At 73.7% G+C, this 164,500-nt stretch carries 144 protein-coding genes and 3 pseudogenes; 77 read left to right on the forward strand and 70 right to left on the reverse strand.

Translation table 11 applies throughout. From position 1 onward, the window contains the following. Positions 1-270 precede the first annotated feature (270 nt). The 4 genes from IE305_RS26145 to IE305_RS26160 form a co-directional block, all read right to left on the reverse strand. The gene (locus IE305_RS26145) at positions 271-693 is read right to left on the reverse strand and encodes an Hsp20/alpha crystallin family protein (protein ID WP_190132224.1); all 423 of its coding nucleotides are present in this window, start codon (positions 691-693) and stop codon (positions 271-273) included. Positions 694-805: 112 nt separating this feature from the next. Further along, positions 806-1,387, reverse strand: coding sequence for a hemerythrin domain-containing protein (locus IE305_RS26150; RefSeq protein WP_190132225.1), 582 nt, complete (start codon positions 1,385-1,387; stop codon positions 806-808). 164 nt (positions 1,388-1,551) lie between these two features. Then, entirely contained in the window at positions 1,552-2,106 is a 555-nt protein-coding gene (locus tag IE305_RS26155; protein WP_190132226.1) for a hypothetical protein, read from the reverse strand. A gap of 160 nt (positions 2,107-2,266) precedes the next feature. Further along, the gene (locus IE305_RS26160) at positions 2,267-2,467 is read right to left on the reverse strand and encodes a DUF2795 domain-containing protein (RefSeq protein WP_229891544.1); all 201 of its coding nucleotides are present in this window, start codon (positions 2,465-2,467) and stop codon (positions 2,267-2,269) included. 163 nt (positions 2,468-2,630) lie between these two features. Between IE305_RS26160 and IE305_RS26165 the strand changes: the two genes are divergently transcribed. Genes IE305_RS26165 through IE305_RS26180 form a run of 4 tightly spaced genes read left to right on the forward strand, consistent with a single transcriptional unit; the run spans position 2,631 to position 5,236 of the window. Continuing rightward, positions 2,631-2,786 (forward strand): DUF5670 family protein, encoded by a 156-nt coding sequence (locus IE305_RS26165; RefSeq protein WP_190132227.1) that lies wholly within the window; start codon positions 2,631-2,633, stop codon positions 2,784-2,786. A 48-nt stretch (positions 2,787-2,834) separates the two neighbouring features. After that, positions 2,835-3,797 (forward strand): SDR family NAD(P)-dependent oxidoreductase, encoded by a 963-nt coding sequence (locus tag IE305_RS26170; protein ID WP_190132228.1) that lies wholly within the window; start codon positions 2,835-2,837, stop codon positions 3,795-3,797. Positions 3,798-3,848: 51 nt separating this feature from the next. After that, the gene (locus IE305_RS26175) at positions 3,849-4,250 is read left to right on the forward strand and encodes a ChaB family protein (RefSeq protein ID WP_190132229.1); all 402 of its coding nucleotides are present in this window, start codon (positions 3,849-3,851) and stop codon (positions 4,248-4,250) included. 26 nt (positions 4,251-4,276) lie between these two features. Beyond that, positions 4,277-5,236 carry a polysaccharide pyruvyl transferase family protein gene (locus tag IE305_RS26180; RefSeq protein WP_190132230.1) on the forward strand — a complete coding sequence of 320 codons (960 nt, stop codon included), beginning with the start codon at positions 4,277-4,279 and terminating at the stop codon, positions 5,234-5,236. Between the two features lie 48 nt (positions 5,237-5,284). Here IE305_RS26180 and IE305_RS26185 read toward each other — a convergent pair whose 3' ends face one another. The 6 genes from IE305_RS26185 to IE305_RS26210 form a co-directional block, all read right to left on the reverse strand. Further along, positions 5,285-5,506, reverse strand: a complete 222-nt coding sequence (locus tag IE305_RS26185; RefSeq protein WP_190132231.1) for a hypothetical protein — start codon at positions 5,504-5,506, stop codon at positions 5,285-5,287. A gap of 5 nt (positions 5,507-5,511) precedes the next feature. Next, positions 5,512-5,679, reverse strand: coding sequence for a hypothetical protein (locus IE305_RS26190; RefSeq protein ID WP_190132232.1), 168 nt, complete (start codon positions 5,677-5,679; stop codon positions 5,512-5,514). 194 nt (positions 5,680-5,873) lie between these two features. Continuing rightward, the gene (locus IE305_RS26195; protein WP_190132233.1) at positions 5,874-6,770 is read right to left on the reverse strand and encodes a glycosyltransferase family 2 protein; all 897 of its coding nucleotides are present in this window, start codon (positions 6,768-6,770) and stop codon (positions 5,874-5,876) included. Then, entirely contained in the window at positions 6,767-7,675 is a 909-nt protein-coding gene (locus IE305_RS26200; protein ID WP_190132234.1) for a glycosyltransferase family 2 protein, read from the reverse strand. The genes IE305_RS26195 and IE305_RS26200 overlap by 4 nt, the downstream gene beginning before the upstream one ends. Then, complete coding sequence (locus tag IE305_RS26205) at positions 7,672-8,661, reverse strand: glycosyltransferase family 9 protein (RefSeq protein WP_229891545.1); 990 nt, start codon at positions 8,659-8,661, stop codon at positions 7,672-7,674. The genes IE305_RS26200 and IE305_RS26205 overlap by 4 nt, the downstream gene beginning before the upstream one ends. Positions 8,662-8,943: 282 nt before the next feature. Continuing rightward, entirely contained in the window at positions 8,944-10,005 is a 1,062-nt protein-coding gene (locus IE305_RS26210; RefSeq protein WP_190132235.1) for a glycosyltransferase family 2 protein, read from the reverse strand. A gap of 417 nt (positions 10,006-10,422) precedes the next feature. On the opposite strand from IE305_RS26210, the gene hemA reads away from it, so the two are divergent. Together hemA and IE305_RS26220 are read left to right on the forward strand one after the other, a co-directional pair. Beyond that, positions 10,423-11,664: a 5-aminolevulinate synthase gene (gene hemA, locus IE305_RS26215; RefSeq protein WP_190132236.1), complete on the forward strand. Its 1,242-nt coding sequence runs from the start codon at positions 10,423-10,425 to the stop codon at positions 11,662-11,664. Further along, complete coding sequence (locus tag IE305_RS26220; RefSeq protein WP_229891547.1) at positions 11,661-12,896, forward strand: MFS transporter; 1,236 nt, start codon at positions 11,661-11,663, stop codon at positions 12,894-12,896. The genes hemA and IE305_RS26220 overlap by 4 nt, the downstream gene beginning before the upstream one ends. A gap of 70 nt (positions 12,897-12,966) precedes the next feature. Here the strand turns inward: IE305_RS26220 and IE305_RS26225 are convergent, their stop codons facing one another. After that, positions 12,967-15,024 carry a phosphocholine-specific phospholipase C gene (locus IE305_RS26225; protein WP_190132237.1) on the reverse strand — a complete coding sequence of 686 codons (2,058 nt, stop codon included), beginning with the start codon at positions 15,022-15,024 and terminating at the stop codon, positions 12,967-12,969. Between the two features lie 190 nt (positions 15,025-15,214). Beyond that, the gene (locus tag IE305_RS26230; protein WP_190132238.1) at positions 15,215-16,066 is read right to left on the reverse strand and encodes a maleylpyruvate isomerase N-terminal domain-containing protein; all 852 of its coding nucleotides are present in this window, start codon (positions 16,064-16,066) and stop codon (positions 15,215-15,217) included. 146 nt (positions 16,067-16,212) lie between these two features. Between IE305_RS26230 and IE305_RS26235 the strand changes: the two genes are divergently transcribed. From IE305_RS26235 to IE305_RS26255, 5 genes are all read left to right on the forward strand, one after another. Next, positions 16,213-19,113: an MMPL family transporter gene (locus tag IE305_RS26235; RefSeq protein ID WP_190132239.1), complete on the forward strand. Its 2,901-nt coding sequence runs from the start codon at positions 16,213-16,215 to the stop codon at positions 19,111-19,113. 37 nt (positions 19,114-19,150) lie between these two features. Then, on the forward strand, positions 19,151-19,426 hold the full coding sequence (locus IE305_RS26240) for a hypothetical protein (RefSeq protein ID WP_190132240.1): 276 nt from the start codon (positions 19,151-19,153) through the stop codon (positions 19,424-19,426). Then, a complete protein-coding gene (locus IE305_RS26245) occupies positions 19,423-19,701 on the forward strand; it encodes a hypothetical protein (protein WP_190132241.1) in 279 nt (92 codons plus the stop codon). Before IE305_RS26240 ends, IE305_RS26245 begins: the two co-directional genes overlap by 4 nt. Beyond that, positions 19,698-19,967: a hypothetical protein gene (locus IE305_RS26250; RefSeq protein ID WP_190132242.1), complete on the forward strand. Its 270-nt coding sequence runs from the start codon at positions 19,698-19,700 to the stop codon at positions 19,965-19,967. Before IE305_RS26245 ends, IE305_RS26250 begins: the two co-directional genes overlap by 4 nt. Positions 19,968-20,048: 81 nt before the next feature. Next, positions 20,049-21,194 (forward strand): PP2C family protein-serine/threonine phosphatase, encoded by a 1,146-nt coding sequence (locus IE305_RS26255; RefSeq protein ID WP_190132243.1) that lies wholly within the window; start codon positions 20,049-20,051, stop codon positions 21,192-21,194. A gap of 26 nt (positions 21,195-21,220) precedes the next feature. Here IE305_RS26255 and IE305_RS26260 read toward each other — a convergent pair whose 3' ends face one another. Next, the gene (locus tag IE305_RS26260) at positions 21,221-22,387 is read right to left on the reverse strand and encodes a helix-turn-helix domain-containing protein (RefSeq protein ID WP_190132244.1); all 1,167 of its coding nucleotides are present in this window, start codon (positions 22,385-22,387) and stop codon (positions 21,221-21,223) included. A 141-nt stretch (positions 22,388-22,528) separates the two neighbouring features. Continuing rightward, positions 22,529-22,999: a VOC family protein gene (locus IE305_RS26265; protein WP_190132245.1), complete on the reverse strand. Its 471-nt coding sequence runs from the start codon at positions 22,997-22,999 to the stop codon at positions 22,529-22,531. Positions 23,000-23,235: 236 nt separating this feature from the next. Between IE305_RS26265 and IE305_RS26270 the strand changes: the two genes are divergently transcribed. Further along, entirely contained in the window at positions 23,236-24,384 is a 1,149-nt protein-coding gene (locus IE305_RS26270) for a DUF5005 domain-containing protein (protein ID WP_190132246.1), read from the forward strand. On the opposite strand, the gene IE305_RS26275 is transcribed toward IE305_RS26270, so the two are convergent. Both IE305_RS26275 and IE305_RS26280 read right to left on the reverse strand, forming a co-directional pair. Then, positions 24,293-25,255: a pentapeptide repeat-containing protein gene (locus tag IE305_RS26275; RefSeq protein WP_190132247.1), complete on the reverse strand. Its 963-nt coding sequence runs from the start codon at positions 25,253-25,255 to the stop codon at positions 24,293-24,295. The genes IE305_RS26270 and IE305_RS26275 overlap by 92 nt on opposite strands. An 85-nt stretch (positions 25,256-25,340) precedes the next feature. Then, positions 25,341-26,129, reverse strand: a complete 789-nt coding sequence (locus IE305_RS26280; protein WP_190132248.1) for a PLL family lectin — start codon at positions 26,127-26,129, stop codon at positions 25,341-25,343. Positions 26,130-26,362: 233 nt separating this feature from the next. Between IE305_RS26280 and IE305_RS26285 the strand changes: the two genes are divergently transcribed. After that, entirely contained in the window at positions 26,363-27,028 is a 666-nt protein-coding gene (locus tag IE305_RS26285) for an AAA family ATPase (protein ID WP_190132249.1), read from the forward strand. 227 nt (positions 27,029-27,255) lie between these two features. On the opposite strand, the gene IE305_RS26290 is transcribed toward IE305_RS26285, so the two are convergent. The 5 genes and pseudogenes from IE305_RS26290 to IE305_RS26310 form a co-directional block, all read right to left on the reverse strand. After that, complete coding sequence (locus IE305_RS26290; RefSeq protein ID WP_190132250.1) at positions 27,256-27,669, reverse strand: NUDIX domain-containing protein; 414 nt, start codon at positions 27,667-27,669, stop codon at positions 27,256-27,258. Positions 27,670-27,809: 140 nt separating this feature from the next. After that, on the reverse strand, positions 27,810-28,061 hold the full coding sequence (locus IE305_RS26295) for an NUDIX hydrolase (RefSeq protein WP_190132251.1): 252 nt from the start codon (positions 28,059-28,061) through the stop codon (positions 27,810-27,812). Between the two features lie 28 nt (positions 28,062-28,089). Beyond that, positions 28,090-28,511 (reverse strand): annotated as a pseudogene (locus IE305_RS26300) (M15 family metallopeptidase domain-containing protein); the annotation flags it as partial. A gap of 16 nt (positions 28,512-28,527) precedes the next feature. Beyond that, on the reverse strand, positions 28,528-29,178 hold the full coding sequence (locus IE305_RS26305) for an HAD family hydrolase (RefSeq protein ID WP_190132252.1): 651 nt from the start codon (positions 29,176-29,178) through the stop codon (positions 28,528-28,530). Continuing rightward, positions 29,171-29,590, reverse strand: a complete 420-nt coding sequence (locus IE305_RS26310) for an NUDIX domain-containing protein (protein ID WP_190132253.1) — start codon at positions 29,588-29,590, stop codon at positions 29,171-29,173. Before IE305_RS26310 ends, IE305_RS26305 begins: the two co-directional genes overlap by 8 nt. 252 nt (positions 29,591-29,842) lie before the next feature. Between IE305_RS26310 and IE305_RS26315 the strand changes: the two genes are divergently transcribed. Next, on the forward strand, positions 29,843-31,018 hold the full coding sequence (locus IE305_RS26315; protein WP_190132254.1) for a UDP-N-acetylglucosamine--N-acetylmuramyl-(pentapeptide) pyrophosphoryl-undecaprenol N-acetylglucosamine transferase: 1,176 nt from the start codon (positions 29,843-29,845) through the stop codon (positions 31,016-31,018). Between the two features lie 9 nt (positions 31,019-31,027). On the opposite strand, the gene IE305_RS26320 is transcribed toward IE305_RS26315, so the two are convergent. From IE305_RS26320 to rfbB, 4 genes are read right to left on the reverse strand one after another with little or no spacing between them, the layout of a single operon-like run. Beyond that, entirely contained in the window at positions 31,028-31,459 is a 432-nt protein-coding gene (locus IE305_RS26320; RefSeq protein WP_190132255.1) for an arsenate reductase/protein-tyrosine-phosphatase family protein, read from the reverse strand. Continuing rightward, positions 31,459-32,592 carry a DegT/DnrJ/EryC1/StrS family aminotransferase gene (locus IE305_RS26325; RefSeq protein WP_190132256.1) on the reverse strand — a complete coding sequence of 378 codons (1,134 nt, stop codon included), beginning with the start codon at positions 32,590-32,592 and terminating at the stop codon, positions 31,459-31,461. Before IE305_RS26325 ends, IE305_RS26320 begins: the two co-directional genes overlap by 1 nt. Beyond that, positions 32,589-33,602 (reverse strand): ATP-grasp domain-containing protein, encoded by a 1,014-nt coding sequence (locus IE305_RS26330; RefSeq protein WP_229891549.1) that lies wholly within the window; start codon positions 33,600-33,602, stop codon positions 32,589-32,591. The genes IE305_RS26325 and IE305_RS26330 overlap by 4 nt, the downstream gene beginning before the upstream one ends. Then, a complete protein-coding gene (gene rfbB, locus IE305_RS26335; RefSeq protein ID WP_190132257.1) occupies positions 33,592-34,614 on the reverse strand; it encodes a dTDP-glucose 4,6-dehydratase in 1,023 nt (340 codons plus the stop codon). The genes IE305_RS26330 and rfbB overlap by 11 nt, the downstream gene beginning before the upstream one ends. A gap of 305 nt (positions 34,615-34,919) precedes the next feature. Between rfbB and IE305_RS26340 the strand changes: the two genes are divergently transcribed. After that, complete coding sequence (locus IE305_RS26340) at positions 34,920-36,233, forward strand: helix-turn-helix domain-containing protein (RefSeq protein ID WP_229891551.1); 1,314 nt, start codon at positions 34,920-34,922, stop codon at positions 36,231-36,233. 107 nt (positions 36,234-36,340) lie between these two features. Here the strand turns inward: IE305_RS26340 and ctaF are convergent, their stop codons facing one another. Both ctaF and ctaD read right to left on the reverse strand, forming a co-directional pair. Then, a complete protein-coding gene (ctaF, locus tag IE305_RS26345) occupies positions 36,341-36,796 on the reverse strand; it encodes an aa3-type cytochrome oxidase subunit IV (RefSeq protein WP_190132259.1) in 456 nt (151 codons plus the stop codon). Next, a complete protein-coding gene (gene ctaD, locus IE305_RS26350; protein WP_190132260.1) occupies positions 36,793-38,496 on the reverse strand; it encodes an aa3-type cytochrome oxidase subunit I in 1,704 nt (567 codons plus the stop codon). Before ctaD ends, ctaF begins: the two co-directional genes overlap by 4 nt. A gap of 166 nt (positions 38,497-38,662) precedes the next feature. On the opposite strand from ctaD, the gene IE305_RS26355 reads away from it, so the two are divergent. Continuing rightward, positions 38,663-40,402 carry an enoyl-CoA hydratase-related protein gene (locus tag IE305_RS26355; RefSeq protein WP_190132261.1) on the forward strand — a complete coding sequence of 580 codons (1,740 nt, stop codon included), beginning with the start codon at positions 38,663-38,665 and terminating at the stop codon, positions 40,400-40,402. A gap of 60 nt (positions 40,403-40,462) precedes the next feature. Here IE305_RS26355 and IE305_RS26360 read toward each other — a convergent pair whose 3' ends face one another. Continuing rightward, entirely contained in the window at positions 40,463-46,525 is a 6,063-nt protein-coding gene (locus tag IE305_RS26360) for a TIR domain-containing protein (protein WP_190132262.1), read from the reverse strand. Positions 46,526-46,602: 77 nt separating this feature from the next. Between IE305_RS26360 and IE305_RS26365 the strand changes: the two genes are divergently transcribed. Beyond that, on the forward strand, positions 46,603-47,805 hold the full coding sequence (locus IE305_RS26365; protein WP_229891555.1) for an ArsB/NhaD family transporter: 1,203 nt from the start codon (positions 46,603-46,605) through the stop codon (positions 47,803-47,805). Positions 47,806-47,847: 42 nt separating this feature from the next. Here IE305_RS26365 and IE305_RS26370 read toward each other — a convergent pair whose 3' ends face one another. Genes IE305_RS26370 through IE305_RS26380 form a run of 3 tightly spaced genes read right to left on the reverse strand, consistent with a single transcriptional unit; the run spans position 47,848 to position 50,425 of the window. Next, positions 47,848-48,795, reverse strand: coding sequence for an inositol monophosphatase family protein (locus IE305_RS26370; RefSeq protein WP_190132263.1), 948 nt, complete (start codon positions 48,793-48,795; stop codon positions 47,848-47,850). Continuing rightward, positions 48,776-49,456: a hypothetical protein gene (locus IE305_RS26375; protein WP_190132264.1), complete on the reverse strand. Its 681-nt coding sequence runs from the start codon at positions 49,454-49,456 to the stop codon at positions 48,776-48,778. Before IE305_RS26375 ends, IE305_RS26370 begins: the two co-directional genes overlap by 20 nt. Before the next feature lie 6 nt (positions 49,457-49,462). Next, positions 49,463-50,425, reverse strand: a complete 963-nt coding sequence (locus IE305_RS26380) for a hypothetical protein (protein ID WP_190132265.1) — start codon at positions 50,423-50,425, stop codon at positions 49,463-49,465. Between the two features lie 194 nt (positions 50,426-50,619). On the opposite strand from IE305_RS26380, the gene IE305_RS26385 reads away from it, so the two are divergent. The 4 genes from IE305_RS26385 (at position 50,620) to polX (ending at position 56,835) form a co-directional block, all read left to right on the forward strand. Then, on the forward strand, positions 50,620-50,853 hold the full coding sequence (locus IE305_RS26385; RefSeq protein ID WP_190132266.1) for a metallothionein: 234 nt from the start codon (positions 50,620-50,622) through the stop codon (positions 50,851-50,853). Continuing rightward, the gene (locus tag IE305_RS26390; RefSeq protein WP_190132267.1) at positions 50,850-54,704 is read left to right on the forward strand and encodes an nSTAND1 domain-containing NTPase; all 3,855 of its coding nucleotides are present in this window, start codon (positions 50,850-50,852) and stop codon (positions 54,702-54,704) included. The genes IE305_RS26385 and IE305_RS26390 overlap by 4 nt, the downstream gene beginning before the upstream one ends. 128 nt (positions 54,705-54,832) lie before the next feature. Beyond that, on the forward strand, positions 54,833-55,054 hold the full coding sequence (locus tag IE305_RS26395) for a hypothetical protein (RefSeq protein WP_190132268.1): 222 nt from the start codon (positions 54,833-54,835) through the stop codon (positions 55,052-55,054). Between the two features lie 47 nt (positions 55,055-55,101). Next, positions 55,102-56,835, forward strand: a complete 1,734-nt coding sequence (gene polX, locus IE305_RS26400) for a DNA polymerase/3'-5' exonuclease PolX (protein WP_190132269.1) — start codon at positions 55,102-55,104, stop codon at positions 56,833-56,835. Between the two features lie 100 nt (positions 56,836-56,935). On the opposite strand, the gene IE305_RS26405 is transcribed toward polX, so the two are convergent. The 3 genes from IE305_RS26405 to uppS all read right to left on the reverse strand — a co-directional run bounded on the left by IE305_RS26405 (position 56,936) and on the right by uppS (position 60,073). Beyond that, positions 56,936-58,234: a cytochrome P450 gene (locus IE305_RS26405; protein ID WP_229891556.1), complete on the reverse strand. Its 1,299-nt coding sequence runs from the start codon at positions 58,232-58,234 to the stop codon at positions 56,936-56,938. Further along, positions 58,231-59,271: a terpene synthase family protein gene (locus IE305_RS26410; RefSeq protein WP_190132271.1), complete on the reverse strand. Its 1,041-nt coding sequence runs from the start codon at positions 59,269-59,271 to the stop codon at positions 58,231-58,233. Before IE305_RS26410 ends, IE305_RS26405 begins: the two co-directional genes overlap by 4 nt. Positions 59,272-59,332: 61 nt before the next feature. Further along, positions 59,333-60,073, reverse strand: a complete 741-nt coding sequence (gene uppS / locus IE305_RS26415; RefSeq protein WP_190132272.1) for a polyprenyl diphosphate synthase — start codon at positions 60,071-60,073, stop codon at positions 59,333-59,335. A gap of 353 nt (positions 60,074-60,426) precedes the next feature. Here uppS and IE305_RS26420 point away from each other — a divergent pair, with 353 nt between their 5' ends. Both IE305_RS26420 and IE305_RS26425 read left to right on the forward strand, forming a co-directional pair. Beyond that, a complete protein-coding gene (locus tag IE305_RS26420; protein WP_190132273.1) occupies positions 60,427-61,803 on the forward strand; it encodes a cytochrome P450 in 1,377 nt (458 codons plus the stop codon). 181 nt (positions 61,804-61,984) lie between these two features. Continuing rightward, positions 61,985-64,225 carry a terpene synthase family protein gene (locus tag IE305_RS26425; RefSeq protein WP_190132274.1) on the forward strand — a complete coding sequence of 747 codons (2,241 nt, stop codon included), beginning with the start codon at positions 61,985-61,987 and terminating at the stop codon, positions 64,223-64,225. On the opposite strand, the gene IE305_RS26430 is transcribed toward IE305_RS26425, so the two are convergent. Continuing rightward, the gene (locus IE305_RS26430; RefSeq protein WP_373311750.1) at positions 64,159-65,292 is read right to left on the reverse strand and encodes an SH3 domain-containing protein; all 1,134 of its coding nucleotides are present in this window, start codon (positions 65,290-65,292) and stop codon (positions 64,159-64,161) included. The two genes, IE305_RS26425 and IE305_RS26430, sit on opposite strands and share 67 nt — an antisense overlap. A gap of 161 nt (positions 65,293-65,453) precedes the next feature. On the opposite strand from IE305_RS26430, the gene IE305_RS26435 reads away from it, so the two are divergent. Together IE305_RS26435 and IE305_RS26440 are read left to right on the forward strand one after the other, a co-directional pair. Then, on the forward strand, positions 65,454-65,987 hold the full coding sequence (locus IE305_RS26435) for a TerD family protein (RefSeq protein ID WP_190132275.1): 534 nt from the start codon (positions 65,454-65,456) through the stop codon (positions 65,985-65,987). A gap of 114 nt (positions 65,988-66,101) precedes the next feature. After that, the gene (locus tag IE305_RS26440) at positions 66,102-67,649 is read left to right on the forward strand and encodes an AMP-binding protein (protein ID WP_190132276.1); all 1,548 of its coding nucleotides are present in this window, start codon (positions 66,102-66,104) and stop codon (positions 67,647-67,649) included. A gap of 64 nt (positions 67,650-67,713) precedes the next feature. Here IE305_RS26440 and IE305_RS26445 read toward each other — a convergent pair whose 3' ends face one another. Further along, the gene (locus IE305_RS26445; RefSeq protein ID WP_229891558.1) at positions 67,714-68,652 is read right to left on the reverse strand and encodes a DMT family transporter; all 939 of its coding nucleotides are present in this window, start codon (positions 68,650-68,652) and stop codon (positions 67,714-67,716) included. Between the two features lie 236 nt (positions 68,653-68,888). Here IE305_RS26445 and IE305_RS26450 point away from each other — a divergent pair, with 236 nt between their 5' ends. Beyond that, positions 68,889-69,269, forward strand: a complete 381-nt coding sequence (locus IE305_RS26450) for a hypothetical protein (RefSeq protein WP_190132277.1) — start codon at positions 68,889-68,891, stop codon at positions 69,267-69,269. A 6-nt stretch (positions 69,270-69,275) separates the two neighbouring features. Here IE305_RS26450 and IE305_RS26455 read toward each other — a convergent pair whose 3' ends face one another. After that, complete coding sequence (locus IE305_RS26455) at positions 69,276-69,941, reverse strand: PhzF family phenazine biosynthesis protein (RefSeq protein WP_190132278.1); 666 nt, start codon at positions 69,939-69,941, stop codon at positions 69,276-69,278. A gap of 94 nt (positions 69,942-70,035) precedes the next feature. On the opposite strand from IE305_RS26455, the gene IE305_RS26460 reads away from it, so the two are divergent. Next, positions 70,036-71,265 carry an FUSC family protein gene (locus IE305_RS26460; RefSeq protein ID WP_190132279.1) on the forward strand — a complete coding sequence of 410 codons (1,230 nt, stop codon included), beginning with the start codon at positions 70,036-70,038 and terminating at the stop codon, positions 71,263-71,265. Between the two features lie 44 nt (positions 71,266-71,309). Here IE305_RS26460 and IE305_RS26465 read toward each other — a convergent pair whose 3' ends face one another. From IE305_RS26465 to IE305_RS26485, 5 genes are all read right to left on the reverse strand, one after another. After that, positions 71,310-73,694 (reverse strand): glycoside hydrolase family 65 protein, encoded by a 2,385-nt coding sequence (locus tag IE305_RS26465; RefSeq protein ID WP_190132280.1) that lies wholly within the window; start codon positions 73,692-73,694, stop codon positions 71,310-71,312. Continuing rightward, the gene (locus IE305_RS26470) at positions 73,691-74,434 is read right to left on the reverse strand and encodes an HAD family hydrolase (protein ID WP_190132281.1); all 744 of its coding nucleotides are present in this window, start codon (positions 74,432-74,434) and stop codon (positions 73,691-73,693) included. The genes IE305_RS26465 and IE305_RS26470 overlap by 4 nt, the downstream gene beginning before the upstream one ends. Positions 74,435-74,512: 78 nt before the next feature. Further along, positions 74,513-75,775: a cytochrome P450 family protein gene (locus IE305_RS26475; protein WP_190132282.1), complete on the reverse strand. Its 1,263-nt coding sequence runs from the start codon at positions 75,773-75,775 to the stop codon at positions 74,513-74,515. A gap of 95 nt (positions 75,776-75,870) precedes the next feature. Next, a complete protein-coding gene (locus tag IE305_RS26480) occupies positions 75,871-76,179 on the reverse strand; it encodes a plasmid stabilization protein (protein ID WP_190132283.1) in 309 nt (102 codons plus the stop codon). 127 nt (positions 76,180-76,306) lie between these two features. Beyond that, the gene (locus tag IE305_RS26485; protein ID WP_190132284.1) at positions 76,307-77,071 is read right to left on the reverse strand and encodes a DUF72 domain-containing protein; all 765 of its coding nucleotides are present in this window, start codon (positions 77,069-77,071) and stop codon (positions 76,307-76,309) included. A gap of 101 nt (positions 77,072-77,172) precedes the next feature. Here IE305_RS26485 and IE305_RS26490 point away from each other — a divergent pair, with 101 nt between their 5' ends. From IE305_RS26490 to IE305_RS26510, 5 genes are all read left to right on the forward strand, one after another. After that, positions 77,173-77,625 (forward strand): HIT family protein, encoded by a 453-nt coding sequence (locus IE305_RS26490; protein WP_190132361.1) that lies wholly within the window; start codon positions 77,173-77,175, stop codon positions 77,623-77,625. 129 nt (positions 77,626-77,754) lie between these two features. Continuing rightward, entirely contained in the window at positions 77,755-79,077 is a 1,323-nt protein-coding gene (locus IE305_RS26495; RefSeq protein ID WP_190132285.1) for a phosphoribosyltransferase family protein, read from the forward strand. A 27-nt stretch (positions 79,078-79,104) separates the two neighbouring features. Beyond that, entirely contained in the window at positions 79,105-79,374 is a 270-nt protein-coding gene (locus IE305_RS26500) for a dsRBD fold-containing protein (protein ID WP_190132286.1), read from the forward strand. Next, positions 79,352-83,035, forward strand: coding sequence for a hydantoinase B/oxoprolinase family protein (locus IE305_RS26505; RefSeq protein WP_190132287.1), 3,684 nt, complete (start codon positions 79,352-79,354; stop codon positions 83,033-83,035). Before IE305_RS26500 ends, IE305_RS26505 begins: the two co-directional genes overlap by 23 nt. 117 nt (positions 83,036-83,152) lie before the next feature. Beyond that, positions 83,153-83,587, forward strand: coding sequence for a hypothetical protein (locus IE305_RS26510; RefSeq protein WP_190132288.1), 435 nt, complete (start codon positions 83,153-83,155; stop codon positions 83,585-83,587). Between the two features lie 79 nt (positions 83,588-83,666). Here IE305_RS26510 and IE305_RS26515 read toward each other — a convergent pair whose 3' ends face one another. Next, a complete protein-coding gene (locus tag IE305_RS26515; RefSeq protein WP_229891573.1) occupies positions 83,667-83,945 on the reverse strand; it encodes a DUF1540 domain-containing protein in 279 nt (92 codons plus the stop codon). Positions 83,946-84,157: 212 nt separating this feature from the next. Between IE305_RS26515 and dnaK the strand changes: the two genes are divergently transcribed. The 3 genes from dnaK (at position 84,158) to IE305_RS26530 (ending at position 87,866) form a co-directional block, all read left to right on the forward strand. Then, positions 84,158-86,035 (forward strand): molecular chaperone DnaK, encoded by a 1,878-nt coding sequence (gene dnaK, locus IE305_RS26520; protein WP_190132290.1) that lies wholly within the window; start codon positions 84,158-84,160, stop codon positions 86,033-86,035. A gap of 102 nt (positions 86,036-86,137) precedes the next feature. Next, positions 86,138-87,172, forward strand: a complete 1,035-nt coding sequence (locus IE305_RS26525; protein WP_190132291.1) for a methyltransferase — start codon at positions 86,138-86,140, stop codon at positions 87,170-87,172. A gap of 13 nt (positions 87,173-87,185) precedes the next feature. After that, entirely contained in the window at positions 87,186-87,866 is a 681-nt protein-coding gene (locus IE305_RS26530) for a class I SAM-dependent methyltransferase (protein ID WP_190132292.1), read from the forward strand. A 66-nt stretch (positions 87,867-87,932) separates the two neighbouring features. Here the strand turns inward: IE305_RS26530 and IE305_RS26535 are convergent, their stop codons facing one another. Continuing rightward, positions 87,933-88,700, reverse strand: a complete 768-nt coding sequence (locus IE305_RS26535; protein ID WP_190132293.1) for an SDR family NAD(P)-dependent oxidoreductase — start codon at positions 88,698-88,700, stop codon at positions 87,933-87,935. Positions 88,701-89,168: 468 nt separating this feature from the next. Here IE305_RS26535 and IE305_RS26540 point away from each other — a divergent pair, with 468 nt between their 5' ends. From IE305_RS26540 to IE305_RS26575, 8 genes are all read left to right on the forward strand, one after another. After that, positions 89,169-90,998, forward strand: coding sequence for an AfsR/SARP family transcriptional regulator (locus IE305_RS26540; RefSeq protein ID WP_190132294.1), 1,830 nt, complete (start codon positions 89,169-89,171; stop codon positions 90,996-90,998). A gap of 137 nt (positions 90,999-91,135) precedes the next feature. Beyond that, positions 91,136-92,521: an NAD(P)/FAD-dependent oxidoreductase gene (locus IE305_RS26545; protein ID WP_190132295.1), complete on the forward strand. Its 1,386-nt coding sequence runs from the start codon at positions 91,136-91,138 to the stop codon at positions 92,519-92,521. A 21-nt stretch (positions 92,522-92,542) separates the two neighbouring features. After that, positions 92,543-93,280 (forward strand): SDR family NAD(P)-dependent oxidoreductase, encoded by a 738-nt coding sequence (locus IE305_RS26550; RefSeq protein WP_190132296.1) that lies wholly within the window; start codon positions 92,543-92,545, stop codon positions 93,278-93,280. Beyond that, complete coding sequence (locus tag IE305_RS26555; RefSeq protein ID WP_190132297.1) at positions 93,280-93,669, forward strand: SchA/CurD-like domain-containing protein; 390 nt, start codon at positions 93,280-93,282, stop codon at positions 93,667-93,669. Before IE305_RS26550 ends, IE305_RS26555 begins: the two co-directional genes overlap by 1 nt. Beyond that, positions 93,666-94,538 carry an NAD(P)-dependent oxidoreductase gene (locus tag IE305_RS26560; protein ID WP_190132298.1) on the forward strand — a complete coding sequence of 291 codons (873 nt, stop codon included), beginning with the start codon at positions 93,666-93,668 and terminating at the stop codon, positions 94,536-94,538. The genes IE305_RS26555 and IE305_RS26560 overlap by 4 nt, the downstream gene beginning before the upstream one ends. Further along, the gene (locus IE305_RS26565) at positions 94,535-95,542 is read left to right on the forward strand and encodes a methyltransferase (protein WP_190132299.1); all 1,008 of its coding nucleotides are present in this window, start codon (positions 94,535-94,537) and stop codon (positions 95,540-95,542) included. The genes IE305_RS26560 and IE305_RS26565 overlap by 4 nt, the downstream gene beginning before the upstream one ends. Before the next feature lie 34 nt (positions 95,543-95,576). Further along, positions 95,577-96,434 (forward strand): LLM class flavin-dependent oxidoreductase, encoded by an 858-nt coding sequence (locus IE305_RS26570; protein WP_190132300.1) that lies wholly within the window; start codon positions 95,577-95,579, stop codon positions 96,432-96,434. Continuing rightward, positions 96,431-96,886 carry an anthrone oxygenase family protein gene (locus IE305_RS26575; protein ID WP_229891560.1) on the forward strand — a complete coding sequence of 152 codons (456 nt, stop codon included), beginning with the start codon at positions 96,431-96,433 and terminating at the stop codon, positions 96,884-96,886. Before IE305_RS26570 ends, IE305_RS26575 begins: the two co-directional genes overlap by 4 nt. A 59-nt stretch (positions 96,887-96,945) precedes the next feature. On the opposite strand, the gene IE305_RS26580 is transcribed toward IE305_RS26575, so the two are convergent. Together IE305_RS26580 and IE305_RS26585 are read right to left on the reverse strand one after the other, a co-directional pair. Continuing rightward, positions 96,946-98,001 (reverse strand): methyltransferase, encoded by a 1,056-nt coding sequence (locus IE305_RS26580; RefSeq protein ID WP_190132301.1) that lies wholly within the window; start codon positions 97,999-98,001, stop codon positions 96,946-96,948. Continuing rightward, a complete protein-coding gene (locus IE305_RS26585) occupies positions 97,998-99,647 on the reverse strand; it encodes an FAD-dependent monooxygenase (RefSeq protein WP_190132302.1) in 1,650 nt (549 codons plus the stop codon). The genes IE305_RS26580 and IE305_RS26585 overlap by 4 nt, the downstream gene beginning before the upstream one ends. A 267-nt stretch (positions 99,648-99,914) precedes the next feature. Here IE305_RS26585 and IE305_RS26590 point away from each other — a divergent pair, with 267 nt between their 5' ends. From IE305_RS26590 to IE305_RS26625, 8 genes are read left to right on the forward strand one after another with little or no spacing between them, the layout of a single operon-like run. Further along, entirely contained in the window at positions 99,915-100,991 is a 1,077-nt protein-coding gene (locus IE305_RS26590) for a methyltransferase (protein WP_190132303.1), read from the forward strand. Positions 100,992-101,000: 9 nt separating this feature from the next. Beyond that, positions 101,001-102,224, forward strand: a complete 1,224-nt coding sequence (locus IE305_RS26595) for a cytochrome P450 (RefSeq protein ID WP_190132304.1) — start codon at positions 101,001-101,003, stop codon at positions 102,222-102,224. Beyond that, positions 102,221-103,297 (forward strand): methyltransferase, encoded by a 1,077-nt coding sequence (locus IE305_RS26600; RefSeq protein ID WP_190132305.1) that lies wholly within the window; start codon positions 102,221-102,223, stop codon positions 103,295-103,297. Before IE305_RS26595 ends, IE305_RS26600 begins: the two co-directional genes overlap by 4 nt. A gap of 30 nt (positions 103,298-103,327) precedes the next feature. Further along, complete coding sequence (locus IE305_RS26605) at positions 103,328-104,536, forward strand: cytochrome P450 (protein ID WP_190132306.1); 1,209 nt, start codon at positions 103,328-103,330, stop codon at positions 104,534-104,536. A gap of 6 nt (positions 104,537-104,542) precedes the next feature. Next, entirely contained in the window at positions 104,543-105,196 is a 654-nt protein-coding gene (locus IE305_RS26610) for a thiaminase II/PqqC family protein (RefSeq protein ID WP_190132307.1), read from the forward strand. A gap of 40 nt (positions 105,197-105,236) precedes the next feature. After that, on the forward strand, positions 105,237-106,673 hold the full coding sequence (locus IE305_RS26615; RefSeq protein ID WP_190132308.1) for an MFS transporter: 1,437 nt from the start codon (positions 105,237-105,239) through the stop codon (positions 106,671-106,673). After that, positions 106,673-107,878: an FAD-dependent monooxygenase gene (locus tag IE305_RS26620; protein ID WP_190132309.1), complete on the forward strand. Its 1,206-nt coding sequence runs from the start codon at positions 106,673-106,675 to the stop codon at positions 107,876-107,878. The genes IE305_RS26615 and IE305_RS26620 overlap by 1 nt, the downstream gene beginning before the upstream one ends. Further along, positions 107,875-108,720 carry an NAD(P)H-binding protein gene (locus IE305_RS26625; RefSeq protein ID WP_190132310.1) on the forward strand — a complete coding sequence of 282 codons (846 nt, stop codon included), beginning with the start codon at positions 107,875-107,877 and terminating at the stop codon, positions 108,718-108,720. The genes IE305_RS26620 and IE305_RS26625 overlap by 4 nt, the downstream gene beginning before the upstream one ends. Before the next feature lie 42 nt (positions 108,721-108,762). On the opposite strand, the pseudogene IE305_RS33205 reads toward IE305_RS26625, so the two are convergent. Continuing rightward, positions 108,763-108,873: pseudogene (locus IE305_RS33205) on the reverse strand (DUF1330 domain-containing protein); the annotation flags it as partial. Here IE305_RS33205 and IE305_RS26630 point away from each other — a divergent pair. Continuing rightward, entirely contained in the window at positions 108,829-109,713 is an 885-nt protein-coding gene (locus tag IE305_RS26630) for a LysR family transcriptional regulator (protein WP_190132363.1), read from the forward strand. The pseudogene IE305_RS33205 and the gene IE305_RS26630 overlap by 45 nt on opposite strands. Before the next feature lie 165 nt (positions 109,714-109,878). Beyond that, positions 109,879-111,099, forward strand: a complete 1,221-nt coding sequence (locus tag IE305_RS26635; RefSeq protein WP_190132311.1) for an ATP-grasp domain-containing protein — start codon at positions 109,879-109,881, stop codon at positions 111,097-111,099. Here the strand turns inward: IE305_RS26635 and IE305_RS26640 are convergent, their stop codons facing one another. Continuing rightward, complete coding sequence (locus tag IE305_RS26640; RefSeq protein WP_190132312.1) at positions 111,100-111,732, reverse strand: hypothetical protein; 633 nt, start codon at positions 111,730-111,732, stop codon at positions 111,100-111,102. A gap of 157 nt (positions 111,733-111,889) precedes the next feature. Here IE305_RS26640 and IE305_RS26645 point away from each other — a divergent pair, with 157 nt between their 5' ends. The 8 genes from IE305_RS26645 to IE305_RS26680 all read left to right on the forward strand — a co-directional run bounded on the left by IE305_RS26645 (position 111,890) and on the right by IE305_RS26680 (position 122,875). Further along, complete coding sequence (locus IE305_RS26645; RefSeq protein ID WP_190132364.1) at positions 111,890-113,410, forward strand: FAD-dependent monooxygenase; 1,521 nt, start codon at positions 111,890-111,892, stop codon at positions 113,408-113,410. 242 nt (positions 113,411-113,652) lie between these two features. Then, positions 113,653-114,447: an AraC family transcriptional regulator gene (locus tag IE305_RS26650; protein WP_190132313.1), complete on the forward strand. Its 795-nt coding sequence runs from the start codon at positions 113,653-113,655 to the stop codon at positions 114,445-114,447. Between the two features lie 240 nt (positions 114,448-114,687). Next, positions 114,688-115,620, forward strand: coding sequence for a DMT family transporter (locus tag IE305_RS26655; protein WP_229891562.1), 933 nt, complete (start codon positions 114,688-114,690; stop codon positions 115,618-115,620). After that, positions 115,617-116,858, forward strand: a complete 1,242-nt coding sequence (locus IE305_RS26660; RefSeq protein ID WP_190132315.1) for a pyridoxal phosphate-dependent aminotransferase — start codon at positions 115,617-115,619, stop codon at positions 116,856-116,858. Before IE305_RS26655 ends, IE305_RS26660 begins: the two co-directional genes overlap by 4 nt. Positions 116,859-116,937: 79 nt before the next feature. Continuing rightward, positions 116,938-117,375 carry a DUF2000 family protein gene (locus IE305_RS26665; RefSeq protein ID WP_190132316.1) on the forward strand — a complete coding sequence of 146 codons (438 nt, stop codon included), beginning with the start codon at positions 116,938-116,940 and terminating at the stop codon, positions 117,373-117,375. Positions 117,376-117,481: 106 nt separating this feature from the next. Then, entirely contained in the window at positions 117,482-119,113 is a 1,632-nt protein-coding gene (locus IE305_RS26670; RefSeq protein WP_190132317.1) for a PhpK family radical SAM P-methyltransferase, read from the forward strand. Continuing rightward, a complete protein-coding gene (locus IE305_RS26675) occupies positions 119,106-119,912 on the forward strand; it encodes a thioesterase II family protein (protein ID WP_190132318.1) in 807 nt (268 codons plus the stop codon). Before IE305_RS26670 ends, IE305_RS26675 begins: the two co-directional genes overlap by 8 nt. Then, positions 119,891-122,875 carry a non-ribosomal peptide synthetase gene (locus IE305_RS26680; protein WP_190132319.1) on the forward strand — a complete coding sequence of 995 codons (2,985 nt, stop codon included), beginning with the start codon at positions 119,891-119,893 and terminating at the stop codon, positions 122,873-122,875. The genes IE305_RS26675 and IE305_RS26680 overlap by 22 nt, the downstream gene beginning before the upstream one ends. Before the next feature lie 42 nt (positions 122,876-122,917). Here the strand turns inward: IE305_RS26680 and IE305_RS26685 are convergent, their stop codons facing one another. The 9 genes from IE305_RS26685 to IE305_RS26725 all read right to left on the reverse strand — a co-directional run bounded on the left by IE305_RS26685 (position 122,918) and on the right by IE305_RS26725 (position 131,939). Further along, positions 122,918-123,718 carry a thioesterase family protein gene (locus IE305_RS26685; RefSeq protein ID WP_190132320.1) on the reverse strand — a complete coding sequence of 267 codons (801 nt, stop codon included), beginning with the start codon at positions 123,716-123,718 and terminating at the stop codon, positions 122,918-122,920. Beyond that, positions 123,715-124,320, reverse strand: a complete 606-nt coding sequence (locus IE305_RS26690) for a nitroreductase family protein (RefSeq protein WP_190132321.1) — start codon at positions 124,318-124,320, stop codon at positions 123,715-123,717. Before IE305_RS26690 ends, IE305_RS26685 begins: the two co-directional genes overlap by 4 nt. 74 nt (positions 124,321-124,394) lie before the next feature. After that, complete coding sequence (locus IE305_RS26695; protein ID WP_268255951.1) at positions 124,395-125,882, reverse strand: M81 family metallopeptidase; 1,488 nt, start codon at positions 125,880-125,882, stop codon at positions 124,395-124,397. Then, the gene (locus IE305_RS26700; protein WP_190132323.1) at positions 125,879-126,556 is read right to left on the reverse strand and encodes an RraA family protein; all 678 of its coding nucleotides are present in this window, start codon (positions 126,554-126,556) and stop codon (positions 125,879-125,881) included. Before IE305_RS26700 ends, IE305_RS26695 begins: the two co-directional genes overlap by 4 nt. Further along, positions 126,556-127,716 carry an o-succinylbenzoate synthase gene (menC, locus tag IE305_RS26705; protein ID WP_190132324.1) on the reverse strand — a complete coding sequence of 387 codons (1,161 nt, stop codon included), beginning with the start codon at positions 127,714-127,716 and terminating at the stop codon, positions 126,556-126,558. Before menC ends, IE305_RS26700 begins: the two co-directional genes overlap by 1 nt. Continuing rightward, positions 127,713-129,143, reverse strand: coding sequence for a hypothetical protein (locus IE305_RS26710; protein WP_190132325.1), 1,431 nt, complete (start codon positions 129,141-129,143; stop codon positions 127,713-127,715). The genes menC and IE305_RS26710 overlap by 4 nt, the downstream gene beginning before the upstream one ends. Further along, a complete protein-coding gene (locus IE305_RS26715) occupies positions 129,127-130,071 on the reverse strand; it encodes an aminotransferase class IV (protein ID WP_190132326.1) in 945 nt (314 codons plus the stop codon). Before IE305_RS26715 ends, IE305_RS26710 begins: the two co-directional genes overlap by 17 nt. A gap of 65 nt (positions 130,072-130,136) precedes the next feature. After that, the gene (locus tag IE305_RS26720; protein ID WP_190132327.1) at positions 130,137-130,922 is read right to left on the reverse strand and encodes an iron-containing redox enzyme family protein; all 786 of its coding nucleotides are present in this window, start codon (positions 130,920-130,922) and stop codon (positions 130,137-130,139) included. Between the two features lie 57 nt (positions 130,923-130,979). After that, positions 130,980-131,939 carry a hydroxymethylglutaryl-CoA lyase-like TIM-barrel protein gene (locus IE305_RS26725; protein ID WP_229891564.1) on the reverse strand — a complete coding sequence of 320 codons (960 nt, stop codon included), beginning with the start codon at positions 131,937-131,939 and terminating at the stop codon, positions 130,980-130,982. A gap of 465 nt (positions 131,940-132,404) precedes the next feature. Here IE305_RS26725 and IE305_RS26730 point away from each other — a divergent pair, with 465 nt between their 5' ends. After that, positions 132,405-133,247 (forward strand): YwqG family protein, encoded by an 843-nt coding sequence (locus tag IE305_RS26730; protein ID WP_190132329.1) that lies wholly within the window; start codon positions 132,405-132,407, stop codon positions 133,245-133,247. Here IE305_RS26730 and IE305_RS26735 read toward each other — a convergent pair. Both IE305_RS26735 and IE305_RS26745 read right to left on the reverse strand, forming a co-directional pair. Next, positions 133,244-134,248 (reverse strand): serine hydrolase domain-containing protein, encoded by a 1,005-nt coding sequence (locus IE305_RS26735; RefSeq protein ID WP_308440277.1) that lies wholly within the window; start codon positions 134,246-134,248, stop codon positions 133,244-133,246. The two genes, IE305_RS26730 and IE305_RS26735, sit on opposite strands and share 4 nt — an antisense overlap. A gap of 1,098 nt (positions 134,249-135,346) precedes the next feature. Further along, complete coding sequence (locus IE305_RS26745) at positions 135,347-136,024, reverse strand: TetR/AcrR family transcriptional regulator (protein ID WP_190132330.1); 678 nt, start codon at positions 136,022-136,024, stop codon at positions 135,347-135,349. 197 nt (positions 136,025-136,221) lie between these two features. Between IE305_RS26745 and IE305_RS26750 the strand changes: the two genes are divergently transcribed. Together IE305_RS26750 and IE305_RS26755 are read left to right on the forward strand one after the other, a co-directional pair. Beyond that, positions 136,222-137,346 carry a serine hydrolase domain-containing protein gene (locus IE305_RS26750; RefSeq protein WP_190132331.1) on the forward strand — a complete coding sequence of 375 codons (1,125 nt, stop codon included), beginning with the start codon at positions 136,222-136,224 and terminating at the stop codon, positions 137,344-137,346. 290 nt (positions 137,347-137,636) lie between these two features. Beyond that, the gene (locus tag IE305_RS26755; protein WP_190132332.1) at positions 137,637-138,296 is read left to right on the forward strand and encodes an MSMEG_1061 family FMN-dependent PPOX-type flavoprotein; all 660 of its coding nucleotides are present in this window, start codon (positions 137,637-137,639) and stop codon (positions 138,294-138,296) included. Between the two features lie 169 nt (positions 138,297-138,465). Here the strand turns inward: IE305_RS26755 and IE305_RS26760 are convergent, their stop codons facing one another. Beyond that, positions 138,466-139,548 (reverse strand): carboxylate-amine ligase, encoded by a 1,083-nt coding sequence (locus tag IE305_RS26760; RefSeq protein ID WP_229891566.1) that lies wholly within the window; start codon positions 139,546-139,548, stop codon positions 138,466-138,468. 183 nt (positions 139,549-139,731) lie between these two features. On the opposite strand from IE305_RS26760, the gene IE305_RS26765 reads away from it, so the two are divergent. After that, positions 139,732-141,153: an NAD(P)/FAD-dependent oxidoreductase gene (locus IE305_RS26765; protein ID WP_190132334.1), complete on the forward strand. Its 1,422-nt coding sequence runs from the start codon at positions 139,732-139,734 to the stop codon at positions 141,151-141,153. A 550-nt stretch (positions 141,154-141,703) separates the two neighbouring features. On the opposite strand, the gene IE305_RS26770 is transcribed toward IE305_RS26765, so the two are convergent. The 4 genes and pseudogenes from IE305_RS26770 to IE305_RS26785 all read right to left on the reverse strand — a co-directional run. After that, positions 141,704-142,576, reverse strand: coding sequence for an alpha/beta fold hydrolase (locus tag IE305_RS26770; protein WP_190132335.1), 873 nt, complete (start codon positions 142,574-142,576; stop codon positions 141,704-141,706). A 139-nt stretch (positions 142,577-142,715) separates the two neighbouring features. Next, complete coding sequence (locus IE305_RS26775) at positions 142,716-143,096, reverse strand: acyl carrier protein (protein WP_308440278.1); 381 nt, start codon at positions 143,094-143,096, stop codon at positions 142,716-142,718. Between the two features lie 6 nt (positions 143,097-143,102). Continuing rightward, the gene (locus IE305_RS26780) at positions 143,103-144,281 is read right to left on the reverse strand and encodes an SDR family NAD(P)-dependent oxidoreductase (protein WP_190132337.1); all 1,179 of its coding nucleotides are present in this window, start codon (positions 144,279-144,281) and stop codon (positions 143,103-143,105) included. 46 nt (positions 144,282-144,327) lie between these two features. After that, positions 144,328-144,621 (reverse strand): annotated as a pseudogene (locus IE305_RS26785) (sigma factor); the annotation flags it as partial. A 158-nt stretch (positions 144,622-144,779) separates the two neighbouring features. On the opposite strand from IE305_RS26785, the gene IE305_RS26790 reads away from it, so the two are divergent. Beyond that, positions 144,780-145,925: an LUD domain-containing protein gene (locus IE305_RS26790; protein WP_190132338.1), complete on the forward strand. Its 1,146-nt coding sequence runs from the start codon at positions 144,780-144,782 to the stop codon at positions 145,923-145,925. A gap of 45 nt (positions 145,926-145,970) precedes the next feature. Here IE305_RS26790 and IE305_RS26795 read toward each other — a convergent pair whose 3' ends face one another. After that, complete coding sequence (locus tag IE305_RS26795; RefSeq protein ID WP_190132339.1) at positions 145,971-146,852, reverse strand: LysR family transcriptional regulator; 882 nt, start codon at positions 146,850-146,852, stop codon at positions 145,971-145,973. A gap of 126 nt (positions 146,853-146,978) precedes the next feature. On the opposite strand from IE305_RS26795, the gene IE305_RS26800 reads away from it, so the two are divergent. The 8 genes from IE305_RS26800 to IE305_RS26835 all read left to right on the forward strand — a co-directional run bounded on the left by IE305_RS26800 (position 146,979) and on the right by IE305_RS26835 (position 155,753). After that, positions 146,979-147,485: a nuclear transport factor 2 family protein gene (locus tag IE305_RS26800; protein ID WP_190132340.1), complete on the forward strand. Its 507-nt coding sequence runs from the start codon at positions 146,979-146,981 to the stop codon at positions 147,483-147,485. Positions 147,486-147,531: 46 nt separating this feature from the next. Continuing rightward, positions 147,532-148,269, forward strand: coding sequence for an SDR family oxidoreductase (locus tag IE305_RS26805; protein ID WP_190132341.1), 738 nt, complete (start codon positions 147,532-147,534; stop codon positions 148,267-148,269). A gap of 97 nt (positions 148,270-148,366) precedes the next feature. Next, a complete protein-coding gene (locus tag IE305_RS26810; protein WP_190132342.1) occupies positions 148,367-149,971 on the forward strand; it encodes an alpha/beta fold hydrolase in 1,605 nt (534 codons plus the stop codon). Between the two features lie 46 nt (positions 149,972-150,017). Next, on the forward strand, positions 150,018-150,725 hold the full coding sequence (locus tag IE305_RS26815; protein WP_190132343.1) for a response regulator transcription factor: 708 nt from the start codon (positions 150,018-150,020) through the stop codon (positions 150,723-150,725). Then, the gene (locus IE305_RS26820; protein WP_190132344.1) at positions 150,725-152,092 is read left to right on the forward strand and encodes a sensor histidine kinase; all 1,368 of its coding nucleotides are present in this window, start codon (positions 150,725-150,727) and stop codon (positions 152,090-152,092) included. The genes IE305_RS26815 and IE305_RS26820 overlap by 1 nt, the downstream gene beginning before the upstream one ends. A gap of 261 nt (positions 152,093-152,353) precedes the next feature. After that, complete coding sequence (locus IE305_RS26825) at positions 152,354-153,430, forward strand: DUF5954 family protein (protein ID WP_229891568.1); 1,077 nt, start codon at positions 152,354-152,356, stop codon at positions 153,428-153,430. Positions 153,431-153,594: 164 nt separating this feature from the next. Beyond that, positions 153,595-154,860 (forward strand): serine hydrolase domain-containing protein, encoded by a 1,266-nt coding sequence (locus tag IE305_RS26830; protein WP_373311754.1) that lies wholly within the window; start codon positions 153,595-153,597, stop codon positions 154,858-154,860. Positions 154,861-154,967: 107 nt separating this feature from the next. After that, complete coding sequence (locus IE305_RS26835; RefSeq protein ID WP_190132346.1) at positions 154,968-155,753, forward strand: MerR family transcriptional regulator; 786 nt, start codon at positions 154,968-154,970, stop codon at positions 155,751-155,753. A 234-nt stretch (positions 155,754-155,987) separates the two neighbouring features. Here the strand turns inward: IE305_RS26835 and IE305_RS26840 are convergent, their stop codons facing one another. After that, positions 155,988-156,626, reverse strand: a complete 639-nt coding sequence (locus IE305_RS26840; RefSeq protein WP_190132347.1) for a TetR/AcrR family transcriptional regulator — start codon at positions 156,624-156,626, stop codon at positions 155,988-155,990. Between the two features lie 68 nt (positions 156,627-156,694). On the opposite strand from IE305_RS26840, the gene IE305_RS26845 reads away from it, so the two are divergent. Beyond that, entirely contained in the window at positions 156,695-157,636 is a 942-nt protein-coding gene (locus tag IE305_RS26845) for a zinc-binding dehydrogenase (protein WP_190132348.1), read from the forward strand. Between the two features lie 28 nt (positions 157,637-157,664). On the opposite strand, the gene IE305_RS26850 is transcribed toward IE305_RS26845, so the two are convergent. Together IE305_RS26850 and IE305_RS26855 are read right to left on the reverse strand one after the other, a co-directional pair. Further along, entirely contained in the window at positions 157,665-158,549 is an 885-nt protein-coding gene (locus IE305_RS26850; RefSeq protein WP_190132349.1) for an aldo/keto reductase, read from the reverse strand. 15 nt (positions 158,550-158,564) lie between these two features. Next, positions 158,565-159,545 carry an NAD-dependent epimerase/dehydratase family protein gene (locus IE305_RS26855; protein ID WP_190132350.1) on the reverse strand — a complete coding sequence of 327 codons (981 nt, stop codon included), beginning with the start codon at positions 159,543-159,545 and terminating at the stop codon, positions 158,565-158,567. Between the two features lie 70 nt (positions 159,546-159,615). Here IE305_RS26855 and IE305_RS26860 point away from each other — a divergent pair, with 70 nt between their 5' ends. Next, positions 159,616-160,548: a LysR family transcriptional regulator gene (locus tag IE305_RS26860; protein WP_190132351.1), complete on the forward strand. Its 933-nt coding sequence runs from the start codon at positions 159,616-159,618 to the stop codon at positions 160,546-160,548. On the opposite strand, the gene IE305_RS26865 is transcribed toward IE305_RS26860, so the two are convergent. Further along, a complete protein-coding gene (locus IE305_RS26865; RefSeq protein WP_373311755.1) occupies positions 160,545-162,287 on the reverse strand; it encodes an SMI1/KNR4 family protein in 1,743 nt (580 codons plus the stop codon). The two genes, IE305_RS26860 and IE305_RS26865, sit on opposite strands and share 4 nt — an antisense overlap. Positions 162,288-162,491: 204 nt before the next feature. On the opposite strand from IE305_RS26865, the gene IE305_RS26870 reads away from it, so the two are divergent. Beyond that, the gene (locus IE305_RS26870; protein ID WP_190132352.1) at positions 162,492-163,001 is read left to right on the forward strand and encodes a hypothetical protein; all 510 of its coding nucleotides are present in this window, start codon (positions 162,492-162,494) and stop codon (positions 162,999-163,001) included. A 125-nt stretch (positions 163,002-163,126) separates the two neighbouring features. On the opposite strand, the gene IE305_RS26875 is transcribed toward IE305_RS26870, so the two are convergent. After that, positions 163,127-164,326 carry a serine/threonine-protein kinase gene (locus tag IE305_RS26875; protein ID WP_190132353.1) on the reverse strand — a complete coding sequence of 400 codons (1,200 nt, stop codon included), beginning with the start codon at positions 164,324-164,326 and terminating at the stop codon, positions 163,127-163,129. Positions 164,327-164,500 lie beyond the last annotated feature (174 nt).

The following is a 164,500-nucleotide window of genomic DNA, read 5'->3' on the forward strand; positions in this document are numbered from 1 at the left end:
ATCGGACACGGCGCCGCAGCGACCCCGTAATTGTTAGCGGCGGCGAAAACCCCCGACAAGTGTGTGACCTACTATCCCCGCACCCCAGAAACAATGGGCATTCAGGAGCCGCTTCCCGGTATTTCGGCGGCCCACGGAAGTGCTTCTCCACTACCCCGCACCCAAGGTGATCCGGGCCCTATGGGCGGCATCACAGAATCGGCGCGAAAAAGCCCCGGACGGGGCGTGCCCGTCCGGGGCCGGTGAGCATGACCGGGTCCGTCGGCCCCGTCAGCCGCTGATCTGCCTGCGGCCGTCGCCGCCGCTGATGGTGATCTTCCTCGGCTTGGCGTGCTCGGCCACGGGGATGCGGAGCCGGAGGACGCCCGCCTCGTACACGGCGTCGATGCGCTCGGTGTCGAGCGTCTCGCCCAGGAACACCTGGCGGCTGAACGTACCGGCAGGCCGCTCGGCCACCACCGTCTCGACGCCCTCGCCGACACTGGGGCGGCGCTCGGCGCGGACGGTGAGCACGTTCCGCTCGACGTCCAGGTCGATGCTCTCGGGGGTCACCCCGGGCAGGTCGAGCTCGATGACGAAGGTGTCGCCGTCCCGGTACGCGTCCATCGGCATGGCGGCCGGGTGCGCAGGCGTGCCCAGGAGCTGCTGGGTCAGCCGGTCGAGCTCGCGGAAGGGGTCAGTACGCATCAGCATCAACGGTCCCTCCTCGGTCTGTGTTCAGACAGCGGATGCGCCGACACCTCTTATATAACTCCGCGATGGAAAGTTGACAACCCCCCACTCAACCCAGGCAGTGGCCGGACCCTCAGTCCTTGCCGCCCATCGTGCGGCGCATGGCGTCGCGGGTGCGGTCCACGAGGGACGCGACGGGGCCGAGCAGGATGTTCTTGGTGGCGCTCTCCACGCCGGGGTGGGGGTGCGTGGGGGCCATGGCCTCGGCGGCGCGGACGGCCTTGGCCATCATCGCCAGGGAGCGGGGGCTGGTCTTCTCCTGGAGCCGGGAGAACTCCAGCCGCTCCTCGGAGTCGGCGTGGGCCAGCACGTCGTCGCGCAGGGCCTGGAGCGTGGGGAGGAAGTCGGGGTCGTCGGTGTCCATGTCGTCCAGCCGGCTGAGCACGTCCTTCGCCTCGCGTTCTTCGCGCAGGCGCTCGTCGACGATCCGGTCGCCGGCCTCCAGGGCCCTGCGGGCGGCCGGGTGGACGACCTCCTCCTCCGCCGTCTCGTGCACGGCGAGGAGTTTCACCAGCCGGTTGAACGCCTCGCGGCGCCGGTCCCCGGTCGCCGTCTCGGCCTCGTGGAACAGTTCCTTGATCTGCTGGTGCTGCCGCTTGAGCAGCGCCACGACGTCGTTGTCCGCCGCCCCGCCACCGTGTGCCCGCTCTGCCATGGCCGCTCCCGCCGCTCTCGTACCGGTCCGCTCGTGCGCGGAGAGTGTGCGGCTCCTGTGGCGTCCGCACACCTCTCCGAGGCTGCCCCAGCCGTACGGATCCGGGGCACGGCACAGCGGCACCGGCGGCGGTGTCCACCCGGCCGGCCTAGCCGGGCCGGGCGTCAGGCGGCCCGGGCGTGGTCCCCGGCGGCCGGCGGTGCCGGCGGGCCGAGCCGTTCCAGCAGGGCGTCGCGGTGCAGGGCGGCCACCGGGGCCACGAGGTCGGGGTGGCGCAGCAGGGCCGCGGCGCGCCGGTCGCTGTCGTCGGGCGCGGTCAGGCGCCGGAACTCCAGCGGCAGCCCGCCGGCGTGCTCGGCGGCGAGGGCGCCGGTGACGGCGGCGCCGGCGAGGGCGGGGTCGCCGAGGAGGCACGCGGCCCAGCTGGCCACGACCTCGTCGACCCAGGTGCGCCAGGCGTCGCCGGCCTCGTCGGGGGCGGCGCAGTCGGCGCCGACGAGCCAGTCGAGGCGGGCGGAGCCGCCGGGGCCGAGGCCCAGGACGAGGGCGGCGTCGAGGTCGGTGGGGTAGCGCAGCCAGGCGGCGACGGTGACCGCCTGCCGGGTCTGGGCGGCGGCGAGCTCGGCGCCGAGGGGGCCGCCGGGGGCGGCGTAGGCGCGGGTGAGCCAGCGGGTGGTGGCGGCTATGAGGGGGGAGAGGTCTGCGGGGCCTGCGGACACGAACCGGAACCGTTCGGGAGCGGGTGCGGGGGCGGTCCGTCAGCGTAGTCGGCCCGTCCGCGGGGGCCAATGGTCCAGGTCACGTCCTGCCGCAAAGCAGGGCGCACCCGGGGCGTCGTGCGCGCCGGGTGCGCCCTGGTTCCTGCTCCGACTGCTTGCCCTACTGCTTGCCCTCCTTCAGTGCGGCCTTGGTGACGGCCGCCGGTGAGTCGTAGTCCTTCTTCGGCATGGCGCTGAGCGCGTCGAGGGTGTCCTTCTTCGCTCCGTGGCTCTTGGCGTGCTGCACCAGGTTGTCCTTGGACGCCGGGTACTCCATGCCCTTGAGGCACTTCTGGAGCTCGATCGGGTTCGTTTTGGCCATGGCCCGCGGGGTACCCGTGGCGCGCCGGGTGATGACGGGGAGACCGGGGATTCACCCGGACGGCCCATCCCGCGGAGGGGTCGTCGCCGTTCCGGGACGCTCGGAGAGCGCCCGGGGCCCGGCAGGTGGACACTGGAGATGTGACGACCAGGAGGTGATCACTGTGGTGCCGCTGCTGCTGGTTCTGCTGCTCGCCGTGGTTCTCTTCGGCGTGGGCTTCGCGGTCAAGGCTCTGTGGTGGATCGCGTTGATCGTGCTGGTGATCTGGCTGCTGGGCTTCCTCGTCCGCTCCGGCGGAGGCCGATGGTACCGCTGGTAGCGGCGGTGACCGTGGTGTCCGGAGGACGGGGCACCGGGAGGTGGTGCGATGGGTGTGCACCGTGAGGACCGGCTGGAGGGCCAGGCCGCGCTGGTCACCGGATCGTCGCGCGGCCTGGGCCTGCTGACGGCCCGTGAGCTCGCCCGTCGCGGGTGCGCGGTGATGCTGTGCGCCCGCGACGCGGCGGAGCTGGCGCGGGCCGAACGCTTCGTCGGCGAGGCCGGCGGGCGGGTGGCGTCGGTCGCGGCCGACCTGACCGCCCCGGATGCCGCGCGGCGCGTGGTGGACGCGACGAAGGACGCCTTCGGCAGTCTGGACGTGCTGGTGAACAACGCCGGCCTGATCCAGGTGGGCCCGCTGGGCGCCACCACGGAGGACGACTTCCGCTCCGCCATGGAGCTCATGTACTTCGCGCCGCTGCGGCTGACCCTGGCGGCGCTGGAGGGCATGCGGGAGCGCGGCCGCGGCCGCATCGTGAACGTCTCGTCGATCGGCGGCCGCATCCCCGCGCCGCATCTGCTGCCCTACGACGCGGCGAAGTTCGCCGCGGCCGGCCTCTCCGAGGGGCTGCGGGCCGAACTGGCCCGCGAGGGCATCAGCGTGACGACGGTGCTGCCGGGGCTGATGCGCACGGGTTCGCACACCGCGGCGCGCTTCAGCGGGCAGGCCGAGCGGGAGTACGCGTGGTTCGCGACCGCGGCCGCCCTGCCGCTGCTGTCCATGGACGCCGAACGCGCGGCACGGGCCATCGTGCGGGCGGCCGAGCGCCGCCGGCCGGAGCTCGTGCTGACGGTGCCGGCCAAGGCGGCGGTCCGGCTGCACGGGGTGGCGCCCGCCACCACGACCCGGGTGCTGTCGGTGGCGGCGCGGCTGCTGCCCGGCCCCGGTGAGGAGCCGCAGCGCCTGGTGCCGGGGCATGTCGCCGCCCGCCGGGCCGCGTCGCCGGTGCTCGGCCGGCTCACCGTCCTCAACGACCGCGCCGCCCGGCGCTACAACCAGCACGCCGCCTGACGCACAGGACGCACGGGAATCCGAGAAGCAAGTACGGGAGGTGAGCGCCGCATGCCCGGACGTGAGGAACTGCCCGAGACGGTACGGCGTTCCGACGACAAGGCACAGCGCACCTGGATCAAGGCCCATGACTCCGCCGTGGAGCAGTACGGCGAGGGCGAGCGGGCCCACCGGGTGGCGTACGGCGCGCTCAAGCACACGCACGAGAAGGTGGGTGACCACTGGCAGCCCAAGGAGCACGGGCGCAAGGGCCCGTCGGACGAGCAGTCCGCCCGGCCGCGTGGCACGAGCGACGCGTCGGCGGGCGGCGTGGACACGCGCGCGAGCAAGCAGCATCTCCAGGAGGTGGCCCGAGAGTTGCACGTCGAGGGCCGTTCCCGCATGACGAAGGACGAGCTCGTCGACGCCATCCGCAAGGCCAACGACCGGGCGACCGAGGAGGCCCGGCGCTGACGGCGGACGGGAGGGGGCGCACGCGGATGCGGGTGCTGGTCACCGGCTGGTTCAGCTTCGTGCACGGCGAGGCGACCGCCGGTGACGTACTGGCGGCGGGCCACGTCTGCGACGTGCTGACGGCGGCCGGGTTCGGCCACGACGTGGCCTGGTCGCCGCGGCTGCACCCGGGGGCGACGGCACTGGACGGGCTGGACCCGGCGGCGTACACGCACCTCGTCTTCGTCTGCGGGCCGTTGCACGGCGCCTCGCCGGGTGGCGGGCGGCCGAGTCCGCTGCTGGAGCTGCACCGGCGCTTCGCGCACGCCCACCGCGTCGCGGTGGGCGTGTCGGTGCCCGATCCGCAGGACCCGGCGGTGACGTCGTTCCATGAGGTGCTGGCGCGTGACGGCGTGCCGGGCGTTCCGCCGGCCGTGGATCTGAGCTGCCATGTGCCGGAGCGTGTGCCGGAGCCGGATCAGCTGCCCGTGGTCGGCGTCTTTCTGACGTCCGGGCAGGGCGAGTACGCCGGCCGGCGGCGGCACGAGGACGTGAACGCGGCCGTGGGCCGGTGGCTGGGCGGGCTGCGGGCGGCCCGGCTGCCGCTGGAGACCCGGCTGGACGTACGGGACTGGCGGCTGCCGGCGACGGCCGACGAGGTGGCCGCGGTGCTGCGGCGGGTGGACGCCGTGGTGACGACGCGGCTGCACGGGCTGGTGCTGGGCCTGCGGGCCGGGCTGCCGGTGCTCGCGGTCGACCCGGTGGACGGCGGCGCGAAGGTGGCTGCCCAGGCAGCGGCGCTAGCTTGGCCTGCGGTGGTGCCGGCCGGGCGGGTCACCGGCGCGGAGCTCGGCCGCTGGTGGACGTGGTGCTGCTCCCCGGCGGGCCGGGCCCGCGCGGCATGGGTGCGGGCCCGCATGGGCGAGGGCGCGTACGGGGACCTGGCGGGCGGGCTGCCGGCGGCGCTGCTGGACGGGTTCCCGTCACGGGCGGGCGCCGCGGGGTGACGCGCCGCGCCGGGGGCGGCAGGCCCCCGGCGCGGCGACAGCCGTAGGTCAGACGTTCCAGACGCCGCTGCCGCCGCCGTGCCATTCGACGAGGGCCGGGTTGTCGACGTCCACGTCCCGCAGACCCGACTGGGCCAGGAAGCTCTTCAGGTCCTCCAGCGACCGGGCCTTGCCCACCGACTGGCCGTGGATCTTCACCAGGCGCATGCCCTCCATCAGGGGGTGCACGAGGACCGGGGGCGCCTGCCGGGCGGCCGACTGCTTGGTCATCGCTCTCACTCCTCCGGGGGCCGCTGCTTGCGGGGCGAGTCCTCGTCGCGCTCCAGCGCCTCGGGATCGCGCCACTCCTGCGACCGCGTCATGCGGCCCGTGCGGGCCTGGTGCCGCACCGCACGCTTCAGCTCGTCGTCCTTCTTGGGGCTGTGCTTGCTGCTGCGCTCCATGTCAGAGCCGCTCCTTCCCCGGTACTGCCGGATCTGTCCGTTCCAGGCGCTTGCCCGGACCCCGGGCGGGGATGCCTACGTCATCGGGTCCTTCGCGAGTGATCGCTGGGGGCTGGGGAGAAACCTTCTTCCCCCCAGCGTAGGCGGCACTCGGCGGACCGGCGCGGCGGGCGGGAGGGCCCTGGGGCGCCGCCTCAGCCGACGTAGCGGCGGGCCGTCGAGAGGCGCTGGGCGCGGTCGAGGGCGAGCAGTTGGCGTTCGATGTGCGGGGGCATCACGCGCCGTTCGCGCAGCACCCAGGGCAGGCCGGCGAGGGCGAGCCCGAAGGCGCGGACGGAGGCGGCGTCGCGCGGCACGGTGCGGACCAGGTGCGCGGTGCGGCGCCAGGCGGCGGGCGCGGAGCGGCGCAGCCAGGTGCACCACAGGGTGTTGCGGATGCCGTGGATGCGGCGCAGCCGTGCGTCGCGGTGGGGTGACGGTGCGTGGTGGACGGTGAGGTCCTCGACGTACGCGAGCCACCAGCCGGCGGCCACGAGGTCGAGGGCGAGGAGTTCCTCCTCGCCGCCGAGCCAGAGCCGGTGCGAGAAGCCGCCGGCCTGCCGGAAGGCGGTGGTGCGCTGGACGCTGGCGGCGGCGAGGAAGGAGCCGAGGGCGGGGCCGGGCAGCCAGGGCGGTCCGGTGAGGGGCGAGTCGCGCAGTTCGGCGACGATGGGGTCCTCGGTGCCGTCGGGTTCGACGACGATGCGGGCGGTGACGGAGGCGAGCGCGTCGTGCCGGTCGAGGAGGTCGGCGGCGTGGGCGAGGGAGCCGGGGGCCCACCAGGAGTCGTCGTCGCAGAACGCCACGTAGGGCGTACGGACGTGCCGTACGGCGAGGTTGCGGCCGGTGGCGCCGAGGTTGCGGGTGGAGCGCAGCAGCCGCATGCCGGGGTGGTGGTGGGCGACGGCTTCGGCGGTGCCGTCGGTGGAGGCGTTGTCGGTGATGACGACGGGGGGCCGTTCGGGGAGTGCGGCGAGGTGGCCGAGGGTGCGCAGCAGTTCGTCGCGGCGGTTGTGGGTGATGACGACGACGGTCGTCCGGTCGTCGGTCAAGGCCGCCTCGGCGGTCCGTCCGGGGCGGGGCGTTCCAGCAGCCGCAGGTCGGCCTCGAGTTCGGGCGGCAGGGTGCGGCGGTGCGCCAGGGCGGCCGGCAGGCGGGCGAGGGTCTCGGCGAGGGCCGCGCGCGCGTCGGGGTCGTGGCGGGCCGTCGCGGCGAGCGCGAGCGTGCGGCGGAGGGCGACGGGGAGGGGGCGGCGCAGCCAGACGGTGAGCAGTTCGTTGCGGGCCTCGCGGGTGCGGCGGCCGGGGCGGGGGCGGGCGGCGGCGGGGTGGTGGTGGGCGACCACGTCGGGGCAGTGGACGACGCCCCAGCCGCGGGCGGCCAGGTCGTAGGCGAGGAGGCTCTCCTCGCCGGCGAAGAACAGCAGGGGGTGGAAGCCGCCGGTCTGCAGGTACGCCTCGCGGCGGACGACGGCCGCGCAGGCGAGGAAGCCGAGCACGCTGGGGCCGGGCAGGTCGGGTTCGCGGCCGAGCGGCGAGGCGGCCAGCACCTCGTTGAGGGGGTCGGGGCGCCGGCCGGGGCCGACGAGGGTGTGGGCGGCGAGCAGGCCCAGGCGGGGGTGTTCGCTCATGAGGCGGGCGGCACGGGCGAGGGAGCCGGGGGCCCACCAGGAGTCGTCGTCGCAGAAGGCGACGACGGGCGTACGGAGGTGCAGGACGCCGTAGGTGCGGGCGAGGGCGCCCTTGTTGTGCGGCAGGCGCAGCAGGCGGACGCGGGGGAAGCGGGTGCGGACCATGGTGGGGGTGTCGTCGGTGGAGGCGTTGTCGACGACCACGATCTCGGGGTCCTCGGGGAGGGCGGTGAGCAGGTCGAGGGTGGTGGCGAGCCGGTCGGCGCGGTCGCGGGTGGCGATGACGACGCCGATGCCGCCCTCGGGGCCGTGCTCCGGGGCGGTCATGCGGGCACCGCCTCCAGGCCGGCCAGGGCGTCGAGGACCTCGTCGACGGCGATGCGCAGGAGGCGTGCGTCGGGCTGCGCGGCGTGCGGGTCGCCGGGCGGGCCCGGGTGCCACAGCGCGCGGTGCCGGGGGGAGGGCGGCGGGCCCCACAAGGAGGGAGCCACGGGTCCGAAGAGGGTGACGCTGGGCGTGCCGTGGGCGACGGCGAGGTGGGCGATGCCGGTGTCGCCGCTGACGACGGCGCGGGCGGAGGCCACGAGGGCGGACAGGACGGGGAAGGGGAGGCCGCCGGGGAGTGCGCGGGCGCCGCGCGGGGTGACGTCGGCGACCAGGTCGTCCTCGCCGGGGCCGCCGGTGACGACGACGTCCCGGCCGTGGTCCAGGAGCCGCCGGGCCACGTCGGCGTACCGCGCGGCGGGCCAGCGGCGGGCGGCGGAGCCGGCGCCGGGGTGGAGGACGACGGCGCCGGGGGCGGGCGAGGGCACGACGGGCGGGTCGAGGGCGAGGTCGGTGGGGTCGGCGGGGATGCCGTAGAAGCGCAGCATGCGGCACCAGCGGTCGCGTTCGTGCTCGTCGGGGCGCCAGGGCGGGCCGGTGACGTCCGGGGTGCCGGGGTGGGCGAAGGCGAGCAGCAGGCGGGGCCGGAGGGCGGCGAGCAGGCGGTGGCTGGGGGGCCCGTTGCCGTGCAGGTCGACGGCGACGTCGGGGGGCTCCGCGGCCCAGGGCAGGGCGTGGGGCACGGCCCGGTGGGGTGCGGAGGCGGGCAGCAGGGTGTCGACGGCGTGGCTGGCGGCGGCGGGCCCGGCTAGGTCCTCGGGCGCGGCGAGCACGATCTCGTGCGCGGGGTGGGCGCGGCGCAGCGCCCGCAGGGCGGGCACCCCGGCCAGCAGGTCCCCGAGGCCGAGTGCGCGCAGGACGAGCAGCCGCGGCTGCCCCGGCGTGCGGTGGGTCAGGGTGAGGGCGGTGGGGTGGCAGGCCCCGGTCACGGGCGGACGCCTGCGGTCCGGCGGGCCGTGGGCCGCGGCGCCGGGTGGCCGCCCTCCTCGCCCCTCCCCCGCCGTCCCGGCGCGGCGGGCCGCGGGGGGTACGGCCGGCGGCTGCCGGGGCCGGGCGACCCGGTACGGCGGCCGGGCCGGTCACGGCCGGCACTGATGGGGGGCGTCATGCGGGGTCCTCCGTTCTCACAAGGGATCGTCCCGGCAAGGGGTCGTCGCCGGTGGTGGCGGGCCGGGCGGTTCGGGGGCGCGGCCGGCCGCTGGTGCGGCTGCTCATACCGCCCCCTCCTCCTCGCCGGGCGGCGCCGGGGCGGCGACGCCCTGGGGTGCCGCAGCCTGGGGTGCCGCGGGGGCTTCCGGGGTGCGGGGCGGCGGGCCGGGGCGGGGCGGGGTGCGGAGCGGGGGTGTGCCCGGCCAGGGGTGGGCGTGGTGGTGGCGCCAGGTGCCGCGGGCGCGGTGCCACAGGGCGTACGGCGGGGCCAGTGACGCCGTGAGGGCCGTCGTCGTGCGGGCGTAGGCGGCGGTGCCCGCCGTCCAGGCCAGGGCGGTGGCCGTGGCGGCGCGGGGGCGCCGGCCCAGGGCGAGCAGCAGCGTGGCCGCGCCGGCGGCCGTGAGGGCCGCCTGGGTGCGCAGGGGGCCGGCGCAGGGCAGCGGGGCGCGGTCGCGCCACGTGCGGCCGTGCAGGGCGGCCATCAGGGCGTCGTCGGCGTGGCGGGCCTGGGCGCGCAGGGCGGTCCAGGGGCTCGGGGGCGGTGCGGTACGGGCTGTCACGCGCTCCCCGCGCCGTACGGTCCAGCCGTGGTGCGTGAGGCGGAGTTCCAGGTCGGCGTCGTCGTAGGGGGCGCGGGGGAAGCGCTCGTCGAAGCCGCCGGCCGCTTGCAGCGCGGTGGCCCGGTAGGCGATGTCGCCGTCGTCGGCCGCGCCGCGCACGCCCGCGACCGTGCCGTCCTCGCCGGCGCGGCCGAGTTCGGCGGCGAGGGTCTGCCGCCAGCCGGGGGCCACGGTGACGTCCTCGTCGAGGAAGACCACCCAGTCGGGGGTACGGCGCAGGGCGTGCAGGCCGGTGTTGCGGGCGGCCGCCCGGCCGCGGCCGGTGCCGGGCGCCACGTGGGCGAGGCCGGTGAGGGGGCCGAGGGCGGTGACCGGCAGCGGCGCCCAGGCGGTGCCGCCGGGCCGGTCGTCGACGAGGACGATCTCCTGCGGTGCCGTCCCCTCCGCGGCGGCCAGTGCGGCCAGGCCACGGGCCAGCGACCGGCGGCCCGTCGCGGGCACCACGAGGGACCACGCCGGGGCGGGGCCGCCCGGGGGCTCGCCGCCGGTCTCCGGACTCCGCATCGGGGACAGCTCCTTCCCGCAGCACGAACGGAACGCCACTGCATGCCACCGCACGCCGCCGGAAGCAAACGCTCCGGTTATGGCGGCGGCACAGGAGCAGGCTGGCACACCCCCGGCCCCGCGACACCTCGGGAGGACGGCCCGCGCACCCCCGCCCCCACCCCGCTGACGCACCGTCACTCCGTGTCGCCGGCGCCCGGAACAGCAGCCCGGAACGGCGTGCCCCGGTCCGGCATCCTCCTGGAGGAGGGCTTCCGGTGCCCCTTCCTCCTCCGCGGGGTTATCGCCCGTTCGGGCGACGAATGACACGTTCGGTGGATCTGGTCCCGCCCTCTCCGGCGATGCGCGTTTTGTGCACCCTGCCCGATCCTTGAGGCAAGGGCGCGGGGGGACGCGCCCGTCACGGGGGGTTCACCAGTGTTCGACTACGCGGGTTTCTTCGCCGACCGCATCGACGGTCTCCGCACGACCGGCCAGTACCGCACCTTCGTCCAGATCGAGCGGCTCGCGGGGAGCTTCCCGCGCGCCCTCCACCACCGGCCCGACGGCCCCCGGGAGGTCACCGTCTGGTGCAGCAACGACCACCTCGGCATGGGCCAGCACCCCGCCGTGCTGGCCGCGATGCGGGCCGTGCTCGACGCCTCCGGCGCCGCCGCCGGCGGATCGCGCAACATCTCCGGCACCACCCCGCACCACGTGGCGCTCGAACGCGAGATGGCCGACCTGCACGGCAAGGAGAGCGCCCTCGTCTTCATCACGGGGTACGCCGCCAACGACGCCGCCCTGTACGTGCTGGGCCGTACGCTGCCGGACTGCGCCTTCTTCTCCGACCGGCTCAACCACGCCTCGATGATCATGGCGATGCGGGCCAGCGGCGCCGAGCGCCACGTCTTCGCCCACAACGACCCGGCCGACCTCAACCGCAAGCTGTGCGCGGTCCGGCCCGGACGGCCCAAGGTCGTCGCGTTCGAGTCGGTCTACTCCATGGACGGCGACATGGCGCCCATGGCGGAGCTGTGCGCCGTCGCGCAGCGGCACGGCGCCCTGGTGTACGTGGACGAGGCACACACCGTCGGCATGTACGGGCCCGAGGGCGCGGGGCTGGCTGCCCGGCTCGGCGTCGCCGACGAGGTGACGGTCCTCATGGGCACGTTCGCCAAGGGCTACGGCACCGCCGGCGGCTACCTCGCCGGGCCGGGACCGGTCGTCGACGCCGTCCGCAGCCTCGCACCGGCGTTCATCTTCACCCTGTCCATGCCGCCGGCCCTGGCCGCCGGTGCCCTGGCCAGCGTCCGGCACCTGCGCGCGAGCGGGACCGAGCGCGAGCAGCTGCACGAGCGCGCCGCGCTCCTGAAGTCCCTGCTGCGGCAGGCCGGCATCCCTCTGGTGAGCGAGGAGAGCCACATCGTCCCCGTCCTCGTCGGCGACGCCCACCAGTGCCGCCGCCTGGCCCACGTCCTGCTGGAACGGCACGGCCTGTACGCCCAGCCCATCAACCACCCCAGCGTCGCCCGCGGCACCGAGCGGCTGCGCATCAACCCCTCGCCCGTCCACCGGCCCGCCGACGTCCACCACTTCGCGGACGTCCTGGACCGCGAGTGGCGTGCGCTCGGCCTGCCCCGCACGAAGGCGGCCGTCCGCGTCGCGGAGCCGGCGTGAGCAGGCCCGGCCCCGTCCCGCCGGCCGTCCTCCCCCGCACGACGGAGGACGGCCGGCGGGCCACCCCGTGGGCCCGCTGCGCCCTGCTGTACGCCTTCCTGTTCCTCATGGGCGCCGAGACCTTCCTGGTGTCCCCGCTGCTGCCCACCATCGCCGCGGACCTGCGGGTGGACACCGGCGCGGCGGCCCGGGTCGTCACCGCGTACGTGCTGACGTACGCGATCGCCGCGCCCCTGGTGGGCGGCGTGTCCGACCGGTTCCCGCGCCGGGTGCCCGTCGCGGCGGGCGGGGTGCTGTTCCTGTGCGGCAACGTCCTGTGCGCCACGGCCGGCAGCCTGGACGCACTCACCGCCGCCCGCGCCCTCACCGGGCTCGGCGGCGCCACGGCGGCACCGGCGATGTGGGCCTACTTCGCCGAGGCCGCGGCGCCCGCGCAGCGCGGCCGGGCCGTGGCGGGCGGGGTCGCCTGCTACGCGCTCGGGCAGGTGCTGGGCGTGCCCCTGGGCGGGCTGCTCGCCGGGACGGGCGGCTGGCCGTGGGCGTTCGCGGCCCTCGCCGCGGGGCTGGCGCCGGTCGTCGTCCTCGTGGCCTGGCGGCTGCGCGGGCCCCGGCCCGCGCCGCGGAAGGGCCGGGTGACCGCCGGGTTCACCGTCTGGCGGGACCGGCGGGTGGCGCTGCCGCTGCTGTCGACGGGGCTCCTGCAGGCCGGGCGGCTGGGCGCGTACACCTTCGTCGGGGCGCTGTTCGCCGAGCGCTTCGGGCTCGGCGCCGGGCAACTGGGCCTGGTCGGGCTGCTGGTGGGGGCGGGGTCGCTGACGGGCTCGCTGCTCGCCGGCCGGACCGTGGACCGGGTGCGCGGGAGCGGCCGCGACGAGAACGGCCTGTCGGCCGTCCTGGCCCTGCTGTTCGTGGCCGCCGCCGTCGTCACGCTCGCCGCCTCGCAGCTGGCGCCGGCGCTGGCCGCGCTGTTCGTGTGGTTCGTGGCCGGGGGCGCGTTCTACACCACGCAGCAGACATACCTGGGCGGGGCCGCGCCCGCCCACCGGGCGAGCGTGGTGGCGTGGAACGGGACGCTGGACCACCTGGGGGTGGCGGTGGGCACCACGGCGCTGAGCCCGTGGCAGCCGGCCGGCCCGGCGTTCGTCGCCGTCACGGCGGGGCTGGGCGTCGCGGCCGCCGCCCTGTCGGCGACGGCCGCGCGCCTCAACGCCCGGCGGCAGGGGCCGCGGTGAGCCGCCGCCCGTGCGCGGGAGCCCCCGGCCGGCCCCGCGCACGGGCGGTCACCCGCTGCTCAGTGGCCGGTCACCGCGTGGCGAGAGCCGGGTCGCTCACGCCCGTGGCGCCGGTCTCGACGTGCCCGGCGAGGCGGCGCAGGAAGCTCGCGTCGCCCTCGCAGGTCACCGTCAGGTCGTACCAGCGCTTGCCGGCGTGGAGGGTCACCGTGCGCACCGACCGCCCGCCCGGCGGCACCGTGACGGTGCGGTGCGTGCCGTCGTACGCGTCGGCCATGGTGAGCCGGCAGGCCGAGCGGCCGGTGTTGCCCAGGGTCAGGGTGAGGGCGCCGGTGCGGGCCTCGTGGCGCGCGGTGACCTCGGGGCCGGGTGTCCTGCCGGAGCCGCGGAAGGTGCGCAGGAAGCCGTTGGGGCCGTGCACGGTCAGGTCGTAGACGCCGCCGGAGTAGGCCGTGTTCCAGGTGTCGGAGAGCGTCTTGCCGGCCTCGGTGGTGTAGGTCCAGGGGCCGTCGGTGCGGTTGCCCGAGGTGACGAGGAAGCAGGCGCCGGCGGACGGGCCGGCGCTGAAGGTCAGTGTGAAGCGGCCGGTGGCGGGCGTGGCCGTGCCGTCGACGAAGGGGGCGTACGGCAGCGGGCGGGTGGGCCGGGAGCCGGGCTCCTGCCGGGGCATGGCCGGGTCGGCGGGCGGCCGGGGCACGAAGTCGGGGTGGCGCTCGCGGTCCGGCGGTGCGTACCGGCCGGTGTCGGGCAGCTCGGCGGGTTCCGGCCGGCTGAGGGAGAAGTCGAAGGCGGAGGTGAGGTCACCGCAGATGGCGCGGCGCCAGGGCGAGATGTTGGGCTCGGTGACGCCGAAGCGGCGTTCCATGAACCGGATGACGGAGGTGTGGTCGAAGACCTCCGAGCAGACGTAGCCGCCGGTGCTCCAGGGCGAGACGACGATCATGGGGACGCGCTGCCCGAGCCCGTAGGGGCCGGCCGCGTAGTGGGCGTTGCCGCCGAACTGGTCGAGCGCGGTGCTCACGGTCGACAGGCCCTGGTTCGCGGAGGCCGGCGGGAAGGGCGGAACGACGTGGTCGAAGTAGCCGTCGTTCTCGTCGTAGGTGATGAACAGCGCCGTGCGGCTCCACACCTCGGGGTCGGAGGTCAGGGCGTCGAGGACCTTGGAGATGTACCAGGCGCCGTAGTTGACCGGCCAGTTGGGGTGCTCGGAGAACGCCTCGGGCGCGGCGATCCAGGAGACCTGCGGCAGTCTGCCGGCACGGACGTCGGCCTCCAGGACGTCGAAGTAGCCGCCGCCCTTCTTGACGTCGGTGCCGGTGCGGGCCTTCTCGTAGAAGGGGTCGCCGGGCTTGGCGTTGCGGTAACGCTCGAAGTACAGGAGAGAGTTGTCGCCGTAGTTGCCGCGGTAGGGGTCCTTGGTCCAGCCCCACGAGCCGGCGGCGTCCAGGCCGTCGCCGACGTCCTGGTAGATCTTCCACGACACCCCGGCCGCCTCCAGCCGCTCGGGGTAGGTGGTCCAGGAGTAGCCCGCCTCCTCGTTGCCGAGGACCGGGCCGCCGCCCTTGCCGTCGTTGCCGGTGTGCCCCGTCCACAGGTAGTAGCGGTTGGGGTCGGTGGCGCCGATGAAGGAGCAGTGGTACGCGTCGCAGACGGTGAAGGCGTCGGCGAGGGCGTAGTGGAACGGGATGTCCTCGCGCGTGAGGTGGGCCATGGTGCCGGTGCCCTTGGCGGGGATCCACCGGTCGTAGCGGCCCTGGTTCCAGGCCTTGTGGCCGCCGGACCAGTCGTGGTTGAGGCCGGCGATGAAGCGCATGCCGAGGTCCTCGGCCTCGGGGCGGTACGGGAGGACGTCCTTGCTGCCGTCGGACTGGTGCCAGACGGACTTGCCGCCCGGCAGGGTCACGGGCCGGGGGTCGCCGAAGCCCCGCACGCCCCGGAGGGAGCCGAAGTAGTGGTCGAAGGAGCGGTTCTCCTGCATCAGCACGACGATGTGCTCGATGTCCCGGAGGGTGCCGGACGAGCGCCGGGCGGGGATGGCGGCGGCCCGCTCGATGCTCGACGAGAGCGCGGTGAGGGCCGCGGTCGCTCCGGCGACCTGGAGGAAGCGCCGTCTGTTGAGTTCAGCCATGGGTCTCGGGGTCCTCGTGGGTGGGAGTCGCGACTGGGGTCAGCAGCGTTCCAAGCCCACCGAGCGTCCGGGAAGGCGTGATGTCGCCGGAGTGACGCGGCGGGGTACGCGGGGCGAACAGGTGGACGGAGGACCGGTTTCCACCTGATGGTCCGTCAGCTGCTCTGCGCGAGAGAGTGCCCGGCCGGGTTCAGCCGAGCGAGACCCGGTCCAGCCAGTGGCCGAGAAGCGCCGCGTCGCCCGTCACCGTCACCCGCTCGTCGCCGGGCGGCAGCCGGCGGTACAGGACGCGGAGCACGTCGGCGAGGTCGCCGCTCACCTCCACGTCGGGGGTGCCGGGCCGGCCGCCGGTCCGGTGCCAGCGGAAGCCGGCGTCGCACAGCTCGACCGTCCAGTCGGCCGCCCCGCCGGTGTCCGTGCCGGAGCCGGTGTCCGTGGCGCGCCACCGGAGCCGGCCGGCGCCGGGGCCGCCGTAGGGTTCGGCGAGGCGGGGCGCCATGCCGGGGCCGCCCATCAGGTCGAGGAACTCCTCGACGGCGTCGGCGGCCACCTCCGGCGCGACGGTGTACTCGGCACCGACGGCCGCGGCGGCGTCGGCCCGGTGCACCACCACGTCGTGGGCGGCCCGGCGGGCCCAGGCACCCGTCGTCTGCCGCATCCCCCACACCTGCGCCTCGGCGACGGGGCCGGCCGCGCGCAGGATCTCGGCGGCGGCCTCCGCGGCACCGCGCACCCAGGCGCACAGCGCGGGCGTGCCGGCGTCGGCACCCTCTTCGCCGGCCCCTTCGCCGGACTCTTCGTCACCCTCCGGCCCGGCCAGGCCGTCCACCTGGGCCTCCGGGTCGTCCACGGGCATGCCCGTGCGCACGGCGGTGCCGACCGCGAGGAGGTTGCCGCCGATGTGGCGGAGCAGGCCGGCGACGGTCCAGCCGGGGCAGGTGGGCACCGGCAGCCCGGGGGCGGCGTCCCGCACAAGGGCCGTCAGCTGGGCGGTCTGCTGCTGGAGTTCGTCGCAGTACCGGGCGTGTCCGAGGGGTGTCATGCGGGGCTGCTCCCTGCCGTCGTCCGCCGTCGCCGGCCCGGCCGGCCTCTGCTCCACCCTAGGGGCGAGGGTCCGGCGCGGCGCCACGGCACGCCCAGGAAGCGACAGATGTACGCATTGTCGGTTTTGCTGATTACTGTGGGCCCGTGCGCCTCTTGCCTCAGCACCGGCCCCTGCGCCTCCTCCTCGCACGCGGCGTGCCCGGCACCCCCCGCCGGGCGCTCGGCGTCCTCGCCGCGCTCCTCCTCGTCGCCCTGGTGGCCGCGGCCGGCGGGCACGACGTGGCCGGCCGCCTGGCGCCCGGCGGCTGGACGCCGGCCGGGGCGCAGTCCACCCGGGCCGAGACCCTGCTGGCCTCCCGCTTCGGCGCCGGCCAGCCGCAGCTGGTGCTGCTGGCCCGCGCGGACCGGCCGGTCGACGACCCGGCCGTGGCCCGCGCCGGCCGGGAACTGACCGACCGTCTGGCCGCCGACCCCCGCACGACCTGGGTGCGCGGCTACTGGCCGCACCGGGACGCCTCGCTCCGCGGCCACGACGGGCACAGCGCCGTCGTCGGCATCCGCTTCGCCGGCGACGAACGCGCGGTGCTCGCGGCCAGCAAGGCCGTCGCCGCGCGCGAGACGGCCCACGGCGGCGTACTGACCGTCGCGGCCGCCGGGGAAGGGCCGCTGTACACCGAGATGGAGCGGCTCGGCACCGAGGGCGCCACGGTCGCCGAGCTCGTCATCGCGCCGCTCGTGCTGCTCATCATGCTCTGGGTCTTCGGGAGCGTGGTGGCCGCGCTGCTGCCCGTGGTCGTGGGCGCGTTCGCGGTCGTCACCACGACGGCGCTGCTGCGGCTGATGAGCGAGGTGACGACGGTCTCGGTGTTCGTGCTGAACATCGCGACCGCGCTGGGCTTCGGATTGGCCGTCGACTACTGCCTGCTGATGGTGAGCCGCTATCGCGAGGAGCTCGCGCGCGGCCTCACTCCCCCGGCCGCCGCCCGCAGTACGGTGCGCAGCGCCGGCCGTGCGGTGGCCTTCTCGGCGACGACGGTGGCGGCGGCGCTGGGCGCCCTCCTGGTCTTCCCGCTGCCGCTGACCCGCTCCCTGGCGCTGGGCGGCGCGGCGGTCTCCCTCTGTTCGGCCGCGGGCGCGCTGCTGCTCCTGCCGGCCCTGCTGGTGCTGCTCGGTGCGCACATCAACCGCTGGGACGTCTTCGCCCGCTGGCGCCGCGGCGCCGCCCGGCCCGTGCACGAGGGCCGCTGGTACCGCCTGGCCCTGTGGGTGACGCGCCGTCCGGCCGCCGTGGCGCTGGGCACGCTCGCCCTGCTGGGCCTGCTGGCGGCCCCGGGGGCGGGGGCGCGCTTCGGGATGTACGACGAGCGGGTGCTGCCCGACTCGTCACCGGTCGCCGAGGCGCACCGCCGGCTGCGCGCCGACTTCGGCACGGAATCGCAGGACGCGGCCATGGTGGTCCTCCCGGACGTCCGGCTCGGCCCGCTGGCGGGGCTGCGCCTGCGGGGCGGCGGCGCCGCGGGCGGCTCACGGGTGCCGGCGGGAATGCTGCGGCCGTCCCCGCCGGAGGGCAGTACGGCGGAGCCGCCGTCCGCCCGGAGCCGGCCGGGCGCCACGGACGGCCGCAGGGCGGAACCGGGCCACGACGCCGCGCGGACCACGACGGGCGTACGGGGCAGCCGGCCGTCGTCGAGAGGGACGGCCGTCCACCACCGCAGGGGCAGGGCCGGACACCACACCTGGCCGGCCCACCACCCCCGTACGGGCTCGGGGTCACGCTCGGGCTCGGGCTCGGCGAAACCGAAGACGAAGCCGCAGCCGTCACCGGCCCGGCGGACGCCGGCCGCGTCGCCGTCCTACGGCACCGACGACGAGCGGCTTCGGGACGACGACGGCGGGCCGGGCTCGCACGTGCACCCGCAGACGCGCGCGGGCCGCGCGCCGCTGTCGCTCCACGCGGACCTGTGGCTGCCGGGGGCCCGCCGGCCGCTGGGCCTCGGCACGGCGGTGGGCGGCCGCCCGGGGCGTGCCGCCGTCGCCCTCCTGCCGCCCGCCCACGACGCCGCCGGCCCCTCCCCCGCGCCCCGCGCCCGGGCCCACCGCTCCGCGCCCCGCGTCGTGGAGCGCGTACCCGCGGCCGTGGTCGCCGTCGACGCCTATGCCGTGCGGCTGTCCCGCGTACCGGGGGTGCGGCAGGTGCAGACCGCGACGGGGCTGTACGACCACGGGCGGCGGACCGCGGCGGCGGGGGCGTGGGGGGCCGGGTTCACCGGGGAGGCCGGGACGTGGCTGAGCGTCACGCCGGACGCCCCGCCCCTCTCGCCGGACGGACGGGCCCTGACCGAGCGGTTGCGCGGCGTCCCAGCACCGGGGCGGGCGCTCGTGGGCGGGCCCGGGGCGCGGATGACCGACACCGAGCAGGCGCTCGGCGGCCGGCTGCCCGCCGCCATCGCGCTGACCGTGGCCGCCACGCTCGCCCTGCTCTTCCTCTACACGCGCAGCCTGCTCGTCCCCCTCAAGGCCGTCGCGCTCAACGGGCTGAGCCTGGCCGCCACGTTCGGCATCGTCGTCGCCGTCTTCCAGAACCACTGGCTGGAGGCGGTCCTCGGCCCGCTGCGCGGCCCGCACATCACCGACGTCACGATCCCCGCCGTGATGTTCTGCACGGCGTTCGGCCTGTCCATGGACTACGAGGTCTTCCTGCTCTCCCGCATCCTGGAGGAGCACCGGCGCGGCACGCCCACCCGGATCGCCGTGGCCACGGGTCTGCAGCGCACCGCGCGGCTCTTCACCTCCGCCGCACTGGTGTTCGCAGTCGTGATGATGTCCCTCGCCGCCTGCGACCTGATCATGCTTCAGGTCATCGGCTTCGGGCTGGCCGTGGCGGTGGCCCTGGACTGCACCCTGGTCCGTGCCCTCCTGGTGCCCGCCATCATGTCCCTCGCCGGCAACGCCAACTGGTGGCCCGCCGGGCGCCGCAGGGCCGGCGGGGAGCCGGCCGGCACTCCCTCCACTCACAACAAAGTTGCAAACCCAGTAGCAAAGTGAGTTTGCAACCCGGTGACGTGGCTGCGATGCTGGCGCCATGACCGCCACCGACCTCGCCGCCCTGGCCCGGCGCGCGAAGAGATCCGCCGAGACCGCCGAGCGCGACAAGGCCGCCCTCCTGGAGGCGGCCGTCGGCGAGGCGCTCACCGACCGGGCGCTGACCGAGTACGGTTACCTCTCCGCCGTCGCCCGTCAGGCCGGGATCTCGCGGACGTACCTCGCCCGTCTGGTCGAGGACCGGCGCCCCGGCTGGCTGGAGCGGATCAAGGCCGCCCAGGACGAGCGCCGCAGCAGCAGGAAGGAGGCGGCGTGAGCGCCCAGCCCGCCGAGCAGCCCTTCGGCCGGCCGGACCGGCCGAGGAGCGCGGCCGAGATCCGCCGGGCCCTGCCCGCCGGCATGCGCGCCGAGTTCGACGAGGCGCTGGCCGCCGCGACGCTCGACACGCGGGCGCACGTCCTCGCGCTGTGGAGCGGCATCGCGATGGAGGCCGCCGACCCCGCCGGCGACGACCAGGTGCGGAACGCCATCGACGGCACCCTCGAGGCGCACTCCCTGGAGTGGTACCGCCGGGAAGGCGCCGCCGGGTGAGCCGCGCCTACCGGATCACGTACACCCAGGCCGCCTACCAGGACCTCATCAAGCTGGGCCAGCTGCTGGCCGACGAGGTCACCGCCGCCATCGACGCGGAGATCACCCCCGACCCGCACGGCGGCACGTCCATGGAGCGGCCGCTGGGCGGCGGCCGCTGGGACCGGGTGGCGCTCGCCGGCGGCTGGGCCACGGTCCGCTACCTGGTGTCGGACGCCCCGGGCATCGACCCGCCGATGATCACCGTGATCCGTATCATCCCCTGACGGCCGCGCGGTCCCCGGGGGACGGCCTCCGGGGGACGCGCTGCGCAGGCGACACGCGCGACGGCCGGGTAAGCAGGAACCATGCCCGACCGTCCGCCCGCACAGCCCCGGCACCCCTGGCGCGCCCGCCAGGCGCTGATCGCCGTGCCGGTCGTGCTCATCGTGCTGATCTCCGCCCTCGACATCGCGACGGGCCCCGACATCCACCTCGGGCCCCTCCTCGTCGTGGCCCCGGCGGTCGCGGCGGCGTTCCGCGGCCCCCGGGCCACGGCCCTGATCGCCGTCCTCGCGATCGCGGCGCAGGTGGTGATCGGCGTGGTCCTGGGCGGCGTGGGCACGGCCAACCACATCGCCCAGCTGTGCACGCTGGTGGTGCTCTGCGTGTTCCTCGTGGTCTTCCGCTCCTCCTACGAACGGCGCGAGCAGGCCCTGAGCCGTGCCCGCTGGATCGCCGACGTCGCCCAGAAGGTGCTGCTACGCCCGCTGCCGCCGCGCATCGGGCCGCTGCGCATCGCGGCGCTGTACGTGGCGGCGGAGGCCGAGGCCCGCATCGGCGGCGACCTGTACGCGGCCGTGCGCGCGCCGGGCGGCACCCGGGTCCTGATCGGCGACGTGCGCGGCAAGGGCCTGACGGCGGTGGGGGACGCGGCGCTGCTGCTGGGGGCGTTCCGGGCCGCCGCGCACCGCCACCCGCCGCTGGCCCGGCTCGTCGCCCATCTGCAGAACACGGTGTTCTGGGACGCCACGGAGCTCACGAGCGACCCGGAGGCCGGCGAGGGCTTCGTGACCGCCGCGGTGCTGGACATCCCCGACGACGAGCCCGTGGTGCGCCTGGTCAGCTGCGGCCACCCGCCGCCCCTGCTGCTGCACCACGGCACGGTGACGCCCCTGGAGGTGACGGACCCGGCCCTGCCCCTGGGGGTGAGCGGTCACCTCACCGAGAAGGACTACCAGCCGGAGACATTCCGCTACGAGGAGGGCGGCCTGCTGCTGCTCTACACGGACGGCGTGGTCGAGACGCGGGACGAGCAGGGGGCCTTCTACCCGCTGGCCGAGCGGCTGGCGCAGTGGAACGACACGGACCCGGCGCGCCTGGTGGGCCGGGTCCACGACGACCTGCTCGCCCACGCGGGCGGAGCGCTCGACGACGACGTCGCGCTGGTGGCCATCGAGCGCCGGGACCACCGGTACGCGCCGGCCGACGACCGGCAGGCGGTCCTGCCGTAGGGTGCAGCAGCCGCCGCCCGCCCGGCTCAGGCGGCCCGGGCCCCGGCTCCGGCTGTCGCTTCCGCCGCTGCCGCCCCCGCCCCTTCGCTGATCTCCGCCATGAGCATCCGCAGCGTCCCGCAGTACTTGCTGGGCGGCAGCGCCTCCAGGGCGGCGCGGGCGTGCGCCACGCCGCCGGCCCGGTCGCCGGCCCGGACGAGCATCAGTCCGCGGTGCAGCTCCAGGTGGGTGGCGAAGCGCGGCAACGTGCCGGGCAGCTCCCGGCGGGCCTCCTCATGGGCCCGGAGGGCGCCCTTCTCGTCGCCCAGCCGGGCCGACAGGAGGGACAGGAAGCCGCTCAGGCGCCACGAGGCGACGGCGAAGTCGCTGACGCGGCCGGCCGACGGGGCCGCGTCGAAGACGCGGCGGCTGCGCCCGGCGAGCTCCAGGGCCGTACCGGTGTCGCCGCGCCCGGCCGCGGCGTACGCCTTGCCCAGCAGGGCGTTCAGCAGCCCCGTGGACGGCGTGTCGTCGATGGCGAGGGCCTGTTCGGCGAGCAGGTGGGCCAGGCCCGGCGCGAAGCGCCCGTAGCCGAGGGTGAGCGCGGCCCGGCCGCGCACCCACACGCGGGTCGCCCGGTCCCCCGACCGGTCCGCGGCCTCCACGGCCGTACGGAACCACGTCACGGCGCGGTCCTGGTCCGGGGCGCCGAAGGTGGTGGCGTAGAAGGTCATGAGCCGGGCGGCCACCGACCACATGCGGGGGCTGCCGAGCTGCTGCTGCACGACCACCAGGTCGGAGACGACCCGGCGCTGGAGCTCGGCCGCGCCCTGCGCCATGTAGTCCTCGCCGTAGCGGGCCAGCAGGTCCTCCCACTCCTCCTCCGACGGGCCGCCCCGCAGCCGCGCGGCGAACCCCAGGTCCAGCAGGTCGGCGGCGACCGCCGGGGCCACGGACGTGGCGGCGACGCCGCTGAGCAGTCCCTGCCCGTGGGCGGTTTCCGGCCGTCCGTCCAGCACGGCCACGGGCACTTCGAGAACGGCTGCCAGGCAGCGCAGGTAGAAGGGGCCGGGCCGGACCCTGGAACGTTCCCAGCCGCTGACGTACTCGCGGGTGAGGCTCGTGCCGAAGGCGGCGTTGAGCTCCGAGGCCAGCCGGCCCTGGCTCCACCCGCGGCCCGTGCGCAGTTCCCTGATGAGGTCTCCGATGATCACTACGGCAGCATGCCACTAGGAATGCCACTACCGTCCCACCCCCCTCGGGCGGCACTCTGAAGGGGCCCGCGCACCGCGGGCCCGGACGCGCCACGGGGGTGTGCGCCCCGACCCGCGGTGCTCGGGCCGACCCGCCGCGGCTCAGCCCCGGTAGGCGTCCTCCAGCTCCCGGATGACGATCTTCTTCATGCCGAGCATGGCCTGCATGACGCGCTGCGCCTTCTCCGGGTCGGGGTCGCCCAGCAGGTCGGTCAGGGCCCGGGGCACGATCTGCCAGGACAGGCCGTACTTGTCCTTCAGCCAGCCGCAGGGCCCCTCCTCGCCGCCCTCGCTCAGCCGGGCCCACAGCTCGTCGACCTCCTCCTGCGTGGCGCAGTCGACGGACAGCGAGATGGCCTCGTTGAACGTGAACCGGGGGCCGCCGTTGAGCGCAACGAACCGCTGCCCGGCGAGCTCGAAGGCGACGGTCATGACGGTGCCCTCCGGGCCGGGCCCGGCCTTGCCGTACCGCTGGACATCCACCAGGCGGGAGTCGTCGAAGACGGACATGTAGTACTGCGCCGCCTCCTCGGCCTGGTGGTCGAACCACAGAAACGGCGTGATCTTCTGCATGGCGCGCTCTCCTGTCCGTCGGTGCAGTGGTTCGTCGGATGCGGTGTCCGTCGGTGCGGATGTACCGAGTAGACCCGACGCGCCGCCCGATGTCCCGTCAACCGCCGGCCCGGCCGGGCGTGGCGCGGAAAAACCGGTCGAGCCGGCGCCCGGGTGGTGCGTAGGGTGTGCGGGCCGGCGGCGGACGGGGGTCACCGCCGGCAACGCCTGCCCCGCCGCGTCGTTGAGCAGGCGTCATGAGAGTTCTGCGCCTGCTCGTCCCGGCCGTCCTGTGCGCGCTGGTGCCGTCCGCCGCCGCACCGGCCGGCGGGCCGCCCGGCGTGGTGTCGGTACGCCCGCTGACGGCGCTGGACCGTGCGTTCGCCGCGTACGCCGAGCGGACGCCGGCGCCGGACCACTGGACGGGCGGGGACAGCACGTACTCCGTCCGTACGCCCGCCGGCGAGCTGTGGATTTTCTCCGACACGTTCCTGGGCACGATCCGGCCGGACGGTTCCCGCTCCCCCGTCACCGGCGACGGCGGCACCACCCCGTTCCTCCACAACAGCTTCGTGCTGTGGGGACCCGCCGGGCCGCGCACCGTCACCGGGCGCGACCGCGCGGGCCGGCCCGCCTCCGTCGTGCCCGAGCCGGACGCCGGCAGCTGGTACTGGGCGCGGGCCGGGGTCATGGAGGGCCGCGAGGCGGCGGTGGTGTACGTGCGGTACGCGCGCACCGGCCCCGGGCCGCTGGACGTGGCGGCGCGCGGCAGCGTGCTGGCCCGCTTCGCGCCCGGCCGCGGGCGGCCGCGCTCCCTGACGCCCCTGCCGGCCGTGCCGCGTGTGGCCTGGGGCGCCTGGCTGGAGCGGCAGGGCCGGTACACGTACGTCTACGGCACCGAGCCGGACGGGTCGGGCGGCCACCACGTGCGCCTGGCCCGCGTGGCCGGGCCGGGCCTGCGCGGCCCCTGGGCGTACTGGACGGCGGACGGCCGCTGGTCCGCGGACCCGGCGCGCGCCGCCCGCCTGGCGGGCCCCGGCGGCGCGCCGCTGCGCACGTCCGACGAGCTGAGCGTGGTCCGGCACGGCGCCTGGTACGCGCTGGTGACCCAGCGGGCGGACCGGCCCTTCAGCGCCGAGGTGTGCCTGGCCTGGTCGCGGGGGCCCGGCGGGCCGTTCACCCGGCCCCGCCCGGTGTGGACGGCGCCGGAGGCCGGGCCGTACGGCACGTACCGCGACGCGGACGTCATCGCCTACAACCCGCACGAACACCCCGAGCTGGAGCGGCCCGGCGAGCTCGTCGTGTCCTACAACGTCAACAGCCTCGACCCGGCCGGCGTCCTCCGCCGCGCCGCGATCTACCGGCCGCGTTTCGTGCGGGTCGTGCTGCGCCCGCCCGCGCGGTAGCCGGGGCGGCGGCGGTGCCGGTCCAGTGCGCGGGGCGGGTCAGCGAGGCGGGCAGCCTGGTGGCGCTGTCCCCGCGGGCGGCGTTGACCTGCGGCTGGGTGAGGAAGAGGCTGCCGGTGAGGTCGGCGCCGGACAGGTCGGCGTCGCGCAGGTCGGCCCCGAGGAGGTCGGCGTCGCGCAGGTCGGCGCCGGTCAGGTCGGCGGCTATGAGGTACGCGCCCCGCAGGTCCGCCCCGCGCAGGGCGGCACCGCGCAGCCGGGCGCCCATGAGGTCGGCGCCGCGGTGGGAGGGGCGGCCCTTCTTCGGCTGCGGCACTCCGGCCCGCGCCAGCTCGCTGGCGCGCGACAGCAGCCCGCCCACCAGCTGCCGCTGCGCGCCGACGTCCACGCCGGGCAGTTCGGCGGCGGGCAGCAGGGTGAGGCGGCGGGTCTCCTCCAGGGCGGCGCGCAGCTCGGCGTGGACGGGCCGGGCGGCCTCCAGGGCCAGTGCCTCGGTGAGGTAGCGGAGCAGTTCCTGGAGGTGGCGCACGACGGGGAAGACGTCGAACATCTCGCGTGCGGTCTCGGGGGCAGTGCGCCAGTCCCGGCCACCGAAGGTGATCTGGGACACCTTCTGGCCGGCGCCGAAGCAGTCGTAGACCGTGCAGCCCGACCAGCCCTGCGGGCGGAGCCGGGCGTGGATGCCGCAGCGGAAGTCGTCCTGGAGGTTGGCGCAGGGCGTGCCGGCCGCCTTGGTGACCGGGAAGTCGGCCGAGCGCGCGAACGGCAGGGCCACGCAGCACAGGCCGAAGCAGTTCGCGCAGTCGCCGCGCAGGTCCGTCGTGCTGTGGTCCTGCGCGCTCTGGTCCTGCGGGCTCTGGTCGTCAGTCATCAGTCGGGATCACCGGTCGTGGGAGGGATGGAGGGCGGCAGCCTCGCCCTGCGAGGTGACCCCGGCCGATTCTACGGGGCGGCGTTCAGGGGGTGATCAGCTGCCAGGGCCCCCAGGCGCCGTGCGGGGCGAGCCGGACCGTCCGCCAGAAGCGGTCGCGGTTCCATTCGCGGGCCGTCACGCTCAGCCGGCCGTCGGGGAGCTCGGTGATCGTGCCGGGCTGGCTGAGGCCCACGTTCGGGTCCGGCACCCGGCCCATGGACTGTGCGGGCCCCCAGCCGTCCGCGGGCGTGCGTTGGGTGCGTACCTCCATCGACCGGTCGTCCAGGCGGCTGGAGGCGAAGGCGTCCAGGCTGCCGTCGCGCTCCCGGAAGAGCACCAGGCCGCCGTGGTACGGCGCCGGGGACAGCCCGAAGCCCTCGGGGGCGGTCCAGGTGCCGTCGCCGGGCTGCTCGACGGTGTGGCAGAAGGTGCCGTAGGTGGAGAAGAACACCTCGATGCGGCCGTCGCCGTTCTCGGCGGCGGTGACGTAGTAGCTCTTGGGACCGACGGTGGCGGCGCTGACGCGCTCCCAGTCGCCGTACGGGCCGCCGGGCTCGTCCTGGGAGCGGTGCCACAGGAACGGCAGGGGGGACGTCGCGGTGTCGTCGTAGAAGAGCTGGAACTCGTCCACGCGGCCGTCGGCGCGCGGTACGGACACCCGGCTGTCGGCGGAGGCCCGGCTCGCCCGGCCCTGCGCGGCCGGGTCGGACGCGCAGCCGGCGGCCGTGGTGACTGGTGCCGGTGCGGCGCCGGCCGTCGTCGCCGTACAGGCCAGCGCGGCAACAACCACCGCACTCACCACCCACGCCCGCCGTCCCGGTCCGTGCCCCATGACGCCCACCCCTCCCAGTCGGTGCTGCCCGTCGCACGAGCCCCGCACGAGGAGAGCATCCTCGCGTCGCCCCCGGCCCGCGACCAGAGCCGCTTTCCGGTCAGCTGGCCGGTTCCCTGACGCGTGTTCGCTCTCAGCGGTGCGCCCCAGGCCAACCGGGTGCCGGCCGACGGCGTCTCCCCCGCTGCGCGCCCTGCCGGGGCGGGCAGGGAGAACGGAACGGGGTGGACGGCATGGACAGGGCGGACGCGGTGGGACGGCCGCGCGGACTGGTGGACCTGCGCGGGCGGCACGACGCCCCCGCGGTGCTGGCCTACCCGGCGGGCGCCGTCGTGGTCGTCTCCGGGCTGCCCGGCAGCGGCAAGAGCACGCTGATGCGCCGCTGGTCGGACGCGGCGGCCACGGTGGACCCGCGGGTCGTGCACGAACGCTGCGCGGCGGTGATGCCGGACCGCCTGCCGTACGGGGTGTACCGCCCCTGGGCGCGACTGGAGCACGCACGGTGGCTGCGGGCGGAGGTGCGACAGGGCCGACCGGTGCTGGTGCACGACTGCGGCAGCCGGCCGTGGGTCCGCCGCTGGCTGGCCCGGACGGCAGCACGGCAGGGCCGGGAGTTGCACATGGTGCTGCTGGACGTAGGGGTGGCCGGTGCGCTGGCCGGCCAGGAGGCCCGCAACCGCCGAGCCCGCCCCCGGGTCTTCGCCCGCCACCGCCGCGGCCTGGACCACCTCCTGCGCTCCCTGACGCTCCACGCCCGGTCGGGCGCGGCGGCCCCGGACCCGGTGCCGGAGGCGGCGTCGGTGGTGCTGCTGGACCAGGTGTCACGCGAACGCGTGCGGGCGGTGGAGTTCGGAGCGGAGGCGGCGTCGGCACCGTATGGGAGGACGGCGGCGGCCTGACCGCCCACATCTACGGCTGTGAGGACGTCCCGTTGCCCTGGCCGCCGTCCGCCTCGCCCGGGAAGTCGTCCGCGGGCAGCTGGTGACCGACGGGGGACCATCCTGCACGCCTCCGCCGTCGTCCGTGGCGGCCGGATCGTGCCGGCCCTGGGTGACAAAGGCGGGTGCACCGAAGACGGGCGAACCGACACCTGAAAACCGTCTTCGGTGCACCTCCGACGAGCCCCTCAGGTAGCCGTATCCCGCTGGTGCTGCTCGATGACGACATTCGCCCACGGGCACATGACCAGGCGCGGGATCATGGCAGCCGGGAACCAATGCAGCAGGACCCCTTCCGTGAGGGGCAGTGCGTGCGCCTCACCGTCCCAGCGCCCAAGAAAGATCGTGATCTGGTCGCTCGTGTCGGCCGGGACGTGCGCCGACACGACTGTGTACCTCTTGAGTTCCGGCAGGACCAGGCCCGCCTCTTCCTTGAGCTCCCGGGCGATAGCGGCCTCGGCCGTCTCAGCCCCTTCCCGACCCCCGCCCAGCAGCGACCACGTGCCCGGATCGCAGATGCCTTTGGTGTTGTCCCTCAGGTGCAGCAGGTACTCGCCGGCTGAGTTGACGATGAGCGCCGCGGTGCCATTCGGTTCCTGCACGGCATTCCCTCCTGTTTGTCGAACGGGCGGTCAGTGCTGGGGACGGCGCGTCGAGTGTCGGCGCCAGCGATACGTCTGGTCAGTGATCGGCAGCAGGAGCACGGGCCTCCGGTGCGTGGATACGGGGAAGACGCAACAGGTCACGTCACCAGTCTGACCCTGCCTGGTTGCTGACCGGCCTGCGCGCTACCGGAGTACGTCTCCCGCACGGCGGTCTGCCACAGGTCCTCGCCCTCGTCATGGCCGCCACCAGGCCACTGCCATGCACCCGAGGAGGTGCGCAGCAGCATGATCCGGTACTCCGCGTCATGGACGACGGAGGCGGCACAGCCGAGAATCCGCGCGCGGCTCGCGAGCCATTCGGCTCGGGGAAGCTTCGGGTGCGTGGTCAACGTGCCGTCCTCTCCCTCAGGATGCTGATCAGGCGGATTCCGGGAACGGGCGCCGGCGCGGCACGCTTCTCCCGCATGGTGCCGAGGGGAGCAAAGTAGGGCCGTACGACGCCGTCGGTGAGCTGGTCATCAGCGCCCAGTGACGGTCGCCGTACGACCAGTGCCGCCACTCGGTCGGGTAGTTCACGAGCCCCGCTCCGGTCAGGGCGGAGGCGAGGATGCGGCGATACTCGCGGGCCTTGGCGCTGAATGTTCTCTGAGTCCATGTAGCAGGCCCCGTTGCTCTGTTCCGGGGTGGTGCTCGTGCTGGCGCCCAGCTGGAGTTCATGGCCGTTCGGCGACGTACTGCTCGAAGTACCGTTCCTGGAGCTCCGGCAGCCGGTACCCCTCAGCGAGGAGCAGCCGCAGCCCCTGCGGCAGTGCAGCCTGTGCGGCCAGGAGTCGTTCGAGATGATCTCGGGCATGGTCAAGCCTTCCTCTCCATCAGTAGGGCGGCCGCTTCGTTGACCGTGCGGATGGTGTGGTGGGGACGGAGAGCAGTGCCGGGCAGCGCCAGACCGTGCGAGACCCACACCGTGGTGAGGCCGACACGGTGGGCGCCCGCGATGTCGTTCTCGAGACTGTCGCCGACCATGACCACGTGCCGCCCCGGCTCGGCGCCGAGCCGGGTAAGGGCGTGGTGAAAGATCCGCGCGTCCGGTTTGCGGATCTCCACGGCGTCGGAAATGACGACGGTGTCGATGAGGTCGTAGAGCCCGGCGCGGCGGAGTTTGCTGGTCTGGTTGTCCACCATGCCGTTGGTGACCACGCCCAGGCGCCAGCCGGCCTGGCGCAGGCCGGTGAGCAGCGCGCACACCTGCGGGTCCGGCTCGACCAGCTCAGGCATTCGGCGCCGGTACTGGGCATGCAGCTCTGGCACGTCGGGCCGGACGCCGAAGGTGGCCTTCACCAGCTCGAAGAACTCTGTCCGCCGCGACGAGTATGCCGGGTCCGTCTTCAGCAGCCACTCGAGCGGGACCTGGTGCTCGGCGGAGAACTCCACCGCCCATCGTTCGAACACTTGTCGGCGCCGGATCAAGGTGTCGTCCAGGTCGAACAGCCCTACCGGGTCAGGCATGGTCTTTCCCGAGGTAGACGGCGCCCTCGGCTGGATCGTTGAGCACGGCGTGGACGATCCGGGGAAGCGACGGCGGCAGCAGCCGGACGTGCTCCGGCTTGGCCAGGGGCACCCACTCGACGCCGGTCTGCGTGTCGTCCTCGTTGTGGCCGCCGAGCACTGCGGGCTCCGCCACGATCTCGCACCAGAACATCGCCTCCACCCGGTGCGACGCCCCCGACAACATCGACATCCCACCCGGGTGGCGAGCGGGGATGTACTCGCGGAGCACCACCAGGCGCCGGGCCTTGACGGTGACGCCGGTCTCCTCCAGCACTTCCCGCTCGGCGCACTCCTCGTTCGGGCACCCGGCCGTGCTGCACGTCCCATTGGCCGGGGCCCTGGGAGAGGTGAGCGCCGCCGGCTCCGCCATGGGAGGCCGTTCCAGCGTGTGGGCATGCTTACTGCCTGATGAAGCTTCCACCTTCCGTTGTCCCTCCCCTTGGGTAAAGAGCGCCCGGTTGAAGGCACCCAGTGCCTAACTGGTTTCGCCTGCGGATGGTCACGGCCCGCGTGGCCGCTTCGCCGAGCACGGGCCCTCGGACGGTGAACAGCGCAGGAAGGGACGCTCGCTGGACTTCCACGCGGCCCACACGGCGAGTGCGAAGCCAGTAGGGTGCGCCGGGTGAAGAGCGACCACCGCCCCGCCACCGCATTCCGTCTCATCGTCACAGGAGGAGGGACGGGAGGGCACACCTACCCGGCCCTCACAGCGATCCGAGCTCTGCAGAAGCGGCTGTCGTCCGAGGCCAGGGCTCTGGAAGTGCTGTGGATCGGCACCGCTGATGGGCTGGAGGCGCGTGTGGCACCGGCTGAAGGAATCGCGTTCGCCACGGTGGCGACGGGGAAGATCCGTCGCTCGAGCAACCCGCTCAAGATGATGTCGGCGGCGAACGTGAAGGACATGGCCCGGGTTCCTCTTGGCGTGGCTCGGGCGAGGAAGCTGGTCGCGGACTTCCAGCCGGACGTGGTGCTCGCCACCGGCGGCTATGTCGCCGTCCCGGCCGGCCTGGCCGCCCGCATGTGCCGTCGCCCGCTGGTGCTGCACGAGCAGACGGTGCGCCTGGGCCTGGCGAACCGGAAGCTGGCCGGCTCGGCGACGCGGATCGCCGTGTCCTCGGAGTCGACCGTGCCCCTCCTGCCCGAGGCGGTGCGCGGCGCCGCGGTGGTCACCGGGAACCCGGTCCGGCCGGAGGTGCTGGCCGGGAACCCGGACAAGGCGGTGGAGGCCCTGGGCCTGCACGGTTTCGACCGGCGGTTGCCGACCGCGTACGTCACCGGCGGCGCGCAGGGTTCCCAGCAGATCAACAACCTCGTCCGGGACGTCCTGCCCTGGCTGCTGGAGCAGGCGAACGTGATCCATCAGTGCGGCCCCGACCACGTCGACGAGCTTCGGCGGCACGCGGCCGCCTTGCCGGCGCCGTTGGCGGGCCGGTACTACCTTGCCGGGTTCGTCGGTTCGGAGCTCCCCGATGTCCTGGCGCTCGCGGACATCGTCGTGTCGAGGAGCGGGGCCGGGACCCTGGCCGAGCTGACCGCGCTCGGCAAGCCGGCCGTGTTCGTCCCCCTCGCCTCCTCGGCAGGGAACGAGCAGGCCCACAACGCCCGCCACCTGGAGGACGCCGGCGCTGCCGTCGCCCTGCTCGGTGATGTCACCGCCCGCCGGCTCCAGGACGCGGTGGGCCCGCTCCTGGCCGATCCCGCGCGCCGGGATGCGATGGCGGAGCGGGCCCGGGCGCACGGGAGGCCGGACGCGGCGGACCGGCTCGTCGACGTGATCCTGTCCGCCGCGTCCGGCTGAAGCACGGGGCTATCGCAGGCTTCGGCCGAGGTGCAGTGCCGTGCCTGCTTCGATCAGCACGGCGCAGTCGTGGAACGCGTCGTCGCCCTGGCCCATCGGGTCGGGGACGTCGCGATCACGGAGGTAGAGGCCGAGCTTGCGCCCGTGGGCCTCGCTGCAGATCGCCCGGAGCGTTTCGAGGACGGCGGCGTCCATCGCCAGGACGTCATCGGCCCAGTCCAGCATCTCCAGGGTGATCTGCTGCGCCCGGTGAGGGGTGAGGTCGAGCCCTAGCCGCCGGGCGGCTTGGATCATCGACGGGTTGGCGGGTTGGTCCTGCCATTTGCCGATCAGCCCTGCGGAACGGACGGTCGTGGCCGCGCCGCACCTGCGGGTGAGCGCGACCTGGGCGAACGGGGAGCGGCAGTAGTTTCCCAGGCACACGGTCAGCAGCTTGCGCATCACGCACCTCCGGATGCCTCGAGGGCCTGTGCGAGGGCGGAGACCACGAGATCGATGTCCGTCTCGGTGAGGTGCTGGTGGAAGGGCAGGCTCAGGATCTCCGCGGCGGCCTGCTCGGTGGCGGGTAGGGGGCGGTGCCAGGTCGCGAAGGCGGGCTGGAGGTGGTTGGGCGGGTAGTGGACGCCCACGCCGACGTCCCGGGCCCGCAGGTCGGCGAACACCTGATCTCGGTGGGGCACGCGGACCTGGCACAGATGCGGTACGGAGTGGTCGGCGTCGACGTCGACGAGTATCACGCCGTCCAGCGTGGCGAGCGCCTTCCGGTAGGCGTGCCAGAGGCGGCGGCGAGCGTGCTCGGTGGTGCCGAAGTGGTCGAGCTGGGCGAGGCCGATGGCGGCGTTGATGCCGGAGAGTTGGTAGCGCAGGCCGAAGGTGTCGACGTGGTAGGTGGTGGCGTTCGCGCGCTCACTCTGTGACTGGGCGACGCCGAGGAGCCGGACCTGGCGGATCGTGTCGGCTTCCTCGGGGGCGCGGGGGACGACCACACCGCCTTGGCCGCAGGTAAGGTTCTTGATCGGCCCGAACGAGAAGCAGGTCAACGCCCCGGTCGCCCCCACACGGCGCATGCCGTTGCGGGAGCCGAAGGCGTGCGCGGCGTCCTCGATGACGGTGATAGAGCGTTCGGCCAGCTCATCGCGGACGGGAGCGAGGTCGACCGCCCTGCCCCCGAAAAGCACCGGGATGACGGCTGCGGTGGCACCGCTGACCGCTTCCATGACGAGGCGGTCGTTCACACACAGCGTGGTGGGGTCGATGTCGACGAAGCGCGGGGTGGCACCGACGGCCAGGATCGCCTGGGCGGTCGCGCAGAACGTCATGGAGGGAACGATGACCTCGTCGCCGGGGCCGACCTTGGCGGCGAGCAGGGCGCAGTGAAGGGCCGCGGTGCCGGAGGCGACGGCCACGGCATCGGGCACGCCGAGGAACCCGGCGACCCTGCGCTCGAACTCCTCGGTGACGGCGGTGTGCCCGTACTGCCCGGACTCCAGGACCCGGGCGACCGCACCGGCCTCCTGCCCGTACAGGTAGGGGCTGGCGTTGCGCCTGGCGTCCGGCCTGGACGTCGCGGTCACGACGGCTCTCCCTTCGCGGCGGCCGTGAGCCCGAGCTCGGTGGCGTCGCCGACAGCCAGGGTCTCGACGTAGTTCGTCAGGAACACCCCGGTCCGGTACGCGAGGCGGTTGTGGTCGACCGGCAGTCCGAACAGGCCGTTCACCATCTGGCCGATGAGGTCCGCTCCGGCGGCTTCGGCCAAGGGGAAGCCGCCGGCGATCCGGACGTTCAGCTCGGTGATCGTGGCCGAACCGTCGTCGAGGATGAACCCCTGCACGCAGCACACGCCGCGGGCCCGGACGGCGCCCAGCGTCGTGATGACGAGGTCGCGCACGATGGCGTCGTCGAACGTGGTGGAGACCGTGGCGAGTCCGGCCTTCACCAGGTCCCGGCGGCGCAGGATCACCGACGCCCGTCCGGTGTCGTCCACCAGGCAGTCCGCGGTGAACTCCCGGCCGTGGACCCGCTCCTGCACCACCGGTTCCGCAACGAGCTCGCACAGGACGCGGGCGTGTTCCCGCCTGTCGACGAAGTGGACGTTCTGCGCCCCGTGGCCGCGCCGGGGCTTGACGACCAGCCGCGTCCCATTAGGGACCTGGCCGAGTGCCTCGGGCCGCCAGGTGCGAGGGGTCGCGATGCCGTGCTCGAGCAGCACCTGGTGAAACGCCGCCTTGTCGATGCAGGAACGCACCGACTCGGCATCCGGGAGCCACAGGCGGACGCCGTCGGCCTCCAGCTGGGGCAACATGTTCACCAGCGGCGGGATGTCGTTCTCGATGCCGGCCACGACGGCGTCCACCGATGCGTCCCGGCAGACCTTGGCCATGACGCTGGAGTAGTCGGGATCGGTGGCGAGGGGGATGACCTGGGGTACGACGCCGGGCAGCAGGAACCCGGGGGCGAGGGGGGCGGCGTCCGCGGCGACGACCTTGTGCCCCAGACGGGTGAGGCTGCGGGTCAGCCTGAAGCCCGGGTTCGCGCCGACGCCGGTCACGAGAATCCTGCGCGCCATGGGCCGGTCACTGGGCATGGACTTCCTCCCCAGCGGGCGCGAGCGCGACCGTGGCACGGGCCGCGCGGGGGTTGCGCACCAGTGGCGCCCAACGGCCGGGATTGTGCCGGTACCAGTCGACGGTCTCGGCGAGACCTTCCTCGAAGTCGTGCTCCGGCCGGTAGCCGAGGCCGGCGACCTTGTCCCACGTCATGGCGTACCGGATGTCGTTCGACCGCCGGTCGGGCACGTAGACGACCGCGTCCCGGCCGGCGCCGCACAGGCGCAGCAGGTGGTCGGTCAGCTCGTTGTTCGTGCAGTCGGTGCCGCCGCCGAGGTTGTAGACCTCGCCGGGCACACCGCAGTGCAAGACGAGTTCGATGCCGGCGCAGTTGTCCTCGACGTGCAGCCAGTTCCGCACGTGCTGACCCTGGCCGTGGAGGGTGACCTGGTGGCCGCGCAGGAGCCGGGTGGCGAACAGGGGAATGATCTTCTCGGGGTGCTGGTAGGGGCCGTAGTTGTTCGAGCTGCGGGTGACGCACACCGGGACGCCGTAGGTGTGGAAGTAGCTCAGCGCCACGAGGTCGCCGGCGGCCTTCGACGCGGCGTAGGGGACCGTCGGGAGCAAGGGGTCGGCCTCGGTGGCGGAGCCTTCCGGCAGCGGGCCGTAGACCTCGTCCGTCGAGACGTGCACGAACTTGCTGACACCGTGCCGCATCGCCGCGTCCGCCAGGGTCTGGGTGCCGAGCACGTTCGTCGACAGGAAGGCGCCGGCAGCGAAGAACGAGCGGTCGACGTGCGACTCGGCGGCAAAGTGGACGACCGCCGTGTGCTCCCCCACGAGCGTGTCGACCAGGGCGGCGTCGAGGACGTTGCCGTGGACGAACGTCAGCTTCGGGCTGAGGAACGCCTCGCCGAGGTTCTCGATGTGCCCCGCGTACGTGAGGGCGTCCAGGACGGTCACCCCGGCGACGTCATCGCCTCGCAGGAGGCGTTTGACGAAGTGCGAGCCGATGAACCCGGCTCCACCCGTGACGAGCACTTTGTCCATGGATACCTCCAAGGAGATGTGAGCAGTGGGTCGGTTGCGTACCACCCGAGCGCGAGAGCCCCCATGTCCACCCCGGCGGTCGCTGTGGCCCCCGTGGATCGGCGCCGCTGCCGGCGAAGAGTGAGGCGGCACGGCCGGGGGGGGGACGGGTCACAGAGCAGCCGGCGCCCCGTCGGTCAGCCGGGCGTGCTTGCGATTACAGCTCAACTGTTGGCGTCGGAACATCAGTTGGATGTAGTCCTGGTGTAGTCCCGACTAAGTTCGGCGCTAGGCTTCCGACCCGGCCGGCTGTTGGGATGGCAAGCGTGGACAAACAGATCCGGCACCCGCTGGCGTATGCCCGGCTCCTGCGCTGCTGGACGCAGCCCGGCCTGGCCCGAAGGATCCGGCAAGCCGCTGCACGGCGAGGGCTGCGGTCGGGCGTGGACCGCCAACGGGTGTGGAAGTGGGAGACCGGCCGAGCTTTGCCGGATGAGGAATCCCAGCTGCTCCTGGCGGACGTATTCGCCGTGTCGCCCGATGCCGTCCGGGCCCTGGGCTGGCCGTACTGGCTTCCCGGCCGGGACGCCGTGCTGGAACTCGGCCCGGATTCCGCTGTACATGCTCTTCGAGAGGCCTTGAGTCAGTTGATCGATCGTCGATCCTTCGTCGCCTTCACCCCAGCCGCCCTCACCGGGCTTGCCCTCCAATGGGCCGAACGTGACCCGCACTCGCCACTGACCCAACTGCGGGGCGATCACGTGGACGCCGGAATCGTCGAAGGGCTGGAGCGCCACGGAGCCTGGCTGAACAGCCTGCCGACCGAACAGCGCCAGCACCTCGGCCCACTCCTCACCGGACATCTGGACACCATTACAGGGCTGATCGATCAGGGCCGATACACGGCCGCAGTCGGCAAACGCCTCCACACCCTGGCCGCGACCACGGCTCAGACCGCCGCCTGGCACCGCTTCGACCACGGCCGGCACGCAGCCGCCTCCCATCTGTGGCACGGCGCCCTGCACAGCGCACACGCCGCAGGGGACCACGACCTCGGAGCCGGGATCCTCTCCGACCTCGCCTACCAGCAGACCTGGCTCCACGACCCACGCACGGCCGTGCAGATCCTCGAACACGCCATCGCACGTGCAGAACACCCGACCGCCCAGTCGCTGCTCCAACTCCGCAAAGCCCGCGCCCACGCCGCCCTGGGCGAAGAACTCGCCTGCACCCGCGCCCTCGGCGCAGCCGAGAAGTTCTTCGACTCCGCCACAGGCACTCCGCCGCCCACGTGGTGCTCATGGCACGCGACAACAGATATTGCCGTTGATACCGGCCGATGCCTCCTCGACCTCGGACACCACCGCAGGGCCCGGCAACTCATCGACGAAGGCACCAGCATGCTGCCCGAAGCCAGGCTCAAGACGCGCGCAGTGTTCCTCACCTACGAGGCCGAGAGCCTCATCGCCTCGGGCTCCATCGACCAAGCCGCCGCTACCGCGCACCAGGCACTCACCATGGCCCGGCGCATCGGAGCACCCCGCTGCATCAGCCTGATCCAGGACCTCATGCCCTCCTTCACCGGGAAAAGGACGGTCGAGGGAGTGCCGGAGCTGTTGGAACTCGTACGAGCGAGCTGATGGGTAGCCTGCCGGATAGTGCTCGAGAGCGGCCTCGGCCTCCCGCCAGCAGCAGAGGGGGATAACCGGGCGGCCCGGTGAACTCATGCGCGAGCCACCACAGCTACTCAATCCAGATCCGCCGGCTCCTCCCGCGGTGGCCCGGCGGCGGGCGCGTCCGGCTCGTCCGGCGGTTCGTCGCGGTGGACGTACTGGAACGCCAGGCCCAGCACACCGGCGACGAGTACGCCGAGGCCGGTGAGGAAGAGCCAGAGGCCGAAGACGACGCCCAGGGCGGTGAGGGCGGCGCCCAGGGCGGTCAGGGCCGGGTAGGCGCTGTGCGGTGGGAAGAAGTCGAACGGGCCGGCGCGGTCGGCCACCAGGCCGTCCTTGCGGTCCTCCGGGCGGGGGCCCCGGCGGCGGTGGTTCGCTGCGCAGAAGAACGAGATGAGCGAGGCCATCACGAAGGACACCGTCAGCGCGGCCGTCCCCGCCGGTTCGCGGCCCGACCAGGCCAGGTAGCCGGCGCCGGTGCCCAGGAAGAACAGGGCGACGCCGGCGAACAGCAGGGATTCCGCCTTCATCCGCGGGGCCCCTCGTGCGGGTCGGGTGTCGGCGCGGCACCGGCGTGCTCCGGGGCGAGGGCCGCGGCCTCGGGGTGGTGCAGGTCGAAGGCCGGGGAGTCGGAGCGGACCTGCGGCAGCGCCACGAAGTTGTGGCGCGGCGGCGGGCAGGACGTGGCCCACTCCAGGGACCGGCCGAAGCCCCACGGGTCGTCGGTGCGCACCTTCGGCGCGTGGCGGGCGGTGTGCCACACGTTGTACAGGAACGGCAGGGTGGACAGCCCCAGCAGGAACGAGCCGATGCTGGAGACGGTGTTGAGGAGGGTGAAGCCGTCGGCCGCCAGGTAGTCGGCGTACCGCCGCGGCATGCCGCTCTCGCCCAGCCAGTGCTGCACCAGGAAGGTGATCTGGAAGCCGGTGAAGAGCGTGAAGAAGTGGATGCGGCCGAGGCGTTCGTCGAGCATGCGGCCGGTCCACTTGGGCCACCAGAAGTAGAAGCCGCCGAACATGGCGAAGACGACGGTGCCGAAGAGCACGTAGTGCAGGTGGGCGACGACGAAGTAGGTGTCGGTGACGTGGAAGTCGAGCGGCGGCGAGGCGATGAGGACGCCGCTGAGGCCGCCGAGCAGGAAGGTGACGAGGAAGCCGGTGGCCCACAGCATCGGGGTTTCGAAGGACAGCGAGCCCTTCCACATGGTGCCGATCCAGTTGAAGAACTTCACGCCCGTCGGCACGGCGATGAGGAAGGACATGAGGGAGAAGAAGGGCAGCAGCACGGCGCCGGTGGCGAACATGTGGTGGGCCCAGACGACGGCGGAGAGCATGGTGATGGCGATGGTGGCGCCGACCATGCCGACGTAGCCGAAGAGGGGCTTGCGGGCGAAGACCGGCACGATCTCGGTGATCACGCCGAAGAACGGCAGGGCGACGATGTAGACCTCGGGGTGGCCGAAGAACCAGAACAGGTGCTGCCAGAGCACGGCGCCGCCGTTGGCCGCGTCGAAGACGTGCGCGCCGAACTTGCGGTCGGCCTCCAGGGCCAGCAGCGTCGCGGTGAGGACGGGGAAGGCGAGCAGGGCCAGGATCGAGGTGAAGAGGATGTTCCAGGTGAAGACGGGCATCCGGAACATCGTCATGCCGGGGGCGCGCAGGGTGACGATGGTGGCGATGAAGTTCACCGAGCCCAGCGTGGTGCTCAGCCCCGCCACCACCAGCCCCATCGCCCACAGGTCGCCGCCGGCGCCGGGGGTGTGCACGGCGTCGTTGAGCGGGGCGTAGGCGAACCAGCCGAAGGAGGCGGCGCCCTCCGGCACGAGGAAGCCGGAGACCACGATGAGGCCGCCGAAGAGGAACAGCCAGTACGTGAGGGCGTTGAGGCGGGGGAAGGCGACGTCCGGGGCGCCGATCTGGAGCGGCATGACGGCGTTGGCGAACCCGGCGAACATCGGGGTCGCGAACAGCAGCATCATGATCGTGCCGTGGATGGTGACCAGCTGGTTGTACTGGCCGGTGGTGACCAGCTGGAGGCCGGGGCGGGCCAGTTCGGCGCGCATCACCATGGCCATGAGGCCGGCGAGCAGGAAGAAGCCGAAGGCGGTCACCAGGTAGAGGTTGCCGATGACTTTGTGGTCGGTGGTGGTGAGCCAGCCCAGGAGCCGGTCGCCCGCCCGTACCCGGCGCCCGGTCTCCTCCGCGGTCGCGCTCCGGCTGTCCGTCGCCACCTCCGCCCTGTAACCGGCGGCGGGGCGGCGCAAACCGGCCCTGCGCCATTCGGCGGGCCCACCGGCGGGGCCGCGCGGCCGGAGCGGCTCGCCGGGTGAGGATCGGGCCGGTGGCCGGCAGGCCGCCGCGTCCGTCCGGGATCACCTCGACTGTCAGGAGGTCGCCGTGCGCATCCTGCTCATCGCCGGCGCGTTCAACAGCCTCACGCAGCGCGTCTTCGCCGAACTCGGGGACCACGGGCACGACGTCCTCGTGGCCCTTGCCGAGGGCGAGGAGGAGCTGTGCGGCGCGGTGCGTCGCCACGACCCCGACCTGGTGGTCGCGCCCGTGCTGCGGGCGGCGCTGCCCCGGGAGGTCTTCTCCCGCCACACCTGCCTGGTCGTGCTGCCGGGCCCGCCCGGCGAGCGGGGCCCGTCGGCGCTGGACCGGGCCGTGCAGGAGGGGCTGCCCGTCTGGGGCGTGACGGTGGTGCAGGCGGAGACGGAGCCGGACGCCGGCCCGGTGTGGGCGTCGGAGGAGTTCGCGCTGCCGGCCGGCGTGCCCAAGGGCGACGTGTACCGGGGCGAGCTCGCCGACGCCGCCGTGACGGCCGTGCTGCGGGCGGTGGACCGGTTCGCCTCGGGCGGCTGGAGCCCCCGGCCGTGGCCGGGCCCGGGTCTGCGCACCCGCCCGTACCTGCCGCAGAGCGCCCGGCGCATCGACTGGGAGCAGCAGGGCACTGCCGAGGTGCTGCGGCGGCTGCACGCGGCGGACTCGCAGCCGGGGGTGCGGGACGAGCTGCTGGGCGAGGAGTGGTTCCTGTACGGCGGGCACGGCGAGGACCGGTTGCGCGGCCGGCCGGGCCGGGTGCTGGCCACCCGGGCGGGGGCGATCTGCCGGGCCACGGCGGACGGCGCGGTGTGGATCCCGCAGCTGCGGCGGCGCACCTCCCCGGACGGCCTGCCGGCGGTGAAGCTGCCGGCGGTGGCGGCGCTGGGCGAGCTGCTGCCGGACGTGCCCGACGTGCCGGTGCCGCTGGAGCTGCCGGCGCACCGGCGGACGTGGAGCGACATCCGGTACGCGGAGGAGGGCGAGGTGGGCTTCGTACGGTTCCGCTTCCCCGGCGGGGCGATGAGCACGGTGCAGTGCCGGCGGCTGCTGGCGGCCTGGCGGTTCGCCCGGTCCCGGCCCACGTCGGTGATCGTGCTGGGCGGCGAGCGGGACTTCTTCGGCACCGGTCTGCACCTGAACGTCATCGAGGCGTCGCCGGACCCGGCGCGGGAGTCGTGGGCCAACACGGGTGCGCTGGCGGACCTGGTGGAGGCGGTGCTCACGACGACCGACCGGTGTGTGGTGGCGGCGCTCGCGGGCAACGCGGCGGCGGGCGGCGCGATGCTGGCGCTGGCGGCCGACGAGGTGTGGTGCCGTTCGGGGGCGGTGCTCAGCCCGCACTACCGGACGCTGGGGCTGTACGGGGCGGAGTTCTGGACGTACACGCTGCCCCGGCGGGTGGGCGCGGAGGGCGCGGCGGCGCTGATGGCGGAGGCGGCGCCGGTCAGCGCGGCGCGGGCCCGGGAGCTGGGTCTGGCGGACCGGGTGGTGGCGGTGCCGCCGGCGGAGTTCGCGCCGGCCGTGGCACGGATGGCGGCGGAGCTGGTGGAGTCGGGCGAGGCGCAGGCGCGGATCGGGGAGAAGCGGGCCGCGCGGGAGCGGGAGGAGTCCGGCGGGCCGCTGGCGGCCTGCCGGGAGCGGGAGATGGAGCGAATGCGGCAGGCGTTCTTCAGCCCGGAGGCGCCGTACCACGCGCTGCGGTCGGCGTTCGTCCGCAAGCAGCCCACCGCGGCGACGGCGGCCCTGCTGGAGCAGCTGTCGAGGGTGCGCACCCAGCGCGCGCCGGCGACGCGCCAGGAGCCGTGTCAGATCTGAGCGTGGGCCGTGGGGTGCGGACACGGCCGCTCAGGCGGCGAGGGGGGCGCCGCCCGTGCGTCACAGGTCGGCCTCCAGGGGGAGGCGGCGGACGCCCGGGAGGTGGTCGTCGAGCTCGCCCGGCTCGAACCGGCACATGCCGATGACGTGCCAGAACTCGCCGGCCATGTCACCGTCGTACTTGTAGCCGCCGGAGGGCGCGAGGGCGGCCCAGCCGCCGGGGACGCCGATCAGGGTGGCGCGGGCGGTGGGCGGGCCCTGCGGCGGGACGGTCCACAGGCGGACGGTGCCGTCCTCGGCGCCGCTGGCCAGGAGGGTGCCGTCCGGGCTGAAGGCCAGGGCCAGGACGCGGCCGCGGTGGCCGGTGAGGCAGGCCGTCTCGCGGCCGGTGAGCGGGTCCCACAGCCGGACCGTGCGGTCGTCGCCGGCGGTGGCGAGCAGGGGGCGGTGCGGGTGGGCGGCGGCGGTCCAGAGCCGGCCGGTGTGGCCGCGCAGCCGCCGGTACGGGCGGCCGTCGCGCCACACGACGGCCTGCCCGTCCCAGGAGGCGCTGGCGAGCCACGCGTCGTCGGGGCCGTGCACCACGGCGTAGACGCGGTCGGTGTGGCCGGACAGTTCGGCGGCCGGCCGGAAGCCGCCGAGGTCCCAGATCCGGACGTACGAGTCGTCGCAGCCGGTGGCGAGGCCCGAGCCGTCCGCGGTGAAGGAGATGGACCGCACCCGGCCGCGGTGCTGGGCCAGCGTGGCGACGTGGGCGCCGGTGCTGCGGTACCACAGGCGGACGGTGTCGTCGTCGTTGGCGGTGGCCAGGATGCGGCCGTCGGCGCTGAACGCCTCGGCCCACACGTGGTCGGTCTCGGCGTCGATCTCCCGCTGGTAATCGCCGGTGAGGGCGTTCCACAGGTAGACGTCGCCGTCGCTGCTGGCGGTGGCGAGGACGGGGGCGCCGGGGGTGAACACGGCGGAGACCAGGCGGTCGTTGAGGCCGGTGAGTTCGCGCACCCGGCGGCCGGTGGCGGGCTCCCAGAGGCGGACGACGCCGTCGTTGCCGCAGGCGGCCAGCTGGGTGCCGGTGTGGTCGAAGGCGAGGCTGACGACCTTGCGGCCGTGGCCGCGCAGGATGGTCCGGCCGTGGCCGGTGGAGGTGTCCCACAGCCGGACGGCCCCGTCGTTGCCGGCGGAGACCAGCAGCGGCCCCGGTTCGGCGGGGCCGGCCGTGCCCCGGGGGCGGAACCGGCAGGCCCAGACGGAGCCCTGGTGGTCGGCCGGCTGCTGGCGCAGCGCGGTCGCGGTCCAGCCGGTGCCGGCGGGGGTGGTGCGCCACAGCCGGACGGAGCCGTCGCTGCCGGCCGCCGCCAGCATCGTGCCCTCGGGGTCGAACACCACTTGGTAGACGGCTCCGCCGAGCGGTGCGGGGGCGGCGGCGCGGGTGCCGTCGCGGGGGTTCCACAGCAGGACGTGGCCCTCGGTGTCGCCGCTGGCCAGGAGCGTGCCGCCGGGGTGGAAGTCGAGGGTGTAGACGCGGCCGGCGTGGCCGGTGAGGGTGTGCCGCAGCCGCTGTCCGGCGACGTCCCAGATGCGGACGGTGCCGTGGTGGTCCTCGCCGCGGTCGCCGGTGGCCAGCAGCGTGCCGTCCGGGCTGAACGCGGCCCGGTAGACGGCGCCCCGGTGGCCTTCCAGTTCGGCGAGGAGCCGGCCGGTGCGGGTGTCCCACAGCCGGACGGCCGCGGCGGCGTCACCGGTGGCCAGCAGTGTGCCGTCGGGGTTGAACAGGGCGGTGTAGACGGGGGCGTGGTGGCCGGTGAGCCGGTGGGAGACGGAGCCGTCGGTGGTGTCCCACAGGGTGACGGTGCCCTCGGCGTCGCCGGTGGCCAGGCGGTTGCCGGTGCGGTCGAGGGAGACGGGCCAGACGCCGTCGGGGTGGACGTCGAGGCGGTGCCGGCAGCTGCCGGAGACCGGGTCCCACAGGCGTACGGTGCCGTCGGCGCTGCCGGTGGCGAGGACGTGGCCGCGGAACTTCACCGCGTAGACCCGCTCCTCGTGGCCGTGCAGGGTGCGCAGGGCGGTGCCGGTGGCGGCGTCGCACACGAGGACGCCGCCGTCCTCGCCGCCGAGGGCGAGGAGTTCGCCGCCGGGGCTGAAGGACACCGGCTCCGGCAGGCGGCCGGTGCGGGTGCCGTAGCCGTACGGGACGCCGACGGCGGCGGGCCGGAAGCCGGTCTCGGTGGCGAGGCCGGGTGCGACGGCGGCCAGGCTCAGCTCGGGTGTGTCCAGCGTGGCCGGGTCGGTGACGGCGTTGACGAGGGCGGCGCGCTGCCAGCTGCCGCCGGAGACGCGGATGCCGCTGAGGTCGGTGCGGATGAGGCGGGCCCGGCGCAGGTCGGCGCCGCGCAGGTCGGCTCCGCTGAGGTCGGCGCCGTCGAGCCGGGCGCCGCAGAGCCGGGCGTCGCGCAGGACGGCGCGGGAGAAGTCGGCGCCCACCAGTGAGGCGTCGGTGAGGTCGGCGCCGGTGAGGTCGACGCCGGAGAAGTCGCGGTAGGAGAGGTCCTCGCCGGCGAGCAGGGCGCCGCGCAGGTCGGTATGGGCGGGGACGCGCAGCCGGCTGAGGACCTTGACGGCGTTGGCGCGGGCGGTGTCGGTGCGGGCGGCGCCGTCGTGGCCGCCGGGGGCGGTGGCGTGGCGGCGGGCGGGGCCGGTGTCCTCGGCCAGCACCTGGTCGGCCCACTCCTGGCAGGTGCGGTGGTCGGCCAGGTCGCAGAGGAACTCCACCGCGAGCTGGCTGAGCGGCCGGCGGGTGAGGAGGGAGTCCTCGCCCCGGCCGGCGCCGAGCCGGGCGGCGGCCTCGCGGGCCACGAGCCACTCGACGACGGAGCCGTGGATGAAGCGGAAGAGGCCGTCGTCGGTGCGGACGAGGAGGCTGCCGGAGCCGACGGCGTGCGCGGCGTGCGGTGCGGACAGGCGGCTCTCGGTGAGCTCGGTGAGGGTTTCGGCGACGTCGTTGAGCTCGTCGAGGCGCAGTGCGCTCTCGCCGCTCTCCCACAGCCGCAGGGCGAGGGTGGTGACGGCCTGCCAGAGCTGGGCGAGGGCGAGGCCGGGCACGGCTCCGGGGCCGCCCTGGCCGCGCTGCTCCTCGTACCGGAGCCAGGAGGTGAAGACCTCTTCGTACAGCCCGGCGGGGCTCAGGGCGCGGCCGGCGCCGGCGACGGCGCGCAGCCGCTCGTGCTCGAGGTCGGCGACGAAGCTGAGCAGGCGGGGGTTGCGGCACAGGGCGAGCAGGTCGGGGATGCTCTCCAGGAGCCGCAGCCGGCGGTCGGCGGCGTGTTCGTCGCCGTAGCGGTTGACGAGGTAGGAGCGGATCTGCTGGGCGGAGAACTCCTGGACGGCGAGGACGCGGCGCTGCGGGAGCAGGCCGACGCGTTCGCCGAGGGCGGTGAGGATCTGGGCCTGGGAGCGGAAGTGCTGGGTGCGGCTGCTGACGACGATCTTGGCGTTGTCGACGGCGGCGTCGAGGAGCACCTGGAGGTGGTCGGCGGCGCGGTCGTAGCTGACCTGGTTGACGAGTTCGTCGAAGCCGTCGAAGAGCAGCACGATGCGGCCCTGGCGGAGCATGTAGCGGAAGGCGCGCAGGTCGATGGTGTCGACGCCGTGGCCGGCGAGGTGGGCGGCCACCAGGCCGTCGAGGGTGTGGGCCTTGTCCAGGGCGCTGAGCTGGATGAGTACGGGCGTGAGGTGGGGCAGTTCCTCGGGCAGGCGGCGGGCGAGCTCGCGCAGGGCGAAGGTCTTGCCGTGGCCGAAGTCGCCGAGGAGCAGCACGAACCGGCCGTGGTCGGCCTCCAGGAGGCGCAGCAGGTCGTCGACGAGGCCGTCGCGCTCGGGGGTGCCGGCGCGCTCCAGTTCGCGGTAGCGCTGCGGGAGGTAGAGGGCGGGCTGGTACTGGGGGTCGGTGGTCAGGCGCTCGGTCTGGGCGGTGACGTAGCCGCGCAGGTCGAGCAGGCCCTGGAAGGCGGTGAAGCTGCGGACGAGGACGCCGCGGCGACGGGCGCGGTCGCGCAGGGCGCGGGCGGGCGGCGGACCGTCGTGGACGAGTTCGGCGTCGGGTTCGGGTCCGGAGGCGTGGACCTGGTCGGTGAAGCGGTCGATGTCCTCCTCGGTGGGGGTGCCCGCGCACACGCCGACGCGCTGCTGGCGGACGAAGCCGGCTTCGCGCCAGGTGACGAGCAGGCCGGGCGGGTCGCCGGGCAGGCGGCGCAGCTGGACGCCGTCGTGGCGGATGCGGCAGACCTCGGCGACGCGGTCCAGGAGGGCGTCGCGGGGGCTTTCGGTGGTGCGGGCCTCGGGTCCGGCGGTGGGCGGGCCGTCCTGTGGGGCGGGGTCGGCGGGGGCGGGGCCGGGGGGTTCGGGGGCGGGCTGCGGGGGGCCGAAGGCGTGGTGGGTGGCGGGCCAGGCGGCGGTGTGGCGGCGTGGGGTGCCGTGCGCCTTCTCGGGCCAGTGGGTGAGGCCGTCGCGGGTGATCTGGAGGAGCTGGTGCCGGCCGGGCGCGGCGGCGCCGAAGACGGGCAGGTCGCGGGCGGGCAGGGCGAGGGCTCCGGCGGTGGGGGTGACGGCGGGGGCGGCGGTGGTGCCGCGGGCGTCGGTGGGGCCGTGCAGCAGGAGGTGCAGGCGGGGTGCGGTGAGGCGGAGGAGGGCGTCGGTGTCGCGGAGCGGCGGGGTGCCGGTGGTGTGCCGGCCGGCGCCGCCGGCGGCGGTGCCGGGGAGGCGGGCGGGGGCGGTGCCGGGGAGGCGGGCGGGGGCGGTGCCGGAGCCGTCGGGGCGGCCGTCGAGGGGCTGGAGGGTGAGGGGGCGCAGGTGCTCGGGGGGATGGCGGACGGCGCCCAGGCGGAGCCAGCCCTGCTGTTCGTAGGGGCGCAGGGCCTGGGCGAACCAGGCGGCCTGTTCGGCGCCGAGCCAGCCGTAGTGGTCGTCGGTGCGGTGGCTGTAGGCCATGGACGAGTTGAGTCCGGCGACGACGGTGCGCAGGGCGGGGACGGGAAAGAGGGTCCAGGGCTGGTCGCCGTCGAAGACGGCGTCGAGGCCCTGGTAGAGCTCGTGGAAGAGCCGGGCGTAGTGCCGCCATTTGGGCCAGTAGGGCGGCCGGGGCTGCATCTCGTCGGCTTCGCAGGTGCTGAAGTAGGCGCGGCAGGCGGCCTGGCTGACGTCCTGGCCGCCGGGGACGAGGACGAGCCGGTCGGCGGGCAGGTCGAGGCGGGCGCGGAGGCCGGTGAGGAAGGCGAGGGCCTGGTCGCATTCGCGGGGGCTGCCGGAGGCGGTGAGGTCGCCGGTGACGACGAGGAGGTCGGGGGCGGGGGCGCCGGCGTCGGTGAGTTCGACGAGGTCGCCCCAGAGAGTGGCCTGGAGCTCGGCGGGGTCGGCGCCGCGGCCGAAGCCGGGCCCGGCGAGGTGCAGGACGGTGACGGCGTCCTGGGCCCGGTCGCCCGTGCCGCCCTGCGGGTAGGCGGGGGCGGCGGCGGGGCGGCGGCGTCCGGTCCAGCCGGGGCTGCCGGGCTGCCGGGCGGGGGGCGGCGGCACGGCGGCGGGGGTGGTGGCCGGGGCGGCGCCGGCGCCGGGGGCGGTGGGTCCGCCGGCGGGGCGGCCGGGGAAGCCGGGGTGCTGGTCGGGGCGGGCCCGGCCCTCCAGGGCGTGGCCGACCCGGGTGAGGAGAAGGGCGCGGGCGGCTCCGGCGTCGGGCACGCCGACGAGGTCGACGTAGGTGATGGTGGCGAGGAGGCCCTCGACGGGGATGTCCTCGACGCGGACGGTGATGAGCTTGCGCTCGGGGGCGTCGGGGTCGGCGCGGAGGGCGGCCTGCCACTCCATGCGTCCGTAGCGGGAGCGTTCGTAGTTGCGGGAGAGGACGGCGATGACGGCGGCGGACTCGCTGACGCCGCGGTCCATGAAGTCGACGAAATTGGTGCCGGGGACGAAGTCCCAGGCCTGCAGGACGGTGCGGTAGCCGGCTTCCTCCAGCGTCCAGGCTATCCACGCGGCCCAGCGCTCGTCGGCCGGGGAGTAGCTGATGAAGAAGTCCAACGGCCGCTGGTGCGGCCCCACATGGGTCGTGCCCGGGCGTGCCACCATGGGCCCCATCCTAGGAAGCGGCGTCACTCCAGGTCACGGTGTTCGTACGAATCTTCCTTCGTGCGATTCTGTGCCATGCTCGGGTGGTGCGTGTGCTGTCCCGCTTTCTCTCCCGTCTGCACGTCCTGGACCGGATCGCCGGCGCCGTGCTGCTCTGCGGTCTGTTGTGCCTGGCCACGGGCCTGCTGCCGGCGGCTTCGGCCGGCGAGGCGATGACCCGGGCCGGGCCGTTGCTGGCGTTCCTGGGCACGGTGATCGTGCTGGCGGAGCTCACCACCGAGGCCGGGGTGTTCGACGTGGTGGCCTCCGCGGTGGCACGGGCGGGCCGGGGCAGCTATCCCGCGTTGTTCCTGTGGTGCGTGGGAGTCGCCTCGCTCATCACGATGACGCTCAACCTGGACACGACGGCGGTGCTGCTGACGCCGGTGATGCTGGCGCTGGCCTCGCGGGTGGGCATCGCGGCGGTGCCCCTGGCGATGACGACGGTGTGGCTGGCCAACACGGCGAGCCTGCTGCTGCCGGTGTCGAACCTGACGAACCTGCTGGCCGCCGACCGGGTGGCGCTGTCCCCGGCGGAGATGGCGGCCCGGATGTGGGCGCCCCAGCTGGCCGCGCTGGTGGTGACGATGGCGTGTCTGTGGCTGTTCTTCTGGCGGCGGGGGCGGCGGGGTGCGGAGCGCTACACCCCGCCGGAACCGTACCGTCCGGCCGATCCGGTGCTGTTCCGGGTCTGCGCCCTGGCCTGTGCCGCGTTCCTGCTGGCGCTCCTGCTGGACGTGATCCCGCTGTGGGCGGCGTCCGCTGCCGCGGCGGCCGTGGTGGTCGTCGCGTTCGCCGTGCGGCAGCCGGAGGTGCTGCGTCCGTCGCTGATTCCCTGGCGGCTGCTGGTGCTGGTGCCGGGGATGTTCCTGGTGGTGCAGACGGTGGACGTGCACGGGCTGCACCGGCTGCTGGCGTCGGCGATGGGCACGGACAACGACCTGCTGGGTATGGCGCGGGCGGCCGGTGTCGGCGGCGGGCTGTCGAACGTCCTCAACAACCTCCCGGTGTACCTGGCCGGTGAGGCGGCCGTGCCACAGGGCAACCACGAGCAGCTGCTGGCTCTGCTCGTCGGCACCAACGTGGCCCCCTTGATCACCCCTTGGGCGTCCCTGGCGACGCTGCTGTGGTTCGAGCGCTGCCATGCCCAGGGCGTACGGGTGTCCCTGGGGCGGTTCACCGCCACGGGCACGGTCCTGGCGGTGGGGGCCCTGGCGGCGTCGGTGGCGGCGCTGGCCCTGACGGCGTGAGGGGGACGGACGGCCCGGGCCGCCGGGCCGTCCCGGGCCTGCTCAGCCGGTGAGGGCCGTGACCGGGCAGGCGGAGCCGACCAGGTCGAGGAGGAACGGCAGGTCCTCGGCGCGTCCGGCGACGAAGCTGCGGTCGGTGTCCGGCCCGGCCGCACCGCCGTGGAAGGGGCCGCCGTCCAGCGCCCGTACCTCCACCCCCGCCTCGGCGGCCAGCAGCAGGCCGGCGGGCAGGTCGATGCCCTCTGCGCGGTAGCCGACGAAGCCGTCGATGTCGCCGCGGGCCAGCATGGCCCACGCCAGCAGCGGCGCCCACAGCTGCAACAGCCGCCGGCAGCGTTCCTCCAGGGCGCCCCGCAGGGCGCGCGCCACCGGGTCGGTGCGGCGCACGGCGTGGCCCTGGGTCCAGGCGAGCAGCGGGCCGGCGGCGGGCAGCGGCCGGGAGGGGCCGGCGAGGCGGCCCGCCGGCCCGTACGCGCCGGCGCCGGCGCAGGCGGTCCAGGTGCGGTCGGTGACCGGGTCGTGGACCACGCCGACGACCGGGGCGCTGTCCACGCAGAGGGCGATGCCCACCCCGTACGCGGGCAGGCCGATCGCGACGTTGTTGCTGCCGTCGAGCGGGTCGACCAGCCACGTGCGGCCCGGGTCGGCGGCATCGGCGGCCCCGGAGGGCGGCAGAGTGCCCGCCTCCTCCGAGACGATGCGGTCGTGCGGGAAGTGCTCCCGGATGCGGGCGACCACCAGCTGCTCGGCCATCAGGTCGAGGTCGGTGACGACGTCGCCGCGGTCGCCCTTGGCCCGGACGCCCACGTCGCCGGTGAAGCCGGCTCGCAGCAGCGCGCCCGCCTCCTGCGCGGCGCGCACGGCCACGGCGCGTTCCTCCGCGAAGCGCCCGCCGCCGGGGGCCGGCGCCGCGCGGCCGTCCGTCCTGTCGCTGCCGGGCGCCGCGTCGGCCGTGCCGCCGGGCGTGCGCTCACCGGGTAGGGCGTCCATCGAGCCTCCTGAGGACGTCGCGCGCCGCACGGACGGTCTGCGCGGCGTCGCAAGTCTGTCGTACCACCCGGTGGAGAGCGCCATGCACCGGCCCGAGGGTCATGTCGAAGCGCCCCGGAAGCAACCGGCCGTACAGCAGGGTGGCCGCGTGCACGCCGGGCGGGACGACGGTGGCGTGGAACTCGCCGGCGGGCAGCGTGTAGATCCGGCCCGGGCCGCTGGTCTCGCGTTCTGCGGGTTCCCACCGCACCAGCCGGGCGGTCGGCCGGATCTCGTCCACGGAGCCGGGGCCGCTGTGCACTTCGAAGACGCGGTGCGAGGGGTCGTCGGGCCGGTCGCGCACCCGCACCCGCAGATTGCCCACCTCGCCGTACAGCACGCAGCTGGCGAGATCCCAGCTGTGCGCGTGGACGGGCGAGGTGGTCAGGCCCGTCGCCGCGCGGTGCGCACCGTCGTCGAAGACGTGCACGCACACGCCGTGGACGCCCTCGCGCCGCACGGGTAAGCAGAGGAAGCCCAGCGGGTGCCGGACGGCGCGCAGCGCGCCGTCCCCCGAGGCGACCTCGCCGAGCGCCGCGACGGCGGCGCCGAACAGCTCGGCCGCCTCACCGCCCCCGGCCATCACCTCTCCGATCCTGCGGTGGTCCACCGAGCCGGTCATGACGACTCACCTCCGGTACGGGTTCTCCGCGTGCAGGGCCTTGTCGATGATCTCGCTGACGTCCCGGTCGGTGAAGGACGCCGGGAGCGGCAGGGCCAGGCCCCGGAACAGCCGCTCCACCTCGTCGATGGTCGGTTCGTCGCTCAGCGGTTCGGTGCGGCCGAGGTCGAGCGTGCGGGCCTGTTCCCGGGCCTGGTGCAGCTCGGTGACGTAGTAGTCGTAGAGCGGACGGTCCCGCTCGATCAGCAGGTTGACCCGGCGCGGGTCGTCCTGCGTGACGATCAGGCAGGTCGCGGACAGGTCGAACCGCAGGGTGGGCACGACCGAGGACAGGTGGACGTGTATCTCCAGGGTGGTGAGCCGCTGCCGGTGCCAGCAGGCGGCCAGGACGGTGGCGTACGCCTCCTTGCGGGTCCGGTCGACGGTCCAGCCCTCGGGCCGTACGGTGTCCAGCTGGTGGGCGAAGGTCCGGCGGAAGCCGGCGTAGGCCGCGCAGACCTGCTCGTCCGCCGGGTTGACGATGTCGATCCGCACGGTGAGGGAGCGGCGCAGCCGCTGGGCCTCGCTCACGCACACGGGCAGGGTCACGGCGCGCAGGTACGTGCCCGTACCGCCCTTGAACTCCCAGCGGTCGGTGGTGCGCCGGGCCCGGTCCAGGGCCCGCTCGAGCTCGTCGCCCGACAGCGCGCGGACCATGGTGAGGTCCTGCAATGCCTCCCGGGTGTCCTTCATGGCGTCCCGGATGTCGGTGACGCGGCGGCGGCGCTCGGTGAGCGTGCCGAACACGAGGGCGGCGAGGACGAGCAGGATCGCGCCCGAGGTGATGTTGTCGTCGAAGTTCTTGTCGAGGATGTCGAGCGTGCCGATGACCAGCGCGGCCACCATGGCGACGACCCCGTCGAGGTTCTTGAGGGTCCAGGTCACGGCCTTCTCGACCCCGCGCCCCAGTTCCGCCGTTCTGCGTCCCATGGACCAGCCTCCCCCGGTTGTACGGCCATCGTAGGAGCGGGGTGTGACAGCGGGCCAGGAAGCGGGGGCGCCCCGGTCGGTTCCTCGCCACCGGCACGAGGCCGGCGGCACATGTCTGGGCCGGAAGGGTGAGGTGCGGCGACCCGCCCGGCCCGGTGGTGGTTCCGGGCCCGCCGGGGCCGGACCATGCGGGCATGGCTCAGTGCGAGGTGTGCAGCAACGACTACGACATGTCCTTCGTGGTGGAGGCGCAGGGCGCCCGGCACGTGTTCGACTCCTTCGAGTGCGCGATCCACCGCATGGCCCCCATCTGCGAGCACTGCGGGTGCCGCATCATCGGCCACGGCGTGGAGGCCGACGGGCACTTCTACTGCGGGGCGCACTGCGCCTCGGCCAAGGGCGCGAGGGGCCTGGTGGACCACGTGTGACCCGCGCCGGGGGGAGCGCCGGCGACGGCCCGCGGGCCCCGTCGGCGGCGCCGGACGCGCCGTCGCCGGGTGAGACGCTGCGCGCGCTCCGGCAGGAGCGGGGCGTCTCGCTGGCCGGGCTGGCCCGGCTGGTGCACTACACGAAGGGCTACCTGAGCCGGGTCGAGGCCGGCAAGAAGCCCATGACGGCGCAGGTCGCGCGGAGTTGCGACGAGGCGCTGGGCGCGGGCGGCGCGCTGGCGCGGCTGGTGCCGGAGACCGCCGAGCGGCGGCCCCGCCCCCTGCTGCCCGAGGCGTGCCCGTACCGCGGTCTGGCGGCCTACGACGAGGCGGACGCCGGTTTCTTCTTCGGCCGGGACCGGGCCGCGGCGGCCCTCGTCCAGCGGGTCACCGCCCAACTGGACGGCTCCGGGCCGTCGGTGGTGGTGGCCGCCTCCGGCACCGGCAAGTCGTCCCTGTTGCGGGCGGGTCTGGTGCCGCGGCTGCGGCGCGGGGTGCTGCCCGTACCGGGGTCGGAACGGTGGCCGGTCGTGGTCATGCACCCGGGCGAGCATCCGGTGCGGGAGCTGCTCGCGCAGGTCGCCGGGGTCTCGGCGGCCGGCCCGGAGCGGCTGGCCCGCGCCCTGGAGGAAGGGCCGGCGGCGTTCGCCCGCGCGGTGGCGGCGGCCCTGGGGATGCTGCCGGGGCCGGGCGGACGGGCCGAGCCCGTACGGCTCGTGCTGGTCGTCGACCAGTTCGAGGAGCTGTTCGCGGTGTGCCCGGACGTCCGGCAGCGGGCGGTGTTCGTCCGGGCCCTGCACGCGCTGGCCACCGGCCCCGCGCGCCCGGACGGCGGCGACGGCTGTTGCGCGCTGGTCGTGCTGGGGCTGCGGGCGGACTTCTACGACCGCTGCCTGCCCTTCCCCGAGCTGGCGGCGGCGCTGCGCGAGGGCCAGCTGCCGCTGGAGCCGCTGCGGGACGCGGAGGTGCGGGAGGCCGTGACGGGCCCGGCCGCGGCGGTGGGCCTGGAGTGGGAGCCGGGCCTGGTGGAGGTGGTGCTGCGCGACCTGCGGTCCGGCCCGGGGGCAGGTGACGGGGCCGTGCCCGGCGACGGGTTCGAGCCGGGCGCGCTGCCGTTGCTGTCCCATGCCCTGCTGGCGACGTGGCAGCGGCGGGAGGGCCCGCGGCTGACGGTCGAGGGCTACCGGCAGGCCGGCGGCATCGCCGGTGCGGTGGCGGCCACGGCCGAGCGGGCGTACGCGCGGCTGCCGGCGGAGCGTCAGGAGGACGCGCGCCAGGTGCTGCTCCAGCTCGTACGGCTGGACGAGGACGGGCGGGCCACGCGCCGCCGGGTCACCCGGGCCGCGCTGACCGGCGCGGGCGGACGGCGCCCCGAGGCCGCGGTCGGCCAGGTGGTGGAGGAGTTCACCCGGGCCCGGCTGCTGACCGCCGATGCCGGCGAGGTGACGCTGGCCCACGAGGCGGTGCTGCGGGCCTGGCCCCGGCTGCGGGCGTGGGTGGACGGCGACGCGGCGGTGCTGCGCGACCGGCAGCGGCTGACCGCCGCCGCCCGCCAGTGGGACGCGGAGGGCCGGGACCCGGCGGCTCTGCTGCGCGGCGGCCGGCTCGCGGCGGCCCGGGAACTGGCCGCGCACCCGGTGGTGTCCGTGGACGCGGTGGAACGGGCGTTCCTGGACGCCTCCACCGCGCAGGCGGCCTCGGAGCTGGAGACGGAGCGGCGGCGCACGCGCCGGCTGCGGTGGCTGCTGGCCACGGTGGCGGTGCTGCTGGTGCTGGCGGTGACGGGCGGTACGGCCGCGGTGGTGATGGACCGGCGGGCGGTGGCCGAGCGCGGCGTGGCGCGCGCCGGTGAACTGGCGTTCCGCTCGGTGGCGCTGGGAGCCTCGCGGCCCGAGGTGTCGATGCTGCTGGCGACGGCCGCGTGGCGGCAGGCGCACACGCCGGCGGCGGCCGGTGCGCTGCTCAGCGCGCAGGCCCAGGCGTACGCGGGACGGCTCGCCGGGCACCGGGGGCCGGTGTTCGCGGTGGCGTGGTCGCCGTCCGCGGGGCGGCTGCTGTCGGCCGGGGCGGACGGCACGGTGCGCGAGTGGGACGCCGCCCGGCGGCGTGCGGCGCGGACCCCGGTGCGGGGCGGCCGTCCGGTGCGGGCGCTGGCCACGGCGCGTGAGGGGCCGTGGGCGGCGTGGGGTGACGACAGCGGCGTGGTGACGGTGTGGGACGCAACGACGGGACGGCGGACCGTGGCCGCACCGGAGAGCGTGCACCGGGGGGCCGTGCGGGCGGTGGCCCTGTCCGCGCGCGGCGACGTGGTGGCCTCGGCGGGTGCGGACGGCACCGTACGGCTGTGGCGCCCGGGCGCCCCGGCGGCCCGCGCGGAGGTGGCCGATCCGGGGCTGGGCGCGCTCGCGGCGGTGGCCGTCAGCGCGGACGGCCGGCGGGTGGCGGCCGCGGGACGGGCGGGGCGCGTGTGGCTGCGCGACACGGGCACCGGCCGGGAGACGGTGCTGGGCGACGGGCAGTACGGGCAGGTGCGGGCCCTGGCGTTCTCGCCGGACGGCGGCCTGCTGGCCACCGGCGAGTGGCACGACGCCGTCGGGCTGTGGAACACGGACAGCGGGGAGCGCGTGGGGGCGCTGACGGGCGCGCAGGACTCGGTGTTCTCGGTGGACTTCTCGCCCGACGGCCGGCTGCTGGCGGCGGCCAGCCAGGACGACACGGCGGGCGTGTGGGACGTGGCGGGGCGCCGCCGCCTGGCCGTGCTGGCCGGCCACCTGGGCCCGGTGCACGCCGTGGCCTTCGCGCGGGACGGCCGCACCCTGGCGACGTCCGGCGAGGACGGCACCGTACGGCTGTGGTCGCCGCGCGAGACGGCCGGGCCGCTGCCCGGCGCGGCCTGGCTGGACGCGGCTCTGTCGCCGGACCGGCGGCTGCTGGCGGTGGCGGGGCAGGACGGCACCGTACGGCTGTGGCGGACCCGCGAACGGACGGCCCGGACGCTGCGGCCCGGCGGGGCGGCGGTACGGGCGGTGGCGTTCGGCGCCGGCGGTGCGCTGCTGGCGACCGGGGACGAGCGCGGCGAGGTCACCGTGTGGCGCGTGGCGGACCCGGCGCGCCCCTGGCTGCGGTGGCGGGCGCACGACCGGCCCGTCACCTCGCTGGCGTTCCGGCCCGGCGGCGCGCCGGACGCCCCGGTGCTGGCGACGGCGAGCGAGGACGCCACCGTACGGCTGTGGCGCGCGGCCGACGGCGGGCGGACGGTGCTGCGGACGCTGACCGGGCACGAGGACGCCGTCTACCGCGTGCTGTTCCTCGACGCGGACACGCTCGCCACCGGCAGTCTGGACGACACGGCCCGGATCTGGCGGTTCGCCGACGGCCGTGAGCTGCGCCGGCTCACCGAGCACACGGACACGGTCCTGGGGCTGGCGGCGGGGCCGCACGGCATGCTGGCCACCGCCGACCGGGACCACACGGTCAAGCTGTGGGACCGGCGCGGCGGCCCCAGCCTGCGCACCCTCGCCGGGCACACCGGCCCCGTGACGTCGGTCGCCTTCTCCCCCGGTGGCAGCCGCCTGGTGACGACCGGCCGCGACGCGACCGTACGGATCTGGGACCCGCGTGACGGGCGGCTGCTGCTGACGCTCACCGGGCACACGGGGCGAGTGCGGGGCGCGGCGTTCCTGGGCGAGGACGGGCCGGTGGTGTCGGTGGCGGAGGACGGCACGGTCCGCTGGTGGCGGCTGGACGTGGACCCTGTCCTGGCGGGCGTCTGCCGGGCGGTGGGCCGCCCGGGACCGGCGGACTGGCACCGGCTGCTGCCCGATGTGCCGTACGCGCCGGGGTGCGCATAGCCGCAGGCCAGGGGCGGTTTCCCGGCGCGGGGCGCTGGGGGGCAACGGGCAACCCCTGGGCCCGGTGGCGGGCGGCGGCCGAGACTCGGAGCAGTCCGGAGCACGCCCGACGAAGTGGAGGCACCCCCATGCCCGTTCGTGACACGACCACCGGAATGCGCCCCCGTACGGCCCGCATGGTGGTGACGGCGCTGCTGGCCCTGACCGGTACGGGCCTGACGCCCGCCATCACCGTGGGCCCGGTGAACGTCACGTTCCCCGTCACCCTGCCCACACCGGCGCCTTCCTGCGGCGCCCACTGTCCTGTACCTCCCGCGCCTCCCGTGCCTGCCGTCCCAAAGGCGCGGTAGCGGCTCCGCGCGTCGCGCCGGGCCGCCGCCGGTGGCACGCTGGTCCCATGGCCCGGCCCAACGAGGAGGTCGAGGCGCTGCTGCAGGAGTACGCCGACCTCGTGGCGATCACCGGCGGCGACGCCTTCAAGGCGCGTGCCTACGAGAAGGCGGCACGCGCCATCGGCGGCCACCCGGTGGACGTGGCGACGCTGGACGCCAAGGGGCTGCAGGAGATCCCCAACGTCGGCAAGTCGATCGCCGAGAAGGTGGTGGAGTTCCTGCGCACCGGGCGCGTCTCCGCCGTCGAGGAGGTCCGGGCGTCGATCCCGGCCGGGGTGCGGGAGCTGCTCACCATTCCCACGCTGGGCCCGAAGAAGGCCATGGCGCTCTACGAGGAGCTGCGGGTGTCCTCCGTGGCGGAGCTCCTCGACGCCGTCCACGACCGGCGGCTGCGCGACCTGAAGGGCTTCGGGCCGAAGACGGAGGAGAACATCCTCCACGGCATCACGCTGATGCAGAAGGCCGGCGGCGGCCGGGTACTGCTGAGCGCGGCCATGGACGTGGCCGAACAGGTGGTCGGCGAGCTGTCCCGCATCACCGGCTGCGACCGGTGTGCGTACGCCGGTTCGCTGCGGCGCATGCGCGACACGGTGGGCGACATCGACGTCCTGGTCGCGGCCGGGCGGTCGGAGCCGTTCATGAAGGCGCTGGAGGGGCTGCCGTACACGGCGGAGGTCATCGCGAGCGGGGAGAAGAAGACGTCGGTCAGGACGACACAGGGTCTTCAGGTCGACCTGCGGGTGCTTCCTCCGGAGTCGTGGGGCGCGGGCCGGCTGTACTTCACAGGGTCGAAGGCCCACAACATCCGGCTGCGGGAGATGGCGATCCGGCACGGTTTCAAACTGTCGGAGTACGGGCTCTTCCACGCCAAGAGCGGCAGGAAAGCGGTGTCCGAGACGGAAGAGGAGATCTATGCCAAGCTCGGTCTTCCGTGGATTCCGCCGACGCTGAGGGAGGACCGCGGCGAGATCGCCGCAGCCCTGAAGGGCGAACTTCCCGAGGTGGTCGAGGAGAAGGACATCCGAGGGGACCTCCACACGCACACCGACCTCACCGACGGGGTGTCGACGCTGGAGCAGATGGTGAGCGCTGCGGCGGAGCGCGGCTATGCGTACTACGCGATCACGGACCACGCGCCGAATCTGTACATGCAGCGGATGACGGACCAGAAGATCCTGGCTCAGCGGGAGCGAGTACGGGCGCTGGACGGCAAGCACCGGAAGATGCGGCTGCTGCACGGCACGGAACTCAACATCGGCCCCGAGGGCGACCTGGACTGGCCGGACGATTTCCTGGCCGGCTTCGACCTGTGCGTGGCGTCGGTCCACTCGCACTTCAACCAGAGCCGCGAGGAGCTGACCCGGCGCCTGGTGCGTGCCTGTGAAAACCCCTACGTGTCGGTCATCGGCCACCCGACCACGCGCCAGATCGGCAAGCGACCGGGTATCGACGCCGACTTCGACGCGGTCTTCGAGGCGTGCGCGCGAACGGGTACGGCGCTGGAGGTCAATTCCCACCCCCAGCGCCTGGACCTGTGCGACGAGGACATCCTGCGTGCCAAGCGCTACGGCGTGAAGTTCGCCGTCAACACCGACGCCCACTCGGTGACCCACTTGCCGTACATGCGGTACGGGGTGGGTACGGCGCAACGGGGTTGGCTGACGAAGGACGACGTCATCAACACCTGGCCGCTGCAACGGCTGAAGCGGTTCCTGCGGCCGCCGGGCCGGTCGCGCTGACGGGTCTCGGCCACAGCGACCTGTTCGAGCGTCGGTTCGCTGCCGACCCTGCCGCGCCGCGGGTTCGCGACGGCGCCGGCGGTGGGTCCATGACGGGACGTCACGTGCCGCCGGTACCGCGCGCCAGAACGCGCAGGCGCAGGCCCGACGGCCTCAGCACCAGGCCGGTCGCCGGGCGGACGTGCGTGCCCGGTACGGGTTCGAGGTGCCAGGAGCGGGTGATGTGGGCCAGGGCCAGGGTGGCGGTGACCGTGGCGAAGCGGGCGCCGATGCAGGTGCGGGGGCCGGTGGCGAAGGGGAGGAAGGCGTCCTTGCGCAGGGTGCGGTCGGGGTCGAAGGTGCCGGGTTGCGGGTGGAGGTCGGGGCGGTGGTGGAGCACGTACGGGCTGTAGACGACGGTCGTGCCGGCGGGCAGGGGGCAGCCGCCCAGGGCGGTGGGGGTGGTGACCGTACGGGTGAAGAGCCAGCCCGGCGGGTACAGGCGCAGGGCCTCGTCGAGCACCCGGCCGGTCAGGGCCAGCCCGGGGACGTGGCCGAGGTCCGGCGTGGCGCCGCCCAGGACCGTGGTGGCCTCCGCGGCGACGCGGTGCTGCACCGCGGGCCGGCGGGCCAGCAGGTGCAGGGCCCAGGCGAGGGCGACGGCGGTGGTGTCGGTGCCGGCGGCGATGATGGCCACGGCCTGGTCGACGGTCTCCTCGACGGTGAGGCCGCTCCGCGTGGTGTCCAGTGCCGACAGCAGGTCGCCGTGGTCGGTGCCGTGGGCGCGGCGTTCGGTGACGACGGCGTGGAGGGTCCGGCGCAGCCGCGCGCGGGCCCGATGGTAGCGGCGGTTGGCGGGGGTGGGGAGGGCGGCGAGGGGCGGCAGGACGGCGCGGCGGTAGGCGTGGGTGAGGACGGTGGTGACGTCCTCGACGACCCGGCCGCGGTCCTCGGGCGGCAGTGCGCCGGTGAAGAGGGCTTCCACGACGACGTCGTGGGCGATCCGGTGCGTCTGGGCGAGGACGTCGAGGACCTCCCCGTGCCGCCAGGCGGCGGTGACGGCGGCCGTGCCGGCGGCCATGACGCGGGCGTAGCCGGCCATGCGGGAGGGGTGGAAGGCGGGCTGGGTGAGGCGGCGCTGGCGCCGGTGCTCGCTGTGGGGGCAGGTGCCCAGGCCCCGGCCGATCGCCTCGGCCGCCCGGTCGACGATGGGCCCGCCCTTGTCGTACGTGCGGTCGTCGGCGAGCACCTGGCGGGTGAGGGCGGGGTCGCAGACGACCACGGCCCGGAACGGCCCGATGCGGACGGCGACCAGGTCGCCGTGGGCCGGCAGGGAGGCGAGGAAGCCCAGCGGGTCGCGCAGCAGCGCGGGTGCGTGGCCCACCAGGGGCCACGCACCGGGCGCGGCGGAGGGCGTCACCGGTCCCCCGTACCCGGCTCGAAGGCCAGGGCGTAGCGGGGCCGCAGAGCGGCGGTGGCGCCGTCCGTGGGAGCAGTGGGCCGGCCGCGGTAGCGGATGGTGCGCAGGCTCCATTCGTGGGTGGCGGCGAGGACGCGGCCGAGCGTGTCGAGGTAGCGCAGGCAGGCGTCGGGGCGGTCGTGCCCGGGGCGCCGGCACTGCGCGGCGGCCCGGTCGGCGGTGCGCAGATACTCGCGGACGGCGGCGGCGACCATGCGGTGGGCCTGGGCGATGGCCTGGTCGCGGCTGCGGCCGGTGTGGTGCTCGAGGACGAGGACGAGGTTGGCGAGGTCGCCGTGCGCGCACTCGTGCTCCAGCGAGTGCACGTCGTTGAACCAGCCGACGATGTCGGTGATCAGGCGGCGCAGGCGCTGGACGTGGGGGCTGTGGAAGAAGGCGGCGGGCACCTCCTCGCGGTGGACGCGTTCGGTGGGGTCGATGAACAGGTGCATGGCCACCGAGGCGCGGCGCAGCGCCAGGTAGCCGGCGAGGTCGGGCGGCTCGGTGCGGGTACGGGCGAGGGCCTCGCCGACGTGGGCGCGGAAGTAGTCGCGCCAGTTGGCGGAGACGCGCCGGACGAAGGCGGGTGACATGCCGTCGGTGAGGTGGGCCCACAGGCCGGCGGTGGCGTGGGTGAGGGGGGTGCTGCCGGCGGGTGCCGGGCCGGGCGGGCGGAGCGTGACGGCGGCCAGTGCGCGCTCGGCCTCCCGGGCCAGGGACACGTCCTGTCCGGCCGGGCCGTCGAAGAAGTCGTCGACGGCCCAGGTCCAGCACATGACCTCGGTCATGACGTCGAGGTCGTGGGCGGCGGCGCCGGGGCAGTAGGCGGTGGCCACCCAGCCGAGCTGCATGGCCTCGTAGTAGGCGGCGGCGCGCGGCGTGTCGTGGAGCAGCCCGAAGGAGCGGAGCCAGTCCAGGCCGTGGGCGGTGGTGCGCCGTACGGTGTCGCGGGGCGGCTCGGGGAGGGCGAGGGGGATGTGGAAGTCGACCAGAGGCATGGGGGCGGAACCTCCTTCGGTGGTGCGTGAGGACGGGCCGGCGTGGCGCGGGGGCGGTGCCTCACCGTCCGAAGCGGCGTTCTCGGCGGCGGTAGGCGGCGAGGGCGCGGGCGAAGTCCCGGGGGCCGAAGTCGGGCCAGGGCACGGGGGTGAAGTACAGCTCGGCCTCGGCCGCCTGCCACACCAGGAACCCGGAGAGGCGTTGTTCGCCGGAGGTGCGGATGAGCAGGTCGACGTCGGGCTGCCCGGCGGTGGAGAGGTACCCGGCCAGGAGTGCTTCGGTCACCTCTTCGCCGGTGCGCCCGGCCGCGCGGTCGCGGGCGAGGGCCCGGACGGCGCCGAGGATGTCCTCGCGGCCGTCGTAGGCCACCGCCGCGTTGAGGACGGGTCCCGGAGCCCCGGCGGTGGCCGCCTCGATCTCACGCAGGGCGTCGGCGCGGTCGGCGGGCAGCAGGCCGAGGTCGCCGATGAGCCGGACCGGCCAGCGGCCGGTGGCCGCCAGGTCGCGCAGACCGTTGACGATCACGGTGGTGAGCAGCCGTACGGTGGCCTCGGGCCGCCGCAGGTTGCTCGTGGAGAGGGCCCAGACGGTGACGTACTCGATGCCCGCGGCCTCGCTCCACCGCATGAGGTCCGCGACGCGCGCGGCACCGGCGCGGTAGGCGTGGTCCTCGGACACCTGGTGGGCGCGGGCCCAGCGGCGGTTGCCGTCAAGGATCACGCCGATGTGGCGCGGCACCGGCGGCGCTGCCCGGCGGACGGCCGGGTGGGTCCTCGCGGAGGGGGACCTTTTCGTGCTCATCGGTCCTGTCACCCCCACGCCACGACTGTCACCAGCGTGGAACGGGGCGGTCGTCCGCCGCCAGAGCGCACCGGACGGGCGCTCGATGCAGCGGCGGTCGGCAGGGTGCGGCCCGGCGGGGCCCGGCCACTGCCTGCGCCCTACATGCACGGTCACGCGCCGCAGGCGCCGTACGGCGGCTCGTCCACCGGCCGGCCGGTGCGGGGCCGGCGCCGGCGGAGCGGGGCGCCGCTTTGTCACCTTGGCGCACCCCTTCACCCCGTCGGGGGAAGGATTGTGGGGCCGAGCCGCGGGCACGGGTGAAGGGCGAGGCGGCGGACGACGCCGTCACGACGGCCCTCCCGGAGCACCGTATGAACGTCACTCCCCCGGTCGCGACCGCGCCAGGAGCCGCCCCGGCCCTGGGCCACGCCGTACCGCTGCTGCGTGATCCCCTGCGGTTCCTCAGCTCGTTGCCTGCCCACGGCGACCTGGTACGGATACGGGTGGGCCCCTTCGCGGCAGTCGTCGTCTGCGACCCCGACCTCACCCGTCGGGTACTGCTCGACGACCGCACCTTCGACAAGGGCGGCCCGGTGTACGACCGGGTCCGCGAGGTCGCCGGCGACGGGCTGGCCAGCTGTCCGCACAGCCGGCACCGGCGGCAGCGCCGCCTGCTCCAGCCCTCCTTCCACCCGGCCCGGATGCCCGGCTACGCCCGGGAGATGACCCGGCAGACCGAGGCGGTGACCGGCGGCTGGCGCGACGGCGGGATCGTGGACGTCCGGACCGCCATGGCCACCATCACGGCGCGGACGGTCGTCGCGACCATGTTCACCGGGCGCCTCTCCCCGGCGGCCCTGCACACCGTCCTCGAGGACTTCCACACCCTCATCCTGGCCATCTCGCGCCGCGCCGTGATGCCGCCGCCCGTCGACCGGCTGCCCACGCCCGGCAACCGTCGCTACCGGCGCGCTCTGGCCCGGCTGCGCGGCACCGTCCAGCTGCTGATCGCCGGCCACCGGGCGGACGGCACCGACCACGGCGACCTGCTGTCCACACTGGTCGCCGCGCGGGACGAGGACGCGGACGACCGCGCGCACCCCGGGCGGCTGTCGGACGACGAGATCGCCGACCAGCTCATCACCTTCTTCATGGCCGGCACCGACACCACGGCGAGCACCCTCGCCTGGGCCCTGCACCTGGTCAGCCGCCACCCGGAGACGCAGGAACGCCTGCAGGCCGAGGCCGACGCGGTCCTCGGCGGGCGCGCGGCCCGGCTGGACGACCTGCCCCGGCTGGACCTGACGGGCCGGGTGGTCCAGGAGACGCTGCGGCTCTACCCACCGGGATGGCTGCTGAGCCGTACGACCACCACCGACGCGCGGCTCGGTGGCCGGCTCCTGCCCGCCGGCACCACCGTCCTCTACAGTGCCTACCTCCTCCACCACCGCCCCGACCTCCACCCCGACCCGGAACGCTTCGACCCCGGCCGGTGGCCGTCCGCCGCGGAGCCGGGCCGCCCCACGCCGCACGAACGCCGGGGCGCCTTCGTGCCGTTCGGCGGGGGCGCCCGCAAGTGCATCGGCGAGGCCTTCGGGTTCACCGAGGCCGTGCTCACTCTCGCCTCCATCGCCGCGGCCTGGCGCGTCGAGCCGGTGCCGGGCCGGCCGGTGCGCCCCGTACCGGGCGTCACCCTGCGCCCCGGCCGGCTCCCACTGCGGACGGTCGGCCGCGGCCGCGGTGCGTGACGACCGTCCCGGCGGACCCACGCGCGAGATCGTTACTCCGCACACCGGCCCGGTTCACCATATTGAGGGGAAATCCGACCACCGCTCCGGCGCGGCCCCGTACGGCTTCTAGCCTCCTGCCGTCCCACCCGCACCGAAAGCCCGGCACCGCAAGCCCCGCACCGAAAGGCCGCGTCGCGCGATGGCGAACCCCTTCGAGCTGCCCCGCTTCTACACGCCCCACCCGGCCCGTCTCAACCCGCACACGGAGAGCGCGCGCCGGCACGCGAAGGCGTGGGCGCGCGGCATGGGGATGATCGAGGGCTCCGGTGTCTGGGACGAGGACGACTACGACACGCACGACTACGCCCTGCTGTGCGCCTACACCCACCCCGACGCCTCCGCCGCCGAACTGGGCCTGATCACCGACTGGTACGTGTGGGTCTTCTTCTTCGACGACGACTTCCTCGTCCGCTTCAAGCGCACCGGCGACATGGAGGGCGCCCGCGCCTACCTCGACCGGCTGCCCGCCTTCATGCCGCTCGCCGGGGAGCCCGCCGCGCCCGAACCCGCCAACCAGGTCGAGGCCGGGCTGAAGGACCTGTGGGAGCGGACCGTCCCCACCATGTCCGACGCCTGGCGGGAACGCTTCCGGGAGAGCACCTGGCACCTGCTCCAGGAGTCCCTCTGGGAGCTGTCCAACATCAACGACGGCCGGGTCGCCAACCCCGTCGAGTACATCGAGATGCGGCGCAAGGTCGGCGGGGCGCCCTGGTCGGCGAACCTGGTGGAACACGCGGCGGGCGCCGAGGTCCCCGCCGTCGTGGCCGCCGGCCGCCCGCTGCGGGTGCTGCGGGACACCTTCGCCGACAGTGTGCACCTGCGCAACGACCTCTTCTCGTACGAGCGGGAGACCCGGAAGGAGGGCGAGCTGGCCAACGCCGTCCTGGTGCTGGAGCACTTCCTGGGCTGCGACACCCAGCAGGCCGCGGACACCGTGGGCGACCTGCTCACCGCCCGGCTCCAGCAGTTCGAGCACACCGCCCTCACCGAGGTCCCGCAGCTGCTGCTGGAGCACGGGCTGGGCCCGGACGCGTACGCCGCGGTCTTCGCCTACGTCAAGGGGCTCCAGGACTGGCAGGCCGGCGGCCACGAGTGGCACCTGCGCTCCAGCCGCTACATGAAGCCCACCACCGCGGGGGCCTCGCCCGCGGCGAACGCCCTGCTGGGCGGCCCGCTGGGCCTGGGCACCTCCGCGGCCCGCGTGGTGCCGTCGATCGTCGCCGCGCTCCCCGCCCGGCTGCGCGCCCACACCTTCGTGCCCTTCCAGCAGGTGGCCGAGCTGCCACCGCCCGCCGTCCGGATGCCCTACTGGCTGCGGCTCAACCCCCACCTGGCCGCCACCCGCCGCAACACCGTCGCCTGGAGCCACCGGATGGGGTACCTCACCCCCGCGCCCGGCGACCCGCTGGCCGGCTTCTGGACGGAGGAGAAGCTCCGCGACTACGACTTCGGCCTGTGCGCCGCGGGCCTGCATCCCGACGGCACCGCCGAGGAGCTCGACCTCGCCACCGACTGGCTGACGTGGGGCACCTACGGCGACGACACGTACCCGGCGTTCTTCGGCCACTCCCCCGGCCTCGCCGACGCCAGGGCGTGCCACGAGCGACTGCTGGCGTGCATGCCCCTCCACGGCGGCGCGCCCGCCGTCACGCCCGCCAACCCGCTGGAGCGGGGCCTGGCCGACCTGTGGGCCCGTACGGCCGCCCCGATGGTGCCCGAGGCGCGGAACGGCCTGCGGCAGGCGGTCGTGGCGATGCTGGAGAGCTGGCTGTGGGAGCTGGCCAACCAGCAGCAGCACCGCATCCCCGAGCCCGTCGACTACATCGAGATGCGCCGCAGGACCTTCGGCTCCGACTTCACCATGACGCTGTGCCGGCTGCGGCACGGGCACACACTGCTGCCGGAGGTCCTCGGGTCGCGGCCGGTGAAGGCCATGGAAGCGGCCGCAAGCGACTGGGCGACGCTCCTCAACGACGTCTACTCCTACCGCAAGGAGATCGAGTTCGAGGGCGCGGTGCACAACGCGGTCCTGGTGGTGCAGAACTTCTTCTCCTGCGACCGCGAGCAGGCCCTCGGCATCGTCACGGACCTGATGGAGACGCGCATGCGGGAGTTCGAGCACGTCGTCTCCCGGCAGCTGCCCGCGCTCTGCGACGAGCTGGGGCTCGACGCAGAGGCGCGGGCGGCCCTCGACGGGTACGTCGTGGAGCTCCAGAACTGGATGGCGGGCATCCTCAACTGGCATGCGGGCTGCCACCGTTACGGCGGGGCGGACCTCGTGCGCCACCACGCCGTGCCGGCGGCGGTGCGCCCCTACGCGTGCGGGCCGTCCGTGCACTCGGGCACGTCCGGCAGCCTGTTGCCGGGGCAGGTGACGTAGATGTTGCTGACGTAGCCGCCGTAGGCCGGCAGGTAGGACCACCAGTCGTTGGTGTACGGCGGCACGGTGAGCTTCTCGCCGCGGTGCTGGCAGCCCACCCGGACGTCGACGCCGTCGGGCAGGGTGGTCAGCACGGCGGAGTCCGTGGTGGCCGCCGCCCGTACCTGGAGGGCCGGGCCCCAGGTGCCGAACCAGCTGCCGGAACTCCGGGTGGCGCCCGGCACGTTCAGCGACCGGGTCAGCCGGCTCAGGTCGGAGTAGGCCTTGCCGTAGGGGGTGCCGTCGGGGTGCAGCGTGAAGACGGCGACGATGCTGCGGTCACCGGCGCCCACCGTGCCGGTGGTGTGCAGGGCGCCCCGGCGCAGGTCCACGCCGGCCGTCCCGGCGCGGCGCACCGAGAGCCGGGAGTCGTCGGCACAGCCGTCCGAGGTGAAGCCGGACCAGCCCTGTTTGACGGCGCGGGGCCGGTCGAAGGCGGCGGCGATGCCGAAGGACTGGTCGAAGCCGTCGGTTCCGCAGGGGGTGGCGGCGCGCAGGTTGTCCATGACGAAGGCGTGGACGGCGGCGGGTGCGGCCTCCAGGACGTGCCGGTAGATCGTGACGGTGTCGGCGGCGGAGAGGGCGGTGTAGCCCCAGTAGCCGGGGTGGGCCGCGGGGGGTGGGGCGGTGTCGCCGAGCCCGAGACGGGTGATCATGCGGCGGACGATGGCGCTGCCGCCGTCGGTGGTCCAGTAGTGGCTGGCCGCGTCGTCGTCGCTGCTGCGCAGCATGATGCCGAGGCGTTCGCGGTCCTCGGGGGGCAGGGTGGCCACGGGCCGGTCCCAGAGGTGGTCCAGCGCTATGAGCAGTTTGACCACCGAGGCGGAGCGGAACGGCGTGTGGGCGTGGAGTTGTTCGGTGAAGGTCCCGGTCTGCCGGTCGTAGACGGCGATGCCGGCGGTGACGCCCGGCGGGACGGTGACGGCCCGGCCGCCGCCGGCGGCCCCGGCCGCCACGGGGTCCGGGACGCACAGGGTGATGGCTGCGAGCGTCGCCGCGACGGCGAGGTGGGTACGGATGCTGGACAACGGTCTCCCCTCGGGCCGGAGTGTCGTCTGGATGATGCGCTGCCGGGCTGCGGCGGGTCACGGCCATTTGACCAGCGTCGAAACCCCTCGTGGCGGGTCGCGTGGCACGATGGGGGCGAACGTGCCGTCGTGACACGGGTGTTCTTCGGAGGGGGAGTTTCGTGGACAGCCTCAGCAAGGGGATCGTCAAGGCCGAGGTGGCGCTGAAGTGGGACCCGAACCCGGCGGGGGCGCCGGACCACGACCTGGACGTCGTCGCGGGCACCTTCCGCGCCGACGACCCGTACGGCAGCCCGGTCTACCTGGTGTACTTCGGCAGCCGGTCGCCGGACGGCACGATCACGCTGGACCGGGACAGCCGCGACGGGCGGGGGCTGGGCTTCGACGAGGTGATGACGCTCGAACTCGACCGGCTGGCACCGGAGTACGGCCGCGTGGTGGTGGGCGTACTGGCCCAGCCGCAGGGCGGGCCGGTCACCTTGGGCGAGGTGGTGGGCAAGGGCGTCCGGGTGCGGACGGGGTACACGGTGCTGGCGACGGACGACCTGTCGGGCGTGGCGCCGGAGGCCACGGCGGCGACGGTGTGCGAGTTCACCCGGGACGCCGCGGGCGCGTGGACGTTCCGCATGATGGTGCGCGGGTTCGAGGCCGTCCCGGGGGAGTTCGGCCGGCTCATGGGAGGTGCCCGGCCCTGAGCGGGCCCGGCGGGAGGCTTCCGCGGAGGGGTTGCCGGGCCGGGTTGATCAAGGAAGGACCCCTTCCATATGATTGCCCAAGGTAACCATATACGTCGTCCGGAGGACTCCCGCATGGACACCGCCGCACCGTTCCGCCTGTACGTCGAGGACATCCTCGACCGCCTGGCCGAGGACCCCGGGCGGGAGGTGGTGGTCCACGGGGAACGCCGCGTCACGGCCGGGGAGTTCCGGTCGCTCGTGCACCGGGCGGCGCGGGCCCTGCGCGAACTGGGCCTGGGGCCCGGCCGGTCCGTCACCCTGCTCGCCGGCAACCTGCCGGAGACGCTGGCCGCCCGCTACGCCGCGCACCTCTCGGGCTGCACGGTCAACCACCTGTACCACAAGCTCTCGGCGGACGCGCAGGCCGCGATCGTCGCCGACGTGGAGACCAGGGCCCTCATAGCCGACCCCCGGTACGCCGGCCGGGCCGCCGAGCTGACGGACAACGTGCCCGTCGAGCACGTCCTCACCCTGGGCCCCGCCCCGCTGGGCACCGACCTGCTCGCCCTGGCCGCCGGGCAGGAGGACGGGCCCGTGGCCTCGCTGGCCCGCGCCGGCGACATCTGCGGCATCCGCCACACCGGCGGCACCACCGGTCACCCCAAGGGCATCTGCCACACCTTCCAGCAGCAGAGCGACCTCTTCGGGGCGCGGAAGCCCGACGCGGACGCGCACGAGTACCGCCAGCTGGCCTGCACCACCCTGGCCCACGTCGCCGGTCTCTTCGCCGACATCACGCTGCGCGGCGGCGGCACGGTGGTGCTCCAGGACGACTTCGAGGCCGGGGCCGTGCTGGAGGCGGTCGAGCGCGAGGGCATCACCCACATGTTCCTGCTGCCGCCCCTGCTGTACCAGCTGCTGGACCACCCGGCCTCCGCCACCACCGACCTGTCCAGCCTGCGCTCCCTCGTCTACGGCGGCTGCGCGGCCTCACCGGCCCGCCTGATCGACGCCACGCGGCGGCTCGGCCCGGTGCTCTCGCAGTTCTACGGGCAGAGCGAGGTCGGCGGCATCAGCATGCTGATGCCCGAGGACCACGACCCCGCCCGTCCCGAGCTGCTGCGCTCGGCGGGCCGTATCGTCGACGGCGTGGAGGTGGCCATCCGCGACGAGGAGGGCCGCGACCTGCCGCCCGGCGAGCGCGGCGAGATCTGCGTGCGCTCCCGCCAGGCCATGCAGGGCTACTGGAAGCAGCCCGAGCTCACCGCGAAGGTGCTGCGCGACGGCTGGATCCACACCGGTGACGTCGGCTACCTGGACGAGAACGGCTATCTGACGGTCGCCGACCGGCTCAAGGACATGATCATCGTGGTGGGCGGCCACGTGTACACGTCCGAGCTGGAGGACCTGCTCAACTCGCACCCGGACGTGCTGCAGAGCGCCGTCTTCGGCGTGCGCGACGCCGACCGCACGGAGCAGGTGCACGCCGTCGTGGTGCCCCGGCCGGGCGCCGGCGTGGACGAGGAGGCGCTGCGCACGCTGGTGCGCGAGGCGCGCGGCGCCATGTACGAGCCGGCGCGGATCTCCTTCGCCGGGTCGCTGCCGCTGACGGAGGCCGGGAAGCCGGACAAGAACGCGCTGCGGCGCGCCGCCGAGGAGACGGCGGGCGTGGCCGCGTAGTCAGTGGGCAGTCGAACGTGAAGGGGGGCGCCGCAGCCGCGGCGCCCCCCTTTCCTGTCCGGTCTCAGACCGCCGACGGTGTCCGCCGTGCGGCGTCCGTGCGGCGTGGGCCGCCCTCGGCGACGCGGCGGGGAGCCGCCCTGCGGAGGGCCGCGATGGCGACACCGGCGAGGACGACGACGCCGCCCACGCAGGCCATGGGCTTGGGCACGGAGCCCAGCAGCGCCGCATCGAGGCCCAGGGCCGCCACCGGCACCGCGTACAGCACCAGCGAACTGGTCGAGGCGGGCGCGGCGGTGAGTACGCGTGACCAGGTGACGAAGGCCAGGACGGTGCAGCCGAGGCCGAGCCAGAAGACGGCGGCGCTCTGCTGCCAGCCGGCGGCGGCGACCTGGCCCGCGGCGCGGGGCACGAAGGCCAGCAGCGGGACGAGGCCGAAGAGGCTGCCGTAGAAGATGCAGTCCATGCCCGAGTAGCGGCGCAGCAGTGGCTTCTGCAGGACGAAGGAGGTGGCCTGGGCGGCCGCCGCGAGGACGATCGTCGCCATGCCCTGGAGGGAGCCGCCGCCCTGGCCGCCGGCCAGGGCGACCAGGAGCGCGCCGCCGAGGGCGACGAGGAGCCCGGTGATGCCGCGGGGGCCTGGGCGTTCGCGCAGGAACACCATGCCGAGCAGGGTGGCGAAAACCGGGGAGGTGGACACCAGCATGGCGGCGGTGCCGCCCTCGACGTGGCGCTCGCCGGCGTACAGCAGGAGCTGGTAGGCCGTCATGCCGCTGACGCCGAAGGCCGCCATGCGGACGGCGTCGCCCCGGCGGAGCCGGCTGATGCGGCCCGTGAACAGGCAGGGCAGCAGCAGGAGGACGGCCGTGGCCAGCCGGAGGACGGCGATGGCGGTCGGCGGGTAGCCCTCCAGCGCGACGCTGATCGCGGGGAACGCGGAGCCCCACAGCACGGCCGTCGCGGCCATGTACTTCCAGGGGGTGGCCACTCGGCCGTCGCCCACCACGGGAACCGCCCCTCTCGGTAGGAGGCATCGGAAACGTCGAAACGTCGGAACGCAGCCGACGGTACCGAGCGGCGCTCTATAAGTCGAATAAAAGATTCCGAAGCCAGACCAAAGGTTTCCTTTGAGGCAGCCCCGGACGGCTCGTCCCACCGCGCCGCGGCGGCTCCCCTGCCGTACGGTGGAAGAGGCGATTCAGCGCAGTGGCGCACCCAAAGGCGAAGGAGCAGCGGGTGATGAGCGGCCCCGAGAGTGCGCACCACGTCAGCGTGCACCTGACCGGATGCGCTCACCAGGACGCGAGCGTGGTGTTCGGCGCCCTGGAGACCGCTTTCCCCGAGGGCGCGGGACCGGTGCGCAGCGAGACCCGGGCCGACGAGGCCGGCACGGGCAACATGATCTGGTGCGCGGTCGTCGACTCGCGCACCCGGACCCGGCGGCCGGCGGCCCCGAGTCCGCTGACCGGCACGGTCACGGTGGACCTGTTCGGCGCGGCCGACCCGGTGCGGCAGGTGCAGGAGGAGCTCGGCGAGGCGTTCGCGGTCGAGCCCCTCGGCACGGTGCCGGGCGAGCACGAGCTGGAGGTCCGTCTCCGGCTGACCGGCCGGGGCGCCTGACCCCCGTCAGGGGGTGACGACGCGTACGCGGCCCCCGATGCCGATCGTGCCGTCGTCCCGGAACCGCGTCAGGATGACCGAACCGGTGCCCTGGCGCACCACGAGCGACCGCCGCAGCCGTGCGGTCAGCACGAGCGCGGCCGCGCCGGTGGCCTCGTCCTCCACCACGCCGTCCCCGCGCCGCGGGAAGCCCCGGGCGCGTACGTGCCCGGACGCCTCGTCCTCCCACGCCCACGCGTAGAGCCACCCCTCCCCCGGCGGCGGCGCCGGCAGGGCGTCGACCTCCGCGACGGAGGCGTACTGCTCGGTGCGGCGGCCCGCCGCCCAGGCCGCGCGGCCGCGGATCCAGGTGATGTCGCCCTCCTGCCACGCGGGCACCTCACCGGCCGGCGGCCGGAGCACCGTCGTGTCGTGGCCGCACAGCCGTAGCCAGGCGGCGACGCCGACCAGCGGATGCCCCGCGAAGGGCAGGGACGTGCCGGGGGTACGGATGTCGACGCGGCCGGCCGCCGCGTCGTCCAGGAACACGGTCTCGCTGTAGCCCCAGCGTGCCGCCAGCGCCTGGCGCGCCTCGGGGGCGGGGACGGCCGGGCCGTCCGGTACGACGCCCAGAGCGTTGCCGCCCCCGCCGTCCGGGCCCGTGAACACGCGCAGCACCACATGATCGGTCATGGGCCGATGGTGTCAGAGGGCCTGCTACTCCAGACGGCGAGGTCGGGGCGGACCGGGGTGTCATGTGGGGCGGCTGAGCGGGAAGAGGCACAAGGTGCCTGTTATCACCGACCCTTTGGCGACCCTGGTCCGGGTGCACCGCGAGCCCGCCGTCGTCCAGGCGGTGCGCTCCACGCTGGCCGCGGTGATCTCGTACGTGGTGGCCCTCCACCTGAGCAACGAACCGGCCCCGCTCACCGCCCCGCTGACCGCGCTGCTCGTCGTGCAGGTGACCCTCTACTCCACGCTGACCACCGGCATCCGGCGGGTGAACTCCGTGGTCGTCGGCGTGCTCATCGCGATCGGTTTCAGCGTGCTGGTGGGGCTCACCTGGTGGAGCCTGGGCCTGATCATCCTGGCCTCGCTCGTCATCGGCCGGTTCGTGCGGGCGGGTGAATTCGTCCCCGAGGTGGCGATCAGCGCGATGCTGGTGCTGGGCGTCACCCGGGTGGCGGAGACCGCCTGGGACCGGGTGCTGGAGACGCTCATCGGCGCCGTGGTGGGGCTGTTGTTCGACGTGCTGTTCGTGCCTCCGGTGTGGGTGCAGCCCGCCGGGGAGGCGATCCAGCAGATGGCCCGCCACATGGGCCGGCTGCTGCGGGAGATCGGCGACGAGGTCAGGGGGCACACCCCGGTGGCCGAGGCCGCCGCCCGGCTGCACGCGGCGCGCCGGCTCGACCACGAGATCGTCCAGGTGGACGCGGAGCTGCGGCAGGCGGAGGACAGCCTGCGGCTCAACCCCCGGGTGCGGGAGGGACTGCTGTTCCGCGTCGTGCTGCGCACGGGCCTGGACGCGCTGGAAATCTCGGCCGTCGTGGTGCGGGTGATCTGCCGCAGCCTCACCGACCTGGCCAAGGAACGCACCGAGGAGACACTCTTCCCGGAGGACGTGGCGGAAGCCCTCCAGGAGGTGTTCCAGCACCTGGCGCGAGCCATCGAGAGCTTTGCCGCGCTGATCACCACGCAGGTCAGCGCCAACGCCGAGGAGGCCGAGGCCCGGCTGTTCGAGGAGCTGGCCGCCGGCCGCGCCAGCCGCGACCGGGCCGCCGAGCTCCTGCTGGAAGGGGTGCGGACGCACCCTCGGCAGTGGCAGCTGCACGGCGCCCTGCTCGCCGAGGTGGACCGGATCCTGGACGAGCTGGACGTGGAGAAGCGGACCGAGCGGCTGGCCGAGGAGCTGGACCGCCACTCACGCGAACAGCGCGAACGCCACCCCCTGTGGCACCGCGTCAGCCGACGGCTGCGCGGCAGCGGCTACGGCTGGCGGCGCGTCGACCCGGACTGAGCCCCGGGCCGGCGCGCCCGCCCCGCCACTTGAACCGCCGGGCCCTACGAGTGGGTCGCCTCGGCCTCCAGGTGGCCCACCATCCGGCCACGGTGCGCCGGGGCCCGGCCGGCCGGCTGCTCCGGCGCCGGGCCGGCCTCCGCGGTCTCCACCGGCCGGGACTGCGGCTTGCCCTGAGTGAGCGTCAGTTTCTCGCCGCAGTGCAGGATGTCCTGGCACTCGCCCTCGATCAGCGTGTACGTGGCCTCGTTGTCGACGATCTCCACGCGCAGCCGGCGGCTGCGGAACTGCACGTTGAACGCGAGCCGCACCATCTGTTCCGGCAGCCGCGGGCTGAACGCGACCAGGCCGTCCACCTCGCGCATCCCGCCGAACCCGACGACCAGCGCGAACCAGGTGCCGGCGAGGGAGGCGATGTGCAGGCCGTCGCGCGTGTTGCCCTCCAGGTCGGACAGGTCCATCATGGCCGCCTCGCCCAGGTAGTCGTAGGCCAGCCGCATGTGGCCCACCTCGGCGGCCATGACGGCCTGGCCGCAGGCCGACAGCGAGGAGTCCCGGACCGTCAGCTGCTCGTAATAGGCGAAGTTGCGGGCCTTCTGCTCCGGCGTGAACGCCTCGCCGCGCAGGCACATCGCGAGCACCAGGTCGGCCTGCTTCACCACCTGCTTGCGGTAGAGGTCGAAGTAGGGGAAGTGCATCATCAGGGGGTACTGGTCCTCCCTGGTGCGGGTGAAGTCCCACAGCTGGTGCCCGGTGAAGCCCGCCGACTGCTCGTGCACGCCCAGTTCCTCGTTGTACGGCAGCGACATGCGGGTGGCGGCGTCCCGCCAGTCGGCGGTCTCCTCGTCGTCCACGCCCAGCGCCGCCGCCAGGTCCGGGTGGCGCTCCACGACGGCCGCGGCGGCCCGCAGGTTGTGCTGCGCCATCAGGTTCGTGTACAGGTTGTCGTCCGAGATGGCGCTGTACTCGTCGGGGCCGGTCACGCCGTCGATGTGGAAGTCGCCGTGGTGGTCGTGGTGGCCCAGCGAGCGCCACAGCCGGGCGGTCTCCACCAGCAGCGGCAGCCCCACCTCCTTCTCGAACGCCTCGTCGTCGGTGGCCCGGATGTAGCGCACGACGGCGTCGGCGATGTCCCCGTTGATGTGGAAGGCGGCGGTGCCGGCCGGCCAGTAGCCGGAGCACTCGCTGCCGTTGATGGTGCGCCAGGGGAAGGCCGAGCCGCGCAGCCCCAGCTGGCGGGCGCGTTCCTGGGCGGCGGGCAGCGTGGTGTACCGCCAGCGCAGCGCCTGCTCGACCGCCTGCGGCGCGGTGTAGGTGAGCACGGGCAGGACGAAGGTCTCGGTGTCCCAGAAGCAGTGGCCGTCGTAGCCGGGGCCGGTCAGGCCCTTGGCGGGCAGGGCACGGGCCTCGCCGCGCGCGCCGGCCTGGAGGACGTGGAAGAGGGCGAACCGCACCGCCTGCTGGATCTCGGCGTCGCCGTCGACCTCCACGTCGGCGCGGGCCCAGAAGTCGTCGAGGTAGCCGCGCTGGTCGTCGACCAGGCCCTGCCAGCCGCTGCTGGTGGCCGCCGCCAGGGCCGCGTCGACCTGGTCGCGGACGGCGGGCGCCGAGCGCACCGCCGACCAGCCGTGCGCGACGATCTTCTCCAGGCGCAGCGTCTGGCCGGGCCGCAGCACGGAGGTGACGGTGACGCGGGCGAGGTCGTCGGAGCTCTCCGAGGTGTACGCGGTCCGCTCGCCGCCCTCGACGACGTGCTGGGCGGCCACGCCCACCCGCAGGCCGCTGCGGGCGGTGCGGTGCAGCAGCCGGATGCGCGTGCCGTGCGCGGCGGTGTCCTCGGGCACCAGGGGTGATTCGAGGATGGCGGCGGCGCGGGGGTCGCCCTCGGCCCGCGGCAGCTGCTCGTTGGCGACCAGCTCCGACTGGAGGACGACGCGCACCTCGTCGTCGAGCGCCTCCACCTCGTAGGCGATCGCCGCGACCGCGCGCTGGGTGAAGGAGACCAGGCGCGTGGAGCGCACCCGGATGCCGCGGCCGCTGGGCGAGGTCCACTCGGCGGTGCGGTGCAGCAGCCCGGTGCGGAAGTCGAGCAGCCGCTCGTGCCGGTGCAGCCGCCCGTAGCGCAGGTCGAAGGGTTCGTCGTCGACGAGGAGCCGCACCACCTTGCCGTTGGTGACGTCGATGACGGTCTGCCCGGACTCGGGGTAGCCGTAGCCGGCCTCCGCGTACGGCAGCGGGCGGAACTCGTAGACGCCGTTGAGGTAGGTGCCGGGCAGGCCGTGCGGCTCGCCCTCGTCGAGGTTGCCGCGCCAGCCGACGTGTCCGTTGGCGAGCGCGAACACCGATTCGCTCTGCGAGAGGACGTCGAGATTGAGCGTCGTCTCGCGCAGGCACCAGGGTTCGACCATGTAGGCCGGATGTGTGATCACGAGGGGTCTCCCAGCAGCTGGTCGAGGTCGGTCACGACGACGTCGGCGCCGTGCCGGCGCAGCTCCTCCGCCTGCCCGGTGCGGTCCACGCCCACCACGTGCCCGAACCCGCCGGAGCGGCCGGCCTCCATGCCGGCCAGGGCGTCCTCGAACACGGCGGCGCGTTCCGGCGGCGTGCCGAGCTCCTGGGCGGCGGTGAGGAACGTGTCGGGGTGGGGCTTGCCCGGCAGATGCCGCTCGGCGGCCACCAGCCCGTCGATCCGTACGTCGAAGAGGTCGCCGATGCCGGCGGCGTCGAGCACCGCGCGGGCGTTGGCGCTGGAGGAGACCACGGCGGTGCGCAGGCCGGCGGCGCGCACCTGCCGCACGTAGCGGACGGAACCGGGATAGGCGTGCACGCCCAGTTCCTCGATCTTCTTCAGGACGAGGGTGTTCTTGGCGTTGGCCAGGCCCTGGACGGTGTCGTGGCCGGGCGGGTCGTCGGGCCCGCCCTCGGGCAGCCCGATGCCGCGGGAGGCGAGGAAGGAGCGGACGCCGTCGGCCCGCGGCATCCCGTCGACGTAGCGGTCGTAGTCCTCCACCGCGTCGAACGGGCGGAAGCCGGGGCCGTCGCGGCGGCGCAGGAAGGCGTCGAAGGTCTCCTTCCAGGCCGCGGCGTGCACGGTCGCGGTCTCGGTGAGCACGCCGTCCATGTCGAAGAGGCAGGCTGCGATGGTTCCGGGCAGTCCGAGTGTCGTCACGTCGGTCGGCTTCCCCGGGGGGCGGGGGTGCACGCGGGCCTCACCCGTTCGCGTGCGCTCCCCGGGGGACGCCGTCCGTCATCCGCTCCGTACGGGCAGTGCGCGGGGGCCGCGGACCAGCAGGCCGGGGCGGTACGGCAGGGTGGCGGGGTCGGCGTCGAGGGCGACACCGGGGAGGGCGGCGAAGAGGCGGGGCAGGGCCACCGCGGCCTCCAGGCGGGCCAGGCGGGCGCCGAGGCAGAAGTGCGGGCCGTGGCCGAAGGCCAGGTGCGGGGCGGGGCGGGTGCCGCCGGGCAGGTGGCGGGCGGGGCGGAAGGCGTCCGGGTCGGGGAACCGGGCGGGGTCGCGGTTGGCGGCGGCGAGCATGACGAGGACGGGTTCCTCGGCGGGTATGGTCACGCCGTCGCCGAGGGCGACGGGCTCGGTGGTGCGCCGCCAGGTGCTGCCCTCCAGGGGGCTGCCGTGGCGCAGGGTCTCCTCGGCGACGGCCTCCCAGTGGGCGGGGCCGCCGGCGCGGGCGGCGGCCAGCTCCGCGGGGTGGGTGAGCAGCATCAGGGAGGCGGAGCCGAGCAGGTTCATGGTGGTCTCGTAGCCGGCGAACAGCAGCAGGAACGCCATGGCGAGCAGCTCGCCGTCGTCGAGGCCGCCGTCCTGCGCGCCCGCCTCGTCGCCGCTGTCGCGGGCGTCCCGGGCCAGCACGCTGAAGAGGTCGTCGCCGGGCCGGCGGCGCTTCTCGGCTATCAGGCCGGTGAAGTAGGCGTGCAGGCTCGTCCACGCCTCCTGCACCGCGCCGGGCTCCAGCGCGTCGGCGGGCGAGCCCACCCGGTAGGTCCACTCGCGCAGCTCGTCCCGGTCGGCCTCGGGGACGCCCAGCACCTCGGCGATGACGAGGACGGGCAGCGGGAAGGCGAAGTCGTCGACCAGGTCGGCCCTGCCCTCGCGGGCCAGCCGCCCGGACAGCTGCGCCAGCAGCCCGTCGGTGAGCTCCTCGATCCGGGGCCGCAGCGCGTCCACGCGGCGCGGGGTGAAGGCGGCGGTGGTCAGCCGGCGCAGCCGCAGGTGGTCCGGGGCGTCCGAGTTGAGCATGTGCCGCTCCAGGCAGGCGCGGGCGCGCCGGTCCGGGGAGTCGGGCCGGGGCCGGCCGGCGGCGCGCGGCGGCACGTTGGAGAAGCGCGGGTCGGCCAGGACGGAGCGGGCCTCGTCGTAGCCCGTGACGAGCCAGGCGTGGGTGCCGTTGGCCAGGGGCACGCGGGCCACCGGGGCGCCGGCGCGCAGCCGTGCGTAGTACGGGTACGGGTCGCGGGCGAAGGCGGGGTCCGCCGGGTTCAGGACGTCGAGCACACAGGCATCCTCGCCGATGCCGGTGCGTCACGGAAGTGGGGTCGCCGGTTTCCCAGTGTGACGGTGGTGACCGTCGGGGCGGGTGAGGGTGCTGGTCAGCGGCGGCCCAGGGCTTTTTTGAGCTCGTCCTTGCTCATGTCCGAGCGGCCCTGGATGTTGCGCTTCTTCGCCTCGTTGTACAGCTGCTCCTTCGTGGGCTCGCCGCCACGGGAGCGCGTGCTGCTCGTGCTGCGCGAGGTGGTGCGGCTGCTGGAGCCCTTGGTCTCGCCGGCCTGGGCGCGCTGCTTGTTCACCGTGCGGCCGGCGATCTCCTTGGCGCGGCCCTCGCTCGCGCCGCGCTTGCCGGCGCTCTCCTTGATGTGCTCGTACTGCCGCTCGCGCTTGTTGCTCGATCCCCTGGGCATGCGGTGCTCCTCGGTCTCGCAGTGCTGCTTCCACGGCCCCGTCTTCCCGGGGCGGCGTGGCGTACACGGCTCACCCTGGCACGCCCCTCACCGGGCCGCAGGGCGTGGACGGCCGTTCGGGGCGGGGTCATTGCGGCTCCCCCGGGGTGCGGGTGACGGTACGGCCGCGGGCCCGCGCGGCGCGGGCGAGGACGGTGGCGTCGTGGACGGCGGCGCCGCCCGGGTCGTTGTTGAAGTACGCGTACACGTCGGCGGTGTCGGGCCACTCGGCGGCGATCCGGGCGGTCCAGGAGTCGAGTGCCTGCCGCCCGTAACGCGGCCAGGGGTGCGCGGCGCCGACGTGGAAGCGCACGTACCCCCAGTCCGTGGTGCGCCACAGCGGCGTCACCGGGCGCGAGTCGCGGTCGGCCCAGCACAGGGCCGCGGCGTGGCGCTCCAGGACGGTGCGCACGGCGTCGGTCCACCACGAGTCGTGCCGGGGCTCGACGGCCACGCGTACGCCGGCGGGGAAGCAGGCGAGGGTGGCGTCCAGGGTGCCGGGGTCGGCGCGCAGGGTGGGCGGGAGCTGGAGGAGGACGGGGCCGAGCCGGTCGCCGAGCCCGCCGGCGTGCCGCAGCAGCCGGCCGACGGGCTCCTCGGGGTCGCGGAGCCGTTTGATGTGGGTGAGGTAGCGGCTGGCCTTGACGGCCATGACGAAGCCCTCGGGGGTGCGGGCGCGCCAGTCGGCGAAGGTCTCGGGGCGCGGCAGCCGGTAGAAGGCGTTGTTGTTCTCGACGGTGGCGAAGTGCGCGGCGTACTCCTCCAGCCAGAGCCGCTGGGGCAGCCCCTCGGGGTAGAGGTGGTCGCGCCAGTCCTTGTACTGCCATCCGGAGGTGCCGACGAGCAGGGGCATGGGCGTTCTTGTGCCCGCGCGGGGCGGCCGGGTCACCGGCGGGCGGCCGATTCCAGCCATCGGGGGCATACGAGCTGTAGTTGACTGGTGGGGTGGACGGAGTGGTGTGCGCGTTCTGCGCGATCGTGGCGGGCGAGGCGGACGGGCACCGGGTCTTCGAGGACGGCACGGCGGTGGCCTTCCTCGACGCCCGGCCGCTGTTCCCGGGGCACGTGCTGGTGGTGCCGCGGCTGCACGCGGAGACGCTGACGGACCTGCCGGCCGCGCAGGTGGGGCCGTTCTTCCTGCGGGTGCGGCGGATCGCGGGCGCCGTGCAGCGCGGCATGGGGGCGGCGGGGACGTTCGTGGCGGCCAACAACCGGGTGAGCCAGTCCGTGCCGCACTTCCACGTGCACGTGGTGCCCCGGAACCCGAAGGACGGCCTGCGGGGCTTCTTCTGGCCGCGCAGCCGGTACGGCTCGGACGAGGAGGCGGCGCGGGTCGCGGCCCGGCTGCGGGCGGCGCTGGCGGAGGAGCCGGCAGAGGAGCCGGCGGAGGAACCGGCGGAGGAGTAGCGGCCGGTGCCGGGGGCTTCCCGCGTGGACGGTTCCCCGCTGTTCCGGTCATATTGGGAGTACGGGCATCCTGCGGCACCCCGTGGCGGGGGCTTCCCCGGACCGGGCCCCCGGGACCGGAGGTGGATCATGCGTTTCGCCGACCGCGTGGAGGCGGGCAGGCACCTGGCCGAGCGGCTGGAGCACCTGCGGGAGGAGCGCCCGGTCGTGCTCGGCCTGCCGCGCGGCGGTGTCCCCGTCGCGTTCCAGGTCGCCCACGCGCTGGGCGCGCCGCTGGACGTCATCCTGGTCCGCAAGCTGGGCGTGCCCTACCACCGGGAGCTGGGCTTCGGCGCGATCGGTGAGGGCGGCGTCCGGGTCGTGCACGCCGACATCATGCGGATGAGCCGGGTGGACCAGGACGACCTGGCCGAGGTGGAGCGCGCCGAGGAGGCCGAACTGGCCCGGCAGGCCGAGCGGTTCCGCGGCGGCCGGGGACGGGTGCCGCTCGCGGGGCGCACGGCCGTGGTGGTCGACGACGGCATCGCCACGGGTGCCACGGCGGCGGCCGCCTGCCAGGTGGCGGCGGCGCAGGGCGCGGCGCGGGTGGTGCTGGCGGTGCCGGTGGCGCCGCCGGACGCGGCGGCCCGGTTCCGTACGACGGTGGACGAGCTGGTGTGCCTGTCGACGCCGGCCGCCTTCTCGGCCGTGGGCGAGTGGTACCACGACTTCTCGCAGACGCCCGACGAGGAGGTCGTCGAGCTGCTGCGGCGCAACCGGGAGGAGACCGCCGCCGACGCGGACCCCGCCCCGGCACGCCCCCGCGCCGGCCCCGTACGGCTCCCCGTCGAGGGCGGTGCGGTCACGCTGGACGGCGACCTGACCGTGCCCGCGGGCGCGCCCGCGCTGGTGGTCTTCGCGCACGGCAGCGGCAGCAGCCGGCTCAGCCCCCGCAACCGTGCCGTGGCGGGGTCCCTCAACGCGGCCGGGCTCGGCACCCTCCTCTTCGACCTGCTCACGCCCGAGGAGGAGACCGACCGGGCCAATGTGTTCGCCGTCGAGCCGCTGGCGCGCCGGCTGGCCGAGGTCACCCGGCGGATGCGCCGGCAGGAGGCGGTGCCGGTCTGCTACTTCGGCGCCAGTACGGGTGCCGCGGCCGCCCTGTGGGCGGCGGCGGAGGCCGCGGACGGCGCGGAGGACGGCACCGGTGACGTCGCGGCCGTGGTCTCCCGGGGCGGCCGCCCCGACCTGGCCGGGCCGCGCCTGGCCCGGGTGCGGGCCCCGACGCTGCTGATCGTGGGCGGCCACGACGAGACCGTCCTGGAGCTCAACCGGCGCGCCGCGGAGCAGCTGCGCTGCGAGAACGAGCTGGCCGTCGTGCCGGGCGCCACCCATCTGTTCGAGGAGCCGGGCGCCCTGGACGCCGTCGCGGACCTGGCCCGCGACTGGTTCGTGCGGCACCTGCCCCCGTAAGCCACGCGAGAGACCCAGGTGATCACCATGGAGAAGATCGTCGACTGCGGCATCCAGATGCAGTTCCGTGAGATCGACGCCGACACGCAGGCCGACGTCAAGCTGCGGCTGCACGACGGCTCGGAGCTGTCGGCGCAGGGCGTGGCCCACCGCCACCCCGACGACCCGCGTCAGCAGCGCGTCGGCGAGGAGGTCGCGGCGGCCCGTGCGCTGACCGGGCTCGCCGACCAGCTGCTGGAGAAGGCCGGCCACGACATGGAGTCCACCCTGCACCATGAGGTCCACCTCACCCGCTGAGGGGGCCGTGCCGTCCGGCCGCCGCGGCTGGCAGTTCTGGATCGACCGGGGCGGCACCTTCACCGACGTCGTGGCGCGCCGCCCCGACGGGCGCGTGGTGACGCACAAGCTGCTGTCCCGCAACCCCGCCCGGTACCGCGACGCCGCCGTGGAGGGCGTCCGCGTGCTGCTGGGCGTCCCGCCCGGGCAGGAGATCGACGGGGGCCTGGTCGACGCGGTGCGGATGGGCACCACCGTGGCCACCAACGCGCTGCTGGAGCGCACCGGGGAACGCACCGCGCTGGTGATCACCCGTGGGTTCGGTGACGCCCTGCGCATCGGCTACCAGAACCGGCCCCGCCTGTTCGACCGTCACATCGTGCTGCCGGAGGTGCTGTACGAGCGGGTGCTGGAGGTGGACGAGCGCGTCACGGCCGGGGGCGAGGTGCTGCGCGCCCCGGACCTGGACGCCCTGGCGCCGGAGCTGCGGCGCGCCCTCGACGACGGGATCCGGGCGGTGGCGGTGGTGTGCGCGCACAGCCACCACCACCCGGCCCACGAGCGGGCGGCCGGGGACCTCGCGCGGCGCACCGGCTTCCCGCAGGTGTCGCTGTCCTGCGAGGTGAGCCCGCTGATGAAGCTGGTGCCGCGCGGCGACACGGCGGTCGTGGACGCCTACCTCTCGCCCGTCCTGCGCCGCCACGTGGACGAGGTGGCGGAGGCGCTGCGGGGCGTGCGGCTGATGTTCATGCGGTCCAGCGGCGGGCTGGCGGAGGCGGGCCGGTTCCGCGGCAAGGACGCGATCCTGTCCGGGCCGGCCGGCGGCATCGTCGGCATGGCGCGCATGGCGCAGCTGGCGGGTTTCGGCCAGGTGATCGGCTTCGACATGGGCGGGACGTCGACCGACGTGTCGCACTTCGCGGGCGCCTACGAGCGGGTGGTGACGACCGAGATCGGCGGGGTGCGGTTGCAGGCGCCGATGCTCGACATCCGCACCGTGGCCGCGGGCGGCGGTTCGGTGCTGCACTTCGACGGCGGCCGCTACCGCGTGGGCCCCGACTCGGCGGGTGCCGATCCCGGGCCCGCCTGCTACCGGGCCGGGGGCCCGCTGACGGTGACGGACGCCGACGTGATGCTCGGCCGGGTGCAGCCGGAGTTCTTCCCGCACGTCTTCGGGCCGGGCGGCGACGCGCCGCCGGACCGGGAGGTGGTGCGACGGCGCTTCGCGGAGCTCGCTGCGGAGATCCGCGCCCGTACCGGCGACGGCCGCTCCCCCGAGCAGGTCGCCGAGGGCTACCTGCGGGTGGCGGTGGCGAACGTCGCCGCGGCCGTCAAGCGCATCTCGGTGCAGCAGGGCCGTGACGTCACCCGGTACGCGCTGACCGCGTTCGGCGGCGCGGGCGGGCAGCACGCCTGCGCGGTGGCCGACTCGCTGGGCATCCGCACCGTGCTCGTACCGCCGCTGGCCGGGGTGCTGTCGGCGCTGGGCATGGGCCTGGCCGACAGCACGGCCCTACGCGAGCGCTCCGTGGAGGCCCGTCTGGAGGAGGGGGCGATGGCCGGGGTGCGGGCGGTGGCGGCGGAGCTGGAGGACGCGGCGCGGGCCGAGCTGCGGGAGGGGGGCGCGGGCGGCGAGGGCGTGTGCGTGCGGCGGCGGGCGCGGCTGCGGTACGACGGCACCGACACGGCGGTGCCCGTGGAGCTGGCCGGGGTGGCGGCGATGACGGCGGAGTTCGAGGCGGCCCACCGGGCGGCGTACGCGTTCCTCATGGACCGGCCGCTGGTCGTCGAGGCCGTCTCCATGGAGGCCGTCGCCCCCGCCGAGCCGCCCGGCCTGAGCTCCCTGGGCGACGTGGCCGCCCCGGAACCGGGCGGGGAGGCGCCGCGCACCGTGCCGCTGTACAGCGGCGGCTGCTGGCGCGACGTTCCCCTGCTGCGGCGCGAGCGCCTGGTGCCCGGTGTCGCGGTGACCGGGCCGGCGGTCGTCACCGAGGCCGACTCCACGACCGTGGTCGACGCGGGCTGGCGGGCCGTCAGGACGCCGCTGGGCCACCTGCTGCTGGAGCGCGTGACCGCGGCCGCCGGGGAGCGGGCCGGCACCCGCGCCGACCCGGTGCTCCTGGAGATCTTCAACGGCCTGTTCGTGTCGGTGGCCGAGCAGATGGGGGCACGGCTGGAGGCCACCGCCCAGTCGGTCAACATCAAGGAGCGGCTCGACTTCTCCTGCGCCGTCTTCGACGCGTCCGGCGAGCTCGTCGCCAACGCGCCGCACATCCCCGTCCACCTGGGCTCCATGGCCACGACGGTCAAGGAGGTCGTCCGCCGGCGGGCCGGGACGATGCGGCCCGGCGACGCCTACGCCGTCAACGACCCGTACCACGGGGGCACCCACCTGCCGGACGTGACGGTGGTGACCCCCGTCTTCGACGAGGAGCGCCCGGCGGCGGGCGGGGCCGGGCCGCCGGTGCTGTTCTTCGTGGCCTCGCGCGGTCACCACGCCGAGATCGGCGGGCTGACGCCGGGCTCCATGCCGGCGTTCAGCCGGCACATCGACGAGGAGGGCGTGCTGTTCGACGACTGGCTGCTGGTGCGCGACGGCCGGTTCCGCGAGGAGGAGACGCGTGCCCTGCTGACCGGGGCCCGGTACCCGTCGCGGGCGCCGGAGACCAACCTGGCCGACCTGCGGGCCCAGATCGCCGCCAACCGCAAGGGCGTGGAGGAGGTGGGCCGGATGACCGCCCACTTCGGCCGGGAGGTGATACTCGCCTACATGCGGCACGTCCAGGACCACGCCGAGGAGGCGGTGCGGCGTGTCGTGGACGCCCTGCGCGACGGCGCGTACCGCTACGAGACCGACTCCGGCGCGGTCGTCCGGGTCCGGGTGGCCGTGGACCGGGCCCGCCGCTCGGCGACGGTCGACTTCACCGGCACGTCGCCACAGCAGGACGGCAACGCCAACGCCCCGGTGTCCGTGGTGACGGCCGCGGTGCTGTACGTGTTCCGGACCCTGGTGGCCGAGGACATCCCGCTGAACAACGGCTGTCTGCGGCCGTTGCGGATCGTGGTGCCGGAGGGCTCGATGCTCGCCCCGGCCCACCCGGCGGCGGTGGTCGCCGGCAACGTGGAGACCTCGCAGGCCGTGGTGGGCGCGCTGTACGCGGCGATGGGCGTGCAGGCGGAGGGGTCGGGGACGATGAACAACGTCACGTTCGGCAATGCCCGCCATCAGTACTACGAGACGGTGGCCTCCGGCTCGGGCGCCGGGCCGGGCTTCGACGGCGCGCCGGCGGTGCAGACGCACATGACCAACTCGCGGCTCACCGACCCGGAGGTGCTGGAGTGGCGGCTGCCCGTGCTGCTGGAGGAGTTCGCCGTGCGGCGCGGCAGCGGCGGGGCCGGCCGGTGGCGGGGCGGCGACGGCGCCGTGCGCCGGATCCGCTTCCGGGACGCGATGACGGTGACCGCGCTGGCCGGGCACCGCCGGGTGGCGCCGTACGGCATGGCGGGCGGCGCGCCGGGGGCGCGCGGCGCGGCCCGGCTGGAGCGGGCCGACGGCACCGTCGTGCCGGTGGCGGGGCGCGACACGGTCGCGGCCGGGCCCGGTGACGTCCTCGTCGTCGAGACCCCGGGTGGCGGCGGGTACGGGCCTCCGGCCGGCTCTCCCGATCCGCCGGGCGAGTGATTCATCAACGCTGCGGCGGCAAACGGCCGCGGGGGCCGGGCGGGCGCGCGACTATGCGGGGGCGGGGCAGAGACGGCTGAGCCCCGGCACCCGATCTGTGCGTCCCCTGGAGTTGCCATGTACGCCACCGAGCTGGCCGCCAAGACCCTCGAACCCACCTCCACCGAGGAGCGGTTGGCCGACGACTATGCCGCACTGCTGGCCACCCTCTCGCGCGTCGACCAGGCGCTGCGCGAGGGTGTCTGGCACGACGTGCGCGACGAGCTGGACGAGCTCATCTCCGTCGCCGAGGACATGTGGTCGACGCTGTCCGGCGCCGACCACGACGAGGACTCCGACCGGGCCCGCCCGTACACGGCCCCGGCGGCCGACGCGGCGAAGGTCCGTCAGCTCGTCGCCGTGTACGCCCGGCCGCACCCGGCGGGCCGGGCGCTGTACCCGGCGGCGGTCATCGAGGACCCGCAGCTGCGCGCGGCGGTGGAGTCGGAGACCGAAGCGGAACGGGAGGAGCAGTCCGGCCGGCTGGAGCCGGCCGCGTGCGCGGCGGGATGAGCCGCGACGACCACCCGACATGCCGCACCGGTACCCCGGAGGGCCCGTTGTACGGGTGCCTCCGGGGCCGGGCGGCGGCTCAGCGGGCGGTGTAGGTGAGGCAGTCGGCCGAGCCGCCCAGCGCCGCCACCGTGATGCCGGGGGCCTGGCACTCCAGGTCGACGTTGTGCAGGCACCCGGCCACCTTGCAGGCGCCGACCCGGCCGGTGGCACCGGCGTCCCCGCCCTTGGCGGGGAAGGTGAAGAACGTGTCGCACCCCGGGTGCGTGCCGTCACCCACGGTGATGGCCAGTGCGTGGCAGGCACTGTCCCGGTTGTAGGCGCACTCCCCCACCTGGCACACGGCCACCTGCGGCATCTCCACGGCGGTCTCCTCGCGTCCTGCGGCTCTCGCGGCCCGTCCCCGCGATGCCTTCCTCGGCCGCCGCGCCGTGACACCGGGTGCGCGGCGGGTTCACCCGGCCGGGCCGCGGGAAGGCGCGGAAGGGGTGTTGGCGCCTGCTTGACATGGTCCCACTCAAGTTTTATGCAGGAAGGCAAGGCAACGGAGCACCGGCGAGGAGCGCTGAGATGGCAGCACGAGCAGTCGGTATCGACCTGGGCACGACCAACTCGGTCGTCAGTGTGCTGGAGGGCGGCGAGCCCACGGTCGTCACGAACACGGAGGGCGCGCGCACGACACCGTCGGTGGTGGCGTTCGCCAAGGGCGGTGAGGTCCTGGTCGGCGAGATCGCCAAGCGCCAGGCCGTCACCAACGTCGAGCGCACCGCCCGCTCGGTCAAGCGCCACATGGGCGACCCGGACTGGCGGTTCCCCGAGCACGGGGACATCGACGGCAAGCGGTACACGGCGCAGGAGATCTCCGCCCGGGTGCTGCAGAAGCTGAAGCGGGACGCCGAGGCGTACCTGGGCGAGGACGTCACCGACGCCGTGATCACCGTGCCGGCGTACTTCAACGACGCGCAGCGCACCGCCACCAAGGAGGCCGGTGAGATCGCGGGCCTGAAGGTGCTGCGGATCATCAACGAGCCGACCGCGGCGGCGCTGGCGTACGGCATGGACAAGGAGAACGACCAGACGGTCCTGGTCTTCGACCTGGGCGGCGGTACGTTCGACGTGTCGCTGCTGGAGATCGGCGAGGGCGTGGTCGAGGTGAAGGCCACCAACGGCGACACGCAGCTGGGCGGCGACGACTGGGACCAGCGCGTCGTCGACCACCTCGTCACGCGGTTCCGCAACAACTACGGCGTCGACCTGTCGAAGGACAAGATGGCGCTGCAGCGGCTGCGGGAGGCGGCGGAGAAGGCGAAGATCGAGCTGTCGTCCGCGACGGAGACGACGATCAACCTGCCCTACATCACGGCGTCCGCCGAGGGCCCGCTGCACCTGGACGAGAAGCTCACCCGGGCCCAGTTCGAGCAGCTGACCGAGGACCTGCTGGAGCGCTGCAAGGGGCCGTTCCACCAGGCGGTCAAGGACGCCGGGCTGAAGGTGGCGGACATCAACCATGTGATCCTGGTGGGCGGCTCGACGCGCATGCCGGCGGTGACGCGCATGGTCACCGAGCTGACCGGCAAGGAGCCGCACAAGGGCGTGAACCCGGACGAGGTCGTGGCGATCGGTGCCTCGCTCCAGGCCGGTGTGCTCAAGGGCGAGGTCAAGGACGTCCTGTTGCTGGACGTCACCCCGCTGTCCCTCGGTATCGAGACCAAGGGCGGCATCATGACCAAGCTGATCGAGCGCAACACCACGATCCCGACCCGGCGGGCGGAGGTCTTCACGACGGCCGAGGACAACCAGCCGTCCGTGCAGATCCAGGTCTACCAGGGCGAGCGCGAGATCGCCGCGTACAACAAGAAGCTCGGCATGTTCGAGCTGACCGGCCTCCCGCCGGCCCCGCGCGGCGTCCCGCAGATCGAGGTCTCCTTCGACATCGACGCCAACGGCATCATGCACGTGACCGCCAAGGACCTCGGCACGGGCAAGGAGCAGAAGATGACCGTCACCGGCGGCTCGTCGCTGCCGAAGAACGACATCGACCGCATGGTGCGGGAGGCCGAGCAGCATGCGGAGGAGGACCGCCGCCGCAAGGAGGCCGCCGAGACGCGGAACACGGCCGAGACGCTGGTCTACAGCACGGAGAGGCTGCTGCGGGACAACGCGGAGCAGATCCCGGACGACGCGCGGCAGGAGACGGAGGCGGCGCTGGCGGAGCTGAAGGAGAAGCTCAAGGGCGAGGACACCGCCGCGATCCGGCAGGCCACCGAGAAGACGGCGACGGCCGCGCAGAAGATCGGTGCGGCGATGTACGCCAAGGCGGGTGCCGCACAGGGCGAGGCGGGGGCGCAGGGCGCGCCCGGTGCCGCCGGGCCGGCCGGGGACACGGAGGACGTGGTCGACGCCGAGATCGTGGACGAGGACAAGCCGAAGGGCGGCCCCACGTCCTGAGCGTCGCCCCCGCCGCCCCGAGCCGCTCCTGAGCGGCCGTCGAGCGGGCCGCCGTACGGTCCTCCCGGCAGCGCCGGACCGCTGCCGGGAGGAGACGGGCGCATGCCGAAGGGTGCGGAGGGTGCGGGGGCGGAGCGGGCGGAGGTCACGGCCGAGCCGCTGTTGCGGATGGCCGCCGACTTCTACAAGTGGCGCACGGTCCTGTTCGCCGTGGAACTGGACCTCTTCACGGGCCTGCGCGACACGCCGCTGACGTGGGAGGAGGTCCGGGACCGGTTCGGGGTGGCGGACCGGGGCGCGCGGGACTTCCTGGACGCGCTGGTGGCGGTCGGGCTGCTGGAGCGGGAGGCCGGCCGGTACCGTCCGGCGCCCCTGGCGGCGCGGTTCCTGACGAGCGACGACGGCGCATACCTGGGCCGGTTCCTGGAGCAGGCCGACGCCCGCTGGGCGCGGCTGGGCGAGGGGCTGCTGACCGGGAAGCCGCAGAACGGGGCCTCCGGCGAGGCGGGCATGTTCGCCCGGCAGCACCGGGGCATCGAGGCGTGGCGGGCGTACTACGGGGGCATGGACGCCCTCAACGGGCCGAGCGGCGCGGCGCTGGCCGGGGCGTTCGACTGGGCGTCGGTCAAGCGGGTCACGGACGTGGGCGGGGCCCGCGGCAACGTGCTGGCGCAGCTGGTGCGGGCGCACCCGCACCTGGAGGCGACGGTCTTCGACCTGCCGCCGGTGGCCGACGTGTTCGCCGAGCACATGGCGGCGCTGGGCATGACGGGGCGGATCGGGTTCCACGCGGGTGACTTCTTCCGCGACCCGCTGCCGCCGTCGGACGTGGTGGTCTTCGGCCACGTGCTGCACGACTGGGACCCGGGGCAGCGGCGGCGGCTGGCGGCGGCCGCCTTCGAGGCGCTGCCGCCGGGCGGCTGGGCGCTGGTGTACGACACGATGGTGGACGAGGAGCGGCGGGAGAAGGCGGCGCCGCTGCTGGTGAGCCTGAACATGATGCTGTGCACCCCCGGTGGCGGCGAGTACACGCCGGCGGAGGGCGCGGAATGGTTCCGCGAGGCGGGGTTCGCGGAGGTCGAGCACCGCCCGCTGGCGGGCGACGACACGCTGCTGATCGCCCGCCGGGCCCGGTGAGAGGAGAGCTGCCGTGCGAACGGGGACCTCGGAGCCGGGCGCGCTCGACGCGCGGACCCGGCACGCCCAGGAGGCGTACACCCGGCGGCGCCTGGCGGTCTACGACGCCGTGGTGCTGGGCCTGTTCTGCTCCGCGGTGTGGCGGTGCCCGCGCCGCCGGATGCTGCGGTTGTACGAGCGGGCGGCGGGGCCGCGCCACCTCGACGTGGGGCCGGGCACCGGGTACTTCCTGGACCGGTGCCGCTTCCCGGTGGAGCGGCCGGAGATCACGCTGCTGGACCTGAGCGAGGAGTGCCTGGAGATGTCGGCGCGCCGGCTGGCCCGGTACGCGCCCGCGACGTGCCGGGCGAACCTGCTGGAGCCGTTGCCGCTGCCGTCGGGGCACTTCGACTCGGTGGGCCTGAACCTGGTGCTGCACACGGTGCCGGGCGGCTGGGACGTCAAGGGTGCGGTGTTCGCGGAGGCGGCGCGGGTGCTGCGGCCGGGCGGGACGCTGTTCGGCTCGACCGTGCTGGCCACCGGCGTGCCGATGAACGCGCTCACCCGGCGGCTGCTCGCCGAGCAGCACCGGCGGGGCAACTTCCAGAACCAGGGCGACGACCCGGAGGGGCTGCGGCGGCGGTTGCGGGCCGTGTTCCCGGACGCCCGGGTGGTGGTGCGGGGCAGCGTGGCGCTGTTCCGGGCGACCGTCTGACGGGGCGGTCCGGGGCCGGGGCGCCGCACCGTACGGGTGCGACGCCCCGGCCCTCGCCTGTGTGCGTCAGCGGCCGCCGGCCGCGTGGATGACCTCGCCGTTGATGGCGCGGTTGGCGTCCGAGCCGAGGAAGAGGATGAGGTTGGCGACGTCCTCGGGGTCGCTGATGCGGCCGCTGGGGGTGCGCTCGATCTCCTTGTCCACCATCTCCCGCGTGGACTCGTCCTCGAGGAGCTGCTCGAAGAACTCGGTGCGCGTGGCGCCGGGGGCGACCACGTTGGCGAGCACGCCCTGGCGGCTCCACATCAGGCCCTTGGCGAATCCGTGCAGGGCCGCCTTGGAGCCGCTGTATATCTCCGAGCGCCACATGCCGTACTGCGCGGTGATCGAGGAGAGCAGGACGATGCGGCCCCAGCCGTTCTCCCGCATGCCCTTGAGGACGCGCTGGACGGTGAGCATGTGCCCTTCGGTGTTGGCCCGGAATCGGGTCGTCCATTTCGCCGGGTCGAGGTCCTCGAAGGCGTCGTCCTCGCCCGGGTCGCCCCAGGTGAACCAGAGGGCGTTCGCCACCAGGACGTCGATGCCGCCGAATTCCTCGCGCACCGCGTCCACGGCGGACACGATCGAGGCCGGGTCGCGCAGTTCGTAGGGCACGGCCATCGCCCGGCCCGGCCCGCCCAGCTCCTCGACCAGCTTCGCGGCCTCCTCGGCCGACGAGTTGTAGGTGATGGCCACACGGGCGTTCTCCCGGGCGTACAACAGGGCGGTCGCGCGACCGATTCCCCTGGTGCCCCCCGTGATCAACACCCGTTTGTCCGTGAGACCCAGATCCATGGGCAACTCTCCTCGAGCGAAAACGGCGGAGTCCATTCCGCCGATGCCGAACGCGGGTCGTGCGCAACCCGCCGGGATTGAGATAGTCGCCAGACTATTAGTCATCCAGGCGACTATCAAGGGAGATCACCACCCCGGTAAAAGATCCACTCCTCCCCCCGGTCACCTGCTCCTTTCCACTCCGCATGGTGTCACCGCTAAAGGACTGACCAAAATTCGAGGGAAATTCCAACAGCGCTCTAGCGAAAGTCCATGTCATACCGCTAGACCAATCCATGGCTTTCCACCGGACCTGAAGCGGGTCTCCACCGGGAGTCGAGCGCACGGGCCAACCAACCGCGAAGGTTTCTCATCGCACGCACCACCGCGCCGGCCGGGGCATCGGTCGCCCCTGCCAATAGGGCGCGCGTACGTGATCGGTCGTGAATCCGTTTCGCCGCCAGGCGGATCAGCAAAGGGGAAGCTCGCATGCATGTCAGAGTGCTGGGGGAGTTCGAAGTCCGGCGCGCGGGGGCGGATCTGACCCCTTCCGCCCCGAAGCTGCGGCAGGTGTTCGCGCTGCTCGCCGTCGAGGCGAACCGCGCGGTGCGCACGGACCAGCTCATCGAGGAACTGTGGGAGGACCGGCCGCCGCTGAGCGCGGTCACCACCCTGCAGACGTACATCTACCAGCTGCGCAAGCTGCTCGGCTGGCCGGCCACGACCGGGCCCGATGTCGGCACGGGCACCAGGCAGGTCGCGCTGCGCACGACGCCCGGCGGTTACGTGCTCGACCTACCGGAGGGTGCTCTGGATGCCGTAGAGTTCGAAGACTTGGCAGTTCTCGGGCGCTCGCAGCTCATGAAAGGATGTTTCGAGGAGGCGGCCGGCACGTTACGCCAGGCGCTGGAACTCTGGAACGGGCGGGCATTCGGCGCCATCTCCCCCGGGCCCCTCTTACACGCACAATTGGTGCGTCTGGAGGAGCTGCGAAAGCTGGCCCTCGACCATCGCATCGAGGCGGACCTCCGGCTGGGCCGCCACATGGATCTGATAGGCGAACTCAGCACATTGACGGCCCAGCAGCCGACCCATGAGGGATTTCAGGCGAAGCTCATGCTGAGCCTATATCGGGCGGGCCGCCGGGCCGAGGCGCTCCAGGCGTATCAGCGCGCCCGGACCGCCCTCGCGGGCGAACTCGGCCTGGAGCCCTCGGCCGAGCTGCGGCGGCTGCACCAGGCGATCCTCAGCGCGGACCCCGCCCTGGACGCGCCCGCCGGCGCGGCCTGCCCCTCCCCCGCCGTGGCCACCCGGCGCCAGCCCAACCAGCTGCCGCTGGACACCGGCCGCCTGGTGGGCCGCGAGCAGGCGCTCGACGAGGTCCGCCGGGCGCTGACCGAGCACGACCGGGACACCCCGGTGGTCGCGCTGACGGTGGGCGCGCCCGGCTCGGGCAAGTCGGCGTTCGCGGTGCACGCGGCGCACCGGGTGCGCGGCGACTACCCGGACGGGGTGCTGTTCGCCCGGTTGCAGCGGCCGGACGGGTCGGTGGTGCCCTCCGCCCAGGTGCTGGGCGACTTCCTGTGCGCGCTGGGCCTGGGGCCCGGCGGCCCGGGGGTGTCGCTGGAGGAGATGCAGACGGCGTTCCGCAACTGGACGGCGCGGCGCCGGCTGCTGGTGGTGCTCGACGACGTCGTGGAGACCGAGCAGATCAACGCGTTGATGCCGAGCGCCGGTTGCGCGGTGATCGCCTCCAGCAGGCGGCTGCTGTCGCACCCCGCGGTCCTCATCACCACCCGGACCGCGCCGCTGGAGGACGAGACGTCGCAGTGCATGCTCGTGGACGTGCTGGGCGCCGACCGGGTGCGGGAGGACAGCGCCGGACTGGGCGAGCTGGTGAAGCTGTCCGGCGGGCTCCCGATGACGCTGCGGGCCGCGGCCAGCCTGCTCCAGCTGCGGCCGCACTGGCCGATCGCCAAGCTGCTGGCGCGGGCGCGCGGCGACGTCCGGCGGATCCCGCCGGCCACCACGGACGCGCCGAACATCACCGACAGCGTGGCCCGTTCCTTCCGGCTGCTGTCCAGCAAGGAGCAGACCGCCTTCCGGGCCGTGGCCGCGACGGCCGAGCCGTGCGTATCGGCCGCCGCGGCGGCCGAACTGCTGGGCGTGGACGAGGCGGAGGCCGAACTGCTGCTGGAGGACCTGGTGGAGTTCCAGCTGGCGGAGGCGGAGGACGTGGACGGCGCCGGGGCGTTCCGCTACTCGATCCGGGCGCCGTTCCGCACGGTGGCGCCGAGCCTGACGGCGTCCTCCTGCTGAGCCGTGCCCTGCGTCGCACGGGACGGGCCGGGTCCCGAGTGCCGCTCAAGCCCTCCTCGACCGGCCCCTGGAAGCTTACGGCCCGGCGCCCGTGCGCCGCGGAGGGCGCCGAACCGGGCGGAACGAGAGGGGATGGCATGCGTGCTGGGACCGAGGTGCTGGTCATCGGCGGCGGGCCCGCCGGGTCCACGGCCGCGGGGCTGCTCGCCAAGCAGGGCGTACGGGTGACGCTGCTGGAACGGGAGACCTTCCCCCGCTACCACATCGGCGAATCGATTCTGCCGTCCTGCCGGCCGATCTTCGAGCTGCTGGGCGTGTGGGACGACCTGGAGGCGTACGGCTTCCGGGCCAAGGGCGGCGCCTACTTCTGCTGGGGCCCCGAGGAGTGGGAGGTGCGGTTCACCGACCTGGCCGCCGGCGGCGACGACCGGGTCAACGCCTGGCAGGTGACCCGCGCCGACTTCGACAAGCTGCTGCTGGACCACGCCCGGAAGCTGGGCGTGGAGGTGCACGAGGGCGTGACCGTCAAGGAGGTCGAGTTCGACGGCGACCGGCCGGTCGCCGCCCACTGGGCGCGCGGCGCCGACGAAGGCCGCATCACCTTCGACCAGCTCGTCGACGCGTCGGGGCGGCACGGCCTCCTGGCCGCCCGGCAGCTACGGACACGTACGCTCCACAACGTCTTCCGCAACGTGGCGACCTGGAGCTACTGGAAGGGCGCCCGGCCACTGGGCAAGGGACCCGACGGCGCCATCACCGTCGCCTCGGTGCCCGACGGGTGGTTCTGGGCGATCCCGCTGCACGACGGCACCACCAGCGTGGGCCTGGTGACCGGCCGCGACACCTTCACCGAGCGGCGGGCCGAGCTGGGCGGCACCGACGCCGTCTACCACGAGGCGCTCGCCCGCTGCCCCGTCGTGCTCGGCATGCTGGAGGGCGCCGAGCAGTGCGCGGGCACCCGGACCGAACGCGACTACTCGTACACCAGCACCGCCTTCCAGGGGCCCGGCTACCTGTTGTGCGGCGACGCCGCCTGCTTCCTCGACCCGCTGCTGTCCACCGGCGTGCACCTGGCCACGTACAGCGCGATGCTCGCCGCCGCCGCGATCGGCTCGGTACGGCGCGGCGAGGTCACCGAGCCGGAGGCGCGGGCGTTCTTCGAGACCGTGTACCGCGGCGCCTACGAGCGGCTGCTCGTGCTGGTCTCGGTGTTCTACGAGAGCTACCGCGGCAAGGAGTACCACTTCTTCAACGCCCAGCGGCTGTCCGCGGCGGACCGCGACGAGCTCGACCTCCAGGCGTCGTTCGACCGCATCGTCACCGGCATCGCCGACCTGAAGGACGCGGAGGACGTCTACCGGCGGGTACGGCAGCACCTGGAGGGCGGCGAGAGCGGCGACCCCAACCCGCTGGCCAACCTCAACAAGGAACACGAGCTGCGCAGCGCCCCCTTCGGCCCGGACCGGGCGGTGGGCGGCCTCTACCTGAGCTACGAGCCGCAGCTGACGCTGCGCCGCGCCTGAGAGCCCGAGAGGAGAGCGACGGTGGACCAGAACCTGTCGGGGAAGCGCGTCCTGGTGACCGGGGGCACCCGCGGCATCGGGCGCTGCACGGTGCTCGCCCTGGCCCGCGCCGGCGCGCGGGTCGTGACCTGCCACCACGGCGCCGGGGAGACCGCGGAGAGCCTGGCCCGGGAGCTGAAGGAGACCGGCGGCAGCCATCACGTCGTGCGCTGCGACGTCACCGACGCCGGTGACGTGGCGCGGCTGACGGCCGTCTGCCACGAACGGCTCGGCGGGCTGGACGTGCTCGTCAACAACGTGGGCGTGGACGGGCCGGTGCCGTTCGAGGACCTCGGCGAGGCGGAGTGGCACCGCATGTTCGACCACAACGTGACGTCCGCGTACCTGGTGACGCGGGCCGCGCTGGGCCTGCTCGCCGACGGCGCCTCGGTCGTGTGCGTCGGCTCGTCGGTGGCGCTGCGCGGCCGGGCGAACGGCGTGCACTACACCGCGTCGAAGGCGGCCCTGATCGGCTTCACCCGGGCGCTGTGCAAGGAGGTGGGGCCGCGCGGCATCCGCGTCAACACGGTGGCGCCGGGGCTGACGGAGACCGAGCCGGGGGCCGGGCTGCCGCCGCAGGCGGTGGAACGGATCGTGGGCATGACCGCGCTGGGCCGCATCTGCCGGCCGGAGGACGTCGCGGGGGCCGTGCTGTTCCTGGCCGGCGACACCTCGCGCTACATCACGGGCACCACTCTCCCTGTGGACGGAGGCATCTGATGCCGTACGCGGCCATCACCTACCGGGTCCGGCCCGGGCACGAGGACGAGATCGCCGAGCTGTTCGCCGGCTTCCGGCGGGTGGACACGCCCGAGTTCAAGGACGCGTCCGGGCGGGCGGCGGGGAAGCTGCTGGGCACGGCGGTGTTCGTCAAGGACGACGTCCTGGTCCGCGTCATCCACTACGAGGGCGACTTCGGGGCCATCGCCGGGCACATGGCGGCCCAGCCGGGCGTGCACGCCATCGAGGAGAAGCTCGCGCCGTTCCTCGCCGAGCCCCGCGACACGTCGACGGCCGACGGGTTCGCCGCCTACTTCCGCGACGCGACGATGCGCCGCGTGGCCGAGCTGTCGGTGGACACCCACCCGGGCGGGAGGACCACGGCATGACCGAACGGGTGGCCGTGATCGGCCTGGGCGCCATGGGCGGCGGCATGGCCCGTGCCCTGCTGGGCGCCGGGTACGCGGTGACGGTGTTCAACCGCACCCGGGAGCGCGCCGAGCCGCTGGCGGCCGAGGGCGCGGTCCTCGCGCCGTCGGCCGGGGACGCCGCGGCCGGGGCGGACGTGGTGGTGCTGAGCCTGGCGGACGAACCCGCCGTCGACGAGGTGCTGTTCGGCGACGTGGTGGGCCGGCTGCGCCCGGGGACGGTGCTGGTGGACACCACCACCGTCTCCCCGTCGTACGCGCGCACCACGGCCACGCGGCTGGCCGCGTCCGGGGTGCGGCGGCTGGAGCTGTGCGTGCTGGGCAACCCGGAGATGGCGGCGGCCGGGAAGCTGCGGCTGTTCGTGGCGGGTGACGCCACGGCGGCCGGGCGGGCCGCCGGTGTGCTGTCCGCGCTCGGCCAGGAGGTGCGCCACGTCGGCGGGCCGGGCAGCGCCAGCACCCTCAAGCTCGCCCTCAACCTGCTGCTGGGCGTGCAGACGGCCGGGCTGGGCGAGGCCGTGGCGTTCGCGGAGGCGGCCGGGCTGGACCGCGAGGTGCTGGTGGACGTGCTGCTCGACAGCGGCTGGCGGTCGCCGGTGCTGGCCTTCCGCGCCGGATTCGTGCGGCGCCGGGAGTACCGGCCGGCGGGCTTCCGCAGCGCGCTGATGCACAAGGACCTGGCCCTGGCCCTGGAACAGGCCGAGGCCCACCGGCTGGCGCTGCCCCTGTGCCGGGAGGCGGCCGGCCGGTACGCCGCCGCCGTGGCCGCCGGCCGGGCGGACGAGGACGCGGCCGTGGTGGCCGAGCTGGCCGGGGAGGAGAAGCGGTGACGCATACGGGTGGCAGCGGGGCGCGGTGGGAGGACGTCAGCGCGCTCGGGCTCTCCTTCGCCACCTCCCGCATCCTGCTGAGCGCGCTGGAGCTGGGCGTGTTCACCGTCCTCGACACGGGCCCGCGCACGGCCGAGGAGCTGCGGGTGAAGCTGGGCCTGCACGGCCGCGGCCTGGCGGACTTCCTGACCGCCCTCACCGGGCTGGGACTGCTGGAGCGCGACGGTGCGGCGTACCGCAACGCGCCGGTGGCCGCGCGTCACCTGGTGCGCGGCGAGTCGTACGCGGGCGCCTTCCTGGAAGGCGCGGGCGCCGCACTGTACCCGGCGTGGGCGGGGCTGACGGCGGCGCTGCGCACCGGGGCGCCGCAGAACGCCGGGGACTTCGAGGCCATGCTGGCCGACCCTGCCCGGCAGGCCATGTACCTGGGAATGATGGACGCGCTCAGCGGCCCGCTGGCGCCGGCGATCGGTGCGGCGCTGGACTGGGGCGGCCGGGCCACGGTCACGGACGTGGGCGGGGCACGCGGCAATCTCGTGTCGCTGCTGCTGCGGGACCGCCCGCACCTGCGCGGCACGGTCTTCGACCGCCCGGCGAACGGCCCGGCGTGCGCGGAGCACACGGCGCGGCTGGGCACGGGCGGGCGGGTGGCGTTCGTCGGCGGGGACTTCTTCTCCGACCCGCTGCCGCCGGGCGACGTGCTGCTCATCGGGCACGTGCTGGCCGACTTCTCGCCGGAGCAGCGGGTGGCGCTGGTGCGTGCGGCGTACCGGGCGGTGCGGCCCGGCGGGGCGCTGGTGGTGTACGACCCGATGCCCGACCCGGAGCGCCCGGACCCGCTGGCGGTCGTGGGCAGTCTGCACATGCTGGTGATGTCGCCGGCCGGGTCGGGATATCCGCCGGGCGAGTGCGTGCGGTGGCTGACGGAGGCGGGGTTCCGGGACGTGTCGGTGCGGCCGGCCGAGCTGGGCAACACGCTGGTGGTCGGGCACAGGCCGGCCTGACGCCGCGCAGGACGGGAAGGACGGGAGGAGTGGCGTGGACGTCTCGCTGGGGCTGCCGACGACCGTGCCCGGCGTACGCGGCCCGGACCTGCTGGAGTTCGCCCGGCGCGCGGACCGGGCGGGCTTCGCCGGCCTGGGCACGGTCGACCGGCTGGTGCACGCGTGCTGCGAGCCGGTCGCCGTACTGGCGGCCGCGGCGGCGGTGACCGAACGCATCCGGCTGGCCAGCACCGTGCTGCTGGCGTCGTTCCGGGGCAGCGGCACGGTGCTGGCCAAGCAGCTGGCGACCGTGGACGAGCTGAGCGGCGGGCGGCTGACGGTGGGGCTGGCCGTGGGCGACCGGGAGGACGACTTCGTGGCGGCCGGGGTGCCGTTCGCCGAACGCGGCCGGCGGATGGACGCGCTGGTGGAGGAGATGCTGGCGGTGTGGTCCGGCGGCGGCCGGGTGCCGGGCGTCGGGCCCCGCCCGGTCCGGCCGGGCGGCCCGCCGCTGCTGTTCGGCGGGCACTCCCCCGCGGCCATGCGCAGGGCGGCGCGGTACGGGTCGGGCTGGATCGCGGGCGGCAGTTCGGGCAGCGCCTACCGGGAGCTGGTGGCGCGGGCCCGCCGCGCCTGGGCGGAGGCCGGCCGGGACGGCGGGCCGCGCGTGGTGTCGCTGGCGTACGTGTCACTGGGCCCCGACGGGCGGCGGCGCGCCGAGGCGTACCTGGGCGGCTACTTCGCTGCCATGGGGCACAAGGCGCGGCAGGCGGCCGCCGGGGTGGTCACCGACGAGGGCCGGCTGCGGGAGCTGCTGGCCGCGTACGCGGAGGCCGGCTGCGACGAGCTGGTGCTGTTCCCCTGCGCGGCGGAGCCGGAGCAGGTGGACCTGCTGGCGAAGGTGCTGCCGTGAGCGGCCCGCAGGCCCTGGCGGCCGTGGTGGGGGTGAGCAGCGGCGTGGTGGCGGGGGTGCTGTTCGCGGTGGCCCTGAGCGTGCTGCCGGCGCTGCGGGCGATGCCGCCGGGCCGGTACGTGTACGCGCACCAGCTGCTGGGCCGGCACTGGGACCCGACGATGCCGGTGATCGTGCTGGGGTCGTGCGTCGCCGACGTGGTGCTGGCATGGGCGGGCGGCGGCGGGAGCCGGCCGGCGTTCGCGGCGGGGGCGGCGCTGCTGCTGGCGGTGTCGGTGGTGTCGCACTTCGGCAACGTGCCCATCAACCGGCGGGTGAAGGCGGTGGACCCGGAGGCGGTGCCGGCCGGCTGGTCGGACCCGCGTCCGGTGTGGGGCCGCTGGCACCTGCTGCGCACGGTGCTGGCGCTGCTGGCGGCGGTGGCCAACGTGGTGGCACCGGTGCTGGGCTAGCGGGCGTACGGGCGGGCCCGCCGGCCGTCGCGGCCGGCGGGCCCGCCCTTGTGTGCGCGTCAGGCTGCCGTGTCGGGCGTCTTGTACGCGGCGACGAGGGTGACGTCCTGGCCGAGGGGGCGGTGCCGTACGTCGGCGAAGCCCGTCGTGCGGAGCAGGCGGACGAGGTCGTCCAGGCGGTAGTTGGTGCCGTGCGGGGTCATCAGTTGCAGGTTGAGGCTGCGGATGAGGTTGCGCAGGCAGCTCTCGGCGCCGGGCACGATCATCGGGTCCCAGACGAGGAAGGCGCCACCGGGGCGTACGGCGGGGTGGACGGCGCGGACGAGGGCGCGGCGCTGTTCGTCGGTCCAGTCGACGAGGCAGTGGCCGATCATGACGACGTCGGCCGGGGGCAGGGGGTCGGTGAAGAAGTCCGCGCCGTGGAAGGTGATCCGGCCGGTGGTGCCCAGGGCCTTCATGTGGGTGTCGAACTCCTCCCTCAGGGCGGGCAGGTCCAGCACGGTGGCGGTGAGGTGGGGGTGGGCGGCGACCAGGCCGGCCAGGACGTTGCCGCGGCAGCCGCCGAGCTCCAGCACGGAGGAGCGGTTCTCCCAGTCGAAGGCGCGGGTCAGGGCGGGGACGAGGGGACGGCTGGCGTCCTCGGCCATGCGGACGAACGCGGACCGTTTGTCGTCGTCGCCGTAGAGCTGGCCGAACATGTCGTTGCCGGAGTAGGTGGCGGCCTGGGGTTCGCCGGTGCGCAGGGCGGTGGCGAGCCGGCCCCAGGCGGGGTACATGACCTGGTCGGCGGCGCGCAGGAAGCCGCCGAGGTAGGCGGGGGCGTCGCGGACGAGGTGGCGGCCTGCGGCGGGGCTGTTGCGGTAGCCGCCGGGGCCGTGTTCGAGGAGGCCGGTCTCGGTGAGGGCCGCGAGGTAGTCGTCGGTGCCCCGGGGGTGCAGGCCGAGGCGGTCGCGTACGGTCGCGGCGTCGGCGGGGCCCTCGGCGAGCAGGTCGAACAGCCCGAGGTCGAGGCCGGCGAGGAGCAGCTGGGCGCGCTGGAACGCCGTGGCGGTCTCCAGCAGGGCGGTGGTGCCGTCGTCGGCGGTGTCCTGGGCGGTGTTCCGTGCGGCGTTCACCGGGTGCCTCCTACGAGGGCGGTGTGGCCGGCGGCACGGGCCAGGGCGTCGGAGAGCGCGCCGGCGGGGTCGCCGGCGGTATCGGCGTCGTTCGTCAGGCCGGGGGTGCGCCAGGCGACGAAGGCGTCGGGCCGGACGAGGACGGCGCCGCTGTCGGTGACGCCGAACGCCTCGGTCCAGGGCCGGTCGCCGGCGGGCCGCAGCGTGCCGTCGTCGGCGACGGTGTGGACGGTGAGGGGGACGCCGAGGCGTTCGGCGGCCTGCCGGGCGGCGTCGGCCCAGGGGCGGCCGTGCGCGCCGGTGAGCAGGACGTAGCGGTCCCAGAACAGGTCGACGGTGGAGATGCGGCGTCCGTCGTGGTCGAGCCACAGGTGCGGGGCCCGGGTGCCGGGTGCGCCGGTGAGGTCGAGGTCGGGGCTGAGGACGGGGCCGGCGCCCGGGGAGCCGGGGACGGCCGTGGAGTGGTAGCGGTAGCCGAGGGTGATGATGATGTCGTCGACCATGGCGGCGCGGGTGGCGTCGTCGGCGTACCCGTGCCGGATGCGGTTCCGGATCATGGCTTGTTCGGCCATGGCCTCGCCGACGAGGCGGCGTTCGGCGTCGTAGGTGTCGAGGAGGGCGGGGCCGGCCCAGCCGTGCAGGGTGGCGGCGAGCTTCCAGGCGAGGTTGTGGGCGTCGTGGATGCCGGTGTTGGCGCCGAAGCCGCCGGCGGGCGGGTGGACGTGCGCGGCGTCGCCGGCGAGGAAGACCCGGCCGGTGCGGAAGCGTTCCGCCACGAGCTGGGCGCCCTGCCAGGGCACCTTCCAGGCGATCTCGACGTCGAGGTCGTCGACGCCGGCGGCGGTGCGGATGATGTCGACGCAGCGTTCGTCGGTGAAGTCCTCGGGGGTCTCGCCCCGGTCGGGGAAGTACAAGGGGGTGGCGAGCCAGGGGTCGCAGCCGTGCAGCCGGGACAGGCTCATCAGGGTGCCGCGGGCGGCGGTGGCGTAGCAGAGGATGAACTTGCGGCCCTTCAGCACCGCTTCGAGCGCGGGGGCGCGGAAGTAGATGCTGAGGGCGTTGAAGACGGTGCCGCGGCCGTGGCGTTCGACGCCGAGGGTGCGGCGGACGAAGCTGCCGGCGCCGTCGGCACCCACCGCGTACAGCGCGCGGATGGTGTGCCGGGTGCCGTCGCGGTCGCGGACGACGGCGGTGACCCCGTCGGCGTCCTGTTCCAGGGAGGTGAGCCGGGTGGCGAAGCGCACGTCGCAGCCGGCCTCGCGGGCCTTGGCGACGAGGACCTTCTCGTAGCGGTCCTGGCCGCAGCCCATGACCCGTTCGGGGCCGATGCGGGGCCCGTCGAGGGAGGGGGCCTCCAGGGTGACGGCCTCGTCGATGCGGGCGAAGGTGCTGGTGCGGATGATGCCGCCCTCGAAGTAGGGGTGCGAGTCGCCCATCTCCAGGGCCCGCACCTCCTCGTGCACGCCCGCGGCGCGGAACAGCTCCATGGTGCGGGCCTGGAGGCCCGGGGCCCGGGGCAGCAGCGAGGTGGCGTCGCGCTTCTCCACGAGCAGGGTGGGGACGCCGTGGCGTCCCAGGAACATCGCGGTGGACAGGCCGACGGGCCCGCCGCCCACGACGAGCACCGGGGTGGTCAGGTGTTCCATGCGTCTCCTCGCGTTCCCTCGCGTCGGGGTCCGTTCGCCGCACGGTCGTGCGCCGGAGGATCCAGCCACGACTACCGGGCCGTGCTCGAGGACCGGTGGCGGCGCGGTCGGGGCCGCAGTGGGGCCTGGGGCGGGTCCGGCGGCGCTCCCGGCGGCGTCGAACAGCGCTCCAACCGCCTTCGAGCCGCCTTCCACGGCGCGCTGCGAGCGTCGGTGGCCGACCGGCGTGGCGGTGGCGCCAGGCCGCGGTGGGAAGGAGTGAGGCGGATGACGGGCAGCGCTGCCCACGTGGGCGCGGACACCTCGACGCCGGCCGGCATCCTGCGGCTGGCGAACGCCTTCTGCGACGCCAAGGCGCTGCTGAGCGCCGTCGAGCTCGGCCTGTTCGGCACCCTGCGGGAGGGGCCCCTGACCTGCGCGGAGATCACGGCGGCGCTGTCGTTGCAGGGCCGCGGGGTGCGGGACTGGCTCCAGCTGCTGGTGGGGCTGGGCCTGCTGGAGCGGGACGACCGCGGGGGCGAGGAGCGGTACCGCAACGCGCCGGGCGCCGCCCGGCACCTGGTGCCGGGCGGGGACGCGTACGTGGGCGGCTTCCTCCAGCGCTCCAACCGCAACCTGTACCCGGCGTGGGGCCGGCTCACCGAGGCGCTGCGCACCGGCAAGCCGCAGGCCGAGGGCGACTTCTGGGCCATGGTCGGCGACCCGAGGACGCTGCGGCAGTTCGCGGACATGATGGACGCGCTGACGGAGGTGCTGGGCCCGCAGCTGCTGGCGGCGTACGACGGCTGGGCCTCCCACCGCTCGCTGCTGGACCTGGGCGGCTGCCGGGGCGCGCTGGCGGCCCGCATCGTGGCCGCCCACCCGCACCTGGAGGGCCACGTCGTCGACCTGCCGCAGCTGGAACCGCTGTTCGACGAGAAGATGGCGGGGCTGGGGCTGACGGACAAGGTGACGTTCCACCCCGGCGACTTCTTCACCGACCCGCTGCCGCAGGCGGACGTGGTGGTGCTGGGGCACGCGCTGCACGACTGGAGCGCGGAGAAGCGCCGCCTGCTCGTGCACAAGGCGTTCGGCAGCGTGCGGCCCGGCGGTGTGCTGCTGGTGTACGACCGGATGCTCGACGAGGACCCGCGGCACGATGCGCCGTACGACCCCCGGTACGTGGAGAACCTCGTGATCAGCCTGGACATGCTGCTGGTCACCGACGGCGGCAGCGAGTACACGGTGGCCGAGCTGCGCGGTCACGCGGAGGAGGCGGGCTTCGGGCCCGTCACGGCGCGGCCGCTGGGCGACTACGACACGCTGGTGGTGTGCCGGCGGCCGGGCCCGGGCACCGGGGAGTGACGGGTCGTCATGCGTGAGAGCGACCTGCTGGACGCCGCCGCGTTCGCCGGCGGGGTGCCGTACGACTACTTCCGGGAGCTGCGGGCCCGGCCCGGCCTGCCGCGGGCCGTGGACGCGGAGGGCCGGGTCCACTGGTACCTGGTGCGCCACGCCGACGTGGTGCGGGCCGCCCGTGATCCGGAGACGTTCCGCTCGGCGCCGAGCACGATGACGTCGGTGCGGCAGGACAGCACGGGGCTGCCGCTGATCTCGTTCCTGGACGCACCCGAGCACACGCGGCTGCGCAAGCGCGCCTTCAAGGGGTTCACGCCGGCGCGGCTGGCCGCCCTGGAGAAGCCGGTGGCGGCCGTCGTGGACCGCATCCTGGCGGAGGTCACCGCCGCCGACGGCTTCGACCTGGCCGAGGACGTGGCGCTGCGGCTGCCGCTGGAGGTGCTGACCGAGCTGATCGGGGTGCCCGCCGGGGACCGGGAGCAGGTGATCGAGTGGACCCGGCACACCGTCAACCTGGGCGACCCCGGCTACCACCACAGCACGCCGGAGAAGGCGGTGGCCGCCTTCGGGGGCCTCATGGCGTACTTCGAGGACCTCGTGCGGCAGCGCCGCAAGGCGCCGGGTGACGATCTGTTCTCGGTGCTGCTCGGCGTGGACCGGGAGGACGGGGGCGGGGGCGGGGCCGGTCTGGAGCCGGAGGAGATCGCGCTGTTCGCCACCACGCTCATGGGGGCGGGCGGCGAGACGACGTACTGCTCCCTCACCGGCGGGGTGCTGGCCCTGCTGGAGAACCCGGCGCAGCTGGCGGCGCTGTGCGCCGACCCGTCGCTGGTGCCCTCGGCCGTCGAGGAGATCGTCCGCTGGGTCACGCCCGCCACGCACTTCGCCCGTCAGGTCGCCCGCGACACGGAGATCGGCGGCCGGCGGGTGCGGGCGGGGGAACGGGTGGTGCTCTGGTACACGTCCGCCAACCGTGACGAGGCCGTCTTCGACCGGCCCGACCGGTTCGACGTGGCGCGCCGGCCCAACCCGCACGTGTCGTTCGGCGGCGGCGGCCCGCACGTGTGCATCGGACGCGGGCTGGCGGCGCTGGAGCTGCGGCTGTTCCTCACGGCGGCCGCCGGCCTGCTGCCGCGCCTGGAGCTGACCGGACCTCCGGTGCGTACCGCCACGAACTTCATGAACAGCTACCGGTCCGTGCCCGCCCGGTTCGTCGGACAGCCCAGGAGGCAGGTATGAGCACTGCGGGTGATGCGGGTGACGGCCGGGAGGACGGCGGCGTCCTGGCGTGGTTCCCTGCTGGGCTGCCGCCCGCGCAGAAGGTGATCGGCCTGTTCGCCGCGAAGTGGGCGATCGGCGCGCTGCGGCCGCTGGTGCTGCTGGGGGTGCCCGACCTGCTGGCCGAGGGGCCGCGCACCGCGGCGGACCTGGCGCGCGAGGCCGGCGTGGACCCGGACGTACTGCACCGGCTGCTGCGCGCGGCCGCCGCCGTGGGCGTCGTACGGGAGGCGCAGGACGGTACATACGTGCTCGCGCCCGAGGGGCAGGGGCTGCGGTCCGGGGTGCCGGACGGCGTGCGCGAGATGTTCCTCTTCGCGAGCGACCCGGTGATGTGGCGCCCGTACGAGGAGCTGCCGCACACCCTGCGCACCGGGGAGCCGGCCTTCGGGCGGGCGTTCGGCACGGACTTCTTCGCCTTCCTGCGCGAGCATCCGGCGACGGCCGCGCTGTTCGACCACGCGATGGTGCAGAACCGCTATCCGGGCACGGACCGGGTCCTGGACGGTTTCGACTTCTCCCGCTTCCCGCGGATCGCCGACGTCGGCGGCGGGCGCGGCCACTTCCTGGCCGCGATCCTGGCCCGGCACCCGGGCTGCACCGGCGCCGTCTGCGACCAGCCGCAGGTGGTGGCGGGGGCGAAGGAGCAGTTCGAGCAGCATGGTGTGGCGGACCGGGCCACCGCCGTGGAGACCGACTTCTTCACCTCCGTGCCGGCGGGCTTCGACGCGTACCTCATCAAGCACACGCTGCACAACTGGAACGACCGTGACGCGGTGCGCATCCTCAGCCGGGTCCGGGACGCCATCGGCACCGACCTCAACGCGCGGCTGCTGGTGGTCGACGCGCTGCTCACCGGGCCGGGCGGCTTCGACCTGGGCAAGCTGACGGACGTCGAGATGCTCGCGGTACTCGACGGGCGCGAACGCGACCGGGCGGACTGGGACCGGATCACGGCGGCGGCGGGATTCGCCCCCGCGGGCGAGGACCCCGAGCCGGGTGACTTGGTGCTGCTGGAGTTCCGGCCGGTGTGAAGGAGCACAGGACGTGAGGAGAGGACCGGCATGAGCAGCGTGGACGGCGGCGACGGCAGCGTCGCGTTCCCCTTCACCGCCCCCGATCCCGTCGCACCACCGCCCGAGTATGCGCAGTTGCTGCGCGACCGGCCGGTGGTGCGGGCCCGTATCCCCTCGGGCGACCCGGTGTGGCTGGTGGCGCGGCACGAGGACGTCCGCCGGGTGCTGTCCGACCGGCGGTTCAGCCGCGAGGCCATCACCGCGCCGGGCGCGCCCCGGCTGCTGCCCATCGCCGAGGGCTCGAAGTCCGTCTTCGTCATGGACCCGCCGGAGCACACCCGGCTCCGCCGTCTGGTGGCCGGTGCCTTCTCCCCCGCCCGGATGCGGGCCCTGCGCCCGGAGGTGGAGCGCCTCGCGGACGAGCTGGTGACGGCGATGGCGAAGGAGGGCCCGCCCGCCGACCTCATGGCCGGGCTGGCGGGGCCGCTGCCCATCACCGTCATCTGCCGGCTGCTGGGCGTGCCGTACGAGGACGTGGGCCGGTTCCGGGCCTGGACGGACATCATGCTCAGCTTCGCGCACGGCCGCCGCGAGGAGGTGGTGGCCGCGCGCCAGGCCCTGAGCCAATACTTGACCGGGCTGATCGCCGCCAAGCGGGCCCGGCCCACCGACGACGTGCTGATGGCGCTGATCGAGGCCGCCGACGACGGCGACCGGCTCGACGACGAGGAGCTGCTGGCGTTCGGCTACACGCTGCTGGGCGCCGGCTACCACGCCACCACCGCCGGCCTGACGCACGCCGTGCTCGCCCTGCTGCGCCGGCCCGGCGAGCTGCGCCGTCTGCGGGAGCGGCCGGAGCTGCTGCCCGCCGCCGTGGAGGAACTCCTGCGCACCTCCCAGGCCGGCGGCGGGCTCGGGGCGTTGCGCATCGCCACCGAGGACGTCGAGCTGTCCGGGGTGCGGATCGCGGCGGGCGAGGCGGTGCTGCCGCTCATCAACGCGGCCAACCGCGACCCCGCCGTCTTCACCGACCCCGACACCTTGTGCCTGGATCGCGAGCTCAATCCGCACCTGTCGTTCGGCCACGGCATCCACCACTGTCTGGGCGCCCAGCTGGGCCGCATGGAGCTCCAGGCGGGCCTCGCCGCGCTGCTGCGGATCCTGCCCGGGCTGCGGCTGGCGGTGCCCGAGACGGAGCTGACCTGGAGCGCGGGCCTGGCGTTCGCCCGGCCGGACGCGCTGCCGGTCACCTGGTAGGCCGCCGTGTTCAGCGACGGCCTCGGGGCGGCGGCGCGGCCCGTGCTGCGGGCGGTGCTCGACCACCCGTTCTGGGCCGGGCTGCGCGACGGCACGCTGCCGCCCGCGGCGCTCACGCGCTTCGTGGAGCAGGACACCGGCCACCTGCTGCCCTGCTACGGCCGCGCGTTCGCGCAGTGCGCCGCGGTGTGCGCGGACGAGGCGGGGGCGGCGTTGCTGGCCCGGTGCGCTGCCGAGACGGCGGCCTCGGCCCCGCGGCTGCGCGCCGCCCTGGCCGGGCTGGCCCCCGAGCTGGGCGTGCCGCCGCCCGCCGAGGACGTGGCGGCGCTGCCGGCGGTGCGCGACCAGTGCGCGGGGGTGACGGCCGCCGCGGCGTCGTCGTACGCGGCCGGGCTGGGCGTGGTGCTGCCGTTCATGGTCGTCCACCTGGAGGTGTGCCGGGACCTGGGCGCGCGGGGCCTGCCCGGCGCGCGGTACGCGCCGTGGCTCGACGCGTACCGTCCGGGCGGCGGCGTGGAGCACGCCGTACGGGCGGTGTGCGCGCTGGCCGACGCCTTCGGTGCCGCGGCCTCGTCGGCGGCACGTACGGAGGCCGCGACGTGGTACGGCCGCGGCGCGCGGTACGAACTCGCCTTCGTAGAGGCGTGCCTGACGGCGTGAGGCACGCCTGAAGCCCCCTTCACCCCACCGAGAGGTGCCCATGGAGCAGACGTCCTCACCCTCCTCTCCGGCCTCCCCCGCAATGCCGTCCGGTACGTCCGTCGCGCGGCCGGCGGGCACTGCCTCGCTGGTGGCCGCGCTGGTCGCCGCGGCGGTCGCCTGCCAGCTGTGCATCTCGATGCCGACGCCGGCGCTGCCGGACATCGCGGACCGGCTGCACACCGGCACCGCGACGGTCGGTATGGCGCAGGCGGTGTTCTTCCTGCTGGGCGGGTTGCTGTCGGTCATCGTGGCGGCGTGCAGCGACTACGGCCGCACCCGGACGCTGATGGTCGCCGCGCTGGCGCTGGCCGTGGTGGGCTCGATCGTTGCCGCGGCGGCGCCCACGACCGCGGTGTTCGCCGTGGGCCGGGCCCTGCAGGCCACGGCCACGGCGGTGTTCCCGCTGGCGCTGCGGGTGATGCGGCAGACCCTCGGGCCCCGGGAGTTCGGCCGGGCGATGGGGCTGATCACGGCCGCGAACGGTGGCATCGTCGGTCTCGACGGGCTGCTGTCGGGCTGGCTCACCGACCGGTACGGCTTCCGCTCGGTGTTCGTGGTGATGGCCGTGTTCGGCGTGGCCACGATGGTGTTCCTGGCGCGTACGGTGCCGGAGACCGGGCGGTCCTCGACCGGCCGCCTGGACTGGCCGGGCCTGGCCGTGCTGTCCCTGGGGCTGGCGTGCGTGGAGCTCGGCGTGGGCATGGCGGGCCGGGCTCCGGTGGGCGGGGTGGTGGTCCTGCTGGTGCTGGGGGCGGGGTTCTTCGTGGCGTTCCCCGTGGTGGAGCGGCGGCGCCCGGAGCCGCTGCTCCCGCCGGGCCATCTGAGCTCGCGCTCCACGTGGCCGGTGCTGCTGACGTCGATGCTGGTGACGATGGGCATGCTCAGCACCGTCAACTTCGTGGTGCCGGTGTTCGGGCAGAACGACCGCTTCGGGTTCGGCCTGTCGGCCACCGGCGCGGCGCTGCTGTTCATCGTGCCGGTGTGCCTGGTCAACGTGTTCATGGCGCCGGCGATGGGCACGCTGGCGGCCCGCACCGGCTGGCGCCGCGTACTGCGCTGGTCCACGGCCCTGATGGTGCCGGTGCTGGTGGCGCTCGCACTGGGGCTCCACTCGCAGGTGCTGGCCGTGCTGCTGGTGGTGCTCGTGGGCTTCGGGCTGGCGGGGGCGATGACCCCGCTGAACGGGCTGAGCGCCATCCTCGCCGCCCCGCGCAACCCGAGCCTGCTGCCGGGCGTCAACTCGGCGGCGTACGGCATCGGTTCGTCACTCGGCTTCCTGATGGCGTCGCGACTGGCCGGGTCGTCCGACGCGGCGGGCGCGGCGTCCGCGGACGGGTTCCGGGCGGCGGTGTGGACGGCCGCGGCCGTCATCGCCCTGGCCTTCGCGGCGTCGCTGCTGATCCGGGGCCGCGCGGGCGACGAGGAGAAGGTCTGATGGGCTCGGCCGGCGGACGCCGCCGCGCCGTGGTGGTGGGCGCGGGCATCGGCGGCCTGGCCGCGGCGGCGGGCCTGACCCGGACCGGCTGGGACGTCCTGGTGCTGGAACGCTCCCCGGAGCTGCGTACCGAGGGCGCGGGCATCTCGCTGCTGGCCAACGCGCAGCGGTCGCTGGACCGCCTCGGCGTCGGCGAACGGGTGCGCGCCCGCGCGGCGGTCATGCTGCCGGGCGGCGACGGCGTCCGCCGCCCGTCGGGCCGCCGGCTGATGCCGCCCGCGAACCCGGCGTTCGTCCGCCGCCACGGCCTGTCCACGGCTGTGCTGCTGCGCGCGGAACTCCACGCGGCGCTGCGGGACGCCGTACCGCCGGACCGTATCCGCACCGGTACGGAGGTGACGGGCGTGGAAGAGCTGGCGGGCGGCGGGGTACGGGTGCGCTACCGGGACGCGACGAAACCCGCCGAGGTCACCGCGGACGTGGCCGTCGCGGCCGACGGCGTGCACAGCCGGCTGCGGGGGCAGCTGTGGCCGACCGCCCCCGGGCCGGTGTACAGCGGGCACAGCGTGTGGCGGGGCGTGGCCGAGGTGGACCGCCGCGGCGAGCCGGGCGGCACGACGTGGGGGCGGGGCCTGGAGTTCGGCCGGATGCCGCTGGCCGACGGCCGCGTGTACTGGTACGCCGTGGCGAACACGCCGCCCGGCGCGCACGCCCCGGACGAGCACGACCGGGTGCTGCGACGGTTCGGCACCTGGCACGCCCCGATCCCCGCGCTGCTGAAGGCCACTCCCCCGGACCGGGTGCTGCACCACGACGTGTTCGAGCTGCTGCCGCCGCTGCCCGGCTACGTCGTCGGCCGCACCGCCCTGCTGGGCGACGCGGCGCACGCAATGACGTCGGACCTGGGGCAAGGGGCGTGCCAGGCGCTGGAGGACGCGGTGGTGCTCTGCGCGGAGCTGGCACGCCACGACGACGTACCGGCGGCTCTGGCGGCGTACGACCGGAGCCGGCGGCCGCGGGCCCAGTCGGTGGTGGAGGCGTCGCACCGGATGGGCCGTACGAAGCTGCGCGACGCGTGGTGGCAGGTGCTGTTGCGCGACGCGCTGATGGCGCTGGTGCCGCCGCGCGCGGGCGAGGCGGCACTGGCCCGGATCGGGGACTGGCACCCGCCGGAGCTGACGGACGAGGGAGGGACGGCACGGTGATCGTCGTCATCGGGGCGAGCGGAAACGTAGGCCGCGAGGTCGTGACCAGGCTGCTGGAGCGCGGACTGCGCCCCCGGGCACTGACCCGGAACCCGCAAGGCGCCGCCTTCGCCCCGGGCGTCGAGGTGCTCGGCGGCGACCTGGACGACCCGGGCACGGCCGACCGGGCCCTGGACGGCGCGGACGCCGCATTCGTGGCAACCGCGGGCCCGGCGGCACCGGCCCACGACGAGGCCCTGGCCCGGGCGGTGGCCCGCTGCGGGGTGCCGCGCGTGGTTCGGGTGTCGTCGGTGGCGGCCCTGCCGCCGGTGACCGACGCCTACGGCACGGCACACGCGGCGGCGGAGGAGGCGTACCGGGCGACGGGTACGGCCTGCACGTTCCTGCGCCCGGCGGCCTTCATGTCGAACACGCTCCAGTGGGCCTGGTCGGTGAAGGCCGACGGCACGATGCACCAGCCGTTCGGCGACCTCCCGCAGGCGGTGGTGGACCCGGCGGACGTAGCCGAGGTAGCCGTACGCACCCTGACGGAACCGGGCCACGAGGGCAAGGCATACACCCTGACCGGCCCGGAACCCCTCACGGCCCGAGACCGCGCCCACCGCCTGGCCCAAGCCCTGGGCCGCCCCCTGACGTTCGTCGACGCGTCCGAGGAGGAGGCCCACCAAGCAATGGTCAAGGCGGGCCTCCCGGACGACTACGTCACGGCCCTCCTCACCGCCCTGGGCGACCCGACCCCAGCACGCGGCGCCGTACCACTCCCCACGGTGGAGGAATTGACAGGCCGCCCACCACGCCGCTTCGACACCTGGCTGAAGACAAACCTGCACCACTTCCGCTGACCAGCCCGGCGGCGGGCCGACGCACAGCGCAACGCGCCGCGGTCAGTCGATGCCTTCGATGATGCGGAAGTCGCGCTCGAAGCCGTCGGGGAGGGCCACCAGCGCCTTCTGGTATGCCTCGCTCTCGTATGCCGCGACGGCCCGTTCAAAACTCGTGCGGCCGCACGGATCGGTATCGCACAGCCCGCCCTCAGTGCCCGGATGCGCCGATTGGAGGCGGAACTCGGTACGGCCCTGCTGGTCCGCACCACGCGTAGCGTCGTGTTGACCACGGCCGGTGCGGCTTTGGCGGAGTCCGCGCCGCCCGCGCTGGCGGCGCTGGACCGGGCATGGGACACCGCCCGGAGCGCGGCAGCCGGCGAACTCGGCACGCTGCGCGTCGGATACAGCCTCAGCGCCGGGGCCGAGACGGCACCGGCCCTGGTGGACAGGCTGATGCACGGCAACAGCGGACTCGAGGTCGGCGCAGTCCCGATGGCGACACCGGAGATCTCCCCCGCGGTCGCCGACGGCCGCATCGATGCCGGGATCACCCGCGGTGAACAGCCGGGCCGTGGCGTGCGCCGGTTCCTGCTGCGGCGTGCGCGCGTCGGGGTCCAGCTGGCGCAGCACCATCCGCTGGCCGACCACCCGGAGATCGAGATCGCCGACGCGGCCGCGTATCCGCTGCGACTCCCGGACCGTGCGGCCAACCCCGTGATCCACGATCAGCTGTCCGCGCTGTTCCGGGACATTCGACCACACCCTCGATTCCACACGCCCGCAGTGTCCTTCGACATGTCTCAGCGCGACCTGCGCGACGGGCTCACCCTCGCCCCGGCCGGAGAAGCCGCAGCCGCGACACAACCGTCCGGCCTCACCTGGCGACCGCTGCGGGGCGCGCCCAGCCTGACGTTCCACCTGGTCCTCCCACGCGAACAGTCGCCACTGCACCGTCGCGTCCGTGCCGTCGCCAAAGCCCTGGCGCACGAGCTGCATTGGCTGGCGGACTGAGGGCACAGGTTCAACGGCTCCGCGGCAGGCGGAAGCGACGGCGGATACGGCTCGCCGAACCGGGCTACGCGGCGCCGAAGTCGGATCGGGCGCAGGTGCGGGTTGTCCGTGGCTACGATGCGGGTGGCTGTGTTCTGCTGACGGCGAGGGCAGGCGGTGCTGGGGATGCGCGTGGTCGTCCTGGGAGAGTTCCGCGCGGACAGGCTGGTCGCGCCGCTCAGCAGCGGCGGCGCCGATGTCGTCGTCCTCGGGGGTACGGAGCTGGGCTCGTTGCTGGGCCCGGACGTGGCATGCGCGCAGCTGCCCGACAGCCTGAGCGAGCAGGGGACGCTGCGGTTGCTGACCGGCCTTGGCGCAGATGTCGCGGTGCCGAACATGGGGTGCTACGGCCAGGAGCAGTTCCTGCCCGTCTACGCTGCCGCGGCCTGTCGCTTCCGGTCGGAGGGGAAGGGCATGCCTGCCCACCCTCCGGGATTCGCCATGCTGGCCAGCGACAAGACAGTACTGCACCGCACGGCGCGCCAACGTGGCTGGCCCGTACCGCAGGGCAGGGTGTGCGCGGAGGCGAGGGCCGTGCGCGAGGCGGTCCGTGAGATCGGGCTTCCTGTTCTGGTCAAGGAAGCCCGTAGCGAGTTCAGCGTCGGCCGGTATTACGTTCGCGACGCGGCGCACCTGGACTCGGTGACGGACACGGTGAGATTCCCGGTCCTGGTCCAGCAAGCAGTCAGCGGTGAGGAGTTCGGAGTCGAGCTGCTGACCTGGCAGGCATCGACGCTCGCATGGCCGGTGGCTTCCGTGGGTCGTCTCGACGGGGATTGCGACCCCGGCCGCAGGGTCAGGGTCGCCCCTGCGGCGCTGCCCGCCGGGGCGGAGAACGAACTGGCCGCCACCGTCCACGACATCGTGCGGGCGTTCCGGCCGTGGGGGCCGTGGCAGATCGATTTTGCCGTGGACGAGGAGGGCCGGCTGAAGGTCATCGAGTTGAACGGCCGGCTCAGCGGGGTGTCCAACATGAGCTGGAGGAGCACGGGAGTGGACCCGCACGCGGCGTATGCCCGAGTTGTGCTCGGACGTCCGTTGCCTCGCCGCGTACGAGCCGCCAGGGTCGTGGTGGAGTTGCTGGTGCCCAATGGCGTGATCCTGCCGCCGGTCCCGGCGGGGCTCGAGCTGACGCTCTTCCCGGGCACGCCGATGAACCCGGCTCCCTGCGTCCGCGGATACTCCCGGCCGGTACTCGGCGTACCGGAACACCACGCGGACGCGGCTCACGCCTGGCTGCGCGCCCTGCCCCCGGGGACGCTTCTGAACACCTTGGACGAGGCGGCATCCCAACTGGACCGCGGTCTGCGTGCCCTGCGGAGCGGGAGCACGTCGCTCCTTGCCTGATCAGGCGAGGAGGTCGGTGATGAGCTTGCGGGCCCTTCCGGAGACGAGCGGCGTGACGCCGTGGACGAGTTGGCTGCCGTAGACCACCAAGGTCCCCGGCGGCGGGACACAGATCCAGCGGGTGTGGGGGATCTCGTCCAGCTTGACGGGCCCGCTGCGGGCGGTGATCTCGGGGACGTAGCGGGTGCCGGGTCCGTGATCACTGCTGTCCGGGACCGCCTGGCTCCACAGGTCGTCGGATGCATAGGTGTCGAGGTAGAACTGACCGCCTTCGTCGGCGTCCTGGAGGTTGAAGACGACCCGGGCGATCCGGTGGGGGCGCGCCTGGGGGTCGCCGACGCCGTGGACGTGCGGGCGGATCCTGTCGCCGGGTTTGAGGTCGTGGTAGAGCCATTCGTCGACGCCCACGGCAGAGGGAAAGACCCTGCGCAGGACAGGCAGGGCACGGTGCACGGCACCGTTGAGGACCGCCTGTGCCGCCTGGGGCGGGGTCGTTCCCTCACTGGGGCGTGCGGGCACCCATCCGGTGGCCGCAAGATGATCGTCGACGATCTTGGTGAGTTCGGCGGTCTCGTCGGTCGTCAGGAAGTCCTCGACGGTCTGGACGCCCAGGGTCTCGGTCATGTGGATCACAAGCGGACTCCTCTCGCGGCGCTCAACGGCCCTTGTCCTCATTCCAGTGCGGGCCCGGGCCGATGCCCAGTCCCCGGCCCGGCCAATGTCGCAGGGCGCCTTGACGAGGTGTGCGCATGGGCCGGAGGTTGGAGGAATGACGTCCCGGGGCGAGGGTGTGGACACCAAGGTGCTCGTCGTGGGTGCCGGACCGACCGGGCTGCTGCTGGCGTGCGAACTGGCACTGGCCGGTGTCCGGACCCAAGTGATCGACAAACGCGAGGACCCGCACCGGGAGTCACGGGCCCTGAACCTCCACCCGCGCAGCATGGAGCTGATGGACATGAGGGGCCTGGCCGGACGGTTCCTGGCCGTCGGCCGGACCGTACCCGGCTGGCAGTTCGCGGCCGGCCTCCGCCGCCGGCTCGACTTCACCGCACTCGACACTCGGCACTCCTACGCCCTCCTGCTGGCCCAGTCCCGTACCGAGGAACTGTTGTCCGAACGGGCCCGCGAACTGGGAGTGGAGTTCCACCGCGGGCGTGAGGCCGTCGGCCTGAGACAGGACGCCACAGGCGTCGATGTCGAAGTGTCGGAGGGCGAAGGCAGGCCGTTGACCGTGCGCTGCGCGTACGCGGTCGGCTGCGACGGCGGGCGCAGCATCGTCCGGCAGGCAGGCGGCATCGGATTCCCGGGGACGGACGAGTCGATGACGGCAGTGGTGGGGGACTTCGCCAAAGCCGATCACTCCTGCAACGAACAGGCCAGGCGGCACGGCGTCCTCGTCGCCCGGCTCGAGGCAGGGCTGACCCGGTTCGTCGTCATGGACCCACAGCGGCTGCGGGTGCCGTCCACCGAGCCGGTGACCGTCGAGGAGTTCCGCAGTTCGCTGATACGGGTGTGCGGCACGGACTGCGGCATCGGCGAGCCCCGGTGGCTGTCGCGGTTCGGCAACACCACCCGGCTCGCCGAGACGTACCGGCGCGGCCGGGTCCTGCTGGCCGGCGACGCCGCGCACATCCACTTCCCCGTCGGCGCCCAGGGGCTGAACACCGGCCTGCAGGACGCCATGAACCTCGGCTGGAAACTCGCCGCCACGGTGCGCGGCTGGGCACCTCCCGGCCTGCTGGACACGTACCACGCCGAGCGCCATCCCGTCGGCCACGCCGTGACCAGCGGCACACGGGCACAGGCCCTGCTGGTGGAACTGCCGCTCACGGAGCAGTACCGGTACCCGGCAACTCTCCTGTGTACGCTGCTGGATGACCTCCTGGCCATGAAGGACGTCAACCGGTACCTGGCCGCGAGAATCTCCGCGCTCGACACCGCCTACCCCGCCACGTCGCCGGACGCCGACCCCCTCGTCGGCCGGCGGATGCCCGACCTCGGCCTCACCATCCCGACCGGGTGGGCCCATGTGTACGGACTCCTGCATGACGGGCGTTTCCTGCTGCTCCGCCTCAACGGCCAGGGCAGCGCTCTGGACCCCGGCGACACGGACAGGGCGCACCGGGCCCGGACGGTCACCGCTGTCCGGCACGACGAGCATCCCGATCTCGACGGTGTACGGGAAATCCTGGTGCGTCCGGACGGCCACATCGCCTGGGCCACCCGCACCACCGAGCCCCGAGCCCTGCACGCGGAACGAGCCGAAGCTCTCGACGCATGGACGAGGACCCCTTCCCTGGACAACGGGTAGCCCGGATCAGGGAAGGCTCTCTTCACTGCACTGTGGGAGACCCACCGCCGTGAGCAGGCACCCGGTGAGCGACCTCGACAGCATCACACGGACGGAACATCCCCCCAGCCGAAGTGAGTTGACCGCCCCCAGCGGTGGATGCCCCGGCCGGGGTCCGAGGGGGTCCGCTGCTATAGTCCGGGGCCATGGGCGAGCCCAGGGACTTATCGACCTACTGGAGGCCCGCAGTCGGCGGAGTCGAAGTGCTGCACGCCCACTTCAGAAGGCACCGGTACCCGCGTCACACCCACGATGCCGTCACCGTCGCGCTCGTCGACAGCGGCGCGGCCTCCTTTCTCTATCGGGGCGAGACCCACACCGCTGCGGCCGGTGACGTTTTCGTCATCGATGCCGGTGAGGTGCACACCGGCGTGCTCGCTCACCCGCAGGGTTACCGCTACCGGGTGCTGTACCTGGCGCCGGGCACCCTGGAGCGGCTGCAGGACGACGACTCGGCGGGCGACCGGGCCCGGCGGCGCGCGTCGGGCTACCGGGAGACGGTCATCCGGGACACCCGGCTCGCCGCCTTACTGGGCCGCGTGCACGACGCGCTGCGGCCACCCGGGAACCCGATGCTCCAGGAGGTGCTCCTCGCCAGGTTCGCCCGGGCGCTGGCGGAGGGGTACGGGTACGGGCCTGTCGATGCGGTACGGCCCGAGCCGCCGCGCGCGGGTCACCGCGCTGTGGCGATGGCCCGCGCGTACCTGGAGGACCGTCTGGCGGACAAGGTGTCGCTGCACGACCTTGCCGCGCAGACCTGCGTCAGCCCGTACCGGCTGGCCCGGCTGTTCAACGCAGAGGTGGGCATGCCGCCGCACACCTTCCAGAACCTGCTGCGCGTCCAGCGGGCCCGGCAGCTGCTCGCCGGGGGTGCGCGGGCGGCGGGGATCGCCCGTGAGGTCGGGTTCTACGACCAGGCCCATCTGAACCGGGTCTTCAAGCGCTACACCGGGGTGACGCCCCACCAATTCAGGGTGGGCACGAGGGGTCCCCGGTAGCCTCCCGCCCTCCGGAGGACGGCTTCGTCGAGGACGAAGCCGCCGGCCCGGCCGCCCCGGCGTGGACGGTACGGCGTGCACTGCCTGCCCCGCTGCCGCACGAACGAACACGGGAACGGACACGATGACGAAGGGTGGGCACACATGCCACGAGAGAAGATACGGAGCGCCCGCGGAGGCGCACCGGTGAGCGGCGCGCCCGAAGACGGGAAGCGGGCCTCGGGGGCTTCGGTCTACGCCATGCTCGTCCTGACCATGGCGCTGTGGGGAAGTGCCTTCCCCGCGTCGAAGGTGATGGTGGGCGACGTTCCGCACCAGGTGGCGGCCCTGCTGCGGTTCGGCTTCGGCGGGCTGGTCATGCTCGCCTGGCTGCTGGGCACCGGCGGACGGCTTGCCCTGACCCGGCGGGACCTGGCCCGGACCGCCCTCGCCGGATCGCTCGGTGTCTTCGGCTACAACACCCTGTTCTTCTGGGGGCTGGCGCTGGCGCCGTCGATCGACGGCTCCATCATCGTCCCGGTCTTCGCACCGGTCATCACCAGTGCCGTCGCGGTCCTCTTCTTCCGTGAGCGCACCACGGTGATGCGGGTCGCCGGGCTGGCCCTCGGTATCGGCGGCGCGGTGGTCTTCCTGCTCGGTGTGGGGGGACCGGCCGGTGGGCGGCGGCTCCTGGGCGACCTGGTGTTCCTGGCGGCGGCCTGCTGCTGGTCGGCGTACACGCTGGTGTCCAAGCGCCTGCTCACCGGCGACCCGGTGCGGGCCACCGCGCTCGCGACGCTCAGCGGCTCGGTGCTGCTGGCCCTGGTGGCGCTGCCGGCCCTGCCGGCGGTGGCCTGGGGCTCCCTGTCCGGAAGCTTCTGGGCCATCGTGGCCTATCTCGCCGTCGGGCCGACGGCAGTCGCCTACGTCTTCTACTACCGCGGGGTACAGGCCGTGGGGCCTGCCACGGCGACGGTGATGATGTTCCTGTCGCCGGTCTTCGGAGCGGGCGGCGGCGCACTGTTCCTCGGCGAGGGGCTCAACCTGGTCCAGGGCTGCGGCGCCCTGCTGATGACCGGCGGCGCTCTGCCGGCCGTCTTCGGCGGTCTGCCGCGGCGCAAGGGGGACCCGGAAGAGCCGGACGAGGTCGTCCCGGAACGGGCGGCGCGGACCGACACGACGGAGGCACGGTGACCGACGCACCCCTCGCCGCACGACTGCGCGACCTGGCGGGCCCCACCATCTTCAGTGAGATGACCGCTCTGGCCCAGGCGGCCGGGGCCGTGAACCTCGGGCAGGGCTTCCCCGACGGCGACGGCCCCGCGGCTCTGCTCGAAGCCGCCCATGCGGCGATCGACCAGGGCCTGAACCAGTATCCGCCGGCCACGGGGCTGCCGGTGCTGCGGAAGGCGATTGCGGCGCGGCGGGCGGCGGATCACGGGGTGGAGTACGACCCGGAGACCGAGGTGGTGGTGACGGCCGGGGCGACGGAGGCAATTGCGGCGGCGCTGATCGGGCTGTGCGAGCCGGGTGACGAGGTCGTGGTGTTCGACCCGCTGTACGACTCCTACGGCGCCTGTCTGGCGATGGCGGAGGTGCGGCGGGTTCCGGTGCTGCTGGAGTACGACGGCACGCGCTTCTCCTTCGACCCCGACGCCCTGCGCGCCGCCGTCGGCCCGCGCACCCGGCTGATCCTCCTGAACACCCCGCACAACCCCAGCGGCAAGGTCTTCGACGCCCGAGAGCTCGCACTGATCGCCGAATTGTGCGTGGAGCACGACCTGATCGCGGTGGTCGACGAGGTCTACGAGTACCTGGTCTACGACGGCCTGCGGCACCTGACCCCTGCCGCGCTGCCGGGCATGCGCGAACGCACCCTGTCCATCTCCTCCGCCGGCAAGACCTTCAGCGCCACCGGCTGGAAGGTCGGCTGGGCCTGCGGCCCGGCGCCCCTGGTCACGGCCGTCCGCACCGTCAAGCAGTACCTGACCTTCGGCACCGGTACGCCGTTCCAGGCCGCGGTCGCCCACGGCCTGACGGCGTGCATGGACTGGGTCGAGGAGCTGCGGGCCGGGCTGGAGAGCCGTCGCGACCTGCTGGTGGCGGGGTTGCGGACCGGCGGCATCACCACGTACCCGAGCAGCGCCACGTACTTCCTGCAGATGGACGCCCGGTCCTTCGGCACCGGCGACGGCGACGCGCTGTGCCGGGAGCTGGTCCGCTCGGCCGGGGTGGTGGCGATCCCCAGCGTCGCCCTGTACGACGACAAGAAAGCCGGCCGCCACCTCGTCCGGCTCGCCTTCTGCAAGGACGAGGAACTGCTGGCCGGCGCTGCCGGGAGGCTGGCGGCGCAGGCCCGGGCCGCCGGGGCGGGGCAGGTCGCGCGACCGGCGCGGGACCTGGACGGGAGGGCAAGAACGTCCAAGACATGACGGCCTCCGCCTGTGAAGAATCGGGGCATGCGCGTCTTGGCCGGGCGCGTGCACGAGCACAACCGAGGAGGCATCAGCAATGACCGACGAGAGCTCGCCGACCCCGGTGGTCTGGGACACCAAGATCGCCGTGGTGCTGCGGGAGGATCTCGAGACGTGGCAGAAGCTCAACGTCACCGCCTTCACCGTCAGCGGCATCGCGGCCACGGTGGAGAACGTGACCGGTGAGCCCTACCGGGACGCCTCCGGTGTGACGTACCTGCCGATGTTCCGCCAGCCGGTCCTGGTGTTCGCCGCGGACGGCGAGACGCTGTCGCGGATCCATGAACGCGCCCTGCGGCGCGAGGTCCCGACGGCGGTCTACACGGAGGAACTCTTCGTGACCAACAACGACGAGGACAACCGGGCCGCGGTCGCCGCCGTGGCCACGGAGAAGCTGCGCCTCGTCGGTCTGGCCCTGCGCGCCGACCGGAAGGTCGTCGACAAGGTGGTCAAGGGCGCGTCGCTGCACCCGTAGCCCGGCTGCCGGGGCGGCACGCCGTACCGCCCCGGCACTGCCGGATGCCCGGCCGAGCACGATCAGGAACCACCAGCGCCGCCGTCGCGAGAGACCAGGTGACCAGGTGACCGATGTGACCAGTCCGGACTGCATACTGATCGGCTTCAACGAGATCGACTTCGCGGACTTCGCCCGGGCCCAGAAGGTGTTCGAGGCGACGTCCGGCTCCTACCGCGAACTGCTGACCAACTCGGTGCTCCTCGGCGACCGCCGGATGACGTACATGGACCTGCTCAACAAGGTGCGGGAGCGGATGTCCGGGCGCCCCTCCCGGCTGACCGCCTTCGAAATGCCCAGCCTCGGCGTCGCCTACCTCACCAGTTTTCTGCGCCGTCGTGGATTCGACGTCGGTGTCGTCAACTTCTTCAACTCCGGCAAGGAGCACCTGGCGGGGCTGCTGTCCGGTTCTCCCCGGGCCGTGGCCATCACCACCACCTACTACGTCGATGACGAACCGATTCGGCAGATCATCCGGTTCGTACGGGAGCACAACCCCGACGTGCCGGTCGTCGTCGGCGGCCCCCGGGTGCACAACCTCTGCGCGGGCCAGCCGGCCCAGGTGCAGGACGTCCTCCTGGGCGCCATCGGCGCGGACATCTACATCAACAGCTCGCAGGGCGAGGACACGCTCGCCTCCGTGCTCACGGCCCTGCGCGACGGCGGCGGGGACCTCAGCAGAACGCCCAACCTCATCTACCGCGACCCCGTCTCCCCGCGCGGCCCCATGAAGCGCACCCTGTCCGTGGTGGAGAGCAACGACCTCGACGCCGAAGCAGTCGACTGGTCCACCTTCGACCCGGAATTCTTCGCCCCCACCACCTATATGCGCACCTCGCGCAGCTGTTCCTTCGGCTGCGCCTTCTGCAACTACCCGGCCATGGCCGGTCCGCTGACGCTCAGCGACCTGTCCACCATCGAGGCGGAGCTGCGGTACCTGTGCGACCACGGCGTCCGCAACATGATCTTCATCGACGACACCTTCAACGTGCCGCTGCCGCGGTTCAAGAAGATCTGCCGCATGATGATCGAGAACAAGTTCGACCTGCGGTGGGTGTCCTTCTTCCGCTGCTCCAACGCCGACGACGAGGCCTTCGACCTCATGGCGGAGGCCGGGTGCATCGGTGTCTTCCTCGGTATCGAGTCCGGCGACCAGCGGATCCTCAAGAACATGACGAAGTTCGCCCGGACCGACCGGTACGAGTACGGCATCCGCGAACTGACCCGCCGGGGCATCGTCACGCTCGCCTCCATCGTGCTCGGCTTCCCCGGCGAGAACGAGGAGAGCGTCACCAACACCATCGACTTCCTCAACCGCACGCAGCCGACCTTCTACAACGTCCAGCTCTACTACCACGACGTGCTCGCCCCCATCGAGAAGCAGCGCGAGAAGTACGGCATCGAGGGCAGTGGCTACTCCTGGCGGCACGCCACGATGAGCTGGCAGGAGGCGGCGGACTGGAAGGACGAGTTCATCCGCCGCGTGCAGGGGCCGGCGCTGATGCCGCTCTACGGGCTCAGCATCTGGTGCATCCCCTACCTCCTCTCCCAGGGGATGACCATGGAGGAGATCACCCGCTTCGTGCGCAGCGCCACCCGTCTGGTCATCAAGGGCCTGGACGCCGAGTGGATCGACCCGGAGCCCGAGCTGGACGCCATCGTCCGCGAGCTCACCGGCACGGACGCCGTTCGTGCGTAGCGGCACGGAAGCCACCGGCGGGACCGGCTGGCTCCGTGTCTGGCGGCCGCGCCCGGCCGCCCGGGCCCGGCTCCTGTGCCTGCCGCCCGCCGGCAGCCCGGCGGCCCTCTACCGGCCGTGGGCGGAGCTGATTCCGCCCTCGGTGGAGCTGGCCGCCGTCGAACCGCCCGGCCACGGCACCCGCTACGGCGAACCGTTCCCGGCCTCCTTCGCCGAGGTCACCGAGGCGGTGACCAGTGCTCTGGCACGGCTGCCGGAACGTCCCACCGCGGTCTACGGGCACAGCCTGGGCACGGTCCCCGCCCTGGACATCGCCCGCGCCCTCGACAGGGCCGGCCGCCCGCCCGCCGCGCTGCTCGTCTCCTCGCGCAACGCCCCCTCCGCGCCCGGCGGGCCCCCGGCGGCCGGCCTCACCGACCGGCAGTTGCTCGGCCTGCTCCGGGAACTCTCCGGCACGGACGAGCGCGTCCTGGCCGACCCCGGCCTGACGCAGGCCCTCCTCCCGGTCCTGCGCGCCGACATCGCCCTGCTCGCCGCGTACACGTACACCCCCGGGCCGCCGCTCGGCTGTCCGGTGCGCGTCTACGCCGGCCTCGACGACACCACCACAACCCCCGCCGGCCTGGCCGCCTGGCGCCGGGAGAACCCGCGGGACTTCCGCATCCACCGGCTGCCGGGCGGCCACTTCTTCTTCCGCGGCCGGGAACGGTCGTTCCTGGCACGGCTCGTGGCCGACATCGCCCCGCCCACGGCGGCGGGAGAAGGGACGTTCCCCCCATGGCAGGCGTCGAAGCCCTGATACCCCCCTCCCCCGGGCCGGCCGCCGGCCACGGCCCCTCGGCACCGCCCGGTGCAGCCCGGCCGCCGGCCACCGTGACCACGGCCGGGTCCGTCGCCGGGCAGGTCGACGTCCGGGCGCTGCGCGCCGCGCTGCGGACGGCGGCGGACCGCCGCCCCGCCCTGCGGCCGGCCGCCACGGACGACCCCGACGGCCGCACCCTGCTGCCCGTGCTCGACCTTCGTGACGTTCCCGGGAGCGAACGCGAGGAGGCGGTACGGGAGGTCCTGGAGGAGGTGGCCCTCGCACCGTGGGCCGGCACCGCCCCCGGCGCACCGGCACTGCGCGCCCGTCTGGTGCTCGTCCCCGACGGTGCCGTACTGGCCGTGGCCGGACGCCGGCCGGTGCTGGACGAACTGTCGCTCGGCGCGTTCCTGCGGGAGGTGTGCAGCGGCTACGACGCCCCCGGGGCACGGCCTCCGCAGCAGCAGCCGGCCCCGCCGGCGGCCACGGCGTACGCGGAGCTGCCCCCGGCCGCTGGCACGCTGCCCACCGACTGGCCGCGGCCCCCGCAACCGTCCGGGACCGCCGCCATGGTGCCCCTGGGCGTCGACGGCGACCTCATGGCCGCCCTGCGAAACCATGCGAAGGCTGCGGGCACCGACGAGTACACGGCGCTGCTGACGGGGGTGCACGCCCTGCTGGCCCGGCACGGCGGGGGTCCCCGCACGGCCGTGTCGTTCAGCACCGGCTGCGCAGGCCCCCGGGAGAGCCGGGCCGACACCGGCCAGGACCCATCGTTCCGCACCCTGCTTGACCAGGTGCGCGAACCCGGCACCGCCGGGGGAACCGACCCGGCGGAACGTGCGGCGGTCGCCCTGACCGTACGGGACCGGCTGCTGCCCCCGGCGCTCGGCGGCCTCCCGCTGACGCCCGTGCCGTTGCCCCGGACCACGTCCGCGCACGAACTGCGGTTCGTCCTCGAACCCCTCCCCGGCGGCGGACTGCAGGGCGTACTGGAGTACGCGCCCGAACTGTTCGAACCGGTCACCGCCCGGCGGCTCGCAGTCCGCCTGCCCCTCCTGCTCCGCGCCGCCGCCGACGCCCCACAGACGCCCCTGAGCAGGCTGCCCCTGCTCACCCCGGACGAACGGCGGCTGGTGATCACCGACTGGAACCACACGGGGCATGTGCCGCAGCCCGCCGCATGCCTCCACGACCTCATCGCCGAGCGGGCCCGCACCGCCCCCTCGGCACCCGCGGTGCTGTGCGGCGGAACTCTGCTGACCTACGGTGACCTGGAGGACCGGGCGAACCGGCTCGCCCGCCTGCTCGCCGAGCACGGGGCGGGCCCCGGCGAGCTGGTGGGCATCTGCTCCCGGCGCTCGGCCGACGTGGTCGTGGGCATCCTCGCCGTGCTCAAGGCGGGCGCGGCGTGGGTACCGCTGGACCCCGCCTACCCGGCGGAACGCCTGGCGTTCATGCTCACCGACAGCGCGACGCCCGTGGTGCTCACCGATTCCTCCGTCACCCTGCCGGAGGGCTGCCGGGCCAGGGTGCTGCCGCTGACGGCGCCGGACGGGCCGGCGGCAGCACCGCCGGACAGCGGCGCCACCCCGGACGCCTTGTGCTACGTCATTTACACCTCCGGGTCCACCGGCCGTCCCAAGGGCGCCGCCAACACCCATCGCGGTGTGCTCAACACCATGCGGTCACTGGTGAGCCGGCTGCGGCTGGACGACACCACGCGGCTGCTGCAGGCGTCGTCGCTCAACTTCGACATGTCGGCGTTCGACGTGCTCAGCACCCTCCTCGCGGGCGGCTGCCTGGTCGTCCCGGAACAGCACGAGGCGAACGACCCCGCCCGGCTGCTGGACCTCGCCCACCGCACCGGGCTCACCGTCTGGAGCTCGACGCCGGCCCTGCTGCGCGGTGCGCTGGACGAGGCGTACTCCACCGGGCGCGGCCTGCCGCCGGGGCTGCGGACCGTGGCGCTCGGCGGTGACCGCTTCCCCCCGGAAGTGCCCGGCATGCTGGCCGACCTGGCGCCCGGGTCCCGGGCCTTCAACTTCGCCGGCATGACGGAGGTGTCCTTCACGACCACCGCCCACCCGGTCACCGCCGCCGATGCGCACCGGCCCTCGGTGCCCTGGGGCAGACCGCTGCCGGGCCAGCTGGTGTACGTCCTGGACGAGCACGGCGAGCCGGTGCCGCCCGGCATCCCCGGCGAGCTGTACATCGGCGGCGCCGGGGTGGGCCAGGGCTACTGGCGGCGGCCGGAGCTGACGGCGGAACGTTTTCTCCCCGACCCGTTCTCCGCCGAGCCCGGGAGCAGGATGTACCGCACCGGTGACCGGGTACGCCATCTGCCCGACGGTGCGCTCGAGTTCCTCGGGCGGCTGGACCACCAGGTGAAGGTACGCGGCTTCCGGATCGAGACGGGTGAGGTCGAGGCCGCGCTCACCCGGCATCCCCGGGTCCGGGAGGCCGTGGTGGAGGCCCGGCCCGACGCCGCCTCCGCCGGCGACCACAGGCTGGTGGCGCACCTCGCGCTCGACGGGCCCGGCCCGGCGGTTCCGGTGGAGGAGCTGCGCGGCTTCCTGGGCGGGCAACTGCCCGGCCCCATGGTGCCCGCCGTGTTCCTCGTGCACGAGCGGCTGCCGCTCACCCCTGGGGGGAAGACCGACCGTGCAGCGCTGGCAGCGGTCGCCGTGCCCGAGGGCCGGCCGGACCTCGACACGCCGTACGTCGCCCCTCGCGACGAGGTGGAGAGCGCCATCGCCGCCGAGTGGTGCCGGGTGCTGGGGGTGGACGCGGTGGGGGCGCACGACGAGTTCGCCGCGCTGGGCGGGCACTCGCTGCTGGCGACGGCCACGATGGCGGCGCTCTCCGACGTGCTGGGGGTGCCGCTGTCGGCACGCGACCTGTTCGAGGCGTCGACGCCCGCCCGGCTGGCGGAGCGGGTGCGCTCCCTGCGGGCCTGAGCGGTGCACCGGCGCGCACTCCGGCCCCGGGGTGCGCGCCGGTCAGCCGCGCGGGTGGATCAGCAGCGTCTGGGCGGAGCGGGCGACCGGTCCGCGGGTGTCGTACAGGGCCGACGTGGCGAGGCCGGGGTGGCCGGGTCCCACTGCGGACCGGGCGTCCAGGTACAGCCAGTCGCCTTCGGGCGGCCGGGCGAAGTGGACCGTGAGATCGGGTGGTACGAATCCCCAGGAATCAATGGGCAGTTCGGCGCTGACGCCGTTGGCCGAGTCGGCCGCCAGCACCACGCGCTGCGCGGGTGTGAGCGGTTCTCCGGCCACCAGTGGCACCCGGGGTCGCAGCCACACCGCGGCCGGGCCCGGCCGGCCGTACTCGCCGTGGACGAAGTGCCAGGCCATGGAGGCGAGGAAGCCGCAGGACCACTCCGGCGGCACCGTGGACTCGGGGTCGTCCGGGTGCGGGGGCGGGCAGGGCGGCTCGGCCTTTTCCTCGTGGGAGGGCACGTCTCCGGGGGCGGGCCGCACGGCCCATGCGGAGGCACGGACCAGTGGGTCGCCGTCGTGGAGGAGTTCGGCGTGCACCAGCCGTACACGCCGGCCGGGGCGTCCGGTCCGGGCCCGTACGGTCAGTGGGCGCAGCGGGAGCGGCCCCAGGATGTCGAAGGTGACGCGGCCGAGGAGGAGTGCGCCGGGCCCGGTGTCCGCAGCTGTGCACTGCTCGATTGCGCGGGTGAGCAGTGCCCCGGGTGGCCCGAAGTGCTGGTGGTCGGGCGACCAGGGGCCCTGGGTGTGCGGGGTGGGGAGGTATTCCCGGTCGCCGGTGCGGGTGAAGTAGGCGCCGGTCACGTACGTCCTTCCGCTGCGGGGGTGCCGGTCAGGAGGACGGGCTGTCCGGCCGGTCCGGCCAGGGTGCTGAGCTTGTGCCGGACGTCGACGGGACGGCGCGGGGCGGTGGTGACGGAGGTGTCGGGGGTGCCGACGTAGAGCCAGCCCAGCAGGCGTTCGCCGGGCCCCGTGCCCAGGCAGGTGCGGACTGCGGCGGAGTCCACGGCCGGCCCGGTGCGCCAGATGGCGCCCCAGCCGCGGCTGTGCAGCAGCAGCTGGAGGGTGTGGACCATGGAGACGGTGGCCGCGAGCTGCTCCCACTCGGGCACCTTGGCGTGCGGCAGGCGGGGGCAGAAGACGATGGACACGAGCAGGGGTGCGCGCAGCGGTTTGGCGCGTGCCCGCTCGGCGGCGACGGGGTCGGGGGCGTCCCGTGCCAGGGCCTCGGCGAGCCGGTCGCGGCCGCTGCCGTGGACCATGACGAGCCGCCAGGGGGTGAGCCGCCCGTGGTCGGGGGCGGTCGACGCCGCCTGGACGAGTTCCAGCATGGTGGCATCGTCGGGCGCGGGTCCGGTGAGCCGGGGGATGCTCCTGCGGGTCAGCACGGTCTCCATGACGTCCATGGCCGTTCCTCCTCCCTCCTTCTGTTCACCCCGTTTACCCTTTTCGGCGAGTCTTCGCCGGTGGATTGCACTTTTCAGCCTGCGGCTGCCGTGGTGGACATGGGCCACAGCAACCTGGTGGGACCGGAGCGGGGGATGTGTTCGATGCCGCGGGCCGTGGGCCCGGGGGCGTCGGCCACGAGCATCCGGGCGGCCGCTCCGGCGAATCCGGCCCGGAAGTGGTTGACCGACTTCACCCCCACGATCCGGTAGCGCTCGGGCAGGCAGCCGTGCAGGAGAAGGATCTCCGGGTCGAGGACCTGGCGGCGCCGGGCTGCCACGATCACGTCGCAGGCGCCGACCGTGATGCGGGCGCAGGGCCCGAAGTCCGCCCGCTTGCCGCGGCGCATCGCCGACTGGACGATCGTCCCGTCGGTGAGGGCCCGTACGGTTCCCTCGGCCTCCACCGGGGGTCCGCTGGCCCAGCCGTGGCGCCCGCCGAGCCGGAGCCTCAGGGTGGCGCCGACGCCCGCCGTGGTGGCGGCCTCGACGGCCGGCGGGTCCCAGAGGGTGGCGAAGCAGCTCGGCTCGGGCCGGTCCAGCAGCGCCCTCAGCAGGTGGGTGCTGTCGCCGGCGCCGCCGCAGCCGGGGTTGTCGCTGCCGTCCCCGACGACGACGGTGCCGGGGCCGCCCTCCAGCGCGGTGCGGACCGCTTCCTCCGGCTCCAGGAGTGTGATCCTGAACCGTTCCCGGTGGCCGTGCAGCCAGTCGGCCACCTCGTCGCAGCACTCGCCGGCCAGCCGGGGGTCGTGGTCGGTGACGGTCACGACGCTGGTGGCCGCCTGCTCGGTGTCGGCGTAGGGGAACCCGTGGAAGACGGTGCAGGCGAGCACCCCGGGACGCTGCTCGATCGCACGCACCAGGTCGCGCAGCTCCCGGGCGGGCGACCCGGCCACGGTCGGCGAGGGCGGCAACAGCATGGGCAGGCGGCGCAGCCGGACCGTGGGCCGCAGGTCGCCGCGGGCGGTGGCCAGCGCAAGGTCGCCGGCGAGCCGGGAGCGGTCGGCGGCGTCGGTGTGGGGGTACTCGTGGAAGCCGGTCACGATGTCGGCCAGCTCCGGCAGTTCGGCGGGGACGTTGGCGTGCAGGTCCATCGTGACGGCGACGACGGCCCGCGGCAGCAGCGCGCGGACGGTGCGCAGCACGTCCACGTCCAGCGACCGGCCGGGCGCCACGACACCGGCGCCGTGCAGGTCGAGAAGGACGACGTCGCAGTCGCCGGCCGCCGCGATGCCCTCGGCCAGGTGGTCGCGCAGGGCGCGGTACGTGGCGGGGCCGACGGCGGGGCCGGGTTCGGCGCGGGCGTGGAAGGCCGGGCGGACCTCTGCGCCCGCCTCGGCGCAGGCCGTGAGGTAGCCCCCGGTGACGGTGGCGGTGCCGGTGAACTCGGTGAGCAGGCCGGTCCCCCGGTGGCAGGAGAAGGCGGAGAGCTCCGCCGTGCCCAGGTAGTCGGTCATCAGGGTGCTGGACTCGTGCACCACTCCCCCGACCGCGGCCCGCAGAGGCCGCCCGGCGGCGCTCACCGCGGCACCAGGCCGAGCCGGTTGTAGCCGTGCCGGGCGCGTGCCTCGGCGAGCGGCAGCCCGGCCGCGAGGTCGGCCCGGATGGCGTCCTCGGCCCCGGCCACCCGCACCACCTGCTCGGCGGTCCGCCCGGCCAGGGCGGCCGGCACGGTCAGGCAGCCGGCGTCGTCGCCCACCACGATGTCGCCGGGGGCGATCCGGACGCCGCGGACGGTGACCGGTTCCTGGACGGCGGCCAGTCGCACCCGGTGCTTGCCGGACTTCATGTACGTCCCCAGGCTCCACAGCGGGTAGCCGGAGGCGGCGATGGCGGCGACGTCCCGGCACACCCCGTCGACGACCGTTCCGGCGACGCCGCCGCGCAGCGCTGCGGCGGTGAGGATGTCGCCCCACACCGTGCAGTGGGTGCGGCCCTCGTTGGCCACCACCACGACGGCGCCCGCCGGCACGTCGTCGGCGAACTCCCCGGCGGGGCCGGGCGTTCCGGCCTCGACGGACACGTAGCGGAGGGTGAAGGCGGGTCCGGCGACCGTTCCGCCACCGGAGATCCGGCGCAGGCCCGGCAGGCCGGTGTCGCCGGCGCCCAGCAGGTCCAGGGCATCGCTGACGGTGCTGGTGCCCTGCCGGCGGAAGAGTTCCAGGTGGGCGGCGTCGGGACGGGCGGGTGCGGTCATCACCGGACCCCCTTGGTGAGCTCGGTCTGCCGTTCCGTGGTGAGGGTGCCGGTCGGCCGCGCGCCGGTGCCGGGGCGGCCGGAGGGCAGGACCCAGCCGGGGGTGTCGAAGGTGACGCGGGGCTCGGCGCCGTCGTCGAGGTAGTAGCTGTCGCTGGGGCCCACGTCACTGGGGTGCGTCATGTGGGGCAGGGTGGCCAGGGCGATGTTGGTCCACCGGGCGATGCCCTGATCCCACTTGGCGCCGACGAAGGCGGGGATGCCGGCCGAGGCGCAGAAGTCGTGGATGCGGACGGCCCGGCCGAGCCCGCCGACGCGGCCCGCCTTGATGTTGACCATCCGGCAGGCGCCCCGTTCGGCCGCCTCGCGCAGCTCCCGGAGGGAGTGCACCTGCTCGTCGAGGCACACGGGGGTGGCGATGCGCCGCTGCAGTTCGGCGGTGGTGTCCAGCAGGTGGCGCGGGAAGGGCTGTTCGAGGGCGAGCAGGCCCAGGCCGTCCAGGCGCTGCAGCGTGCCGAGATGACTCTCGTCGTAGGCGGCGTTGGCGTCGGCGATGAGAGGGAGATCCGGGAAGGCGCGGAGCACCTCGCGTACCGGCTCCGCGTCCCAGCCGGGTCTGACCTTCAGCCGGACCCGTCGGTACCCGGCGCGGACGGCCCGTCCCACGCTCTCGACCAGTTCGCCGACGGTCGGCTCGATGCCGACCGTCGCCCCGGCCGGTACGGGCCGCACCGAACCGCCCAGCTCCTCGCAGAGCGGCCGGCCGCGCAGCCGGGCCTGCAGGTCCCACAGTGCGGTCTCGACCGCGGCCTTGGCCTCCTCATGCCCGTTGACCTCGCGCCAGAGCCGCATGCACGTCAGCGGGTCGGTGGTGCCGGCCTCCAGCAGCATGGGGCCGAGGAACCGTTCGATGACGTACCAGGCTGTCTCGATGGTCTCGTAGTTGTAGAAGGGCGTCTCCATGGCGCTGCATTCCGCGAGCCCGGTGTCCTCCCGTCCGTCGGCGCTGCCGTCCACCTCGACCTGCAGTTTGGTCCAGGTGTGGTAGCGCTGCCAGCGGTTCTCGAAGGGATGTGCGAGACGGGCCGTCACCAACCGGAGCGTGATCCGCCCGACCGTCATGGTCAGCGGCCCGGGGGCCGCCGTGGACCGGTCGTTCATCCGTGCCCTCCCGTGGCCGCCGCGTCCGCGGTGACGTGCACCGCGAGTTTCCGGCCGCCCTGAAAGATGTTGAGGCGCGGCTGCAGGCTCGCCTTGGAGCCGTGGAAGGCGACCCGGCCGCGCAGGACGTAGGTGTCGAGACTGACGGGCATCGCGGTGACCCGGGGCGGGCCGTCGGTGCGCAGCACCGGATAGGCGGCCGGGGCGACGTATTGCTGGGCCACCCCCTGGCCGGCGACCGCTCGTGCCACGGCCGCGGCCCATGTGCTGCGGCCGACTGCGCGGCCGACGGTGACGCCGTCGCCGCGGATGTCGTACGGCTCCTTGAGCACGTAGGCGTGCTGGTCCTCCAGCATGCGGCCGGCCAGCCCGTCGTGCACCTTCCGGCTCCAGGGGAGCAGACCGGCGACGAGGTCGTGCTCACCCGCCGTGAAGCGGTCGGCAAAGCGGGGTTCCTGCACCAGGGCCAGGGTCAGCTTGCTCTCGCAGACGTACCGGGCGAGGAAGGAGTTGACGTGGTGCAGGTCGGTGTCGCGCAGGACGGCGGCCCAGCGGTGGCAGAGGTCCGGGTCGTCCTGGGCGAGTTGCTGCCAGGCCACGGTGTTGACCTTGTTCCAGCAGGCGTCGATGCCCCTGCCCCCCGCCCGGGCCCGGCCCCGGACGGCCGTGACCTCCCGGGGGTCGGCCACGAAGGCGTCGATACCCAGGGCACGCAGGACACCGGCCGTCTCGTGGCTCTCGCGGTTCGCGGCCCCCCGTGGCTGGAGCACGGCCACGACGGGGGTGCGCCCCTGGCGGCGCGCGTCGGCGAGACCGGGCCCGAGCGCGTCCAGCAGGGCGTCGTCGCGCGGGGCGCTCGCGGCGGCGTGAGCGGGCAGGGGGATGCCGGCCGCGTCCAGCACTGCGCCGACGGTGCGGTGGATGCGCGGGGTGAACAGGGTGCCGGCGGGAGCGTCGGCGTTGTTCTCCAGCAGGCGCAGCCCTTCCCCGTCCTGCTCCGCGTAGCCGTCCAGCCGGCACACGCCGATCTCCGCCGGCCCGTCCTGCCGCCCGGCGCGGCGCTCCGCCTCGACGAGGACGTCGGCAGCGTGCGGCAGCCCGTACCACTGCCGTACTTCGGGATCGTCGCGGTAGAGGACCGCGACCTTGCCGAGCAGCCGGACGTACGCCTCCAGGTGGTGCCCGGCGCGCGCCGCGGCCTCCTCACGGAGGAACAGCGGCAGTGGCGAGAGGGGGTAGGCGCGGTTACGGAAGACCGGCATGCGGGGCTCGGTGTCGCGTACCAGGGCGGCGATGGCGTCCCCGGCCGCGGTGAGGCGGGCGGCGTAGTCCAGCGCCGTCACCCAGTCCAGCAGCCCGCCGGCCACCGCGGGGGCTGCGGCGGTGGGCGGATGCGGGCCGGCCGCTGTTTCAGGCAGTGCTGCCACGGGTCACCTCCGGGCAGGCCCGTGCGCCGGCCGGCACGCCGGCCTCCTCGCGCACCCGGACGAAGTACTCGGCCACCAGTTCCCGGGTCATGGGCCCCGGCTGCCGTTCCCCGGCCAGGACGTGGCGGTCGAAGGAACGTACGGGCGCGAACTCCAGCCCGGTGCCGCACAGGAACGCCTCGTCGGCCCGGCGCGCGTCATCGCGGGTCAGGGTGGTCTCCTGCACGGGCACGCCCTTGGCACGAGCGGTGCGCAGCACCCAGGCGCGGGTGATGCCGGGCAGGACGTCCTCGTCGAGCGCGGGGGTGCTCAGCACACCGTCCCGGACCAGGAAGAGCGCCGCGGTGGGGGCCTCGGCCAGTCGGCCGTGACGGTTGGTCAGCACGCAGCCGTCGTAGCCGGCGTCCCGTGCCTCCTGCCACGCCAGGCGCGGACCGGCGTAGTTCGCGATGTTCTTGGCCGCGGGCGGGTGCACCTCGGCGGGCCCGCGCTGCCCGGAGCTGATGCACAGATCCATCGCGCGTCCACGGGCCAGCCACTGCTTACGGCCCATGGGGGAGGCCGTGACGGTCAGCTCGGGGACGGCCGGGTCGCCGAGCTGACCGGGGTTGAACGGAGTGGCCGCCACCCGCACGTACGCGTCGGCGCGGATGTCGTTGCGGTCGATCAGCTCGTCGACCACGTCGGGCAGCCGGGCCAGGCCCGGGTCGGGGAAGCGCATGGCGCGGAGGGAGGCCGCCATGCGCGCAAGGTGCTCCTCGAGCAGAAAGGGGCGGGCGTGGCCGCCGCCCGCGGCGGGGGCGTACAGCCGTACGCCCTCGAAGACGGACAGCCCGTAGCGCATGGCCAGGCTGCCGATCGGCACCGTCGCCTCCTCTGCGGTCACCCAGCGGCCGCGGAAGTACACGTGGGGATGGCCAGCCGTCACCCGTGTCGCTCCTGTCGATACTGTCGTTGCTGCTGTTGCTGCTTTTGCCGTCGGTCCGGGTCGGGTCAGGCGTCGCCGTTGCCGTCGCCGTCGCCCGAGTACACGAAGACCGGTTCGGCCGGGTCGTAGGCCCGCTCATAGATGGCGTCGAAGTGCCGGTGCCGCAGCTCGATGGCCTGCAGCAGACTTTCCTTGGCGTCGGCGCGGCGCTGCGGGGTGTCGCAGTAGCGTGTCAGGAGCTCGCGCAGCGGCGCGGTGTGCTCGTCCTCGAGGTCGCTCACACCGTCCTGGCCCGCGTCGCTGGAGGCGTGGTGGACGAAGAACTCGTAGCCCCGGCGCGGGAGCCGGTAGACGTCCCGCATCACCGCCATCATGCTGTGACCGGCGCTGTTGGTGATGGGCGGCTGACCTTCCATCAGCAGCAGTACCGAAGCAGCCCCCACCGTGAAGTGCACGTTGGTGTTGTTGCAGGCGTTCTTGTTGTGCTCGATGACAGCGATGGTCTCCGGGTAGAGCTCGGCGTGCGGCAGCGACGCGGGGTCCACGCCGACGGCCCGGCCGAAGTCCTCGAAGGTCTCGACGTGGCGCTTGGAGTTCGTCAGCCCGCCCGTCTCCTCCTCGTAGGCGTTCTCGATGAACGAACGGCGCAGGTCCAGGTCGTCCGCGCGCATGCCGACGCCCATCAGGTTGCGGGTCCACCAGCTCTTGATGGGCCAGCGCTGGATCACGAACGTCTGCAGCAGCCGGTGGGTGGCCTTGCCCTCCAGGATGGTCTGGTAGAGAGGGCTGGTCATCTTCTTGCGCTCGGCGATGATGCCTTCGAGTTCGTCGACGAAAGCGGTTGCTGACATGGCTGCTCCTCGGTCACAGGAAGAAAGGTTTCTGCAGATGAGGTGCCGGCGACGGTCTCAGGAAGCGGCACGGGCCTCGTCGAGCATCGTGAACAGGGTGCCGCTGCCCCTGCTTCTGATCGAGGCCAGGCTCTCCAGATTGAGGTCGAGCATTCCGCCGACGATCGATTCGCACCTGGCGAGGATGTGGTCGCCCTTCCACGGAGCGAGGACGGCGGTCGCCGCGTCGACGAGCGGCTCGACGGAGAAATTCCCCATGGCGCGGGAATGCAGATAGGTGGTGATCAATTCGAGCGCGAGGTTGCCGCCTCCCTTGCCCATACCGCACAGGGAGGCGTCGATCCAGCGGAAACCGTGCTGCATGGCGGCCAGTGCATTGGCGAAGCCCATGCTGATGCCGTCGTGCGAATGGAAACCCAGGGTCAGGCCGACCGTCTCGCGCACCCGCAGGGCGAGCCGGGCGACGTCGTCGGGGAACATGCTGCCGTTCGAGTCGGCAAGGTAGAAGACGTCCGCGGAGAGCTCCTCGGCCGCCCGTGCCGCACTCATGACGTCCGGCTCGGCCAGCTCGCTGACCCGGATGAGGTTGACGGAGAACGCCATGCCGGCGCCGTGCACCGCCTCGGCGTACGGGGCCAGGGTGCGGACACCGGAGGGCGAGACGGGCATGCGCACCACCCGTACGCCGAAACGCGCCAGCCCCGCCAGAACGGCCGGGGAAACGTCCCGGGCATGCGCCATGACGACCAGCCCGGCGCCACCGTCCGGACCCGCGGCGGCCTCCTCGCCCAGGATCTCCAGGTACTGCGGCGGGCACGACGCGGAGGGCAGAGCGCCGCCGTCGTCGGCGTGCCGCGCCGGCCGCAGGTACCCGGCCTCCACCAGGGGCACCCCGGCGGCCGCACAGGCCCGGACCACGCGTCTTGCCTGGGCGACGGTCCACGAATGCTTGTTGACATATCCCCCGTCACGAAGTGTGACGTCGACTAAGGCAACTCCGTCCGCCAATTCGCACATCTCCCGGAGTCGGAGGGACGCGTTTGCTCGGAGCGCACCGGGTGCACGCTTTCAAGGTCGCGTAGACCAACGGGAGACGACTGTAGTTGGCCGACAATTACTTGGACAACATTGCACGTCTGTAATGACGCGATCGCACCCTCGAATTGATCAAGAAATGCACGGAGGGACCGAGGACGACCTGCCCCGAACCACCCGGAGGGTGATCGCAATTATGCGTCCGGCTTTTGCGATGTGGCCGAAATCCGGCGGGACCCGCGAAAGGCGGTGCGGGGTGCGCGACGGTGCGGGGTGACACCGGCTGGTACGCGGTGGACGCGCTGCCGTACGGGGCGATGTGGGACGACGCGCGGTACCGGCCGGCGGACGCACCGGCCGGCACCACACCGAAGCAGTGGGGAGCACGATGTTCGAGATCGATGCCGACCAACCCCATTGTCAGTGGTGCCCGGCATCATCATCTCCATGACGCAGAGTTCCACCGGGGCGGCGCTGCGCGCGCTTGCCCGTACGCACCTGCCCGCCGACGTCGCGGAGCAATGGATCGGCCTGTTGCGGCCGGGGATCCGGCTGGTCGCGGCCGGCGAGGGCGAGCCCGTCGTCGGGCAGCTGGGCGGGCGGCCGGCGCTGCCGGAGGGGGTGGAGTGGCCCGTGTGGGAGGGGAACGGGCCACTCAGCTTCATCGCGTCGGTGGACTGCGCCGCGCTGCCTGTCAGGGAGCTGGACGTTGCGCTGCCCGTGGACGGCACGCTGGCGTTCTTCTACTTCGACGGGCAACTGGGGGAGCACGGGGAGGGGTTTCTCTCCACCGACGACCCGGACGGTGCCGCGGGCGCCCGGGTCCTGCACATACCGGCCGGGGCCGTCACCACGGAGCGCCACACCCCGGACGAGTTGGACGCGTACCCCGCCGTGCCGCTCACGGCGCGCCTCACCACCACCGCCCCCGACCACTGCCACCACGCCGCGGAGGAGCTCCTGAAGGACATCGACGTCCCCGCTGAGCTGGACGACGCGATCAACGACGTCACGGACGACGTGGGGCACCGCATCGGCGGATACGCCGTGCCCGTGCAGGGGCCGGTGGAGGACGAGGTGGCGCATGGCGTCCTGGGGCCGGGGACGTCGTGGAACGACCCCCGCGTGGTCGAGGAGGCACGCCGCTGGACGCTGCTCGCGCAGTTCGACACCGACGACGACGCCGACATGATGTGGGGCGACTGCGGCGCGCTCTACTGGCTCATCCGCCCCGAGGACCTGTCGGCGCGCCGCTTCGACCGCGTACGGATCACCATGCAGTGCTGCTAGCGACGGTCCGTTGGGTCACGCTCGCAGCCAAAGCTGGACCGGCCTTGGCCAGACAGGCAGGTCAGTCGTCGATGGCCTGGTAGAGGGTGGTCCAGAAGTCGTGCATGGCCCGTGCCGAGTCCGGGGTGGACATCCCGGTCTGGGTGAGCAGGATGCCGACGAGTTGGTTGTGCGGGTCGGCGTACGTCGTGGTGCCGGCTCCGCCGTCCCAGCCGAATTGGCCGATGGGCGCGTAGTCGCCGCGGTAGGTGCGCACCGTCATCCCGAAGCCCCAGCCACCCAGCGGCCGGGTCCTCGACGGTGAACTCGCCGGTCTGCGGATCGGGGGTGTAGAGGGGCGGCAGCCGGTCGATCTTGTCGGCGGGCACGTGGAAGCCGGTGTCCTTCATGCCCAGCGGGCCGAAGATGCGCTCGCGCAGGAACGCCTCGAAGGACTGGCCGGTCACTCGGGCGACGAGCACGCCCAGCACGGCGTCGCCGACGTTGTACAGCCACCGCTCTCCGGGCTGGTACATCAGCGGAAGCGCGCCCAGGCGGCGCATCCACTCGTCCGGCTCCACGGCCGGCAGCATCCATCCGTTCTCGCCGTAGACCCTCTGCTCGAAGTACGCGCCCATCATCGGCGACCCCGTCGCCGTCATGTCCAGCCCGAGACCGCAGGTCGAGGTGAGCAGGTCGCGTACGGTGATCGGACGCCGCGCCGGTACGGTCTCGTCCAGCGGGCCGTCCGCGCGCTCGAGGACCCGCCGGCCGGCGGGTTCGGGCAGCCACTGGTCTATCGGGTCGTCCAGTCGCAGCCGGCACTCGTCCAGCAGAACCATGGTCGCGGCGACCGCGACGGGCTTGGTCGTGGACGCCATGCGGAAGATGGTGTCCCCACGCATGGGGGTGCCGCCGTCGTGGCGCATCGTCCCGATCGCCTCGAGATGGGTCTCCTCGCCCCGGCCGACCAGGGCGACGAGCCCGGGAATCTTCTTGGACTCCACATGCCGTTCCAGCACTTCGCGCAGCCTGCGGAGCCCTGCCGGGCGCGGCCTCGCGGGCCCGGGCCGGGGCGGATTCGATGCCTTCGGTGACGAAGGTGAAGGTGGCGCCGCCCTGGCGGACCCAGGGTCCCGGGCGCACTGGTCAGGACGAAGACCGAGGCACGGAACGGCGGCGGGTCGGGCCATCCCCGCCCGCCCTCGTCGAACGTGCGGCGCCCCATGACGTACGCCCCGGCGCGGTTGAAGTTCTCGCGCACGATCGGCCTTACAGGCCATCCGCTCCTGGCTCACCTCGACGGCCATCACCCTCAACCGGTGGTGGCGAGGTCCGCGGCCGCCTTGGAGATACCGACCAACGGGGCGAGTGGCGCAATGTCAAGTTCGTTCGCCGGTAGGCCGCGACGAGCAGCAGCCGGTCCTCCACAGAGGGCGCCAGGACCGCCCCTGTCCGCCTCCCCGCGCCGCAGCACGGGGCACCAGCTTGCGAAACTGGGCGCGGGCTGAGCCCTGCGAATGGGTCAGCCAGGACGGATCCGACGCCGCGATCACACCGGCCACCGCGAGATTTCATCTCACTCGCGACCAGCAGTTACGTGCCAACTCTCAACCGATCCCGGTAGCCGTCGAGACCACGGACAGGACCAGGGCGCCGAGCGCCCACGGCGCCGTAGAGACGCAGCCTGCGCCGATCACCGCGTTGGCGGACATATAGCGAGTGGCCACTACGAAGGCCAGACCACCCATGACGAACCACGGCCCCTACAGGTAGAGGTACCAGCCGGTCAGCCCAGCCAGATCGGGCTCAGCAGCGACGGCCCCGGCCTCGATCAGTACACCGTGGACGAGAGCCCCGCGGTCGAGGCAGGCCGACCTGATTTCCCATGCTCACAGCGACGTGTCCAGGCCGTCTGTTCAGGTGGAGGCGGACCGCCTGGCGCGAGACGGGTGCATTGTGTCGTCCAGGGAACGCGCGATCGACATGAGTCGATCATGGTCCGAACCGCGACGATGTGCGTCATCCGTATGGAGGATCCGCCTCCCCCACGAGAGCCGGCTCTCGGCGCTCGAGCTGCGAGCGGTCCGTCGGAGGACCGGAACTGACAACTACGGAGATCAGTTACGGGGCAGCCCTTGACTCGGGGGGATCGTGGTCTCGATGTGGGCGAGTTGGGCGGCGAGGATCTCCTCGAAGGCGGCGCGGCGGTCCGCCCCGAGGGGACGCACGTCGCGGGCGAAGTGGGCCAGGGCGGGGAAGCGTTCGGGGTCGGCCCCCAGTACCGCCACGCGGAACAGCTCCCTGCCCTGTTCGCGCTCTTCGGGCGTGAGAATGCTGACCCCTGCCTCGGAGGCGATCAACGAGGCGAGAAGGATCGCGATCCGGTGGTAGCGCACCGGGATCTCCTCGTCCCGCAGTCCCGACGCGCGCAGGGCCTGCAGTATCTCTTCCATGACCAGCCGGGAACCGGTGCCGCTCGACGCGTGGCGTCCCCAGATCGCGGCAAGCTGGGGTTGCTCGCCGAACGCCTCTCTCAAGCGCAGGGCCAGGGCGGTGATGCGCTGCTTCCAGTCACCCTCGGCGCGGTGGCCGTTCATGGCGGCGAGGAGGATCCGGTCGGCGACCGCGCGCAGCAGTTCGGTCTTGTTACGGAAGTGCCGGTAGAGGCTGGAGGAGTCGGTTCCGAGGGTCGCGGCGAGCTTGCGCACGCTGAACGACTCCGCGTCGCTCGTGCGCAGCAGTTCCGCCGCCGCATCCAGGATCTCTTCGGTCGACCAACGCCTTCGGCCTGCCATCTTGCTCTCCTCGCTCCTCTCACCGGATTTCAGCCTAACCTATGCACTTGGTGATGCACGCAGTGCGTGCATAATGAGGGCATGAGGTTGCCGGGCGGCCCGGCGGGAGCGGGCCGGCCTGCCATTCGTGCCCTTGTCATCCGGGTCGGGCGACCGGTGCGGGAGCTCACCCCGGGGAATGCGAAAGGACGCATGACGTGAAGAACCCACTGGATTCCGCGGCGCTGGACGCGGCCATCGAAGACGTCCACCGCGCCGGGATGCCGGGCCTGTTCGCCGAGGTGCGAGACGACGACCAGGTCTGGTGCGGTGCCGCCGGGGTCGCCGACGTCGCCACCGGCCGCCCCGTCACCACCGACATGCGGCACCGTGTCGGCAGCATCACCAAGACCTTCACCGCCGCCGCGGTCCTGCAGCAGGTCGAGAGCGGTCGGATCGGGCTCGACACACCGATCGGCCGGTACCTTCCGAAGCTGCTTCCCGGAGGGCGCGGTGACACGATCACGGTCCGGATGCTGCTCAACCACACCAGCGGACTCGCCGAGTACCTACCGTTCGCCTACCCTTCCCTCAAGACGTTCCCCGCCCTCGCCGGCACAGGGCCCCAGAGCCTGGACGACCACCGGTTCACGCGGTTCGACCCCACCGACCTGATCGAGATGGGGGTCACCGCACCTGCCGTCGGCGCCCCGGGAGACACGCCGGGGGTGTACTCCAACACCAACTACCTGCTCCTCGTCCAGCTCCTGGAACAGGTGACCGGCACCACGGCCGAACAGTACATCACCCGGAACGTCATCGAGCGCGCCGGGCTCCGGGACACCGAACTGCCCGCCGGACCGTACGTCGACGGGCCGCACTCGCAGCTCTACGAGGCGTGGTTCGGCATGATCGACCCGCCGCGCGACTACAGCGTCTACGACATGTCGTGGGTGGGGCCGTCGGCCTCGCTGATATCGACCGTCTCGGACCTCAACCGCTTCTACGGCATGCTGCTGGCCGGGAAGATCGTCAGCCCGTCGTCGCTGGCGAAGATGCAGCGCACTGTCCCGGTCGTCTCCCAAGAGGGAAAGACGATCGACTACGGCCTCGGCCTGCACCCGATGGGGGAACCCGGTCAGGGCACCTTCTGGGGGCATGGCGGCACGGTCTGGGGTGGTGGGGCGCTGGCCCTGATCCGTTCCGACGGCAAGCGGCAGATGGCGGTCGCGGTGAACATGCAGAGGTGGAACGGACTCGACTCCTCCGGCAAGCCGCAGCCCCACCCCATCGACGACGCGCTCGCGAACCTGTACCGCATCGGGATGTACGGCACCTTGTGAAACTCCGGGCAGGCGGCGACCCTGCCGGTGCACCGGAACCGACGTCGCCAGTATGCGGTACCTGGTGGCGCAGGACCGCAACCGGATGCACGCGGGGCGGCGTCGCCGGCCTGCGCCGGCACACTCCCGCGCATGTTCGAGCGGGATCCGCTGGTCGTCCTCACCCACGCACCGACGTGATCGGGCGCCTATGACAGCCACAATGTTGCATCGCGTGTCGCACTCCACAGCGAGCGGTTCGAGGGACCTCACCACAAGACGCCGGCACCGCCGCGCTTAGGCTCGGGGGCATGACAACGCCCCTTACCGACAGTGCCTTCGACTCACTCCGCCTCGACGCCCTGTCCGACCCGGAGGCGCTGCGCCGGGTCTACGAACTCCCCAAAGACGCGGTCATGCGGAAGCAGATGACCGAACTCACCGAGCAGACCCGGCGGCTGATCGGCTGCTCATCGCTGGTCCTGATCGCCAGCGCGGACGCCGAGGGCAACTGTGACGTCTCCCCGCGCGGCGGCCCCGCCGGGTTCGTCAGCGTCCTGGACTCACGGACGGTGGTAATACCCGACGCGACCGGTAACAAGCGTCTGGACACCCTGCAGAACGTCGTCACCACCGGCCGGGCCGGGCTGCTGTTCATCATCCCGGGACGCACCACGACACTCAGGGTGAACGGCCGGGCCTGTGTCTCCACCCGCCCGGAGCTGCTGTCGCAGCTGACCGCCGTGGGTAAGCCACCGGCCAGTGCGCTGGTGCTGGGAATCGACGAGGTCTACCCGCACTGCCCCAAATCGCTCCTGCGCAGCGGGGCCTGGAAGCCGGAGCAGTGGCTGCCGGCGGATGCCCAGCCGACCTCGGCCGAGGTGATGCTGGCCCAGCTGCGGATGCCGGAGCTGACGATCGCTGACATCGAGCAGGCGGAGGCGGATTCGCTGAAGTACCGGTACGAGTAACCGGCCGACCAGCCGTCCGCCTCGCCAGACCTCTTGCGCGTCAGTCCGGCAGCCCGTGCACTGCGGGTGACTCGGAGCCGCCCGCGCCGGGCCGGGTTCCCGGACGTTCGGCAGCTTGACGACGTACACCGCCACCGCCCGGATCCGGGTGACGCACACCACCGCTGTCCTACTGGGGGCAGGTGGCGGAGATGATGTAGTCGACGACGTCGTGCGTGCTGGAGCGTTGCCGGTAGGTGGCGCGCTGGCGGGCGGCGCCGGTCCCTTCACTGCGCAGCCGCTGCCATTGCTCGCGTGCGCGGTCGAGGTCGTCGTGCTGCCGCAGTGCTGGGGTGATCGTGTGAAGCAGCCTTTCGACGAGCGTGGTCTGGGCGACGAGGTGGCCGCTGAGTGGGTCGATGCCGGTGCCGGCCAGTCCGTCGCGTGCCGCGCGCCAGCACGCTGCACGCAGGACTTCCGGAGCCGGACGGGGGGCCGGTTCTCCGGCCTGGACAAAGCTGAGGGCGGTGGCGGTCAGAGCGCGGACGACGGCGGCGAGCATCAGGGTGTCGTCGGGCGTCAGAGCGGCATCGGCCACACGCACTTCGATGGTGGGCAGGTGGTGGGAGGGGCGGATGTCCCAGTACAGACCGCCGCGGTCGATGAGGGCCTCAGTGCTGAGGAGAGTGTCGACGAGGTCGTTGAAGTGAGCGGGTGATTCGAAGTACGGGGGTGGCCCGGCGACGGGCCAGCGCCCCCAGGTGGTGGTGCGCCAGCTCGCGTATCCGGTGTCCTGACCGTCGCGGAACGGGGAGTTGGCGCTGAAGGCGATCAGGGTCGGCAGCCAGGGCCGCAGGTGGTTGCTGACGTACACGGCGTCGCGGGGGTCGGGCAGGCCGACATGGATGTGGCAGGCGCACGCGGTCTGCTCGTCGTCCAGAGCGCGGAAGTGGGCGACGCTTCGGGCGTAGCGGGCGCCGGGTGTGATCGGAGCAGGGGCTGTCTGACCGAGCACGGGGGTGCCGGTGGAGGCGATGCGTACGCCGAGGCGGGCAGCGGCACGGGCTGCTGCCGTCCTCGTGGAGCGGATCTGGTCGGCAGCTTCCTTCAGACAGGTGTGCGGATCGGTGCGCAGTTCCACCTGATAGCGGGTCAGCTCGGTGCCCACCCGGTCACCGAGGTCGCCGGCGGCCTCACTCACCACCTCGGGTCCCCGCGGGCTGAGGGCCCGCGTGAGGGGATCGACCAGGAGGAGCTCCTCCTCGACGCCCACGGTGAGCGGGGCTGGAGCGTGGCTTGAACCGAGGGTGCGACGTGATCCGAGGGCAGAGGCGGGCGCGAGGGCGTCTGTCGGGGCCGCCCCGCCGTGAGATTCACTGCTCATAGTGATGGCACTGTCTCAGAAAGTGCTCGACCGGTACATGGGACGCTGCTTGCCGAGGTTGAGGAGCACCGGATGCGCGAAGAGACCGATGTCCTGGTGGTCGGAGGCGGCCCGGCGGGCGCGACCGCCGCGGCCGTCCTGGCCCGCCAGGGCCATCAGGTGCGGGTGCTGGAGAAGGAACGGTTCCCGCGCTACCACATCGGGGAGTCGCTGCTGCCCTCCCTGCTGCCCGTGCTGGACGTCCTGGGGGCGCGCGAGGTGGTCGAGGCGCACGGGTTCATCCGTAAGACGGGGGCGTTCTACGGCTGGGGCGGCCAGGAATGGTCGCTGGGCTTCGGTGAACCGGGCAGACCGGCGGCCTACAGCTTCCAGGTGATCCGTTCCCAGTTCGACCACCTGCTGCTGGAGCACGCCCGCGCAGAGGGTGCCGACGTGCGGGAAGAGGTCCGCGCGGGACGGGTCACCTTCGAGGCGGGCGGCGAGGCCGGCCGGACCCACCGGGCGGTGGAAGCCACCTGGGCCGGACGGGACGGAACCGCAGGGCGCATCCGCTTCCGCCACCTCGTCGACGCCTCCGGCCGCGCGGGTCTTCTCGCCGCCCGGCACCTGCACACCAGACGCGTCCACGACGCCTTCCGCAACGTCGCCACCTGGAGTTACTGGCGCGGCGCCGCACCACTTGCCGCCGCCCCCAGCGGCGCGATCGGGGTGTTCTCACTGCCGGATGACGGATGGCTGTGGGCCATCCCGCTGCACGACGGCACCCTCAGCGTCGGCCTGGTCACCGACAAACGCTCCTTCGCCCACGCCAGGCGGAAAGCAGACGGCTCACTGCAGACCCTCTACGACGAAGCGATCGCCCGCTGCCCCCTGCTCGCCGGCATGCTCACCAGCGCCCGCCAGGTGGCGCCGCTGAAAACCGAGAGCGACTACTCCTACGTCAGCAAAACGTTCAGCGGACCGGGCTGGTTCCTCGCCGGCGACGCCGCCTGCTTCCTGGACCCCCTGCTGTCCACCGGCGTACACCTGGCCATGTACAGCGGCCTGCTCTCCGCCGCCTCCATCAACAGCATGCTGGGCGGCGACGTCGACGAAGACGCCGCCCGCGCCTTCTACCAGCAGGCCTACCGGCACGCCTACGAAAGGCTCCTCATCCTGGTCAGCGCCTTCTACCGCATCCACGCCGGCCGCGACAGCTACTTCCGCACAGCACAGCAGCTCAGCCACCGCGACCAAACCCCCTTACGCCTGCACGAAAGCTTCCTCAACATCATCACCGGCGCCGAAGACCTCCACGACAGCCAGACCGACGACCCCGTGGACACCTTCCTGCGCACCGTCCGACAGCCCGTCAACGGCCACCCACCGCAAGGTCTCGGAGGCCACGGAACACGCCACCTCCTCCCCCTCCCCACCACCCCCGCACACGCCACCGCCGGCCTCTACCTCAACCTCCACCCACATCCCCACCTCCGCCCCATCGGCCACACCTGATCGACCCCGGTGTCCTGGCTCGAACACCAGCCGCCACGTTCGTCCAGGCCGTGACGGCCGTCCTTGGGGAAACTGGTGTCGTCCACCGCCCATACCTGCGGCCGCGGCAGCAGCCCCCGACCAGGCGACCCAGACCCAAAGCGCGGCGCCATCCCACTCCCCCGTCGAGGACCTGACAGGCTGCCCCCGCGCCGCTTCGACACCTGACTGAAGACGAACCTGCCCAGTTCCGCTGACCAGCCCGCGGCGGCCACCTCAAGCCCCGGCCGGCCTGCTTACCGAGGGCCGCCTCCAACGCGCTCGCGGTGGTCGACCGGGGCGAAATACGGTGGCTGGGCGCTCCCGAGGTGAAGGGTGCGGTCTTCGGCGGCCTCGAAGTCCCAGCCCGCGAAGCGCATGCCCAGGTCCGGGGTGTGGCGGACCACCTGCTCGGTGAGCGGTCCGGGAGCCGGCGGACGTCGTGGCCCTCGACATGACGGTGCAGACGCACCGGTTCCTTGCCGGCGATCGCAGCCGACCAGATCGTGGGCGGGCCGACGGTGACGATCCGTCAGGCTGACCCGGCACCGGTCCGGCCGGTCCGGTCGAGGAGGTGTCCGACCTTGTCCGCGACGATCGCCGGTTGCTCGGCCTGGATGAAGTGGCCCGAGTCGACCTCTTCGAACCGCCCGTCCGGCAACGCCTGGGCCCAGCGCCGCTGGTGTTCGGCGATGAGAGCGTGCTGCCGCTCCCGGCCCTTCACGGCGCGGGATGCCGAGAGCAGGACCGTCGGACATGCGGGGAGGCCGGGCGGCTCGGCACGGAATTGGGGGATGGCTGCGGCCACGGCCTTGAACTCCTTCCTCGTCTGCGCGATGCCGGCGGGGACGAAGTCCTCGGCGAGCATGGTCGCGTAGGTGTCCGCCGGGAAGACGCGGCGGACGTTCCTGCCGGCCATGCGAGCCAGTGGGCGGAACCGGACCAGCGCCTGGGTCACGCTCAGCGCGCGGTCGACCCTCGCAGCGGTCCGGTCGAAGGTGTCGTAGACGGGCGCGCTCTCGGGCGTCGGATCGAGCAGCAACAGCCCGTCCAGTCGCGGTCCCAGTCTCTCCACGGCGCGGCGGGCGACCAGGCCGCCCATGCTGTGCGCAACGAGTACCAGCCGAGCGCGCTCCGGTACCACCGCATCGATCAGCGTGGCCAGGTCAGCGGCCATGTCGTCGATTCCCACCTGCTGGGTGGTCCGGCCGCTGCGGCCGAAACCGGCGCGGTCGTAGGTCACCAGTCGCGCCCGATCGGCCAGGAGCGGCAGCACCGCGTCCCAGCTGGTCCGGCCCATGCCCTGACCGGCCTCGAAGACGACCCAGTGGGCACCTCGGCCGGACTCCTCCACGTGAACGGACCGCCCGTTCACGGCCACGGCCCGCCCCCTCGCCTGCCTCATGTGCTCCCCCGCAAGCAATGGTTTCATTCTCGACTACGGTACTGGCGGAGGCCGGCTTCCTCGAAGTGGCCGGGGAACATCGCGTGCGCAACGTCGTCGAGCGGCGGCTTCGCCGCCGCCATGGCCGTCCTCATCGCCATCAGCAACTGCCGTGGTCGGCATGACCGACGACATCGGCCGGCCGTGTGTCGGTTCGTGCGGGCCGGGCCGGCGGCAGGTGGCGAGGGGTGTGCGGTGCAGTGGTCTTGTGGGCGGTGGCGAGGAGGCGTGGCAGGAGGAGGTCTCTGATGCCGCGTACGGATCCGTCGCTGTGGAGGATTTCGAGGGCGGGTAGTTCGCAGTGGAGTTCTTTTCGCAGGGTTCCCACCAGTTCCATGGCCATGAGGGAGTCCATGCCGTAGCCCTTGAGGCTCCTGGTGGGGTCGAGCCGGTCGGGTGACATGTGCAGGATGCCGGCGACCAGTGAGGTGAGGACTTCGTCCAGGATGGCTCGTGAGTCCTCGGTGGAGGCGGTGGACAGACGGGCCTAGAGGTCGGTGAGGCGGTAGTCGGTTCCACTGATGGTGGATGGGGCGATGAGGGAGAACCGGGGTGTGGCGAGCGAGGGACAGAAGGCTGAGAGGTGGGCCAGGTCGTAGCGGCCGATGGCGACGACGTCGGTGTGGCGGGCGTGATGCCGGTCCTGGGCTGCGCACGCCTCATCGGGAGTGATCATGCCGAGTTGTCCGAGCGTTTCGGTCAGACCCTCGCGGGCGACGTACCCGGCCTCACTGATGGTTCCCCAGGCGATGGTCAGCGCGTCGTTGCCATGACGGCGGCGGTGGCGGGCGAGCGCTTCCAGGAAGAGGTTGGCCGCCGCGTAGCTGGTCTGGTGGCCGCTGCCCACCCAGGCGTTCATGGAAGAGTACGAGGTCAGGCGGATGTTGCGCTGACGGGTCAGCCGGTCCAGGAGCACAGCGCCCGCGATCTTGGGGGCCAGCACTGCGCGCATGCGTTCATCGCTCAGGCGGGTCAGTTCGTCGTCTTCCAGGTGGAGGACCGAATGGATGACTTCGCGCAGCGGGTGTTCGGCAGTGTCGATCTTGCGGATGAGCTGCTCCACGGCGACAGCATCGGTCACGTCGACAGCGTCGACGGTGACCGAGGCACCGAGAGTGGTGAGCCGGGCGACGAGGTCTGCGGCTCCGGGAGTCTCCATGCCCCGGCGGCCGGCCAGTGCCAGATGGCGTGTCCCGCGCTTGGCCAGGTGGAGGGCGACGCGGGCTCCAAGGCCGCTCAGACCGCCGATCACCAGGTACTGCTCGTCGGGAGCGATGCTCGGCAGCACGGGGTTCATGCGTACGGGGACCGGTCCGTCGAGGGAGATCACTACTTTGCCGATGTGCCGGGAGTGCTGCAGCAGGCGGAAGGCCTCGTCCACGCGCTGGACCGGGTAGACCTGGTGCAACAGCGGCCGGTACTGCCCTTGACGCACTCGATGTGCGACCGTCCGCAGAGCTGAAACGGATCCCGCGAAATCGTCCCTGAGCAGGGAGACCAGGTCGACGGCGTGGAAGGACGCGTTCGCAGCCAGAGGCCGAAGGATCACGCGCCGGTTGGCGTACAGGTCGACCTTGCCCAGTTCCACGAAGCGTCCGCCGGGAGCGAGGACTTCCATGCTGCGCGCGGCGGCCTCGCCGCTGAGGGAGTTGAGCACGACGTCCACGCCCCTGCCTGCGGTCAGTTCCCGGACCTGGTCGGCGAAGCGCAGGCTGGCCGACGTAGGTCTCCCGCCGGGCGCGCGCCGAGCCGAGCAGGTTCAGGCAGATACGGCCGGCCACCTTCGTCAGCCAGGCGCCCGGGGACGCGATGGCCTCCTGCTGCGGCCGCGACATCGCGTACCAGCGGGCGTAGGTCTCCTGGACGACGTCCTCCGCGTCGGCCAGGGAGCCGAGCAACCGGTAGGCCAGGTTGAGCAGCTGCCGCCGCTCGCTCACGATCGCGCACAGGCCCGGGTCGCGCTGCTCGTCCGCCTGCCGCGGTGCCTGTTCGGACGGGATGGTCATGGCTCTCCGGCTCCCTTGCTCACGTTCCTTCTCCCTTACGACGGATCAGGCCGCCGGAATGTGAGGTCGGCGGCTCACCTCACATTCGGCGGTGCTGCGTTGTCGGAACGGTGAAGAGGAAACACGCCACCCACAGGACAGGACACAGGACGCCGAGAATGAACGACTTCCAGGAGACCGCCGACCGTGTCGCGATCGAGGCGCTGCGCAGCGAGTTCACCGACGCGGTGATGATGCGCGACCGTGCCCGGCTCGCCGCGTTGTTCACCCCCGACGGCGTTCTGCGCATGCCCGACGTCCCGGCCGAGTTCGTCGGCCGGGAGGAGATCCGGACGGGAGGGGAACGCCTGCAGAGGCAGTGGGACTTCTTCGTGCAGAACAGCCACCCGGGCACGATACGGATCGACGGCGACACCGCCACGGGGCGCACCTACGTGCAGGAGATCGCGCGTCTGCTCGACGGCCGCTCGGGCCAGAACTTCGCGATCTACCACGACACGTACCGGCGTACCACGGAGGGATGGAGGTTTGCCGAGCGCGTCTACGAGGTCAGGTATGTCGACACCACGCCCTTGGCGGGTTCGGCGCCCGGCCGCAACGCTCCGGGGCACGGCTCCGGCGAGGCCGGGGACGCCGAACCGGCACCGGCGACCGGCGAGGCGGCGGACGCACCGGCCGCACCTGCCACCACGGCGGACGACTTCAACGCACCGGCGTCCGCCGAACGGCTGGACCGGACCATCGCGGCGCTGCGGGCGAACGGTTTCACCGCCGAACTGCTCGACACCGCCGCGGCGGCCCGCGCCCGCATCAAGGACCTGATACCGGGGGGAGCGAGCGTGTTCACCGGCGCCAGCGAGACGCTTCGGCTCTCCGGCATCGCGGAGGACATCGAGGCGGACGACCGCTACCAGGCCGTCCGGCCGCGCGTGCTGAAGATGGACCGCGCCACCGAGTCCGACGCGATCCGCCGGCTGACCGCCGTCCCCGACGTCTTCGTCGCCAGCGTCACGGCCGTCACGGAGACCGGCTCGCTCGTCATCGCGTCCGGCAGCGGCAGCCAGCTGCCCGCCTCCGCCGGCGGCGCCGCACAGGCCGTCTGGGTCGTGGGGGCGCAGAAGGTGGTGCCCGACCTGAGCACCGCACTGCGGCGGGTCGAGGAGCACGCCCTTCCGCTGGAAACCGCACGTGCGCAGGAGGTCTACGGGCAGTCGAGTGCGGTCACCCGGCTCCTCGTCCTCCAGGCCGAGCCGAAGCCGGGGCGCGGCACCGTCCTGCTGCTGCGCGAGGCGATCGGGTTCTGAACCCGTCCTCTCCCCCACCGTGCACGGGCCAGGGCGCGGGCACCGTCAGGGGACCCGCGCCGGCTCCCGCACCAGCTCGAGGGCTGCCTCGCTGAAGGCGCGGACGCGGGCCGTGGCACCGTTGGCGAGCCACACCAGGCCCCACTCCACTGGCTCAGCGTCCTCGAAGGGGACGTAGACGACGTCGGGGCGGGCAAAGTAGCGCCGCGCATGGGCGCCGACGGCGAAGACGCCTTCCCCGGCGCCGACGAGCGTCAGCACCTCGTTGAACGTCGTGGCCGACGGGCGAGGGGTGCTGGGTGCGCGGTCCTCGTGCGGGGATTCCGGCAAGGTTCCGGGCATCCGCAGCACGGTCACGCGGGCCAGGTCTTCGAGGGTGACGGTCGCGCGGCGGGCGAACGGATGCCCTGCCGGTACGGCCAGCATGCGTGCCTCCCGCACCAGGACCGGTCCCATGACGATGCCCTCCTCGTGCAGCGGATGGCAGGTGAGTGCGATGTCCGCCTCGCCGCGGCGCAGCCATGGCAGGACTTCCGGCTGACGTGCTTCCTTGATCTGGACCTCGCAGTCGGGATGCCGGGCGCGGAACGCCTGCGCCGCCCCGACCAGTAGCTGACCCGCCGCCGGGCCGTTGAAGGCGACCCGTAGCACCCCGCTCAGGCCACGCCCGGCGTCGACCGCCCGCTCGAACGCCTCGCAGACCCGGGACCAGGCGGGGCGTATCTCGTCATACAGCTGCCGTCCCACCGGGGACAGCTCCACCCGGCGGCTCGTGCGGTCGAACAGCGGGACGCCGACGCGGCGCTCCAGTTTGGCAATGGTCTGGCTGACCCGGGCCGTGGAGAGGTGCAGCCGCTCGGCGGTGCGGCCGAAGTGCAGCTCCTCGGCGAGCGTCAGGAACGCCTCCAGCTCGTGTCGCTCCAGCATCCCCGCCCCCCTTCCGTCGTTGATCGAGGCTTCACGATCGTTGCGCAGGTGCGCGTTGATGCCCGGTCCGGGCCGCAGCAGGATCAGAGGTGTTGAAAGACCTTCCGGCCTGCACAGGAGAACATCATGTACGTCACCCGCGACCGCGCCCTGACCGCCCCCGCCCACGACACCGCCGCGGTCGTCGCCGAGCTGAGGGACCGTGCGGAGATCACCGACGCCCTCCACCGCTTCGCCCTCGGCCAGGACCTCAAGGACAGGGAGCTGTTCGCCTCGGCTTTCGCCGCCGACGCCGAGCTGGACTTCCGCCCGGCGGCCGCCAAGTGGGGGGCCGAGCCGCCGCTGATGTCCGGGCGCGACACCATCGTCACCACCATCCTGGCCATGTTCGACGGCCGGGTGGACACCACCCACCAGGTCACCAACGCGCGGATCGTCGTCGACGGCGACACCGCCCGGCTCACCGCCCTCGTGGAGGCCCAGCACCTGCTCATCGCCGACCCGGCGACCCATGCACTGCTGAAGAACCCCTACGACGTGGACCTGGTCCGCGACGGCGACCGCTGGGTCATCCGCCGACTGCGCATCGACAACACCTGGTACACCGGCGAACCCGCCGCGATCTTCGGCTGACCCCGGAAGGCGGAATCTCCTCCACACTCCCAAAGGAACGTACGACATGAAGATCGCAGTGATCGGCGGAACCGGACGTATCGGCTCCAGGATCGTGGAAGCCCTCACGACGGCCGGCCACGATGCCACACCGCACGCACGGTCCACCGGCGTGGACCTCCTCACAGGCGAGGGCCTCGCCCCGGCGCCGGCAGGCGCCGATGCCGTCGTCGACGCAACGCAGTCACCCACCGCCGACGACGCCTCCGCCGACTTCTTCCGGACCGCGACGGGCAACCTCCTCACCGCCGCCGAGCACGCCGGCGTCCGGCACGCCGTCCTGCTGTCCATCGTCGGCGTGGACCGGGTACCCGGCCTCGGCTACTACCGGGCCAAGGTCGTTCAGGAGGAGCTGTTCGCCACCGGGCCGGTCCCGTACTCCCTCGTCCGCGCCACCCAGTTCTTCGAGTACATCGAAGACATCATGTCCTGGACGACGGAGGGCGACACCATCCGGCTGCCCACCACCTTGCTGCAGCCCGTGGCCGCCGCCGACGTCGCCCAGGCCGTCGCCGGCATCGCCACCGGCACCCCCCTCCACGGTATCCGCGAGGTCGCCGGTCCCGACGTCCTCCCTCTGGACGAACTCGGCAGGATCACCCTCGCCGCCACCCGTGACAACAGCCGCACCGTACTCACCGACGACGCCGCGGGCCCCTTCGCCCTCGCCTCCGGAGACGCCCTCACCGCGACACAGGGCGCGCACGTCGCCCTGACGGACTACCGCAGCCGGCTCGCCGGCTGACCACGAGTCTTACGTGGTTTTGCCGTCGCTCTGCCGCGGCCCTGAAAGACGCCCGGCAATGTCGTGCCACTTAAAGCGACGAGGAAGAGGAATGGGCATGGCGCTCACAAGTACCCTGCGGCGGGCCGGACTGGTGGCGGGGGCAGCGGCGCTGCTGGCCACCGCGCTACCCGTGGCGGAGGCCACCACGGCGACGGCGGCAGCGACGAGACCGGCAGCGACGCCCCTGGCAGCCCCGGCGACCGGGCCCGGCGGTCGCCCGGACTGGTGCCCGTCCGTGGGCGCGGGCAACCGGGTGGACTGCGGGTCACTGGATCGCCCGGCGGTCGCGGGCCGGCCGGAACTCGGCACCATCGAGGTGAGCTACGCGGTCGTCCGGCACCGCGGCGCAGGCCCGGCCAAGGGCACGGTCGCCGTCAACCCCGGCGGTCCCGGCGAGGCGCCGATCCGCATGGCCCCCGCGTTCGCCGGCGCCCTGCACGGCCTGCTCGCCGATCACGACCTGCTGCTGGTCGACCCGCGGGGCACCGGCTACTCGGAGCGGATGCCCTGCGGGCTGACGGACAGCGAGTACCGGTTCGGCACCCGGCAGCAGCAGCGCGAGGCCGTCGCTCGCTGCGGCCGCGAGCTCGGGCCCCGCGCCCAGGCGTACACCACCGCGGCCACTGCGGACGACATCGACGCCGTCCGTGCCGCGCTCGGAGTCCCGCAGCTGACGCTGTACGGGCTCTCGTACGGCACGTACCTCATGCCGGTCTACGCGAGCCGCCACCCCGAGCGGGTCAAGTCCATGGTGCTGTCGGGCGCCTATCCCCTCGCGTTCGACCCCCTGGCCCGCTCCGGCGCCCGGGCCGTGTCCCTGGCGCTCCACCGTATCTGCGACCGCAGCGCCGGTCAGGGCGGCCGGTCCGCCTGCGACGGCGCGAAGGCTGTGAAGGACCTCGCCACCACCGCGTCCCGACTGCGCGACCAGCCGCTGGACGTGGACGTCTACCGGGACAGCGGCCACGGCGCCCCGAAGCGGCTGCGCTTCACCGAGGGCAAGCTGGCCAACCTCGCCTTCGAGGCGGGCAGCCGCGCGGTCGGCTCGGACCCGGCGGGCCACACACTGCTCGGCGACCTGCCGTACGCCCTCGACGGGTTCGTCAAGGGCGACAACGGCCCGCTGATCCGTCTCGTCCAGGACGATTACAAGGGGGCGACCGGCGACGACCAGGCCCCGTACGTGGCCGTGGTGTGCAACGACTACCGCAAGACGTGGTCCGCGAAGGACCCCGTGGACGAGCGGTGGCGCACGTACCGAGCGGCGCTCGCCGGCACCCGGCCCGGCGCGTTCGCCGCGTTCAGCCCCGGCGGCTACCTGGAGGGTCCAACCGACGGCGGCGACGTGTGCATCGGGTGGCCGCGCGAGAACACCGCCCCGCGCCCGCAGCCGCTCCACCCGCGCATGCCCGACGTCCCCGTGCTGGTGATCTCCGGCGACCTCGACGCCAACACCCCCGACGCCGCCGGCCGTCAGGCCGCGAAGCAGTTCCGCGACAGCCGCTTCTTCTCCATCCCCAACGTCGGCCACGTGCCGGAACTCTCCTCCACCGGCTGCGTCACCGACGTCACCACGCGGTTCGTCCGCACCGGCCGCACCGGCGACACGGCCTGCCTGGGTGCCCTCCCGCCGATCGCCGTGACCCCCGTCCAGCCCTGACGGGCCGGGTGCCGTGACCCCATCCGCCACGCGCCAGGATGATCACATGACTGACGCAACTGACACCATCGCGCACCGCCGTACGGTGCTTGTCGTCGAGGACGACCCGGGTGTGCGCCGCACGCTGGACCAACTGCTGCGCTTCGAGGGCTACCGCGTCGTACCGGCCTGCGACGGGCTCCAGGCCCTCTCCCTGCTGGAGCAGGAGTCGCCGGACCTGGCGTTGGTGGACGTGGTCATGCCCGGCCTGGACGGACTGGCCCTGTGCCGGACGCTGCGACGGCGTGGCGACCGGCTGCCCGTCCTGGTCCTGACCGCCCGCGACCAGGTGGGCGACCGAGTGGCCGGCCTGGACGCCGGCGCCGACGACTACCTGGCCAAACCCTTCGCCACCGAGGAACTCCTCGCCCGCATACGAGCCCTGCTGCGCCGCACCGGAACGCCCGCGACCGGCGGGGTCCTGACCGTCGCCGACCTGACCCTGGACCCGGCCGCCCGGCGGGCGCACCGCGGCCCGCTGCCGCTGGACCTGACCAAGACCGAGTTCGACGTCCTGGAACTGCTCATGCTCCACCAAGGGGCCGTACTGACCCGCACGCAGATCTACGAGCACATCTGGGGCTACGACTTCGACACCACCTCGCGCTCCCTCGACGTGTACATCGGCTACCTGCGGCGCAAGACGGAACAGGGCGGCGCGGCACGGCTCGTGCACACCGTGCGCAATGTCGGCTACACCATCCGGGCCGCCTGATGCTCCGCACCAAGGTCACCTTCGTGGTCGTCGCAGCCGCCACGTTCGCCATCACGCTCACGACGTTCCTGTCGTACCGGCACGTCGGCGGCCTGGTCGGCGAAGAGCTGGAACGCGGGCTGCTGGACCGCGGCGACACGGTGGTGGCCCTGCTCGACACGGGCCGCACCCCGCCGCCCAGGCCCGAGTTCACCGAACAGGTGCTCCGTCCCGACGGGACGGCACTGCCGCCGGCCGGGGGCCGCGCGCCGCTGCCGGTGTCACCGGGCGCACGGGAGGTCGCCCGGACCGGAGCGGGCAGCGACCTGCGCGACGCCGTCGTCGACGGGGCGGAGTACGGCATCCTCACCAGGCCGTTGCGGGGCGGCGGCGCGGTGATGATCGGCCAGAGCTACCGGGGCGCGGAGGCCCTGGAGAACGCGTTCATGTGGCGCGTCACGTGGACCGCCGTGGCCGCCGTCGGCGGCGCGGCGCTGCTGAGCTGGCTGGCCCTGGGCCGGATCCTGCGGCCGGTGAACCGCCTGGTCCGCGCCACCCGGCAGATCACGACCACCCAGGACCTGTCCGCTGCCCTGCCACCGGCCGGGGGCGGCGAGATCGGGGAGCTGACCCGGGGCTTCGACGCCATGCTGAGCGCGCTGCGCCGCTCGCGCGCCCAGCAGCAGCAGCTCGTCCAGGACGCCGGGCACGAGCTGCGCACCCCGCTGACCTCGGTGCGGGGCAGCGCGGAGCTGCTGCAACGCGCCCGCGGGCGGCTCGCGCCCGAGGACGAGGAACAAATCCTGGACACCCTGGTCACCGAGACCGTCGCCCTGGACGACCTGGTGCGGGAGCTGGTCGAGCTGGCCACCGACCGGTACACCGGGGAGGAGCCGCAGGCCGTCGACCTGGCGGCCGTGGCCCAGGACGCGGCCCACCGCTGCCGGCAACGGACCGGCCGTACGGTAATGGTGACGGCCGCGGTGATGGACGGCGGCCGCGCCGGAGCCGACGGTGCCGGCCCGGTGCACGCACGGCCGCGGGCCGTGCAACGCTGCGTCGACAACCTGATCGGCAATGCCGTGAAGTTCAGCCCGGCGGACACACCGGTGACCGTCGAGGTCGACGGGTGCCGGCTGTCGGTACGCGACCACGGGCCCGGTATCCCGCCCGGCGAGGAACGGACCGTCTTCGACCGCTTCCACCGCGGCCCCGGCACCCAGGGAACCCCGGGGTCCGGCCTCGGCCTCGCGATCGTGCACGACCTCGTCACCACCGACGGCGGGACGGTCTTCGCCCGCACCGCGGAAGACGGCGGCGCCGTCGTGGGCTTCACCTTGCCGCCCCACGCACCCTTGCGCGGCGGGCGGCGCAGGGAGCGCTCGTAGCCAGGGCATCAGCAGCTGTCGGCTGCACCCTGACCCGTACCTGCTGCGCGCGGCCGCTACCGAGCAGATCACCGCCGGCGCCGGAGCACCCGCGGTACGGGCGTGCCCTTTGTCGCGGAGAGCGAGTTCGCCTGGTCGGGCCGGTCCACCGGCCGTGCCTCGTGACACCACCGGGGCCATGAATTCCGGAAACCCGCGATGGGCACCGCCGGCGGTCGGCAGGATGAGCGTATGGGTCATGGGGAAACGAGTCCGGACCGGATGCAGCCGATCGTGATCAGGTATCCGGAGGGTCCGGTCGAGGCGGTCGTGGAGGCCGACGCACTGGACGCCGCGCTGGATCTGAACAGGGTGATGGTGCGGGGGCCGCTGTTCGGGGTGGCCGCACAGGGCGCCGGCGAGGCGCCGCGGTGGCGGGTCGTGGTGGCGGTGGAGGCCGGCTGTCCGCAGCAGGCCCGGGACAGCCTCAACTCGTTGTTCTGGTTCCGGGCGAAGGACGAGGCGCAGAACGCGGTGGAGCGGCGTGCCTTGCTGGCTGCGGTGGCCCGGCTGGAGAGGGAACGCGTGGACGAGCTCACCGTGCTCGGGACCCGCTACCGGGTGGTGCGTGCCGAGGAGTACGCCGGGCTGGGGCGGGACGGCATCGAGCAGCCGCGGCCGACCGACCCCGAGCCCGCCGTCCCCGACTGGGAGCGTGGGTCGCGGGGACCACGCATCGATGACGGTCTGGTCCTGGACCCCGAAGCGCCGGTCACGCCCGTCCTGGCCGCGGAACGGCTGGCGCTGCGCGACCTGGACTACGCCGGGGCCCGTTACCCCGAGGACGTGTGCAGTGACTCCCGGCAGGCACTTACGACCCATCCCGACGTGATGCTGCTGCCCCCGGTGTTCAGGGTCGTGGAAAAGGACGGCGCCGGCGGCACACAGGGGTGGAAGGTCGGCAGCGGTGTGCACGTCAGTGCCCACGAGGCCCGCAGATCACTGGACTTCGCCCTGGCCTGGTTCGAGCCCCGCCGGCGGGGTCTGATCCCCTGGGACACCGACGACTGGACCGTCGACGCCCGCACGGTGGCCGCGGAAGGAAGCGACCCCGCGGCCGGAGAACTGGCCGAGTACGTCCAGGCCGCCGACCGGCTCCGGACGGAACGCGCCAACCAGCTCGAGGTCCGGGGCACCGTCTACCAGATCTGCCGCGCCCGCCGACTGCTGCGCTGGGGGCCCGACGGCCCGGAAGGCCCACGCCCCTCCGACACCAACAGCCACCCGCCCGCACCGATCCACCCCCACCTCGATGAGGACGGCAACGTTCACTTCGACCACGAGAACGACGGAACCTGATATCAGCGATCAGCGGCACGGGTGAGGTGCAGCCGGGCGCGGCCGGCGCACGGCCGGCGGCCATGAGCCAGATCATGCTTGAGGTTGACCTTGGGTCAAGGTGAAAGCTCGGTGCAACGGCACAACGCCGCCCCGCCCCAGCAGACTCAAGGAGTGACCCCTCCATGTCCATCACCCTGAGCGACCAGGACAAGAGCATCCTGCGGACCGCCGCGTACGGCGCGGTGTCGCACCCCGCGACGGCCGAGATGGCCCGCAAGCTCACCGCGGCCCCCGACGCCGCCGCGGACAGCGGGACCGTTCCGGTGGCCGATGCCGGGCACGATCGCCCGGAGTTGCAGCAGGCCCTCGAAGAGATCGTCGGTTCCGGGATCGCCGGGATAACGCTGCGCGTGCACGACGAGCGGGGCGAGTGGGTCGGCAGCGCCGGGGTGAGCGAGCTCGGGGGGACTGCCGAGCCGCCTGTCGACGGGCACGTCCGGATCGGCAGCAACACCAAGACGTTCATCGCGACCCTGGTGCTGCAGTTGGTGGCCGAGGGCAGGATCGGTCTGGACGCGCCGGTGGCGGACCACCTGCCCGGGTTCGGGCTGGACGAGCGGGTCACGGTGCGGATGCTGCTGCAGCACACCAGCGGTATCTTCAACTTCACCGGCGAGTACTACGAGGACGGGACGTTCGCACCGGGGATCCCCGCCACCACAGCGGGCAAGGAGTGGGTGGACAACCGGTTCAGGACCTACCAGCCGGAGGACTTGGTGCGGCTGGCGCTGTCCAGGCCGGCACGGTTCGAGCCGGGAGCGGGCTGGAGCTACTCCAACACCAACTACGTGCTGGCCCGGCTGCTGATCGAGAAGGTCGCCTGCCGTCCGCTCGCCCAGGAGATGCAGCGGCTGATCCTGGGGCCGCTCGGGTTGACTGGCACCGTGGCACCGGCCGCCCGGACGGAGATCCCCCAGCCGCACGCCCACGCCTACTACCGGTACGAGGACGGCGGGCAGGAGAAGACCGTCGACGTCACCCGTCACAACCCCTCCTGGATCTCCAGCGGCGGTGACATGATCTCGACCACCCGCGACCTGCACACCTTCATCTCCGCGCTGACGAGCGGCAGGCTCGTGCCGGCCGAACTGCTGGCCGAGATGTGCACGCCGCACCCGACGCCCATTCCGGGCATGGGCTACGGCCTGGGGGTGTTCCTGCAGGACACGGGCCGCGGCGGCACCCTCGTCACCCACAACGGCGGCGCCGCCGGTCATGCGGCGATGATGTTCAGCACGCCCGACGGCAGCAGGACCCTGACCGCCGCGCTGAACTATGTGGACGACGCCGCACTGTCGCTGGCCGTGCCCTTTCAGAAGGCCACGCAGCGGCTCGTCGACGAGGTGTTCTGCGGCGGGAGGACCGATCCGGCCCAGCCGACGGGCTGAATACGAACCAGGGCCGCGCCGGCTCACCGGGTCCGGCGCGGCGTACCCGTACTCCGCCGCGGTGCCCGCATTCGCGGCCGGGCTCGACCATGAGGCAGGCTGAGCAGATGAGGAACGGAGTCACGATCGGGCAAGCGGCGGCATTCGCCGGCGTCACGGTCAAGACGGTGCGGCACTACCACAAGCTGGGCCTGGTCGAGGAGCCCGAACGCGACAGCTCCGGTTACCGGAGGTACGGATCGGCCCAGTTGCTGCGGCTGGTGCAGGTCCGGACACTCGCCGGGGCGGGCGTGCCGCTGGCCGATATCGGGCCTCTGCTCGACGCCGACACCGCGTCGTTCACCACCGCGCTCGCCGACGTCGAGCGGCATCTCACCGAGCGGATCGAGGAGCTGACCGCTCGGCGTGAGACGCTGCACCGGCTCGCCGACGGCAACCGGGCGCTGCTGCCCGACCGCGCGGTGGCCCTGCTGGAGCGGATGCCCGGCCTCGGCTTCACCGCCGACGAGGTGGCCGCCGCCCGGGAGGGATGGGTGCTGGCCAGGGCCCTGTTCCCCGAAGGCTTCGACGACTACCTCACGCACGTCGAGCAGGCCGTCGAAGACCACAGGTTCGTCGCCTTGAGCAGGCGTGCCGCCGACGCCGCGTCCTGGGAACCGGACGATCCCCGCATCGCCGAACTCGCCACCGCCATGGCCGACCACTACCTCGCCAACCCCGCACAGCTGAAGATCGTGACCGCCCTGCAAGCCCGTACCCACGCCGCGACCCGGTACAAGCTGATCACCCAGCACACGGCAGAGCAGGCACCGGCCTCGGCCCGGCTGGCCGCGCTCGTCGAGACGAAGCTGCGCGCCGCCGGCGTCCATGTCCCTGTGCGGGACGCCCGTTGACCACGCTGCAGCCCGCCGCCGACAGGGACGCGCTTCTCTCGATCACGACCGGAAGCGGGCCGTGATCTGGTGTGCGTACTGGTCGTCCGGGGCGAGGTCTTGGACGGCTCGGGTGGGCGCTGACCAACCCAATGGCCGCATCCCAGTCCTGACGCTCTTCCGCTGCCTGGGCCTGCTCGAACCACTCGACAGGATGAGTATCGTGCAGCACTGCCTCCCCGGCTCCCTGTCCCCTCAGCCGTCCTGCGCCGCCAGTGCCGCGACCGCGGGGATGACGGCGAAGGCTTCGTGCATGTGCCGGACGAGGGCCGCGCGGTCCTGCTGTGCGGCCTCCGAGGAGGTCCATGCCTCCAGGGCGCGGTGCCAGGCGGCGAGCATGAGGTCGAGCAGGAGGCGCAGTTCGGTGTCGCCCGGGGACTGCCCGGCCAGCCGGCCTGCCACGATCCGGACGACGTTCGCGGAGACCTCCGAGCAGTGGCGCAGGCTGTGTGCGGTCAGGGCGGGGGTGCGGTCGGCGAGGCTGCGGCTGGCCAGGAAGCGTTGTTCCCATCCGTCCGTCATCTGTTCCAGTGCCGCGAACAGCGCGTCTTTGTAGGCGCCGAGCAGGCGCTCTCCGCTCAGGGGCCGGCTCTCGATGTCCGTGACGTACGCGGCCCACAGCTCCTTCTCCGGGGCCAGGGCCACGTCCTCCTTCGAGGTGAACGTGCGGAAGAAGGTGCGCTTGGAGACCTCCACCGCGTCGACGATCTCGTCCAGCGTGACCGTCGTGAAGTCCTGCGCGGTGAAGAGCTCCAGAGCCGTGTCGACGAGGGCCTGACGGGTCCGCAGCTTCTTGCGCTCACGCAGCGGCAGTTCTTTCGCATCCTTCTGCACGAGGCCAAGCCTACCCATTGCGATTGCCTCTTGTGAGCTTATGCCACTCAGTGGCACTATCGCTCGTCGTGAAGGCACTGACGATTGATCACACCGCCCCCGGCCACCTCGCGATCACCGAGGTCGCCGACCCGGAACCCACCCCCCACCAGGCCCTGATCCAGGTCCACTCGTTCTCCCTCAACGCCGGCGAGGTCCACCACGTGGTCCCCGAGGGCGAAGCCGGCACGGTGCCCGGCTGGGACGCCGCGGGCGTCGTCGTCCGCGCAGCCGCCGACGGCTCCGGTCCCGCGGCCGGTACCCCCGTCGTCACCCTGGGAGCGGACGGCGCCTGGGCCGAACTGCGTGCCGTCGACACCGACCTGATCGGCACCGTGCCCGAGGGAGCCGACCTCGGCCCGGTCAGCGCCCTGCCGGTCGCGGCGGGCACGGCCCTGCGCGCCCTGCACCGCATCGGCCCCATCCTGGGACGCCGCGTCCTGGTGACCGGCGCGGGCGGCGGCGTGGGCCGCTTCGCCCTGCAGCTCGCGGCCCGAGGCGGCGCACACGTCACCGCGGTGACCAGCGACCCGGCGAAGGCGGACGCCCTGCGCGCACTCGGCGCCCACGAGATCGTCACCGACCTGGCCGCGCTCGAGCACCTCGAACCGGTCCACGGCGTGGTCGAACTGGTCGGCGGCGCCCACATGGTCGCCGCACACGGCGCCCTTGCCGCCAACGGCGTGCTGGTGGCCGCGGGCCACATATCCGGCGAGGGCGAGCAGTTCCCCTACGGAGCGCTCTTCGGCAACGCCCATCGCCACAACCGCCGGATCGCCACGTACTACCTGCTGGACGACGCCGTGGGACTGGGCGCCGACCTCACCTGGCTCGCCGCACTCACCGCCCGCGGCGAACTGGACCCGCAAGTCGCCCTGCGCACCGACTGGACGCAGGCGGCGAGCGCAGCCGCCGAACTGGTGAGCCGCCGCGTGCCGGGCAAGGCCGTTCTCGACGTCCGCGGCCACTGAGCGGACCGTACGACGGCCGCCGCCGGGGTCAGCCCGGGAGTTCGTGGTCCAGCCGGATCAGCTCCGCCTCGCTCAGCGCCAGGTCCGCCGCCCGGGCCGAGTCCGTGATGGAGCCCGGGCGGCCGGCTCCCGGGACCGGGATCACGGCCGGGGAGCGCGTGAGCAGCCAGGCCAGGGCGATCTGCTGCGGGCTGACGCCGCGCTCGATTGCGATGCGGTGGAACGCGGTGCCCGTCGAGGTCGGGCCGGAGGGGCCGTCGAGGGAGCTGCGGGAGATGCCGCCGAGGGGGCTCCAGGGCAGGAACGCCAGACCCAGCTCGGTGCTCAGCTGCAGCTCGGGCTCGCTGTCGCGGACGGCGGGCGAGTACTGGTTCTGCACGGAGACGAGTCCGTTGCCGAGGATGGCGTGTGCCTGGCGGATCTGGTCGGTGGTGACGTTGGAGATGCCGGCGGCGCGTATGGTGCCGGCGTCGAGGAGGTCGCGCAGGGCGCCGACGGACTCCGCCCACGGCACGGCCGGGTCCGGCTTGTGCAGCTGGTACAGGCCGATGGCGTCCACGCCGAGTCGCTCGGCGGAGGCCTCGGCGGCGCGCTTGAGGTGTTCCGGGTCGCCGGTGACGGTCCAGCTGCCGTCGCCGGGCCGGCCGCGGCCGCCCTTGGTGGCGACCAGGACGCCGGAGGTGTCGCCACCGTAGGCGGCCAGGGCACGGGCGATCAGCAGCTCGTTGTGACCCACCTCGCCGGCGTGCCAGTGGTAGCTGTCGGCGGTGTCGATGAGCGTGACGCCGGCGTCGAGGGCGGCATGGACAGTGGCGACGGCCTGCCGCTCGTCCGGGCGGTGCTCGATGGACAGCGGCATGGCGCCCAGGCCGATGGCGCTGACGGCGATGTCCCCGATGGTGCGGTACTGCATGACGGCTCGTGCTCCTCAGACGGTGGCGGCGGGGAAGGCTGTGAGGGCTTCGGCGATGGCGCCGGGCAGCCAGTCGACGGCGCGGGAGAAGGAGAAGCCCAGCTCCTTGGCGCGGGTGTTGCTCATGGCGTAGTGGCGGTCGAACGAGAACGGCGAGGCGGCCGTCCCGCCCACGGCGACCACCTGGTAGACGGGCTCGCGGCCGGTCTGTGCGCCGACGATCGCGGCCAGGTCGCGTACGTCGAGCAGGCCGTCGGAGCAGGCGTTGAGCGGGCCCGTGAAGTCGGTGGCGGTGGCCGCCCACAGCAGCAGGTCCGCCAGCTCCTCGTAGTGGATGAACACCGTGGGCAGCGGTTTGGCGTGCACCGTGATGTCTTCGCCCCGGGAGATGCGCTCGGCGTAGTGTGCCAGCCGGCCGGTGAAGTCCTGCGCACCGCCGCCGAGTACGTGGGCGCTGCGCACGGAGGCGAACGCGAAGCCGCCGGCACCGGCGCCGACGTGGATGCCGGCATGGGTGCCGGCGTGGGTGAAGACGGCTTCGGCCTGGCGCTTGCCCTCGGCGTAGTGCGCTTCCAGGTAGGCCTCGTCGTGCCAGGGCAGGTCCATGGCCACGAGCCAGTCGGCCGGGTCCACGTTCTCCTCCGCCACCGGGGTGCCCACCGGCACAGCCGGCAGCGCTGCGGTCGCCGGGTCGTAGACCTCGATGGTGGAGGTCATGACGTAGCGACGGGTACGGCCGGCGAAGGCACGTACGGCGATGGCGGCCTGCACGGGGGTGTAGCAGACCTGGTCGATCACCACGTCGAAGGTGCGGGAGCCGAGCGCGGCGACGAGGGATGCCTCGTCGTTGCGGTCGGCGACGAGGTGCTCGACACCAACGGGCGGTCGGGCCGAGCCGCGGTTGATCACCGTGACCTGGTGGCCGGTGGCCTGAAGGCGCTCGACGAGGAGCTTTCCGAAGTACCGGCTTCCGCCGATGACGCAGATTCTTTGCATGCCCCCACCCTGGAGCTTTACGGTCATCAGCAGAAGTGGCGGCTTACTGGAAACGCTTTAAGGAATACTGTTGATCGACGTTCAGCGGCTCCGCATCCTGCGGGCGGTGGCGGACCACGGCAGCTTCAGCAAGGCCGCCGCCGCTCTCCGCCTCACCCCCTCCGCCGTCTCCCAGCACGTGGCAGTACTGGAACGCAGCCTCGGGGCCCAGGTCGTGGCGCGCAGCACCCGCGGGGTCACCCTCACGGCAGCCGGCCAGATCATGGTCGGCGCCGCCGAGTCCGTCGCAGCCGAGCTCGAACAGGCGAAGCAGCAGGTCGAGCGGCTCAGCACGGGCCGCGTCCAGCTCACCGTCGCCACCTTCACCAGCGGCGGCAGGCACCTGCTGCCCGGAGCCCTCCCCCGGTTCATGGCAGACCACCCCCACACACTGATCCACGTCAGGGAGGGCGAGCCCGAAACCACCGTGCCCCTCGTCCGCCAAGGCGCCGTCGACCTCGCTCTCGCCTACCACTTCGACGGCCCACTGCCCGTCGGACCGGGTCCGAGCGCCGGCAGCCTCCAGTGGACCGCCCTGATGGAGGACCCGCTGCACGTCGTCATGCCGGAGGACCACCGGCTCGCCGGCCGCGAGTCGCTCCACATCACCGAGCTCGCATCCGAGCCCTGGGTACTCGGCTGCCTGAAGACCGAGGCATACCTGCGCCGCTACGCCGAGCGCGCAGGCTTCACCCCGGAAGTGCGCGGCACCACGACCGACTACTTCTTCGCCCGCTCGCTCGTCGCCGCGGGCCTGGGAATCTCCCTCGTCCCGTCCATCGCGCTCGTCCCGGCGGTGCCGGGCCTGCACGCCGTCCCACTCGAACCACCGGCCCCCGCCCGGCACATCGGCATAGCCACGATCGCCCGCCGCCCGGCGCACCCGCACGTCACGGCGTTCATCCAGGCCCTGCGCGATCAGGCGGAGCAGATGAAACACGGCTGGCACGGCCGGCACGGCTAGGGAGCAGAGCCGTCGTCGTACATCACGCCGGAACCGGGCAGCCGCGTCCACGACCGGGTACGGAACCGGTGCAGCCGGCAGTCCTCCGACAAGGCGAAGCGGGGAAGCGAGACGCCGAACGCGGTGGCGACGGCCTCCAGCGCACGGCGCTCGCCCACCAGCCAGCCGGCGCGGTCGCCGGTACGAGAGAAGAAGCGCCCGGGTTCGAGGGGCGGCGGTATGGAACCACTGCGCACGACGTCCGCCTCGTAGGCGGTGAATGCGTAGCGTTCCACGCCCTCCTCCGCAACGGACAGGTGGAAGACCGGCGGACCGGGGAACTCGTCACGGCTGCACCACACCACCACGGCGCGGGTGGCGCGGGATGCCGCCGCGGCCGGGGACACGAAGCGACTCGCGCTGAAACCACGCTCATGTCCGTCGAACGCGAAGCTCCACCCCGGGCCGGCCCGGCCCACGGCCATCAGCGGCTTGTCGTCGTACCAAGGGGTTTCATCACGGCGGGGGGCCAGAAAGTGGTGTGCCTCCCAGGATGTCGACGGCTCGAGCAGGACGCTCTCCTCGTCCGCCTCCTCGTCCGCGCCGATGAGCCCGGGCAGCTCTGCCGGCCCCACGCCTTCCACCAGAACGAAGCGGTAGCCCGATTCCAGGCTGCGGACCGTCCCTTCGGCCAGCCAGGCCAGGCCATCGGGGGTCGGCGTCCGTGCGATGGGGCCGGGGCCCGGCACCGCGTGGGGCCCTCGGGGGACGGACAGGAACTCCCTCCTGCGCTCCCCCGTCATCAACGGCCCCAGGATGGAGTCCTCCAGCAGCCCGAACGGCGCAAGATGCGTGGCGTCCAACGGCTGCCACTGGGGCAGCGCCGCCCTGATCGTGTACCACGCCGCGTCCGCGTCACCCCAGCGCGCCTGCTCCCGGGCCTCGTCGACGGCAGCGCCGAACCCCCCGGGCGTGACGTAGCTGAAGGACGGCTTTCTGCGCCACGGCCCGATCAGCAGGGCATATGGATCACGCCTGCGGTGCCCGCCGGCGACGGGCTTCGGCACGGGCAGAAACTCCCGCTCGCGTACCGCGTCGGACATCCCCCAGCTGCTGTTGATGGACGACGTCTTCCCCAGCACGTAGTCGATCTGCGTGACGAGCGCTGTCGCCCGGGGCCTGCCGAACGCATCGGGCTCCGTGAGCGCGGCCCTGGCCCGCTCGTACTCCCCCGCCAGCGCCCAGTGCCAGGCGTCCTCCACCACAGCGTCCAGGGCTCGGGTCGTCGCGTTGACGAACCCCGCCTCCGGCCCCGGGGCGGCTCGCAGGCGGTGGAACTGGCGATACATGTCCTCCATGTACGCGCGGAACGACTCGTACCGCCGAGGGGGGCCGGCCGCCCGCACTTCGTGGCAGTACACCGCCCATTCGCCGTCGTCGCCGACGTCCAGCGGATCCATGAGCACATAGGTTGCGTCGGACTCCACGTCCAGTTGCAGGGCGCGGCTCCACATGTCCGCCTGCAGGACTTCTTCGGGCGAGGAGTGTTCGACGAGCTCGCCGCGGTAGAAATCACCGAAGCCGGCTTCGTCCTCGTACCAGCGGGCGTGTGCGGTCCCGGCGAGGAGACCGACGAACCCGCCGGCGTGCCGCCAGCCGTCGGTGACGTGAAGGAACTCCCGGTACGAGGGCGGGAGCCGGCAGCCGAGCCGTTCCTCCAGGGCCGCGACGTCCGCTGCGCCGGCGGGCGCGAACCCCAGCCAGCGCTGCTGCCGCGCAGCATCATCCGGGAAGTCCTACTCGGAATCGCACGACTCCGCCCACTCCGCCCACTCCGCGCTCCAGCGCTCGAGGAAGGACCGCCAGTCGAGGGTCGTCACCGTCATGACCGGATGCTCGCACGCGGCACTGACATCACCCACGGACCTGCGGCACAGCGGGCACGCCCCACGCATACTTGGGTGATGCTCACGTCTTCCCCCGCCCGGTTCCGGGACCCCGGCTACTGGAAACACCACTTCGCCGTCTCCGACTGCATACTCGTGCGCTGCCCTCGGTGCGACCGGCAGGCAGAGGTGGTCACGGCCGTCCGCGATGCCGGGGAGGATTCATCGCGCTTTGACGTGCCGCGGCGGCTCGTGTGCCGTCACTGCGGACTGTCACGGCAACGGAACAAGAACGATCCGATCGTTTTCTTCCGGGGCGGCTCCCAGGAGATGCTCGATCCCTACTTCCACGAGTCGCTCTGGCTCCAGAGGAACACGCGACACGGCCGCCTGTGGGCATACAACCCCGAACATCTCGACCTGTTGCGACGGTATGTGCAGGCGACCCTGCGCGAGCACGACCCCTGGTACGAACCCTGGCGCAAGATGGGGCTCTTCGGCCGCCTTCCCTCGTGGATCAAGCAGGCGAAGAACCGGGACGAAGTGCTTCGGGGGCTGGACCGCATGCGAGCCTCACTCGCGGCGTGAGCCGACCCCACTGGGCGGCCGGGAAGCGCCGTTCACCTTCTCCTCGACGTCGGACGGCGGGCAGCCCATCACCCCGCCGGCTGATGCGGCGAACACCAGCGCCAGCACCGCCGCAGCCGTGGTGTCTAACGGGCGAGCCGGAAGCGGTGTACGACGGCATCGAGTTTGGACACCCAGTGGAAGAGCTCCGCTTCCGTGGAAGCGACGACTTTGCAGCTGAGGAGGGTGCCGTCGACGAGTCCTATGTGGACGGTCAGCTCGCGGCCCGCCCAGGTGCGGTCGACGTTCCATATCCGGTACCAGGGAAAGCGCAGCGTCTTGCCCTTGCGGTTGAAAGCGATGCCGTGGCCGTCGGCGACGATCGCGTTCTTCCGGTCCATGGCCAGGAGTTCCGGCGCCTTGACCGGTGGCGCAGGGCTGACGGGAACGGGCGGCACGGCCACGGCGGGCCGATGGGGCGGCGGCGGGGGCGGAGCGGGGGTGTGCGGGATGGCAGGTTGCGGGGATGGGGTCGGGACGACGGCCGTGGGGGTGTAGAGGGGGCTGACGATGCCGTCGGCGGTGAAGGCGTCCAGGAGCTGCTCGGGGGTCGGCCGGCGTTGCGGTTCCTTGTCCATGCAGGCAGCCACCACGGCCCGCAGCCCCGCCGGCACCGCCGTCAGGTCCGCCTCCTGGTGCACCGAGCGGTACATCAGTGCCATGGGCGTTCCTTCGCCGAAGGGGCTGCCGCCTGCGGCGGCGATGAGCACCGCGCCCAGCGCGAACACGTCCGACGCCCCGGTGACGGGACGGCCTTCCGCCTGCTCGGGCGAGAGGAAACCGGGGGTGCCCACGGAGGTCCCCGTGACGGTCAGACCGGCTCCCTCCACGGCGCGGGAGATGCCGAAGTCCAGCACTCGGGGGCCGTCCTCGGCCATGACGATGTTGCCGGGCTTGAGGTCGCGGTGCACCAGTCCGCACTGGTGAATGGCCTGCAGCGCCTCGGCCAGCGCGGCGCCCAGGCTGCGCAGCGCCGGCTCGGAGAGGGGGCCTCGCGTGGTGACGAGGTCGGAGAGGGTGGGGCCGGGGATGTAGGCGGTGGCCAGCCAGGGCGTCTCCGACTCCGGGTCGGCGTCGACCACGGGCGCGGTGTGGAAGCCTCCCACGCGCCGCGCCGAGTCCACCTCCGCGCGGAAGCGCTCCCTGAAGACCGGGTCACGGGCCAGTTCCGGCCGTGCCACCTTCACCGCCACAGCGCGGCCGCCGCGCGAACGGGCCAGGTAGACGATCCCCATCCCGCCTTCACCGAGCACCCGCTCGACGGCATACGTCCCAATGTGCTCCATGCGCTCCACGCCTCCCTTTTCAACCGCGCAAGCCTATGCGCCCCTTCCTGTTCAGCTGAAAAGGAGTCAGCGGTTACAGAGCATTGCCGGGGCTCGGCCCCCAGCATTCTCTTCGACGCTGTTGGCGAATTCGGGGGCTGGTCCTACTTCGCCCCGCCGAGCGTGAGCTCGGCG

Source organism: Streptomyces mashuensis, from assembly GCF_014654785.1.
Taxonomy (GTDB): Bacteria; Actinomycetota; Actinomycetes; order Streptomycetales; family Streptomycetaceae; genus Streptomyces; species Streptomyces mashuensis.

Coding starts and splice junctions, on each gene's coding strand:
- IE305_RS26145 (WP_190132224.1), bottom strand. CDS start 693: ATGCTGATGCGTACTGACCCCTTCCGCGAGCTCGACCGGCTGACCCAG.
- IE305_RS26150 (WP_190132225.1), bottom strand. CDS start 1,387: ATGGCAGAGCGGGCACACGGTGGCGGGGCGGCGGACAACGACGTCGTG.
- IE305_RS26160 (WP_229891544.1), bottom strand. CDS start 2,467: ATGGCCAAAACGAACCCGATCGAGCTCCAGAAGTGCCTCAAGGGCATG.
- IE305_RS26170 (WP_190132228.1), top strand. CDS start 2,835: ATGGGTGTGCACCGTGAGGACCGGCTGGAGGGCCAGGCCGCGCTGGTC.
- IE305_RS26175 (WP_190132229.1), top strand. CDS start 3,849: ATGCCCGGACGTGAGGAACTGCCCGAGACGGTACGGCGTTCCGACGAC.
- IE305_RS26180 (WP_190132230.1), top strand. CDS start 4,277: ATGCGGGTGCTGGTCACCGGCTGGTTCAGCTTCGTGCACGGCGAGGCG.
- IE305_RS26185 (WP_190132231.1), bottom strand. CDS start 5,506: ATGACCAAGCAGTCGGCCGCCCGGCAGGCGCCCCCGGTCCTCGTGCAC.
- IE305_RS26190 (WP_190132232.1), bottom strand. CDS start 5,679: ATGGAGCGCAGCAGCAAGCACAGCCCCAAGAAGGACGACGAGCTGAAG.
- IE305_RS26200 (WP_190132234.1), bottom strand. CDS start 7,675: ATGACCGCCCCGGAGCACGGCCCCGAGGGCGGCATCGGCGTCGTCATC.
- IE305_RS26210 (WP_190132235.1), bottom strand. CDS start 10,005: ATGCGGAGTCCGGAGACCGGCGGCGAGCCCCCGGGCGGCCCCGCCCCG.
- IE305_RS26225 (WP_190132237.1), bottom strand. CDS start 15,024: ATGGCTGAACTCAACAGACGGCGCTTCCTCCAGGTCGCCGGAGCGACC.
- IE305_RS26230 (WP_190132238.1), bottom strand. CDS start 16,066: ATGACACCCCTCGGACACGCCCGGTACTGCGACGAACTCCAGCAGCAG.
- IE305_RS26240 (WP_190132240.1), top strand. CDS start 19,151: ATGACCGCCACCGACCTCGCCGCCCTGGCCCGGCGCGCGAAGAGATCC.
- IE305_RS26255 (WP_190132243.1), top strand. CDS start 20,049: ATGCCCGACCGTCCGCCCGCACAGCCCCGGCACCCCTGGCGCGCCCGC.
- IE305_RS26265 (WP_190132245.1), bottom strand. CDS start 22,999: ATGCAGAAGATCACGCCGTTTCTGTGGTTCGACCACCAGGCCGAGGAG.
- IE305_RS26270 (WP_190132246.1), top strand. CDS start 23,236: ATGAGAGTTCTGCGCCTGCTCGTCCCGGCCGTCCTGTGCGCGCTGGTG.
- IE305_RS26275 (WP_190132247.1), bottom strand. CDS start 25,255: ATGACTGACGACCAGAGCCCGCAGGACCAGAGCGCGCAGGACCACAGC.
- IE305_RS26280 (WP_190132248.1), bottom strand. CDS start 26,129: ATGGGGCACGGACCGGGACGGCGGGCGTGGGTGGTGAGTGCGGTGGTT.
- IE305_RS26285 (WP_190132249.1), top strand. CDS start 26,363: ATGGACAGGGCGGACGCGGTGGGACGGCCGCGCGGACTGGTGGACCTG.
- IE305_RS26305 (WP_190132252.1), bottom strand. CDS start 29,178: ATGCCTGACCCGGTAGGGCTGTTCGACCTGGACGACACCTTGATCCGG.
- IE305_RS26310 (WP_190132253.1), bottom strand. CDS start 29,590: ATGGCGGAGCCGGCGGCGCTCACCTCTCCCAGGGCCCCGGCCAATGGG.
- IE305_RS26320 (WP_190132255.1), bottom strand. CDS start 31,459: ATGCGCAAGCTGCTGACCGTGTGCCTGGGAAACTACTGCCGCTCCCCG.
- IE305_RS26330 (WP_229891549.1), bottom strand. CDS start 33,602: ATGCCCAGTGACCGGCCCATGGCGCGCAGGATTCTCGTGACCGGCGTC.
- rfbB (WP_190132257.1), bottom strand. CDS start 34,614: ATGGACAAAGTGCTCGTCACGGGTGGAGCCGGGTTCATCGGCTCGCAC.
- ctaF (WP_190132259.1), bottom strand. CDS start 36,796: ATGAAGGCGGAATCCCTGCTGTTCGCCGGCGTCGCCCTGTTCTTCCTG.
- IE305_RS26360 (WP_190132262.1), bottom strand. CDS start 46,525: ATGGGGCCCATGGTGGCACGCCCGGGCACGACCCATGTGGGGCCGCAC.
- IE305_RS26370 (WP_190132263.1), bottom strand. CDS start 48,795: ATGGACGCCCTACCCGGTGAGCGCACGCCCGGCGGCACGGCCGACGCG.
- IE305_RS26375 (WP_190132264.1), bottom strand. CDS start 49,456: ATGACCGGCTCGGTGGACCACCGCAGGATCGGAGAGGTGATGGCCGGG.
- IE305_RS26380 (WP_190132265.1), bottom strand. CDS start 50,425: ATGGGACGCAGAACGGCGGAACTGGGGCGCGGGGTCGAGAAGGCCGTG.
- IE305_RS26385 (WP_190132266.1), top strand. CDS start 50,620: ATGGCTCAGTGCGAGGTGTGCAGCAACGACTACGACATGTCCTTCGTG.
- IE305_RS26395 (WP_190132268.1), top strand. CDS start 54,833: ATGCCCGTTCGTGACACGACCACCGGAATGCGCCCCCGTACGGCCCGC.
- polX (WP_190132269.1), top strand. CDS start 55,102: ATGGCCCGGCCCAACGAGGAGGTCGAGGCGCTGCTGCAGGAGTACGCC.
- IE305_RS26410 (WP_190132271.1), bottom strand. CDS start 59,271: ATGCCTCTGGTCGACTTCCACATCCCCCTCGCCCTCCCCGAGCCGCCC.
- uppS (WP_190132272.1), bottom strand. CDS start 60,073: ATGAGCACGAAAAGGTCCCCCTCCGCGAGGACCCACCCGGCCGTCCGC.
- IE305_RS26420 (WP_190132273.1), top strand. CDS start 60,427: ATGAACGTCACTCCCCCGGTCGCGACCGCGCCAGGAGCCGCCCCGGCC.
- IE305_RS26425 (WP_190132274.1), top strand. CDS start 61,985: ATGGCGAACCCCTTCGAGCTGCCCCGCTTCTACACGCCCCACCCGGCC.
- IE305_RS26440 (WP_190132276.1), top strand. CDS start 66,102: ATGGACACCGCCGCACCGTTCCGCCTGTACGTCGAGGACATCCTCGAC.
- IE305_RS26450 (WP_190132277.1), top strand. CDS start 68,889: ATGAGCGGCCCCGAGAGTGCGCACCACGTCAGCGTGCACCTGACCGGA.
- IE305_RS26455 (WP_190132278.1), bottom strand. CDS start 69,941: ATGACCGATCATGTGGTGCTGCGCGTGTTCACGGGCCCGGACGGCGGG.
- IE305_RS26480 (WP_190132283.1), bottom strand. CDS start 76,179: ATGCCCAGGGGATCGAGCAACAAGCGCGAGCGGCAGTACGAGCACATC.
- IE305_RS26485 (WP_190132284.1), bottom strand. CDS start 77,071: ATGCCCCTGCTCGTCGGCACCTCCGGATGGCAGTACAAGGACTGGCGC.
- IE305_RS26495 (WP_190132285.1), top strand. CDS start 77,755: ATGCGTTTCGCCGACCGCGTGGAGGCGGGCAGGCACCTGGCCGAGCGG.
- IE305_RS26500 (WP_190132286.1), top strand. CDS start 79,105: ATGGAGAAGATCGTCGACTGCGGCATCCAGATGCAGTTCCGTGAGATC.
- IE305_RS26505 (WP_190132287.1), top strand. CDS start 79,352: ATGAGGTCCACCTCACCCGCTGAGGGGGCCGTGCCGTCCGGCCGCCGC.
- IE305_RS26510 (WP_190132288.1), top strand. CDS start 83,153: ATGTACGCCACCGAGCTGGCCGCCAAGACCCTCGAACCCACCTCCACC.
- IE305_RS26515 (WP_229891573.1), bottom strand. CDS start 83,945: ATGCCGCAGGTGGCCGTGTGCCAGGTGGGGGAGTGCGCCTACAACCGG.
- dnaK (WP_190132290.1), top strand. CDS start 84,158: ATGGCAGCACGAGCAGTCGGTATCGACCTGGGCACGACCAACTCGGTC.
- IE305_RS26525 (WP_190132291.1), top strand. CDS start 86,138: ATGCCGAAGGGTGCGGAGGGTGCGGGGGCGGAGCGGGCGGAGGTCACG.
- IE305_RS26535 (WP_190132293.1), bottom strand. CDS start 88,700: ATGGATCTGGGTCTCACGGACAAACGGGTGTTGATCACGGGGGGCACC.
- IE305_RS26540 (WP_190132294.1), top strand. CDS start 89,169: ATGCATGTCAGAGTGCTGGGGGAGTTCGAAGTCCGGCGCGCGGGGGCG.
- IE305_RS26545 (WP_190132295.1), top strand. CDS start 91,136: ATGCGTGCTGGGACCGAGGTGCTGGTCATCGGCGGCGGGCCCGCCGGG.
- IE305_RS26555 (WP_190132297.1), top strand. CDS start 93,280: ATGCCGTACGCGGCCATCACCTACCGGGTCCGGCCCGGGCACGAGGAC.
- IE305_RS26560 (WP_190132298.1), top strand. CDS start 93,666: ATGACCGAACGGGTGGCCGTGATCGGCCTGGGCGCCATGGGCGGCGGC.
- IE305_RS26585 (WP_190132302.1), bottom strand. CDS start 99,647: ATGGAACACCTGACCACCCCGGTGCTCGTCGTGGGCGGCGGGCCCGTC.
- IE305_RS26590 (WP_190132303.1), top strand. CDS start 99,915: ATGACGGGCAGCGCTGCCCACGTGGGCGCGGACACCTCGACGCCGGCC.
- IE305_RS26595 (WP_190132304.1), top strand. CDS start 101,001: ATGCGTGAGAGCGACCTGCTGGACGCCGCCGCGTTCGCCGGCGGGGTG.
- IE305_RS26600 (WP_190132305.1), top strand. CDS start 102,221: ATGAGCACTGCGGGTGATGCGGGTGACGGCCGGGAGGACGGCGGCGTC.
- IE305_RS26605 (WP_190132306.1), top strand. CDS start 103,328: ATGAGCAGCGTGGACGGCGGCGACGGCAGCGTCGCGTTCCCCTTCACC.
- IE305_RS26615 (WP_190132308.1), top strand. CDS start 105,237: ATGGAGCAGACGTCCTCACCCTCCTCTCCGGCCTCCCCCGCAATGCCG.
- IE305_RS26620 (WP_190132309.1), top strand. CDS start 106,673: ATGGGCTCGGCCGGCGGACGCCGCCGCGCCGTGGTGGTGGGCGCGGGC.
- IE305_RS26635 (WP_190132311.1), top strand. CDS start 109,879: ATGCGCGTGGTCGTCCTGGGAGAGTTCCGCGCGGACAGGCTGGTCGCG.
- IE305_RS26655 (WP_229891562.1), top strand. CDS start 114,688: ATGCTCGTCCTGACCATGGCGCTGTGGGGAAGTGCCTTCCCCGCGTCG.
- IE305_RS26665 (WP_190132316.1), top strand. CDS start 116,938: ATGACCGACGAGAGCTCGCCGACCCCGGTGGTCTGGGACACCAAGATC.
- IE305_RS26680 (WP_190132319.1), top strand. CDS start 119,891: ATGGCAGGCGTCGAAGCCCTGATACCCCCCTCCCCCGGGCCGGCCGCC.
- IE305_RS26690 (WP_190132321.1), bottom strand. CDS start 124,320: ATGGACGTCATGGAGACCGTGCTGACCCGCAGGAGCATCCCCCGGCTC.
- IE305_RS26700 (WP_190132323.1), bottom strand. CDS start 126,556: ATGACCGCACCCGCCCGTCCCGACGCCGCCCACCTGGAACTCTTCCGC.
- menC (WP_190132324.1), bottom strand. CDS start 127,716: ATGAACGACCGGTCCACGGCGGCCCCCGGGCCGCTGACCATGACGGTC.
- IE305_RS26720 (WP_190132327.1), bottom strand. CDS start 130,922: ATGTCAGCAACCGCTTTCGTCGACGAACTCGAAGGCATCATCGCCGAG.
- IE305_RS26725 (WP_229891564.1), bottom strand. CDS start 131,939: ATGTGCGAATTGGCGGACGGAGTTGCCTTAGTCGACGTCACACTTCGT.
- IE305_RS26730 (WP_190132329.1), top strand. CDS start 132,405: ATGACGCAGAGTTCCACCGGGGCGGCGCTGCGCGCGCTTGCCCGTACG.
- IE305_RS26745 (WP_190132330.1), bottom strand. CDS start 136,024: ATGGCAGGCCGAAGGCGTTGGTCGACCGAAGAGATCCTGGATGCGGCG.
- IE305_RS26755 (WP_190132332.1), top strand. CDS start 137,637: ATGACAACGCCCCTTACCGACAGTGCCTTCGACTCACTCCGCCTCGAC.
- IE305_RS26765 (WP_190132334.1), top strand. CDS start 139,732: ATGCGCGAAGAGACCGATGTCCTGGTGGTCGGAGGCGGCCCGGCGGGC.
- IE305_RS26770 (WP_190132335.1), bottom strand. CDS start 142,576: ATGAGGCAGGCGAGGGGGCGGGCCGTGGCCGTGAACGGGCGGTCCGTT.
- IE305_RS26790 (WP_190132338.1), top strand. CDS start 144,780: ATGAACGACTTCCAGGAGACCGCCGACCGTGTCGCGATCGAGGCGCTG.
- IE305_RS26795 (WP_190132339.1), bottom strand. CDS start 146,852: ATGCTGGAGCGACACGAGCTGGAGGCGTTCCTGACGCTCGCCGAGGAG.
- IE305_RS26800 (WP_190132340.1), top strand. CDS start 146,979: ATGTACGTCACCCGCGACCGCGCCCTGACCGCCCCCGCCCACGACACC.
- IE305_RS26805 (WP_190132341.1), top strand. CDS start 147,532: ATGAAGATCGCAGTGATCGGCGGAACCGGACGTATCGGCTCCAGGATC.
- IE305_RS26810 (WP_190132342.1), top strand. CDS start 148,367: ATGGCGCTCACAAGTACCCTGCGGCGGGCCGGACTGGTGGCGGGGGCA.
- IE305_RS26815 (WP_190132343.1), top strand. CDS start 150,018: ATGACTGACGCAACTGACACCATCGCGCACCGCCGTACGGTGCTTGTC.
- IE305_RS26820 (WP_190132344.1), top strand. CDS start 150,725: ATGCTCCGCACCAAGGTCACCTTCGTGGTCGTCGCAGCCGCCACGTTC.
- IE305_RS26825 (WP_229891568.1), top strand. CDS start 152,354: ATGCAGCCGATCGTGATCAGGTATCCGGAGGGTCCGGTCGAGGCGGTC.
- IE305_RS26830 (WP_373311754.1), top strand. CDS start 153,595: ATGTCCATCACCCTGAGCGACCAGGACAAGAGCATCCTGCGGACCGCC.
- IE305_RS26835 (WP_190132346.1), top strand. CDS start 154,968: ATGAGGAACGGAGTCACGATCGGGCAAGCGGCGGCATTCGCCGGCGTC.
- IE305_RS26850 (WP_190132349.1), bottom strand. CDS start 158,549: ATGCAGTACCGCACCATCGGGGACATCGCCGTCAGCGCCATCGGCCTG.
- IE305_RS26855 (WP_190132350.1), bottom strand. CDS start 159,545: ATGCAAAGAATCTGCGTCATCGGCGGAAGCCGGTACTTCGGAAAGCTC.
- IE305_RS26870 (WP_190132352.1), top strand. CDS start 162,492: ATGCTCACGTCTTCCCCCGCCCGGTTCCGGGACCCCGGCTACTGGAAA.
- IE305_RS26875 (WP_190132353.1), bottom strand. CDS start 164,326: ATGGAGCACATTGGGACGTATGCCGTCGAGCGGGTGCTCGGTGAAGGC.